Origin of the sequence: Methanosarcina acetivorans C2A, from assembly GCF_000007345.1 — an archaeon.
GTDB lineage: Archaea > Halobacteriota > Methanosarcinia > Methanosarcinales > Methanosarcinaceae > Methanosarcina > Methanosarcina acetivorans.
The window spans coordinates 4,037,002-4,267,687 of the sequence record NC_003552.1 but is presented as its reverse complement, the minus strand read 5'-3'; the positions used below and the strand labels follow the sequence as shown (position 1 = coordinate 4,267,687).

192 protein-coding genes, 8 tRNA genes and 10 pseudogenes (2 of these 210 running past the window's edge) are annotated in these 230,686 nt (G+C 42.4%); 102 read left to right on the top strand and 108 right to left on the bottom strand.

Going from position 1 to position 230,686, the window contains the following annotated elements; translation table 11 throughout:
* The 6 genes in view from nikB to MA_RS18040 are tightly spaced (at most 27 nt apart) and all read left to right on the top strand, a layout consistent with a single transcriptional unit that may run on beyond the window.
* On the top strand, positions 1 to 552 hold the 3' portion of the coding sequence (gene nikB, locus MA_RS18065; protein WP_011023382.1) for a nickel ABC transporter permease. It extends 378 nt beyond the left edge of the window; only the last 552 of its 930 coding nucleotides appear in the window; the start codon falls outside the window, past its left edge; it ends in the stop codon at positions 550 to 552.
* Positions 553 to 564: 12 nt separating this feature from the next.
* The gene (gene nikC / locus MA_RS18060) at positions 565 to 1,434 is read left to right on the top strand and encodes a nickel ABC transporter permease subunit NikC (protein ID WP_011023381.1); all 870 of its coding nucleotides are present in this window, start codon (positions 565 to 567) and stop codon (positions 1,432 to 1,434) included.
* Complete coding sequence (nikD, locus tag MA_RS18055; RefSeq protein ID WP_011023380.1) at positions 1,418 to 2,230, top strand: nickel import ATP-binding protein NikD; 813 nt, start codon at positions 1,418 to 1,420, stop codon at positions 2,228 to 2,230. Before nikC ends, nikD begins: the two co-directional genes overlap by 17 nt.
* Before the next feature lie 11 nt (positions 2,231 to 2,241).
* Complete coding sequence (locus MA_RS18050; RefSeq protein WP_048065719.1) at positions 2,242 to 3,207, top strand: ABC transporter ATP-binding protein; 966 nt, start codon at positions 2,242 to 2,244, stop codon at positions 3,205 to 3,207.
* A 27-nt stretch (positions 3,208 to 3,234) separates the two neighbouring features.
* The gene (locus tag MA_RS18045) at positions 3,235 to 4,851 is read left to right on the top strand and encodes a nickel ABC transporter substrate-binding protein (RefSeq protein WP_011023378.1); all 1,617 of its coding nucleotides are present in this window, start codon (positions 3,235 to 3,237) and stop codon (positions 4,849 to 4,851) included.
* Positions 4,852 to 4,862: 11 nt separating this feature from the next.
* Entirely contained in the window at positions 4,863 to 5,621 is a 759-nt protein-coding gene (locus tag MA_RS18040; RefSeq protein WP_048065718.1) for a class I SAM-dependent methyltransferase, read from the top strand.
* Between the two features lie 802 nt (positions 5,622 to 6,423).
* Here MA_RS18040 and MA_RS18035 read toward each other — a convergent pair.
* From MA_RS18035 to amrS, 8 genes are all read right to left on the bottom strand, one after another.
* Positions 6,424 to 6,609, bottom strand: a complete 186-nt coding sequence (locus MA_RS18035) for a hypothetical protein (RefSeq protein WP_048065717.1) — start codon at positions 6,607 to 6,609, stop codon at positions 6,424 to 6,426.
* A 314-nt stretch (positions 6,610 to 6,923) separates the two neighbouring features.
* Positions 6,924 to 7,703, bottom strand: coding sequence for an ABC transporter ATP-binding protein (locus MA_RS18030; protein ID WP_048065716.1), 780 nt, complete (start codon positions 7,701 to 7,703; stop codon positions 6,924 to 6,926).
* Positions 7,697 to 7,840, bottom strand: a complete 144-nt coding sequence (locus MA_RS27415; RefSeq protein ID WP_157860309.1) for a hypothetical protein — start codon at positions 7,838 to 7,840, stop codon at positions 7,697 to 7,699. Before MA_RS27415 ends, MA_RS18030 begins: the two co-directional genes overlap by 7 nt.
* 19 nt (positions 7,841 to 7,859) lie before the next feature.
* Positions 7,860 to 8,954, bottom strand: a complete 1,095-nt coding sequence (locus MA_RS18025) for a FecCD family ABC transporter permease (protein WP_048066493.1) — start codon at positions 8,952 to 8,954, stop codon at positions 7,860 to 7,862.
* A gap of 48 nt (positions 8,955 to 9,002) precedes the next feature.
* On the bottom strand, positions 9,003 to 10,277 hold the full coding sequence (locus tag MA_RS18020) for an iron ABC transporter substrate-binding protein (RefSeq protein WP_011023374.1): 1,275 nt from the start codon (positions 10,275 to 10,277) through the stop codon (positions 9,003 to 9,005).
* Complete coding sequence (locus MA_RS18015) at positions 10,277 to 10,906, bottom strand: hypothetical protein (protein WP_048066492.1); 630 nt, start codon at positions 10,904 to 10,906, stop codon at positions 10,277 to 10,279. Before MA_RS18015 ends, MA_RS18020 begins: the two co-directional genes overlap by 1 nt.
* Positions 10,907 to 11,053: 147 nt before the next feature.
* Positions 11,054 to 11,818 carry a P-loop NTPase gene (locus MA_RS18010; RefSeq protein ID WP_048065715.1) on the bottom strand — a complete coding sequence of 255 codons (765 nt, stop codon included), beginning with the start codon at positions 11,816 to 11,818 and terminating at the stop codon, positions 11,054 to 11,056.
* A gap of 374 nt (positions 11,819 to 12,192) precedes the next feature.
* Positions 12,193 to 13,221 (bottom strand): AmmeMemoRadiSam system radical SAM enzyme, encoded by a 1,029-nt coding sequence (gene amrS / locus MA_RS18005; protein WP_011023371.1) that lies wholly within the window; start codon positions 13,219 to 13,221, stop codon positions 12,193 to 12,195.
* Between the two features lie 191 nt (positions 13,222 to 13,412).
* Between amrS and MA_RS18000 the strand changes: the two genes are divergently transcribed.
* The gene (locus tag MA_RS18000) at positions 13,413 to 13,775 is read left to right on the top strand and encodes an Mth938-like domain-containing protein (RefSeq protein WP_011023370.1); all 363 of its coding nucleotides are present in this window, start codon (positions 13,413 to 13,415) and stop codon (positions 13,773 to 13,775) included.
* A gap of 707 nt (positions 13,776 to 14,482) precedes the next feature.
* On the opposite strand, the gene MA_RS17995 is transcribed toward MA_RS18000, so the two are convergent.
* Entirely contained in the window at positions 14,483 to 15,535 is a 1,053-nt protein-coding gene (locus MA_RS17995; RefSeq protein WP_248698114.1) for a DUF362 domain-containing protein, read from the bottom strand.
* A 323-nt stretch (positions 15,536 to 15,858) separates the two neighbouring features.
* Positions 15,859 to 16,968 (bottom strand): ribosome small subunit-dependent GTPase A, encoded by a 1,110-nt coding sequence (gene rsgA, locus MA_RS17990; RefSeq protein ID WP_011023368.1) that lies wholly within the window; start codon positions 16,966 to 16,968, stop codon positions 15,859 to 15,861.
* A gap of 183 nt (positions 16,969 to 17,151) precedes the next feature.
* Here rsgA and MA_RS17985 point away from each other — a divergent pair, with 183 nt between their 5' ends.
* Entirely contained in the window at positions 17,152 to 17,331 is a 180-nt protein-coding gene (locus MA_RS17985; RefSeq protein WP_048065714.1) for a hypothetical protein, read from the top strand.
* A gap of 88 nt (positions 17,332 to 17,419) precedes the next feature.
* Here MA_RS17985 and MA_RS17980 read toward each other — a convergent pair whose 3' ends face one another.
* The 3 genes and pseudogenes from MA_RS17980 to MA_RS25875 all read right to left on the bottom strand — a co-directional run.
* Positions 17,420 to 18,307, bottom strand: coding sequence for a hypothetical protein (locus MA_RS17980; protein ID WP_048065713.1), 888 nt, complete (start codon positions 18,305 to 18,307; stop codon positions 17,420 to 17,422).
* 30 nt (positions 18,308 to 18,337) lie between these two features.
* Positions 18,338 to 19,318 carry a restriction endonuclease gene (locus MA_RS17975; protein WP_048065712.1) on the bottom strand — a complete coding sequence of 327 codons (981 nt, stop codon included), beginning with the start codon at positions 19,316 to 19,318 and terminating at the stop codon, positions 18,338 to 18,340.
* Between the two features lie 865 nt (positions 19,319 to 20,183).
* A pseudogene (locus tag MA_RS25875) lies at positions 20,184 to 20,360 on the bottom strand (transposase); the annotation flags it as partial.
* A gap of 367 nt (positions 20,361 to 20,727) precedes the next feature.
* Here MA_RS25875 and MA_RS27410 point away from each other — a divergent pair.
* From MA_RS27410 to MA_RS17955, 3 genes are all read left to right on the top strand, one after another.
* A complete protein-coding gene (locus MA_RS27410; RefSeq protein ID WP_226990648.1) occupies positions 20,728 to 21,204 on the top strand; it encodes a serine O-acetyltransferase in 477 nt (158 codons plus the stop codon).
* A gap of 213 nt (positions 21,205 to 21,417) precedes the next feature.
* On the top strand, positions 21,418 to 21,927 hold the full coding sequence (locus tag MA_RS17960; RefSeq protein WP_226990647.1) for a nitroreductase family protein: 510 nt from the start codon (positions 21,418 to 21,420) through the stop codon (positions 21,925 to 21,927).
* Positions 21,928 to 22,199: 272 nt separating this feature from the next.
* On the top strand, positions 22,200 to 23,267 hold the full coding sequence (locus tag MA_RS17955; protein WP_011023363.1) for a hypothetical protein: 1,068 nt from the start codon (positions 22,200 to 22,202) through the stop codon (positions 23,265 to 23,267).
* 44 nt (positions 23,268 to 23,311) lie between these two features.
* Here the strand turns inward: MA_RS17955 and MA_RS17950 are convergent, their stop codons facing one another.
* The 3 genes from MA_RS17950 to MA_RS17940 all read right to left on the bottom strand — a co-directional run bounded on the left by MA_RS17950 (position 23,312) and on the right by MA_RS17940 (position 25,412).
* Positions 23,312 to 24,169 carry a 4Fe-4S binding protein gene (locus MA_RS17950; RefSeq protein WP_048065709.1) on the bottom strand — a complete coding sequence of 286 codons (858 nt, stop codon included), beginning with the start codon at positions 24,167 to 24,169 and terminating at the stop codon, positions 23,312 to 23,314.
* Positions 24,170 to 24,258: 89 nt separating this feature from the next.
* Entirely contained in the window at positions 24,259 to 24,597 is a 339-nt protein-coding gene (locus tag MA_RS17945; RefSeq protein WP_048065708.1) for a branched-chain amino acid transporter permease, read from the bottom strand.
* Positions 24,597 to 25,412, bottom strand: a complete 816-nt coding sequence (locus MA_RS17940) for an AzlC family ABC transporter permease (protein WP_048065707.1) — start codon at positions 25,410 to 25,412, stop codon at positions 24,597 to 24,599. Before MA_RS17940 ends, MA_RS17945 begins: the two co-directional genes overlap by 1 nt.
* 195 nt (positions 25,413 to 25,607) lie before the next feature.
* On the opposite strand from MA_RS17940, the gene MA_RS17935 reads away from it, so the two are divergent.
* Complete coding sequence (locus tag MA_RS17935) at positions 25,608 to 26,558, top strand: mechanosensitive ion channel family protein (protein ID WP_011023359.1); 951 nt, start codon at positions 25,608 to 25,610, stop codon at positions 26,556 to 26,558.
* 319 nt (positions 26,559 to 26,877) lie between these two features.
* Here MA_RS17935 and MA_RS17925 read toward each other — a convergent pair.
* Both MA_RS17925 and MA_RS29525 read right to left on the bottom strand, forming a co-directional pair.
* Positions 26,878 to 26,949: transfer RNA gene (locus MA_RS17925), tRNA-Gly, on the bottom strand.
* Between the two features lie 331 nt (positions 26,950 to 27,280).
* Positions 27,281 to 27,415, bottom strand: a complete 135-nt coding sequence (locus tag MA_RS29525) for a hypothetical protein (protein ID WP_281085331.1) — start codon at positions 27,413 to 27,415, stop codon at positions 27,281 to 27,283.
* Between the two features lie 604 nt (positions 27,416 to 28,019).
* Here MA_RS29525 and istA (MA_RS17920) point away from each other — a divergent pair.
* From istA (MA_RS17920) to MA_RS17905, 4 genes and pseudogenes are all read left to right on the top strand, one after another.
* Positions 28,020 to 29,263, top strand: a pseudogene (istA, locus tag MA_RS17920) (IS21-like element ISMac3 family transposase).
* A complete protein-coding gene (istB, locus tag MA_RS17915; RefSeq protein ID WP_011020063.1) occupies positions 29,260 to 30,033 on the top strand; it encodes an IS21-like element ISMac3 family helper ATPase IstB in 774 nt (257 codons plus the stop codon). Before istA (MA_RS17920) ends, istB (MA_RS17915) begins: the two are co-directional and overlap by 4 nt.
* A gap of 976 nt (positions 30,034 to 31,009) precedes the next feature.
* Entirely contained in the window at positions 31,010 to 32,347 is a 1,338-nt protein-coding gene (locus MA_RS17910; protein WP_011023357.1) for a DHHA1 domain-containing protein, read from the top strand.
* 148 nt (positions 32,348 to 32,495) lie between these two features.
* On the top strand, positions 32,496 to 32,735 hold the full coding sequence (locus MA_RS17905; protein ID WP_011023356.1) for a KEOPS complex subunit Pcc1: 240 nt from the start codon (positions 32,496 to 32,498) through the stop codon (positions 32,733 to 32,735).
* Positions 32,736 to 32,898: 163 nt separating this feature from the next.
* On the opposite strand, the gene MA_RS17900 is transcribed toward MA_RS17905, so the two are convergent.
* Positions 32,899 to 35,091 carry a lectin like domain-containing protein gene (locus tag MA_RS17900; RefSeq protein ID WP_048066491.1) on the bottom strand — a complete coding sequence of 731 codons (2,193 nt, stop codon included), beginning with the start codon at positions 35,089 to 35,091 and terminating at the stop codon, positions 32,899 to 32,901.
* A gap of 606 nt (positions 35,092 to 35,697) precedes the next feature.
* On the opposite strand from MA_RS17900, the gene MA_RS17895 reads away from it, so the two are divergent.
* The 4 genes from MA_RS17895 (at position 35,698) to MA_RS17880 (ending at position 37,942) form a co-directional block, all read left to right on the top strand.
* Complete coding sequence (locus tag MA_RS17895) at positions 35,698 to 36,012, top strand: ferritin family protein (RefSeq protein ID WP_011023354.1); 315 nt, start codon at positions 35,698 to 35,700, stop codon at positions 36,010 to 36,012.
* A 156-nt stretch (positions 36,013 to 36,168) separates the two neighbouring features.
* Positions 36,169 to 36,639 (top strand): DNA polymerase ligase N-terminal domain-containing protein, encoded by a 471-nt coding sequence (locus MA_RS17890; protein ID WP_011023353.1) that lies wholly within the window; start codon positions 36,169 to 36,171, stop codon positions 36,637 to 36,639.
* Positions 36,640 to 36,954: 315 nt separating this feature from the next.
* Positions 36,955 to 37,326 (top strand): STAS-like domain-containing protein, encoded by a 372-nt coding sequence (locus tag MA_RS17885; protein ID WP_011023352.1) that lies wholly within the window; start codon positions 36,955 to 36,957, stop codon positions 37,324 to 37,326.
* Complete coding sequence (locus MA_RS17880; protein ID WP_011023351.1) at positions 37,319 to 37,942, top strand: type II toxin-antitoxin system VapC family toxin; 624 nt, start codon at positions 37,319 to 37,321, stop codon at positions 37,940 to 37,942. The genes MA_RS17885 and MA_RS17880 overlap by 8 nt, the downstream gene beginning before the upstream one ends.
* Positions 37,943 to 38,011: 69 nt before the next feature.
* Here MA_RS17880 and MA_RS25870 read toward each other — a convergent pair whose 3' ends face one another.
* Both MA_RS25870 and MA_RS17875 read right to left on the bottom strand, forming a co-directional pair.
* Complete coding sequence (locus MA_RS25870) at positions 38,012 to 38,182, bottom strand: type II toxin-antitoxin system HicB family antitoxin (RefSeq protein WP_011023350.1); 171 nt, start codon at positions 38,180 to 38,182, stop codon at positions 38,012 to 38,014.
* A gap of 27 nt (positions 38,183 to 38,209) precedes the next feature.
* Positions 38,210 to 39,142 carry an SAM-dependent methyltransferase gene (locus MA_RS17875; protein ID WP_011023349.1) on the bottom strand — a complete coding sequence of 311 codons (933 nt, stop codon included), beginning with the start codon at positions 39,140 to 39,142 and terminating at the stop codon, positions 38,210 to 38,212.
* A gap of 260 nt (positions 39,143 to 39,402) precedes the next feature.
* Between MA_RS17875 and MA_RS17870 the strand changes: the two genes are divergently transcribed.
* From MA_RS17870 to MA_RS25860, 3 genes are all read left to right on the top strand, one after another.
* Positions 39,403 to 39,732, top strand: a complete 330-nt coding sequence (locus tag MA_RS17870; RefSeq protein ID WP_011023348.1) for a type II toxin-antitoxin system HicB family antitoxin — start codon at positions 39,403 to 39,405, stop codon at positions 39,730 to 39,732.
* Entirely contained in the window at positions 39,671 to 39,823 is a 153-nt protein-coding gene (locus MA_RS25865; RefSeq protein WP_226990646.1) for a type II toxin-antitoxin system HicA family toxin, read from the top strand. The genes MA_RS17870 and MA_RS25865 overlap by 62 nt, the downstream gene beginning before the upstream one ends.
* 182 nt (positions 39,824 to 40,005) lie before the next feature.
* Positions 40,006 to 40,161, top strand: a complete 156-nt coding sequence (locus MA_RS25860) for a type II toxin-antitoxin system HicB family antitoxin (RefSeq protein WP_083755951.1) — start codon at positions 40,006 to 40,008, stop codon at positions 40,159 to 40,161.
* 95 nt (positions 40,162 to 40,256) lie between these two features.
* Here the strand turns inward: MA_RS25860 and MA_RS25855 are convergent, their stop codons facing one another.
* Positions 40,257 to 40,415, bottom strand: a complete 159-nt coding sequence (locus MA_RS25855; protein WP_011023347.1) for a type II toxin-antitoxin system HicB family antitoxin — start codon at positions 40,413 to 40,415, stop codon at positions 40,257 to 40,259.
* Positions 40,416 to 40,889: 474 nt separating this feature from the next.
* On the opposite strand from MA_RS25855, the gene MA_RS17860 reads away from it, so the two are divergent.
* Both MA_RS17860 and MA_RS17855 read left to right on the top strand, forming a co-directional pair.
* Positions 40,890 to 41,189: a hypothetical protein gene (locus MA_RS17860; RefSeq protein ID WP_048065705.1), complete on the top strand. Its 300-nt coding sequence runs from the start codon at positions 40,890 to 40,892 to the stop codon at positions 41,187 to 41,189.
* A gap of 73 nt (positions 41,190 to 41,262) precedes the next feature.
* On the top strand, positions 41,263 to 42,105 hold the full coding sequence (locus MA_RS17855; RefSeq protein ID WP_011023344.1) for an MBL fold metallo-hydrolase: 843 nt from the start codon (positions 41,263 to 41,265) through the stop codon (positions 42,103 to 42,105).
* 90 nt (positions 42,106 to 42,195) lie between these two features.
* Here MA_RS17855 and MA_RS17850 read toward each other — a convergent pair whose 3' ends face one another.
* Positions 42,196 to 42,456: a type II toxin-antitoxin system MqsA family antitoxin gene (locus MA_RS17850; RefSeq protein WP_048065704.1), complete on the bottom strand. Its 261-nt coding sequence runs from the start codon at positions 42,454 to 42,456 to the stop codon at positions 42,196 to 42,198.
* 190 nt (positions 42,457 to 42,646) lie between these two features.
* On the opposite strand from MA_RS17850, the gene MA_RS17845 reads away from it, so the two are divergent.
* The 3 genes from MA_RS17845 (at position 42,647) to MA_RS17835 (ending at position 47,208) form a co-directional block, all read left to right on the top strand.
* The gene (locus MA_RS17845) at positions 42,647 to 44,956 is read left to right on the top strand and encodes a tetratricopeptide repeat protein (protein ID WP_011023343.1); all 2,310 of its coding nucleotides are present in this window, start codon (positions 42,647 to 42,649) and stop codon (positions 44,954 to 44,956) included.
* A 718-nt stretch (positions 44,957 to 45,674) separates the two neighbouring features.
* Positions 45,675 to 46,286 (top strand): 30S ribosomal protein S3ae, encoded by a 612-nt coding sequence (locus MA_RS17840; RefSeq protein WP_011023341.1) that lies wholly within the window; start codon positions 45,675 to 45,677, stop codon positions 46,284 to 46,286.
* Positions 46,287 to 46,545: 259 nt separating this feature from the next.
* Positions 46,546 to 47,208 (top strand): hypothetical protein, encoded by a 663-nt coding sequence (locus tag MA_RS17835; RefSeq protein ID WP_048065703.1) that lies wholly within the window; start codon positions 46,546 to 46,548, stop codon positions 47,206 to 47,208.
* Positions 47,209 to 47,276: 68 nt separating this feature from the next.
* On the opposite strand, the gene MA_RS17830 is transcribed toward MA_RS17835, so the two are convergent.
* Together MA_RS17830 and MA_RS17825 are read right to left on the bottom strand one after the other, a co-directional pair.
* Positions 47,277 to 47,546, bottom strand: a complete 270-nt coding sequence (locus MA_RS17830) for a hypothetical protein (RefSeq protein WP_157860308.1) — start codon at positions 47,544 to 47,546, stop codon at positions 47,277 to 47,279.
* Positions 47,547 to 47,647: 101 nt separating this feature from the next.
* A complete protein-coding gene (locus tag MA_RS17825) occupies positions 47,648 to 48,064 on the bottom strand; it encodes a DUF4870 domain-containing protein (protein ID WP_011023338.1) in 417 nt (138 codons plus the stop codon).
* Between the two features lie 538 nt (positions 48,065 to 48,602).
* Here MA_RS17825 and MA_RS27405 point away from each other — a divergent pair.
* Positions 48,603 to 48,761, top strand: coding sequence for a hypothetical protein (locus tag MA_RS27405; RefSeq protein WP_157860307.1), 159 nt, complete (start codon positions 48,603 to 48,605; stop codon positions 48,759 to 48,761).
* A 16-nt stretch (positions 48,762 to 48,777) separates the two neighbouring features.
* On the opposite strand, the gene MA_RS17815 is transcribed toward MA_RS27405, so the two are convergent.
* Positions 48,778 to 48,978: a hypothetical protein gene (locus MA_RS17815; RefSeq protein ID WP_048065699.1), complete on the bottom strand. Its 201-nt coding sequence runs from the start codon at positions 48,976 to 48,978 to the stop codon at positions 48,778 to 48,780.
* A gap of 336 nt (positions 48,979 to 49,314) precedes the next feature.
* Between MA_RS17815 and MA_RS17810 the strand changes: the two genes are divergently transcribed.
* Positions 49,315 to 49,953, top strand: coding sequence for a MarC family protein (locus MA_RS17810; RefSeq protein ID WP_011023336.1), 639 nt, complete (start codon positions 49,315 to 49,317; stop codon positions 49,951 to 49,953).
* Between the two features lie 58 nt (positions 49,954 to 50,011).
* Here MA_RS17810 and MA_RS17805 read toward each other — a convergent pair whose 3' ends face one another.
* The 4 genes from MA_RS17805 to MA_RS17790 all read right to left on the bottom strand — a co-directional run bounded on the left by MA_RS17805 (position 50,012) and on the right by MA_RS17790 (position 55,475).
* Entirely contained in the window at positions 50,012 to 51,283 is a 1,272-nt protein-coding gene (locus MA_RS17805) for an AlbA family DNA-binding domain-containing protein (RefSeq protein ID WP_048066488.1), read from the bottom strand.
* Positions 51,284 to 51,792: 509 nt separating this feature from the next.
* Positions 51,793 to 51,987: a hypothetical protein gene (locus tag MA_RS17800; RefSeq protein ID WP_048065698.1), complete on the bottom strand. Its 195-nt coding sequence runs from the start codon at positions 51,985 to 51,987 to the stop codon at positions 51,793 to 51,795.
* Positions 51,988 to 52,255: 268 nt separating this feature from the next.
* Entirely contained in the window at positions 52,256 to 54,664 is a 2,409-nt protein-coding gene (ppsA, locus tag MA_RS17795; RefSeq protein ID WP_011023333.1) for a phosphoenolpyruvate synthase, read from the bottom strand.
* A gap of 337 nt (positions 54,665 to 55,001) precedes the next feature.
* Entirely contained in the window at positions 55,002 to 55,475 is a 474-nt protein-coding gene (locus tag MA_RS17790; RefSeq protein WP_048065697.1) for a nucleoside deaminase, read from the bottom strand.
* Positions 55,476 to 55,680: 205 nt separating this feature from the next.
* Between MA_RS17790 and MA_RS17785 the strand changes: the two genes are divergently transcribed.
* From MA_RS17785 to MA_RS17770, 4 genes are all read left to right on the top strand, one after another.
* Positions 55,681 to 55,959, top strand: coding sequence for a DUF5661 family protein (locus MA_RS17785; RefSeq protein WP_048065696.1), 279 nt, complete (start codon positions 55,681 to 55,683; stop codon positions 55,957 to 55,959).
* Between the two features lie 867 nt (positions 55,960 to 56,826).
* The gene (locus MA_RS17780; RefSeq protein ID WP_011023330.1) at positions 56,827 to 59,112 is read left to right on the top strand and encodes a PAS domain S-box protein; all 2,286 of its coding nucleotides are present in this window, start codon (positions 56,827 to 56,829) and stop codon (positions 59,110 to 59,112) included.
* A gap of 276 nt (positions 59,113 to 59,388) precedes the next feature.
* The gene (locus MA_RS17775; protein WP_011023329.1) at positions 59,389 to 60,153 is read left to right on the top strand and encodes a GTPase; all 765 of its coding nucleotides are present in this window, start codon (positions 59,389 to 59,391) and stop codon (positions 60,151 to 60,153) included.
* Positions 60,154 to 60,289: 136 nt separating this feature from the next.
* Positions 60,290 to 60,469, top strand: coding sequence for a hypothetical protein (locus tag MA_RS17770; protein WP_048065695.1), 180 nt, complete (start codon positions 60,290 to 60,292; stop codon positions 60,467 to 60,469).
* Between the two features lie 184 nt (positions 60,470 to 60,653).
* Here MA_RS17770 and MA_RS17765 read toward each other — a convergent pair whose 3' ends face one another.
* Entirely contained in the window at positions 60,654 to 61,208 is a 555-nt protein-coding gene (locus MA_RS17765) for an NTPase (RefSeq protein WP_011023327.1), read from the bottom strand.
* A 205-nt stretch (positions 61,209 to 61,413) separates the two neighbouring features.
* On the opposite strand from MA_RS17765, the gene MA_RS27395 reads away from it, so the two are divergent.
* Complete coding sequence (locus tag MA_RS27395; RefSeq protein ID WP_157860304.1) at positions 61,414 to 61,569, top strand: hypothetical protein; 156 nt, start codon at positions 61,414 to 61,416, stop codon at positions 61,567 to 61,569.
* 344 nt (positions 61,570 to 61,913) lie between these two features.
* Here the strand turns inward: MA_RS27395 and MA_RS17760 are convergent, their stop codons facing one another.
* A complete protein-coding gene (locus MA_RS17760; protein WP_011023326.1) occupies positions 61,914 to 62,276 on the bottom strand; it encodes a hypothetical protein in 363 nt (120 codons plus the stop codon).
* A gap of 135 nt (positions 62,277 to 62,411) precedes the next feature.
* Positions 62,412 to 62,909 (bottom strand): Holliday junction resolvase-like protein, encoded by a 498-nt coding sequence (locus MA_RS17755; protein ID WP_226990645.1) that lies wholly within the window; start codon positions 62,907 to 62,909, stop codon positions 62,412 to 62,414.
* Positions 62,910 to 63,263: 354 nt separating this feature from the next.
* On the opposite strand from MA_RS17755, the gene MA_RS17750 reads away from it, so the two are divergent.
* Together MA_RS17750 and MA_RS17745 are read left to right on the top strand one after the other, a co-directional pair.
* Positions 63,264 to 64,310 carry a hypothetical protein gene (locus MA_RS17750; protein ID WP_011023324.1) on the top strand — a complete coding sequence of 349 codons (1,047 nt, stop codon included), beginning with the start codon at positions 63,264 to 63,266 and terminating at the stop codon, positions 64,308 to 64,310.
* Entirely contained in the window at positions 64,311 to 65,249 is a 939-nt protein-coding gene (locus MA_RS17745) for a mechanosensitive ion channel family protein (RefSeq protein ID WP_011023323.1), read from the top strand.
* 679 nt (positions 65,250 to 65,928) lie between these two features.
* Here MA_RS17745 and MA_RS17735 read toward each other — a convergent pair.
* The 4 genes from MA_RS17735 to MA_RS17720 all read right to left on the bottom strand — a co-directional run bounded on the left by MA_RS17735 (position 65,929) and on the right by MA_RS17720 (position 71,118).
* On the bottom strand, positions 65,929 to 67,044 hold the full coding sequence (locus MA_RS17735; RefSeq protein ID WP_011023322.1) for a PGF-pre-PGF domain-containing protein: 1,116 nt from the start codon (positions 67,042 to 67,044) through the stop codon (positions 65,929 to 65,931).
* The gene (locus MA_RS17730; protein ID WP_011023321.1) at positions 67,041 to 67,862 is read right to left on the bottom strand and encodes a hypothetical protein; all 822 of its coding nucleotides are present in this window, start codon (positions 67,860 to 67,862) and stop codon (positions 67,041 to 67,043) included. Before MA_RS17730 ends, MA_RS17735 begins: the two co-directional genes overlap by 4 nt.
* A 54-nt stretch (positions 67,863 to 67,916) precedes the next feature.
* Positions 67,917 to 68,609 carry a hypothetical protein gene (locus MA_RS17725; RefSeq protein WP_011023320.1) on the bottom strand — a complete coding sequence of 231 codons (693 nt, stop codon included), beginning with the start codon at positions 68,607 to 68,609 and terminating at the stop codon, positions 67,917 to 67,919.
* Between the two features lie 91 nt (positions 68,610 to 68,700).
* Positions 68,701 to 71,118, bottom strand: a complete 2,418-nt coding sequence (locus MA_RS17720) for a hypothetical protein (RefSeq protein WP_193589506.1) — start codon at positions 71,116 to 71,118, stop codon at positions 68,701 to 68,703.
* Between the two features lie 910 nt (positions 71,119 to 72,028).
* Between MA_RS17720 and MA_RS17710 the strand changes: the two genes are divergently transcribed.
* Both MA_RS17710 and MA_RS17705 read left to right on the top strand, forming a co-directional pair.
* Positions 72,029 to 72,811, top strand: coding sequence for a DUF1670 domain-containing protein (locus MA_RS17710; protein ID WP_011023319.1), 783 nt, complete (start codon positions 72,029 to 72,031; stop codon positions 72,809 to 72,811).
* Between the two features lie 35 nt (positions 72,812 to 72,846).
* The gene (locus MA_RS17705; RefSeq protein ID WP_157860303.1) at positions 72,847 to 73,581 is read left to right on the top strand and encodes a DUF1670 domain-containing protein; all 735 of its coding nucleotides are present in this window, start codon (positions 72,847 to 72,849) and stop codon (positions 73,579 to 73,581) included.
* A 366-nt stretch (positions 73,582 to 73,947) separates the two neighbouring features.
* Here MA_RS17705 and MA_RS17700 read toward each other — a convergent pair whose 3' ends face one another.
* The 3 genes from MA_RS17700 to MA_RS17690 all read right to left on the bottom strand — a co-directional run bounded on the left by MA_RS17700 (position 73,948) and on the right by MA_RS17690 (position 77,981).
* On the bottom strand, positions 73,948 to 74,133 hold the full coding sequence (locus tag MA_RS17700) for a hypothetical protein (protein ID WP_048065691.1): 186 nt from the start codon (positions 74,131 to 74,133) through the stop codon (positions 73,948 to 73,950).
* 392 nt (positions 74,134 to 74,525) lie between these two features.
* A complete protein-coding gene (locus tag MA_RS17695) occupies positions 74,526 to 74,843 on the bottom strand; it encodes a hypothetical protein (protein ID WP_048065690.1) in 318 nt (105 codons plus the stop codon).
* A gap of 75 nt (positions 74,844 to 74,918) precedes the next feature.
* Positions 74,919 to 77,981 carry a HEAT repeat domain-containing protein gene (locus MA_RS17690; protein WP_048065689.1) on the bottom strand — a complete coding sequence of 1,021 codons (3,063 nt, stop codon included), beginning with the start codon at positions 77,979 to 77,981 and terminating at the stop codon, positions 74,919 to 74,921.
* A gap of 302 nt (positions 77,982 to 78,283) precedes the next feature.
* Between MA_RS17690 and MA_RS17685 the strand changes: the two genes are divergently transcribed.
* Positions 78,284 to 79,072 carry a helix-turn-helix transcriptional regulator gene (locus tag MA_RS17685; protein ID WP_011023316.1) on the top strand — a complete coding sequence of 263 codons (789 nt, stop codon included), beginning with the start codon at positions 78,284 to 78,286 and terminating at the stop codon, positions 79,070 to 79,072.
* A 99-nt stretch (positions 79,073 to 79,171) separates the two neighbouring features.
* Here the strand turns inward: MA_RS17685 and MA_RS17680 are convergent, their stop codons facing one another.
* On the bottom strand, positions 79,172 to 80,446 hold the full coding sequence (locus tag MA_RS17680) for a serpin family protein (RefSeq protein WP_011023315.1): 1,275 nt from the start codon (positions 80,444 to 80,446) through the stop codon (positions 79,172 to 79,174).
* 264 nt (positions 80,447 to 80,710) lie between these two features.
* Between MA_RS17680 and MA_RS17675 the strand changes: the two genes are divergently transcribed.
* A complete protein-coding gene (locus MA_RS17675; protein WP_011023314.1) occupies positions 80,711 to 81,964 on the top strand; it encodes a hypothetical protein in 1,254 nt (417 codons plus the stop codon).
* A gap of 382 nt (positions 81,965 to 82,346) precedes the next feature.
* Here MA_RS17675 and MA_RS28930 read toward each other — a convergent pair whose 3' ends face one another.
* The gene (locus MA_RS28930) at positions 82,347 to 82,874 is read right to left on the bottom strand and encodes a hypothetical protein (protein ID WP_011023313.1); all 528 of its coding nucleotides are present in this window, start codon (positions 82,872 to 82,874) and stop codon (positions 82,347 to 82,349) included.
* A 393-nt stretch (positions 82,875 to 83,267) separates the two neighbouring features.
* Complete coding sequence (locus tag MA_RS17665) at positions 83,268 to 83,954, bottom strand: hypothetical protein (protein ID WP_011023312.1); 687 nt, start codon at positions 83,952 to 83,954, stop codon at positions 83,268 to 83,270.
* A gap of 423 nt (positions 83,955 to 84,377) precedes the next feature.
* On the opposite strand from MA_RS17665, the gene MA_RS27390 reads away from it, so the two are divergent.
* The gene (locus tag MA_RS27390; protein ID WP_011023311.1) at positions 84,378 to 84,599 is read left to right on the top strand and encodes a hypothetical protein; all 222 of its coding nucleotides are present in this window, start codon (positions 84,378 to 84,380) and stop codon (positions 84,597 to 84,599) included.
* 8 nt (positions 84,600 to 84,607) lie between these two features.
* Positions 84,608 to 84,928: a YbjQ family protein gene (locus MA_RS17655; RefSeq protein WP_011023310.1), complete on the top strand. Its 321-nt coding sequence runs from the start codon at positions 84,608 to 84,610 to the stop codon at positions 84,926 to 84,928.
* A gap of 419 nt (positions 84,929 to 85,347) precedes the next feature.
* Here the strand turns inward: MA_RS17655 and MA_RS17650 are convergent, their stop codons facing one another.
* Complete coding sequence (locus MA_RS17650) at positions 85,348 to 86,868, bottom strand: glutamine synthetase family protein (protein WP_011023309.1); 1,521 nt, start codon at positions 86,866 to 86,868, stop codon at positions 85,348 to 85,350.
* Between the two features lie 433 nt (positions 86,869 to 87,301).
* Between MA_RS17650 and MA_RS17645 the strand changes: the two genes are divergently transcribed.
* On the top strand, positions 87,302 to 88,483 hold the full coding sequence (locus tag MA_RS17645) for an FprA family A-type flavoprotein (RefSeq protein WP_048065687.1): 1,182 nt from the start codon (positions 87,302 to 87,304) through the stop codon (positions 88,481 to 88,483).
* A gap of 56 nt (positions 88,484 to 88,539) precedes the next feature.
* On the opposite strand, the gene MA_RS17640 is transcribed toward MA_RS17645, so the two are convergent.
* Complete coding sequence (locus MA_RS17640) at positions 88,540 to 89,409, bottom strand: hypothetical protein (RefSeq protein WP_011023307.1); 870 nt, start codon at positions 89,407 to 89,409, stop codon at positions 88,540 to 88,542.
* 309 nt (positions 89,410 to 89,718) lie between these two features.
* On the opposite strand from MA_RS17640, the gene MA_RS17635 reads away from it, so the two are divergent.
* The 3 genes from MA_RS17635 to MA_RS17630 all read left to right on the top strand — a co-directional run bounded on the left by MA_RS17635 (position 89,719) and on the right by MA_RS17630 (position 92,154).
* Positions 89,719 to 91,038: an APC family permease gene (locus tag MA_RS17635; RefSeq protein WP_011023306.1), complete on the top strand. Its 1,320-nt coding sequence runs from the start codon at positions 89,719 to 89,721 to the stop codon at positions 91,036 to 91,038.
* A 509-nt stretch (positions 91,039 to 91,547) separates the two neighbouring features.
* A complete protein-coding gene (locus MA_RS27385; RefSeq protein WP_226990644.1) occupies positions 91,548 to 91,712 on the top strand; it encodes a hypothetical protein in 165 nt (54 codons plus the stop codon).
* A gap of 160 nt (positions 91,713 to 91,872) precedes the next feature.
* Complete coding sequence (locus tag MA_RS17630) at positions 91,873 to 92,154, top strand: MarR family transcriptional regulator (protein ID WP_048065686.1); 282 nt, start codon at positions 91,873 to 91,875, stop codon at positions 92,152 to 92,154.
* A gap of 230 nt (positions 92,155 to 92,384) precedes the next feature.
* On the opposite strand, the gene MA_RS17625 is transcribed toward MA_RS17630, so the two are convergent.
* Together MA_RS17625 and MA_RS17620 are read right to left on the bottom strand one after the other, a co-directional pair.
* Positions 92,385 to 94,109, bottom strand: coding sequence for a dipeptidase (locus MA_RS17625; RefSeq protein ID WP_011023304.1), 1,725 nt, complete (start codon positions 94,107 to 94,109; stop codon positions 92,385 to 92,387).
* A 718-nt stretch (positions 94,110 to 94,827) separates the two neighbouring features.
* Complete coding sequence (locus MA_RS17620) at positions 94,828 to 95,103, bottom strand: DUF2795 domain-containing protein (protein ID WP_011023303.1); 276 nt, start codon at positions 95,101 to 95,103, stop codon at positions 94,828 to 94,830.
* A gap of 187 nt (positions 95,104 to 95,290) precedes the next feature.
* Between MA_RS17620 and MA_RS25840 the strand changes: the two genes are divergently transcribed.
* Positions 95,291 to 95,973 (top strand): IS1-like element ISMac16 family transposase gene (locus MA_RS25840; RefSeq protein ID WP_085984861.1). Its coding sequence is split into 2 segments (ribosomal slippage): positions 95,291 to 95,611 and positions 95,614 to 95,973, totalling 681 coding nucleotides; the frame shifts between segments, so codons are not numbered across the junction.
* A 162-nt stretch (positions 95,974 to 96,135) separates the two neighbouring features.
* Here the strand turns inward: MA_RS25840 and ilvD are convergent.
* Positions 96,136 to 97,797 (bottom strand): dihydroxy-acid dehydratase, encoded by a 1,662-nt coding sequence (gene ilvD / locus MA_RS17605; RefSeq protein ID WP_011023301.1) that lies wholly within the window; start codon positions 97,795 to 97,797, stop codon positions 96,136 to 96,138.
* Positions 97,798 to 98,289: 492 nt separating this feature from the next.
* On the opposite strand from ilvD, the gene anfO reads away from it, so the two are divergent.
* On the top strand, positions 98,290 to 98,919 hold the full coding sequence (anfO, locus tag MA_RS17595; protein WP_011023300.1) for a Fe-only nitrogenase accessory protein AnfO: 630 nt from the start codon (positions 98,290 to 98,292) through the stop codon (positions 98,917 to 98,919).
* Between the two features lie 279 nt (positions 98,920 to 99,198).
* Positions 99,199 to 99,690, top strand: coding sequence for a hypothetical protein (locus tag MA_RS17590; RefSeq protein ID WP_226990643.1), 492 nt, complete (start codon positions 99,199 to 99,201; stop codon positions 99,688 to 99,690).
* A gap of 113 nt (positions 99,691 to 99,803) precedes the next feature.
* Here the strand turns inward: MA_RS17590 and MA_RS24765 are convergent, their stop codons facing one another.
* The 3 genes from MA_RS24765 to MA_RS25835 all read right to left on the bottom strand — a co-directional run bounded on the left by MA_RS24765 (position 99,804) and on the right by MA_RS25835 (position 110,455).
* Complete coding sequence (locus tag MA_RS24765; RefSeq protein ID WP_011023298.1) at positions 99,804 to 103,184, bottom strand: PAS domain S-box protein; 3,381 nt, start codon at positions 103,182 to 103,184, stop codon at positions 99,804 to 99,806.
* Positions 103,185 to 103,748: 564 nt separating this feature from the next.
* Entirely contained in the window at positions 103,749 to 105,488 is a 1,740-nt protein-coding gene (locus tag MA_RS17580) for a pentapeptide repeat-containing protein (protein WP_157860302.1), read from the bottom strand.
* Positions 105,489 to 106,111: 623 nt separating this feature from the next.
* Positions 106,112 to 110,455, bottom strand: a complete 4,344-nt coding sequence (locus MA_RS25835) for a PAS domain S-box protein (protein WP_011023296.1) — start codon at positions 110,453 to 110,455, stop codon at positions 106,112 to 106,114.
* Between the two features lie 445 nt (positions 110,456 to 110,900).
* On the opposite strand from MA_RS25835, the gene MA_RS17570 reads away from it, so the two are divergent.
* A complete protein-coding gene (locus tag MA_RS17570; RefSeq protein ID WP_011023295.1) occupies positions 110,901 to 111,179 on the top strand; it encodes an acylphosphatase in 279 nt (92 codons plus the stop codon).
* Between the two features lie 42 nt (positions 111,180 to 111,221).
* Here MA_RS17570 and MA_RS17565 read toward each other — a convergent pair whose 3' ends face one another.
* The 3 genes and pseudogenes from MA_RS17565 to tnpA form a co-directional block, all read right to left on the bottom strand.
* Positions 111,222 to 112,247, bottom strand: coding sequence for a cation diffusion facilitator family transporter (locus tag MA_RS17565; RefSeq protein WP_011023294.1), 1,026 nt, complete (start codon positions 112,245 to 112,247; stop codon positions 111,222 to 111,224).
* 835 nt (positions 112,248 to 113,082) lie between these two features.
* Positions 113,083 to 114,600, bottom strand: a complete 1,518-nt coding sequence (locus MA_RS17560) for a 2,3-bisphosphoglycerate-independent phosphoglycerate mutase (RefSeq protein WP_048065684.1) — start codon at positions 114,598 to 114,600, stop codon at positions 113,083 to 113,085.
* Positions 114,601 to 114,856: 256 nt separating this feature from the next.
* A pseudogene (gene tnpA / locus MA_RS17555) lies at positions 114,857 to 115,253 on the bottom strand (IS200/IS605 family transposase).
* A gap of 46 nt (positions 115,254 to 115,299) precedes the next feature.
* Between tnpA and tnpB the strand changes: the two are divergent.
* The 5 genes from tnpB to MA_RS17530 all read left to right on the top strand — a co-directional run bounded on the left by tnpB (position 115,300) and on the right by MA_RS17530 (position 120,854).
* Positions 115,300 to 116,412, top strand: a complete 1,113-nt coding sequence (gene tnpB / locus MA_RS17550; protein ID WP_011020316.1) for an IS200/IS605 family element RNA-guided endonuclease TnpB — start codon at positions 115,300 to 115,302, stop codon at positions 116,410 to 116,412.
* Between the two features lie 190 nt (positions 116,413 to 116,602).
* Positions 116,603 to 117,484, top strand: coding sequence for a damage-control phosphatase ARMT1 family protein (locus MA_RS17545; RefSeq protein WP_011023289.1), 882 nt, complete (start codon positions 116,603 to 116,605; stop codon positions 117,482 to 117,484).
* A 348-nt stretch (positions 117,485 to 117,832) separates the two neighbouring features.
* On the top strand, positions 117,833 to 118,021 hold the full coding sequence (locus MA_RS17540) for a CooT family nickel-binding protein (protein ID WP_048065683.1): 189 nt from the start codon (positions 117,833 to 117,835) through the stop codon (positions 118,019 to 118,021).
* Between the two features lie 968 nt (positions 118,022 to 118,989).
* A complete protein-coding gene (locus MA_RS17535) occupies positions 118,990 to 120,072 on the top strand; it encodes a FecCD family ABC transporter permease (RefSeq protein WP_048065682.1) in 1,083 nt (360 codons plus the stop codon).
* Positions 120,069 to 120,854: an ABC transporter ATP-binding protein gene (locus tag MA_RS17530; protein WP_011023287.1), complete on the top strand. Its 786-nt coding sequence runs from the start codon at positions 120,069 to 120,071 to the stop codon at positions 120,852 to 120,854. The genes MA_RS17535 and MA_RS17530 overlap by 4 nt, the downstream gene beginning before the upstream one ends.
* Positions 120,855 to 120,963: 109 nt before the next feature.
* Here MA_RS17530 and MA_RS17525 read toward each other — a convergent pair whose 3' ends face one another.
* Entirely contained in the window at positions 120,964 to 121,809 is an 846-nt protein-coding gene (locus MA_RS17525) for an ABC transporter substrate-binding protein (protein ID WP_011023286.1), read from the bottom strand.
* Positions 121,810 to 122,853: 1,044 nt separating this feature from the next.
* On the opposite strand from MA_RS17525, the gene MA_RS17520 reads away from it, so the two are divergent.
* Positions 122,854 to 123,420, top strand: coding sequence for a hypothetical protein (locus MA_RS17520; protein ID WP_048065681.1), 567 nt, complete (start codon positions 122,854 to 122,856; stop codon positions 123,418 to 123,420).
* Between the two features lie 205 nt (positions 123,421 to 123,625).
* Here MA_RS17520 and MA_RS27975 read toward each other — a convergent pair whose 3' ends face one another.
* The 3 genes and pseudogenes from MA_RS27975 to MA_RS25830 all read right to left on the bottom strand — a co-directional run.
* On the bottom strand, positions 123,626 to 123,832 hold the full coding sequence (locus MA_RS27975; RefSeq protein ID WP_162013092.1) for a hypothetical protein: 207 nt from the start codon (positions 123,830 to 123,832) through the stop codon (positions 123,626 to 123,628).
* Positions 123,833 to 124,224: 392 nt separating this feature from the next.
* On the bottom strand, positions 124,225 to 124,386 hold the full coding sequence (locus tag MA_RS29675) for a transposase (protein ID WP_394295992.1): 162 nt from the start codon (positions 124,384 to 124,386) through the stop codon (positions 124,225 to 124,227).
* A gap of 160 nt (positions 124,387 to 124,546) precedes the next feature.
* Positions 124,547 to 125,539, bottom strand: a pseudogene (locus tag MA_RS25830) (transposase); the annotation flags it as partial.
* A gap of 91 nt (positions 125,540 to 125,630) precedes the next feature.
* Here MA_RS25830 and istA (MA_RS17510) point away from each other — a divergent pair.
* Both istA (MA_RS17510) and istB (MA_RS17505) read left to right on the top strand, forming a co-directional pair.
* Positions 125,631 to 126,875: an IS21-like element ISMac9 family transposase gene (istA, locus tag MA_RS17510; RefSeq protein ID WP_011023062.1), complete on the top strand. Its 1,245-nt coding sequence runs from the start codon at positions 125,631 to 125,633 to the stop codon at positions 126,873 to 126,875.
* Entirely contained in the window at positions 126,872 to 127,645 is a 774-nt protein-coding gene (gene istB / locus MA_RS17505; RefSeq protein WP_011023283.1) for an IS21-like element ISMac9 family helper ATPase IstB, read from the top strand. The genes istA (MA_RS17510) and istB (MA_RS17505) overlap by 4 nt, the downstream gene beginning before the upstream one ends.
* Before the next feature lie 94 nt (positions 127,646 to 127,739).
* On the opposite strand, the pseudogene MA_RS17500 reads toward istB (MA_RS17505), so the two are convergent.
* Positions 127,740 to 128,135, bottom strand: a pseudogene (locus MA_RS17500) (transposase); the annotation flags it as partial.
* 225 nt (positions 128,136 to 128,360) lie between these two features.
* Here MA_RS17500 and MA_RS25825 point away from each other — a divergent pair.
* The 15 genes and pseudogenes from MA_RS25825 to MA_RS17430 form a co-directional block, all read left to right on the top strand.
* Positions 128,361 to 128,552, top strand: a pseudogene (locus tag MA_RS25825) (transposase); the annotation flags it as partial.
* 757 nt (positions 128,553 to 129,309) lie between these two features.
* Positions 129,310 to 129,846, top strand: coding sequence for a hypothetical protein (locus MA_RS17490; protein ID WP_048065679.1), 537 nt, complete (start codon positions 129,310 to 129,312; stop codon positions 129,844 to 129,846).
* A 454-nt stretch (positions 129,847 to 130,300) separates the two neighbouring features.
* Positions 130,301 to 130,870 (top strand): hypothetical protein, encoded by a 570-nt coding sequence (locus MA_RS25820; protein ID WP_226990642.1) that lies wholly within the window; start codon positions 130,301 to 130,303, stop codon positions 130,868 to 130,870.
* Positions 130,871 to 131,390: 520 nt separating this feature from the next.
* Positions 131,391 to 132,338: a hypothetical protein gene (locus tag MA_RS17480; RefSeq protein WP_048065677.1), complete on the top strand. Its 948-nt coding sequence runs from the start codon at positions 131,391 to 131,393 to the stop codon at positions 132,336 to 132,338.
* A gap of 98 nt (positions 132,339 to 132,436) precedes the next feature.
* Entirely contained in the window at positions 132,437 to 133,024 is a 588-nt protein-coding gene (locus MA_RS17475) for a hypothetical protein (RefSeq protein ID WP_011023278.1), read from the top strand.
* 540 nt (positions 133,025 to 133,564) lie between these two features.
* A complete protein-coding gene (locus MA_RS17470; RefSeq protein ID WP_052279195.1) occupies positions 133,565 to 134,383 on the top strand; it encodes a class I SAM-dependent methyltransferase in 819 nt (272 codons plus the stop codon).
* Between the two features lie 420 nt (positions 134,384 to 134,803).
* On the top strand, positions 134,804 to 136,825 hold the full coding sequence (locus MA_RS17465) for a PAS domain S-box protein (protein WP_011023276.1): 2,022 nt from the start codon (positions 134,804 to 134,806) through the stop codon (positions 136,823 to 136,825).
* Positions 136,826 to 137,563: 738 nt separating this feature from the next.
* On the top strand, positions 137,564 to 138,571 hold the full coding sequence (locus tag MA_RS17460; RefSeq protein ID WP_011023275.1) for a type II glyceraldehyde-3-phosphate dehydrogenase: 1,008 nt from the start codon (positions 137,564 to 137,566) through the stop codon (positions 138,569 to 138,571).
* Between the two features lie 140 nt (positions 138,572 to 138,711).
* Positions 138,712 to 139,515 (top strand): bifunctional fructose-bisphosphatase/inositol-phosphate phosphatase, encoded by an 804-nt coding sequence (locus tag MA_RS17455; RefSeq protein ID WP_011023274.1) that lies wholly within the window; start codon positions 138,712 to 138,714, stop codon positions 139,513 to 139,515.
* 1 nt (position 139,516) lies between these two features.
* The gene (locus MA_RS17450) at positions 139,517 to 140,344 is read left to right on the top strand and encodes an NAD(+)/NADH kinase (RefSeq protein WP_011023273.1); all 828 of its coding nucleotides are present in this window, start codon (positions 139,517 to 139,519) and stop codon (positions 140,342 to 140,344) included.
* A 408-nt stretch (positions 140,345 to 140,752) separates the two neighbouring features.
* Positions 140,753 to 141,970 carry a homocitrate synthase family protein gene (locus MA_RS17445; RefSeq protein WP_011023272.1) on the top strand — a complete coding sequence of 406 codons (1,218 nt, stop codon included), beginning with the start codon at positions 140,753 to 140,755 and terminating at the stop codon, positions 141,968 to 141,970.
* A gap of 611 nt (positions 141,971 to 142,581) precedes the next feature.
* Positions 142,582 to 142,761 (top strand): hypothetical protein, encoded by a 180-nt coding sequence (locus MA_RS17440; protein WP_157860301.1) that lies wholly within the window; start codon positions 142,582 to 142,584, stop codon positions 142,759 to 142,761.
* 271 nt (positions 142,762 to 143,032) lie between these two features.
* Entirely contained in the window at positions 143,033 to 143,842 is an 810-nt protein-coding gene (locus MA_RS17435; protein WP_048065675.1) for a hypothetical protein, read from the top strand.
* A 2-nt stretch (positions 143,843 to 143,844) separates the two neighbouring features.
* A pseudogene (locus tag MA_RS27380) lies at positions 143,845 to 143,932 on the top strand (transposase); the annotation flags it as partial.
* Positions 143,933 to 143,983: 51 nt separating this feature from the next.
* A complete protein-coding gene (locus tag MA_RS17430; RefSeq protein WP_048065674.1) occupies positions 143,984 to 144,949 on the top strand; it encodes a hypothetical protein in 966 nt (321 codons plus the stop codon).
* Positions 144,950 to 145,386: 437 nt separating this feature from the next.
* Here MA_RS17430 and MA_RS27375 read toward each other — a convergent pair.
* Positions 145,387 to 145,605 (bottom strand): annotated as a pseudogene (locus MA_RS27375) (IS1634 family transposase); the annotation flags it as partial.
* A gap of 240 nt (positions 145,606 to 145,845) precedes the next feature.
* Between MA_RS27375 and MA_RS17425 the strand changes: the two are divergent.
* Positions 145,846 to 147,453 carry an IS1634 family transposase gene (locus tag MA_RS17425; protein ID WP_048065673.1) on the top strand — a complete coding sequence of 536 codons (1,608 nt, stop codon included), beginning with the start codon at positions 145,846 to 145,848 and terminating at the stop codon, positions 147,451 to 147,453.
* 140 nt (positions 147,454 to 147,593) lie between these two features.
* On the opposite strand, the pseudogene MA_RS17420 reads toward MA_RS17425, so the two are convergent.
* From MA_RS17420 to MA_RS27370, 7 genes and pseudogenes are all read right to left on the bottom strand, one after another.
* Positions 147,594 to 148,313: pseudogene (locus MA_RS17420) on the bottom strand (transposase); the annotation flags it as partial.
* A 193-nt stretch (positions 148,314 to 148,506) separates the two neighbouring features.
* A pseudogene (locus MA_RS17415) lies at positions 148,507 to 149,025 on the bottom strand (IS1634 family transposase); the annotation flags it as partial.
* A 262-nt stretch (positions 149,026 to 149,287) separates the two neighbouring features.
* The gene (locus MA_RS17410) at positions 149,288 to 149,773 is read right to left on the bottom strand and encodes a hypothetical protein (protein WP_011023265.1); all 486 of its coding nucleotides are present in this window, start codon (positions 149,771 to 149,773) and stop codon (positions 149,288 to 149,290) included.
* A gap of 42 nt (positions 149,774 to 149,815) precedes the next feature.
* Complete coding sequence (locus MA_RS27970; protein ID WP_162013091.1) at positions 149,816 to 149,968, bottom strand: zinc ribbon domain-containing protein; 153 nt, start codon at positions 149,966 to 149,968, stop codon at positions 149,816 to 149,818.
* A 248-nt stretch (positions 149,969 to 150,216) separates the two neighbouring features.
* Positions 150,217 to 152,514 carry a DUF3160 domain-containing protein gene (locus MA_RS17405; RefSeq protein WP_048065672.1) on the bottom strand — a complete coding sequence of 766 codons (2,298 nt, stop codon included), beginning with the start codon at positions 152,512 to 152,514 and terminating at the stop codon, positions 150,217 to 150,219.
* 322 nt (positions 152,515 to 152,836) lie between these two features.
* Complete coding sequence (locus tag MA_RS17400; RefSeq protein ID WP_011023262.1) at positions 152,837 to 155,173, bottom strand: DUF3160 domain-containing protein; 2,337 nt, start codon at positions 155,171 to 155,173, stop codon at positions 152,837 to 152,839.
* 220 nt (positions 155,174 to 155,393) lie between these two features.
* Positions 155,394 to 155,558, bottom strand: a complete 165-nt coding sequence (locus MA_RS27370; RefSeq protein WP_157860299.1) for a hypothetical protein — start codon at positions 155,556 to 155,558, stop codon at positions 155,394 to 155,396.
* 1,782 nt (positions 155,559 to 157,340) lie between these two features.
* Here MA_RS27370 and MA_RS17395 point away from each other — a divergent pair.
* The 3 genes from MA_RS17395 to MA_RS17385 all read left to right on the top strand — a co-directional run bounded on the left by MA_RS17395 (position 157,341) and on the right by MA_RS17385 (position 161,016).
* Positions 157,341 to 159,233, top strand: a complete 1,893-nt coding sequence (locus tag MA_RS17395) for a DNA/RNA non-specific endonuclease (RefSeq protein WP_048065671.1) — start codon at positions 157,341 to 157,343, stop codon at positions 159,231 to 159,233.
* Positions 159,234 to 159,555: 322 nt separating this feature from the next.
* On the top strand, positions 159,556 to 159,990 hold the full coding sequence (locus tag MA_RS17390; protein ID WP_011023259.1) for a transposase: 435 nt from the start codon (positions 159,556 to 159,558) through the stop codon (positions 159,988 to 159,990).
* 816 nt (positions 159,991 to 160,806) lie between these two features.
* Positions 160,807 to 161,016: a hypothetical protein gene (locus MA_RS17385; RefSeq protein ID WP_048065670.1), complete on the top strand. Its 210-nt coding sequence runs from the start codon at positions 160,807 to 160,809 to the stop codon at positions 161,014 to 161,016.
* A 487-nt stretch (positions 161,017 to 161,503) separates the two neighbouring features.
* On the opposite strand, the gene MA_RS17380 is transcribed toward MA_RS17385, so the two are convergent.
* The 3 genes from MA_RS17380 to istA (MA_RS17370) all read right to left on the bottom strand — a co-directional run bounded on the left by MA_RS17380 (position 161,504) and on the right by istA (MA_RS17370) (position 164,677).
* Positions 161,504 to 162,403 carry a pentapeptide repeat-containing protein gene (locus MA_RS17380; RefSeq protein WP_011023258.1) on the bottom strand — a complete coding sequence of 300 codons (900 nt, stop codon included), beginning with the start codon at positions 162,401 to 162,403 and terminating at the stop codon, positions 161,504 to 161,506.
* A 259-nt stretch (positions 162,404 to 162,662) separates the two neighbouring features.
* A complete protein-coding gene (gene istB / locus MA_RS17375; RefSeq protein WP_011022070.1) occupies positions 162,663 to 163,436 on the bottom strand; it encodes an IS21-like element ISMac9 family helper ATPase IstB in 774 nt (257 codons plus the stop codon).
* Positions 163,433 to 164,677, bottom strand: a complete 1,245-nt coding sequence (istA, locus tag MA_RS17370) for an IS21-like element ISMac9 family transposase (protein ID WP_011022071.1) — start codon at positions 164,675 to 164,677, stop codon at positions 163,433 to 163,435. Before istA (MA_RS17370) ends, istB (MA_RS17375) begins: the two co-directional genes overlap by 4 nt.
* A 1,007-nt stretch (positions 164,678 to 165,684) precedes the next feature.
* On the opposite strand from istA (MA_RS17370), the gene uvrA reads away from it, so the two are divergent.
* From uvrA to uvrB, 3 genes are all read left to right on the top strand, one after another.
* Positions 165,685 to 168,666, top strand: coding sequence for an excinuclease ABC subunit UvrA (gene uvrA / locus MA_RS17365; RefSeq protein ID WP_011023257.1), 2,982 nt, complete (start codon positions 165,685 to 165,687; stop codon positions 168,664 to 168,666).
* A 144-nt stretch (positions 168,667 to 168,810) separates the two neighbouring features.
* Positions 168,811 to 170,361, top strand: a complete 1,551-nt coding sequence (gene uvrC / locus MA_RS17360; RefSeq protein WP_011023256.1) for an excinuclease ABC subunit UvrC — start codon at positions 168,811 to 168,813, stop codon at positions 170,359 to 170,361.
* Between the two features lie 108 nt (positions 170,362 to 170,469).
* Complete coding sequence (gene uvrB / locus MA_RS17355) at positions 170,470 to 172,482, top strand: excinuclease ABC subunit UvrB (protein ID WP_011023255.1); 2,013 nt, start codon at positions 170,470 to 170,472, stop codon at positions 172,480 to 172,482.
* A 100-nt stretch (positions 172,483 to 172,582) separates the two neighbouring features.
* On the opposite strand, the gene MA_RS17350 is transcribed toward uvrB, so the two are convergent.
* The 3 genes from MA_RS17350 to MA_RS17335 all read right to left on the bottom strand — a co-directional run bounded on the left by MA_RS17350 (position 172,583) and on the right by MA_RS17335 (position 174,815).
* Entirely contained in the window at positions 172,583 to 173,185 is a 603-nt protein-coding gene (locus MA_RS17350) for a flavin reductase family protein (RefSeq protein WP_011023254.1), read from the bottom strand.
* An 843-nt stretch (positions 173,186 to 174,028) separates the two neighbouring features.
* Positions 174,029 to 174,274 (bottom strand): DUF5683 domain-containing protein, encoded by a 246-nt coding sequence (locus MA_RS17340; protein ID WP_011023253.1) that lies wholly within the window; start codon positions 174,272 to 174,274, stop codon positions 174,029 to 174,031.
* A 169-nt stretch (positions 174,275 to 174,443) separates the two neighbouring features.
* On the bottom strand, positions 174,444 to 174,815 hold the full coding sequence (locus MA_RS17335) for a hypothetical protein (RefSeq protein ID WP_011023252.1): 372 nt from the start codon (positions 174,813 to 174,815) through the stop codon (positions 174,444 to 174,446).
* A 484-nt stretch (positions 174,816 to 175,299) separates the two neighbouring features.
* Between MA_RS17335 and MA_RS28090 the strand changes: the two genes are divergently transcribed.
* Positions 175,300 to 175,440, top strand: a complete 141-nt coding sequence (locus MA_RS28090; protein WP_162829682.1) for a hypothetical protein — start codon at positions 175,300 to 175,302, stop codon at positions 175,438 to 175,440.
* Positions 175,441 to 175,705: 265 nt separating this feature from the next.
* On the opposite strand, the gene MA_RS17325 is transcribed toward MA_RS28090, so the two are convergent.
* Entirely contained in the window at positions 175,706 to 176,848 is a 1,143-nt protein-coding gene (locus MA_RS17325) for a TIGR04083 family peptide-modifying radical SAM enzyme (protein WP_011023249.1), read from the bottom strand.
* 435 nt (positions 176,849 to 177,283) lie between these two features.
* On the opposite strand from MA_RS17325, the gene MA_RS25815 reads away from it, so the two are divergent.
* Positions 177,284 to 177,460: a YegP family protein gene (locus MA_RS25815; protein ID WP_083755950.1), complete on the top strand. Its 177-nt coding sequence runs from the start codon at positions 177,284 to 177,286 to the stop codon at positions 177,458 to 177,460.
* Between the two features lie 48 nt (positions 177,461 to 177,508).
* Here the strand turns inward: MA_RS25815 and MA_RS17320 are convergent, their stop codons facing one another.
* From MA_RS17320 to MA_RS17270, 11 genes are all read right to left on the bottom strand, one after another.
* Positions 177,509 to 177,916, bottom strand: a complete 408-nt coding sequence (locus MA_RS17320; protein ID WP_048065668.1) for an inorganic diphosphatase — start codon at positions 177,914 to 177,916, stop codon at positions 177,509 to 177,511.
* A 502-nt stretch (positions 177,917 to 178,418) separates the two neighbouring features.
* Positions 178,419 to 179,507, bottom strand: a complete 1,089-nt coding sequence (locus MA_RS17315; RefSeq protein ID WP_226990892.1) for a Na+/H+ antiporter NhaC family protein — start codon at positions 179,505 to 179,507, stop codon at positions 178,419 to 178,421.
* Positions 179,504 to 179,704, bottom strand: a complete 201-nt coding sequence (locus MA_RS28920; RefSeq protein ID WP_226990641.1) for a hypothetical protein — start codon at positions 179,702 to 179,704, stop codon at positions 179,504 to 179,506. Before MA_RS28920 ends, MA_RS17315 begins: the two co-directional genes overlap by 4 nt.
* A 344-nt stretch (positions 179,705 to 180,048) precedes the next feature.
* Positions 180,049 to 181,701, bottom strand: coding sequence for an IS1182 family transposase (locus MA_RS17310; protein ID WP_157860297.1), 1,653 nt, complete (start codon positions 181,699 to 181,701; stop codon positions 180,049 to 180,051).
* Between the two features lie 115 nt (positions 181,702 to 181,816).
* A protein-coding gene (locus MA_RS25805; RefSeq protein WP_085984855.1) for an IS1 family transposase occupies positions 181,817 to 182,499 on the bottom strand; the annotation gives its coding sequence in 2 pieces (ribosomal slippage) (positions 181,817 to 182,176 and positions 182,179 to 182,499; 681 coding nt in all).
* Between the two features lie 95 nt (positions 182,500 to 182,594).
* Positions 182,595 to 182,679: transfer RNA gene (locus tag MA_RS17295), tRNA-Leu, on the bottom strand.
* 206 nt (positions 182,680 to 182,885) lie between these two features.
* On the bottom strand, positions 182,886 to 183,794 hold the full coding sequence (argF, locus tag MA_RS17290) for an ornithine carbamoyltransferase (protein ID WP_011023243.1): 909 nt from the start codon (positions 183,792 to 183,794) through the stop codon (positions 182,886 to 182,888).
* A gap of 106 nt (positions 183,795 to 183,900) precedes the next feature.
* Positions 183,901 to 185,220 (bottom strand): phosphoribosylamine--glycine ligase, encoded by a 1,320-nt coding sequence (gene purD, locus MA_RS17285; protein ID WP_048065667.1) that lies wholly within the window; start codon positions 185,218 to 185,220, stop codon positions 183,901 to 183,903.
* Between the two features lie 2 nt (positions 185,221 to 185,222).
* Entirely contained in the window at positions 185,223 to 185,549 is a 327-nt protein-coding gene (locus MA_RS17280; protein ID WP_011023241.1) for a hypothetical protein, read from the bottom strand.
* Between the two features lie 860 nt (positions 185,550 to 186,409).
* Entirely contained in the window at positions 186,410 to 186,973 is a 564-nt protein-coding gene (gene pyrE, locus MA_RS17275) for an orotate phosphoribosyltransferase (RefSeq protein WP_011023240.1), read from the bottom strand.
* A 113-nt stretch (positions 186,974 to 187,086) separates the two neighbouring features.
* Positions 187,087 to 187,614 carry a CDP-2,3-bis-(O-geranylgeranyl)-sn-glycerol synthase gene (locus MA_RS17270; RefSeq protein WP_011023239.1) on the bottom strand — a complete coding sequence of 176 codons (528 nt, stop codon included), beginning with the start codon at positions 187,612 to 187,614 and terminating at the stop codon, positions 187,087 to 187,089.
* Between the two features lie 314 nt (positions 187,615 to 187,928).
* On the opposite strand from MA_RS17270, the gene MA_RS17265 reads away from it, so the two are divergent.
* From MA_RS17265 to MA_RS17255, 3 genes are all read left to right on the top strand, one after another.
* Positions 187,929 to 188,948 (top strand): cytochrome c-type biogenesis CcmF C-terminal domain-containing protein, encoded by a 1,020-nt coding sequence (locus MA_RS17265; protein WP_048065666.1) that lies wholly within the window; start codon positions 187,929 to 187,931, stop codon positions 188,946 to 188,948.
* A gap of 24 nt (positions 188,949 to 188,972) precedes the next feature.
* Positions 188,973 to 190,034 (top strand): cytochrome c biogenesis protein CcsA, encoded by a 1,062-nt coding sequence (gene ccsA / locus MA_RS17260; protein WP_011023237.1) that lies wholly within the window; start codon positions 188,973 to 188,975, stop codon positions 190,032 to 190,034.
* 970 nt (positions 190,035 to 191,004) lie between these two features.
* Entirely contained in the window at positions 191,005 to 191,403 is a 399-nt protein-coding gene (locus MA_RS17255; RefSeq protein ID WP_048065665.1) for a transcriptional regulator protein, read from the top strand.
* 82 nt (positions 191,404 to 191,485) lie between these two features.
* Here MA_RS17255 and MA_RS17250 read toward each other — a convergent pair whose 3' ends face one another.
* The 9 genes from MA_RS17250 to MA_RS17215 all read right to left on the bottom strand — a co-directional run bounded on the left by MA_RS17250 (position 191,486) and on the right by MA_RS17215 (position 193,681).
* The gene (locus tag MA_RS17250; RefSeq protein WP_157860296.1) at positions 191,486 to 191,635 is read right to left on the bottom strand and encodes a hypothetical protein; all 150 of its coding nucleotides are present in this window, start codon (positions 191,633 to 191,635) and stop codon (positions 191,486 to 191,488) included.
* A gap of 381 nt (positions 191,636 to 192,016) precedes the next feature.
* Entirely contained in the window at positions 192,017 to 192,229 is a 213-nt protein-coding gene (locus tag MA_RS17245) for a MoaD/ThiS family protein (protein WP_011023233.1), read from the bottom strand.
* Positions 192,226 to 192,354 (bottom strand): hypothetical protein, encoded by a 129-nt coding sequence (locus MA_RS29520; protein ID WP_261789059.1) that lies wholly within the window; start codon positions 192,352 to 192,354, stop codon positions 192,226 to 192,228. The genes MA_RS17245 and MA_RS29520 overlap by 4 nt, the downstream gene beginning before the upstream one ends.
* Positions 192,355 to 192,850: 496 nt before the next feature.
* A tRNA-Gly gene (locus MA_RS17240) sits at positions 192,851 to 192,922 on the bottom strand.
* Positions 192,923 to 192,952: 30 nt separating this feature from the next.
* Positions 192,953 to 193,027: transfer RNA gene (locus MA_RS17235), tRNA-Phe, on the bottom strand.
* Between the two features lie 136 nt (positions 193,028 to 193,163).
* Positions 193,164 to 193,237, bottom strand: a tRNA-Val gene (locus tag MA_RS17230).
* Between the two features lie 64 nt (positions 193,238 to 193,301).
* Positions 193,302 to 193,373 (bottom strand) — tRNA-Gly (locus MA_RS17225).
* Positions 193,374 to 193,396: 23 nt separating this feature from the next.
* A tRNA-Phe gene (locus MA_RS17220) sits at positions 193,397 to 193,471 on the bottom strand.
* A 136-nt stretch (positions 193,472 to 193,607) separates the two neighbouring features.
* A tRNA-Val gene (locus tag MA_RS17215) sits at positions 193,608 to 193,681 on the bottom strand.
* A gap of 438 nt (positions 193,682 to 194,119) precedes the next feature.
* Here MA_RS17215 and MA_RS17210 point away from each other — a divergent pair.
* A complete protein-coding gene (locus MA_RS17210) occupies positions 194,120 to 195,436 on the top strand; it encodes a methanogenesis marker 16 metalloprotein (RefSeq protein ID WP_011023232.1) in 1,317 nt (438 codons plus the stop codon).
* A gap of 739 nt (positions 195,437 to 196,175) precedes the next feature.
* Here MA_RS17210 and comE read toward each other — a convergent pair.
* The 3 genes from comE to MA_RS17195 all read right to left on the bottom strand — a co-directional run bounded on the left by comE (position 196,176) and on the right by MA_RS17195 (position 199,521).
* A complete protein-coding gene (gene comE / locus MA_RS17205; protein WP_011023231.1) occupies positions 196,176 to 197,339 on the bottom strand; it encodes a sulfopyruvate decarboxylase subunit beta in 1,164 nt (387 codons plus the stop codon).
* Positions 197,340 to 197,479: 140 nt separating this feature from the next.
* A complete protein-coding gene (locus MA_RS17200) occupies positions 197,480 to 198,730 on the bottom strand; it encodes a cysteate synthase (protein ID WP_048066469.1) in 1,251 nt (416 codons plus the stop codon).
* Positions 198,731 to 199,056: 326 nt separating this feature from the next.
* On the bottom strand, positions 199,057 to 199,521 hold the full coding sequence (locus MA_RS17195) for a hypothetical protein (protein ID WP_011023229.1): 465 nt from the start codon (positions 199,519 to 199,521) through the stop codon (positions 199,057 to 199,059).
* A gap of 329 nt (positions 199,522 to 199,850) precedes the next feature.
* Here MA_RS17195 and MA_RS17190 point away from each other — a divergent pair, with 329 nt between their 5' ends.
* Positions 199,851 to 200,060 carry a zinc ribbon domain-containing protein gene (locus MA_RS17190; protein ID WP_048065663.1) on the top strand — a complete coding sequence of 70 codons (210 nt, stop codon included), beginning with the start codon at positions 199,851 to 199,853 and terminating at the stop codon, positions 200,058 to 200,060.
* A gap of 562 nt (positions 200,061 to 200,622) precedes the next feature.
* On the opposite strand, the gene MA_RS17185 is transcribed toward MA_RS17190, so the two are convergent.
* The 3 genes from MA_RS17185 to MA_RS17175 all read right to left on the bottom strand — a co-directional run bounded on the left by MA_RS17185 (position 200,623) and on the right by MA_RS17175 (position 205,787).
* Entirely contained in the window at positions 200,623 to 202,617 is a 1,995-nt protein-coding gene (locus MA_RS17185) for a nitrilase-related carbon-nitrogen hydrolase (RefSeq protein ID WP_011023227.1), read from the bottom strand.
* A gap of 1 nt (position 202,618) precedes the next feature.
* Positions 202,619 to 204,781 (bottom strand): tetratricopeptide repeat protein, encoded by a 2,163-nt coding sequence (locus MA_RS24755; protein WP_162013089.1) that lies wholly within the window; start codon positions 204,779 to 204,781, stop codon positions 202,619 to 202,621.
* Positions 204,782 to 205,016: 235 nt separating this feature from the next.
* Positions 205,017 to 205,787 carry a DUF2225 domain-containing protein gene (locus MA_RS17175; RefSeq protein ID WP_048065662.1) on the bottom strand — a complete coding sequence of 257 codons (771 nt, stop codon included), beginning with the start codon at positions 205,785 to 205,787 and terminating at the stop codon, positions 205,017 to 205,019.
* 523 nt (positions 205,788 to 206,310) lie between these two features.
* On the opposite strand from MA_RS17175, the gene MA_RS17170 reads away from it, so the two are divergent.
* Positions 206,311 to 206,751, top strand: coding sequence for a hypothetical protein (locus tag MA_RS17170; RefSeq protein ID WP_011023224.1), 441 nt, complete (start codon positions 206,311 to 206,313; stop codon positions 206,749 to 206,751).
* A gap of 20 nt (positions 206,752 to 206,771) precedes the next feature.
* Here the strand turns inward: MA_RS17170 and MA_RS17165 are convergent, their stop codons facing one another.
* A complete protein-coding gene (locus MA_RS17165; RefSeq protein ID WP_011023223.1) occupies positions 206,772 to 207,536 on the bottom strand; it encodes a tetratricopeptide repeat protein in 765 nt (254 codons plus the stop codon).
* A gap of 456 nt (positions 207,537 to 207,992) precedes the next feature.
* On the opposite strand from MA_RS17165, the gene lonB reads away from it, so the two are divergent.
* The 3 genes from lonB to MA_RS17150 are packed head-to-tail and all read left to right on the top strand — an operon-like array spanning position 207,993 to position 212,780.
* Positions 207,993 to 210,125, top strand: a complete 2,133-nt coding sequence (gene lonB, locus MA_RS17160) for an ATP-dependent protease LonB (RefSeq protein WP_011023222.1) — start codon at positions 207,993 to 207,995, stop codon at positions 210,123 to 210,125.
* A 2-nt stretch (positions 210,126 to 210,127) separates the two neighbouring features.
* Positions 210,128 to 211,468 carry a TldD/PmbA family protein gene (locus tag MA_RS17155; protein WP_226990640.1) on the top strand — a complete coding sequence of 447 codons (1,341 nt, stop codon included), beginning with the start codon at positions 210,128 to 210,130 and terminating at the stop codon, positions 211,466 to 211,468.
* 1 nt (position 211,469) lies between these two features.
* The gene (locus MA_RS17150; protein ID WP_048065661.1) at positions 211,470 to 212,780 is read left to right on the top strand and encodes a TldD/PmbA family protein; all 1,311 of its coding nucleotides are present in this window, start codon (positions 211,470 to 211,472) and stop codon (positions 212,778 to 212,780) included.
* A gap of 172 nt (positions 212,781 to 212,952) precedes the next feature.
* Here the strand turns inward: MA_RS17150 and MA_RS17145 are convergent, their stop codons facing one another.
* From MA_RS17145 to cooS, 5 genes are all read right to left on the bottom strand, one after another.
* The gene (locus tag MA_RS17145; protein WP_011023219.1) at positions 212,953 to 213,405 is read right to left on the bottom strand and encodes a universal stress protein; all 453 of its coding nucleotides are present in this window, start codon (positions 213,403 to 213,405) and stop codon (positions 212,953 to 212,955) included.
* Positions 213,406 to 214,575: 1,170 nt separating this feature from the next.
* On the bottom strand, positions 214,576 to 215,514 hold the full coding sequence (locus tag MA_RS17140; protein WP_011023218.1) for a nucleoside recognition domain-containing protein: 939 nt from the start codon (positions 215,512 to 215,514) through the stop codon (positions 214,576 to 214,578).
* 245 nt (positions 215,515 to 215,759) lie between these two features.
* Positions 215,760 to 216,218: a universal stress protein gene (locus MA_RS17135; protein ID WP_011023217.1), complete on the bottom strand. Its 459-nt coding sequence runs from the start codon at positions 216,216 to 216,218 to the stop codon at positions 215,760 to 215,762.
* A 621-nt stretch (positions 216,219 to 216,839) separates the two neighbouring features.
* Complete coding sequence (locus MA_RS17130; protein ID WP_011023216.1) at positions 216,840 to 217,355, bottom strand: 4Fe-4S dicluster domain-containing protein; 516 nt, start codon at positions 217,353 to 217,355, stop codon at positions 216,840 to 216,842.
* Between the two features lie 13 nt (positions 217,356 to 217,368).
* Positions 217,369 to 219,243, bottom strand: a complete 1,875-nt coding sequence (gene cooS / locus MA_RS17125; protein ID WP_048066467.1) for an anaerobic carbon-monoxide dehydrogenase catalytic subunit — start codon at positions 219,241 to 219,243, stop codon at positions 217,369 to 217,371.
* Between the two features lie 759 nt (positions 219,244 to 220,002).
* On the opposite strand from cooS, the gene MA_RS17120 reads away from it, so the two are divergent.
* The 5 genes from MA_RS17120 to MA_RS17105 all read left to right on the top strand — a co-directional run bounded on the left by MA_RS17120 (position 220,003) and on the right by MA_RS17105 (position 224,803).
* A complete protein-coding gene (locus MA_RS17120) occupies positions 220,003 to 220,185 on the top strand; it encodes a methytransferase partner Trm112 (RefSeq protein ID WP_011023214.1) in 183 nt (60 codons plus the stop codon).
* Positions 220,186 to 220,199: 14 nt separating this feature from the next.
* Positions 220,200 to 220,937: a DUF7524 family protein gene (locus MA_RS17115; protein ID WP_011023213.1), complete on the top strand. Its 738-nt coding sequence runs from the start codon at positions 220,200 to 220,202 to the stop codon at positions 220,935 to 220,937.
* Between the two features lie 601 nt (positions 220,938 to 221,538).
* A complete protein-coding gene (gene pyrG, locus MA_RS17110; protein ID WP_011023212.1) occupies positions 221,539 to 223,143 on the top strand; it encodes a glutamine hydrolyzing CTP synthase in 1,605 nt (534 codons plus the stop codon).
* A 312-nt stretch (positions 223,144 to 223,455) separates the two neighbouring features.
* Positions 223,456 to 223,632, top strand: coding sequence for a hypothetical protein (locus MA_RS27360; RefSeq protein ID WP_157860295.1), 177 nt, complete (start codon positions 223,456 to 223,458; stop codon positions 223,630 to 223,632).
* Positions 223,633 to 224,215: 583 nt separating this feature from the next.
* Entirely contained in the window at positions 224,216 to 224,803 is a 588-nt protein-coding gene (locus MA_RS17105; protein WP_011023211.1) for a DUF4013 domain-containing protein, read from the top strand.
* Between the two features lie 82 nt (positions 224,804 to 224,885).
* Here MA_RS17105 and MA_RS17100 read toward each other — a convergent pair whose 3' ends face one another.
* On the bottom strand, positions 224,886 to 225,350 hold the full coding sequence (locus tag MA_RS17100) for a hypothetical protein (RefSeq protein WP_011023210.1): 465 nt from the start codon (positions 225,348 to 225,350) through the stop codon (positions 224,886 to 224,888).
* 281 nt (positions 225,351 to 225,631) lie between these two features.
* On the opposite strand from MA_RS17100, the gene MA_RS17095 reads away from it, so the two are divergent.
* From MA_RS17095 to MA_RS28905, 5 genes are all read left to right on the top strand, one after another.
* A complete protein-coding gene (locus tag MA_RS17095) occupies positions 225,632 to 226,111 on the top strand; it encodes a hypothetical protein (protein WP_048065660.1) in 480 nt (159 codons plus the stop codon).
* A 90-nt stretch (positions 226,112 to 226,201) separates the two neighbouring features.
* Positions 226,202 to 227,467 carry a HEAT repeat domain-containing protein gene (locus MA_RS17090; RefSeq protein WP_048065659.1) on the top strand — a complete coding sequence of 422 codons (1,266 nt, stop codon included), beginning with the start codon at positions 226,202 to 226,204 and terminating at the stop codon, positions 227,465 to 227,467.
* Positions 227,468 to 227,508: 41 nt separating this feature from the next.
* Positions 227,509 to 227,988 carry a hypothetical protein gene (locus MA_RS28915; RefSeq protein ID WP_048065658.1) on the top strand — a complete coding sequence of 160 codons (480 nt, stop codon included), beginning with the start codon at positions 227,509 to 227,511 and terminating at the stop codon, positions 227,986 to 227,988.
* A gap of 223 nt (positions 227,989 to 228,211) precedes the next feature.
* Positions 228,212 to 228,925, top strand: coding sequence for a PQQ-binding-like beta-propeller repeat protein (locus MA_RS28910; protein ID WP_048065657.1), 714 nt, complete (start codon positions 228,212 to 228,214; stop codon positions 228,923 to 228,925).
* An 88-nt stretch (positions 228,926 to 229,013) separates the two neighbouring features.
* Complete coding sequence (locus MA_RS28905; protein WP_048065656.1) at positions 229,014 to 229,358, top strand: hypothetical protein; 345 nt, start codon at positions 229,014 to 229,016, stop codon at positions 229,356 to 229,358.
* A gap of 261 nt (positions 229,359 to 229,619) precedes the next feature.
* Here the strand turns inward: MA_RS28905 and truD are convergent, their stop codons facing one another.
* Positions 229,620 to 230,686, bottom strand: the 3' portion of a protein-coding gene (gene truD / locus MA_RS17070) for a tRNA pseudouridine(13) synthase TruD (protein ID WP_048065655.1). The gene runs 250 nt beyond the window's last position; 1,067 of the gene's 1,317 nt are visible here — the last part of the coding sequence; its start codon lies off the right edge, out of view; it ends in the stop codon at positions 229,620 to 229,622.

The following is a 230,686-nucleotide window of genomic DNA, read 5'->3' as shown; positions in this document are numbered from 1 at the left end:
TCCGACTCGTGGATCGACAAGGTTTCCAGAATATACTGTTTTTGGAGTGTATCAATGCCCGAATTCTGGTTGGGACTCATTTTACTGTATATTTTCGGCGCTCGGCTTGGACTAATATCGGTGCTTGGTGGAAGTTCAATGAAATTTCCAATAATACCTGCTCTCACAATGTCTATATGCAGTGGGGGGATTTATGTCCGACTTATTCGTACAAATATGGAGGAAGTACTGAACAAAGGATATATCCGTGCAGCCAGAGCAAAAGGCGTTAGCGAATATAAAATTATAACAAAACATGCTCTGAAAAACGCAACGCTCCCTGTAATCAACAAGCTTGGAATCGGATTCGGCTCTTTGTTAGCCGGATCTGCCATTATTGAATCGATATTTTCATGGAACGGACTTGGAAACCTGGCACTCGAATCGGTTAAACTCAAAGACTACCCGGTAGTCCAGGGATATGTGCTGTTTATGGCTGTTTTGATGGTGCTAATTAACCTGACAGTAGATATTGTATGCGGCATCATTGATCCGCGTCTTAGATATGAATGAGAGGAACAAAGGATGCAGGTCAAAACTCAAGCAATAAAGAGATCGAATGCATGGTTTCGTTCATCCGATGGCATTAAAAATCGTATACTTACGCAAAAAGCAGCAGTTTTCGGTCTTTTGATAGTGGCTCTGATCATCTTCGTTGCCATAGCTGCATCCGTAATCGCGCCAAATGACCCTCTTAAGGTAAATATGTCAATGCGTTTCAAAGGTCCAAGCTCGTTATATTGGCTTGGCACCGACAATCTGGGGCGATGCATTGCATCCCGTCTGATTTGGGGCGCCCGGATGTCACTGATATACAGCCTGTGCGTGCTGGGCCTTATGATGGCAATTAGTACTCCGATAGGGCTCCTGTCCGGGTATGCAGGCGGTCGCATGGACACGTTTATTATGCGGGTTACCGACATATTTCTATCACTTCCGACTTTTCTGATGGCATTAGCCATCGCCGGTATGCTGGGACCCAGTGTGAAAAATATGATTATCGCCATGGCCAGTGTGTGGTGGGCACCTTATGCAAGAATAATACGTGGTATGGCGATGCAGATAAAGCAGCAGGATTTTATGCTTGCAGCAAAAGCAGCCGCCTGCACTCACTGTCAGATTATTTTTCGGCATATACTTCGCAATATCGCCTCCCCGATTATTGTAATGGCCACACTTGAAATCGGTTCGATTATACTGGCTATCGCATCATTTTCTTTTATCGGCCTGGGTGCACAGCCGCCTACTCCCGAGTGGGGTATTATGCTCAGCGACAGCAAAGAATTTATGCAGACACAGCCGCAGTTGATGATTTATCCGGGAATTGCAATTCTCTTTACAGTCATGGCATTTAATCTTCTGGGGGAAGGACTGAAAAATGCAATACAAGACTGAACAGGGAGCTCAGAGTGAAAAAGCGGCATTAGATATCCGGGGCCTTTCTCTGGACTATGTCATGCCGGATCAAAACATCCACGCCGTGGTAGACTTGAACCTTGTTGCTAAAATGGGAAAAATCACCGCACTCGTTGGGGAAAGCGGCAGTGGAAAATCCACTGTCGCACTTGCGGTAATGGGTATTCAGGATAAAAACGCTATCATTTCAAGTGGTGAGATTTACCTTGCAGGGATGGATGTACTCTCTATACCTAAAAAAGATATGCGGTCTTACATATCAAACCATGCCGGAATTATTTTTCAGGATCCGATTGATTCGCTGAATCCGTTATTAACTATTGGAGAGCAGTTAATGGAGACGATCCTGATACATGAAAAAATAACAAAAAAACAAGCTCGTGCCATTGCACTTAATCAACTTCTGGCGGTCAGCCTACCGCAGCCGGAGGAATTGATGAAAAAATACCCTTTTATGCTGAGCGGAGGGATGTGTCAGCGGGTTATGATTGCCATCGCAAGTGTTTTCCACCCACCGCTTCTCATTGCAGATGAGCCAACGACCGCTCTTGATGTAACGGTTCAGGCCCAAATTCTGTATCAACTGGATTCGATGCGGAAGAGAGACGGAACTGCAATTCTGCTTATTACTCATGATCTGGGAGTCGTCGCAGAAATAGCAGACGAGGTGTGTATCATGAAAGACGGACAGATTGTGGAAAGAGGCACGGTAGACGACATATTCTATAATCCACAAAATATGTATACACGCAAATTACTGGCGGCGGCGCTCTAAGAGGTTTGGTCATGGAAGTATTGGTGGAAACCCAAAACATACGAAAATCCTACGAAAAACAAAATTTGTTCATAAAAAAGCGAGAGCAGGTGTCTGCCGTAAACGGGGTATCTCTCAAAATTCAGAAGGGATGTTCGATAGGCCTTGTAGGGGAGAGCGGAAGCGGAAAAAGCACACTTGGCAGGATGACGGCCGGACTGGAAACGCCGACTGAAGGAGATGTACTGTTCCGGGGCCGACCAATCTCAAATATTTCCCTTAGAAAAATGCGCCCACTACGACGTAATATCCAGATGATCTTTCAAAATAGCAGCAGCGTTTTTGATACGTCCTATACCGTAGGCGAAAGTATTGCCGAGGTCATTAAAAACAGCGAGCAAGTATCAAAAACCGAATGCTTAGAAAAAATTGAGACAATATTGGAACAGGTGGGACTGGATGCCTTATACGCGCAGCGAAATCCAAAGGAGTTGAGCGGAGGGCAGCGCCAGCGTGTCAATATTGCACGTGCACTTGTTCTTCACCCGGAGTTTGTTGTTTGCGACGAACCCGTTTCCAGCCTTGATTATTCACTGCGTAAACAAATTCTGACTTTACTTAATGATTTACGAAATAAATTTGGTTTAACCTACCTGTTTATCACCCACGACCTTAACTGCGTGCCTTATGTCTGCGATATGATGGCCATTATGTATGCGGGTAAGATAATGGAGCAAATCGATTTAAAGAAAAAATCGATGCAGGATGCACTTCACCCGTACACCAACCTGCTGCTTTCGTGTATACCGGCAAAGATGCCTTCGGAAAGAAAAAAATGCACGATGGAGAGCATAATCGATACAACAGTTATACCTGATTCAAGACACTGTTGTCGGTTCTTTCCACGCTGTCCTTACTGTACGGAACGTTGCATAAATGAAGAGCCATTGCTAAAAGAGGTCGCAAGCGGTCATTTTGTAGCATGTCATATCGTATAAAGCCATTATAGAAAAGGAGAAGGAGAAATGAAGAAAAAATATATCTGGGCAATTACCGTGTCAGCACTCTCACTGGTGCTATTGCTGAGCGGATGCATCTCAAATCAAGCATCAAACAATGCTCCTAACGACACTTCTGTTTCTTCAGCTGCCCCCGTCACGACCGTCAGTAATCAGTCCGATTCCATTACAATTATGGTTTCCGGCAAACTGAATCCGGAAGATGCCAGCCCGATAGAATCCAGCACGGAAATGTGCCTTTACGAAATGGTGTACGAACCGCTGGTCAAATACGGAAAAGACGGCGTGATTGAGCCTGGGCTTGCTGAGAGCTGGAATATCAGCGATGATGGAACGCAGTATACTTTCTACTTACGTAAAGATGTCAAATTTTCAGATGGTACCGGCTTTAACGCTGACAGCGTGGTAAGCAGTGCAAAGCGCTGGGATCCCACGAGATTTTCCACACCGCTTACAAATGTGGAAAAATTAGACGACTACACGGTCAGGCTGACATTTAAGGAAAACAGCTACCCCGTATTAATCGAACTGACCTATCCCCGGCCGTTCCGCAGCGCATCTGAGAATTCATTTGATGCAAACGGCAACTTTATAAAAATGATCGGAACAGGGGAGTGGATGGTGGAGAGTTATGTCCCCGAAGAAGAAGTGGTCATGGTGCCCAATCCGTATTACTACGGAACAAAACCGGATATTAAAAAGATAACCATCAGAAAAGTTACTGACGGCGAATCAAGAATTATGGCGCTTCAGGCCGGAGAAGCCGACCTTTCTCTTGCCGATTTGCCCGCAGAAAGCAAATCAATCATCGAGTCCTCAAAAAATCTTGCCGTTAAAACCGCTGAAGGTACAATGGGATTTTTCCTCATGCTAAATCAAGAAAATGAAGCTCTGCAGGATAAAAATGTTCGTCTTGCGTTAAATTATGCAATAGACAAAGACAGTATCGTGGAAAATATACTTGGAGGTGACGGAGTTGCCGCGAAAGGCATTTTACCTGAGACGGTACCGTACGTCACTGACGAAAACAGCGAGGGATACTCCTATAACCCGGAAAAAGCCAGAGAACTGCTGGCCGAATCGGGATATACGGACAGTAATGGGGACGGCATTGTTGAGAAAGACGGGGTACCGCTGTCTCTTAAGCTTGTTTTCCAGTCTGAGGAATATGCAAGCTGGAAATCTATGTGCGAATACATGCAGGCAGCTGCCAGAGAGGTAGGAATTGATATCCAGCTTGAACAACGGGACACTTCGGCCTACTATGACGCGATCTGGAAAAACCGGGATTTTGACATGATTATTTACCGCACATACGAGGATTCATGGAATCCGCACGGATTTTTGCGCTCCATGTTTTATCAGACCGAGGGCAGCACTTCCGTGTGCTGGTATGACCCGCAGCTAAATACATATCTTGACGAGGTCATTAAAACACAGGATGAGACAACACGTCAGGCAAAGTATGATCGGATATTTGAGCTGATCAACGACGAGGCGCTTGTTGTTCCTCTGTGCTATCCCAATAAACAGTATGCATATAATACCCGCTTGCAAAACGTGACAGTTGCACCGACGAACTATGAAGGCATAGAGTGGCAGATGCTCACCATGGCAAAGTAAGGGGGCAAAGCATGCAGGAAACCTTGTTTGAACGGATCGAAACAGCCTGGTCTGCCGATGCCGGGGGTTATGACCGGGGGATTCAAAAACAGCTAAGCAATAAAAAAGACGTAAAACATTGGCAGGATGAACTTCGGCAGGTGCTTGGTGAGGAACCGTTACATGTACTTGATGTCGGGTGTGGACCGGGATTTTTTACAGTTATGCTTGCCAGGTTAAAACATAATGTAACAGCTGTTGATGGCGCTGAGGGAATGGTAAAGCGCGCCGGCACCAATATCAAAAACGAGACTTTAAATGCAAAAGTGTATAAAGGTGACGCCGTGCTTTTGGATAAAGAGAAGGAAGACAGCCTTGACGCCATAGTATCGCGTGATGTTGTCTGGACACTCTATGACCCTGAGGGCGCTTTCCTCAGGTGGAAAAATCTGCTGAAACCGGGTGGTAAAATCGTCATTTATGATGGCGATTACAGGCGGGATCAATCGTCTTTTCGTTACTACGTATTGAAATCGACCTCAGACCTGATTAATCTCTTTACGGAAGGAAAACAACGGAAAAAACAACATCATAGTTCCGCAGGCAACGGATTCGAGCAACTGCCGATGATTAGGCACAGGCGACCGCAATATGATCGGGAACTGTTGCTGAAGGCAGGTTTTTCAAAAGTTGAGGTGACAAAAGATTCTTTCCGCAACAGTCCATTACGTCTTGAATTCTGGAGATACGGGTATCAGGGAAAAAAATTTCGTGTAATTGCCTACAAGTAAGTGAGCTAATTATTACGAAAATACAGATTCTACGGAAAATACAGACTCAGGCCGGCTGTTTTGAGTATTTTGGAGGATTTGTACAGGAGATTCTTAAGATACCACGAGGCAGGTCATTATTAAAAGCCCGGTCATTGGTCATCGGTTAAGGAATTTTCTTGCCTGAAAGCTATCTACTTTGCATTAGAAGCCGGCCTTAAATTCTGGCCTGTTTGTATGAAAACAATGCCCTGTTACATATTACAATATTCTAAAAATACAATATTCTAAAAATACAATATTCTAAAAAAATTCAACAACTGTTGTGGAAATAGAGGCAATTTGTCACGATTCATCAACTTATAGCCTATCCGAAAAGTGGTTCCCTGCTATAACTCTTACAAAATGCAATATAAAAAACCGGAACAGATACACCGATTGTATAAACCTATTGTGACTTTTCAACATGCATTACTGACTTTTCGGATAGGCTCTTAACCGAAGACACATGCAGTAATTTTAGCTTTCAGGCTTATATTTTTGCTTACTAATTCTTCTGGAAAAACCTCTTTCCTCTGCAAAGAACTGAGAATTGTTCATTGGTCCTCCTGAGCAAAACAAAGCAGAACAAAAAAGACCCTGTGTTTTTGCACTTGCAGTTCACCTTCCAGGAAATTTTCAATTTCTTTTGATCCCAGGGCAAAACCAGGGTGGGCCAACTCGGGCAGATCAACCAGGGATATCAGCCATCTAATAGTGGACGACCGAAATTATTACGAAGAAGAAAACAAAACAGGAAATGATAAATCAGAAAAAAAGGGTTTTAGAAGGCTGCATCAACATAATCAACGGACCTTTTGAAAACCGCTGTGATCATGCCGTTTTCGTCGATCTCGTTTGAAAACCTGATCAGCTCCCAACCTTCAACTCCCAGGTTGTTAAGATCTTCTTTTGCTTTTGACCACTCACTGAACCTAATCTCTTTAACATCGTATTCCCAGATGGTCATTTCGATTCATCTCCAGTAAAATTGGGTTAATATTATACTATATATTAACTGGTGGAATCTTCTATATGTATCTTTTTAAAAAATAGATTTGCGATTAAATCAACTTAAATTGAGTTCAAACAAAAACCAGTTTCCGGTTATTCAGCAGAAACCGTATACTCCCCGAATAGCTTAAAAACAGGCAAACCCAGATGTAAAGCTGAAGGGCTGAGCGTAAGACTGGATGTAAAATTGATCCCGAACCCCGGGAAACAAAATTTTCAACCTCAAAACTGAGTTTTTAACCTTAAGGTTCCCATTCCCAGACCTGCTCCTCAGGCAATTTCAAGCTGCCTCAGAGGCACGACATACGGAACTTCGGCGTGTGTGCTTATACGGGCCTCGACCCCGTAAACCTCTGCTATGTTCTCTGAGGTAAGAACCGAGCCAGGGGAGCCCGCAGCAATGATTTTTCCCTGCTGCATCATGATTATACTCTCCGAATACCTGGAAGCAAGGTTCAGGTCATGGACTGCCATGATTGCTGTTACCTGCTTTTCCCGTACAAGTTTCTTTACCGTTTCCATGACGTCCAGCTGGTGCCAGATATCAAGGTTGCTGGTCGGCTCATCCAGGAGAATTACTCCTGTCTCCTGGACAAGAGCCCTTGCAATCAACACTTTCTGCTGCTGTCCCCCCGACAGTTCATTGAAAATAGAGAGAGACAGGTCTTCTATCCCCAGCATTTCCAGAACTTCCCAGACCTTTTCTTCATCTTTTTTGCTGTCGAACCAGCTGAGGTGAGGGCGCCTTCCCATCATCACGGTCTCAAAAACGGTAGTCGGAAATACCCGGTTCGAACTCTGAGGGACATAAGCCACGTTTTTTGCAACTTCCAGCCGACCCATCTGCTTAATGTCCTTGCCGTCAACAGTGATTTTCCCGGTTTTTACATTCAGGATCCTGTCGATACATTTTAAAAGTGTAGACTTCCCGGCCCCGTTGGGACCTACAATGCTGACCAGGCTCGAAGCCCGGATCTCAAGGCAGATATCCTTCAGAATATTAGTGCCCGTATACCCGAAGACTACGTCTTTTACCTGCAACTTTACCATCTTAGCATCTCCTCTTTCCATTCCTTCTTTCCATTCCTTCTTTCCACTCCTTCTTTCCACTCCTTCTTTCCACTCCTTCTTTCCACTCCTTCTTTCCACTCCTTCTTTCCACTCCTTCTTTCCATTCCTTCTTTCACAATTCTCCTGTGTTCCGTATCACCAGAATTCTTTTCTTTTCCTTTTCAGGATGAGGTACATGAAAAATGGGACTCCTAGAAGCGAACTGGTAATGCCTGTGGGAATAATCGTAGGCCTTATGATGTTCATACCCAGAGCATCGGCAGAAATCAGGATAAGAGCTCCCAGAATGCCGGAAGCAGGGAACAAATACCTGTGGTTGGACCCAATGACCATCCGGGCCATATGGGGAGCAACGAGTCCGATAAAGGCAATTGTGCCCGTAAAGCAGACAATTGTTGCCACAAGCAGACTTGCAAGCAGCATACTGAATATCCTGATCCTATGTGCATCGACCCCAAGGCTTTTTGCGCTCTCGTCTCCCGCAGTCATGATGTTCAGGTCTCCTGCCTTCAGGTAAATAAAGGGTAAGCAAACTGCAAAGAGACCAAACATCAGAGGAAAGTTCCTCCAGGAAAAGGCCGAAAGATCTCCCATCCCCCAGCTTACCATAATCCGGAGCTGTTCATCCGTTGCAAAGTACTGAAAAAGGCTGCTGAGGGCACTGAAAAGGTAATTTACAGCTATGCCTGCAAGAATCAGGGTCTCGGAACTTGCCCCTCTAAGGCTTGAAAGAGATATGATAAAAAGAGAACAGAGCATGGCAAACAAAAATGCATTTCCCACCAGCAGGTAGGGCCCACTTATGATTCCAACTCCGAGAACGGCTGCAACCGCAACCCCGAAATGCGCCCCTGCGGAAATCCCGAGAGTAAAGGGGCTTGCCATTGGGTTTTTCAGGACAGCCTGCATCACACAGCCGCAGACTCCAAGCCCGAACCCTGCAAGAAGCCCTCCCACTATCCTGGGGAAACGGATGTTCCACACAATCTGGACAGGGAGGCTATCCGTGGCAAAGTAGCCGGGTATTAACTTGTCAAGCAGGATGCGGTAGACTTCAAGGACTGAAATATCAAGAGGGCCTATTGTTATGATGAAACCTGAGAGGAATACGACCAGAAAAAGGAGAAAGCCCATGAAAAGGAGCTTTTTCCCCACATAGCGGCGGTAGGCTGACCTGCTGGAGAAAGTCCCTTCCATACCGGGGTTCTGCTTTCCCGGAAAGCTTCCCATTATTTTTTCCTCCCTGAAACTTTCGACATCATTTCCCACTTTGAATAATCAGTAAACATCTTTGGGAAACTCCTGATAATCAGCAATGGCCGTAAATACCCCGTCAACTCCAAGGAGTTTTTTATAAATATCGTTGCCTTCCATTTCCAGGTCAAGGTCTTTGAACTCCTCGGGATGGAGGCACTTGGCCATATACATCATGTTCAGAAGACTACGGTCAAGAGGCCGGCCCCTGGCATGAGGGTAGAAGCAGTCGTACACATTCCCGTTTTTCACAGCAGGGATCTCGGACAGTTCCGGGGTTTCCATTACGAAGTCTTTGCCGGTCTGGTTATCCCAGCTGCTCCAGGCAACGAAAATATATTCAGGAGCCCAGGCAACGATCTGTTCGGGGGCTACGTTGATATTTTCTCCGGTACAGTCCTTTGCAAGGTTATTTCCCCCCGCAATGGTAAGGGGTTCATATACGGCTTCTGTCCTTGTAAAATCCCTGCCTTCAACGGAATCGTAGAACCCCTTTTTTGCTCCTCTGGGAGCAAAATAAACGGTTGGGATTTCACTGTCATCAAGCTGATCTGTCACGGATTTTACCATATCAACTTTAGACTGGATAAAGTTTTCAAGGTCTTCTGCCTCCGCTTCCCTGTCAAGCACCTCACCCAGGAGACGAATCTGGACGTAGTTTTCCTCAAAGGTAAAACCGGTTTCAGCATCCACACAAGGACATCCGACCTTTTCTTCCACCAGGTCTCCACGGTTGTACCCAAGGCTATCGAAGACCACATCAGGTTTCAGAAGAGCCATAGTCTCATAATCAATCTCACGCCGCGTATTAGTTTCGGGAAGTTCATCAAGCTGGCCGCCACCGTAAATTTGCAAAGCCTCCCAGGCTTCGGGGGCAAGCTTGTTTCCCTCCTCATCCTTCGGGAGTACGCTGCTTCCCCTTGTAGCCTCATCCGTAGACACCATTTTTTCCAGGTCCCCTAACGCGATAACTATTCTGGAATTGTCAGGATTTGTAGTTATGATCCTCTCAACAGGCCTGTAAAAAGTCACCTGGCGGTCGCTCATGTCAGTAAGCGTTTTTGGCCTGCCTTCCCAGAAAACATAAACGAAAGCAGCATCTCCGATATCGTCAAGAGAGTAGCTTTCGTCCCCGAGCATATAGGCACAGACAGCAGCCGAGAGTTCTTCTTCACTTATCTCGTTATCCTCCCCGGCACAGGGGAGTTGAGTCCCGGACGCAGCAGCAGGGTTTATCAGGAGCAGTAAAGGAGTTAAAAACAGCAACAGCAGGGCAAAGAGCAAAAAAGTCCTTTTCATTATTTTTCCTCCCCAATTTTTCCTTTAGAAACCTGAGTACGGGACGCAAACAAACAGGAAAGGAGGGAGAGCAAGGTAAGGCCTGTTCCGAATCCCGGAGCCGAAACGCTGGACTCTTCTTTATTTTCGGTATCGGTTCCACTGGCAGCTTTGACATTTCTGCTTTCTATGTCAGAGGCAAGCGTATTGGAATCGAATACGGATTCCCAGCGTTCTTTTCCTTCATCAAGCTCCTGGGTCTGTACCAGAAGATCAACCCACTGCCCTTCAAAGCCGTCTTTTCCCTTTGCAGAAGAAGTAATGACCCTGTATTTGATTTCTGTTACATTAAGCGCAGAAAAAGCTATTTTTCCGTTTTCCCGGTCCACCTGGAAGTAGGCAGCATCAGACACTTCCTCATCATTTTCCGGGAACTGGAAGCCTTCAGGAATTTTCTCTACTATTCCCACAGCCAGAGGAAGCTCACCTTCGATGCTCAGGGTCACTTCCATCGGTTCCCCTCCAGAAAATTCATCCGGTACGTCTCTAGTAATACTTTTTACATTCACATGTCCTGCTGCAGCTCCTGTAGGAAGAAAGGCAAGCCCCAACAGGAAAAGGAAAACGCAGGGAAGAAAAAACTTCTTCATCCCCTGCACATCCATTCTGTCCTGATTTTTCGTTTTCCAGTTATATAGTCTATTTTCAAGCCGTCCGCCCGGCAGCCTAGAGGGCGGTCCAGAAACCCGTTTATTCATTGTAATTCCCTTCCCCGAATCATTCTTCCTTGAATTATTTCAGGCCCAGTCCCCAGAGATCAGGAAATCAGCAACGGCTTCTATTTCCGGGAGTTCCACTTTCAGCTCCTCTCCTGCAAACCCTGCCCTGAAAACGTCCATATCCGATGGCACTGAAGCCAGGACATGAGTCTTGTCCACGGTTTCCAGCATAAAATGGGTCCCTATTTTGTCCGCACGGTTGAGAATGAAATACAGGGGTTTTCCGGCTTTTTCTGCAAGCTGCCTTATTTTCTCGGAAAGCCGTATGGACTCATAAGACGGGTCAAGGACCATCAACACGAGGTCGCAGCCTTCCTCAACCCCTCTTCCGAAGTGTTCGATACCCGCTTCAGTGTCCACAAGCACCAGGTCTTCGGATGTGGTTTCAATGTTTTTCAGCAGGTGCTTTGCCAGTGCACCCATAGGACAGGCACAGCCCTCCCCGAAATCATGGATTTTGCCCACAGCCATCATTTTTATGTTCCCGTTCGCCACCGTGTAAGCCTCAGGAATTTCAGGTATCCCCCATTTTTCTTCAAAAATGCTTGCAGCTTCCCCACTCTGAAAAGCTTTCATCATTTTTTGTCCCAGGGCTTTTTTTCCTCCCAGGTAATTCATGAAATCTTCCGGCATTTCAACCCCAAGCTGCCTGTGCAGCCCGAAGTTCGACTCGTCGCTGTCCACCACAAGCACATTGTACCCCTTTCTTGACATTTCCTTTGCGAGCAGGGCAGTAATCGTACTTTTGCCACTTCCACCTTTTCCGCATACAAGAACTTTCATTTTCAAACCTCTTTTTGAACCTTATTGTTTCAATAAACAAAGAAAGTTTTCAATTTTGGATATACATCCAATTAATTTTGTACACAATATCCAATTAATTAAGTACTAATTAAAATTCAGAGCGATTGAATTAGCATTTGTTGTTAATATTCTTAAGATTTTTATGCTCAGATAAGAAAAAAAGGTTCAAGATTTATAAAACTTTCGAAATATTCTCCTTCTAAAACGAAGTGTCCTCGGATTAATCAATTGATCATTTCCGGAATCCCGAGGAAATCTCTTAGCTTTCTTTCCTGCGCCGCAGAGATCTAAAGAGCGTCACCCATCGGAAAAACACAACCTTCAAGCCAGCCCGGCAATTGAGAAAATAGAATCTACTCTTCCCCGACATATTCCCCAACAATCGGAATAGCTTCTCCGCATTTAGGGCAGGTATTTTGAGGGATTATTTTGTACTCCTGGACCTCAAAAAACCCTCTTGCAATCAAAAGGGTCCCGCATTCGGGACAGTAAGTATTCTCATGGGGATGTCCGGGGACATTGCCCACATACACAAAACGCATTCCTTCCTCAATTGCAATCGAGCGTGCCAGGTCAAGGGTTTTTACAGGGGTCGGAGGAAGGCCCTTCATCTCGTATTGGGGGTGGAAGCGGTTGAAGTGAAGAGGAGTGTCAGGCCCGAGGTTTTTGTAGACCCAGCGGGAAAGTTCCCGGAGCTCGTCAGGGGAGTCGTTGCGGGTGGGAATTATCAGGTTTACAACCTCCACATGGATTCCAAGCTGCTTTGCAAGCAGAGTGGCTTCAAGTACAGGAGCCAATTTTGCACTGCACACATCCCGATAGAATTCTTCAGAAAATGCCTTTATGTCCACGCTGAAGGCGTCGAGGTAAGGAGCTATCTGCTCAAGGGCATCGGGAGTGATGTAACCGTTGGTCACATAGCTTGTCCCGAGACCTGCCTCCTTTGCAAGTTTTGCCCCGTCATAAGTGTACTCATACCAGACAGTAGGCTCATTGTAAGTCCAGGAAACCGACTGGCAGCCCGCCATTTTAGCCTGCAGGACAAGCTGCAAAGGGCCGAGGGTTTCCAGAGAAGCCTCTTCCGGAGCTTTCTGGGAAAGCAGCCAGTTCTGGCAGTGCCTGCACCTGAAGTTGCAGCCTACGGTTCCTACCGAATAGGCGCGGGAGCCAGGATAATAGTGGTAAAGAGGTTTTATTTCGATATTTGCCACTGCCTCACTTGCAACAGCCCCATAGACCAGGGAAAAGAGGGAACCCTCACAGTTTTCCCGGACCCGGCATATGCCCCTTTTTCCGGGATTGATTTTGCACCTATGGGCGCAGAGCTTGCAGCGAACCCTGTTGTCTTCAATCTTCTCATAAAACATGGCTTCCTGAATCACTATATTAAATCCCCTGTTTCAGATTATGCAGTTATTGAAAAAGGTGTGATAATGTTATCCTCTGTTCGTTTGTTTCCTGCAGGGTAATAAGCCTGTGGTTTCATAAACAATATTGTTTGCATTTTTTTCTTCCTGCGGAGGTTTTTTCCACGTCAGAAGAAGATCATTTGTTTTGAAAGGGGGAAGCTATAATGAAACCAGAGATAAATTCCACAAGTTTCGGTTCAATTACGGTCGAAAGAAAAACTTTTGAGAACGACATCCTCATCCGACTGGACGGGCAGGTCAAAAAGCGCAGAAAGAAGCTCTCGAAAAAGCTCTACGGAACGTCTCATAAGATCTCGCTTGCCGAAGCGAAATATATCTATGAAAAGGGGGCAGAAAAGCTCGTTGTTGGAACCGGACAGATCGGCTATGTAGAGCTTTCGAAAAAGGCAAAGAAATATTTCAGGAAAAAAGACTGTAAGGTCAAACTCCTTCCAACCCCTGAAGCAATAAAACTCTGGAATAAAGACAGGGGCAGGGTAATCGCAATGTTCCATGTGACCTGCTGAGTTATAAATCCCTGAATGTTTCCCTAAAGAAACACTTCCCTAAAATCACAAAAATTAGAAAAGACAAAAAATTAGGAAGAGAAATTAAAAAATCCCGAGTTTCGCTTCCCGAGTTTCGCTTCGGGAGCACGAGGTCTGTTTCGCTCCGCTCAAGCAGACTATTTTATAGATTAGAGACAGGCGCTTCACTCAGCCGAACTAAATTAAGATTTCTTCCCTATACAATGTTACTCTCTATATCGAGTCGTTCTTGTCCCGATAGACGCAGGAGAGCGGTCTTTCCCGCAAAAAAGAAGAAAAAGAGAACGTAAAAAGAATAAAAACAACATACCAGCAAGTAAAAGTTTCTGAGACGCTTGTGAGTGGAAAAGAAAACAGTAGGTCAAAAGGCAGAAATTTTGGTCTTATTTCCTTTAATTTCTACTTTTTTTGCTTTTTGTGCAGGGCCACCAGACAAGCTGGCGGAGGCGCTTATATTTATTTGTGAATTTTAAGAAGGTCCATTCGGTCAAGATATGAGTTTGTCTGCTCCTTTTTTGCGTTGCAGACAAGACAAGTTCAGCCCTGCAAGGGGTAGGATCAAAAATAAAAGATACCAGTTTTAGATAGCTGAATAATCTCAACTGATATAATACAGGACCGTCAAAAAATAGAGGAATTAAAAAATAATGAGAATGAGTTAATCAAAAAGTCAAAAACCGTTTAACTCATATCTCAATAAGCTCGTATTCCCTGCTTCCGAATCCGATTTTTTCAGCATATTCAAGCTGGTGGGTGCCGTCAACTTTAGGCCAGGCCCCTCTGAACTTGTCAGCCCCGGCTTCATGGTTGCAGTGCAGAGCAGAGCCAACAAGCCCTTTCTGCCTGTTCACAAGGTCGTAGCTTGCCTGGTCCAGGGCCACGGGATCAGTTGATGCAAGGATTCCGATGTCAGGCACAATAGGGGCGTCACTCCAAGGCACACAATCGCAGTCCGGAGTTATTTTGAGCAGGAAATTGATATAGCCTACCCTGCCCTCTTTTCCTTTTACTGCCCCGTACGCATATTCGGTCAGGCACTCCAGGAATTCGGGGATGTCCTCTTCCCAGTTAATGTCAATAGCGCCTTCGGGACAGACCTCCATGCACTGCCCGCAGCTGATGCAGATGCCGGGGTCAATCCTGGAAACATCCCCTTCAAGGGATGCCGCTCCCACAGGGCAGATTTCCACGCATCTCCCGCAGCCGATGCACTTTGCTTCGACAACATGCGGGCTTGTCGGGTAGTGCTGGTCCTTTTTGCCTGCCGCAGGTGCACAGCCCATTGCCAGGTTCTTAATCGCGCCTCCAAAGCCTGCCATGATATGCCCCTTGAAGTGGGACATCAAGATCATGGAGTCGGCCGAAACGATGTCGGACCCTATTTTCACGGCCTTGAAGTGCTTCTGCCGGATCTCGACCTCAGCTATGTTCTGGCTCCTGAGCCCGTCCGAGATTATGAGTGGAGCCCGGACCACGGAATAATCAAACCCGTGTTCAATGGCTGTTGTCAGGTGGTCAACCGCATTATGCCGGCTTCCGGAATAAAGGGTGTTCGTGTCCGTAACAAACGGTTTTGCCCCGGCTGCCCGGACCTTTTCCACCACCTGCCGGACAAAGACCGGATTGATATACCCGTCGTTTCCGTACTCTCCGAAATGGATCTTGATTGCCGTCAGGTCGTCTACTCCCAGCAGTTCGACAAAACCTGCTTCGTCAAAAAGTCTCTGGATCTTGCTTATCGTGTTTTCATTGGGGTTTTTTGCCCTCAGGTCTGCGAAATAGACTTTACTTGCCGTTCAAATACCTCCCATGAAAGAAATCGACTTAAATCAAATCAAATCAAATCAAATCAAATGAATCGAATTGTTACTCTACCCGTCCTGCGTAGTCAAGAAAGCCTTTTTCATTTTTAGGTGTTACGCTGTTAAGGAAGAAAGTAAAATGCAGATTCTACACACAACTTCCTCTTTCAATAATCTGAAACTCGAAAAATAAAATGGATGTAAGTAGAAAAAACGGATATCAGTTAGCCCTCAGATTCAAAAAAAGTACACTTTTCATCTTACGGTTTTCCCGTAAATTTCCGATATTTCTTAATGTTCACTGCCATTTCCCTGTATCTTTCCTTTTCCAGCCGCTTCAGTCCGATTTCAGCTTTTTTTGACTGGAATGAGAGTTCGTCAGTCAACCTGTGATAGCTCTCCAGCCTCTCCTCAGGAATAATCCCGTCCCTTACCGCCTGCAGGACAGCACAACCCGGTTCGTTTCGGTGAGTGCAGTCCTTAAACTTGCAATTACGTGCTGCATCAACGATCTCGGAAAAAGCTTTCTCAAGCCCTTCTGCAGAGTCTCCGAGCTGGATTTCCCTGATTCCGGGGTTGTCTATAAGAACTGCTCCGTTCGGAAGAAGGAACATCTGGCGGACTGTAGTTGTATGCCTGCCTTTTTCATCGTCTTTTCGGATATCTGCGGTTTTCTGGACGGTTTCGCCAAGAAAAGCGTTGATAAGCGTGGATTTCCCGACCCCTGAAGAACCTACGAGTGCCACGGTTTCCCCTGGATTGAGATAAGGGCCAAGCGCATCAAGCCCGGTTTTCGAAAGGGCACTTAATGGAATTACCGGCACGTCCCCTGTAACGTCCCGGATTTTTTCGACCAATCGGGCAGGGTCATCCGCAAGGTCAATCTTGTTAAGCAAAATCACCGGGCTTGCCCCGGAAGAATATACAATGGCAAGATACCGTTCAAGCCTTCGAAGGTTGAGGTCCTTTCCCACGGAAGTAACGATAAAGATGGTATCAAGATTTGCGGCAATTAACTGCTCTCCGCCCCCGTCTCCTGCTGCACCCCTTGAAAGGCAAGTTCTTCGGGGCAGGATATTCACAACCATGCGTGAACCAGTCTCAGGCTGGTCAAGCAAAACGACAAAATCCCCTACAACCGGCTGCTTACCGATTCGCTGGAGGGCTCCGGAAATTCCTGCTTGTACGACAGCTCCCGGTACAAGGACCTCGCAGACCGTTTTATGCCTTGATGAGATTCTTCCGGCAAGATAGAGGCCTTTGTAGGCAGAAAATGCCAGCTCAAGCTCTTCATTCCAGCCTGGAATATTATCGTTGTTACCGTGAACTGAATTATGACCTGAACTTTCTGTTTCGCTATGATTGTTCATTAAATGGAAGTATCCGATTAAACGGATAAATATTTTGATATTTTGCCCTTTACCGGTTCGAGAGTTCCTGAAGACATCTTTCCTACCGGCTGCAAAAGTTCTCCTACCCGAATAACCGCTTTATTCTAAATCCCTTTTTACTGTTTTAAATTTAGTATATAGTCAAGTGGCAAATTCAAAATAATGATCGATTCTGAATCTTTGCAAATAATTGCAATTTTAATTGTCATTGTTATAGCCGCTTTACTTATATTCTCACATTTAGGGAAAAAGCTCAATGAAGCTGAAAAGTACATAGAAAGTCGTGCTAAAGAGAAAGAAAATGAGAGCGAGAATGAAAAAGAGTATACAATAGCTCTTTGAAAGGAACGATCGAAATACTGATCAGGAAAATAGTTATGGGCACCTCCCAATATGGGAGTAAAAATGGCTTTTGGGATAAGCTCATCTACTATTTTCTCTCAGATGGTTTATTTGACGCACTACATTTTTCATCAATAGGACAATTAAACCATAACGCTTCACATCTGGGAGGATTCCTAAGGAAATAATCATTTAGTGTCATTGTACGGACTCCACTTAGACCTCCACCACCATATAAACATAGAGAGCAAACTGGCTTTTCTTTATTACACCTTAGTTCTATAATATGCTTGGAGAATTCATTTACAAAAGAATATAACTTACTATATGTTTCTCTAATATGTTTCTCTATGTTTTCTACTTCAATTCCTTCAGGATGCCCTTTTCTTTCGCTATACACTTTATTGTTTAAATAGCCTGGTTCCTCTATATCTGAAATAAATATGAATACTGATAAATAGTGAGTTGCTTCTGATCTCATAGAATGAACTTCATCATACCAATCCGCAGATTCTAACATCTTTGCGTAGTAATCATCAAAACCTCTTATAGTTTCCAAACGTTTTGATTTTTGTTCATTAAATTTACGTGGTAAATTTGCTTTAGGGTAAAGTTCTGTCACAAGGAAACCAATGTTTTCGCAAAAACTGTATATTGAATTAATGAATGTCTCATACCTGACTAAAAGAATTGTTTGCTGAATAGTAGTACCATACCCTTTTTCTTTTGTTTGTTGTAATTCACTTTTCCATCTCGGTATCTGATACAAAACTTCATTATAGAGGATTGATACGGCATCAAATTTATCTCTAAGTGAATCGGCCCATTTGTACGCATAAGAGATTTTTATATCTCGTTTTTTAGAATCATTGTACTCGAGAAATATCGGAGGCTCAATAGTATCAATAAACCTTAGAAACAATTCAAAATCAGAATAGTCATATCTTATTGGCACGATATGATAATTTTGTTCCATATTCAACAGCTCTTGATACTCTCAGTACAATCATACTTTCACATAGGGTTTTTTGTCCAGAACAGCAGCTTGTTCTTTCGCTTTTAGCCAGCTCTTCAAATCAGCATCAGCTTCAAGTACTCTAAATATTTCGTCAATTGTTGCCAATACCACTAACACATTTCGATTTAAAGCATTCTTGCACTCACTAATAGCTGCATCAGAGTAGTCAGAAAATGATATATAAAGTCCTCTTACCTGCCCGCCTCTGTTAGCTATACGAACTATATGGTCTATCACTTCAGGTCTACCTATAGTATTTTTCCACCACTTCATTTCAACTATGTAATAGGCATTATCAAGCTCAATCGCTCCGTCAATCTGTTCGATAATCCCTTCAGAACAATCCCCTTTTATCACGAAGGAGTCACGAACTAGAATTCCATAACAGGCAAAGAGTTCATTTAACACCTTTTCAAGATCTTTACCTCTCTTGTGAGGGTTTTCACTCTTAAGCAACGAAGATAAATCAGCTTGTACTCTTTTGATACGTTCCTGTTTTTTCTTCTTCTCTGCAACTAAAGCAGCTTCCTTCTCCCGAATATTCTTAAGTTTCTCGTTGTCTCTCTCAATACGCATTCTGGTGAAGGAATCTTTCCTATTTACGATTTCTCGCACCTTCCAAACCAAACCTCTAGCCTCGTTACGTCGATTTTCATAACAGCAGGTATCAAAGTCTTCAAAATCAACAACTGCCTTTAGAATCTTACGCCTTGTGGAAAGAGATTTATCTCCTTGCTCATTCAACTCTATCAATACACCACGAGCAATATCGTACATCTTGATAGCATTTCTATCCCTTGATACTATATCCTCATAAGGTTTTAACGTAGAGCTGCTCACGCCAGCATTTCTAAAAAACGAAAGTAAAGCTTGCTTCGACTTGACAAGCGTTGGAATTGTTTCTATCAAAACTTCTAGAAGCTCAGGTGGATAATGATACGAAAAATTGTCAAGTATTGGCTCATCCATGTTACAGTCACAAGATTTACAATGCGGCTGCACTATAAAAAGACAGATAAAGTAAGTATTTTCGAAATCAATTTATATTAAGAATTATCCGTATTTAGAGAAACAATATAGTTAACCTGCAAACTAACCGGTAAACGATAACGAAAAATGATAAACAAGGTATTTACAGTTAAAGCGGGACTAAAGAATATCTTCACCCTGCACCACTTAGATTTTTATACAGTAAAGAAGTATTCTATACTGGTCATCTCCAAAAAGGAGCAAACGGAGATGTTAGAGAGGGGTTTAAATGTCAAAAGCGGTTGGAATCGAATCTTTTATTCCTATTGATATTTTTATAAACGGCTTGGCTGCCGGTTTATTCATATTTGTCATTTTCCTTTTTCAATCTCTTGGCTAATGTTGTGAACTGGCAGATAATGCGAAAAAGAGATTAGAGAAGATTATTAATATATTTCGGCTCTTCACTGTTTCGGATGGGTAACTTAAATCATCTCCTAAATATCGAAAGAACATCTATAAAATTTGGATACATTTGCCGTTGTAAATCACATTCAAACTCAATATTTCTCTTTTTGGCTTGGCTACTTTATAACTATGCAAATATTTCCAAGCCACAGGAAATAGCGAAGAGCCAATATTTTATCCATTATAAAATCCGTCACAGAGGCTCTGTATGAGTTACATGAGGGTTCGAATTTAACCCCTCACACAGTTAGTAGCGGAATACAATGAGCTCATCCCAAAACCCAGTTTTAATTTCGATTATCAGAACGTTATTCAGGATTGCTTTCGTAATCAAAAGCCCGATTAGTCACTTAAACTAAGAGATCCAAATAAGCAAATTTTGAGTTTTGGGATCGGCTTACAGGTGAAGACGAAATCTATGGACCGTTGACTTAGATCCATAGCGGCGAGGAACATCTTTCCAGGTACAACCTGTCATAACAACGTACAAAATACCGCTAAATAACTTCCTAATATTTTCACGTGGTCTTCCTGCATGTGATTTCTGTGGGGGAAGATAAGGTTCTATGGATTCCCATAGAACATCTCTATTTCATGAAATGACATAAAAGTAAATATATAATTTTAATATAATACTACTTTTGGGACGAGCTCGATGAGTCAGGTAAAAGAGGGTTTCAATATTTTTGGATTTTTACTTTTGAACTTGTACAATTAAACTGAGAAACCAGCAGTATGAGACTTCAAGTTGTACAAATAATTATCTTGGGTGGGGGATTTCTATTACCATTAAATCAAAGAGAGATTATGATTTATACATTGAGGCAGATAGATTAGCTTTAGGAAAGAATTATAAAAGACCTAAACTAATAGGTGACGAGATATGGAAATTTCAGCGATTATTAAGAAAGACCGAGTATTACAATAACTGTCAAAAGTCCTTGATTCATAAACTCTATTCAAAATACATATTTTTTAGATTCCACAGGATGAGCATCCATCTCGGGTACAGTATTCCAATAAATGTTTTTGGTCCTGGATTATGCATAGCCCATAGAGGAACCATTGTTGTAAACAAAGATGCCAGAATTGGAGAAAACTGCAGAATACATGCCTGTACTAATATAGGATCTGGTAGAACAGGATCTGGCAGAGATAGCATTCTTCTGGCACCGAAAATAGGGAACTGCGTATACATCGGCCCTGGCGTCAAAATCTTTGGAAATGTCGAAATTGCTGATAATATTGCAATCGGAGCGAATTCTGTAGTAAACAAATCCTTCTATGAAAAGGGGATCTCGATTGCAGGCGTTCCTGCTAAAAAAATAAATAATAAAGGATCAGATGGAATGATAATTACAGCTACAAAAATGATTTCAGCTCCTGCTCTACATGAAGCTGTTGAGCGCCCACTGTAATTCAATAAGTTAATTGATTACTATTCAAACTGAGAAAAGCAGCTTCAAAAAATTCTCAGCAGCTTTTCTTTTGAATTTTTCAATTATTTTCTGAGCCTCATACTTTTTCTATTCTTGGACATGATTTTATCTTCTTAACTGCCATGCAAATTATTTATTTTAACAATAGTTTTATCCGTTATTATAATAAATTAATGAATGGGGGTAATATTTATGGAAACAATGGACGCGATTCTCACCAGAAGAAGCATCCGGAAATACCTGCCGAAACCGGTTAGCAGGGAGATGATTGAGGAAATTTTGAAAGCCGGGATGAGTGCACCTTCAGCAGGGGATGAACAGCCCTGGCACTTCATTATAATTGACAGACGGGATCTACTTGAAAAAATATCGGAAATGCACCCTTATGCAAAGATGTTAAAGAACGCTCCGGCTGCACTCCTGATCTGTGCAGACCAGAATATTCCGAAATTCAGGGATTTCTGGGTGCAGGACTGCTCGGCAGCAAGTGAAAACATGTTACTCGCTGCCCATGACCTGGGATTGGGGGCCGTCTGGATAGGGGTTTACCCGGCTGAAAAACTCGTCACCGGAATCCGGGAATTATTTGAGATCCCTGAATATGTGATCCCATTTTCAGCAATCGCAATCGGGCACCCTGCCGAAGAAAAACCCGGAAGGGCCAGGTATGAAGGCTCAAGAATTCACGACAATTCCTGGTAAAGCCTCGCTAAATACAGGACAGGGACTAATACAGGACATGGACTGAATGAGGCTTTCTCTCCCGATTTTTTCATATTTAACCGCCTTTTATTTTTCTAAAGGTTTTTCATCTCTATCCGTTTCATAAGCGCTCATCTGTATTGAAAAGGGGAATATACTGGCAAAAATAGCCTGGTATAATACCCTCATATTAGTCAGGAACAGTTAACCGGAAAGATTCAATTTAACCGGAAATAACCGAAAAAACTCAATATACCAGAGTAGGGGATTTTATGGAAAAGAAGCTAACATCACTACTTATTTTATTCATGATCCTTTTTGCCGCATTGCCTTTTTCGGCAGGTGCCGTTGACGAAGAAAGCACGCTCAGATATACGAGCTCGGGAAACGTTTTCGGTGGTGGAGACTACCTTCAGATCGACCCGGATACCCCGGGAGACCTGGTGCTTGGGGGGTCAAGACTTGAGATAAACGGAAACGTTATGGATGATTTCATCGGAGCCGGGGGAGAACTGATAATTAACGGAGATGTTTCGGGGAACATCATAGCAATGGGAGGCTCGATTCGAGTAAATGGGAATGTCGGAGGAGACCTTGTAGCAGCCGGAGGGCAGATTATACTCTCAAAAGACAGCACGGTTGAAGGCGATATCCTGCTTGCCGGAGGGCAGGTAACTCTTAACGGGATTGTTAATGGAAACGGGTCGGTCTCTGCCGGGACCCTCCAGACAGGAGAGAACTTTGAGCTTGAAGGGAACCTTGAACTTGAAGCCGAAAATTACCCCTCCGACCTCGAAAACAATGTGGGGGAAAACCTGAGTATCATACCCCAAACCCGAGATCAAAACCAGTATGCGGGTGAAATTGGAGGTTTATGGATCGTTTTCTTCTTTATAGGGCTGCTGGCATCTCTTGCCCTGGGCTTTATCCTTATCTACACCTTCCCGGATTTTGTGACCGAGCTTGCGGAAATTGTAAGGGACTCAGCATTGAAAGCCGGGCTACTTGGCTTCTTGCTCCTGATCTTCGTTCCGGTCCTCTCCTTTGTCCTGCTAATTACAATCTTCGGGTGGAGCCTTTCTCTCTTGCTGATGCTGCTCCTGACCCTGGCAGCCCTTATCGCTACAATACCGGTCAAACTGCTCGCTGGAGAGATGATTTACACTAAGGTCTTCAAAAAAGAAGCGGGGAATATGATATATTACCTCATCGGCGCAGTTATATTTGCAGTATTGTATGAAATACCCTACCTTGGCTGGCTCATACAGCTTGTTGCCCTGCTGGTAGGGCTGGGGACGCTCGGAATCTGGCTTGGAAAGGTTGCAAGGCAGGAAAGTTAAGCGGTTGACTCTCTCAAATTCATCTTCCGCGAGATTAAGGACATTCAGGGAAGGACTTCTTCCCTATATTTTTCAAATCCAAGCCTTTCAAGGAGGTCTCCGAACCTCTCCCCATCAAGCCCTTCTCTTCTGTAATACTCAAAGGTTTTTTCAAGGATTGAAAATAGCTGCTCCTCGGCTGCAAGCTCAAGAAGCTTTGTCCCCTGCCTGGGATGACGCCCTCCATTTCCTCCGACAAAGATCGTGCACCCGGTTTTTTCCGCCCTCAGGGCATCTTTCCTGCAGGCTGCAATGCATGCCCCGCAAAGGATGCATTTTTCGAGATCTATACGGATTTTATCATCCAGAACTGTTATTGCTCCCACTTTACATGCTTTTTCACAGAGCTTGCAGCCGACACAGTTCTCCTCAAGAATTTCAGGCTTCACCGTGCCCATGACTCCGAAATCATTTTCCTGGGGTCTTACACAGGCTGCAGGACATCCTGTTACTGCAACTTTGAATTTTTTCGGGACAGCTTCCCCAAAGTATTTTTCATCAATTCTGCACGCCAGGTTCTGGCAGTCAATCAACCCGTTTCTACAAACCCTGTCTCCCTGACAGGCAACGACAGCCCGTACCCTTTTTCCGGCAGAACCTCCCGAAATTCCCTGATTTTCAAGTTCATTATTTGCTGTTTCCGCATCTTCGAGTTTGACAAAAGGCACCTCAATCTGCTGCCTTGAAGTTATGTGGACATAGCCGGAACCGTATTTTTCGGCTGCGTCTGCAATTGCTCGCAGTTTTTCGGCATCCAGATTGCCACTCACAACTTTCAGCCGCATTGAAAACATATTCTCCTGCCTCTGAGGCAGAAAACCTTTACTTTTAATTGAAGATAAGTCAATTTTTTTTTCAGCCATATAAGTCACTTCACGTTAAGAGGCATAATAGAAACGGTATATAAATATTCCGAGATATATTAAAATTTAAAAAAAATTTAATGTAAAAATCAAAGAAAAGAAAAAACATTGAACTGCACAAGTGCCATATAAAGCCCTGTGCCTGCAAAAATGCTGAGCATTGCATTCCTTTTCCATAAATGGAGCCCTGCAACAATCCCTATTGTGAACAGTTCCGGAATCCCGTAAGGAGCCAAAAACCACTGTACATCCTTCAGGCAGTAAATGACCAGAAGCAGGAGGATCATCGGTGGCAGGTTTTTTTCTATGGTGGAGAGCATTGCAGGGGGTTCTCTTGAACCGAAACACAGGAAAGGAAGAACCCTTGTAGCAAAAGTGGCAAGGGCTATTACAGTGATGGTTGCAAGCATTTGCAAAGTATCGGGCATCAGTTTTCCTCCTGTGAACTGTCCTGAACAGGCTGTGCTGTAGCATGAGCCTGTCCGATCCCTTTGACCTGTCTGATGCCTTCATTTAATTGCGTATCTCTCTGCCCAAATTTTTCCCTGGCTATCAGAATCAGGGTCCCCAGAATAATCGAGATTAACAGCATGTTTTCAGGGCTGAAGAGTATAAGGGATGCGGCTCCTGCACCCACTGCGGCTACGAAAGGGAAGCGTATGCTGGAGTTGAAGTACTGCTCGATTGTCAGCACCACAAAGAGGGCAGTCAGTACAAAGGCCATGCCTTCAAGGTTAAGATTCAGCAGGGAGCCAAGTCCTGCCCCGAGCACCGACCCTGCCACCCAGTAGAAGTGGTCAAGAGCTGAAATGTAGAAGTAAAACCTTGCCTTTGACCCGCCTGCCGGAACTTCGGCTGTGGTCAGGAGGGCATAAGTCTCGTCAGTTAATGCAAAGATAAGGTAAGGCTTGACTTTCCCGATATCGGAAAATTTATCCAGCAGGGACAAACCGTAAAAGGCATGCCTGAGGTTCAGGAGCAGCGTGGCTATAACAAACTCCGGAAGCCCGGCTCCTGCAGCAAGTAAAGCGACTGCAAGGAACTGACCCGCACCCGCATAAATGAGGAGGCTCATAAGGAAAGCATAAATCCAGTGGTATCCGGCTCCGTCCATCAGAAATCCGAAAGCCATTCCGAGGGGTATGTATCCGAGAAACACGGGAACCGTAGTCTTGAGAGCACTCAGGAAAAGGTCCCTATCCCCTTCCCTTGTTTCGTACCTTTTTACCTCCTTTTCAGTCATACTATCTCTTCTTTCACTCTTTGCCTCATTTTGTCTGAAGAAGAAAAACAGAAATTGCACTTATTATATTTAAAGGCGCCGAATAAATATCGTGAGCCTTATCATATAACAGGAAAAATCTGCGATTTTTCTAAAAAATCGGAGTACTTATAAGCCTGCCCATATTGATATATAAATAGGCTCATATTTAATTGCATGAGGATTCTCCAGAGACTGAATGTTTTTATCCTGCTGGTTTTAATCCTTTTTCTTGCCTACATCCGGTACCTGACTGACTTTTTTATCCAGAACCGGTTTTTTCTGGATGCTCTTCTTGTCTCTTTAGTTGTCGTCCTGCTTGCTTACCTGGCAAACTCCCTTGCCGACAACCTGATCATGAGAAGAGTATCGACTTCAAAAGACCGATATGCCTTGAGGAAAACCGTATCCATCCTCATCACCATCTTTGCTGTTGCCTCTCTTTTTGCAATCTGGGTTGAGCGAACGAGCACCCTGCTTATTGCCTATGGGATCCTGAGCGCAGGAATTGCAATTGCCCTTCAGGACCTCCTGAGAAACATAGCCGGAGGAGTGCTCATAATCATATCCCGCCCTTTCAAAGCAGGTGACAGGATCCAGGTCGGGGACAATGTAGGCGACGTGCTCGATATAGGAAGTTTCAGCACAACAATTATGGAAATCCGGGAATGGGTGGATGCAGACCAGTATACAGGAAGGATTCTCCAGATCCCTAACAGCTTTGCCCTCAACCAGACGATAAAAAACTATACGCGGGATTATTCCTTTATCTGGGACGAAATCCGGGTTATGCTGATTTACGGCAGCAACTGGAAAAAAGCCGAAGAAATTGCCCTTAAAACCGCCGGACCGATTGTAGGGGAGTTTGAGGACATGGCGCAGAAGGAACTCAGTCTCATGGGGAAAAAATATTTCATTACAACCTATGATGTGCAGACAAAACTCTACACAAAGATGCAGGAAAACTGGATCGAAATGCGGTTGAGGTATGTGGTAGATCCCAGAAAAAGGAGAGCAATCAGCCACCTTCTTATCTCAAACATTCTGGAATTCCTGGAAAAAGAAGAGGATATCATGGTGGGAACCGCAACGAGTATCGACCTTATGAAAGCTCCGGAAAAAGGATGATATGCAGTTCTCGTTTTCTCTTAATACCAGCGGGAATTCGCGTGTTCTTTTTTTCTTTCGGGCCAGATGAGACAATTTCAGCTCTTCAAGGAGCAGAAGAGAAAAAACAAAAAATTCCAGCTTCGGGTGTTCAGAATAAACAACCTGATCAAGAACCATCAAAAATCAGTAAAAAGAGCAGAAAAACAAACATGAAGTTCTTCGAATAGCAGGCACAAAGTAATGAAAGCACTTTTCAAATCAGGTACTTTCATGCCAGAGAAAAAAGAAAAGAAAAAAGAAAGTCACAATTCATAAAGGCAAAGTCAGAATAAAAATATACACCAGCCGGGATTCGAACCCGGGTTCGAGCGTTGGCAACGCCCGGTGATGACCGCTACACTACTGATGTTCAAAGCTGGCAGGGCGCCCTGCCGCTTTTCTAACTATATACTTTCTTATTAATTAAGTTGACCCCCGGAGAGATTTTGCAGGTATTGGTCCCGTATAAAAACACAATTCGTTTCCGACCGTAGGGGTTTTTATGCGCCGGTTCGGGCTGCATTTCTCACCTTTAAAATTCATCTTTTTCTTATTCTTTATTTTTTACTCCTTATTTTTTTACTTCTTATTTTTACTCCTTATTTTTTTACTTCTTATTTTTACTCCTTATTTTTTTACTTCTTATTTTTACTCCTTATTTTTTTACTTCTTATTTTTACTCCTTATTTTTTTACCAGGTTCTATTCCCTGTCGCCTTCAACCGCATACCTGCAAGCCTCCCTCCCTCCCTCAAAATTCAGATGCTCAAAAGCGTGCAACCTTACATTATGATAAACATCAGTATCACAAACCGGGTAATGTACTTTTATAAACATTTTTTAACCCCCATTTTGTTAAGAGATAAAACATCCTAAATATATAAGAAGTAGTCAAACTGGCTGAAAGTAATCAAGAAATATCCAGCATAAGATCAGCTTCACCAAAAAAGAAGGCAGAGTATATTTTAAAAATGTAGAGGGTATTCAGTTCTGAAACTGATCCATAAAATAGAATAATTTACATATTAAAAACTGCTCGGAATAACTGAGGTTTTCTTTGCAAATACATATCAAAGATTAAGGAACGAAGTGAGAACCGTGTCAGGGAAAATTTTCAGACCAAACAGGAGAAACAAAACTTCGGGAGTGATTTTTTGCTTCCAGTTCTCTCTAATTACAGATTGACTTTTTATGCACATGTACATTTTTATATCGAATTGTTTTTCTAAAAAAATACGGTTAAACACATTCCAGTTTTGTTTGGTTTCTCTGCTACTATCTGATCTAAAATTCTTTCAATCATAGAAACCCCCTATGAGAAATTTATGGAATTCCCCATTAAAACAATGATATTGTCAAGGGCGGTTAAGAATCTTCCAATTTCGGCGGTTTAAAAACTTCCAATTCTCAATCCTTGTGAAAAGTTCGAGGATTGTAGATAATGCTGAAAACGGAGGAATGGCTATTGATACGAGATTTGTATTCACAAGGCTTCAGCATCAGTGAGATCTCTAGAAGAACAGGTTATGCTAGGGAAACTGTGAGGAAATATCTTAAAAAGAAAACTGCCCCAGAACCTCAGAAACGTCCGCCAAAACCGAGTAAACTTGATCCTTTCAAACCTTACATACAAGAAAAACTCAAAGAAGGTCCTTATACTGCTGTTCGCCTTTATAGGGAAATCAAAGAAATGGGTTTTGATGGAGGAAAAACCATAGTCAAGGACTTCGTAAGAGAAGTCCGACCTAAACAGGGAGTCCCTGCTGTACTCCGCTATGAAACAAAACCAGGTGTACAGGCTCAGGTTGACTGGGCAGAGATGGGAACAGTTGAGGTTGATGGAAAGGTAAAGAAACTCTTTTGCTTCAACATGATTCTTGGATATTCCAGAATGAGATATGTTGAATTTACACTGAGCATAGACACTCCCACTCTTATTCAGTGTCATCTGAACGCTTTTGAGTACTTTGGAGGATTTACACAGGAGATCCTCTATGATAACATGAAACAGGTTGTTATCAAAAGAGCCTTAAAATCATCAGATTCCGAATGGAACCCACAGTTTGAGGATTTCTTCAAATGCTTTGGTTTTATTCCAAGGTTATGCAGGCCTTACAGGCCTCAGACAAAAGGGAAAATTGAAAATACAGTCGGTTTCGTCAAGAGGGATTTCTTCCTTGGAAGAAGGTTTACCTCTCTCGAAGACCTGAACGCCCAAGTTCACAGTTGGTTGGAAAGGGTAAATTCAACTGTCCACGGAACAACCTATCAAATCCCTCTTGAACGCTTTAAGGAGGAGAAACTGAGCCCTCTGGATCAGGTTCCTCCTTACAAAGTTGTCCATAAGGAGACCAGAAAGGTCTCCAGAGACTGTTATATTTCGTTCCTTGGAATAAGTATTCTGTTCCTTACAGGTTTGCAGGGAGAACTGCAGAGCTTCAGATCCTTGAAGGAATATTCGAGGTCTATGTTGATTATGAGAAAGTCTGTGAACATGAAATCCTTCCTGGAAACTGCAGAGTTTCAAGGAAAAAGGAACATTTCCAGGGTCTCCTGAGTGAGATTCTTAAAGAGAACTCAAAATGCAAAAAAGATTCACAGATCCCGTTGAAGTTCTCAGATCCCGAAGTTGAAAAAAGGTCTCTTGATGTCTATGAAATATTTAGTGAAGGTGGTTTTGAATGAACAACTTCACCTATGAGAGACTTCACAATAACCTGCAATACCTGAAACTTAATTCTATCGAAGAGCTTCTGGATAACTACCTTGAAATTGCTGCAAGGGACAACAAGACAACAATGGAAGTCCTTGATTACTTGTTTGAACAGGAAAAGAAACACAGAGAAGCTGTTGCAATTGAGAGAAGGATGAAAAGTGCAGTTTTTCCCGTTAAAAAGACTCTTGAGGAATTCGATTTTGAATTTCAGAAATCCATTGATAAAAAAGCAATCGAAGACCTTGCAACCTTGAGATTTGTTCATAATTCAGAGAATGTCGTTTTCCTTGGTCCTCCCGGAGTTGGAAAGTCTCATCTTGCAATCGCTCTTGGGATTGAAGTAGCAAAAGCAGGGATTTCGGTTTACTTTACCAATACAGGAAACCTTATCGAGAAGTTGAAAATAGCAAATCGAGAAGGAATGCTTGAAAAGAAACTAAGGGACTTGATGAAATATAAAGTGCTGATAATTGACGAAATAGGGTATCTCCCATTTGACGAAGAAGGAGCTCACTGCCTATTTCAGCTGATCTCAAGACGGTATGAAAAGAGTTCAACGATCTTGACATCAAATAAATCATATGGAGAATGGGGAGAGATATTCAAGGACCATGTAATAGCGGCTGCTGTACTTGATAGGATTCTCCACCATTCAACTACGATTAACATCAAAGGGGAAAGTTACAGGCTGAAAGAAAGGAAGAAACAGGGAATAAAAACAGGAAATATATGCCAGTAATTTCTAAAAGTTTATGAAAAATTGAGTAAAATTTATATTAAAAGGTTGGCAAATTCTAAACCGCCCAAAATGGAAAAAAGTTAACCGCCCTTGACAGATATGGACATATACATAAGAGGCTATTTTTTTATCGAAAGAAAAAACTTATAAAAAACCAATAATCAATAGGAAGAAAAAAGTAAAGAAGCGTTAATAATTGATTTTAGGATGAGCTCTTAATTATATCCTTGAAGCCTGAAAAACAGATTTTTTTTCATCCTGAACTAAATAGCTTCATACTTAATAGGCAAGTGATACTTTTCTTTAACACACACCGACAACTCCCTCATAAAATATAAATAGTATGAGAGTGTTACAATAAATATCAAGTGTGCATAGCTTGACAACTATAAGAACACCAGGGTCGGATAAGGCACCTCCCATCCTTTCAACAACCGCCAAAATATGAGAGGAGAAACCCTTTCCTTTCAACTCCGACCCTTTTTCATAACTTTTTTAAACAAACCCTTTAAACCAGGAAAACAGATATTTTTCATCCCGAACCGATCAAAAAGAAGCTTTCAAATCTTTCACCCCTTATCCCCTGTCTCCCTTTTCTTCCTATTCCCCCTTCCCTTTCCCCTACCCTACCTGCTTTTTTTCATTCCCTCCTTTATGGGAACCCGGATACAGGTTTTTGAAGCTTTAGATATAACTAGGTCGAGTTCATTAATCAGGTTAACCGTTAGTCTAAAAGATAAGAGTCCAGAGAACTGAAAACAAAACCGTTTTGAGCATTAATCTTTATACAAATTTCTTTATTAGGCAGTTGATAGATCAGGAATGATTTATTAGACAGTAGAATATTTTATATTATCAAGCCAGTATAGATTGGCATCTTTCGTGAGCTGGCAACTAAGTATTATATATATCGAAAATATATCGGTCTATATACCGGGTTTCTGACTTTGATATTGAGTTTTATGAGTGATAGGTTTTGAGCGAGCTTGAAAAACTGATTAACCTTGCAAAAAATGCAGCCGATAAAATCCGGAAGCATAGATTTGTGCGCATAGTTTCACATAATGATGCCGACGGGCTGACTTCAGCCGGGATCATGGCCCTGACTCTGTTACGAGCAGGTATAGGTTTCCAGCTTTCAATAGCAGGGAAACTGGACGAGACTGTAATCGAAGAAGTGAACAGGACCGTATCGAAAGGAGACATGGTCATTTTCTGTGATATGGGCAGCGGACAACCGGAACTTACAGCTAAGGTTGCGGCCGACGTCGTGGTGCTTGACCACCACAAGCCGGTAGGGCAGTCCCCTGCAAAAGTCATGGTAAACGCCCATCTAGTAGGAATCGACGGGGCAACGGATATCTCGGCTTCAGGCACCTGCTATCTTGTAGCCAGAGAACTCGGGACAGGAAACATCGACCTTGCAGGGCTGGCAATTGCAGGCGCAGTCGGAGACAGGCAGCTTTTCCGGACTGCAAACGCTTTTATTCTGGACGAAGCCTTGAAAGCAGGAGTCGTGTCCATCAGGAAAGGGCTGAAGGTGGGGGATGGAGCCCTTGCGGATGTACTCGCATACAGCACGGAACCTTTCCTGGATGTAACCGGCTACCCGGAAAAAGCAGCCGAATTCTTAAATCAGTTAGGGCTTTCCGGAAACATTGAAAACCTGTCCGAAGAAGAGGTATCGAAACTTGCAAGTGCCATTGCCCTGAAACTTGTCAGGCAGGCAAGTACTGAGGCAATCGAAGCCGTCATAGGAGACATCTTTTTGCTGAACCGGGAGCTGGTGCATAACGTATATGACTTCATCTCCATTCTCAATACCTGCGGGAAGCAAAAGGTTTACGGGCTTGCCCTTGCGCTTTGTCTGAAAGACCCGACCATTGTTGGAGAAGCCCTCTCTCTTACAAAGGAGCATGAAAAGAACCTTGCTATGGATATCCGGGAAAGCGTGGAAAAAACCCGTAAAGGGGAAAACATCTGGTACATCAACACGGTTGATGCCCTCTCTACAGGAAGCCTTGCCACAACCGTGGTCAGATACCTTCACCCCGAACTCCCCTTCATCTGCGTAAACGAATCCGAGGGAATCCTGAAGGTTTCTGCCAGGGGGACCCGCGAACTTGTATCAAGAGGCCTTGACCTTGCCTTTGCCCTCAGGGAAGCTGCAGGTGCAGTCGGTGGAAACGGAGGCGGGCATAGTGTCGCATCCGGGGCCTCAATTCCCTTAGGAAGTACGGAAGAGTTTCTGAGCATCGTTGACCAGATCATAGGAGACCAGCTCAGGAAAAATATCAGTGGGAAGGCAAAGTAAAAAGAAATTAGCAGTAAACGTAAAAAAAGGGAATTAAGCAGGAAAATATGAAATGGCAGAAAACTAAGCAATAAGAAGAAAAACAGCAAAAACTAAACAATAAAAAGGAAAAAGCAGGGAATTAGGAAAAAACGCACGAGGCATATTTATGAAAATCACAGGTACAATTGAGTTTCCTGACCCAAAGTCAAGACAATCGGCAACCAGAATCCTCAAAGCCCTTTCCCCGGACAACCTGAGGAGTATGGAAAGTGAAATCAGTGATGAAAGGGTTGCTGTGCGCTTTCATTCCGAGAAAATCGGTTCTCTTCTTGCAACTGTTGACGATTTTCTTATGAATGTAAAAATAGGGGAAGGAGTCGAACAGACTCTGGAAAAAGAAAAATAATCGAAGGAAAGGAAAAATCAAGAAAGGAATCAAAGAAAAATAAGAAAGTAATTAAGAGAGGAACTGAAAAGAAGTTAAAAAAACTAAACAAGAACTAAAAAGCAAATTTAAAAAGAAACGGGAAACCCTGATTCAGTTTCCCGGTTGTTGCTAAACTTTTTTTTCAATTTGCAGACCCTTCACGCCAGAGCCATATAAGTTCCTCGAGCCTGGAACTTGTCAGTTCTACCCCTGTGTTCGGGACAGGGAGATTGTTTTTATAGACATGTATCGCTTCCTGGAGTTCTCCTGTGCTTATGTCAGTTCCTTCCTGAGAGGTCGAATCGTCCCAGGGGTTCCAGTCGCGGACTGTCCAGGTCCAGGTGCGTGCAACCGTTTCGCTTCCTGTTACAGCGCGAGCGGTAACAGTATAAGTTCCGGGGGAGAGGGCACTGTTGGAATAGGAGCTGCTTGTAACACCGGATTCGGAACTCTTTAACACCCCGTTAAGGTACCAGCGTACAGTGCTGTTATGGTTTGTGCTGATGCTGAACGCCTGCTCCCCTTCTTCTTCATAGGTTGTAACATTTTCGTTTGGGCTTGCAGAGAGGATTGAGAGTGGGGCAACTGTTATGTAATTGGTCTTTGTCTCGGAGTCAAGCCCGTTCCTGTTGCTGACATTCAGCGAAACGGTATAAGTTTTGTTGGAGCTATAGGTATAGACCGGGTTTTGGGCTGTTGAGTCCACAATTCCGTCCCCGTTCAGGTCCCATTCCCAGGAAAAGGCATCCTTAGAGAGGTCGGTAAACTGGACTGTAAGAGGAGAAACCCAGCTGGTGATATTTGACGAGAAGTCAGCCTCAGGGAGACCGCTAACAATGGTGAAAGCCTTTATGCAGAGGTTTGCTTCGGAATAGTCGTATACTTTATCTTCTACTAATGTCAGGTCTTGCCAGCTGATTCCATTTGAACTGATATAACCTTCTCCGGAATTGGCCCGTGCCTTGCTGCTATAACCGGAAAGCTTATACTCAAGGGCAAGCGGGTTTTCGGAGGAAGGATTGCTGAACTTGATAACCACTGAAAATTTTTCCCCTGCACTCAGGTCTACTGGCGAGCTCAGCAGCTGAGTATGGTAGCCAGGAAATGCACAGGTCCCGTTTTCATTTGCAACAAAACTCCCCGACTGACTGAGGGGACCATCTGTCGGGTTTTTGTAAACATATATCTCGTAAGCCGTATCGAGATCCGTAGTATAGAATCCTACAGCCTCAAGTATTTCGTCCCCTCCCGAAGTAAATACATTGCCACCCCAGGCAGTTAAAGATCCGGAGTACCCGATCTGATTTATCCATCCGAGTGGATCATACTGGTAATTGTAGTCAAAGTTGTCCTGCTCTGCAGCCGTAAACACGGCATTTTCTTCGTATCCGAGCCTGGTGTCATAATAGGAAATATAGAAATATCCTCCTTCCCCCCAGGACTCGCCCCAGCTATTCTTTACAATAAAAGCCCCGTCTCCTGCGGGGATTTGTTTGAACATGTTCCTGTCAAATGAATCGTTCCAGCCTACGATGGTTATTGCATGGTTGACTTTACCCGATCCTGTGTATAGATAGGCATGGTTATTTTCCTGGTAATAGATCGTTTTATCTATGTACATCGTGGAATACACAGCTCCGTAATCCATAAGTGCCTGTTTTATCACCCCATTGTCCAGAGGGCCCGTTCTGTCAGGCAGTATGAGCGCTTCTTGAACATGTTTTTGCACGGGAAGTCCTGTAGGGGAGGAGATAGAGGTCTCACTAAAAGGGTCTTCAGTTTCGTTTACAGGCCCTGCCCATCGGGCAAGGTATGCCATAGCCATGAAAGCGTTTCCTCCGTCATTGACATCAAAGTCAAAACCGTCGGAATAGTATTTTGTAACGAGGTTTTTCATGTTATTTTCGGAAAAGTCCCAACTTTCTCCTTCTGCCCCCAGAATGTAAGATTCAAAGGATGCAAGGCTTGAAAAAGCCCAGCAGCTTCCGGTATTTCCCTGGTTTTGCACAGAGCTAACCAGGCCTTCAGTGCGCAGATCGAAAGTTGCGGGGAGTTCCGAAGCTGATGCTCTAAGTAAAAGCCTTTCGGCAGGCCTTGAAAGCCCTGATAGGCTTACCGGAGATGGAGTATATCCGGTACCTGAAAAATCTTCCTCTTCAGAAGAAGAAATAGGGTCAGTTGACTCTGAGCCTTCAGGTTCCAGAAAGTCAGGGTTCAGGGGAGCCGTTTCAATCGAAGGTTCTGAAAGAGAAGTATTGTTCTGGGACAACTCGAAGTTTTCGGAACTTCCGGCGGCAAGGGAAGAACTGCCGTAAAAACACGGAAATAAGATCATAAATGCAAACAGTAGGGAATTTATTTTCTTCAAGAATTATCGGCCTCGGCTAGGGTAAATTTCTGGTTAACTGATTAGATGGTACTAAGAAAACTGCACCAGGTTGAGGGTTAATTTCAGAACTTTATACGAATCATAATCATATTGTCAGCAGAGTACAGTAGAAGTAATATTCTTAAGTAACTCCATTTTGAATTAAAATTCATATGTATAAATTATGAAATTTATGTATAAGTTTTTTTCTAACATAACATATTTTTTTATAAAAAGGAATTAAATTACTTGCGTATATAACAAGCTTTCAAATTGGACTTTTTTTGAAAATAAGAGTTTAAAGCCCTGTAATATTTAACTACTCAAGGTGAATAAGTCAGAGTCTATCTGAAATTTTACTGGATCACAAATAAAATATTTTTCAAAATAAAAAAAATTATTAACTAAAAATTATATACTCAGTTGTAGAATGAAAAATGGATTAATTTATAGATACTGTTGTAGTCTTAATCCTAATTAACCACAGTACTCAATGAGATCTGTTTCAACTAGGATCTATTTCTAAGAGGGTCTGTTTCTAACGGTTAGTTCCAATAGAAAGAAACATTAAGTTTGTCTTTCCATATCATTACAGGCATACTTACAGGGGGGAAAAGCCTGTTTTCGGAAACAATTGCAGACCTTGAGAATACCAACCAGGAAGACCTTGATAAAGAAATCCTGAGAGCTGCAATGATCGCAGAACTGGATGCAATTAACCTATACGAACAGATGGCAAACCTGACAAAAAACGAGGAAATCCGTATAATTCTTCTTGACATCGCCAGGGAGGAAAAAGTCCATCTAGCGATGTTTGAGACCGTGCTCCTGCAAACTGACAGTGAATTCTTACAGGTTTACTCCAATTACTCACTTGCCAGAATGTGAAAGAAGAACGGTTTTCGGATTCTTTTTTAAATTTTTCAGGATTTTCTTTCACAGACTTTCGGCAAACATAAGAATATCTTCTTCGTAAGCCGCTTTTTCAAACCTTACTGCATAATCATTTATATCCGGCGCATCTATATTTTCTATTGATCTTCCATGCTTGAGGAATATGCGAAGAAGAGAGATTTTAAAAAGACCTCCGAACCTCCTGCTAACGGGGTCGAAAAGAGTTCGGATAAAAGTTCGGATGAGCCTGTTTTTGTAGTCCAGCGCCATGATGCAACTAACCTTCATTATGATTTTCGCCTGGAACTGGGCGGGGTACTGAAAAGCTGGGCAGTCCCAAAGGAGCCACCTGAAAGTGCCGGCATTAAGAGGCTTGCCATCCAGACTGAAGACCATCCGCTCGAATATGCCGATTTTGAAGGAGAAATCCCCGAAGGAGAGTACGGAGCCGGAAAGGTTGAGATCTGGGACAAGGGAAGCTTCGAGCTTCAGAAACATAACGAGAAAGAAATTGCCGTAACGCTTCACGGAGAAAAACTCGAAGGCGATTATGTGCTGATAAGGACAAAGTACGGAAAAGAGGGCAAAGGATGGCTTTTTTTCAGGAAAAAAACCGATTGAACAGCTATCAGGAGAGAGGGTTATTTCAATCAGCTTAAAGGTAAACCGTTAAAGTTATTGAAGGTAACAGGAAAAAGAGTTAAAGAATAATAGGTAAAAGGCATTGAAGGAATGAATAATAAGCAAAGGCATTGAAGGAAAGAATAATAGGTAAAAGGCATTGAAGGAAAGAATAATAGGCAAAGGCATTGAAGGAAAGAATTGACAAAAAAACTGGGGGAATATGACAAAGGATGCAGGTTTTTTGGCTTAAGGCATCCGACTCAAAATTATGCTTCTAATTATGCTTCCTGATACACGGGGCGGGGTGACTGAATGAGGAAGGTTAAGGAAAAGAGGGTGAAAGTAAGAATTATCGAGGCTGCAGGCAGCAATTTCTGTGTTGCAGCCTGTGACGGGCAAAAAGTGCACGACATAATTGTAGACTTATTCCGCAAAAACCGAAAAGTTGAACTCTCTTTTGCAGAGAATGACGAACTTACACCTGCTTTTTTGAATTCTGCTGTGGGGCAGCTTTATGGGACTTTTCCGGCTGAACTGATTGAAAAAAACCTTTCTTTTGCGGATCTTGATCCTGAAGACGAGGCTGTCCTCAAGAGGGTTATGGAGAGGGCAAAAGGCTATTTTGAACATGCGTATTCCTGCAGAAAGGCTCTCAGGGATGTGATAGGAGGAGAAGATGCATAAGAGTGTCCACCGCGCGGTAGTTTATCCTTTAAAGCGCAGTGTCAGGCTCCGCCCCGGAAAGACCCTGCCTGTGAAGCCAAGCCCGGCACCTATCCATTCCACAGAAACCTACGATTTTCCTCCTGAACAGAGTTATTTTTTTGACACCAATATCTGGCTCTATATCTACGGCCCCATAGGCTGGCCTGACCAGAAATCTGCCATATATTCCAGAACCTTAAGAGAAATCCGGAACTCAAACGGTACGATCTACATAAACTGCATGATAATCTCGGAATTTATCAATGCCTTTTCCAGAATCGAGTTCAAACAGCAGACGGATTACTCAAGGTTCAAGGATTTCAGAAACTCACTTAGCTTCCGTCCAATTGCCAAAGACATTACCTCAAACGTAAAGAAAATCCTCCGAAACACCCTTGCCTGCGACCCCGACTTAAATGTCATAGACCTGCCGGAAATCATGAGTTTCTTTGAACAGGGAAAGTACGACTTCAACGACCTGCTCTTTGCAGAAATCTGCCGCGCCAAAGGGCTGGTCTTCGTGACCCATGATAAGGACTTCAGCGATATGGGAGTTGAGATTCTGACCGCAAACGAGAAGCTGCTGCACAGGTGAACAGGAATTTTAAACTTTTTTTGGCGGCTTCGGTCTGGTTTGAGGGGGGTGAAGAAGGGGGTAGATTCCTTAATTTTCTTTTTCGGCTTTGACTTCAAGATAAAGTTCAATTGCTTCTTTTATTCTCGTGTTTAGTTCATCAAGTGTTATTGCCCGGGTATGGCAGCCCGGAAATTCAGGCGCAGAAGCTACGTAAACTCCATCTTCGTCCTGTCCGATGATAATCACGAATTCGGTCACGGTCTCTTTTTAGCCGATTCAATAAATTTATTGAACAACGGCGTAGACGAAAGACTTCAGGCTATCAACTATTCTGTTTTTATTTATTCCTTGAAAATAGGCTTTTTTACAGTCTTCCATGGTTACATTGCATGCCTGTGTAAATCCACGCTGTGTAAGGAATGTCTCAACAGTTCCTTCCTTGATACCGAACTTAAATGGTTCTCCCAGCTGTGACACTTGATTCCGAATATTCCTTCCCGCCTCAAGCTTGGAACTTCCATCAACTGCAGATTGGGGAAAATAATCGAAGAGAATGCTACTGTTCTTTCCTGAGTTCTTTACAATAAAAGATAAGATCTCGTCTACCACCCCTGGCTGGAGGTACATTAAGAGCCCCTCCATCAGGAAGAGAGTCTTAACATGCCGGTTATATCCCATGTCTATCAACCTTTGACCGAAGTCTTCGGTTTCTAAATTGCAAGGGACATAGACAACATGATCCGGCAAACTTCCAAAGATTATTTTTAGTTTTTCCATTTTGAGATTTTGCGTAGCAGGATGGTCTACCTCGAAAGTTTTGATCTTCTCCAATCCTTCAATCCGATAGGCACGTGAATCATATCCTGCACCTAATATAACCAGTTGCTCTATACCTTCATCGATTGACTTTTTCACAAAATCGTCAAAAAATCTGACTCTAGCAACGATTGAGTTATTTCTTCCCGGAAAAAATCTGTCCAGTTGCTCATGCATTTTTCCTGCTTCATCCGGATGGTTAGCTCCCCACTCCAAAGTCTCCGGGTTGATGAAGTAGACTGCATATGGATCATAACAGATTCGTTCGTTTTCAGGCTTCTGAGATTCAAAGAATCTGACAAGTAAAACTCCCATGGCTGTCTTGCTGCCAGGTCCAACCATTTCCTTAAACATTTTGTTCATATTGTTGAAATCTTTCTCTGCATTCTCGGACATTTCCATAAGTAATATTCTCCTTTATTATCCGCTCATCTAATGTTAACATTAATCAAGTTTTTAGATTTAAAAGCTATCTTTTGTTTAGGATTAAAAGGTTAATTCAATAAATAAAAAATCTCGGTACTTTCCTGTGCATTCATGACCAGGTTGCTGCTCTTCACCGCTTTTCATAGGAGGTTTCATGACTAAAGGGTTAACACACCAGAATCCAGACGAGTAGCCTTAAAAGAAACGTTTTATAGCACTGAGGAAATCTCTTAATTATGGGAGAAACGTACAGATTTTCAGCTGTCGTTCAGAAGGAAGGAAAGTGGTATGTTTCCTGGTGTCCTGAGCTTGATATTGCAAGCCAGGGAGAAACAATTGAAGAAGCCATTGAGAATCTGAAGGAGGCAATTGAACTCTACCTCGAGGATGAAAATTCCCAGATCCCGGCTGCCGGACAGTTTTTTACTACAACGGTAGAGGTCTCTTTTCATGCCAAAACTTCCCACTCTGTCACTCGTGAAGTCATGAGGGCTCTCAGCAGCCATGGATTTCAGGTTGTATCTCAGAGGCAGTCACATCAATATGAAAAAGGTGGTTTTGACTGAAACGCATATTGTTATTATTCCAGATCATTCAGAAATACCTGCAGGAACTTTAAAGTCCATTATTCGGCAAGCAGGAATGACTGATGAATAATTTATCAAGCTTCTTTGATTTCTTCACATCCGAATCTTCTAGAGAGAAGCTTTTCTTCCAAGTTTTGTAATTTTATCCGACTCTATCTATCCTTTTGATAATTGTGGTTTATTCCTTGCAGGACAATCAGTCCGGTTCTGGTATAAGAAGTAGATTAATAACAAAATCACCAATTATTTTTTATGCGGTTTACAATTAAACTTGAAGAATCTGAGGAAGGAGGCTATACCGCCCAGTGCTTTGAAATTCCTGCGGCCATTAGCGAAGGAGATACAAAAGAAAAGGCGCTTGAAAACGTTAAGGAAGCCATCCAGCTTGTTCTTGAAGTGACAGGTTAAAAGAAGTACAGGTTAAAGAAAATAGTAATTTGAACGGCTGTTTTGTCTAATATTGTCAAATCTTAAGGTCTCTTTTAAAGGTCTCTTTTAAATTGTTAGGCTTCAACCTCAAGGTATAATTCGATTGCTTCTTTAATTCTCCTGTTTAATTCATCAAGCGTCTCTGCCTGGGTGTGGCATCCTGGAAGTTCAGGCACAGAAGCTACGTAAACCCCATCTTCGTCCTGTTCAATAACAACAGTAAATTCTCTCATTGATTGGTCTCGTCTTTCAGATATAAATCACATTCCAATGATTTTATTTATAGCTGTGTTAACTCCTCGTTTACTCTTTGCAGGTCTGTTTCAGAAAGAAGATTATAGAAAAGCTGATTTCAAAGGGATTCTCGTTGTATTTCTGTTAAAATATATTTCCGGCACCTACTGCTCCCCTCTCTCCCCCCACCTCTCATCAGTTTTTGATCCGTACCAAACCGGTCCTCAACAAAATCCTCAAAATCATAAAACTTCAACCAGGACTCCGGAATGGAAAATTCTTGACAGGACCGGCAATCTTTGACTTTGAGGTTCTTCTCCACAACAAATTTATCTTTTGAACAAATAAAAGTACTATTAATTATACCGGCACAGGTTGAAAAAGCCGGCCTGAAAGCTGACAGAAAAAAGTTACTGAAATAAATTAATAAGAGTGCCCTTATAAAAAGATTTAACGAACAGGGGGAGAATATAATGCCTACTAAAGAAGAGATAGACAGCCAGATCATGGACCTCTGGGATGAGATCTTTGATCTTGATGACAAAAGTAAGGAAGAATTAGAGGCTAAGTATACAGAATGGAGGGAAGTAGAACCGCGACTTGACGAAGGGGTAGATGAACTCGTAATGCATATAGAGGCAATGAAAGGAATCAGCGACGAAAGCATGCTTATCTACAAAGAGGTTAAAGAAATCAAAATCAGGTACAAACAGCAGAAGGATGAGATTCAGGCAAAAATAGATGCACTGAATAAGGAAAAGGCAAGGATGTAAAGATTTCACGGGTTGGCTTTTCAGGACATTTGGTAATAATGCTATTATAGACCGCAGGCAAAATAAACACTTTATGAAACTCACCGTCCTTGTTGATAATAACACCCTTATTGACAGGTATTTCTTTGCCGAGCCCGGTTTGTCTTTTCTGCTGGAGTATTCGGGCGCACGAGTTCTTTTTGATACCGGGTATTCGGATATATTCCTTACAAATGCCCGGAAAATGGGGCTTTCACTTCTGGACCTTGATTACCTGGTCCTCTCCCATGGGCACCTGGACCACAGCTGGGGACTCGGACCTCTGATCCGTTTATTCACGGAAGCAGGGATAGAAAGGCTGCCCGGCAGGTCGCCGGTTCTCGTTGCCCATCCCCTGGCCTTCGAAAGCAAAAAAATTGAAGGGATGGGGGAAATCGGGAGTCTGTTCACTCCCAAAAAGCTTTCAGAACACTTCAGGTTACAGCTCTCAGGTACTCCCTTCTGGCTTAGCGAGAGGCTCGTTTTCCTTGGGGAAATCCCCGGGAACTTCGCTTTTGAGGCAGAGGCAGCTGTCGGATATGTGCGAGACAGCGAGGGGAACAAAATTCCCGACCTCCTTCCGGACGACACGGCACTCGTATATATGGCAGAAGCAGGGCTCGTAATCATCACGGGCTGTTCCCACTCCGGGATCTGCAATATTACCGAATATGCAAAGGAAGTCTGTGGAGACAGCAGGATCCTTGACATAGTAGGCGGCTTTCATCTTCTGGAACCCTCAGAAGAACGGATGCGCGGGACCCTTGACTACCTTAAAAAACTTGACCCCGGATGCGTCCACGCCTGCCACTGTACGGACTTAAACTCAAAAATTGAGCTTTCAAAGGTTTGCAGGCTTAAAGAAGTCGGAGTTGGCCTGCAGATTGAATATTTTTAACTATTTTTTAATTCTCCTTTTCTTTTCTCTTTTTTACTTTGCTTTCAATCAACTTTTCGGATAGGGTCAGGAATAAGAATTAACTTGATATCACGCAACTATTTCGTCAAAACTCAATTCTCCGGCAGCTACGAGATGGAGAAGCAACTTGGACTCATGGAACTTTTTCATGATTATATCGATCTTTCTTGAAACCTCCGGAGTATAGTATGCTTCCCCGCAGTTTTCACAGACATAGGCGGAAACATCTTTAATGGCGATGATCTGCTCTCCGACTTTTGCCACAAACCCGGTTTTACCTTCGACGAGTTTGCCTTTACAAAAACTGCACCTGTCAGGTTCATTCTTGATCTCTTCTGAGTATGTGATCTATTCATTTATCGTTTTTCGGGATAAATTCCGTTGATTATCTCGGACAATATAGAAGGAAATCTCATACCGGCACAAGCTCCCTTAATACATTACTCTTTTTCCTTACCACGTGCTTATGAGCCGAAAATTCGGGGTTAAATTATAATATTCTCTTTCCTATCTATCTCTTATGTCCAGGCAGCTTGTAGATTCAATAGATCGCATTTTCGATAATACTATATTGCAGGTTGAAAAGGGGCAGTACAAAAAAGCGCTCGAAAACCTTGCAAAGGCTGAAAAGCTTTCGGAGAAAGTAAATAGGCCGGACCTCTTATGCCAGACCCTGCTGTTTAAGGGAAGGGCTCTGCTTGCCCTGAACAGGAAGGAGGAGGCTCTGGTTGAGTTTGAGAGGCTTCTGGAGCTTTCTGTTTCTCTCTTTTTAGAGGATTCAGAGGATAACAGATACCAGTACTTTGTCTACAATTCTATAGGTTTTACTGCAAGAACGCTTGGAGAAATTGGCGATATTTCAAAAACCAAAGAGTCTCTTTCCAGAAATGAAAAATATTTCGGGAAAACCTTTGATGCATTTGAAAAGCTGATTGCAAGGGAGCCTGAGGATTTAGAATCAATTGAAAATTATTTGAATACGCTGGAAAACGTCCGTGGCTACTACATGAGAGCCCAGCAGTATGAAAATCAGACTCCGATCATGCGAATGATCTTGAAGAACTATGAAAAAATATTTGAAATGCAGTCAAAAAAAGAAGAACTGTTTGATACCCTGAACAAATTGATTGACGAGTTTAAGACTTACTGCTTTGTTTTCAGGAAGCCCGAGGAGGCAAAAGAGGTCTTTGCGCAGGCTGAAGAAGTCTATAGAAGAGTCCTTAAAAAAGAACCCGGGAACAGCATGGCTTTCAGTGGACTCATATCCTTATATGAAGATCTCGGGGACCTGTACTCAGAAATAGGGGACATCGAGAAAACTGAAGAAACCTTCCTGAAAGCCCTCGAAGCCCTGGAAGAAAAAATTCGGAAACAGCCAGGGGACATTTCTAACATCAGGACGCAGAGTGAAATCCTCCAGTCCCTCAGCAGGTCCCTTTATCGGGAAGGGGAGAGTGAAAAGGCGGGTAAATACGCTGAAAAAGCCCTTGAAATCCTCAAAAAACTGCCAGGGAAAAAGCCTGAGGATCTGGACTATCAACATGATATTTCCGACGACTTCACCGAGCTTGGGGAACTGCTTGGAGATCTCGGGGATCTCGAACATGCAAAAGAGTGCCGTATGCAGGAAATCGAAATCTACAGAAATATACACGAAAAAGATCCTGAGGACCTGGTGAGTGTAACCAATATAGCTGCAACCCTTGACCAGATCGGGCACCTCCACGCAGGACGAAGGGAAACGGAGCCTGCAAAACAGTATTATGAACAGGGAATTGAAATCTATGAAAAGCTGCTCGAGTCCGATCCCGAAAACCCCGAATACGAAGTCGGCATTGCAGATTCCTTCAATTACATCGGAAAACTGTACGATTACCTTGAACCTGAAACCGCCCGCTATTATTTTGAAAAAGCTCTCACTATAAACGAAAAAGTAGTGAAAATGTTTCCTGAAGGTACCGATTACAGGGAAGAACTCATTTACACCCTGAAAAATCTTGCGTCCTTAAATATCGAGCAAAAGCAGTATGAAAGCGCAATTAAGGCGCATGAGCGTATTGCAGAACTCCACCTGGAAATGGTCAGGAAAAATCCGGGGGACTTGGAGCATAAAAAAGCTCTGGGTTCTGCTTTCAGTGAGTTAGGGCTCTTTTTTGAAAGGGCAGAAAAACCGGAACTTGCAAAGCAGCAGTATTCAAAAGCAGTAGAAACCTTCAGGCAGGTTCTGCAATATGAAGCGGAAGACCCCCTCACAAAAGACCTGCTGGCCATGAATCTCAGGATGCAGATAACGCTCTTCGCCCGTGAAAAAAAGCACAACTTAGCAAAAGAATACCTGGACCTTGTCCGTGACTACTACGAAAAACTGTACGAAAACGATCCTGAAAACCCGAAAAATTGGAAAAATCTTTACGAAATTCAGCTCCTTGAAGGGATTTTACAGGAGTCTATGAAAAATTATGGGATGGCTATTGAAAGGTATGAATCAATATTTCCGATTCTCAACAAACACCTTGGGTCCGATCCTGAAAATCTTGAATACCAGGAAAAAGTTAACATCGTATATACCCAGCTCGGCATTGTTTACCTTTCAACCGATGAACTCGAAAAGTCAAAAGAAGCCTTTGAAAAAGCCCTGTCCATAAACGCAAAACTGCTTGGAAAAGATCCGGAAAGTCCCATGTACATGGGAGATGCAATTGCGACATTTGAGGAATATGCGAAGTTGCTTAGAAAACTCGACCGGAATGAAGAAGTGGAGGAATACAGTGCAAAATCTGAAGAACTGAAAAAGAAACTGGGAGAAGATGTCCCTGAAAAAGAGACCTGATTTCCAGTGGATAAGGACAGGGATGTAATTTGCTGCCTGGAAAGGGTGTAATTTGCTGCCTGGAAATCTTATTGTCTGAGGGCAGGCCGGTAATGAACCGAAAATTCCAACGACTTCAGCTTTGAATTTTTCTTTAATTTCATCCTTTCTTTCCAGGATAAGAAGCCGGATCTGGTTAACATCAATGTGTGTTTCTTTATTTTCCACAGTACTCCTTTCCTGTGTTTACAGGTTTCTTTATCTTACTCTTTTTCCAGCCTAATTAACTACTTCTTTATCCTTTTAGTTCCTTTTTTCCTTTTCCCGGAATGCGAACAACAGGGCAGAACGTGTTTCTGACCGAATTCTTTATATATGGAAATAGTGTGTATACTGGAGCCATTAACTAGTTAGTATCCGCTAATTTCTGAGAATTTCTGGCCGATTTCCGGTCATATTTTTGACTATCAGGAGCCTGTGGCTGTCGGCAGATGGGATGGGGCCCGAGTCCGGAAACGCTAAGAGGCTCAGAGATTTTTGTATTGTATGGAGAGGGTTGCAAAAGAGCGAAACCTGCGGCAGTATAAGGCTGTCGGGAACGCCTGAATAAACCTTTCACACTCATTGATTATGGAAAGGCTCACCTGAGCATCCGGAAGACAAAAACCTGAACTGCCTGAGGGCATCAGGACAAAGCAGAATAAAACTACACAAGACGAGTATACTTCGGAGGAATTACTTGGCAAGAAAGAAAGTACAGAGAAAGCTTGACGGATGGAAATCCAAGGAATGGTACAATATTGAAGCCCCGGTTTACTTAAACAGGGCTATCGTCGGAAACACAATGGCAGGAGACCCTTCCCTGCTCGTAGGCCGCAATGTTGAAACAACTGTGGGGGAACTCACCAACGACATGACCAAGAACAACACAAAGGTCATTCTCAGGATCAACAACGTCGTAGGGGACATTGCAACAACCGACCTCATGGGCCACGAACTCACAACCGACTATATCCGCTCAATTGTTAAGAGGCAGACTTCCAGAATCGACGCCAATGTCGATGTTAAAACCAAAGACGGCTATGTTATCCGTGTAAAGCCGACCTGCTTCACCATCAAAAGGGCACGCTCAAGCCAGATGCAGGCCATCAGGGAAATGATGGTCGAGATCGTCAAAAAGCGCGCAGCAGAATCCGACTTCGAAACCTTTATGCAGGAAGCAATCCTTGGCAGGCTCTCCGCAGCCATCTACAGGCAGGCCAAGTTCATCTACCCGCTCCGCAGAGTCGAGATCAGAAAGACCGAAGTCGAAACAATTCCCGCAGCTGCACCTGCACCTGCAGCAGCATAATTTCTTTTTTATTTGAAAATTGGTCATCCGCAACGGATGGTCAGTATTATATATTTTAATTAATATATAATACTTTCAAACCTTTTCAAGTATTAATACTCTTAACCCTTTCAATATACAATACTTTTAAACCGTAGAAATTCTTTTTTATAACCTTCCTCCTAAAAAGAGAAAACTGGCTTCGTTTTTTCGTTAAGGCAAAGGCACAGTTGCACGGACAACAAACAATTTTTTATATTTCAAAATCCGATTTACCCTCATGGCTGCCTCCTGGTCCGAATCCCACACCCTTGGAACAAGAGAAAAAGTTTTTTCGTGGCGGATAGATAGCCGGGGGAATATTTTCATAAAAAGGAAGTTCAGGAATGGTCGATTCCCCAGGATCGACAAAGTTAGTTGCAACCATCTGGATAAACTCCAGAATTTCATGCAGGACAGGGAATGGAAAGCCCTGGCAAACAATGCAGCAAAGCTGTATCTGGGAACCGAAAAAGAAGGTGTAGGTAAATTCCTGTACAGGCTAAGGCGAGAGGTCCCGTATGCCCAGCTTGCAAGCCAGTTAGCGGCTATTTATTATCATTCCGGAGTCTGGGAATGGAACGAGCAGAAAAGAGGTATGAAGTTTCTGCTTCTTCCCGGAAACTGGCAGGAAAAGACGATACAGCATTACAGGGATTCGCTTGCTCAGGAAAAAGAAGGCACTTATATAGAGGATTATATAGAGGATTTTTCAGGAAGCTGCTTAAAAGTAAAATCCAAGCAAGCACAGGACGAACTACAAGAACCATTGAAAGAAGGACTTCAACAAAAATGTTCTCCACAAAAATTTTCTCAACAAGAAGCTGCTCAACAAGAAGAACTTCAACAGGATGAGGTCCGGAAAATTGAGCAGACAAAACTTTCGGCTTTTTTCGGATATTGAGGAAAAAATAGGGAACAAGAAAAAAATAATTGAAGAATAAAGCTTTTTATATCATTCTGGAAGCGGGTTCAGCTAGTTTCGAGTTCCATTTCGATGCCGCCTACTTTCTTTGCAACAAAATTATAAATTACGCCAACAAGGAACCCAAAGATTCCTCCCGCAAGTCCATAAAAGAGAACAAAAACTATCATTATAAGTATACTTTCGGTAAGGCCGATAGGTCCCTCTGCACTCGCCATAAGAAGAATGAACGGCGAAAAGATAATAGCAAGAATCAGATACATAAGCCCGAGGACTTTTGCCATCGATTTGTTATTTAAAGATACTATACGCACCATTCAGGATCACTCCATTAAATATTAAAAAGTAGTATTTAATTATATAAATATTTATTCTGTTAGACAGCCGAAACTGATTCCTTTTTCCGGAGATCAGCCCTTCAGGATTTGTATATGTTTTCGATTACTTTTTCTGCAAAAGGCCCGACTACAGGCAACCTGTATCTTTCTCCTCTGTATGCTTTATACATAAGGAAAAGCCACAGGAAAAATGGGATAAGGCTAAAAACCAGCATTCCGGCAAGTAAATACTCAGAAATTATGCTGGGAGTGTATATGATAAGGTAAGGAAGCAATTCAGGGTTGAGGTTGACCAGAAAATAATCGAAAAATCTATTGGGTTCAGGGTCGAAAAAAGCTTGCAAGGGACTTAGAACTATTGAAAGAACCAGAAAAGTCAAAAAAGATTGCATTGCATGAAACCTGACAAACCTGTTTTTAGTCTCAAGCACAAAGAAAATCAAGCCTGTTACCCAGGTCAGAAAATAACATAAAATTCCCTCAATATTTTCTTTCAAACCCAGAGATGTCCCGGAAGATGTAATCTCGATTTCCGATTTGTCGTTCAGTACAGACCCCCCATAAATTGAATTATAACTGAAATTTCCCCGATAAGTATGATTTACTTAAATTATAATTCACAAATCAACCTGTAATTTCAACTTAGCATCATAACTATAAGTAAACTATAATTATAATTCTAATTATACAAAAATCGTTCTTATCAAAATTAGGCTTATCAGTCAGGGGTATTAAAGAAGAAAACCGGAAAGACTGGAAAATATCTAAAGGCAGATAAACAGAGACAGAGTATATAAAGACAGACAAACAGAGCCAGAGATATAAAAACAGATAAACAGAAGAGGAGCATATAAAGGCAGATAAATTGAGAATAAAGAGCAGATTGATAAAGAGCAGATTGATAAAGAGCAGATCAAAGAAGAAATTGCCAGTAAAATCCCGGATTTTGATTCAACGGTACATACGGCTTATTGGCTCTATTTTAATTACTATGAGGGTTAATTTTTCATAATCCACTCTATAAAGCAGTCTTAAATGCCTGGAGCGAAACCGGAAAATTTTATCCTGGCTTTCGATTATTCTTTTTGCACCCTGGGGCACGGGATCAAAAGCAAGCTCTGCAAGGATTTCACTGACCCGGGAATGAGTGCCCTTGTCCGTGCCTCTCATGAAATCCTGTGCAGGAATATCTAAAAAAACTTCGAACATTTCAAAGCCTCATTTCTTCAAGCCTTTTCAAAGGCACAAGTATTCCTTTAGCCTCGTTTTCAAAGCTTCTGAAAACAAGCTCTTTTTCTTCTGCGGTGAGCAGGATATCTATATCCACCATATGCTCCTTAATTTCTGCAAGCTGTTTCTTTATGAAATTAAGCTCTTCAAAGATTTTTTTATCAATTTTTTCCCCGGTCATCCGAACCACTACCTTTGATTATATAGCTTGTAAACCGTTATTTATTATTCAGGGCTTACATGCGGCATCAACGAGCTATCCTATATGAGTTATCCCCTAATATAGAGCTGTCTCCTGAAGAATAATCTCCTTAATTCTTCATCAAAGTATCGTGCAAGCCGATCCTCCGGGAAACTTTATATCAAGAGTATACAGATTATATTGTTTTAACCTTTATAACTCAATTTTAAGAAAAACAAATACAAAAAATCTGATAAAATTCAAAAGATAATTATTATAAGTATGCCAAAAATATATAAACAAACTGGTGATTGAAAAAGGGGCAGGAGAAAAAAAATGGTAAGTGAAAACCTCGGTTTTTTCATTTATGTATTCTCATCCATTTTTGTGGTTGTAAGCCCTGTCGGCGGAGTTGTAACTTTTATCTCCCTGACAAGTAAGATGACCCGCAAGGAAAAAAACGAGATCGCAAAAAAAGCAGTGATTCTTGCATGTTCAATTGCCCTCTTTTTTGCAATTACCGGAAGTATGATCCTGAACTTATTCAGCATCAGTGTTGATTCGCTTCGGGTTGCCGGAGGAATTCTGCTTTTCACTATAGCATTTGACATGATGCAGGCAAAGGTCTCAAGGGAGAGCATTACCGAAGAAGAAATTACCCAGTCCCAGGAAAGGGAAGATATCTGGGTCTTTCCGATCGGGCTTCCGCTCCTGACAGGCCCGGGTACGATCAGCACGGTTATTGTCCTCATGGGGATGGCAGATGGCGTTCAACAAAAAGGAGTTGTGCTCGTATCGATAATAGCTACATTCCTCATCTGCCTTATCGTCTTCCACTTTTCAAGGAGACTCCACAAGTTCATAGGCTATAACGGAATGCTCGTCTTCACAAGGCTCATGGGACTTTTGCTTGCAGCTCTGGCAGTGGATCTGACTTCCACGGGAATAATAAATATATTCGGACTGGGAACTTGAAACCTCCAGGTTTGAGGGCCCAGAACTCTTAAACCTTCAGATCCCGAAAAAGGGCTGATCATTCTGTTTTTCCATTATAGTGCCGGTTCACGTATTCGATCAGTTTACTGCCTGTGAGCCTTTCACTTGAGGGACCTATGCGGATATAGAACTCTTCGTCATTTTTATCCGGTTTAAGGAAAACAACTTCATCACTTCTTCTGCATTCTATTTCCAGGATTTTTTTGCCACTTACGGGCACAAGGGCATACTCTATCATGGGAGCGTAGTTAAGGCCTATGTGCTGTTTTATGAGCTGCTTGAAATGCAGGAGGAACTTATCCTCATTAGGAAAACCATCGTTTTTGATTCCAAGGATCTCCCCATTATTGGAGACGCCAATAAGAAGAACACCGCCTTCAGTGTTCAGGTAAGCAACTATTGTCTTCAGCACCGCATGTTCGATATTCCAGTCAGGCTTTCCGGTAATAAGGTTCATCCGCAGCGTGGACTTGAACTCGAGTTTCTTGCTCTCCCCCCTCCTGATCAGTTCCAGAATGTAGTCCGAATCATTTGCAAGCTTCACCGCTTCCCGGATAAGTTCGAGATTCCTACGGATATGGGTTATACTCTTGGGATAGGTTGAAAGCCTGCACTCGAACAAATTTAGCTGGGAAATAAGCTCTCTTGTGATATCTTTGATTTTAAGGATCTCAAGCTGGACCTGCAGGTCGGGGAGATAGAGTTTGCTGTGCGTAAGAGAATAGAGATCCACATTAGGTAACGATGAAATTCCGGGCGGAAGAGAAACAGCCGCGTCTGAAAGGACAGAAGTGCTTTCTCCGGTTTCCGCACATATATTCTCATCCGGAGTTTCACCTGAAAATTCGCTTTCATTTGCTGCCAGGGAAGAAATAATCCCTGAAAATCCAGATTCTCCTGAAAAAGAAGCATCTCCGGAAGTGTCATGCAGGGCAGAACCCTTGGAGATAACCGCAGCCGGTTCTTCGGATTCCCGGATTTCAGGTCTCGAGATAAAGCCCCTCGCTTCCCAGGCCTTCCGGATCTTCAGGCCAAGGGGATTGTTGAAAAAGTCCGCAAGGTATTCCGAACTTGCTTTCTCGGGGTCAAGAGTAAGCTGGATGTAAGCCTGAAAATTGCCACCCACCCCGGAAAGAGAACTGGCGGCATTCAGCTCTTCATAAAGGGAGAGATAAAGAGAGTTTTCTTCTTCGGCAAAGCCGTACTCAAGGTCAGGGTCAGGAAAATTGACCTTCAGCATAAGGTCAGAGAGGCTTGTAGGCTTCAGACCATACTGATTGCATAAGGAATCTATTTCTTTTTCGACCATGCGGATCAAACAGAGAGGTTTTCTGGTGTTAAAGTTACTTCAGGATTGTACTATTAAAGTTGATGTTGCGTATTGAATTTTAAGACTCATATACCTTTTTCTTTTCAAATTACTTAAAATTTCATTTTTCTCCCAAAAACAGGGAAAAAAGGAAGTAAAAGGTTACAGAATGAAAAGCAGAACAAAAAGTAGAATGAAAAGCAGAACAAAAAGTAGAATGAAAAGCAGAACAAAAAGTAGAATGAAAAGAAAAACTCAAGATATCCCGTTAAAGGATATCAAGATCAGTTCAGCCCTTTAAAGGCTTTGAAAATCAATGATTTTCTTAACAGCGCCTTAAATGTTAGCTGTTTCCTGGACTGCAGTTTGAATTGATGCGCTTACAGATGTAACTGAGGACGTACACCCGCATTTTCTGCAGTAGTAAAAATTGTTCGAGCCAATTATCTGTTTTTTAAGAGGTGTGCCGCACCTGACACATTTTGAAGGAAAATCAAACATATCTGAACTCACTCCATAATCATTATCGGTTCAAGCCTTGCAGTTTCTTTTCTTGTCCAGTACCCACACACGTTACAGTACTGAAATCCTCTGAAAAGATCGTTTTCAAGTTCGGAATGACACTCCGGACATCTTTTTAAAAAAAGCATATGTTCCGGCTCTTTTTTCTCCCCAGCAATTGTTGTTTTGGTTATTTTCTGCATAATTAATTGCTTCCTTTTTATTTTCACACTCAATATAGGTATTTACTACATCACATATATAGATTTTTCCAGTAAATTCATAGTTTTGATGCCGGTATGGATATACCCTGCAAATGTATACGGCTTCTATCAATAGTCCCCGGTCGACAGCCCCTTATCAGCAGTTGTTGATAAAAGGCCGCTGACATTTACCGGCTGGAAATTTGACCTCTTATAAAAAGTAAGTCAACAGGTTCCAGGGTCTTTTTTCGGGTCTTTTTCAGCGCCTTCAGAGCTCCTTTTCAGTTTCGAGAACCTTAAGGGTGATTTTCATAACAGAGTCCGGATTAAGGGAAATCGAATTGATCCCCTCTTTTACCAGGAATTCTGCAATCTCCGGGAAATCACTCGGAGCCTGCCCGCATATCCCGCTGTGCCTTTTATTTCGCTTTGCCCCCTGCACTGCCATTGACATGATTTTCATGACCCCCGGATCCCGCTCATCGAATTCCGCGGCAAGGAGTTCAGAGTCGCGGTCAACCCCCAGGGTCAGCTGGGTCAGGTCATTTGAGCCAATGGAAAAACCGTCAAAGAATTCACTGAATTCGTCGACAAGCAGGACGTTATTGGGGATTTCGCACATAACATAGACCTGAAGCCCGTTTTCTCCGCGCCTGAGATCGTTTTTCTCCATCTCGGCGATGACTTTCTCCGCTTCCTCAACGGTCCGGCAGAAGGGAATCATAAGAATAAGATTTGTAAGCCCCATTTCGTCCCTGACTTTTTTCATAGCTCTGCACTCAAGGGCAAAACCTTCCCTGTACCGTTCATCAAAGTAACGGGAAGCTCCCCTGAATCCTATCATGGGGTTGTTTTCGTCCATTTCAAAGTAGCTGCCCCCTACAAGGCTTGCGTACTCATTGGTCTTGAAATCGCTCATCCTGACCACAACCGGCTTTGGGTAAAAAGCCGCAGTAATCATTCCGACGCCTCTGGCAAGCTGATCGACAAAATAATCTTCCTTTTTCTCATAGCCCCGCGTTAGCCCTTCGATCTCTTGGATTTCCCCCTGAGCCTTGACTTTTTCAGGGTGCACAAGAGCCATGGGATGGACTTTGATGTAGCTTGTGATAATAAACTCGAGCCTTGCAAGCCCGATCCCGTCGTTAGGAATCATGGAATACGCAAAAGCACTTTCAGGGTTTCCAAGGTTCATCATAATCTCGGTCCCTGGGCGTTTCAGGTCTTTCAGGCTCATGGTATCTTTATGGAAGGGGAGGAGCCCTGCATATACAAACCCGTCTTCGCCTTCGGCACAGCTCACGGTAATTTCCCTGCCTGTCTCAAGGACTTCGGTAGCATTTCCAGCCCCGACAACCGCAGGGATTCCGAGTTCCCTGCTGACAATCGCCGCATGACAGGTCCTGCCTCCCTTGTTGGTGACAATCGCAGCTGCGGTTTTCATAACCGGTTCCCAGTCAGGAGTGGTCGTATCCGCGATCAGGATTTCCCCGGGCCTGAAAGAAGGCAGGTCGGAAACATCGGGGATCACGTGGGCTTTTCCGGATGCGATCTTATCTCCCACGCTCCTGCCTTTTGCAAGGACTTCGGACTTCTTTTCAAGGACATAAGTTTCCAGCACATCCTTTGCTCTCTGGGACTGGACGGTTTCGGGCCTTGCCTGCACTATGAAGAGTTCGCCTGTTATACCGTCCTTTGCCCACTCGATATCCATGGGCCTGGATTCCCCGTACTTGTTAGAATAATGTTCCTCAATATCGATCGCATACCCGGCAAGTTTGAGCACTTCTTCGTCATTGATACAGAAGCGCAGCCTTTCAGCCTCAGGGACCTCCACATTCCTTGTGAGGACTTTTGAGTCTCCCCTGCCGTAGATCATCTTGATTTCTTTGCTCCCCAGCTTCTTCTGGATAATCGGCTTATGCCCTTCCCTGAAAGTGGGCTTGAAGACATAGAACTCATCAGGGTTTACCTGGCCCTGAACGACATTCTCGCCGAGCCCGTATGCTCCGGTAATGAAAACAACATCCCTGAAACCCGTTTCCGTGTCAAGAGTAAAAATCACACCGCTTGAAGCCAGATCCGATCTGACCATCTTCATGATTCCTATGGAAAGGGCTACCTTAAAGTGGTCGAAATTGTTGGTTACGCGGTAGGAAATGGCCCTATCCGTAAAAAGAGAAGCAAAACAGCGTATACAGGCGTCCCGAAGTCCTGGATATCCCCGAATATTGAGGTAAGTCTCCTGCTGCCCCGCAAAAGAAGCGGTAGGCAGATCCTCGGCCGTTGCCGAACTCCTGACAGCCACATCCGTGTCCTCTCCGTACTGCTCGCAGAGTCGATCGTAAGAAGCTTTGATCTCCTCCCAGAGATCATCCGGAAGTCCCGCACCAAGAATCAGGTCTCTTGCGGCCTTTCCCCTCTTTGCAAGGTCTGACACATTTGAGGTATCAAGCCCTTCCATTGTCTTTTTAAGTTTTTCGAGAATTCCTCCTGCCTTCAGCATGTGCCAGTAAGCCTCGGAAGTAACTGAAAAGCCATTCGGGATCCTCACACCTTTTGAAGTAAGTTCCCTGTACATCTCCCCAAGGGAAGCATTCTTTCCGCCAACCAGCGGGACGTCCTCGATCGTGGTCTCTTCAAACCAGCGGATGTATTTGTTTTTATCTCCAGGCATATTTCCCAAAATCCCCTCATAAGCCCTGTTTGAACTGAACAGGTACTTAAAGACATTTAAATTTTAATGACTTTGTAGGAAGGTTGTCCAAAAACGTATGGAGCAAACCCCTGAACAGAAACTTTCCCAGATAAAATTAAAAGCCCCATAATACTTATGCTCTAATGAAAGAAATCAGTTTGCATACATGAGAAAAATTAGGAAATAGTATTCACGCAAAATTAAAAACAGAAAAGCCAGGGTTTAATGAAGTTGCATCCATCAGAATTTCTGAATGGAGTTGAAAAAAAGCAAGCTCGCCCTGTATCAGACGGATCTGGGATTTTACCTGGCAGACTCAATACTCCACCTTATCCTCAGTTGCTTCCCACTCCCTGAAAGCTTCAAGGGCTTCTTCCCTGAGCAGCTGTCTGAACTCGATGCTTCTTTCCCTGAGGGAGCGTGGAATTTCTTCGTATATGAAGGAGTCGTCAAACCCGATATTATCGGCATCCTCCCTTGTGTTTGCAAAAAAAACTCTGTCTATCCTTGCCCAGTAAATGGCTCCGAGGCACATGGGGCAGGGCTCACAGGAAGCGTAGATCTCACACCCTTTAAGGTCAGGGGCGTTCAGTTTCCGGGCTGCCTCTCTGATGGCGCTGATCTCGGCATGGGCTGTCGGGTCGTTAAGTACGGTGACCTGGTTGCAGCTTTCCGAGATGATCTTTCCATTTTTCGTAATGACAGCCCCAAAAGGCCCTCCTCCTTTTTTCACACTTTCGAGGGAGAGTTCAATGGCACGCCTCATAAACAAAGTATCTTTTTCTGACATGTTTTTCTCCCTCATTCATAATTTCATATCTAGATAAATATGATGACAGGAAATGCTCTTTAGTATCTGGAAACATAATTTAATGACAGGAAGTACCTTTTTACTAAGGATAAAAATCTCCTGCGCAAGGAAAAACGAAAAGAAGGACATTCCACAGGGCAAACCTTAAGTACAAAAACAGATCAAACCATTAAACGGAGTGATAATGTTGACAACCAAAAGTTTTACCGCTGAAGAAGCAAAGGCAGTTGGGGAACAGCTAGGATTAACCTGGGACAAATTCGATGTTGACCAGTTCCGCAGAGGCATGGACGTAGAGCTGGAACACGGAACCATAGACCCCGCAACAAACGTCACGAACGACGATCCCATAATGACAGGAAAGATTGCCCTGGCTCACCTTAACGAATTTCCGGACTATTACGACAGGCTGGAAGAAATGGAAGAAGAAGCTGAAGAATACTGGGAAAAAACTGAAAACTGAGTTTTAAAAACCAGGATTTCATTTTTTGATTCTCTAGTTGCGATTCCCGAATTGCTATTTGGGATCACATGAAATCTCCGATTTCCTGGTAGTTGCGATGTAATCGCAACAATCCGCCATCCTTTTCGTTCTCTATGATCGCTCAATAGGACTAACCTATGGATAAGTAACATTACTTTTTCTTTTTGCTTAAGCGGATCAAATTATAGATATATCTGATCCGTTCAACCATATTCGCTGTATCTTGTCGTTTTCCCAGACAGGCTGGCGAAGGCATTTATATTTACCTGTGAATTTAAATGGGTCCCAGCGTTAAGAAAAGAATTTATCGGGGTGGTCGACCTGTTTAAGCCCGGGATGGCGCAGGGATGATAACCGAGAGATTCTTTCCCGGACTCCTGCATAAATAAAACAATCAATCCGATTGCCCATCTTTTGAATTCAACTTGAATCTTTTTTAATCTTAACTTTTAACCCTTTTTCAATTAATCAAGCCTTTAATTTCAACCAGGCTTATTTCGAACAAACAGAAAAAAATAAATTTTACTGATATGGGAGAATTTAGTGCAAAGATGCTGCAAATGGTGCAAATATTTTTTGTCTGTCTTTATTGACTTATTTAATTATTTGACTAGAATATGGTCCAAGAAATGTTAGAATTTTCAGCAAATGAAAAAGGAATATTAGGGCTGAAAATAACGATTATTTATACATAAATAATACAAGAAAGAGAAATAATCCCGAAGAAAAATAAGTTACCACTCAACACTTTCTAAATTTTTTTTGGAAAAGAATATAAATAAGTTGAAATCCATAGAGATAGTGAATCTATATAATATTTTCCATTCAGTTGCAAAACCATGAAAAATGGTATTCAAGATGATCGAATTGTACACTTCCGATAAACCAAAAGTTCTCATAATTGATGACGAAAAAGACCAAGTAGAGTTACTATGTTTACAGCTCGAAGATGAATATCTTCCTATCCCTGCATACAGCGGAAAAGAAGCTATCGAACTTGTGAAAGCTAAACTTCCGGATTTGATATTATTGGACCTGATGCTGCCTGAGAATGACGGGTATGAGATCTGCAGCACACTCAAAAGTGATCCCGAATACAGGTTCATACCTATAATCATAATTTCCAGATTTTTTGAGAAAACAAATAAAATGAAAGCAACTCGGTGCGGAGCTGACGATTTCATTCACAAGCCGATAAACAGGTTTGAGCTTAAAACAAGGATAAAGTCTTTAATCCGGATAAAAAAGAATTATGAAGCCCTGCAGGAAAGCGAGAACAGGTATAAACAGCTTTTTAACAACAGCCCGGCTGTCACCCTTCTCATAGACCCGGTCGATTACCTTATTGCCGATGCAAACGAGCCTGCATGTGCTTACTACGGGTATACGTATGCGGAGATGACTGCAAAAAAAATCACTGATATTAGCATATACTCCCGGGAAAGAAATAGAAAAATCAGCCAGCAGGTTTTTTCCGAAAAGAAAGGCCATTTCTATTCCTGCCATAAGCTTGCCAGTGGAGAAATAAGGCATGTGGAGATGTATATCAATACAATCAATATCAGAGGCAGGGAACTTTTTTTTACAAATGTCTATGATGTTACTGCAAGCAAAAAGATAGAAAGGGAACTTACGGAATCGGAAGAAAAATTCAAACAGGTTGTAGAACTCTCAATTGACGGCATAATTATAGGGGCAAATAGTGGAAAAATTGTTGACTGTAACGAAGCAGCCTGCCGAATCTTCGGGTACGGTAAAGAAGAAATGCTGGAGCTGAATGTGGATAATATTCTTCGGGAAGACTTCATGCAAAGTATTCCGGAGATAATAACCACCGGTAAAGCAGTCTCGGAGAATAAAACCATCGAGAGCATAAACAAAAGAAAGGACGGTACGTTCTTTACAGCTGAAATTGCAACCCGAACATTCAAACTGGGCGACGAAGATAGGCTGATAGTGTATGTCCGGGACATTACGGAACGTAAAAAAGCGGAGAGGGATCTGAAATCAAGCGAAGAGAACTTCCGTGCTCTTGTCAACAATACTCTTGACGGTATAATCATACTTAACTTTGAAGGGGAAGTCATTGCTGCAAACGCTGCTGTTGGAAAAATGTTTAATGTGGAGCTCGAAAAGATAACAGGCACGAACATTGCAAAATACCTCGCTCCCGAATCAGTGCCTGTTGCGATTAGAGACCAGATAAACGTCCTCAATAATCAGGGGGGTTACCTCAGTGTTTACAAAGCAATCTCTTCAATGGGGGAACATTTCTGGATTGAAGGGCTTGGTACAAAAATAATCTACCAGAACCAGCCGGCAAATATCGTGGTTATAAGGGATATAACCGTTAGAAAAAAAGCAGAAGAGGCGCTGATAAATGCAAAAACAGCTGCCGAGGTGGCAAACCGCACAAAAAGCGAATTTTTAACCAACATGAGCCACGAACTGAAGACTCCTCTGAACTCCATAATCGGGTTTTCTGACCTGCTAAAAGAAGAAATTGCAGGGCCCCTGAACGAAAAACAATCCCGGTACGTCCAGTTCATCTCTTCAAGCGGAAAAAACCTTCTCGAAATTATCAACGACATACTCGATTTATCAAAAGCAGAATCTGGAGAAGAAGATCTCAATGTGGAAAAGTTTTCCGTAGATGAATCTATCAATAAAGTAATCTCAGTGGTTCTTCCTCAAGCTCAGGAGAAGAATATAATATTAAATTACCAGTCCGAAAACAGAACGTTGTGGATCACTGCTGATGAAGGCAAGTTCCGACAGATTATGGAGAACTTATTAAGTAATGCCATTAAGTTCACACCCGCCGGCGGTTCGATTGATGTAACCTTGAAACAGGAAGGCCTCCTTGTAACTATCGAGGTCAAAGACACGGGAATAGGAATTCCTGAGGACAGCTTTGAAAAGATATTTAAGCCATTTATCCAGATCGATTCTTCTCTAAGCCGCAATTTTGAAGGTACGGGATTGGGGCTGACCCTGGTAAAAAAATATGTTGAAATGCATGGCGGAAATATTTATGTGGAAAGCAAAATAGGCGAAGGTTCGTCTTTCAGATTCGAACTGCCAGTAACCCGAAAGAGAACAGTTGAACCTGTCCTAAAGGTATTGGAATAACTGAAACTCTGCAGCCGAAAAAATTAGCTGAAAAAAAATTAGCTGAAAAAAAATTAGCTGAAAAAAAATTAGCTGAAAAAAAATTAGCTGAAAAAGCGTTGCCTGATTTTGGTAGATTCATCGGTTACTAACTGCTCCTTTTATTGTTTTGTATTTACTTCATTCCTCAAGTTACGGGTTATGGAAACAAAAGTTTACCATTTGAAGAGAGCCAGGTTTGAAGACACCCTGATTTAGAGATATCCTTATATCCTTACCCCATCATAGCACAGCCCGATGACAAGCTACAAAGTTCTGGTAAGGGACGTTATAAAAAAAGCCGATGTCCTTCTTGAAGTCATAGATGCCCGGTTTCCTGATGAGACCCGAAACAACGAGGTTGAAAAGGAAATCATTCGTTTAAAGAAGCCTTTCATAATAGTCATCAATAAGTGCGACCTTGTCTCAAAAGATAAACTTGAGAAAACCAAAGCCCGCCTCTCAAGAATTGCCCCCACGGTTTTTGTGTCCGGCAAGGCCAGGTTCGGGACAACCATGTTAAGGCATCAGATCCTTGCATCTGCCTGTATAAAAGGGCAGGATATCCTTGTCGGCACCCTCGGTTATCCCAATGTGGGCAAATCCTCCGTTATCAACGGGGTTACCGGCAGGCACAGGGCTAGCACTTCCCCCGTATCCGGCCACACAAAAGGCGTGCAGCACGTGGGTGCAGGGTCACGCATTATGTTTGTGGATACCCCCGGAGTCATTCCCTTCGATGAAAATGATGACTATGTACAGGGCCTGCTGGGGATAAAGGATGCGACCCACCTGAAGGACCCTATCGGGGTTGCCCTTAAGATAATAGAAAAAATGCTTGTCGAAAACAAAACTGCCCTTGAGGTCTTTTATAATGTCACCCTCGAAACCCAGGACTCTTACTCAGGACTTGAACTGATAGGCAAACAGTGCAATTTCCTCCAGAAGAAAGGAGAGGTAGACGAAATGAGGACGGCTATCAGAATAATCAACGACTGGCAAACCGGGCTACTGCTTATCTGAGAAATATCTGAGAAATTAATGAAGCTCCTGCTCCGGAACAAAATCTGGCCATATTCGTTACGGTTTACCCGGAAAAAAAGAAAAATTATTCAAGCTTTAAAAAGAAATCAACATACAAAGATCAGGAACGAGAAGGATGACCGAAAGTCTGGAGCAAAACCCCGAAAAAGATAAAAAACCGGAACAAACAGGAAAAACGGAAAAAGAAGTGAAATCCGAAAGAGAGGAGATATTGAGAAAAAAACTAATTCTGGTTGCCTCAAAACTTTTGATCATAGTTTTAGTAATCCTGCTAGCCCTGCTCTCCCAGAAGTAAAGCAGAATACTCACGTCCCCTGCGTATCAAAGGCAACTTACCTCTCTTTGACGAGGCCGGAAGCTTTACAGTGTGCCCTCACCGTGGACGAGACAGCCCCGTAATTATCCCCGGTACTAAAAATATCGCAAAAGTTTGGTTCAGGCAGGAAAAAACAGCAGTAGTGGAACGCGAAGAATCAGTTTCAGCCCAATTTCCTGAGGAAACGATTTGTGATTTTTTCAGGTAATTCATCCCGGTTCCCCTTATCAACCGTCAAAACCTCAAACCCTTTTCTAAACCTCTGCGCAAGCGGATGCCTGCTTGAATGGTGAAGCACAGCCAGAACAGGTTTATCTGATTCCAGAACTTCCTCAACCGCAGAAACGAAAGATTGAGATATAAGCTCCATCGGCCCTATCTCATCTATGACTACCAGATCGCAGGCAAGGGCGTTCCTGACCGCGTTTGCTCCGATCCTCTCAAGGTCGTCCAGGTTGACGTGATATTTTCCAAGCCTGGGTCCGCTGCCTTTAACGTGGCTAAGAATTCCTGTCTTTCCTGTCGCAAGGTCCCTGATTGAGAAGCCTTCCCTATGCCCTTCTTTACGGATTTCGGCGGTCCTGATGCCGCCTATTTTAAAGCCTGGCTTTTCGGCAAGTTTTTCGGCAGTTTTTGCTACGACTGTTGATTTCCCTACCCCCGGACTGCCTGTTACTGCAATTCTCAACATGGTTTTTTCTTTCCCTTCTATTCTCATTTCCCGGAAAATATACCTGGCTTATATAAACAAGCCGTTAACCCATTTTACGTTGACTATAAAAACATTGCAGAATATACTGAATATACAATAGAATTATACTGAATATACAATAGAGTAATACGCTGAATACACACCGAATACACATTGGAAATTTCTGTTATACTGAATGCTAACTTTAGCAGATCTAAAAGGGGTTGAAATTGTGACTACGGATCAGGAAATTCTTGCCAGATTGCAGGAGATAGAGAAGAGAATGGAAAAGATGGAAGCGGCACTGGAAAACATTAGCGGTGTCCTTAAAAAAGTGGAGCAAAATACATATTTCGGGTGCTATGTCGAGGGGGAAAAGCTGGAGTAAAAAGCGATACTGCGTAGTCCTCATGCTTTAAAAGTATTCTTACGTTTGCTGAAAAACTCAGCCCCTGTCGGCTTCTGGCTAGAAAAGCTAGCAAGTGAAACTGTCGAGAGAATTAAGATGAGTTCTGCAAAAAACCGGCAAGTAAAAAGACAGAAAAAAACGGAATGAGCAAAAAGAAAACGGGACAGTTATAAACAAATCGGGAAAGAGCTGCAAATAAGGGCTATGGATAGCGGAGTTAGCTCTTCGATAAACCGGATTTTGCTTTTCCCGGACTCAAACATTTTTTTCAGGTGTTTTTCCGACCTATCAATGATTGCTGTTTTCCATACCGAACTCAAATTTTACACACATTTCTCCGGGTTTGCTGCCTTCCTCTTAAGAACCTCCATCCAGTCAGGAGGCTGCACACCAGAATACTCGTATCCTAAAAGAAGAACATTGCTGAATTCTTCACCTTCAACCGGTACGGACCCGGTTACCTCATACGTTGGGAAAGGAACCTGAAGAACTCCTTTTACAGTCTCGCCTCCTTCCAATTTGGTAAGTCTGCTGAGGTTATCTGTGAAAAGAGCCTCTTCGGCATTACTTGCAGTCACGATAGGTACTGTGCGTATCGAATGATATATGCATGATTCGATTACAGCGAATCCCAGTACGAGCTCTTTCCAGATCATAGGTTTGTTATTATCTGTTGTTTCTGCCATTGTTTACCCCCCAGAAAGTTAAGTATTTGAATTTCAATAGATTTTGAGTTTATAGAAGGAATATGATCGTAATTGATAAGTCATTTTCTTCCTATGAACTCTTACTTACCAAAAAGGATAAGAAATTATTGGAATTCATTCCCTGTTGTGGATGATCTCGTAGCTGACTCTTCCTCTGTCAATACACTCCCTGACAAGCTTTTCTCTCTGGGAAAGAACTCCCGTTTTTCCGGACTTCACCTCAACAAAGACCACCTTATTCATTTTTCCTTCGGAAAGCCCGTCAAAGACGATGAAGTCCACAGGAGTTCCGAGGAACCTTGCATCTTTGGGGTTGTATTCAAAGTCAGGGAAATAAGGGATCAGGTGTTCTGTGACCTTGCCGCGGATTACGGCTTCGCTTTTCTTTACAGCGTCCTGACGGATTTTTTTCTCCTCGTCAAGTTTCCAGGTCCGAAAGAGAGTGTCGGCTTTTTCGGAAACCTGTCGTTCCATCTCCCGCGTTTGCCAAGCTTCATACAGGTCTCTTGCGCGGGATTCTACCCTGCCTTTCAATTTGATGTATTTGACGAGCAGGTACACTATAAGCAGGGCAAGGAAAAGGATAAGGGTTAAAATCATCCAGTCATCCACAGCTATTTCTCCGGGAAGGGTTGGGTTTTTCAATAAAGTAAATTAAGTGAGAAATAAATCTCGAAGAATAAATTTCAAACTCTATAAATAGCTATAAATATTTAAAAGTTCCAGCCGAATTTATTTTCTGCAAAATCAATGCCTTGGAAATATCTGTGACTGTCTTAAAGAGTCTTTTAAAGAGTCCTTGAAAAACTCCTCAAATAATCATTGAAAATAATCCCGTAAAGAGTCCTTTAAAGAGCCTTTAAAGAGCCTTTAAAGAATCCCGCCCCTGAAAAATAACTCAATTATGGAAAAATATTTGGCAGTATCTATTAAGTACAATACAGGGAATATAAAATCGGGGATACAGTGGGTACTCAGCATAGCGACTCTGGAGATTACAGCTTCGGTGAAATTCTCGGACTGAGGGAAGAAATCAGAGAAATACAGGCTTCAATTGCTGATTATGAGACAGGGAAAAAACTGAATATAGCCATAATAGCCGGAACTCTTGCCGGAAAGACGACTCTGCTTGGCGAAATAGAGAGGATAAATCAGAACAGGGCAACAGGAATCACTTTTTCCGAAATTGTCCGGGACAGAAAGGAGATTTCCATTCCTGATGACACTAAAAGGGTAGTGCTCTTTGATAACTGCCACTATCTGTACATGCGAAAGCCCGGCGGTTTTGACATCTTTTATGAGTTTCTTTACATGATAAGCTCTCAGGAAAAGCTATTCATCGCCACCTGGAACCTTTATTCCTGGAGATACCTGAGTGAAGCCTTCGGAATCGAGAGGTATTTTCCGGTACAGATCTTCATCCCTGCCTTCGAAAAGGAAAATCTCAGGCTCTTTATCCTTAAAAGGTATGGGAAAGCAGAAATCAGATTTGAAAACGATGAAGAGCCAAAAAAAGAGCCTTTCATATATATAGAAAAATACCCGCTTGAACTGTCCTCCCTGGGTAGGAAAATCTTCGTCCCTGTCCTGAAAATAAATTTATCTTATCTGAGGCACCGCTTCCTGCATGAGGAAGAGACACAGACTGCCGAAGAAATGGTGTTTGAAAAGATCTACTTGGAGTCAAAAGGTAACCCAGGAATTGCATGGAGAATCTGGGAACTCGGGCTTGATTATCCGGGGATAAAGCATGAAGATATAGGGCAGTTTTCATTTGATATCGATCTTGAGTACGAAGAGGCTTTCGTTTTAAGCCTGATCCTTTCATACCAGGCCCTGAAAAAAACCGAAATCGCCGAACTGATAGGATCTGAATTCAGGGCGGATGAAATTCTCTTCCGGCTCCTAACCGGGGAACTGATTTTTAAAGATGAAGGCGCTTCCTACCGGATCAGGCCAGAAGCCCTGCAAAGCGTAATTGCTTATATGGAAAAACTGAGGCTGGTGTGGTAAATGGTAAACGGAGATTCAGGCAGTCAGCAGCTTCTGGAAACCCTCAGGTCAATAGATACGCAAACCGTCGTAACCATGTTCCTGATTCTTGCCGCTGCCTACGTGCTCGGTAGGGTTATTACCGCCCTTATATCAAAGCTCTCAGAAAAAATGAGCCGCAAGGATAGGATAAAAGTAAAAATGATTATCCCTGCGGTAAAGTTTGGAATATATGTTCTGGCTTTTTATTACATCCTCAGGGAAATATTCAACATCTTTGGGCCCGAACTGCTCCTTCTTACAGGGCTTCTTGGTGCTGCCATCGGTTTTGGAGTCAAGGACCTTTTTGCAGACATTATAGGCGGACTTGTAATTACTTTTGAAAAGCCCTACCAGATAGGGGATAAAATCTCCATTGGAGCTTATTATGGGGAGGTTACCGATATCGGACTAAGGGCAACGAAACTGGTAACCCCTGACGACAACACCGTTACAGCCCCAAACAGCCTTATCTTCAACGAAACCGTTGCCAGCGGGAATTACGGGGCTTCGGAAATGATGGTTGTGATAGACCTCTATATCGCTTCAGAGTCAAATGTGGAAACTGCAATGAGGATCCTCCGGGAAGCGGTCGTGAGCTCAAAATACGTCTACATCTCCGGAAGCACTCCTGTTACCCTGCTCCACAAAGCTCTCCCTTTTTATACCAGGTTAAGAGCGAAAGCTTACGTCAATGATCTGCGGGATGAATTCAAGTTCGAATCCGATGTGCACACAAGAGCCTGGATAGAATTTCTGAAAAATGGTATCAGGGCTCCCCAACTCCATATCCTCAACCTTCCTCCAGTAAGGGAAAATCATGAATCGGATGCTCCTACTCGGAGAAATCTCAGGTCAAGTAAAGGAACCCGAAAAGATTCCGATTTTAACATAGATTTCAGTAAGGATTCCGGGTTATGAGCTCATTTATGCAGTTCTCAATTTCATGCATTCAGTCATTGTATGCAGTTCTTTAAACCGAACGTCAGAAATAATATTTTCTGTATCTTCTCCTCGCACCCAGGTCTATAACCGGCCTTCTTCCCGGAAAAAGAACTGAAGAATACTCCTACCGGCCTTAGGAATACTAACTTTTACCCCCGGAGACCGCCTTAAAATCAGATCTTATCGATGCTTACGCCAGCTTGTCTGACGCGACCCTGCAAAAAATTTCCTTCGACACCCGGTATAAATAATGACATTGCATTGGTCAGAAATATTGTAATGCAGCCCTCTTGAGCGAAGCTCACTTTTCCCATAATAGTCTGCTTGAGCGGAGCTCCCGATTTTTATCTGCAAATTAGTCTGCTTGAGCGGAGCGAAACAGACAGCGAACTGCAGAGTCGCAACTCTGCCGAAACAGACAGCGAACTGCAGAGTCGCAACTCTGCCGAAACAGACAGCGAACTGCAGAGTCGCAACTCTGCCGAAACAGACCTCGTTCTGTTGCGATTACATCGCAACTCCCAGAAAATCTATGATTTTCTTATGATCCCGAGGCGCAATTCGGGAAGCGAAACTCGGGTGGTGCAACCAGGGTGAAATATAAAAAAGTAAGCAGCTTTGGATGCTGCTTCAAACAGGAAATTTATTTTGGCATTTAGAACTTTCTTCTCATGACGCAGTATGCGGCTCCAACAGCTCCCAGAAAAGCTGCGGATTCAAAACCAGGCGTGGAACGCCAGCCTCCGCTTGAAGCCCTTGCGGGTTCGGATGCCACATCATCTCCTGCATCATCAGTCGGAACAGGCTCGACTTCTATCGAACCAGAATCGTCTCCAGCAACAATTACAAAGGATCCGAAACCTGGAGTCTTGGCTTCGAAGTAGACATAAGTGTCGCTTTCCTCGTCTAATTTCTCTGTATCAAGTTTATTCCATGAATTGTCATAGTACCAGAGGTTTAACGAATCTGCATCAATCTCGTTTTCCTCAAGCCAGGCCTTTTCGACTCTGAAACCGACAACTGCATTCTCGATATTATCAGAGTTTGCAATTCCTCCTGAACCCACCCAGATGTTTACGTTCTTATAGACCGTGCCTTCGGGCAGATTCGGAACCAGCTTGGATTGACCTTTCAGCATTTCGGCAATAGTAGTGATCTTTCCGAGAGTTTTCTTGGCATCAAACTCCACATACCTTATGCAGGTTACACCATTTGGAAAATCAAACCTTACATGTGTTCCGTTGGTGACAAACGCCTGAGAAAGCTCTTTAGCCTCTACATTGCTCTGGAGTTCGGGGGAACCTCCAGCTCCGCCGCTTGAACTGCTACCTGAGCTCTTATGTGAACTGCCGCCTGAACTCCCGGAGGTTGATACTACCTTTATAGAAGAACTTGCCGGGAGAACAGAGAATTCGGTTTTGTTGATATCTCTTAAAAGCCCCACAAACTGGTATGTTCCGGTTGATTCAGGAGCTTTAAGAGTATAGCTGAAACTCTCATCGTTTATCAGCAGGAAAGAAATCTTGTTCCCGTTTACAGTTACAGCTTCTTCCGGGAGAGTCGAGCTGACGTATGTGAATTCTGCAGGAATCTTTTCCAGAACCTGCCCGGCTACTCCATAATCAGCTACACTAATTGTTACCTCAAACACCTCACTGGTGCTAACGGAAGAAGGAAGAGTCCTTTCTGCACTGCCTGCAGAAGCCGGTACCGTGCATAAGACCAGGCTCAGGAGCAGCACAAAAGCAATTTTAAATTCAGGCCGTTTCATATTCTATCCCACCCGTCAGCAAAGTAAATTGCCAGAATTGCGTATTTGAGCCTGCTGGAGATTTCATTATTATTTACAATGTTTTTGATTTCTTCAGCAGAGAAAATCTTATCAGCGCCCCCAAACATTGTCGTAATCTCATTTTCTGAAACTACGGTAATCGAGATACTATCTCCATCTGTAACTTTATTCCCAAAGTAGTCCGTAGCTGTAAGAGCGAGTTTAAACTCTCCTGCCAGAGTGCTGCTCACATCGCAGGTGTAAATGCCTCCGCTTTCGGGCGTCAGGGAAACAACTTCTCCTCCTATGGGGGTGAGATCGATAGTTACCGACATAACTCCGGAAGTTTCATCCGAGATTTTTGCCCTGATAGTTGAGTAATCCTTTCCGTCATTCAGGATGTACACAGGAGATGCAGAGCAGCTTTCTATGATTGGAGATACAAACTCCCCTTCAAAAGTAAGATCGAGTTCCACTGGATAGGCACCTTGCTGGTAGGTCACGGAAACAGGCTCGGATTCAACGAAGCCCAGTTTGAAGACAATTTCCTTTCCGTTATCCTCCTCGGTACCCGAGACTAATAGCCGGTATTTTCCTGCTTCATCTATAGTATTACTGCCAGCAAGCTCGGAATCTATATAAGCCGAAATTATAGTTCCTGCGGGTACATCTGCACCATTCGTAATCAGCTTTCCTTCAAATGAGTTGGGAATCGAAGGAATAGTACTGCTGGCAGATGCAACCGGAACAAGGGATATGCCCAGTACCAGAATAACCAGGCATGATAAAACTCTTAAGTATTTGTCCTTGATGGTCACCTTATCACCTTGAGATTTTCACGTTACCCGTGCAGATCCTTTTAGAAAAATCCGTCAGGGTTTCCTTCTTGCTTCCCTCCCAAGCTTTGAGCCGAAAGTGAGCAGAATGAGGCCTACAACCGCATAAATAATCTGAAAACCTGGAGTACTGCTTGTTTCAGAGGATTCTTCGGAAGATTCCGCACTCTGTTCGGTTTCGGCACCTTCACCTGAATCGGCAACTGCATTTTCCGGGACAGTTTCCTGAATCTCTACCTCCGGTTGAGTGACTGAACTATTAATGACTTCAGCGCCAGAAGTTTCCGATTCGCTGGTTTCTACCGATCCGGAACTTGAACTTGATGTTGAGCTCTTTTTAGAACTCCCTGAGTCGGCTACGTCACCGACCGACAGTTCGATGGATAAAACCTGTTTTCCGGATTCCCAGTCATAACTCGCACCCGAATCCTCTTCATCCACCTTAAAGGTAACTGGCTTTCCCTCGTCCTCGGCTTCTCCGGGAATCAAGAGATAGAAACTTCCTGAGGAACTATTTATGATAGCCTCTTTTACCAGCTCTCCATCAAGGTAAGCTGCAACGACAGTGCCTGTGGGAGCCGGGTCCCCATCAATCAGGGCGACCCCCTCCACTGTCATTGGAAGCAAAGGAACTGCTTCTTCCTCTGCCATACATGTATGAGCAGCTGTTGAAAAAAACAACATAAGTACAGCTGTTCCCAATAAACTATTTTTTAATATCCTGTTCATGATTTACCTCCGATTGCTAGGCAAACAAGAAAAAAGAAAAAAACTTCAGCCTTAATGGCTGAAAAGTTGCCTGCTTTCGAAATTTCACCTCTTACACGGTGCCATTGAAGATATCATTGATAGTATCATTGATGGTACCATCGTCGGCTCCATCGTCGGTTCCATCGTCGGGAATTATTCCACCGACGTAGAACTCCACGTTTTCGACGGAAGCGTAGGTACCGGGTTCCTTCATGAAGACCCAGTATCCCTGTCCTGGAGCCATAAGACCATCAAATTCAAGTACTTCAACCGGGCATGGATCCATTTCTGAAACACCGTCTTCACCGACCAGGTCTAAGAATCCAAGAGAGATTGTACCGCCCCAACCTTCATTGCAAGAATACGTGATGAGGTTGGAGAACTTATACTCTAAGCCCAGAAGACCCTGCAATGAACCCAGAGTCTCGGACCAGTGTACAGGTACTGTAGAGGTGTGTCCTATCATCTGCCATCCACAATCCAGGTCAAGAGACGGAGGCACATCAGGAGTTGAACTGTCAAGTGACATTGGCTTGAACTTTATATTGCTCACGCAGGCTTCCGGAGTGTAGACCCAGTAACCCCTACATGGTTCGATGCAGTCCGGGAATACCCATTCACAACCGTCCCAGTAAATGACTGTGGTGCATTCTCCAAAGACCGAGTCCGGGTCGTCATTGAATGCAGCCGGAGTCTTGGGCACGGATTTCAGGTTCCAGCCTGCATCAAGCATGAGGTTCATGTCTTCGTATGTCCGGACAGGCCCGCAAACGGCAAAGCATTCGTCGTAGTTACCAGCCCAATCCAGGGCAATAACAGCTACCCAGTAGTCCTGACCATAAACGAGGGGTTCTCCAGCACACCCTCCGATATAGACGTCTGTATCAAGAGTACATACACCGTTGTCGTCATATTGGGATTCGAGTGGGCTTACAGCATCTGCCAGTTGCATATCCTCAATGCATGAGGGCTCGCATTCGCTGATTAAAACCACATATGGAGTAGAGAAAGGATCGGCCGGGTCAAAGCAAAGATCGTCTTCTAAGTTATTATCCCAGCTAACGTACAGTCCGGGCTCATCATATGTATAGTACCATGTAGTCGCGCTCAGAGCGTCAACAACACACAGGTTTGCCACGGCAGCCGGAGCAGTACAGTCAACAGAGAAAGAACATGGATCAGGTAGATATTCCCTGCCTGCACAATCAGTGATACACACGGTCCAGAGAATATCTATGCCTTCATCCACTTCTACATTCACGGAATAGCAGTTAACCTCGTCTTCACCGATAACGCACGTGCCCTCCTTTACTACCTCGCCGTCAATAAGCAGTTCGTAATCGAAAGGCAGCCCTGCTCCTCCTGAAACACTGAAGTTAAATTCCGGACATGCAGAAACGAACTCACCATCCGCCGGGAAATTGAGACTGACTATAAGCTCTTCGCAGTTGACATAGAATTCCCGGACTTCACTCGTAAAGCAATTTCCTGCCAGATCCTCAATTTCAACGTACCAAGCATAAGCCCCGTCCTCGAAGAAGCCAGATGGAACGTCTATGGTTACGAGCTCTTCAGAGGGCATAATCCCGGACATTTCCTCAACAGGTTCTCCGTTGATGTACACCTGGTAATACAGCTCCAGATCACAGTCACCAGAGAAATCATCCTCAGCGGTGAAACTGAATGTCATGAAGGGATCGAGATATGCGCTGATGACGCAGCTGGCTTCCGGGGAAACAAGTACTGCACTCGGACAGTCGGTGTCCACGTACAGGTCGAAGTCTTCAGAGATACAAATATTTCCTGCTTCGTCTTCGAGTTCGATTCTCCATTGATAATAGCCATCATCCAGCTCAGGCTCATATATTACATATCCGTCACAATCCACAACCCCTGCTTTCTTCTCAATACCATTGATAAAGATGGCATAGGCAATTGTATCGCTCAGTTTATCGACGGCTTGGATATTGAAGCATACACAATTTGTATTGACACCAATATCCGGTTCAATTATAATAAACTTCGGAGCTTCGTTGTCAATCACAAAGGCGTAATAATCAGTTTCCTCAACCTCTTCAATCACAGGATAACCTTCTAAGATGGTTCCATAGTCGTCGAGGATGACTCCAAAGTCGTCGAAGAGAGCTCCATAAGCAAAGTCCCCATCTAAGATGGCTCCATATACTATCACGTCAACCGCATCGTTTACATCGCCTTGAACGGGATATGTACCACACCAGACAGTACCACTGTCATCCTTTGGAGTCATTACGATGACGGTGGGATTCGGATCGTAGTCACAAACAGTAAAAGCCGCATAATTGACGGGTTTGTTGAAGGTTACAGTGGTTTCTACAACGTCTCCCGCCGCGAAAGGACCTTCGTCGCTGTAGACGATACTATCAACGCACAGATCAACTGGAAGCGATACAGTATCTGTATTCTCCGTATCTTCTATTGCACTTGCTGTTCCTGCTAAAAGGAACATAATTAGCAGTGCACCAAATAACATTATTTTCTGTTTCATATTCTGCACCTAGATTCCGCAAATGTTCAATTTTATTTTGAGTCCAACATTGAGTATTATATAAGATTAAATAAATTATTGAAGTCGCGAGTTGTAGCAGATTCCAGTTAGCTTGAACACAATCCTATAAACAGTCTAGAAATTCTGAAATTAATTATTGGTTAAAAATTAAATAAAACAAGACTGTAGGAAATTTACAGTTTTTAATTATAAAACTGTTTTGCGCCTCACCTCCTGAAATTAATTAATCTAACCAATTTTACCTCGATTAGTAGATCAAAAAGCCAACACCTTTCCAAGACCGTTTTCAGGCAGGAATGTGTTAGCTTCTCCCTCCGGAGCGGCAAGTTGTAACCCCAATTCTTGCGCAGCAGGGGAATTATGAACCAACCCCGTTTTTATTGTCTGAGCTGACCCATCAGCCCGGCCATCAGACATATACCTATTAATTGCAAACCACAAATTCGCCGTCAGGCAAATCCCCATGAATTATTAACATTTCACATTTAATATAGTATATGTCTTTTTATATTATCCTGTGACGATAATATGGATTAACTTATGCAAATATTTGATATAAATCTTTCTAAAAATTATTAGATATAAAATATAGTCCGATATATAAAATATACAGATAATAATAAAATTTTTCTGAAAGTTGATTTTTAAAAATTAGAATATTTATAAGTAACCGCAAAGAAAATATATACAAGTAAACATTCTTCACGAAAAGAGTTCATCAGAAAGAAGGGGAAAAATACTGGAAACTAAGGGAGTAAACTTCTCCTTCTAATAAGTATATACTCACAAATTTAAATGTGAAATGCGGACATACGTCAGATTGGCCCTTATATAATTAGGAGTCGAGGCCATGAAGGATGTCCATCGTTTAGATGTCAAAAGTGCTGAACAGAATTTTCTCTCCGAAATTGAGTATGACTTTGAACTTGCGCCTGGAGTTACCAGGTCTATTCTTGAGTCGGTCAAATATCACTTTGACCCGGAATATTTTCACGATAATGGACTCAGTAAAAATAGAGTTCCCATAGACCTTGTTTCTTCTGATGAACCCGCAGGAAAACCGCTTATTAAATGCAAACTTGTAACTGTTTGGATAACCCTCGTCTCAAAGACTGATCTTGACGTTCTATCGGAATATGGAGTTGCTGCACTCAGAAAAGCAAAGATGCTTCGCTATGCAGAGGAAGCATATGATCAGGATGCTCTGTTTACTCACGAAGATTTAGCTTCCCTGCTTACCGTAAGTGAGCGAACAATACAGAGAGATGTAAAGGAGTATGAGGCACAGGGAATTGTCGTTCCCACAAGAGGTTACATCAAAGATATCGGTTCTGCAGTCTCTCACAAAACAAAAGCTGTAAAACTGCTATTGCAAGGATCACAACCTTCTGAAGTTGCCAGAAGAATGCATCACAGCATAAGGAGTATAGAACGGTATCTTCAATCTTTTGAACGTGTCGTATATCTCAATGAAAAAGGGTTATCAAATGCGGAAATACGTTATTCTGTAGGGATATCTGAAAGACTTGTAGAGGAATACATGCAGCTCTACAACAGATTCAAAGACAAAGGAAGTCCCATCTTAAATGAGATAAAATCAGAGGTCAAAACAAGCTTCGAAAAAAAGAGGTGAAAAAGATGATGAACCAGGTTTCTCCTTTTTCATCTATGCTCAGGAAGACCTTTGATAGTGCTCTGGAATATCTGCTTTATACCGAATATAGGTTTCTTGGAGGAAAAAGAGTAGTAAAAATGATTGTTAATGACGTAAAAGGCTTAATAGACCAGTTTTTTCCGGATAACCTTGAAGTTGGTCAGGTGATATGGCCTGCGGTAAGCGTAGATGAGTCACAGGAACAGCATAAAAAGATAGAAGATCATAAAATAATTCCAGTCAGGTTAAACCTGGTAACCAGAGAGGATATGGAAAAGTTAGAAAAAAAGGTAAAGAAAACTGAGATAGAAAAAGCAAGAGCAGTAAGGCTATTTAACGAAGCTTATGAACAGGGAGCTTTGTTAACCCAAGCTGACGTAGTAGTTTTACTTGGAAAATCAATCCCTACAGTGAGTAAATACGTACAGCAGTATCAAAATGAGCATGATGAGGTACTTCCAACGAGAGGAAATATTCACGATATAGGTCCTGGAATTACACATAAAGGAATTATTGTGAGGAAGAAGCTCGAAAAGAAATCAACAAGCCAGATCGCAAAGGAAACAAATCATAGTCCGGAAGCAGTGGATAGGTATATCCGCGATTATGGAAGGGTGAAAATGCTCATCGGAAAAAGAATGACGGTGGAAGAGATATCATATGCAACAGGGATAAGCAGAGGAGTTGTAGAGCAATACAGGGAATTACATAAACTGGAAAACGATATCAATAGCGACAAAAAAGAATAAATAAATTGATGGTGAAAAGGAAACTATAAATACGGGCTAAATACGACATATGTCAGGATAGTAAATTAAAAACAGAAATTCATTGGTCATCGGTTAAGGAATTTTCTTGCCTGAAGGATATCGATTTTGCACCAAAAGTCGCCTTAAATTTTGTCCTTTTTACATGAAATCGATACCCAGTTCCAACTCTCAATGGGATACAGTTTTTGAGAACTGTTACGAAAATGGAGGCAATTTATCATGATTCCTCACTTAACCGAAGACGCATGAACAGAAATTAAAAACAGAAATTAAAAACAGAAATTAAAAATGAAAAGGTAGAAAAAACTTAAAAATTGTTACGAAACAGTTAAAAAATGAATTTAGTTACAGAGATATGACCTCTGCCTTCTGCCGTTTGAAAATAGCAGTTACTGTTCCTTCATCATCAATGTCATCTTTAACCATAATCAGTTCCCAGCCCTCGTTCCCGATTTTTTCAAGGTCGCTCATCATTTGTGGCATATGCACACCATGAATCCTGCGAGAATCATATTCCCATAGATGTATCATTCAATACCCCTCCTAACAATAAAGAGAAACTTTGTGATGTAAATTATTGCAATAAAACTATAAATAACCAGAACAAAAAGAAAAAAGCAACCTGGTTTCTGTATTAAATAAAACTATACCTGAGTCTTAAACAGAGCTATATCTGAACCTTAAACAGGGACATCTAAGAGCCTATCCGAAAAGTGTTGTGACCTACTGTAACTTACCATTAGCAATATGCAAAACCGAAGAGGAAGCCCTGCTATTATAGACCTGCTGTAATTTTTCGATCGCATTACCGACTTTTCGGATAGGCACTAAATCTCTTTTTAACATCAATGTTTTTCAAAGTTACTTTGAGCTGTCATTCCCCGCCACATTTACTTCGAGCTATCATTCCCCGTCACATATTTTCAGCTATTATTCCCCGAATCCCGCAGTTCCGGGACTGCAGACCGAAAAAGGATTCCACCTTCGTATTTTATCCTGCGGATCCGCTCACGCGCCATGAAATCCAGAACCAGTTCGATATCTTCAGGATATCTGGCATTGGGATATAATGGAGTAAGAGGCTGGGAGTTTTGCCCTGAGACATAGAACATATTCTCCCCGAAATAGGCTATGTAGTCAAGCTGATATTTTTCGAATATGAGGCGAATAAATTTTTTTGAAAGAGGAAGCTTTGCAAATTCAAAGTCCTCGTTGGTCATTTCAATGCCTGCTTCGTACATGATACAGGGATTGGAAGGATAGGATATAAATTCCGGGGAGAAAAAACTTTCATTTGAATTCCAGGGAGAAGACCTTCATTTGCCTGAACCTTTTGGCATCCTGATTCCGGGGATCAGGCCGATCAGCCTGCCCACACGCCTGTAGCGTTCAAGCAGGTCCTTTTCCTGTCTGATATCTTCAAGTTTTTCAAAAAAATACTGATTTTCAGGCAGATTGGGAACCTGTGCCCTGAGGATATTGAGCAGAGAATCAAGCTGCCTGTCCAGCTCCTTTCGGTCTTTATCAAGGTCCTGAAAACCCCATTCTCTGACTTTCTGGCTTACTGCGCACGTAATTTTTTCCGTGGGAGTGCCTTTTGCTTGCAGGCAGGCGGTCCTTGCCCGGTACCGGATTCCGGAAAGAGTTTCTTTCAGCTTCTGCTCCAGAACTACTTTTCCAATCCTGGGATACTCTTTTTTCACGGACTTCTGCGCAAGAATAAATTCTTCTTCCATAGCTTCCAGCAACCCTGAAGCCCTGTCAAAAGCCGCAATGCATTTCTCAAGCAGTTTCTTCTGGGCGGGCAGGTCTCCGGGAGTCAGATTTCCTGCAGCTTGAAGAAGCCTTGCAAGCTCTTCCAGAATTTCCAGAAGCTTCTGATTTTCTTCCAGATCCCTGATCTCATGGGCCGCCTTTGAAAAATACCTCTCACTTTCGAGCCTTGCAGCCCTCTCCGGGCTGTCGATAAAAAGTATTCTCAGGAGGCTCTCGTAAAATGGGGAATAAAACTCGGGAATGGAGGTATCAACAAGAGTTTCAGCAGCTTCCTTAAAGTATTTGACAGCTTCCTTGAACCCGAAAAGATAAGCAGCTTCGTTTTCCGCCCTGAGGGCTCTCCAGAGGGAAGCCCTTCCAAGGGAACGGAGAGCATTCCTGCGGACATAGACATAGGGGCTATCGATAAGAACCTGCAGGTCTCTCCAGGCCCGGGTTTTATCAGGCACATGGAAGAAGGCAGGTCCGAGCGCGCGGGTTGCAGCCCTCTGCACAAAGCTGTCGCTATGAGTTGAAAGCCTTATAAGGTCGCTCCAGGCTCTCCCTTTGTCCGGAACATCTGCAAATCCGGAAGCAAGGGCAAGTACCGCCCCTTTCCGGACCTCCCGGTCTTCAACGGATGTAAGCCTCAACAGATCGTTCCACGCCCTCTGCTTGTTATCGACGTGCGTAAATGCAACGGTGAGAAGCTCAGCTGCTCTTTTCCGAAGCTGAGCGTCTTGACCTTCACTGAGTTTGACAAGGTCAAAAAAAACTCCGGATTTTTCCTCAACTGCCGGAAAGACATGGGAAAGCAGCCCTGCAGCACTTTTTCTAACACCCATATCTCCATCCCCTGACATATTAAGAAGTGCCCCCCAGATGTCCTGCGCTCTGCCCGCCCTCCGGGAATAAAGAGCAAGAAGAGATTCGATAGCCCCTCTGCGCATCTGCGGGTCCGGGTTCTGCATCAGGCTTAAAAGCTCTCCAATTACCTCTTTTTTGTCCGGCAGGTGAGGATATGCTCTGGCAAAAGACTCAGCTGCATCTTTTCGTACATAGCTGTCCCTGTCCCTCGTCAGCTTCAGGAGGTCAAAAGCAGGCTTTCTATTTTCTATTTCCCTGACCTGCTCACGTTCGATCTCCCCCTTTCCTCTCACCCCTCTTTCGCCCTTTGTCCCCCTTTCTTCTCCTTTTCCAGGAAAGACATCCCCTAAAGAATGGGCAACATCCCTTCGTACAAAGGTAGCTTTTTCCGAAGCCAGTTTGTAGAAACCGGCAGGTTTACTTTTCTCCCCTTCTGCCTCAAGCTCTGTCCTTTTTATCTCATTTTTCCACTTCTCTGCCCCTTCCTCTATCTCTTCAATTTCTCCTTCTTTATTTTCCTCTTCTTCTACCTCATATATCTCATATTCATTACGGAATTGGGGGCAGATAGAAGCAAGAGTCTTGACAACTCTCCTGAGCACGTAACTATCCTTCTTTTCAGCCAGCTGTACAAGGTCCGAATATGCCTGATTTTTGTCGGACACATGGGGAAAAACTTTACTGAGGGTATCAGCTGCAGCCCGCCTGACATATTCATCTTCATGCCCTGTGAGTTTGAGAAGTTCTTCCCAGACTGAGTCTTTGTCTGCCAACTCAGGAAACACAGCTGAAAGCGCATCTGCAGCCGTATCCCTGACGTATCCGTCCCTTGCCCCGGTAAGCCTCAGGAAATCAGCCCAGACTCTTATGCTATTTTGCATCTCAGGAAATACGGAAACAAGGGTATTTACTGCCTGTTTTCGCATAACTCCGCTTTCATCGCCGGTTAGCCTGAAAAGATCTCCCCATGCCACTTTTTTATCAGGCACCGAAGAAAAGACCGAAGGTAGAGCGAGCAGAATTTCCTTTTGAACGGCCTGATCCGCGGTTTTTTCTGCCAGTTTCAGCATCTCTTCCCAAGCTTCATCTTTCTTTTCCTCAGATAGAACCGGAAAAACCTCTCCGATAGACTTTGCAGCCAGTTCCCTGACCTTTGAGTCTGCGGACTCACCTGCCAATTTCAGTAATTCGTCCCAGGAGTCATTTTTCCTTCCCTCAGGAATCTCAGGAAAAACCATGCTTAAAAAAGAAGCCGCCTTTTCCCGCACATAAGGGTCATCCGAAACAGTCATCTCAAGCAGGTCTTTCCAGGCCTGCTCCTTATTCGGAAACTCCGGGAGCACATCAGGGAGCCGGCGGACAATCCCCCTGCTCACGTCTTCCATACTTGATTTTGAGGTTACCAGCTCGGTCAGATCGTTCCATGCCCGGATTTTGTCAGGCATAAGTGGAAACACAGCAATTAGAGCATTTACCCCCCTTCTCATTACCCTTTCTGATGGATAAGCCGTAAGGTTTACAAACCTCTCCCAGGCAAGTTCCCTATCCGGCACATTGGGGAAAACCATCTCAAGCGAATTAACAGCCTCTTCCCTGACCTCGCTGTCCCTGTCAGAACAAAGCCTCAACAGGTCTTCAAATGCCTGCTTCCGCTCGGGAAAAACCTCAAAAAGGACCCCCAGCTGTCTTGCGGCTTTTTTCCTCTCCTCCGAAATCTGACTGAAAGTCTTATCATGCATACCGGGCTGGTCACTCAAGAATTTTCACCAACTGCTGCTCTAATCCCTTTCTATTTGCTGTATTTGAGTTTAGCAGGTTTGTTTCATATAAGTATTGATTTTGGATTTTATCCGGAAGAAAAAAGTATTGAAGGTGAAGTTCGGTAACCTGAAAGAAAGAAGTATTTTTAGAGCTTCATAATACTCGGATATCCGGATCAAAACATATAACTTCTTATTCAATTCCAAATATCCTTTATATTATAACTTAAATTATGTAGACAGGACCATAAAAAACTGTTAAAATTCAGAATTAAATCTTAAAAAAGGGGAGTCTGGAAATGGAAAACTCCTACCTCAACCTGGTATTATTTTCGGAAAAAAGAAAAAACATTCTTCTGTTATTGAAAGAGGGCCCAAAAAGTCTTGAAGAACTAAGAAATTCTCTCAATGCCAGCCCAACCTCAGTTCAGCCTCAGATCAAACTGCTTAAAGGCAGAGACCTCCTGTGCGGGACAAGGAAAAAGTACGAGTTAACCCTTTTGGGAGACATAATAGCTGAAAATATGCAGAATCTTGTCAATACCATGGAGACCCTTGAGGATAAATACGATTTCTGGGCCAACCACAAGCTCGACGGAATTCCCTTATATTTATTGAAGAGGATAGGTGAACTCAAGCACAGTACCTTTACCAAGCCTCTTGATGAAAGCAGCATGTTTTCTCCCCACACCGAATTTGTGGAAAATATCTCAAAATCAAAATTTGTAAAAGGTATCTCTCCCTTTATCCACCCTCTGTACCCGGAAATGTTCCTGAACTTTGCAGAAAGAGGCATTGATATATCTTTGATTGTGACAGAACCTGTATTAGAAAGAATGAAAACCGAATTCAGGCCTGAAATGGAAAAGTTCCTTGCTCTTGAAAACACCCGTCTCTTTGTCTACGATAAAGAACTGCTCCTCTCATCCGCAGTAACGGATGGCTTTCTCTCGCTAGGCCTTTTCTACAACAGCGGCGCCTACGACCACGCAAACGACATCATATGCTTCGGCCCCGAAGCCCGCCAATGGGGAGAAGACCTCTATGCTTACTATGAAGGACTGTCCAGAGAAGTAAAAGAAATTTGAATGAATAAAAGTTTGAGGCTCAGAAACCTAAAAAATAGAAAATCAAAAAGAATAAAAATCTAAAAAGTAAGAAATCAAAAAAATATAAGTATAGTTATCTCACTCCTCATATTCAGGGTATTCAACTTTTCCCATGAAAAGGATGCAGTTTGTCCTTCCATCCTCTATGAAAAACATGAACGGATGGTCAGCTGTGAATTCCTTTGGTTTGGCATCCCATGAGATGCTCACGCCCATCGCCATCTCCTCCATTGTTGCTGCGGCAGCTTCTGTACCTTCTTCCTTTACGTCTATAAAGGCTTGATGAATCACTCTGGATATTTCTAACGGACTGTCACTAATTCCTGAAAAGTCCGCCTGCCCGAAGGCATCCACAACACCCATTTCAATGAGGGAATTAGAGAGCTCTGTTTTAGTCTCAAACTTAAATTTAGGAATTGTGGTCTTTACTTCCTCCACTACTTCCATGTCGTTTTTAAGTTCGGTGTAATCGTTTAATGTGAATTCTGTCTCAAACTTTTCAATATTGTTGCTTTTCGGGAGCACGACATACATGGATAAATCATTGCCTCTATAAGGCAATTCTATAATTTTCGCCTTTGAGGTTTCGCCATAATTGAATCTGTTACACGTGTACATCATGTCAACAGAGATGTCTTCCTCTTTTGTCGGATAAAAAGATTTTTTGCCTGTCATTTCCTTATCAAATTCATACATCCATTTTCCGTTAAAGTAAACCGCATTCGTAATAATTAACCTTGCATCAGCAGTTATTGCATCTTCCGGAACAAGATCCTTAATTTTATCATTGGTTCTGGCTTCGACCCATTCATTGATTGTATCTCTGGAAGCATCCGGTTTTCCCGCAAAGTCCAGATTAGTTACTTCTCCATCATAGTATTTTTGTACGTTGTGGATATATGTTTCTTTTACAGGATACCCTTCCTGCACCCAGAGTGCATTTGCAGTTTGAAGCTCATAATCACTATTTACGGAATTTATCTTGTCATTTATTCTCTCCATACGAACTTTCAAAACTGTTTTATTGGAGGGGAAATAGAAGACGTTTGAGATCTGCTCTTTTGTGGTATCCTCAGCCCCCTCATAACAGATAGCCATGGAAGCAGATATGCTGTGCGGTGAAAAAAAGACGTTTTCATGATCTCCTGTTTCCCGCCGTGCCAGCTGTGAATACATGTCAAAAGCAAAAGCGTTGTTTGCAGCTGCAATATCATAATCACTAACTGAGTCCGCATTTATCGTACTTTCTTCAAATACAGCTGTGTTTTTTTCAACTACAGCCTTGTCTTCTATGCAGCCTGTACATAGCAAAATTAGAGAAAATACAAGAAAAGCGATTTTTATTTTGTTCATGCTTTATAATATCCAGACACTCCATACAAAAATTTATTTATATATTATCAGCAAAATGACTGTTTTGCGATTTGTTATTTCGTATCTGGATTTATAAACGGATTAATAGACGGATCATACTGAGTTTTCCCTGAAGCTTCCGACAAAATATTTATCTGCTATTATATTAATTCCAGTACGGATGTTAAACTTGCCTTTATTATGTTCCGGCACTAAACCCATAAAGAGAGAACATAATATTTTGCTAAATAGAAGGACGAAACAATGCGGCAACAGGATGTAATAAAAAGTCAACTGGCACAGGAAGTAGTAGATCTTATCGAACCTGTAATTCCCTATCTGGTTATCGGATCCAAAAAAGCAGCTGGAGAAGCTCGCAAAAAAGCAGGACCCGAGGTCTGGGCGGTAAAGAAAAAACTATGGGAAATACTGTGTTCTGTAGACAGGCCAGAGTTGAAAGAAGCCGCAGGAGATATGGTAATTGCACCCTCTGATCCGGAAGTGAAACAGGCTCTGGTTCAGGAGTTCCTGAAATCGTTTGAAAAGAATCCGGATCTTGAAATGGAAATTTCATCTTTTATTGAAACCGAGGCAGTGAAGAAGCTGGCAACTGAAGAGCGTCTGGGCAGAGCTTCTTTTCAAAACTCAAATGATAAAGCCAGAGTGCTTAAAGAATTTAACGAACTTCTTGAAAAATTGACAGCAAAAAACAGTTGTGTCAATAAGATCAGTGATGGCAGTGGAGTCAATACTAACAGTACCATCAGTGCTGATAGTACCTGGAATTCAGAACCGTCAGAATGCGGAACGGAAAAAGAAGAAATTCTGGAAAAAACCCTTGACTTCGCCTGTCAAATCCAGTATGGGGATCTGAGGTCCCGGGCCCTTTCCCTGGTTGTGCCTTATCTGGAAGGTCCAAAAAAGAGAGAGTATATAAAAAAAGTCCTTTATTCTACCTCAAATATTCATGATGACGCCGAAAGAGCCAGAGTCTTTGCTCCGCTTGCTTCTCTCCTGGAGGGTCCGGGAAAAGAGAAACTCGTTGAAGAGATCTTTGAATTCTCTCCCCATATCCAATACGATGATGCAAAATTCGAGATCCTTTCCCTGATTGTTCCGCATCTGGACAATACCACAAATGAAGCCCTGCTGGAAAAAGCTTTGGAAATGATAGCCGGAATTCAATCCGAGTTTCTGAGGATCCAGGCGTTTTCGTTTCTCGTCCCCTGTCTGCATGGGCAGAGAAAAGAGGAAATCATAGAAGAAACCATCCATTTAGCTTCCAATCTTAAAGATAAAGACATGAGGCCACAGGCCCTTTTATTTCTGATACCACATCTGGACGAAGCAAGAAAAAAAGAAATTCTGGAAAAAGCCCGTGAGATCGCATACGGGATTAAATCAGAATCTCGGAGGATACGGGCTCTTTCTTCGCTTGTGCCTTATCTAGAAGAGCCTGAAAAAGAAGAAGCCAGGGAGAAAATCCCTGATGGAAGAGGACTTAAAACAAAATTATGACTGCTCATAAATAAGTCAATAATGCACGGAAGATGGATCTTTAGTGGATTATCGCAGAGATAAATTATTCCGATTTTTATTTTTACCCCGAAGTTGCTTACATTTTTGACATTCGGGTGCCGTGATTCTCACAGACCACACCCAAACGAAAAAAGTGATTTTCCAAAACATTAAAACGAAAAGATACTACTTATCTGAGCCTTTGCCAATTTCACTATTAATGCTTTAAAATCAAATTAAAAGCACTAAACTTCCTTTTTTTTAAAAAAATTGCTTTTACTTGCTCAGATATTCAACCTTCTAAAAGCTCCTGGTGCTCTTATCAGATCATGTCTTCCAACTTTAAAAGCTGTAAGTGCCGTAAGTAATGCGGCAATATTGCTTATCGATACATAGATTTTAGCCCATTCACTTCCTCTGGTTGGTGTTTTTGATCTATTGTATCCAACAACATCGTTTGAATTTTTCCTTTCAACAGTGGGGTTCTTATATTGTACAATTTTCCAAGCAATTTATGATAAATTCTTGGGACGTATTGAGCTCTGAAGTGGTTCCCCTTTTCTGTTTTCAAGATATTTCCAACACTATTCGCTCTTGCAGCTATGACTGGAATAACCCCTTTCTCAATTACGGTTTCATTGGAAAGATGACTATCAGGTCCTGCATCAGCGATCACAAAAAACGGTTTTTCTGTTGCTGATTTCATACATTGATTTATTGTATCCTGAAATATGGTGTTGTCATTTTTGCTAGCATTTACTGCATCCCAATAAACAGGTAAACCCCACCAACTATCAACAATACATGTATCAGTGTATCCTGTTCCTGATAATACACTAAATTTACCTGTTTTCTTGACATAATGTCCAGCATCTGGATCGGAAAGCTGTCCAGTCTCTTTATTTTTCAAACCACTGCAATTACACTCAAAAAATCTTCGATCCCAAATCCAGATTTTGTCACCAATAAGGTTAAGATTTCTACATTCTTGGATCAGTAATTCTGCATATCTGTCCAGATAAGGATAAATTATTTTTAGGTTTCGTCGATAAGAAGAAAGAGTAATCTTTTCTCCGCTTTTGATTTTTAATTCATTCCTTAGAGCTTGGTTCTGGTTGTAATCTCTGATAAATGATTCAAGATTAGAATATCCAAGTTTGCATCTTGATAACTCTAGTACATCGATTCCAAATTATGGGAAGAATTGGACTTTGAAATCAGCACTGGTCAATGTTTTTTCTATGAGAAAGCCACAAGCGGACAAGAATAAACACGAATTGAAAATATTTGTGTTCACTTGTTTTTATTCATGGTTTATTGAGGATATATGGAATCGATGTACTAGCTTGAAAATATTATTGAAAGATAATTCTTCAAGTTGAGGTTTATACCCCATTGATACCTGAATGTCATTAAAATAAGAACCAAGCAAAGGGTTTAATTCAAAAATGTTCCTCAAATATCCTCTAAATTTTTTAAGATTTTGAAAAGCGAGTATTTGACTCCGAGGAAGAACATTCTCCATATAGTCCTTACTCTTCACAATTAAAGGTTTAACCTTGTAAGGAACATTAATTTTCCGTTTGAGGACATTTATTATGTCCTCAAAGAAATCAGACAGTACTCTTTGATACGTAGATATGACACAATGTCTACTGTTTTCTGCTTTTTTCTTATTCTTTTTATCACTCTTCAGGAACATAATTTTAAATTTTGAATTTTTAAAAAGAAAATGGTCCTTGAAAGTGGTGATTGATATCGTTTTTTCAAAAAAATTACCTATAAAGCTTGCAAGCGTTGACTGGTTAATGTGAACGGTAAGGATTCTTGAATTATCCTTTTTGTCTTCGAATTTTCTTCCAAATATCTTTTCATATTTTTTCCTGCCTTCAACACTCTTCAAGCTTACAACTATTGTTTTTGTAATCTCTAAAAAGTCACTCAACTGAAGCAAAAAATACCTATATCCCTTACCAACAATTTTTACCATGGATTATACCTTATTAAGGTTTATTTTTAGATTGGTACCTTAAAATAGGTTTAATTAGGTATAATCCTTATTATTTGATTTGAAATGGTATTTTAAAGGTCAATAAATAATATTTCGATGAAATCATCTTTTTTTATTGTTATTTTAAAAAAAGAAGTAATTTAAAGAAAAATGGTAAAACCTCAGTTAATTAATTTAGCCCTTAACCTGTCTCATTATTAAAGAAATTCGAAATTTCCTTTTCTCTTCTTTTTTCGGGTTCATGAAAGTTTCTCTATTAGGTCATAGCCCTTAAAGCGTAATTTATCCGGATGAAACATGTCTATAAATATAAAGAAAGTGATATGTATCCTGTACTTATATAAAATCTCAAGCAACCCGGTTTCTGTGAAGAATTCCAATTTTGTTTGAAGAGATGTTCTTATGAACAGTAGCACAGCAATTAAAAATCTTGGTACCGGACTGGCAGTCATAGGCTTTGTCTTACTGCTGGGATATGGTCTATATAACATTTTTACCATGGAATCCAACCTGGTACTTAAAGTGTCAATCGGAGCAATTGTAGCAGGTATATTACTGGTTTTATTGACCCTGATAAAGGAAAAAATGAGCGTTGAGGATCAGGAAACTGAAAGAAGATACTAGGTGAGAACATGATAATCGCAACCACGGATACAATAGCAGGAAAAGAGATCACAAAAACCCTTGGAATGGCCCGCGGTAGTACCATTCAGGCCAAGCATCTTGGCAAGGATATCATGTCAGGGCTGCGCAGCGTCGTAGGAGGTGAACTGACAGAATACTCCAAGATGCTTGAAGAGGCACGGGAGAAGGCAATCAACCGTATGGTGGAAGATGCCGAAAAGATGGGGGCCGATGCCGTGGTAAATGTCAGGTTCATGACTTCAATGGTAATGGCAGGGGCGGCTGAAATACTTGCATACGGGACAGCCGTTAAAATAATGAATAGGTAATAAAAGAAAGGGGATGAAGAATGGTCATTTTTCCTCGGATTTAATGCCTTATAATCTATTTTAACAGTACCATCGAAGTTTGTCTTTCTCTTTTAATTTATCTCTCTTTTAATTTATCTCTCTTTTAATTTATCTCTCTTTTAATTTATCTCTCTTTTAATTTTCAACCCGGTGATCGTTTTCTGAAAGTAAAAAAAGCCTCTGATCTCTTAAGGTGTTCCGGGAAAAAGCTCAAATGGAAGAAACTCAAATACAATCGGCTCAAATGAAAGAAGCTCAAATACAATCAACGTACCGGAAAAAATCACAAAAAACAGGGAGAAATGTGGATTTATACAGGGCTCTGCCGTGGCAAGCATGAGCCCTGCATTTTTATGGAGATAAAGTTACCGGTTTGTTTTAAATTAATTCTATCGGACTCAGGCAATATGGATGTAAGAATCCACAAGTTTCTTGATTTCTTCATTCTTGCCGTAGAGTCTCTCACTGAGCTGGTAGTCGTCAAGACTTTCAAGGTATTTTACGGTGTCATCGATCATACCTTCAGTGAAGACATCGTACTGGGTGAAGATGTCCTTGTATTTCTTCAGGGCCTGGGCGGACTCGTAGCATGAAGCTGGGAGGTGTTCAAGCTGAGCAAGTCTGTCTTTGTGTTCGTCCTTGAAGATGTTCACATCGATGTAAAGGTTCTTTGCAATCTCAAGAGCGTTGTCCATTTCAAACCCGTGGCGGATACCTACAGCAAAGGCTGCAAAGAGGAGGTAAAGGTCAGCGGAGGGGTCTGCAGCACGGAATTCAAAGGTAGACTTGTAGCTGTGGCTCTTGAAATCCTCGCAATAGTTGGGGTTGACATGAGCAATCATCTTGCTGCAGTCGTCAGAGAACCAGCCAAGAGGCACACGGATCAGAGCAGAGCGGTTCCTGTCTCCCCAGCAGATGTTAGTTGGGGCTTCCTGGTGAGGAACGAGACGCAGGTAGGATGTTGGGACCCTGTTTCCAAAGGCAGTGATTCCTGCTGCAACGTCAAGAAGTCCGGCCATTGCACGCTTTGCAGCGTCACTGATATCGCCGTTCTCGACCATTATACTCTTTCCGTCCTTGAGGAGTTTCATGTGCACGTGCAGTCCGCTTCCTGCTTTTCCGACAGTGATCTTCGGGGCAAAGCTGATAACCACACCGTACTGGTCAGCAAGCATCCTGAGCATCCACTTTGCAATCAGCAGGCGGTCAGCACTGTTTTCAAGGGTGTCGGTTTCGAATTCGATTTCGTTCTGCTCATAGTAGTAGTTGTTATCAGTGAAGTTCCCTACTTCAGAGTGGCCGTACTTGATTTTTCCGCCAGCTTCGGCGATGTACATCATTGCTTCTTTCCTGAGCTGGTCGTATTTGGTAAAGGGATTGGACTCGTGGTACCCCCTCTGGTCAACGGCCGGGAAACCCATATTGACTTCCCCACTGTTGGCAATGATATAGTATTCCAACTCGCCCATTGCCTGAAGTTCATAGCCTGTCTTCTCGGTCAGGACCTGGGAAGCCTTCTTCATGATGGTTTCTGAAGCGCTTATGAGGGGGGTTCCGTCCTTGTCGAAGTAAGAACAGAGGATGTCCACAGTGGGTATTTCCTCAAAAGGATTCACGAAAGCAGTTCTGTATTTAGGGAGCACATAGAGGTCGCTTGTGTCTGCCTCGATGTATGAAAAAAGACTTGACCCGTCCACCCTCTCACCGGCAGAAAGTAAGTTATCAAGGTGCTCTTCATCTCTGATCACGAAGGTAAGGGCTTTAAGTCTCCCATCGCCACCAACATAGCGGAAATTCAGCATCTTAATTCCGTTTTCCTTGATGAACCTTATAATGTCATCCTTAGTGAACTCGCTTGCTGGCTTATTGAGGTACTGTACCAGTTTGTTCGGATTCAGTTCTACGTTTGATGTTTTCATAAATATCCCTTCTTTGTTGATTGATGAAATATTCGAGTATTCAAAGCCTCATTTCAATACCGAATAATTTCAGGCTTAATGGTTACCGTATCAAGCATGATGATGTAAAATTTTGCCTGAATAGGAAAGTGATAACTTACTGCTGTCTATATAAAGTTTTTCATTTTATTATTTTTTAAAAAAAATACTGCGTGTTGAAAATCATTATAGGCTTATGCCTTCTAACCTTTTTTTCTGACAGAACGAACAGGTAAAAATAGAAAGAGGTTCTTATCAAAAATATTTAATCAATATAATAAATATATCGAATTAACATAGCTACACCATAATACTGTTTTGAGCTTGTGGGGAACAGTTAAAGATTTCTGTGTACCGTATTTTGGTACATTTTATTTTGAGAGTAAATGATTCAGAAGAGAGTTGGAGGAAAAGTATGGAAATATATAATATCCCGGAGATTGCCAGGAATGTTTTCGGAGTTGGGTCAAAAGATTGGAACCGCAGGATCTTCGATTCTTTAATCCCGTTGCCAGAGGGTACCAGCTACAATTCTTATCTCGTGAAAGGCGAGAAAAAAACAGCCCTCATAGATACCGTGAATCCGGGTTTTGAAGAGGAATTGGAAGCAAAAATCAACATGGTTTCGGACCTGAAAAAACTCGATTACCTGATAATGAACCATGCAGAACCGGACCACGCCAATGCAATTCGATTTATCCTTGAAAAAGCTCCAGAGGCCCTGTTTGTCACGACCAAGAAAGGAGTAAAGATGGCAAAGCTCTACCATGAGCTGCCTGAAGCCCGAATCAAAATCGTTGCCGAAGGAGATAGCCTTGACCTTGGAGGAAAGACTCTTCGTTTCATAGAAGCTCCCTGGCTCCACTGGCCAGAAACCATGTTTACATACCTGCCTGAAGATAAAGTCCTTTTCTCATGCGACTTTTTCGGGGCACATACAGCCCAGGGAGTCTATGACGAAGAGATCGAAGAGCTAGTTTCTCTTGCAAAGCGCTACTACGGGGAAATCATGATGCCCTTTGGGAAAATGGGAGCCAGAGCCCTTGAGAAGATAAAGGACCTTGGGATAGAAATAATTGCCCCCAGCCACGGGCCGATTTACAAAAACCCGAAGCGAATCCTGGACCCTTATGAGAAATGGACTCAAGGAAAAACCGAGAACAAAGCCCTTATTGTTTATGTGAGTATGTGGGGGTCTACCCGGGAGATGATCAGGACAATTGCAGAAACCCTGCTAAAAGAAGGAGTGGATGTCAGGATGTATGACCTTGTAGCCTCGGACATAGGAGATGTTGCAAGGGAACTGGTTGATTCCAGGTCTATAGTCCTTGGAGCACCGACAGTCCTCGGAGGTATGCACCCGCTTGCCCTGTACGGCACTTACCTGGTAAAAGCCCTCAACCCCCCGGCAAAGTATGGGGTTGTACTCGGGTCCTTTGGCTGGGGAGGAGGTGCACTGAAGCAGGCAGGCGAACTCCTGGCTCCTTCTAAAATAGAGATTGTGGGCACCCTACAGGTACAGGGCAGAGCCAGCAGAGAAAAATTAAAGAAAGTTGAGGAGATAGGGCGAGAACTGGCTCGAAAAATGAAGACATAAGTATTGAAATTGATGATTTAAATTTCCTGGCCGAAGAATCCTATTTTGCCGATTTCTCAGGTTTCTCCCGGGCAATCCGGCCGAGGAGCCTTCCTTAATTTTTTGAATAGCATTTTTGAATATCCGTAAAGGGAAACGCCCAGAATTGCTCCCCATAAAGGCATGAGACTTTCGACTCCTGCCCATCCCCTTAAAGCTGTAAACAAAGATGAACTCAGCAGAGCTATCAGCTGAGCTGCCCGCACCCGACGAGGATCCAGAGGAATTCCTGTTCTGTCCCCTGTTGATTTTATTTCCCGGGAGCTGAGGACTGTGGGAATAAAAAGGAGAGCAGTTATCAGTATGAATAATCCGGATTGCATTCCCGGGAAAGTTCCTTCCTCGCCTGCACCCTGTAAGAAGGCAAATGTTGAAACCATTAAGACTGCCAGTCCGAAAATACGGTTTTGGCGAGAAGGTACAGGGAGGACAGCGTCCAAAAAAAAGACCAGTGCGGTGAACAAGCCAAAAATCCAGCTTTCCCCCAGGGAGAGCCAGCTTGAAAGCAGGAATACTGCAAAAGAATCGGAAGTTTTTGATGACACACCGCTACTTCTGTTAACTATACGAAGAAGCAGGAGCTCCAGGAAGAGGGCAAGCAGGAGTGGGAAAGGAAAAAGCAGAAAGCCAGTACAGCCCAGAAAAGCTGCAAAAAAAGCAGAAAGCTCGTTGTCCGGGTCCAGTTCCCTTGCAAAAGCCCAGGCAAAAAATACCGAGGTGCCTGCTCTTAAGCCGGAGTAAAAAGCCGTAGAAAGATCTCTTTCCAGAAAAAGTTGAAAGCCTGAGACTCCGGAGAGAAATATCAGGGTAATTATCACAATTGCCCTGTTTGTGGGATAATTAAGGTCTATCGAACGAGTAAGCGAACCTGGCTTTTCAACCGTCATTCCTACCTCTGCAAGCTGAAAATGCTAGTACATCGATTCCATATATCCTCAATAAACCATGAATAAAAACAAGTGAACACAAATATTTTCAATTCGTGTTTATTCTTGTCCGCTTGTGGTTTTCTCATAGAAAAAACATTAACCAGTGCTGATTTCAAAGTCCAATTCTTCCCATAATTTGGAATCGATGTACTAGTTTTTGCGCATTTTATCCAAATTCAGAGTACAATTTTTATTAACTTTTGTGTCTTTTACTCAAATTTTGTGTCTTTTATCAGAATTTAGAAATATAATTTCATCTGGTATATAATGTTTGAAGTTAAATATAACTCAGGCAATTATATGGGAAGGGAATCGGAACTAAAAAGGGACCTGAGTTTACTCGAAATTACTCTGGTCGGAATTGGAGATATTCTTGGAGCAGGGATCTATGTGCTTATGGGAAAAGCTGCGGGGCTTGCTGGCAACATGGTCTGGGCTTCCTTTCTGTTTGCAGGATTTACTGCCTCTCTTTCCGCTCTCAGCTATATGGAACTTTCTTCTATGTACCCTCGAGCAGGAGCAGAGTATGTGTTTGCGAGGAAGGCTTTTGGAGAACGTATAGGTCTATTTGTAGGGCTGCTGGTCATCTATTATGTAGCAATTACCGCTTCTGCGGTTGCTCTCGGCTTTGGGAGGTACTTCAGTAATATTTTCGGAGGTGGGATTCTAATAGGAGCAATAAGCTTGTATATTCTCCTGAGCCTTGTCATGGTTTACGGGATCAAGGAGTCAGCCCGGCTGGCTATTCTCATGACCTTTATAGAACTCTCAGGTCTCATGATAATTATTTACGTGGGGATTCCCTATCTTGGCACGGTAAATTATTTTGAGACCCCGAGCCTCTCAGGAGTCTTTGAGGCTTCTGCCCTGATTATTTTTGCATTTCTGGGGTTTGAAGATATTGTACGGTTATCCCAGGAAACAAAAGATGCGGAGAAAACAACTCCAAAAGCTTTGCTTATTTCCATTTTCTTCACTATTTTCCTCTATATTTGTGTGGCAGTAGCTTCCGTGAGTGTGCTTGATTTTCAGGTTCTCGGAATTTCGGAGATCCCGCTTGCTGAAGTTGCAGCTGTCGCTTTTGGGGAAAAGGCTTTTGTCCTTCTTTCCTGGATCGCTCTTTTTTCCACAATGAATACAGTACTTGTGGTTATGCTTGGAGGGTCAAGAATTGTTTACGGCATGGCAAATTCGGGTTCGCTTCCGAAAATCCTCGCGCGGGTACATCAAAAACTCAAGACTCCCTGGACTGCAATTTGCGGAATTGCATTCTTTTCAAGTCTGTTCGTCTTCCTTGGAGACATAGCAACAGTAGCAAATATTGCGAATTTTATGATTTTTATTGTCTTTTTTATAGTCAACATCTCCCTCATAAAACTCCGATACACCGACCCGGAAAGAAAGCGCCCTTTCAGAGTCCCTGTCAGTATAGGCCGTTTTCCCATATTTCCGGCTCTTGGGGCTCTGTCCGCGGTTTTCCTTTTTTCCCAGATCGGTAAAGAAGTCATGCTTTACGGGTTTTTCCTTGCAGGAATAAGTGCACTATTGGTGTTGCTTAAAACCAGAAAAAGAGAGAATGAGCTTTAGACTGTCTGATTTATCAATTGCCGTTCTCATTTCATTATTCTCATGTAGTTTTCTAATTGCAGTTTTTTAATTGTAGTATTCTCATGTAATTTTCTCATCTCATTTTTCCAGTTGTAGTTTTTTACGTGAATTTTACATGAGAATACATATTATTACATAGTTGAGTACGACAAAGCCATTCTGGAATAGATTACCAGTTGAGGCAAAGTTCAGAATAGGAGTGAGATTGTTTGGGTGGTGAAAACATGGACAAGAGGAAAAAAGTTTCAAAGCGAAATTATTTCAGGACAAAACAAACAATCTTGGGACAGGTATTATTTAATTTTAAGACAGCCTCTAAGAAAAAAGCATCATGTATAATTTCGGAATCTTGCCCCGTAAATCTTGGGTTTTTTAGAATTATTCTTAGTTAACTTCAAGCTTAAGTTTGTTTGTCTTCCTTAGGCTTTATTTAATCCGGTAAGGATGGTTATATATGCTGTATATTTATGATCTGTAGTGTACATATCATGACAATAATATATCCTAGTATCAAACCCTGGGGCAGGTCTTTTGAGGAATATGTGAGGATGTTCAGCCTGACCCCTGCCGATCTCAAGCGAAAAATTCTGGGCTGCGGGGAAGGCCCCGCAAGCTTTAATGCAGAACTTGCGGAACGCGGCGGAAAATTATAACTCAAATTTCATGAATTATCGATAGAACATTGCATCCAAATATTGAGAGTGGTTTGTACCGATATCAAATCTGTTCAATAAATAGATAAGTTTATAACCGTGGTTAGTTATTGGAAATGAGAATCACTTATAGAGAATAGCCACCTCTGAGATGATATCGATGGATTCAATGGAAAAAATATTTGGAAAAACCGCACAGATGACCGTACTTAAAAACCTGATTGAAAACCAGAACGAACCCACCTATCTTTCAGGAATAGCTGAAGAAACCGGGTTGTCTCACTCCAGTGTATCAAGGGTTATCACACCTTTGATCGAGTCCGGCGTTATCCTGGAAAAACCCCTGGGAAAACAAATCCGAACTTTCCAGCTGAACATGGAAAGCGAGGCAGCAAAGTTAATAGTTGACTTTTACTATAAAATTAACCAGCTGGTAGAATAAGCCTAAACAATAAGCTTGTCTGAATAAAATTGAGTCTGAATAATAAGATCGGGAAGTTGACATCTGAGATCGGATGAACTTACTGATCTTTCATTCAAGACTTTAGATAAGATCGGTACGGTTAAGCCGTTTCCGATTTTCCTATGTTTTTCTCCTATTCAATTTTTTGTTCCAAGTTATGAGTTACAGGTCCGTTTCGGGCGGCTAACTATAATTAAAAGTTCAGGGTTTCAGGGCTTCATCTCATAGGAAGTGGGCCCGTCTTTATAATTGGTTAAGGCCAGCCATTTCGAACTATACCCGATATTCTGAGGTTCTTGGTTTTCAGGAAGGTTACAGTAGCCGTCGGAATATTTGGCAATCAGAGCATGTCCCAGCTTATGCCACTGTTTTACAACTTCGTTTGCGTTTTCCTTTCCAAGCCTGGTAAGTAAATCCCTGGCTTCCAGGTCACTTTTTCCCCTGCAGCATTCGTCCCACTGGAGAATCGTTTTCTGGACTTCCTCGGTTTCAATTTTTTGCTGCAGCGGCAGAATATCCACTCTGGTCATGCGCTGGTAATTCAATCTGGCCCAGTTGGATACAAAATCAAAGGCCCACCAGGCTGTTTTCGGGTCAAATACTTGAGGGTCCCCACTCTGGTATCGTTCAGGCAATTCCAGAGCCTGTGCGGCGAAGGGAACAAAACAGGTGGTATAGGACACATCCGGGCCGAACCAGCAAAGCCCCTTGCTTGCTTCAGGGATTTCCGGGGTTTTGGGCCTGAGCTGGTTGACATATGTATAACCCTGATAGAAGATGGAGATCGGTCTTTCCCAGGCGCCGTACATGTGCTCATTCTCCGTAACATTATTCTGGTTCCCATCGTACGGGCCGACGAAACGATTGGGATCACCGTAAGGTCCGGCAGCTACACCCCGGGTCAGGTCAAATTGCGTCCCTTCGTAATGATCTCTGTACAGGGCAAAGACATCCTGAAGGGTAAGCGGGCACTTTGGTTTTATTGAAAAGGGATAATCGATAGCATAACTCCCATCTTTGACGTCTTTAAAACCCCTGGTTACCCAGGGGCTTAGAGCCAGATCGGGGTTGACCCGGTCAAGAACTCTCCAGACACGGCGCAGTGAATAATAAGGATGGTTATATTCTCCATTACTTACCGAGGAAAGCCAGTCCAGTGGACCGTCCTCCGGGTTCCACCAGCCCAGATTTTTCAGTCCGGGTTTTAGCAATTCGGAACAGATAATGTCTCTCCTATTATCCTCGATCTGGCGAATTCGAAACTCGTTGGCTGCTACAAAAACCTCTCCGTCAGGGACCTGCTGGGCCACCCAGGCGGAATGGTATTGTTCATCCGGCAGGGCGCACATTTCAAAAACCCAGGCTTCATCTTCATCGGCTACCAGCAGTGTTTCTCCGGTTGAGTAATAGCCATATTTATCGAGGAGTTTCCCCATAAGTTCGACGGCTTCCCTGGCTTTATTACAGCGTTCCAGTGCAACTCTTGATAGTTCCTGGCTGTAAAAGAGCCGGATATGTTTGCTATTTTTTTCAGCTTCTTCGGCGCTTACGTGAGCAGGCTGGTATTTGGCGCCATTGGTACACTCCCCCATCATCAGGTTATGTTCGTTCATGATCCCGTAGTTGCCGTCAAAATAAGCATATGTATGCCTCACCTGAGGAATGTAGCCGATCGGCCCGGTCAGATCCGGAACCGGATTAGGAGACTGTGAAACGTGGTGAGTGGCAGGTTCATAGTTCGGCCCTCTTTCATATGTTACTAACCGGGGATAGCGATAGTGTTCCTCAAACACCTGTCGCATTGCTCCCTGTTCATGGTCCTGAGCCGGGACATAAATAATCCTCTGATCTCCCAGTTCATCATCGTCGGAATGAGCTACTATCATCGACCCATCCTTGCTCGCTCCTCTGGTAATAATTAAAGTTGTACACACGGTATCCGCCCCATTTTATTTTGCAGTGTTTCCGAGCCTCTCCCGAAATCTATCACGTTTTCAGCCACAGGGTTTCTGGAATTGTTTTTCAGGATCAGTTCTTCAGTGCATTGCTCAACTTTATAACAATAGTAATTAATTTCAACTTTTCAGAAGTAGGTTGGCTTTTTCTCCCTATAACACTTTCTATAAATTTTTACACAAATTGACTGAAAAAACTAATTTTTAGTCCGGACAGGGAATATACAATGAGCTTAAGTTTCATCTGAAATCGTTGGCGGAATTGTGCAGGGTTTCAAAAGAAGTCAGAATATTTCCACTGCCGGATGTAGACGACAACCGATCGCCATATGTTAGTTATGTCATCGATTTCTTAAAGACAAAAAACGAAATGTAACAAAAGTAACGGTAGAATACGAGTTCCAAAAGGATGGAAATACAATGTTAAAAATTTGCTGAAATATCACGACGATAATTCTAATAAAGACGAATATAATTCCAATAGCACACTTATTCGTGATCGGCAACTCAAATTACCATAAACTGCTGTAACTCAAATTTTTCATAATTACTGATAGAACAGAGCACCCAAATATCGAATGGGTTTTGTACAGATCCTTTAACCTGTCCAAAACCTATATAACTCAGCTGATTTGAATAAGCTGAATAGTACTATTCAAAATACTGTTCATACTGTTAAAAAACCTGCTCAGTAAATTCAGTATTCCGGTCTGGTATACTCTCTGGTACGCTGGCTTTCCAGACGTTCGATTTCTCTGGTAACTTCATCAGGAGTGTTATACTCTATTTCAGGTATCCCTTTCAGGAGATCCAGAACATCACTCTCTACCGACTTTCCTGTAGCAAACCTGATAATGTCTCTCTTGGTTGCAGGATATCCGATACCCCTGCCGGTTATAAATTCCGTAACATCACTCTGACTTCTTTTGATAAGTTCACCTCCAAAGAGTCGGGTAGCTATTACCTCTCCCACGTGGCTGTCTACCCTCGAGTTTGTATTATATTGTTAATTATATAAAAATGATTCAACCCAAACATTTCCTGGAGGATAATTAGCAGGTTCTGGACATTATCTGAATGAAAGTCCCCAACGTTTGAAACGAGAAAAATGGCATTGGTATTTAATTATAGTTATATATTATGAAAACCTATATTTCTGCATGAACTGCCCAAGATGCAAAAGTTCCAATCACACAAAAAACGGTATAGTTTGTGGACGTCAACGCTACAAATGCCACGATTGTGGATATAACTATTCAGTCGAGCTAAAATCAACTGCTAGTTCTCCTTTAGTTAAGAGACAGGCTTTGCAACTTTATCTTGAGGGATTAGGATTTCGTTCAATAGGACGATTTTTAGGGGTAAGTCATGTTTCTGTCCAAAAATGGATAAAGAAATTTGGTCAGGAGATAGAGGAGCTAAAAAGCGAAAATGAGATATCTATTGTTGAACTGGATGAGATGCACACTTACATCGGTAACAAAAAAAATATTGCTGGATCTGGATTGCTGTTGATAGAGTTGGGAAAAAATTCATCAACTGCTCTTTTGGTAGCAGAGGAACGAAAACTGGACAACTACTCTGGGAAAAATTAAAGAAGAAAGAGATTGGAGAAGTGATGACTGATCACTGGAGGGCATATGCAGAGTTTATTCCTGAAACCATTCATACTCAATCCAAAGCAGAAACGTATACAGTTGAAGGATATAACGGCATACTAAGGCACTTTCTGGCAAGGTTGAGACGAAAGACAAAGTGTTATACGAAGAGTCTTGAAATGCTAAAGTACTCTGTTCTTCTATTGATGAAACACAGAAATAAAGAGTTATCTATATTTAATTAACAATCCCGAAACGAGAAAAATTAAAGAAAAAAACATAGGAAAACTCCAATATTAAAGAAAAGAACATAGGAAAACTCCAATAGAGAAAAAATCCAGCAGAAAAAATTCCAGTAGAGGAAAAATCCTCCATAAACAGCCTTTCAAACCAAATCATCTGAAAACTTAGTCCACTATCCCTCCCGTATTTGCGGAGTGGACAGCACGCTGATACCTGGCGAGGTAACCTGTAATTTCTGTTTTCGGAGGCACAAAGGAAGCTTTTCGCTGCTTAAGTTCTTCTTCGGAAATCTTCAGGTTCAGGGCTCTTTCGGGAATATTGATTTCGATAAGGTCTCCGTCTTTCACAAGAGCAATAGGCCCTCCGTCACTGGCTTCTGGCGAGACGTGCCCGATGCAGGGTCCGCGAGTCCCGCCGGAGAAACGTCCGTCAGTTACCAGGGCTACAGATTCTAAAAGTCCCCTTCCTCCAAGTGCAGCTGTAGCCGCAAGCATTTCCCTCATCCCTGGTCCTCCCTTGGGGCCTTCGTACCGGATAACGACAATGTCTCCGGGCTTGACATCCCCTGCAAGGATGCTCTTCATGGCATCTTCCTCACAGTCGTACACTTTTGCAGGGCCTGTGTAGACGTGCATTTTCGGATCAACTGCCGCTTGTTTAACAACCGAGCCGTCGGGAGCAAGGCTGCCTTTGAGGACTGCAATTCCTCCTTCGGCATGGATTGGGTTTTCGAGGGTTGTAATGATCTCCGCATTCAGCTTCGGGTTAACTATTTCAAGCTCGTCCAGGTTTTCCCCGATAGTTTTGCCGTTGACTGTAAGCTGGTCAAGGTGGAGTTTTGAAGCAAGTCTCTGCATAACAGCCTCGACTCCGCCTGCTCTGTCAAAGTGCAGTATGAAATTGGGGCCTCCGGGTCTGAGGGAGATCAGATGCGGTGTTTTTCTGCTCAGTTCGTCAAAGGCTTCAAGAGGCAGCCCAAGACCGAATTCATGGGCAAGGGCAGGAAGGTGCAGGGTTGTGTTTGTGCTTCCTCCGACTGCCATATCAACCATTATGGCATTTTCAAAGGACTTCTGAGTAACAATCTTCCTCGGGGTCAGGTTCTCTTTTACAAGCTCAACAATACGCTCTCCGGATTCCTTGGCAATAAGAATCTTTTTTGCGTCCACTGCATGGGCGGTTGCACAGCCGGGAAGACTCAACCCGAGGGCTTCGGTCATGCAGGCCATTGTGTTTGCGGTAAACATCCCGGCACAGGAACCTGCTCCTGCACAGGAAAGGTTCTCAAGCCTTTTAAACTCGGTTTCGGAAATTTTGCCGGCACTGTAGGCTCCGACCCCCTCCGAGACTGAAATTAAATCCCTGTAATTATCATCAACATATCCGGGGAGCATCGGCCCTCCGGTTACAACAATTGCAGGGATATCAAGCCTGCCTGCTGCCATCAGGTGCCCGGGCACAATTTTGTCGCAGGATGGGATAAGGACCATTCCGTCAAACTGGTGGGCTTTAACCATGAGTTCAATTGTGTCTTCAATAATTTCCCTGCTTGGAAGAGAGTATTTCATACCTTCGTGTCCCATTGCGATTCCATCGCAAACCCCTACGGTATGAAACTCAAAAGGAACTCCTCCGGCATTCCTGATCCCGGCCTTTACAGCCTCAGCAAGTTTATTCAAATGCATATGGCCGGGAATTATATCATTCCAGGAATTGACGACTGCAATAAACGGTTTCTTCATTTCCGAATCTGTAACTCCAGTCGCTTTCAGAAGGGAACGGTTGGGAGCTCGTTCAGGTCCCTCTTTGATGATATCGCTTCTCATGTTTAATCTCCATAGAATTTCACTTAAAAGTTAAAAATCATAATATATATACGACTTACGGATTTGAGACAAAGTCAGAGAGTAGATGTATTCTCGATAAAAAAGAGTGTCCGAACGTTGAGAAACTGGCCGGCCGAAAGTAGAAGTGAGACTGCAAATGCGATATCAGAACTCTCAAAGTTATCTATTGCAGGTTCATATCTATTGCAAGTTCAGAAGATCTTTTTTGGAGTGGGGACGCGGACATATCCCGTTGCTTGCAGTGAGGTGCGCCAGCGAAATTTTGAATTCTCGAAAACAGGAGCTGGTGCGTTCCGGAAAATCTGTTTTGAAGTGCAAATCAAAGCTGAATGTCCGTAAATACTATATTCCTTCGGTTGCAGAACTTATTCCACAGATTATTCAAATCGAGCAAATATTTCCTGTAGCAATCAATTGCTTTGATCGCAGCCTGAAATCATCAGAAATTTCAACACGAAAGGAGGATAAGCCTTGAAAATTGCAGTTGTGGAAAACGAGAACCAGCAAACGAGTTCAATCTTTGAACCGGGATTCATTGCAGTATACGAAGAAGACGGTGTGGAATGGAAGGTCCTGAACCGTTTCGAAAATCAAGTTTGCAACGCGAGAGGCATGGCCGCAGTTCGTATGGCTGTGGGGGATGCCATAAAGCAGCTTGGTGATGTAAAAGTGGTGGTTGCAAGTGAAATCCCGGGAATTGCTTCCGGAACTTTTCAGGCAGCAGGCTTTGACATCTTCCTCGTGGACAGTAAGGTGCTGGATGTCCTTGATTTGATCAAAAAAGACATGCTTGAGACAATTGAGAAGAGGCAGGAAGAGCCCCGCAAGTTCGACATCACGGAATTTCTGGAACCCGGTGAGAACAGAGGGGATTTTTCGATTAATATAGAAGATATCATGTTTAAATTTCCGGACCTGACTTCAAAGAAAATTCTTATCCCCTATCTAAAAAACGGGGAATTCAACAGGCTTGATGTCATTTGCGGCCATATGCCGAAATGGTTTGTCACAGATTTGGGTGCCATGGGGTTCGAATACGAAACTGTGAACGAATCGACGAATAGAAAGACCGTTAGAGTGGTGCGTGCGCAAACTCCGTGAAAGAAAAGTTTGTCCAGAAACTGAAAGTACAAATTCGGTTTTATATGTGTAGGTTTTCAGTATAAATTTATCTATAAATACAAATTTATCTATAGATATAATTTATTTATATGTGTGAATTTATCTGGATCCTCTGCATGCTTTTAACAGGAATTTTCCATACCTTTTTTTCGGCTTAGTGATCGAAGAAAGGGAGAAGTAATTCGTATTTAACAGAGTTTTTTGGTGAAACCGGAAGATAGGTAAATTATATTATTGATCAGGGAAAGTAATAACATAATGGCTATAATGGGTGGAAGGGAAACAGGAAGGGGACCCCTGCAGCTTGACATAGGTATAGTTGTATCAGGTCTTGGGGGAAATTCCAATCAGGAAAGGAACCAGTTCAATGGCCTTTTTTCCTTTTCTGGTATCGATTTTGGACTTTACATCGGACCATCATATAATCCGTTTCAGACTATAGGGCCCAGTATCGGTATTGGTCTGGTCATAGGTTCCAACGGTTTTCTGGCTGCAAAATTGGGAATACATTTCAGGAGAGCATTTGGTCTGGGTATGTTGTTTCCTATAGTTCCGGTTTATGGTGTAAGCGGAGCGAGTTTTTTAGCCGCTTTGCCTGTTTCGGAAGGAGCCAAAGCCGCAGCAACTATCCCGTTACTGATGGTGCCAGCAGCTGTTGTATACCAGGAAAATATCAAGGAATTACGCAGACAGGGAACGGAAATTTTAATGAAGCTGAGATCGTACATTTCAGGAAAACGTACTTTTTGACGCTGATTTTTATGTTGAGATAACCTTTGAAGCTTCTGAGATAGCTTTGAAGCTTCTGAGATAGCCTGGAAGTTCTCCTCCAGCGCTTTATCTTCAAAATCCTTAAATTCTTACTAATTATTTTTTTCTTCAACACTGAAGTTTATAATAAATTCGGTTCCGTGCTCTCTTTCCAGCTTTATTTTACCGTCTAATTGGTCCACCAGAATATTTACAAGCTGCAAACCAAGGGTTTCTGGGTTCTTAATATCGATTTCTTCGGGAATGCCAATTCCATCATCTGAAACTATGAGCGTGTATCCGGTACTTTTTCCTGGAATTCTCTCTTTAGCAAGTTCTTCCTTAGCAAGTTCCTCTTCAGCAAGTTCCTCTTCAGCAAGTTTTTCTTTGATTAGCTTCTCCATGCTAAGCTTCCTTTTACTATTCGGCTCATTTCCAGCCTCTTCGCTAAAGAGCTTAATTTGAATTATACCTTTGTTCCTGCCTGAAAATGCATGTTTTAAGGAATTTGAAACGAGTTCATTAACAATTATCCCTAACGGAACCGCAGTATCCATATCAAAGAAGATGTTTTCTTTCAGGTCAAGGTTTAAACTTATATCGATGTTTCCAAGAGTGTAGGTTCGGAAAAGATTTTTGACAAGTCTCTGCAGGTATATTGGGAAATTCAATGTATCGGTGGTTTTTCCTTCCTCTTCGTGCAGTTCCTCGTGGATAAGGGCAATAGATGTCACCCTGTCCTGGCTCTCTTTGAAGGCTTCAAGAACTTCCGAATCCCGAATATGCTCTTTATTGTTGAATTTTCCAGCCTGAAGATCCAGGAGTGAAGAAATTACCTGCAGGTTATTCTTGATCCTGTGATGAATTTCCTTCTGGCGTGCTATCTGGATCTTATCGAGGGTTCTTTCAGCCTCTTTTCGCTCGGTGATGTCGGTGAACATGCTCAGAGAGCCCATGAACCTTCCATCCTTATCGAAAAGAGATTTAACATTTATAAGCACCCACAAGGGTAAGCCATCTTTACGTATTAATTTCAATTCGTAACTCTCATTGATGCCCTGCTGCCTACTTTCCAGGCTAAGCTTGGCAAGAGCCTTGCTTTCGTCACTGATAAATTCCCATACAGGTCTGCCAATACCTTCTTCCAGACTGTACCCGATCATATCCGTTACTTTTTTATTTGCATAAGTGATTACGGCTTCATTATTAATTATGAATATGCCTTCGTTTGCGGTCTCCACAATGTTGCGATATTTTTCCTCACTTTCTCGAAGTCTTTCTTCTGCTCTTTTTCTTTCGGTAATATCTCTATAAATAACCGAAACAGCAGCGAGTTTTCCATACATATCAAAAACTGGAGAAAGCGTTATTGAAACATTTATTATCGTACTATCCTTTCTTAACCGTAAAGTCTCATATTGCTGGATTACTTCTCCCTGTTTAACCAGTTTGACTAATTCTTTTTTCTCCCCGGCTAATATGGATGGCTCCAGTACGGACATCGGCTTTCCAAGAATTTCCTTAGCCGAATAACCATAAATTCGCTCTGCCCCTTTGTTCCAGCTAGTGATAATACCGTCAAGGGATTCGGTTATAATAGCATCATTTGAAGATTCCACTATGTTTGCAAGGCTCTGAATCTTTTCTTCGGCTTTTTTATATTCTGTAATGTCCTGAACTGTTCCCTTCGCTCGAACTGGCTTATTCCGCTCATCAAAAGTAACTTCGCCCTGTGAATGAACTATACGCTCTACCCCGTCAGCCGCAATTATCCTGAAATCAATACTGTAGGGTTTTCCATACAGAACTTTTTTAATAGTATTATTCACATAATCCCGATCATCGGGGTGTACGTAACTTAAAAACATGTTATACGTTATCTTGAATTCTTGAGGACTAAGACCATAAATGCGATAAGCTTCATCAGACCAGTATATTTCATCAGTTGCAATATCCCGATCCCAACTTCCGAGATGAGCCATTTTCTGAGCTTCAGAGAGCCTTCTTTCACTTTCCTTCAACGAATTATACGACTTTTCAAGCTCTGCTGTACGTTCTTTGATTTTTTCTTCAAGGTCTTTATGAATTTTCATTAGAGCTTCTTCGGCCCGTTTGCGTTCGGTAGTCTCCACCGTTATGTTCAGGACACCAACCCTGCCGGAGGTATCCGGCGGGAGCGCTGAGTAGAAAATATTGAAGAACCTGTCCTCCAGCGGATCGTTGGAATTCCGTCTGATGGGTACTGGCACGTCCGTGGCGTAGTAAGGCTCACCTGTCTCCATGACCCTCCTGATTATCGACATGTGCGGTTCGATAGCCTCCGGCCATACCTCAGCATAGGTCTTTCCGAGGAACTGCTTTCCCGGCGCGAACACGTGATAGGCAGGGTTAGCCAACTCGTAAACGAGGTCGGGGCCTCGCCAGACACAGATTCCTACAGGAGAGTTCTCGACCACGGTCTCGAAGCGCTTGCAAGCTTCGTCCACCTCCCTCAGCAGTTTTTTTCGTTCTTCCTCAGCCTGTTTGAGTTCGGTAATGTCGGTTTGCACCCCGTCCCAGATAGTTCGACCGTCGGGAAGCCGGCGAGGATGAGAGTGCAGTCTCATCCAGCGCACCTGACCGTCGGGCCGCAGCATGGGTATTTCCATATCGAAGTCCGACAGTTCGCGGGCGCTGCGTGCCTCGGCTTCGACGAGCTGTTCGAAATACGTCTGAGGGATTTGCCGGTGTAGCGTGCCCGGATCGCTAAGCACATCTGATACTTTAATGCCGTTGAGCCGCTCTATGCCTGCGCTGATGTACAGGAAGCGAACACTGCCATCGAGCTCATGGGTATATTGATAGACTGCACTGTCCAGCAGATTATCGCTCAGGAGGCGAAGCCTTTCCTCGCTGACGCGCAGAGCCTCTTCAGCTCGTTCCCGCTCTTTTTCTTCTCTTTTTCTATGCAAAGCTTGCATTATGGCAGGTGCGATTGCTTCCAGATCCTCCTGCTGCTCGTAGCTATAACCGCCTTCACGGTTTGCGACAGAAATCATACCCACAGTTTTTCCTTCCAGAATAAGAGGCACGCTTAGAAATGATGTGAGTGGGGGATAGCCTTGGGGGAGGACGATGCTATCGGGATGGGACAGTGGTTCGTTGGTAAAAAACCCTGTTCCACTATCAACAACGCGTCCATAAAGGCCATGAAAAATGAAATTTCCTGGAAGGCGGTGGTGTCCGGTCTTGTCGTACATTTTGCACTGAGCCAGTCCCATGTCGCTGATTGCAATGTCATGTAATAACCCATCAGTTCCCACTATACCAACAAAACCTATCTGGCTGTCGGTCATGTCTATAGCTACGGATAAACAGGCAATACCCAGCTCTTCTTCTGTCTTTGCCTGGATTACAATGCTGAAGATCCTGTTAATCCCTTCAAGAACACTATTGTATCTGCGTATTCTGTGATCATCTTGCTTGTGCTCGGTATTGCAGATATCAATCACCATTATTTCTGGATAAATGTGGATATCATAGACAAATTGTCATTTATCTAAAGATATAGCTCATTGATCTTAAGTGCGAATAATTATCCCGTATCCTACTTTCGGCAGGTAACTTGATTTTTTCCAAGTATTTTTATTGATAGCGTTTTTGTGGGAAAACACGTTTTCTTCCACATTAAACATTACTGCAAAAATGGTTCGTTACTTATATAGGGAGTAAGATTTGAGTCATATGTTAACCAGCGTCAAGTATATTACAAATTTGCAGAATGTTTAAAAAACAATATCAGCAAAAATATTTAATTCATAATGTCGACCTGCCGAATATAAGCCGTATTCTCTCGTACTTGAAAACTATATCAAATGGAGCACAAAATGGCAGTAAAATGCGGTGATGATAAAAGAAGGTTGGGTATTCGGAAAGGACGTAGACACCGCATTTACATTGAATGTAAGAAAAATAAGTGGTGATGAAGACCAGGTATCCCTGAGTCGGCTCAGTACCTAGCTTAGGAGGTAGCCGAGTACTTTTCAGACTTTATTCTGGAGTATCAACTGAAAGGGACTTCATATTTGAGATATAAAAGCACGTATAATAGATTTTATATTTTTTTCTTCAGATTCAATAGATTTTATGTTTTTTTCTTCAGACTCGATAGATTCTGTGGTTTTTTCTTCCGATTCTTCTAAAGAAATTGGTAAAGTATATCCGGCACCGATGCAGGGAGAGTTCGGTTTCAAGCAGTAATCATGTTCATTCTGGTTTACGAAGAGCGGATCTGCATAGATATCAGTGGTTGATGTGCAGTTCGGGTAGTTACCTGCAGAGTTATTGTACAGACAGTTATTTTCCAGTACAAAGCTGTGTGTTTCCGGGAAGTTATCAATAACTCCATAACCTGTTCCTTCTGGACTGTACTTGCGTTTTAAAGTATTTGTTATAATGTTGTTGCGCACTATGGTCGTATAATTCCCATCTATACCTTTTGGAGTAAAGTCAGTGTCATAACGCGAGCCAGTTGGGTACGTATACACAACAGCAGCGTTATAATTCGCATCAAACACATTGTTTTCTATGAGGGTATCATAAAATCCGCTTGTTACTATACCGCCCAGCCAATCATAGGTCCGATGCGTTCCACAGCCATAGAATATGTTGTGGTGTATGTGAACATTCTGTGCCTCAGTTTTTGAGTATGGCTCACCGAATGCTATAAGCCAGATCCCTGGACCATATGTATCATAAATAGTGTTGTTATATACCTCTATATCGTTCATCGGCTGAGCTTCGGATGTTCTAATATACTGTATCTGAATCCCCGGACCTCCTGCATCATCCTCGAATTCGGTGTAAATAATGTTATCATGGAATTTTACATGGTTTGAGTTCCAGATTCTCAGTGCAGAATTTGTCTTACATCTCATGTTATTATTCCATGCTTCTATATTCTGACATTCGATTGCATAAAGGCCGTCATGACCAAGCTTGTAAATTCGGTTGTCGTGATATTTTATGTTTTTGCTGTCTTTTATTTTCAGCCCGTCCCCGTGGCTGTCATGCATGTACATATTACAAACATGTATGTTGTCACAGTTAATGAAATAGATTAGATTATAGTATCCATCTCCTCTCATTTTTTCGGTATTTCCTTCATAGTTTCCATCGATCTCAAATCCAGTTATAGTGATATTCTGGTTTCCAAAGCTACTCATCTGAGTTATCAGCGGTCTTTGATGCAGCCAATCTGCGTTGTCTTTAAGCTTTATCACGGCTGTAGGGTCCCCTTCCAGGGTCGTGTCGCTCCCGATGAGAATTTTGTCTGAGATCACGTAAGTGTTGGGGCCTTTCAAATAAACGGTAGTGAATTCAGGATTTTTTGCCACATAAGCGAGGGCTTTATTGATTTCTATCTGGTCATCAATCCCATCACAATTGAAGTCCCCTTTTCCGTCTCCGGCCACATAAACCGTTTCATTTGGTATGGAATTTGACTGTATAAGGTTTGCTTGTGTGAGGTTTGCTTGTGTAAAATTTGGCTGTGTGAGGTTTGAAGGTGTAAGGTTTGATTGTGTGAAGCTTGATTGTGTGAAGTTTGATTGTGTGAAGTTTGATTGTGTGAAGTTTGACGAGCTAAGGTTTGATTGTGTGAAATTTGACTGTGTATAGTTTGATGGTATTGATGAAGAGTATGACTGCATGGTGAAAAGAACGAACATTCCCAGTAAAATCAAAAAAAGAAAAATTAAAATGGAAACTCCTATTTTTTCCATTATTTTCAGTATGGATCCAGGACTTTTTTCATTCATTTTACCACCTACTTCTAAATATACGCCTACTCTCAAAAAGATCCTTAAACAAAATTATTAACCAACCAAGATTAAATAAAAACACTATTAATATTATAAACAGATCAAACAATTATTATGCTTAAGCTTTTCATTAAATTACCTGAAGCCATATAATGTTTACTTAATTGTACTTTCAAACAGTATACTTAATTCCGTATATTAAGAAGTTCCAAAGTATAGTTCAAAAGTATGTGAAAAAAAGAAACCCGGGTTGAACTTGAACGGATTTGAAAAAGTCTTAAAAGAGCTCATAGTTGTAACAAAACAAGACAAAAAATGCTGAATAAAAGAACAAGCTGTTGTAAAAAAAGGGGACATAAAAAATGCTGAACAACTTGTTATTGAAACAAGATCGAGAAAGAAGACCTGTTTTATGTTTCCAGGGATTTTAAATATCAAGCAGCATTTTTAGCCAATTTTTGGACCGGATTTATCCCTGATGGAATTACAATGCCCGTGTCAAAGAAAATGTCCTTTTCAATATCCTTGTTATATGCTTTTTACGGTTTCTTCTTCTTTCTTACGTTTAGTAATATAACGTTGGACATCTAATTAATCTTTTAAGATATCCAATTACTCTTTTAATGATAGCAGGCCAATACTTTCATCTTTGATGCTATCGGGATCGCAAAAGCAAAGGTGCTCCCTTCTCCTTGTTCGCTCCTGAACCATACGTAACCTCCATGCAGGTTAACAATCTGTTTGACCAGGGAGAGACCAAGCCCGGTACCCTGGAATTTTTTTGAAGGGAAGGAGTTTACCTGGCTGAAAGGCTTGAATAGTTTGTGCTGATCTTCGGCCTTTATTCCGATTCCGGCGTCCGTAACCGTTATTTCAACCAGATTGCCATTTTTTCTTGCTCCTATTTTTACAAGGCTGTTTTCATAAGAAAATTTTATAGCATTGTCTACAAGGTTATACATTATCCGGGTAAACTTCTCCTCATCGGCACAGATCTTCGTAAGCTCAGTATCCATATCGATTTCAATATCAATATTTTTTTTATCTGCTACGGGATACAGAACGTTTCGTATCAGCTCAAGCTTGGTAGCAAGGTCAAATTCTCTATAATTAAGCTCCATTTTATTTGCTTCTATTTTTGAAAGATCCAGGATACCGTTGATCAGATTCAGAAGATGCTTCCCACTGCTAGAGATATTTCCTATGGCTCTTAGTTGTTTTCGATTCAACTCTCCGTATGCCTGCTCATAAAGCATGTCAGAGAAACCTATTATTGAGTTAAGGGGGGTTCTAAGTTCGTGACTCATATTTGCCAGAAAATCATTCTTTGTACGGTTTGCAATTTCAGCCATTTGCTTTTCATGAAGCAGGTTTTCCGAGATTTTCTTTTCCGTAATATCTCCGGCAATATTACTGATAGCAACGAGCTTTCCAGATACATCAAAAACCGGAGAGAGAGTTACTGAAATATTTAATATTGTTCCGTCCTTTTTCAACCGTAAAGTTTCGTGGTTCTGAACTTTTTTTCCCTGCTTAACCCTGTCAACTAATTGCTTTATTTCCCCTTTAAGATTGTCTGATTCGAGTATGGACATGTTCTTGCCCATAACTTCTTCAGCCAGATAACCATAAACCTGCTCTGCTCCTTTATTCCAGCTGGTAATAATACCATCAAGAGATTCGGTTATAATAGCATCGTTCGATGATTCGACAACATTTGCAAGTGTCTGAATTTTTTCTTCGGCTTTTTTAAGTTCGGTAATATCACGGGCTGCAGCAAAAACCCCGATAACTTTCCCGGTTTCATCCCTATAAACCGACGCATTATACAAAACCGGCGTTAAATGTCCACATTTGTGTAGAATTTCTAATGGATAGTTTCGGACAAGTCCATTCTGGAACACGTGTTGATATCCTTCTCTGGCTTTCTCAGGCTCGGTAAAATAATCTAAAAAATCAGTCCCGATTAACTCGTTACGAGAATAACCGGTAATGGATTCCGTAGAGTTATTTACATCGGTTATTTTACCATCCGGACCAATAGTTACAAGCGGGTCTATGCTTGCCTCAATCAGACTACGGTTATACGCATTAGCCAGTTTCAGTGCTTTCTCAGCTCTTTTATACTCGGTGACATCACGAGCTGCAGCAAAAATCCCGATAACTTCCCAGTCTTTGTCCCGATATACGGATGCATTATACAATACGGGTGTAATATGCCCGTCTCTGTGCTGAATTTCCAGAGCGTAATCCCGCACCAGTCCTTCCCTGAATACCTGTTTATATCCTTCCTTAGCTTTTTCAGGCTCGGTGAAATAATCAGAGAAATCGGTTCCAATCAACTCACTTCTTAAATGACCCGTAACCAGCTCAGTGGCTTTGTTTACATCTGTTATTTTCCCGTCAGGACCAATAGTGACCAGAGGATCGAGGCTGGCTTCAATCAGACTGCGGTTATATGCATTAGCCAGTTCCAGCGCTTTTTCAACTTTTTTTCTCTCAGTGATATCTTGGACTACTCCATTCATCCTGAAAGGCACATTTCCTTCCCCAAAAATAACTTCACCCTGTTCATGGACTATCCGTTCTTCTCCACCGGCCAGGATAATCCTATGATCAATGCTGTAAGGTTTTCCGTCCAGAGCTCCTTTTACGGCATTTTCCACACTCTCACTATCGTCTGGGTGCACGTAACTCAAAAATGTATCGTAAGTTGCCACAAATTCCTGAGGAGTGCACCCGAAAATCCGATAAATTTCATCCGACCAGTATAATTCATCGGTCACAATGTTCCAGTTCCAGTTTCCAAGATGAGCTATTTTTTGAGCTTCTGCAAGACCTTTTTCACTTTCTTTTAATGATCTGTAAGCCTTTTCGAGCTGAGTTGTCCGATCTTCAACCAGTTCTTCTAAATTGTCGAGTGTTTCTTTCAGCCTAATTTCTGCTTCTTTTATGTCTGCGATGTCACGGGAAATGGCAAGAACGGAAGTAACTTCCCCGTCAACAAACTCAGGCACTATTCGCGTATTAAAATAGTATTTTTTTCCTTGAGGTGACGTATATTCAAATTCCATTGTTTCGGGCTTTCCTATGGCAAAAACCTTTTCATGGTGTTCTTCCCAGAACTTTATCTGCTCAGGATCTCTTCCCAGTTCACTGTGAGTTTTGCCAATCACTTTTTCCTGAGGGTGGTCATAAATTTCCACAGACACTGGATTAATATACAGGTGGCGGTTCTGTCTGTCAAAACGAGCAATCAGGTCAGGAGAGTTTTCAGCCAACGTGCGGAATTCATTCTCACTTCTTATCAGTGCTTCTTCAGCCTGCTTGCGTTCACTGATGTCATGGGCAACATGAACGCTCCCAATGAGTTTTCCTTCGGAATCATGAAGAGGTGAGGTGCTTACCAGGAAATAGCCTCCGAGACAGTCCTCGCAGACCTCTGTTGTGTGTTCTATTCCGTCTTTAAGCAACTGCCTGTGCGGACAAAAAGAAGGGGGTTCGTTCGTCCCATGAATGGCACGATAACAGGTTAGCCCCACACACTCTTCCGGTGTCACTCCCAATTTTGCCGCCATGGCCCTGTTTGCACGGACGACTTTGTATTCGGTGTCGATTATGGCTATCAGGTCCGGCACGGCATCAAAGGTATATTTCCAATCTTTTGCGGCTTGAAGAGCGGTTTCTTCTGCTCTTTTGCGTTTTGAGCTCTCGATCTGCTCCCATTTTTCTTCCCTTTTAATCAGGGCAAACTGGTGGTTGATTACCACGTCTACTATTTCAGTTGAATTACACTTCTCAAGGCAATAAGTACACAGTGCTATCATACGGTAATTACCGATAACTCTGTCCACTTCTTCTTCATAATCAACAAAATCATTCCAATCCTTTTTTTCCAGCCAGAAGGTGTTCCCTGTCAATCTCAAACCGTCATAGCCATTGGCCAGGGCTTTATTGAGTTTTTCGATCCACCCGTTCAATACTCTTTCCGAATCGAAAGAACCTTCCTGTACATACCAGTGAGTGTAGGGAATAATCTCTATCTGCCCTTTCCCAAGGTAAGTATCAAGGTCGGGAACAGCTCTTCTAAGGGCTTCTTTTGCATCTTTCATATCCAGAGGTTGCGATGTAACCCACATGCAGAACTCATTGTTTTCCAGCCCTGCTTTTAAGTAAGGGACGAGTACATCCATCAAATCTTCTTTTGTCTGGTAAAACTGGCAGAAGTGCGTCCCCCAGGGAATATCCCCAATTATATCAATCCCGGACGTCCTCAGTTTTCCTTTCCCAAAAATAACTTCACCCTGTTCATGGACTATCCATTCTTCTCCACCGGCCAGGGCAATTCTGTGGTCAGTGCTGTAAGGTTTTCCGTTCAGAGCTCCATTTACGGCGTTGTTCACATAATTCACATAATCTTGATCTTCCGGGTGCATGTAACTCAAAAATGTATCGTAGGTTGCCCCAAATTCCTGAGGGGTGCACCCGAAAATCCGATAGATTTCATCAGACCAGTATAATTCATCTGTCACAATATTCCAGTTCCGGTTTCCAGGATGAGCTATTTTTTGAGCTTCTGCAAGATCTTTTTCACTTTCTTTCAATGACCTGTAAGCCTTTTCAAGCTGAGTTGTCCGATCTTCAACCAGTTCTTCTAAATTGTCGCGTGTTTCTTTCAGCCTGGTCTTTGCTTCTTTTATGTCAGTGATATCGTGGGAAATAGCAAGAACGGAAGCGACCTCGCCGTCAACGAACTCAGGTACTATTCGTGTATTAAAACGGTATTCTTTTCCCTGGGGTGATATGTATCCGAGTTTTTCTTCCGATTTGCTCATGGCTTCTTCGGAGTGTTTGTATTCGAGAAGCCTGGCCCTCAACTCTCCGTTTGATTTTTCCAGCTCAGCAATCCGTCCTTTCAGCCGGCTCTCCAGTTCGTCGGCAGCTACGCTTTTAGAAGTAATCATAAGACCCCAACCCTGCCCTTAAATTGGGCATATTAATACTTCAATTAAACCCCTTTTACCTGATCTTTTAAATTCTGCCTTCCTTACATTCGTAAAGTCACTTTAGCCACATTTATGAGACTTATCATATATTAATTTTTAATATGGTCATTAAAAATAGTATTTATAATAAATAATATATATTCGATCTATTATATATACAGAAAATTTAAAACGTCAGATAAGGATTACATAATTAAGCAAAAGAGACGTAAAAGATTCCTTATGAAAAGGATGCGTTAAAGATCGCTTAAAGTAATTTATCTCCGCAATAGATGAGAATTTTAAAATTTTGTCCTCTCTTTATATTTGACGGCCTTTTCTCCTTCCTGAAAAAAGTTTCTATCTAACATTGTCTTCAGAACCAACCATAGCTATATATCATTGTTCTCCAAAATAGCCATTTGTGACCACGGAAGAAACTGTTCGGGCGAAGATCTTTGTATCCGGGAGGGTACAGGGCGTTGGTTTTCGAAGGTTTGCAAAAAACGCTGCCGAACGTTTTGGAGTGGACTGCAACCCTATAAACCTCAGGGACGGAAGGGTTTTTGTTCTCGCGGAAGGCAGACAGGAATCTCTTGAGCTTCTCATCAATGAACTTCGGAAAGGGCCTACTTTTGCTCACGTAGAATACGTTGATGTTACTTTTGAAAAAGCCCTGGGGAACGTGTACGAACTTTCCTGAAATCAAAATGATCTTTTTGAATCAAATGATTTTTTAATAAAGTTACCTTCTTGAATCTTTATAACCTGTTGTTTTTGCTTTTTTTATCGGTTGCTTTCGAAGGCAGGTGTCGTGCTTTTCAGATCGCATCGGATGTTCGGGAAATTTCCCGTCCTCGGGATTTCCTGCGGGTTCGCGTTCATAGGGTTCGGCTTTAACAAGGACATAGGTATAGGGCCCAAAGGCTTTTTTCAGGTTATGTTCCACGTGGATGGAAATCCGGTTTGCCTCTCCTATGTCCAGGGCATTATCAACTTTAATGCGGACATCCACAGCAATGTTATTTCCTATCCTCCGGGTCTTGAGGTTCGAGACGGCTTTCACTCCTTCGGTATTCCGGATGATCTCCCTGATCTGACCTTCGGTTTCTTCGTCAAGGGAGGCTTCTATGAGTTCGTTTATGCTGCTGCGGAATATCTTCAGGGCGACATTCAGGATGATGAAGCTCAGGAAGACCGCCATAAGAGGGTCGAGAACAACCCATTTTCCTCCCAGGAAGATTGCAGCCCCGATCCCTGCCAGAGTGCAGAGCGAGGACAAAGCATCCGAACGGTGGTGCCAGGCGTTCGCAGTTAGAGCCATACTGTTGATTTTCCTGGCCTGCAGGATTGTATAATGGTACATGAACTCTTTTGAGATTACGGACAGCAGGGCTGCATAAAGAGCAATAAGAGCTGGCTGCTCAAGGTTTCCTCCCTGGGCAAACAACAGAGTCCGCCGGAGTCCGTAAAGTAAAATCTGCCCGGCAACCACAAGAAGCATGAGCCCTACAAGGCTTGCACTGAGGGTTTCAATTTTTCCGTGGCCGTAGTTGTGGCTTTCATCCACCGGCTTTTTTGCGACCTTGAAGCCAAAGATCACCACAATGTCAGTCAGAAAATCCGAAAGAGAATGGACAGCGTCTGCGACCATTGCTGTACTGTTCCCAAGAATTCCTGCAAACAACTTGAAAAGAGTTAGCCCGAGGTTCACAAAGAGCCCGACGCCTGTAACCTGAACAGCCTTCTCAAACCTTTCTTCATGTTCCATTTTTGGCCACTTCCGCTAAGGAAATCAATTTTTCGGGCTTTCTGTCTTCTCTGTGGTTCTGCAGGTTCTTTCTACCAGAACCATGAATGTCAGGCACAGCCGGGTTGAACTGTACAGCCCGTGTTTACTATACAGCCCGGGTCAGGGTTTTCATCTTCTATGGCTACTCAGGAAGCCAGGGAGTTTCATCTTTTTCAAGCAAATCCGTTTCAGACAGTCTCAGATTGGCTCTATGATATTCGCCCAATAATTTTTGCTCAATAGAGATATAATAAATATTTATCTATAAACTATATTAAATATATCTTATTAGTAAAACTGTAAAATTTATATTATACCCTACTTTCGGCAGGTAACTTGATTTTTTCCAAGTATTTTTATTGATAGCGTTTTTGTGGGAAAACACGTTTTCTTCCACATTAAACATTACTGCAAAAATGGTTCGTTACTTATATAGGGAGTAAGATTTGAGTCATATGTTAACCAGCTTCAAGTATATTACAAATTTGCAGAATGTTTAAAAAACAATATCAGCAAAAATATTTAATTCATAATGTCGACCTGCCGAATATAAGTTATACCTTTTTTTATCCATTCTGATCATCTTTACACTTTTCTTCAACTTTATAGTTTGTAAAAACGATGACATCAGCTGAGCTGGAACTTTTATTCTGAAATTTTAACCGGGGATCCATAAATCTTAGCCCGGGAACTGATATTTCAATTTTTCAGAATAGCTTTGTAGGGCTTGAGGTTTCTTAAGAGCCCTGAAACTTCTTAAAAGCTTGAGACTTTTTAAAAACCCGGAGGCATTTTAAAAGCCTTCAGCGGCTCTTCAGCCTTTTTTCAGAATTTTCATGATGATAAAAAACCCTGCAAGGTTTATTATTCCTATAAGAAGATATCCTATAAGGTAACTTGATTTCCTGCCAAAAAGCGAATTTTCTTCTCCTAAAACCCCTGCAGAGCTGATTCCTTCTTTTGATTCCACCGATGGGTATTCGCTTTTCTCTTTCCCGGTCCCTTCTTCACCGAAACTAATTACTGAGTCTGTTTCAAGAAAAACTTCCTTTTCCTTTGCTTCCAGGCTCTTTCCGGAATCAAGCTCAGCCCTGATCGTATAGGATTTATCAGACTCAAGTCCGAGGAAAACAAACCTGTCATCATTTCCTGCGGTTTCGAGAATCTTTCCGTCTTTCCTGAGTTCTACGGTTCCTTTTTCCGGAAGTGTGACTTTAATGTTTACGTGACCTGTAAGCAGGATCTGTTCTCCTTTGGCAAACCTTGGCCTTTCAGGGATATCAAGAATTCCGAGCAGGGTTGGTGCAAAGTCCTCCTGTCTGAATTCTCCTCTGATGATCCTGCTCTCAACGTCCTGCGCATATATTATGAGCGGGACCAGCTGCGCTTCATCCGAACCCGAGTATTTTTCTGACTGGTGCCCCCCTTTGGAATCGTCTGCCGAAAAAGCCATCCCGTGATCTGCGGTCAGGACAAAAGCAAGGTTGTTTTTCTCACAGAGGGTGTAGAGGGGTAAAAGTTCGGAATCAAGGCTTTCGATGCAGTCGATATATCCGTAGTTGCCCCTGTAGTGCCCGCTCATATCAACTGCTCCCACATTGACGGTTAGCAGATATTTTTGTCCGGGCCTGTTTTTTTCCATGTATTCCACAACAGTGCAGGCGGTTTCAATGCCCCACCTGTTATACCCGTTATACCGCTCCCTTGTCTCTTTTGAGGTGACATATCCCGGAGCCTTTCCAGCTTCCTCTTCCATCAACTGCAAAAGCCCGGAAGGAACCGTATAATCTCCGGAATGTTCGTTCTGCTCAAGCACGATTTTCATGTTTTTTACAGAGTTATTTTCATCCCTGAGAACCGCATCCTGTTCGGCGCAGATCGACCAAGAATCTCCTTTTTCCATTACCGCAATGCATAGGTAGCCCTCGTCGTGTAAAACATCAAAAATATTTGCGTCTTTAAAGCTGATGAACTCGCTATCTGCATCCGGATTTCCGGTAACAAGGACTGAATGACCTCCTTCGGTAAAAGTCTGCGGAGCGCGTAGCTCGAGGACCCGTGCACTTTTCTTGCTAATCTCCGGAATATTCTCAAGCCTGGCTTTTTCAAGGTTTGTCCCGTCAAGTGCATGCGGCGTAAGCTCGGGATAGATGAAGGGGGCGCTCAAACCGTCCACGATCAGCACGACTGCCCCGTCGGGGGTGTTAACAGGGGTTACCTCGACTTCGGTAAGTGCGGATGCAGGAACTGGAAAAGTCGCAGAAAAGATTAGCAGCACCGCAAGTAAAGCCAGAATTGAAAATGGTTTGAAGTTTCGTGTTCCGGGCATCATTGTAAATTATTTTATACACATCCGCTATAAAGAATTTGCCTTAAAGAGTTTTTCCCAAAGAATGTGTTTTTTAGAAAAATTCTGTTACAGGTTCGCTTTCTTCTCAATCCTGTGAGGTCTGGTTTGAGATTCCTGGCTTGAGATTTCTGACTGGATTGCATATTGGAAGGCGAGATTATACGGAACTTCAGTGAAATTTTATATAAAGAAGCGTAAAACCCCTGAGTCTTTAGCTCAGGGGATATAAGCGTCAACTTCAACCCTGATTCCATATATAATATTCTGTGGCTTCTTTACTAACGTTTCCGATGGTAGAAGCAAAATATCCATCGTTCCACAATGTGTTTTCGCCCCTATAATACTTTTCCAGATTATTCTTTTTGTGTTTTCCAAATTCTGTTCGTAGATTCTTGTTTCAGTTTTCGGACAATAGATAGAACACTGACTTTCGTTTCGCTCTTAATTAAGAAATGGATGTGATCTTTGTCAGTTTCCATTTCAAGAATTTCAAAGTTTGACCCTTTTGAAATATCAATCACAATTTGTTTGAGTTCTTCGCTGATTGGTTCAAGTATAGCTTTTCGATATTTGCAAACAAAGATAATATGATACATTAACAGAAATTTGCTATGATTCCTTGTCTCATATTTCATATTTACAAAAAAATATATGAATTGTTAAAGCATATGATCTCTTTGTATGATGAAAGCGTTCAAATTTAGGCTCTATCCTACAACTACACAAGCTGATCAACTCAATCAACATATAGGTAGCTGTAGGTTTGTCTATAATTGGGCACTTGATCAGAAAATTAAAACATACGAACAAACAGGGAAATCAATTTCCAGATTTGACTTAAACAAATTAATTCCAGCTTTGAAGACCTCTAACGAATGGTTAGGAGAAGTCAATTCTCAATCATTACAGGGGATGACTAAGCAGGTTGAGTCTGCTTTCACTCGATTTTTCCGAGAGAAGAATGGATTTCCGAAGTTTAAGTCAAAGAAAAATCCTATCCAGTCTTTTCCCGTACCCCAACACTATTCTGTGAATTTTGAAAACCATACCGTTAAACTTCCTAAAATTGGTGAGATTAAAGCAGTTCTTCACCGAAAATTTGATGGAGAGCTTAAAACAGCTAGGGTATCAAGGACTTGTAAAGGGCATTACTACATCAGCGTCCTTGTTGAAGACGGTAAAGAACTTCCTGAAAAACAGGGATTCTCAGAATCAACAACAGTAGGAATAGATGTGGGTATCAAAGATTTTGCCGTCCTTTCCACAGGAGAAAAGATTGAGAATCCTAAATACCTGAAAAACTCTTTGCAAAGGTTAAAGGTCCTTCAGAAAAGAGTATCAAGGAAACAAAAAGGCTCTAAAAATAGGGCAAAAGCCAGACAGAGGCTTGCTGTACTCCACGACAAAATAACAAATCAGAGGAATGACTTCCAGAACAAACTCTCTTTTAGACTTGTTAGCGAAAACCAAGCTGTAGCTCTGGAAACTCTGAATGTTAAAGGTATGGTTAAAAATCATCATTTGGCACAGGCTATAAGTGATTCTGCATGGAGCAGCTTTGTAACAAAGTTAGAATATAAAGCAGAATGGTTTGGAAAAGGCGTATTAAGGATAGGACAATTTGAACCTTCTTCTAAGCTCTGTAACGTGTGTGGATACCATAATAAAGAGCTTCAGTTAAAAGACAGAGAATGGACTTGTCCTGATTGTAAAACAAAACATGATAGAGACATAAATGCCGCTATCAATATCAAGAAATTCGCTCTCATAGATCAAAATCTAATTGGATTGTAACACCTACGGAACGTGGGGAAGAGCTTGGGGACTTGCCCTCAATAGAGGGAAGAATGAACCAAGAAGCCACTCAGTCTTTAGCTAAGTGGTAGTTCACTATATCTAAAGGGGTAAATGTATAACACTTGCAGTACATATCAGTAACATTCTGAAAACTCCTATCCCGTAATCAAAGTCAGGAAGAGTTCCCATGAAGATGAGTCCACGATGCACCTACTGTTTACTTTCAAGAGTACATTTCCAATCAAAGCTTTCAACGGATGATGAAGATCTTATCAGCAAGACACTTCAGGAGTGCCTTTGCGTCATGAACAAATACTATAACCCTGAGGCGGTATCAGCGTCCGTTGCTACTAAAATTCACAGGAAGTGCTATGAAGTCCTCGAGGACGGTGATCCTTATGAAGTCACAAAAAAGCTCATCAACCAGGCTGCATTAAAGGTTTTGCCCGTAGCAAGAGAAAAAATTTATGAAAACTCTCCTGATGATAGGGAACTCTTCAGGCGAGCGGTGCTTGCGTCTGTTGTTGCCAATTACTTTGATTTCGGAATTATGGGCTTTGATGCCAGCGAAGACAAATTTGAAACGGCTTTTCTAAAACTTTTCGACCACGGACTTGATGTTGACGATACTCCTAAAATGCTGGGGCTCCTTAAGGACGTTGTCTACCTCGCCGACAACTGCGGAGAGATCTTTTTTGATATGATTGTTTTTGACGTGATTAAAAAACTCGGCGGAAATATCACCCTGGTGGTCCGCGGTGGCCCCATTCTTACGGATGTTACCATGAAAGAAGTTAAAGAATTTGAAATCGATAAAAAGGTCGACAGGGTGATGACCACAGGTTCAAACGCCGTGGGGATCCTTATCGAAGAGGCGCCGGTCGAACTGCTTGAAGTAATGAAAGACGCAACCCTTATCATCAGTAAGGGTATGGCCAACTATGAGACCCTCTCCGAGCACAACTTCGGGCCGATCGCCTATCTTCTCCTTACAAAATGCGAATGTGTGGCTGAGGATATGGGGGTTGAACAGGGCTTTTCGGTTGCAAAATTGATGAACTACCCCTGAGTTCGTGCCTGCGGAGACTTGTTTCTGGAATCCGTTTTTTCCCTGGTTTTCGTATTATACTTTTCAGGATTTCCGGCTTCCGGATATTTTCCGGTAACTTTTTATTGAGCGGGGTTCCAAGTTAAATATAGTTAAGGAAAAATACTTTAAGGGCATATAGGATTTTTTGGAAAAATTAAACTGTTTCGAAATACGAACCATCCGGGAATTTATTGATTTTGTCAACCGGATATTTATTAGTTTAAATCCAATTGGATATTTGTTGATTTAAATCCAATTGGATACTTGTTGATTTATAAACAAATTGAAAATTCACAGATATTATAAAAAGTATAGGAGAGATAAAAGATGTGTGAACTCAACATAATTATGCTTCGTGGAGAAGACCGAGAAAAGGTAATGGAGTCTGTGGCAAAGATTCAGGTTGAGGGAAATTCGATTCAGCTCACCGGAATCCTTGGAGATAAAATGACGGTTGAAGGTTCGATCAAGGAGATCAATTTCTCACGTGGGGAAGCCCTTATTCTGTCAAATTGATTTTTTTTCTTTATTTTTCCCGAATTTTACTGTTTTTTGACCTTTTTTGGAGAATTACTTTTATCATTTTCATTATAAGATGTTACGATAAATCTGTTATATGTCCCATATGCACAGTTTCGGGAAAAATGGAAAAACCTCAATTAAAACAATGAGCTCATCCCCAAACCTATTTTATCCCTACATCGGTCAAAATTTCAGAATTATTTTCCTTCCGCGGCTCGATTGACTATTTCAGATTCAAGATTCGGAGAGCCGGTTTTGAGTTTTGGGATAAGCTCCATATGTAACTATAATATTAGAAATTATTTTTTTCTTCGTTCCTAAATGTCGCACCTGCTGAAAGTAAGATCACATTATGGGAATTCAAGATAAATATATAATTAACCCTATAAAATGATGACTATATTAGAGTATAGTATGAATCTTATATACATTAATTATACATTATAGCAGTAAGCTATATTAGTGTAGCAAAGAGTAGAAATTGATACTCTAAAGGTGCTACTTTTAGAGGCCGTCTTATATATTAAATTTGATCCTGGATCGGGATAGACTCAATAATTAAACGAAGATAAAATGAAAAATCTATTTGATTTAATGGGTAAAATTGGAAGCTGGACAACAATTTAACATGAAAGTCCATTAATGAATTGTCAGGTTGGAAGAGTTAAGGAAATCTATTCATAAACTGAAAAATAAGCCTTTTCAAAGGAGCTGCATTTCTTTTTCGTTCTATCCTCAGCCAGTTTATCCTTTTGATTTTAAACCCTGTCATTATAAATTGTGTTATCATGGATGTTCATGGGAGATCTATGTTGAGTTATTTCCTATGATCGTTAACTGTAGCGGGTATTATGAATCCACATTAGTGGGAAAAGCCTGCTCTGAGAGCATAATAAACATAAAAAAATTTGAATGTCTGCCTGGTTGCTGTGTAGATTATTCAAGGGGCTGGTAGATCCGCCATGGTGAGCAACGAATATAAATATAAAAATGAAATCGCAATATATCATCAGCACACCTATAACAAGTGGCTGATTCTCATCTTACTGCTAGTTTCTGTATTCGTAATGATGTTAGTGTCCTTGAACCTGGGGTCTTCGGATATGAGCCTTTCGGATGTCTTCTTTGCTTTCATCGGTCAGGGAGACCCGAAGGAAACTGTGATAATATGGCAGCTCCGAATGGCCAGGGTAGTCGCTGCTTTGCTGACCGGAGCCGGGCTCTCACTGGCAGGGTGCGTGATGCAGAACAACCTGCGCAATCCGCTGGCGGATCCCTATATCCTTGGCATATCCAGCGCTGCGATATTCGGGGCCAATATTGCCATTATAGTATTGGGGGCGGGGTCGGTCATCGGAATCTCGACCGGCGGCAGTGTAGCAATAAACAACCCATATACAGTGACGATTTGTGCCTTCGTCTCTTCCATGTCCGCCATGCTGATCATCCTGACTCTAGCAAAATTGCGAGGGTTCACTCCGGAGGCTATCGTTCTGGCGGGAGTGGCTCTGAGTGCTATATTCTATGCAGGGACGATTATAGTACAATACTTCGCTACAGATATCACACTCTCTGCGGCTATATTCTGGACCTTCGGTGACCTGGGAAGGGTGTCCTGGAAAGAGATCCTGATCTTGAATGTAGTGGTGATGCTCACTACCGCGTACTTTTTCTTCATGCGATGGGACTATAACGCCCTGGCCAACGGGGAGGAGACGGCGAAAAGCCTGGGAGTGAAGACAGAGCGCGTAAGGTTCCTCGGGTTGCTGACAGCCACCCTGGTAACGTCCGTGGCCGTATCCTTCATGGGTATGATAGGTTTCATCGGCCTGATCGGCCCCCAGATCATGAGAAGGATCGTCGGTGAAGATCATCGCTTCCTCATCCCTGCGTCAGCCCTGGCCGGCTCAGCTATATTGCTTGCATCAGACACTCTGGCCAGAATAGTGATCTCCCCCGTGGTCCTGCCTGTAGGCGCTATAACGTCCCTGCTCGGGGGCCCAATGTTTCTATTCATCTTAATGAAAGGAGTGAGAAGAGCATGATGAGTATCAGCGTCAATAACGTCTCATTTCGGTATCCGACCGTCAAGGTCCTTGACGACATATCGTTCGCAGTGGAGCCCGGGGATTGCATGGTTATTCTCGGAAAAAACGGCGTGGGAAAGTCAACATTGCTGAAATGCATTAACAGGATCCTGAAGGTTAATCCCGGAGACATTGAGATAGGCGGTAGCAACATACGCGAGATGGACAACAATGAGCTGGCACAGAAGATCGGATATGTCCTGCAGTCCAGTCAGTTCTCGGATACTACGGTCTTCGATGCCATTTTGTTGGGCAGGAAGCCCTATATCAAATGGGACGTGACAAGTAAAGACCTTGAGATCGCCACGGATGTCCTGATATCCTTGTCCTTGCAGGAATATTCCATGAGAAGGGTCAACGAACTTAGCGGGGGGGAGATGCAGAAGGTAGCTATAGCTCGCGCCCTGACCCAGCAGCCGGATGTCCTGATGTTCGACGAGCCTACCAGCAATCTGGACCTGAAGAACCAGCTGGAAGTTATCAGGCTGATCAAGGACGTGGTGAAGGAGAAACACATTTCGGCCACTGTGACCATGCACGACCTTAACCTGGCATTGCGGTTCGGTAACAAGTTCATCATGATGAAGAGTGGAAAGATTCATGCCATAGGGGGAATGGACGTGTTCACAACTGATAATATATCGAAGGTCTATGATGTGGACGTGACGATAGAGACCTACAACGGCCACCCCGTAGTGATACCTTTAGAGGGTTCCTCTCTAGAGGGATCCTCTCTATAATGATGGGTCAGTAGTGGCCGTTGAGGGGGGCATAGATAGCCCCCACTCGATCGCTGGCATGGAAACTTTGAACAGCCCTGAAAAAGCGATGGAAAATTTTGCCTGCTGTTTAATTAAACGACAGCTGCCGATATCCTCCGTAGTACGCTTCTGACATATCATCGTAAAGGGGCGCGCCCAGAAATTCCGTGCTTATCTCATCGTACTTCTCACCTACATCGATGTCGCTGAACTCTTCAGGATACAGTACCTTGCCTATGTAGTATGCATCGGCCACTGCCGTCTCGATGTTAGTGTAATAGTTATTGTACGGCAACTGCATGTACACGTTTCCGTTATTAAAGGCGCTCAGACCTTTGTAATATTCCGGGAACTCCTCATAATCCGCCTGGACAAGCCCAAGTCCTGCCGAATCAAGTATGATTATTTCAGGGTCCAGCTCAAGCAGGTATTCCTTATCAATGAACGAGAAACCTGTTATTCCCGAGTTAGCACTGTCCTCATCGATTATGTTGCGGGCGTTCACAGCTTTGAACAGGGTGTAGTTGGCGGCAGTGCTCTGAATGCCCTTGGTGGCATAATAGCACACTGCGCCGATGTATACCGTAGGTTTATCTTCGTTCGGGATATTTTCGGTTCGGGCTGCCAGGTCCGCTTTCAGGCTCTCGGAATAATCGATGAGCTCCTCGGCCCGTTCCTCCCTGCCTGTGACCTGTCCTATCAGCCGAAGTGATTGATAGCTTTCCTCGTCGAATACCTCAGCTGGCCCATAACTGAGCGCTACCACGGGTATGCCTGTCTTCTCCTGAAGATCGTTAACATCGGCAATTTCCCAGTTGTACAAGGTGAAGATGACATCCGGCCCGAGGGCTACGAGCTTTTCAGTATCAGGTGCTGCGGTAGGTCCCCCTTCTCCTACGACGGGGAGATCCAGAAGGTCCTGGTTCGCCAGCATGTATGGCCTATTTGTTTTTTATCAGTTCCTTTCCCAAGCCTACATTTACTTTTTTATTATTATTAAATATTACTATTTGTATATAAAGAATTAATAAGTATTTAATAAAGGAATAAGAAAATAGTTGATTGTATGAATTAGCTGGTATATCAACATGCTGAGAAAAACATCGTCCACAATCGTTCAAAGTATGTTGAGAAATGAAATTAAGATCCAGGATGGATATTAACTAAGTTTGTCCTGTTCAAGGGTCTAAATATTACGAAAAAACGGTTTAAGACGGCGAAAAAAGAATTTTTAATTAAGTGTATACTGCTTTCGGCAAGTAACTTGTTTTTTTCAGAATATTTTTATTGATAGTGTTTTTGCTGAAATCAAATTCTCCCAGATACTAAACATTATTGCAAAAATAGTTTATTGTTTATATATGCCGTGAGATCTAAGTTCTATGTTAACCAGTTTCAAACCAATTATCTATTTGTGGAATATCTGAAAAACACAATCAGTAAAAATTCTCCAAATCTAATGTCGACCTGCCGAATATAGGATATATGTAATATTAAATTTATTTTTTGCTGTTACTGTTACTAAATGTCGACCTGCTGAAAGTAAAACAAAGTTATGGAAAGTCAGGATAAATATATAATTAACCCTATTAATTGGTTACTATAGTTGAGTATAGTATACAAAAGTAAAGTATCATAATTATATACAATAATCACATATTATGTTACTAAGCTACATTAATATAGCAAAAGATGTGCGAATGATTAATCTTGTTATTAATCATTTGAAAGTGAAAATAAAAAGGGGATCAGAGGAATAATTCTGGGGAAATCTTTCATAAAGAAACCAAAACAGAAGCTGGAACGAATCGACTTTTTCCAGTCTAAATATAGGCTATCTGATATTTTTTATAAGTCACGGTAAAAAAGGCTTAACTTTTACCAGTCATAGTGGTGGGTTTCTGTAACTTCTCGATAAGAATAAGTTATGCATAAAGAACCGGAATTTTTTCTTTGACCATAATATATGAGGGATACGATGAACAATAAATTAACTCGAATATTGTTGACTTTAATTCTGAGTGGTGCAATCTGCCTTACCCTGTTTGCGGGCAGCGCAGCTGCAGAAGATGAAGTGCATTTTGCTCTTGTGGACCCAAAAGTAGCTGCAAATGAATATTGGACTAATATTTTACTCACAACTGCACCACATAATAATACCACTGACGTTGTATGGATAACTGGCAGTGGCGATACATTGCTCGAAGCCTGGGCTGATGCAGCAAACAATAGTGGGTACACATACGGGATAGGCGGAAACTCTAGCTATCCTTATCAACTCTCCAGCATAAACGGTCCTTTCACAAATTATGAAGGATGGGGAAACAATGATTCAGAAGGTGGTTATGTATGGTGGAAAACGTATGTCAGCGATGGGGGCAATCTAAGCACGTGGAACATTAGTTATTCCCAGACTGGAATTGACCTGAAGGATCATTCCGCCTCCGAGTTCCCCTATTTCGCATTTGTGTGGGGAACCTGGTGTACGTGGCCAAATCCGTGGGGTATGGGTACTAATTTCACGGTATTACCAAGGGACTATTAACCATAATGAGCGCCAGTTGGAAGAGTTTTTTAAACCCCTTCCTTCTTTATTACAATGGGAGCGCGGAGGGTCATGGTGTGCCACGAGGCTGCAGAAAAGATGAGGGTAGACCCCTCGGACTCGCTTTACAGGAAGTGATTCCAAACCACCCATAAGCTGCTTTGGTCAAAAGCCACGGTAGTGAGCATTATGGGAAAAGGCGAGGCTATGACTTCGTCAGGTGTGGGTTAAGGAGCCGAATGAAAATGAACCACTGAAGACGTATCGAAAACGCGATGATGTCGTCAACAGGTGGCGTGACTAACCTGGGATAAGTCTGGAAGATACTCTGTTTACTGACCAGATGGTGACCGGTATATAGGTGGCGGGAACTTAACTCGTGCTTTTCTGTGGAACGTGGGAACCTGCTCATCGATGTAAAGAGAAACCTCCAAGCGGTGGACCCGCAAGGACAAAAGTATCGATGCGATGAACAGGGGCGGAACAATTCGTAGTAGTGATGAAGTGCCTGTAATGGGCATGAAGCGAAGGGATTGTATTATCCAGTTTTGAACCGCGGTCAACCTTGTCTTCAAGGGAGGAACCAATGGACAAAACAAGGCTTTATGGCTGGATAATGGGAGCCGTATGAATCGAGAGATTCACGTACGGATCTGAGAGGGCCTGGGGGTGAAATTCCCCTGGGCTACTTACCAATACCCCGTCCTTCAAAGGCTGTCCGACAATTACTGTTAGTAATAAAATAATATCGTCTGCTGATAAATTGGAACTTTTTTATGAGATTTGTTTTCTATTCCTTATTACTCAAGTCTTAAAGTGAAAAGTTCCATTTATTCCATTTATCTTTCTATTGATCTCGTTTTTATTTGAGTAAATCCATATTTTCTTTAAGTTAACTGCTGTACACACCAAATTAAATTCATTTCTGACTGATTTCAATCCTCTGGTTAAAAATTCTCTAAACAGGCCGTCTCAAAACTAAAGTTAATTCTACAATTGTGTCAAATTTTTTCTACTACAAGGTTAATTCATGTGTAAATTTCTCTAATTTAGGTGGTCTTGTTTTTAAATTCAACGTTGCTCATTATCCAATTGTAGAAATGGTTTGAGTTTTGAGACAGCCTGTAAACCCTAAATTCTCTTTACAGTTTCCAATTGCAGGTTCTACTACCTGCTTTCTTTGTCCATATATTTTCTTAGCTTCTTCTGTTTCCATTTTATCAGCTAATTGTTTTCTTTCTTTTGAAAATTCAGCTATTTTTAAATGCCTAATTCCATCCTTTCTTTTTGTACAATTTTTGCTAAATTTACACTTTTTACATTCAGTTCCCTTATAAAGTCTGTATTTTCTCTTCCTTTCTTTCTCATAACCCTCATACAAAAACTTTAATCTTTGATTTTCGGGGCATATAAACTCATCAATTTCTTCATTATATTCAAAATTACTGATATTGAACCTTAGCTCTTCGACGTTTTCTGTTATTGTTTTAGTTACTTCTTTTTGCTCTGGAATATATGGGTCCAATTTTTTATCATTCAAATAATGAATGTTATTTCCGCTATAGTATCCACTATCTGCACATATCTTAGTACCCTCTTTTAAGAAAACACAATTTTCTTCCACAAGTTCAATCTGTGGTTTCAATTGATAGGTATCAGTTCTATCTTGGCAGATATCATTTGCAACAATAATCCCCTGTTTATGGTCCACTGTTATTTGGGAATTGTATGCCAGTTCAAATACTCCCTTTTTGTTTTTCATAAAACGAGATTCTTTATCAGTCAAGCTTACTTTCTCAATACTGTCTTTTTTAAATTCATCAAGTGCTTCTTCAACTGTGTCTTCGATCTCTTTTTTCCTGTCATTAGAATTATCCTTATTTACTTGTTTTATATACTTCGCAACTACAGCTTTTACTTTGTATTTTCCACTTTTATTCAATTGACCGTAACCACGGCAGTTACCAAAATGTTCATCCTCAAGTTTGTCTACTTCAATACCTTTTTTTAATTCATTGTTTACATATTCTCCAATAACTCTCAAGACCTCTTCCAAAACCACATTATTTTTTGACGCAGAAGCTTTTACCATGGATCCGTCAGTGCTTAACTGCTCAAGACTTGTCAACGGCGGTTAAGAATTCCCCATTTTCGGCGGATTAAAATTCCCCAATTCTCAATCCTTGAGAAAAGTTCGAGGATTGTGAATCATGCTGAAAAAGGAGGATTTATTCTTGATTCGAGATTTAAGTTCACAAAACTTGAGCATTAGTGAAATCGCCAGACAAACCGGTTTTGACAGGAAAACTGTGAGGAAATATCTCCTGCTGAAAACCTTACCTGAACCCCAGAAACGTCCCGGAAGAAAGAGCAAGCTTGATCCATATAAACCTTATATACTTAAAAAGCTTGAAGAAGGCTCCTACACTGCTGCTCGGCTCTATCGGGAAATCAAAGAAATGGGTTTTGATGGAGGAATGACCATCGTCAAGGACTTTGTAAGAAAAGTCCGACCTCAGCAGGGAGTCCCTGCTGTACTCCGCTATGAAACAAAACCAGGTGTACAGGCTCAGGTTGACTGGGCAGAGATGGGAACAGTTGAGGTTGATGGAAAGATAAAGAAACTCTTTTGCTTCAACATGATTCTTGGATATTCCAGGATGAAATATGTTGAATTTACACTGGGCATAGACACTTCCACTCTTATCCAGTGTCATCTGAACGCCTTTGAGTACTTTGGAGGATTTACACAGGAGATTCTCTATGATAACATGAAACAGGTTGTTATCAAAAGAGCCTTAAAATCATCAGATTCTGAATGGAACTCACAGTTTGAGGATTTCTTCAAATGCTTTGGTTTTATTCCACGGTTATGCAGGCCTTACAGGCCTCAGACAAAAGGTAAAATTGAAAAAACGGTAGGCTATGTCAAGAGGGATTTCTTCCTTGGAAGACGATTTACCTCTCTCGAAGACCTGAACGGCCAAGTTCACAGGTGGTTGGAAAGGGTAAATTCAACTGTCCACGGAACAACCTATCAAATCCCCCTTGAACGTTTTAAGGAGGAGAAACTGATCCCTCTGGATCAGGTTCCTCCTTACAAAGTTGTCCATAAGGAGACCAGAAAGGTCTCCAGAGACTGTTATATTTCGTTCCTTGGAAATAAGTATTCTGTTCCTTACAGGTTTGCAGGAAGAACTGCAGAGCTTCAGATTTTTGAAGGAATATTCGAGGTCTATGTTGATTATGAGAAGGTTTGTGAACATGAAATTCTTTCAGGTAATTGTAGGGTTTCCAGAAAAAAGGAACATTTTCAGGGTCTCCTGAGTGAGATTCTTAAAGAGAATTCAAAATGCAAGAAAGAATTACAGATTCCGTTGAAGTTCTCAGGTCCTGAAGTTGAAAAGAGGTCTCTTGACATCTATGAAACATTCAGTGACGGTGATTTTGAATGAACAATTTCAGCTATGAGAGACTTCACAGTAACCTGCAATACCTCAAACTGAATACTATTGAAGAGGTTCTGGACAACTATCTTGAAATTGCTGCAAGAGATAGCAAGACAACAATGGAAGTACTTGATTATCTGTTTGAACAGGAAAAGAAGTACAGAGAAGCTGCTGCAATTGAGAGAAAAATGAAAAGTGCAGCATTTCCTGTGAAAAAGACTCTTGAGGAATTCGATTTTGAATTTCAGAAATCCATTGATAAAAAAGCAATCGAAGACCTTGCAACCTTGAGATTTGTTCATAATTCAGAGAATGTCGTTTTCCTTGGTCCTCCCGGAGTTGGAAAGTCTCATCTTGCAATCGCTCTTGGGATTGAAGTAGCAAAAGCAGGGATTTCGGTTTACTTTACCAATACAGGAAACCTTATCGAGAAGTTGAAAATAGCAAATCGAGAAGGAATGCTTGAAAAGAAACTCAAAGGCTTTATGAAATTTAAAGTTCTGATCATTGATGAAATGGGTTATCTCCCATTTGATGAGGAAGGAGCTCACTGTTTATTTCAGTTGATTTCCAGACGTTATGAAAAGAGTTCGACCATCTTTACGTCAAATAAATCATATGGAGAATGGGGAGAGATATTCAAAGACCAGGTAATAGCGGCTGCTGTACTTGATAGAATTCTCCATCACTGTACTACAATTAACATCAGAGGAGAAAGTTACAGGCTGAAAGAAAGGAAGAAACATGGTATAAAATCAGGAAATATCTACCAGTAATTTCTAACAAGTTTATGAAAAATTGAGTAAAATTTATATCAAAAGATGGGGAAATTTAAACCGACCAATGTGGGGAAAATTAAACCGCTGTTGACAGACTTATTACCCCTAAATCTTTAGCTGCCTTAACTGTGTTTTTGAACAATTCTGTAATCAGTTTTTCATTTTCTTTTCTAAAGTCACTGATTGTTCTAAAATCAGGTTGCAAGTTTTCAGCCAAATACATGTAAACTATATTCTCTCGAACATTGCGAGCTATCGCTCGCGATGATCGAACTTTATCAAGCATCGATTGAATCAAAATCTTACACATTATGCAAGGATGATAAGCAGGGTGTCCAGAACCATCATACCTGGTTTCAAATTCACTAAAATCCATTTCATCCACAAAAGACTCAACTAAATAGCAGATATGATCTGAAGGAATAAGATCTCGGATATCCAGAGGTAAAGTCCAAACTTGATTCTTCAAAGATTTAATGAAAACCATAAACCAAAAAATTAGTGGAATATTATATAATAGTTAATATATTCTAAGCAGAAACCTCAATTACCTAAGGTAATTATCGGACAGCCTCTTCAGGTTGGGGATGAAGTGAACCCTCGCCTCTTTGTTTTTTCTCATTAAATATCTAAATCGTTGCTTTTTTTGTAAAATGAGCTTTTTTTGGCACCGTGGCCATAGGTGGTGCCAGCCGCCTATAGCCTGGATGTGATACGCGTTGAATTGAACAGTTTTAGCCATGACTATGGTCAGATAACTTACCATTTCGTTTTGGTGCCAAAGTATCGATACAATATATTCTACAATAAGCGAATTAAAAAGGATTGCGAGTTGATCTTCAACAACATTTGCAATGAGCAAGGCTACAAGATTCATGCTCTTGAGATTGTGGATGATCACGTTCTAAGATAAAGTTAGGGAAATTCAGGCTAAATATATTATTAATCTTATAAATTGGTTACTATATTGGAGTATAGTATGAATATTATATACATTAATCACACATTATAACAGTAAGCTACATTATTGTAGCAAAAAATAGAAGGTACTACTTTAAGAGCCTGTCTTATATATTAAATTTGATCCTGCAATTGGGATAAACCTGTGCATTTGAACTGAAAAACAGCAGCCTTATGCCCCTAAACGTCTAAATTGAAAATTTAAACAGGATGTTTATTATGCTTGATTTTCTACTTCGAGTGCGTAAGTTCTATCGAATAAGTATTATTTTTTAGGGCTATATATGCTCTAATTTCGGAAAATTTGCGGTCTGACTTTAAAGTTTACTTTGCCCATTCTCTTTGTAGGAACGGTTTGAATTTTAAGACAACCTCATAGATGGAAATTTGTTACTAAAACGATTGATTTTATGACCAACAGTATACAAATTAAGACTAACTGGAAAAGGTTTGAGGAAAGGAAAAATTCTGGAGAGAATCTTTCATAGAGAATCCAAAACAAAGCTGGAACGAATCGATTTATCCCCCCTAAAAACGGACTAATCTGGCATTTTTAATAAATCGCATAAGACTTGACTTTCAGTCCTAGTTGCGGGTTCCCTGAACTTCTCGACAAGAAAAAATTGTGCATAAAGAACCGGAATTTTTTCTTTGACTTCAATATCAGGAGGGATATTACGAACAAAAGATTAACTCAAACATTGTGGGCTTTAATCCTGAGTTGTGCAATCTGCCTTACCCTGCTTGCAGGCAGTGCAGCTGCAGCTGAAGTGCATTTTGCTCTTGTGGATCCAAAAGCAGCTTCGAGTGAGTTTTATTATGAAGAACTAATGAAATCACCACATAACGATACCACTAACGTTGTATGGATAACGGGCAGTGGCGAGACCTTGCTCGACGCCTGGAATGATGCAGCAACCAAAAATGGGTACACATACGAGATGAGCGGAAACTCTATGTATCCTAATCAGCTCTCCACCATAAATGGTCCCTTCACAAATTATGAAGGATGGGGAAATAATGGTACAGGTTTTGTATGGTGGAAGACCTATGTCTGCGATGGGAGCGATCTAGACACGTGGGACAATAGTCTTTCCCAGACTGGAGTAGTCTTGGCAGATCATTCCGCCTCAGAGTACCCCTATTTCGCATTCGTGTGGGGATGTTGGGCTACGTGGCCGTATCCTGATGGTATTTCAGGTTCTCCTTATACAGTATTCCCATCGGACTATTCATGAACGCGGGTTGGAAGAGTTTTCCAAGCTCTTCCTTCTTTATTTCCCGATATTAATATCGTCGAATCATTTTTAGTAACAGGCGGGATCACTCTCAAGGGTTCCCTGGTAATCTATTGACCTGACCCCACATCGCCGGTTCAATGGAAGTGACCACTTAGTTATAAGTTCTTCATTTGATTCAAAAATTCGGAGATACTGTATACTGTAGTTACATAATTATTAAAATTATTAATTAACTATAAAAAGGAGGATAATGATGGCAGACCGAAAAATCATTGCAGCGATAATAATCGTGGCGGTGATCGCCGTAGGTGGGGCGGCCGCATACCTCAGCGGCAGCGTTGCCGGTGACAACGATGAAAAGGAAACTAATGATATAGCCACTGTCACGGAAATCAATAATGGTGGAGAGGATACGGCCACCGTCACGGAGACCAATAATGGTGGAGAGGATATGACCACTGTCACGGAGACCAATAATGGTGGAGAGGATACGGCCACCGTCACGGAAACCAATAATGATGGAGATAATGGTGGAGATACCGAAAATGAAGTGCACTTTGCTCTTGTGGACCCAAAAAAAGCTGCGACTGAAGAATGGACTCAAACTCTCTTAAATGAATCACATAATGATACCACTGATGTTGTATGGATAACGGGCAGTGGCAAGACCTTGCTCGACGCCTGGAAGGATGCAGCAACCAGGAATGGGTACGCATACGCGATAGGTGAAAACCCTTCATATCCTGGTCAGCTCTCCACCATAAATGGTCCTTTCACAAATTATGAGGACTGGGGAAATACTGGTGAAGGTTTTGTATGGTGGAAAACATACGTCTGCGATGGGAGCGATCTAAACACGTGGGACCATAGTCTTTCCCAGACTGGAGTTGTCCTGGCAGATCATTCAGCCTCCGAGTACCCCTATTTCGCATTCGTGTGGGGTGTTTGGGAGACGTGGCCGAATCCGTGGGGCATGGGTTCTGATGCCACGGTATTACCATCAGACTATCAATCGAAATGAACGCTAGTTGGAAGAGTCTTCAAACTTCTTCCAACTTTTTTATTTCCCATATTAATATGGTCGAATCGTTTTTAGTAACAGGTGGTAACAGGCGAGATCATAATCAATGCCAAGTAGCTATTGACCTACACTTCAAGTCACTGATTCAATGAAATCGATAACCTGGATTTTTCCACAATAAATAATCTATGCTAAATTACCAACTAAGTTGGGTTATTTAGTTGACATTATAAAAGTTCACAAAGTTATTCGATGAGACTGTAGTCCAAGTTTGACAGTTTAAGCTTTCATTAGAGGAAAAACCTTGAAATTTGAAAAATATCCCAAAATAAATTTGACAGATTCTAAAAATTGAGGTTAAATTTGACTCATTTCTACTTGGGAATTGGCCTGATATGCTTAAAATGTAAGCTTGGTAATAATTATCGTTGAATACTACAACTCAAAATGTTATAAAATATTAATAAATATTCCTTATGTAACAAATGTCTTATTCATTAATTAGAAAAGGAGGATAATGATGACAGACCGAAAAATCATCGCAGGGATCATAATCTTGGCGATGATCCTCATAGGTGGTATGGCCACATATCTCAGCGGTAGTACTGCCGATGACAAGCATGAAAAGGAGACAATCGGTACGGAGACGATCGGTACGGAGACGATCGATGCGGAGGCGAACGATGCGGAGGCGAACGATGCGGAGACGAACGATGCGGAGACGAACGATAAGGTCACTTTCCTCGTAGAAGACGAAGACGGATTTTATTTCTGGGTGGATGGACGTGGAACCACCCTTCTTGACGCATGGGAAAATGCTGCCGATAACTACAACATACCCTGGAAGCAGGCCTTAGGCGACAATGCATCATGGGGAGATATTGATTTCATGTATGACCTCGGCCCCATCCTTATTGAGGAAGTGGATTTTCAATGGTGGCCTTACTGGGCCTGGTGGATGCCGTATACATGGCGCGATGCCGGCAATGAATGGGCGAGCGATAGCATGATGTACACCAATTCTTCCGAACGTAAATTCTGCTCGATATTTTTTGGAAATAACTCCGAATACAATCATGGTCCTACGGTAAACCCTGACCGTGTAGTCGTCTGGGACCAGAGTTCCGATGGGGTACGTATATTGCTCCAGTCCCCAAGAGGTGTGTACTTCTGGACCAACGGGAAAGGGACTACGGTATACGATGCATGGTCTGACGCTGCAAAATCTTATGATATCTCGTGGAGCAAAAAGAGTGACTATGATGGTATAGATTCCATTTTCGGCATCAAAGGCTCTGACCAGTCTTACTGGAAATTGTACCTGGGTAATGCAGGAGGCAATTGGACAGATTTCTCCGGACAGGCACAGGACAATCTGAGCGCCTACAATGTAGACGACTATGATTGTATGGCTCTGGTCTATGGTAATGGAGACAATGGGCCCGCGGTTGACCCGCCTGCTATATGAGGAGGTTGGCTGTGCCTTCCGTACAGCCCTCTCAACAGGCAGGTTATTTACTTTTGCAGCATCTCCGAATTTGCTGTTATAACCGATAAGGTGGAATCATGGAACTGAAAAAAACATTAGCTATAGCGTTGGTTACGTTGTTATTAATCACGGTGATGGCACCGTGCTGTTCATGTTCGTCCATGGCTCTGGGAGCAAAACCCAAATCACTCACGGAAACAATGGCGCGGTCATCTACCACGACGCTGAACGTTTATGTGATTAACTATGGGACAGATAGCATTGATTGCACCTTATATGTGGATGAAGCCTATAAACCGTGGGTGAAATTAGACCCTTCCTCATTCACTCTGGACAAAAGTGAGAACAGGAAAGTGAACGTAACCATAACCGCTCCCCCTGAAGGTGAAGATATCAATGATTTCGATTTGTCCATCATGGGTTCCTCCGCCGAATCAAATGGCATTCCTTTGAACGCCGGACTGAAGATACCCGTTTCGATCTCACTGACAAATCCTCCTGATTCTCCCACTGAGATAAATGATTCTCCCACTGGGATAAATCTTCCTGATGGAGAAGATGGAAATACATCCTTCACTGAGATTTTAGTAAACATCGCTCTACTATTGTTGATTATTTGTTTATTGTTAATCATCGTTCTATTATGGAAACACATTCAACGCTGAAGTAAAATAAAGATAGTTGTTTCGTTGAAACAAAAAAGAGAAGAAACAATATACAGTAGAGAATTTCGAAAAACCTGCCAAAAATCAAACTTCATTAAATATAATTTCAAATAGTCCGCCAAAATTGAGGACTGTATTAGAAGAAGCTAAATGTAAAAAGCAACCAGCTAAATAATTTCTTAAAAAAATTAAAAAGTATCACTCTAAAAATTTAGAAACACACAGAGTTCACATTTTATTGGTAGAAAGAAAAGGAGCCCTTACAAAATTAATAAAGAAGATGATATGAAAATCAAAAGCTTGGTAAGTTTGATGCTAACTGCGTTATTCGTAGTAAGCTTTTACAGTATGGCAGCCTTGGCCACGGAAGATATAAAAAGCATCGCCATGACCAACTTTTATTTATTTCCCGTTATTACAATTAATCCAGATACACCGATGCGAAACAATGAGCCTTTCTGAAGATATGAGAGTTAATCGATTAAACTAAGTCTAATGATGGTAACACAATTGATAATTTTTTGACAATGAGGTATGAAAATGAAGTACGATCCAGGAGAAACTTGGCGTTCCATTTACCGGGAGAACAAGCGATGCGATGGTTTTAATAATTACTACGACGATGAATCTGCTTCCTACCAGTTCAGTGAAAACCCCTATGTGTGGAAGGATGGAAAGGAACGCTGTCGAACGATCGGGATGCAAAATGATTGGACTGCCCTGGACATAGGAGCCGGAGCAGGGTCAATGACAGTCCCCCTTGCAAAGATATGCAAAAGAGTCACCGCCGTCGAACCTTCGAAGACGATGGCCAGGATCCTGAGCAGCAACCTGAAAAAGGCCGGGCTGGACAACGTGCAAATCATCAATTCACGCTGGGAGGATGCGCCGGAAGAAATCGAAAGGCATGATATTATCATAGCCGCATACTCTCTGATGATCGATGATATTGAGAAAGCTGTACTCAGAATGAACTCTCTTGCACGAAAAAAGGTTTACCTGTACTGGTTTGCTGGCGTGCCGTACTGGGAAAGGCATTGCTTGGACCTGTGGTCCACCATTTATGGATACGAGTACACTCCGTCTCCGAAGGTCGACCTTATCTTCGCCGTTCTATATAAACACGGCATCTATCCGGATGTGGTCAACCTGGATAGCGAGAGACCACCATACGAGCGGGTGATGACCACCGAACAGGCAATGGATGAGCTTAAGGACTCTTTGCATCTGAAGGGCAACGATGAATGGGACGAACTGCTGATGCGATATATCGAGGATAACTATGAAAAGAAAGAAGACGGTTGCTGGTCAAGAGGTGGGTCGTCAAGGATGAGGATCTCGTGGTCACCTCAACCTTGATCACTCTTCCTTTCTTTTATTTTTCTTCCTTAACATTACTTATTAACATTACTTATATAGATTTGTCCTCCGTAACCTAATTCCGTTGCTTCGATGGTTGCACATCTTCTCCTATCTTTTTCATTCAAAATATCATAAAATGTTTTCATTTGCTTTTCAATTTCTTCAGAATATTTTGTACACAGCGTCAAATTAGATTCTTTTTATCATTTGTAACAGCTTTTATCAAGCATCACAGATGATAAGGGGAATACTTGAAATTATATATTTGTTATTCCTTAGTATTGAAAATCTATTTTGCTACAAATTCAATTTTAAGCAGTTTCTACAAAAATAAGTAATATAGTATCATCTTAACAGCCACTTCCCAATAGATAGTTTCAGAAAAACTAGATTTCAGAAACTTAGGAGCAGATTAGATTGAGCGAGTCCAACAAGGTTCTGAAAAAATCAAAATGTGATAACGTCAAAGGAACTTCAGGTGCATTTCAGGCCCCAGGTCCTGAAGTTTTCGAAAATCCGGGAGCGACATCTGTGTTACATGAAAGTGATTTCTTCGTAAAAACAATGCTTAATGCAATGGTCAACCCTGTTTGTTACAAGGACAGGAACGGGGTTTATCTCGGAGTGAATGAAATTTTTACCAGGCAGATCGTAGGGCTTCCGGAAGAAGAGATTGTCGGATCTACGCTTCTTGAAGCAGCCCTAAAGGTTATTGAAAAGTTTCCTGAAAGGGCTTTTTTGGACGGGCAATCTCTGCTTGAGCGCATAAAGGAATGGGATCGGGACGATATTGAACTCCTCAAAAAAGGCGGAAAACATACTTATGAGTACGAAGGAATCTGCGCAGACGGCATAAGAAGGGTTTTTCTGGTAAACAAATCAACTTTCAGCAACGAAATCGGGGAGGTCCGGGGGCTTATAACAGTACTGCAGGACATTACTGATCGCGATGAAGTCCAGAGAACCCTTCGGGAGAAAGGGAAAAAATACCGCTTTATCACAGAACAGACTGAAATGATCATATACGAGTTTGATTTCGAAAGTAATACTGGAAACCTGGATGGGGCTGTTGAAGAAGTCACTGGGTATTCTGTTAAGGATTTTCAGAGTATTCCCCCTCATGTCTGGATGGGATATCTTCATCCCGAGGAGCTGGACCAGGTAAACGAAAATATCACAAAAATCCAGAAAGAGGGGGGAAAGTACAGGCAGGAGTTCAGGTTCAGGAAAAAAGATGGAACTTACTTCTATGCCGAAGATAGAGGAGTTTGCCTGCTGGATGAAAGCGGTAGACCTTACAAGCTTCTTGGAGTTATTAAGGATATAACCGAGAGAAAGCTTGCTCATGAAAGAATACAGAAAAGTGAAGAAAGGTACCGGTCATTTATCGAAAATTTTAAAGGTATTGCTTTTCAGGCCGATGAAAACTTTATTCCTAATTTTCTGCACGGAGCCCTGGAAGCAATTACAGGTTATACTGAAGAAGAGTTCATGTCTCAAGTCCAGTGGAAGGATATCATAGACCCCAAATACCTGCCTCTGGTCATTGAGGAAGAGAATAAACTCAGGAAGATTCCCGGGGTCTTTACAGTAGAAGTGGAGTACAGGATAAGGGACAAGAGAGGGGAAACAAAATGGGTTCATGAAACCTGCCAGAAGATCCCTGGCAGGGTTGGAAAGCCCGAAATCTACCAGGGCGTAATTTACGATATTACTGAAAAGAAAAGGACAGAGGAAACTCTTGCAAAGGTGGATGCTGCCCGCAAAAAGGAAATTCACCACAGAATAAAGAATAACCTGCAGGTAATCTCTTCTCTCCTGGACCTTCAGGCTGAAAATTTCTCCAAACATGAGGTATGTAAGACTCCGAAAGTTGTTGAAGCTTTCAAGGAAAGTCAGGACAGAGTGATATCCATTGCTCTCATTCATGAAGAGCTGCACGAAAATGGGGAAACCGATACCCTGGACTTTTCCCCTTACCTTGAAAAGCTCGTTGATGCCCTTTTCCAGACTTACAGGCTTGGAAACGCCAGGATAACCCTGAAAAAGGAGCTTGAAAAGAATATCTTTTTTGATATGGATGTTGCAGTCCCCTTAGGATTGATCGTCAACGAACTTGTTTCAAATTCTTTGAAACACGCATTTTCAGACAGGGACAGCGGAGAAATAGACATCAAGCTTTGCAGGGAAATCAGTCCCGAGCAGGAAACGGACCTCTGCTCGGAAAATGAAACAAAGTCCCGCAGGGAAACCGGATTTATTCTGACCGTTTCCGACGATGGGACCGGAATTTCGGACGCAGTTGATCTGGAAAATTCCGATTCTCTTGGCCTTCAACTTGTAAAAATCCTTGTGGACCAGCTGGAGGGCGAGATGGAGGTGAAGAGGGAGAAAGGAACAGAATTTACTATAAGGATAAGTGTGGCGGAGAAAGCTTAATGTTTCTATTGAAAGCTTTATGTTATGGCTATACAGGTGGTCAGTACCCCGATATTTTGAAAAAGCCTTTAAAAGCTCCTAATGTACTGGATTCCTCTTCTTGTTTCTTTGTTTTTAATGGCTTTTCGAGAAAAACATTTATTTTATCCTGATCTATTATATCAATGTTATTTCGGATCTAATGATCAGATATAATGATCAGATATAATGATCAGATATAATGATCAGATATAATGATCAGATATAATGATCAGATATAATGATTAGATATAATGATTAGATATAATGATCAGATATAATGATTAGATATAATGATCAGATATAATGATCAGATATAATGATTAGATATAATGATCAGATATAATGATTAGATATAATGATCAGATATAATGATTAGATATAATGATCAGATGAAATCTTCAGGGGGCAATTTGAAGTACTCAAGATATTTATCGCTTTAATCCGTATTTCAGCTCGGATATCTGGCGATTTTCAGCATCTCTTAATTTCAGACGTACATTATAAATCCATGAAACACTTTAATTTTATGTCTATACTTTAGATTTGTATAATTCACTGCCTGAAATTCGCAAATTTAGGAAAACAAGTTTTAGCTGCTCAGGCTATTGATTCACTTATGATTTACATTAATTTAGTCCGGTTTCTACAAACCGGATTAATTTATTTAATTTAGACCATACTCTTTGGGTAGAAGAGGATAACAGGACAGGATAATAAATGGCTAAAGCAAAGATTGCAGTAAACGGTTACGGAACAATTGGAAAAAGAGTTGCAGATGCCGCACAGGCTCAGGACGACATGGAAATCATAGGTATTTCCAAGACAAAGCCGAACTATGAGGCTGCAGTAGCCCACCAGCTCGGGTATGACATCTATGCCCCAGCTGCCAACCTGGAAGCTTTCGAAAAGGCAGGAATGCCTGCTGCCGGGAGCATTGAGGAGATGGTGGAAAAAGCTGATGTTATAGTGGACTGCACTCCTGGGGGGATTGGGAAATCCAACAAAGCTCTGTATGAAAAAGCCGGAGTAAAAGCTATCTGGCAGGGCGGAGAAGATCATGAACTTGCCGGTTACTCTTTTAACGCCGTCGCAAATTACGAAGGGGCTCTAGGTCTTGACTTCGTACGGGTGGTTTCCTGCAATACTACAGGGCTCTGCAGGGTTATCTATCCCATAGACAAAGCTTTCGGGACAAAGAAGGTCAGGGTAACCCTAGCCAGGAGGGCAACAGATCCCAATGACATAAAGAAAGGCCCGATCAATGCAATCGTGCCGGACCCGATCAAATTGCCTTCCCATCACGGGCCTGATGTGAAGACCGTTATTCCTCACATCGATATCACCTCCGCAGCCATGAAAATCCCGACGACTCTCATGCACGTGCACACCGTAAACATGGAACTCAAGAATGAGTGCACTGCCGAGGATGTCAGGCAAGTGCTCGGATCCCAGTCCAGAGTCCGCTTTGTCGGGCAGGGAATTACCTCCACGGCCGAAATCATGGAAGTTGCCAGGGACATAAAACGCCCCAGAAACGATATGTGGGAGAACTGCGTCTGGCCGGACTCCATCACCATGCACGAAGGAGAACTTTACTTCTTCCAAGCTATCCACCAGGAGTCCATTGTGGTTCCTGAAAACGTGGACGCCATCCGCGCAATGATGGAACTTGAGAGCGACGGCGCAAAATCAATCCTGAAAACAAACAAGGCTATTGGGCTCTGAGCCTTTCAGGACTCTTGATTTCCAGGACTCGGGGTTTGACATTGCTGAATGGCTTGCCTGAGTCCTGCTTTTTAGAATCCTCAGCCCCAGGCGCCTAATAGGTGCCTGTGTAACCTGAGAAAAGAAGGATCCGATCCTTAATGACTTCAGATTCATATTTTTTAAAATTGTGCCGGGAGGCTTACAGGGCTGCATACGATGCAACCTGTGACCTCGTGGGCACCGATTCGGCGAGTAGCTTCGTATGTATGGGAGCTGACGGAACGCCGACTACATGTATAGACCTTGCAGCAGAAGACGCCATCATTGAGGTGCTTAAAACTGACGGCAGGCCCATGAGGATACTCAGCGAAGAACTTGGTGAACTTGTTACCGGAAAGTCTCCTGAGTTCTCTGTTGTGCTTGATCCCCTTGACGGGACTTATAATGCTTCTGTTGGAATTCCTTTCTACAGCGTATCAATAGCTTTTGCCTCTCACGACCTCTCAGACCTCAGGTTCGGGTATGTGAGCAATCTTGCCCTCAGGGAAGAATATTATGCAGAAGCCGGAAAAGGAGCATATCTGAATGGGAATAGAATCAAGACCTCTGTGAATTCGGACCTGAAGAGCCTCTGTGTCAGTGTGTACGGCTACAGACAGAACGTGGAAAGGACCCGAAGGATATACAGCAATGTCCGCCGTGTTAGACTATTCGGGAGTGTGGCGCTTGAACTGTGTTATGCAGCTTCAGGCAGGCTTGATGCCTTTGTGGATGTCCGAAAAGCTCTGCGGGTAACCGATGTGGCAGCAGGCCAGCTTATCCTTGAAGAAGCTGGCGGGCTTGTTACGGACGGATACGGAAAAACTTTAAGACTTCCTGATAATGTTACTGCCAGAGTGGAGATGGTCGCGTCCAACGGGCGCGTGCATAAAAAACTTTTAAGCTTACTTTCAGGGGGATAATTTGGCAATTAGGAAAATAGGGATCGCATCACGCTGCGATAGGCCTGAAGTACTTCAGATGGTAAGGGATATTATCGCACACTTCTATTCGAAGGTGCAAATCTATGTCTCCACTGCCACAGCTGATGTGCTGGACATTGAGGGCACTCCTGTCGAAAGGATGAGGGACAAGGGAGTCGAACTCATCATAAGTGTGGGTGGTGACGGGACAGTCCTCCGAAATATTGCCAAAATGAAAGACCCTCTCCCTGTACTGGGAATTAACATGGGCACCCTCGGTTTCCTTGTAGATGTGGAACCTGAGGATGCAATTGAGACCATAGAGGAAGTTCTCTACGGGTTTTCGTATCTTGAAAGGATGCGGGTAGACGTCTTCCTTAACGGGGAAATGCTTGAGACAGCCACCAACGAGGTCGCTGTAATGTCTGCAAAACCTGCAAAGATTATCCAGTTTGAAGTTTACGTCAATGACTGCCTTCTGGATGAAATGCGTGCCGATGGTGTGGTTTTTGCAACCCCTACAGGTTCGACTGCCTATGCAATGAGCGCGGGCGGGCCCATCATAAACCCACGGGTAAATGCAATCGTGGTGGTTCCTGTCGCTCCTTTCAAGCTTTCGGCAAGGCCATGGGTCATCCCTTCGGACAGTGAAATCACAGTGAAATTGTCGGATCATAAAAAAGAAGCTGTAATTGCAATTGACGGGCAGAAGTCTTACAGGATCAGACCTGACGATGTTGTCAAACTGAAGAAATCAAAATATCCTGCGCGTTTTGTAAGGATTTCCGATACCTGCTTTTATGAAAGAGTTCAGCGGAAACTTTCCTGAAAGAATTTTCTTTAAGATTTAATTTTTATTGTTAACTTTAATTTTTCTTCTCGAATAGGGTTTTTTGAGTCTTTTTTCCTCAAGAATCACATTTTTATCCTGATATTTAGAAAAATTTATTTTTTGACACTTTTTTTCTCAGGTTAAAGCATTGAAAGCCACTATTTTCCCCGGGAAATCCTAATATTGCTCCCGGAAACTCGCTTCCTCCAAGGAAAACATTTATACATATGTAGGTAAAGCTAATGCTTAATCTTGCTAAATATAAGTTTTTTTGGCTTTTAATGTCGTTTTAGCATCGTACCTTCTTATCCAGCCTTTGAATTCTTTTCGGGGCAGTTAATACAAATATCATTAAAAATAATCAAAAATTCCTCAGAATGAGGAAAATCACGGGAAACAGTAACCATGTCAGAGAGCGAGCAGTACTCCAGAAATACACTTATGGACTTCATCGAATATCGCCCCCTCGATATCGAAATCTGTGACGTGACCCTGCGCGATGGGGAACAGACCCCTGGTGTTGTGTTCACGAAAGAACAGAAGCTGGCAGTAGCCAGCGAGCTTGATTCCATGGGTATTGAGGTTATAGAAGCCGGCTTTCCGGTAGTTTCCGCATACGAAAAAGAAATCGTAAAGGAAATCGCAAACCAGGGTTATGATTCCAGGATCTGCTGCCTCTCAAGAGCAGTAAAGGGAGATGTTGATGCTGCCCTTGATTGTGACGTCGATATCGTCAGCATTTTCATTGCAATGTCCGACATGCACCTCAAATACAAGTACCACAGGACTCTTGAGGATATGCTGGGCTGCGCTAAGGAAGCTATTGAATATGCAACTGACCACGGTTTAAACGTACGTTTTGCAGCCGAGGATGCAAGCCGCACTCCGATTGACCGCCTCAAGCAGGCTTTCAAGGAAGTTGAGAACGAGTATAAAGTGCAGTACGTAAGCCTGGCAGATACAATCGGTATCCTGAACCCGACCACCACCCATTACCTTGTAAGTGAAATCTTCAAGTGCGTAAACACTTCAATCTGCATCCACTGCCACGATGACCTCGGGATGGCTACGGCTAACACCCTTGCAGCCGCCGAAGCCGGAGCAAAGCAGCTCCATACGACAGTCAACGGGATTGGAGAAAGGGCCGGAAACGCTTCTCTTGAAGAAATGCTGGTTGCCCTTAGGGTACAGTACGGAATTGAACGTTATGATACAACAAAGCTGACCGCGCTCTCCAGAATGATTTCGGAATACTCAAACATCACCCCCTCAGTAAACAAAGCCGTTGTAGGCCAGAACGCCTTTACCCATGAGTCCGGAATTCACGTCGCTGCAATCCTGGAAGAGCCGCGCACTTACGAACTCTTCCTTCCCGAGATGGTAGGTGGAAAGCGCAACCTTGTTGTCGGGAAGCATACCGGGACAAAAGCCCTGAAAGGGATCATCAACAGTATCGGTTTCTGCCTTGAACGGGAAGAACTCTGCGCCCTGATCGAAAAAGTCAAGGTCTGTACCGACGAAAAGCGAAGAAGCATTTCAAGGGAGCAGCTTGAAAAACTGATAGCTCAGGTCAGGCAGGAGCAGAAACCTTCCGCCAGCGAAAAAGAAAAGTTTTCTATCTGAAACGAATAAGAAATGAGAATGTTTCCAATAATTCATTCTAACTTTTTTCTAACTTTAACTCCCATTTTTGTAGGGAATATGTTGGATTTGAGATTTTTATCCAATTCTCTACTTTTTTAGGAACTTTAGTAATAATACTTTTTTCAACCAAAATTTTTGTAAACTCTGATAACTCCGTTAAATTTCCCATTTAAAAAACTCTTTTTATAGGAAGTATTTTTTATACTACCCCTTCATGTGGAAAATCTTATATCATTTTTTAATTTAAGAAAAATAAAAAATTGTTTAAATAGTTATTTTATTCTTGAAATATTCAGATACATAAGCCTAAAAAACAGAAAAATATTAATTTTTAACTCAAATTTGATTCAGACTTATTTTCCTTTATTTAAGACTTTTAGGCTTTAACTTTTATTTAAAAAGTATCTTATACTAGAACACAAATTCAATATAAGGGTAATTTACAGAGTTGAATACAGCAATAATTCACTAATGTTACAAGTGATAAGCAAATCCTAAATTCAAAATTGCCTCATCAATAGAGTCTGGTAAAGGGTGTACGCATGGAAAATAAACATAATAGTAATCGACGGTCCTCTTCGAGGTCGAAAATGAAACTATCAAAAGATCAAAAGCTATTAGCTTTATTTTTGGGCTTGGTCCTGTTGGAACTGACTAGTGATGTCACTCTAGGATTAGTACCTGCCGTGGGAGATGTAGGCAATGCAGGAGCAGACGCCATTTTTAATCTTGGTGAGTTGGGCGTAGCAGCCCTATTAGCGAAGAAATGAAAGGGCACATGAATTTAATAGGGCTGAGTAACGGTATTACCAACACTACATCCCTAATTTGACAGATTCTGCTAATTAATACAGTATTTTCTTACACAAAACACGTTTCATTGACACACTACATCTTAGTAAATTAAAAAATGTCCAAAAATCATAAGATGCAAGACAAAACTTTGAATTGTATTAAGAAAACAGAAGCATGAAGCCCATTTCAACATTATAAAATGTGTGCTTCTGTCAAATTTGGGCTACATTAAAGAGGGCCAACGTCATGACTTCAAGAAACAATATCACGGCTTCAAATAGATTGTTTCGGCTTTTGACCTTATTTCTATTTCTTATTCTGATTGCAAATCCTAATGTGTGGAGTTTTGCAGGTTTTAAAGCACCCGAATTAAGTATTAACTTGGATTTTATACTTAGATTATTCTGTTTTAAGGAGAATATAGGAATACATAATGTAATCAAAGGAGTATTCATAGCTTCAATTGTGTTTTTTATTTATAATAACATAATTTACAAAAACAGCCCTGTTGAAAAAATATATCGAAATTTGAAGGACTGGGAAAGTATTCTGCCAACAATACTTCATCAGTATCTGTTTATCTTGGTCCAATGTGTTTTATGGGGTGTTGTTTTCGTATTTGGTCTTTTATTTGATCTTCTTCCTGATGGACTTTACATGAAGGGAATAACACTTGGTTTTGGTATAGCTATAGCAAACATACTGCCCATTTGTTTGAAACTGTGGATTAAAGCAACTCATCTTAACAAACTGATTGCAATCGACCTTGCCAAAAGAATGATTTGTGGCTTTATTATAGGGTTTACGCTTGTATCTTTTATTTGGTATTTACCATATGGAGAAGAACTGACTTCTTATACGATAATAGATTTATTGAAATTTATATTTAGTAGTATTGAGCCAGAAGACCTTCTGAAACTTTTGCCCGATATTGTAAATTCTATACTCGAAGAAATTGAAGTAGATGATTTCTTGAAATCTGTAGCAGACGAAGTGGGGTTAGATGAGTTATGGAAATTTGTAAAAGATTTATTTAACATACCTAGTTGGCCTTGATCATAAGTGAAATTTTAGGTGAGTTTCCAGATGCAAAAATTATGTTTAATAAATTTCATGTAATGAAAATGATGAATGAAGCAGTCGTGAGTAAGAAAGCCGTACCATCTACAACTACAGTTAACTTGCAGGGAGTATCGTATGCTAGAAGAGGAGTACATAGAGAGGAAAAGCTACGGAAAAAAACTATTGTTGTTGGAGCTGCCTGGATCCGGTGATCATGTGTGGAGGGGTAAAAGTCTAAATTCCTCTATGAAGCCAATAGGAATATGTAAACAAGAAGTTTATTTAGAAAATGCAGCTGTAATGGAAAACGGAGAAATTGTTTGGTCAGAAAATGGACAAACACCAGTATTGACGATAGCTGGACCTCAAGGGGGGATAGACGGACCCATAGAAATTATGAAAGGCATAAAAGACACAGGTCCCAACAGTATTGAACATAATATTGAAACGGGAATGTGCAAAATCCTTGACTTCTATGCATCTAAAAAACGTAATAATCCGTTAGCAGACACAGATATATTAGTAATGATAAAATCACATAGCAGAAATGCTGTGGCTGGTACACAGATAGCAAATCGTGCAAAGGCTTTGCGTGTGAAGGTAGAGGCAGTGTTCTTTGAACCGGTGCCAGGCCCAGGACATACAGGTGAGGATCTAAAAACTGATATATCTGGATTAGACGAAAGCACATTAGTGTATTCATTAAATCCAGGCATATTACGCCCAGATAATATCTTCTTACCACAAGAGGTAATTGGTGCTAAAAGACTGATATTATCATATAAAGATCATGGAGTTGCATATGAGAAAGGGGTGATGTTTGAAAATAAACTATATAAGGGCTTTAGTTTAAATTCCCTTCAACCGGGTTTATACATAGGTGACTTCTACATAGGTGGTAGCAATAGTTCGGAAACAGAGAATATAATACGTTTACCTAGAATAATTGATGTGTTAAAATTAATGCAAAATTTAGATAAATATTATGAAGATCGACTGCTTCAGAGAAATAGAGGGGACATTATAAAAAATGTTATTAATACAGGACTTACTAATAGGTCATATAATATATTCGATCCACATGTGAATCTCACTGTATGAAAAGAGATATAAGTGGGAGGATTGAGGAGGAGGAAACTTATTAGATAGACGATTAATTGGGCAAGGTAGTCTCGTATTTGCTATATGGTAAAGAACTGACCTTTATACGATAATTGATTTATTGAGGTTATATTTGACAAATTGAGCTAGAAGAAGTTTCGGAAATGATAACCTCTATTTTAGAATAGTTATATTCACTGAAATTCGAAAAGAAGTTTTTTGAAAAACTCCTTGGTAAACAAACATGTTTTTTGAATATATCACAATTTTAGACCTTCTGCCTTCATTGAAAAACGTTCAACTTCCATTCCCCCAACAACGTGACAGTGTAACCTTAATTTGACAGTATCCACTAATTGATATTGAAAATCTATCCTATTCTTAGCTCAAACTAATTTGACACAAGGTTATGAATCCATCTAATTTTATAATAAATTCTATGGAATAGTGCCCATTTTTGTTACAATTAAGCTATTGATCTTATCAAAATTAGCAAAAATATAATTTCTGAGTCCATTTTTCACGAACTTTATTGTAAGTGTCAAATTTTTCAAGCTTTTTTTGATGAATTTTGTGGATTTGTGCTTGATTTCCTCAAATTCATATCGCATCAGCGATATGAATAATTGAGCAATAAATCCCAGTATAATCTTACCTTCGGCAGGTCTACATTTAATTTTTGATAATTTTTGCTGATGGCGATTTTGAAATGATGCTCCATAATTGTGTATAGTTGTTAGGTTTACATATGACCAATTATTAATCTCTCATACTGAACTTTAATGAAAAAATAGTTCAGTGCTTATATAGATCGCACTTTCCGCAGTAAAATTTCAGGATTTTATATTTTTTAATCTTCCAATTATTTTTTATAAAATCTTTTCTCATTTACCTTGATGACTCTTTCCCCTAGCTCTGAATCTACAACTCATCTTGGTCATTATGGTCTTATTGCTGGCGTATTTGACGAGCTTGATATTTCAGATTTGATTGACACTCTCCTTCCCAAGAAAAGTGGCCATAACATTCCTCATTCTACTGTTATCAAGGCAATGTGCATTAACGGTTTAGGATTCACTGAGCGCCGTCTTTACCTGTTTCCAAACTTTTTTGAAAATTTACCCACTGAGAGGTTACTGGGAGAAGGTGTTCTCCCAGAACACCTTAATGACGATGTTTTTGGCAGAACTTTGGATAAAATCTATGAACACGGAGCAACCGAACTCTTCAACTATATAATTCTGCAAGCTATGAAACATGTTCCCATTAATCCCCGTTTCTGTCATACAGATACTACTAATTTCAGTGTTTATGGTGACTATGAAAACGATGATGGCAAAACTATCAACATTACTTATGGTCATCCAAAAGACAAGAGAGTCGACTTACTTCGTTTTTCCATTTCCATGGTTACTGACCAGAAAGGAATTCCTCTTTTCGTAAGAGCATTAGATGGCAACAGTTCCGACAAGAAAGCTCTCATCAAAACCATAAAGGAACTAACACAGAACCTGAATCTTGATGAAAGAGTCTACCATGTTGCAGACAGTGCATTTTATACTGAAGATAATGTGAAAGAAATAGGAACTAACGCTTTTTTTATATCGAGAGCTCCTGCAACCATCAATGAAGCAAAGGAACTCTTAATAGCCGACTTAATTCTGAAAACATGCTCTGATGAACGTTATTCTTGCTATTCTACAAAGTCCTGTTATGGCGGAGTTGAACAGTTATGGGTTGTATTCTGTTCAGAGGAAATGAAAAAGAAGGAAGAGAAGACTTTTGAAGAAAAGATTATTAAGGAGCTTGAAGTAGCAGAAAAATCCCTTAAAAAGCTTTCTAATCGTGAATTTGCCTGTGAAGCTGACGCAAGAATGGCTGCTGAACAATGGTTGAAAGAGAATGAATCGTATGAATTCACAAAACTTGATATAAAAACTAAGTCTCACAGGCTTGAAAACAAGAAAGGAAGACCAAGAAAAGATGAAGAGGTACAGACTTTCTACATGATAGAAGCAGAGATTAAACATGATCGGGAGAAAGTACAGGAAAGACGAGCAAAGTTAGGAAGGTTCATTCTTGCAACCAATGATCTGGAGTTGACTCCAGATCAACTCCTGGAATACTACAAGGAACAGGGAACAGTTGAAAGAGGGTTCAGGTTCCTTAAAGATAAGAGTTTCAGAGTGTCTGAGGTATACCTGAAAAAAGAGTCCAGAATAGAAGCACTTGCAATGGTGATGGTTCTGTGCTTATTGTTGTATTCAATAGCTGAGTGGAAACTGAGAACAAGATTGGAAGAAGCAAAAGAAGCTATTAGAAACCAGGTTAAGAAGAAAACACAGACTCCAACGATGAAATGGGTATTCTTCCTGTTCAGAAGAATAACAGAATTAGTGATCGAAATTGATGGAAAAAGGATAAAGAAGGTATTGAATCTAGATGAGGAAAACATTAAAGTGCTGAAACTGATGGGAGAAAAGTACGAAAAATATTATATGTGAAAAAATAGTGCGGAAAGTAGGATAGATCGTGAGAGTTGGGTCATATGTTAACCAACTTTAAACATAACATATATTTAGCTAATGTTTTAAAAACAGTATCGTGAAAAATATTCTACATTTTAATGTCGACCTGCCGAAAGTAAGATAATAGCTCCATGAATGCTATTTTCTGACCAAACCCTTAACGGCTTAATCTGTATTTCGTTTTTAAGCGAGTTGAATATTTTCTCTGTAGAGTCCTTTTCCCGATATATTTCCAGTGCCTTTTCAAGTGTCAAATTCTTGTCTGATTTCAGGCAGAAAAATCCTTCTCTTCCATTAATTATGGAACTCTTTAGGAGTTCTATCGCTTCATCATCACTAAGCTCTTCGAGCTTAGTCTTAAAAGAATAGTCAATCTCAATCAACTCATTGTTTATTCTGAATTTTTTAGGAAGCTTTTTATTTTTGACAATTATCTCCTGTATCTCTTTTGCTTCCTGTAACTTCTTCAGAACAGTTCTTGCCTTTGCTTCCAATTGTTTTTCTTGTAATGATTCTGAGAAATAGAAATACTTAATGCTATTTGGCTTGACTATTTTTATCCCATAAATTCCTTTCTCAGAATCTATCTGTTCTGCTTTAGTTACATCAAATTTCTCAATGATTTTATCGTCACTTGAATTCAGTTTCATGGAAGTAAGATATGTCATCTTATCTTCCTGTATCAGCTTAATGTTTTCAACTGTATTAGCGCCTTTATCAAAAACAATAAGAAATCCTTTTTTGAGTTTACTTTTTACCTTGTTATACGTCTCAGGAAAATGTTGCAGATCAAGAACATTTCCTTTGTTTACTGTAACTCCAATGGGTATGTTAATTGGTTTTCATTGGTCATCGGTTAAGGAATTTTCTTGCCTGAAGGATATCGATTTTGCACCAAAAGTCGCCTTAAATTTTGTCCATTTTACATGAAATCGATACCCAGTTCCAACTCTCAATGGGATACAGTTTTTGAGAACTGTTACGAAAATGGAGGCAATTTATCATGATTCCTCACTTAACCGAAGACGCATGAATTGGTTTTTTGAGTTCGCTTACTCCAACTGTTATCTGAAGCTTATCAGGTCTATGATCTCTGCTATATCCAAACTTTCCAAGCTTGGATTTTGTGCCGTAAAGAGTTATACTTGTCCAGTCAAGGTTTATATCTGTCTCTTCAAAATCATAAGCGGAAAATAGATTGCCTAAAATATCAGAAAGAATCTCCTCTTTGTTGCGCCCCAGGATCTCAAGTGTTCTGTAAAGAACCTTTTCATGAAAACTATCGAGATTCAAAATCTCGAGAATTTCTTTCTGATTTAACCATTTGCCAGCTTCTTTAATGCTAAAATTCTCGGTGAGCTTGTAGCTCACCAAGCCTATTAATAAACTATTGAGATCTAAACCTCGGCTTTTATGCTTACCAAAAACATCAGAGAAATTAAGTTTTTCATAAAAGTATTGAACAGCAAGCATCGAGCCGATAGGAACATATATATTCTTGTTAGGAATAGTAGGGAATGCTCTTATTTTTGTTTTTAGATTCATCAAACCAATAACGAAAATAAGAGTATTTATTTTTATAGAAATGTCAAACTAAGGCAATAACTGCAGATTTTTGAATCGTTCTCCAGGAAAGATAACAGGAAAAATGTTATTTTTTTGAAGATATCGGCGGAAGGTCGGAAGCATAAGACCGTAAGGTGATATCGATGGCAGGTGCAGAATCCTGTAATCAATCGGACTTCTTAAAAGATCTAAAAAAATACCCTAACAGGCTCTGGCGTTTCTCTGTTCTTTAAAAATGTGCCGGTCAGATATCAAAGCTAATTTTTAATACCTCACATGATGGCATATTTTTGATCTGTACGCCCTCCGGCGTTCCTGTTAGCTCCAGACTATCAAATTCATTTGAACCGCAGAGCACGTCCTGATTCGGGTGCGTGCCAGGTGTGATATTGCAGTTCAGCACAGTCTTTTTCCCAGCCGATACCACTATTGGAAGTCTTGCCGATGCAGGATGGTTCTTTGGAAGGACTATTAATGGGGATCTGATTTCCCGGATCATGAAGAGCACGCATTTAAGCCCTTTTTCAGTTTTTTCGTCCACCGAAAACGCAGAAGCCACAATCAGGTCATGAGGTTCAAGTCCGAGTACGATCTCTTCGTCTTCGGTTTCCAGAAAGTACTGTCCATGCGGCCCTGCTTTCACAATAGCCACTATTCCTGCCGTGCCTCGCAGGAGAAGCATTTCACTTTCTTTCAGTGAAACTTCGTTAAAAGAGGCCGATTTATTCATGCTAAAAATAAATGTCTAAAAACCAGTAATTCCAGCTGCTGATCAGGTTTCTGCTACATTTGAAGACTGACAGGCAGGGCATTTTACATTTTTCCCAATACCTTTGAATTTATTCCCACAGTCCTTGCATACATACTCTTTAACCGGCAATTTTCCTTCCATGTTGAAATCAAACGGGTCGCCAACGCTGCACATTCTTATTACCTCATGGTTTTATCAGGGCTTCCGTAATCATCTAGCCCACATATTATTACTCATACTTATGCAATTAATATTTTTCCATATATGACTCAGGGAAATTTCGGACTGCAAAACGAATCCGGGTATGTTCGTTTCTGCTTAAAATTCGTCCCTGCTTCTGCTCTCCAGCAACTTTTCAGTTTTTTGATCCTGGTCGATCTTCTATACTTCAAAAACAAAGAAATCAAAAAAATTTTAGGGCTTTAAGCCCCATATGTCGAAGTCCACTCCGGCTTTTCCGGCGGTTCTTCCTCCAGCATTTCTCTCCATTTTTCGTCGGTCAGGCGGTCAGACATGGGCTGCTTGAACTCGTAATGACTCATAACCGGCCCAGCAGCCAGGAAGATCCTGTCGTCAGGAAGCTTGTAAGCCACGATTATCATATCCACATATCCTGTCCCTTCCTCAAGCACGAGTTCGGAATTGGGCTCAGTGTGGACATCTGCAACAAGGGTAGTTTTCCTGGTTTCTTCGTCGACACCCCCGAGCATTTCGAGACGGTCACCAAATTCAAAGATGTAAAATTTGTCTTCTTCTGTTAGCTCCTCATTTTCAAGCTCCTTTTCGGAAATATCGATAAGCCTTTCCAGAATGCTTTCAAGGCTCTCAAATCTTCGTTTACTATCTTCATCAAGCGCATCCAGTTCTCCAAGTCCGTCTCCAGTCATCCGGGTAAGGGCCAGCAGCCTGTTATAAAATGCGGGCACTGGCTCAACATATCCCACAGTTTTGTCCCCAAATATGGGAAGTGATTCCGCTATTGCATAGTTCTGTTTTGAATAGAGAATCGTATCATGCCTGAGCTCGGTCCAGGAGGCCAGGGAGGTGGTCAATTCCTTGTCCTTCCAGGCAGGGGTTTGCATGAAGGTCGGGTAGCCTTCTCCATAGTCTTTGAGGAGAGGCTGGAGGGAATAAAGCCAGGACCAGTAGAGGTTCCTGTTCCAGTCGGCTGTGCTGAAGTTCGAAAACTCCGAGTCCAGTTCCCCGTATCTTAGACTGTAATTTTTGTAACTGGAATCGTTCAGCTCGTCAAGCCAGTAAACAGCCCTGTCTGAACCTAGGAGAGCCATCGTATCAAGCCCACGCGGAAAGCCCCGGTTGTTTCCGTATGAGGAACTTATATAGGTAAAAGGCACATCTTCCTGATTTCCTGTATACTCGTTAGTGTAAGGGCCGGTTAGCCTTGAGAACATATAAGAGTCAGGGATAAAACGCTGCCCCATAAACCTGAAACCTTTCGTATCCTCAAGGAGTTCATCGGCCTGTTCAGCCGTTAGAATGAGTTCATGGCTCCCGCTTCCTGTGCCTCCGTAGATCTCCGGGCTCCGATACCCTGCAAGCTCCACTTTCAGCTCTCCGATCGTTGCTGCGTTGAAATTCCTTGATTCGTTTCCGAACGCCGTCTCCATTGCTTCCATATATTCATAAGGTCCGAGATCGTCAGAAACGCCGACATAAAAAGCAGTAATCGCATAGAGCCTGTCCCATTTCTGAAGAAGATCCGGATCGTTTTCCAGACTGGAGCTGATCAGGCTTGCCTGGATGGTCTGGATGCGGGCTTCCTTTTCCGGGTCTTCGGCCTGGATCAATTTTCCTTTAAGGAGCATGCTCATCCTGCCGTGCCACATAAAAGCCCTGAAGTAGTTTTGCAGCTTTTCGGAATGGGTATAATGCCCTCTTGGCACGTACTGGGAATAGTCTTCCTTATACAGAAATATCGGAGAAAGAGCAAAGCCTTCATGGACTTCTATCAGGGCAAGTTCGGCATCAACATCTTCTCTTACAAAAGCAGGAACCTCAAACTGATATTTTATCTGATTTTCATCTGGCTGGAGCAGGCTTAATGCCACAGCAAAGTAGGCTGTATTTCTTCTTATGGCTTCCTTTTCCTCTCCTGATGCGCTGTTATATTCTTCAATCGAGCTGTTCAGCAGGGCTTCATCAAGTTCCCATAAAAGATCAAATAATTCACTTTCTTCGACCTGGCTCATGCTGTCGTCAAACTGGACGTGATAAAGGTGCAGAAGGGAATCTGAACTTATGAAAATAGGCCGTCCTTCGCTGCCAAGCCTATCATACATAGCAGTGATCTCTTCTTCTTTTGGGTTGTAGGGGTTGGAAATCACCACAAACCCGTTTTCTTTCAGCTTCTCCAGGGCTGCCTCATCTGTCAAAAATTTCTGCGAAAATTCTTCGTAATTCGTAATCTCCGATTCCTGCAGGGGCAAATCGTACTGGGGAGCTTTTAGTTCGGTATCAAGAGCGTCAAGCCTGTAGTTTACTGCAAGAGAAGAGTTTCCAGCCTCAAGCCCGGAAAGATTTACTGCTTCGGTTTTCAAATAACCTGTTGAAGAGCTTCCATTATTGTTTACTTCTTTTTCTTCTGTCCCATTCTCCTCGCTTGACCCGGAACTTTGCTCCAAGCACCCCGCTGTGAAAATTGAGCCAAAAAAAATTAAAAATGTTAAATAAGCAATAGCAGTCCTAGTTAGACACTTCATCATTTCATCTCGCCTACTTTGGTTTGATATTCAGGGATGGCTTTTCATGCCAGAGCAGTTGCCCGCAAAATCTGGCAAATAACTAAAAATGACTAAAAATGGCTAAAAATTCTCTTGGTTATTTTCCGGAAAAAAACACTAAATTATGCAACAGAAGATACAGCACTATTTTATTTATATTTGACTTTGACTGCGAATTATTTCGAAGTTATTTTGAAATCTTTGAAAAGAAATCGAATATCAGGGTTACCCGGTTTCCGGATTCTTTCATTGTCGGGACCAAAAATCAGAGAATTTCGATTCTATATTGAAGATAAAAAAATTAAGAAATGTAGGTGGAAGTCCACTCCGGCTTTTCCGGTGGGTTCGCCTCAAGCATTTCTCTCCATTTTTCATCGGTCAGGCGATCAGACATTGGCTGCTTGAACTCGTAATAGCTGAAGACCGGACCTACACCGATAAGGATCCTGTCGTCCGGAAGCTTGTATGCTACCACGACCATATCCACGTATCCTACTCCTTCTTCGAGTACATCTCCAGTATTCCCGTCGGTATGGACATCAGCCACGATAGTGGTTTTCCTGGCTTTCTCATCAACATCGGCTATGACACCTTCAAGCTGATCCCCGAAATTCTTGATGAATTCATAATCTTCTTCCGTCAGCTCTTCGTTTTCAAGTTCCTTTTCCGAGATTGCCTGCAACCTGGAAAGTATATTTTCAAGCTCAGTGAACCTGGCTTTTGAAACAGGGTCAAGCACATCCATTTCATCCAGGCCCTGATTTGTCATCTTCGTTAAGGCAAGCAGCCTGGCGTAAAAGTCGGGGACTGGTTCTACATAGCCCACAACCGATTTTTCTTCTGGAGGCACCATTGCGGACCCCTCAAGTACTGTATAACTCTGCTTGGCATACAGGATAGTGTCGTGTCTGAGCTCAGTCCACGAGGCAAGAGAAGTGCTAAGTTCTTTGTCCTGCCAGGCATCGGTCTGCATGAAGGTCGGGTAGCCTTCTCCATAGTTTTTGAGGAGGGGTTGGAGGGAATAAAGCCAGGACCAGTAGAGGTTCCTGTTCCAGTCGGCTGTGCTGAAGTTCGAAAACTCCGAATCCAGTTCCCCATACCTGGCACTGTAATTTTCGTAGCTTGAATCGTTCAGCTCGTCGAGCCAGTAAACAGCCCTCTCCGAGCCCAGAAGAGCCATTGTATCGAGCCCGCGCGGGAAGCCGCGGATAGGCCTTCCGGCTCCTGAGATCACCAGCGTAAACGGAGCTTCATCTTTCGTGTAGTCACCGGTATATTCACCTGTATAGGCTCCGACCAGGTTTGAGAACATGTAAGAGTCAGGGATGAAGCGCTGCCCCATAAAACGGAAACCTGTGGTATTTTCGAGGCATTCGTCAGCCTGTTCCGGGGTGAAGGGAGGTTCAAGGATACAGTTTCCTGTGCCTCCGTAGATTTGCGGGCCCTGGTTTTCAGCAAGTGCGGCCTTTAATTCCTCTACTGCTGTTTCATTAAACTCCCTCTCTCCATTGCCAAAGACCTGATCCATGGCTTCCATGTATTCGTAAGGTCCAAGGTCATCGGAAAAGCCCACGTAGAAAGCCGTGACCCCGTAGATTCTGTCCCAGTTTTCAAGAAGTTCGGGCGAGTTTTCTAGCTGAGAAGAAATCAGGCTTGCCTGGATGGTCTGGATGCGGGAATCTTTTGCAGGGTCTTCTGACTGTATCAGGCTGTCCTTCAGGAGCATGCTTATCCTGCCGTGCCACACGAAGGCCTTAAAATAGTTTTGCAGCTTCTCGGAGCGGGTATAGTGGCCTCTTGGCACGTACTGGGAATAGTCTTCTTCATAGAGGAAAATAGGAGAGAGAGCAAAGCCTTCATGGGCTTCTATCAGGGCAAGTTCGGCATCAACATCTTCTTTTACAAATGAAGGGACCTCAAATTGGTATTTTCCTGCCGAACCTGCAGGGAAAAGAGTCTCATCAACAAAGCCGTAGGTTTCATCTGATGCCTGTATCTGTTCGGGCTTCGGCTGGAGCAGGCTTAAAGCAACCGTGAAGTAGGCTGTGTTTCTTCTTGCAGCTTCCTTTTCTTCTCCTGATGCACTGTTATATTCTTCAATCGAGCTGTTCAGCAGGGCAAGGTCGGTCTCCCAGAGAGTATCGTAAAACTCCTTTTCCTCGATCTGGCGCAGGGTCTCATCAAACTGGATATGATAGAGGTGCAGGAGGGAGTCCGTGGTGATAAAAACAGGAATTTCTTCTTCTTTGAGGGTCACGTACATTGAAGTTATGTCCTCTTCCGAAGAGTCATAAGGGTTTTTTATTACCACAAAACCGTTTCTTTCCAGCATTTCAAGCGCCGATTCATTCAGAGGGATTTTTCCTGAAAAGGCTGCGTAGTTGGTGATTTTATCCTTTTCCAGGGGCAAGTCATAAGAAGGCGCTTTTAACTCGACATCGAGGGCTTCCAGGCTGTAATTTACCGGCAAGTAAACCCCCTGCCCCAGCATCCCTGAAAAAGTTACGGCTTCGGTTTTGAGCACATCTGCGGTGTAGCCGGGTGTGTTCTGTCCTGTCTCCTTTCCAGAGCAACCAGCAAAAAAAACAAAAACAAGAAGCATCAGATAGACTGATGCAAATTTAATTTTCGGATCCATTCTCGATACCTCGCAAAACCAGTAAAAAATAAGTTGAACGTAAATTAAGTATGTTGTACGTAAGAACGTAAATTAAGTATGTTGTAAGAACGTAAATTAAGTATGTTGTACGTAAGAACGTAAATTAAGTATGTTGTAAGAACGTAAATTAAGTATGTTGTACGTAAGAACGTAAAACAGGTATTTTGTATGTAAAAAAGATTAACCCTTTCTTTCCCCGTCATTCGTGGGGACTCAGAGGGTCAATTCTGAAAAGCAGGATCATAAATAGTGCAGCCACAGCTCCCGAACTTAAGATAAGTGGATCTCTGGTAATGTTCAGAATTGTTCCCGCGATTATTAATAAAGCCCCTATTAGCAGTAGAATTCGGAGTTTTCTGTTCAAAAATTTTCTCCCCTTTAACCTCCCATATTGGGATCTTGAATTTTCAAATTATTCGTTTAAGCCACTTAAATATGCCCTAATTCCCTATCATTAATTGTTTCTCTTTAGTTATTTATTTTTCCACAAAGCATTTAATTCTTTATTAAACTTCGAACCAATTTGAAGTTATATCCAGAGAAAAACAGTCTAATGATGATGAAAATGATAATATTCTCTGTTTCTTGAAGTCTCTCTGAAAGACCAGCCCAAAAAAACAAGGGTGAATATTTTTTGGTTCAGTGATAAAAAAATTGAGATATTTCAAGAGAATGAAGCCGACTCTTTTCCGTCAGATCTTGAAAATAATCGACTAATATTTAGTAAAAATTTAATTAAGTATTGTTCGGTTAAAGCTTATTATCTGAAGTATAATTACAGGAGTGCACTTCGTCCATGATGACTAAAGGAAGGCTTATTTGGAGATCTCAACCCTTACAACTTTATTCTCCCGAATTGCACCTCGGCAGAGTTGCGGTTCTGCAGTGCGCCGTCTGTTTTGCTCGTATATAAGGTAATTGCAGCATTTTTTTATTGCTGCAATTTCATAAAAACGATACATAGGCTGGGAGGGTAGCTTGCTTCGCTTACGGCGATGTATCCGGCTTGATAAGACTACCGCCCTCGCTCCTACGGCTCTCTGGCAATTTAACATGTTACAGATCTGTTCAGGAAGGACAGATTCTGGCGATTTTTACGAGCTTACTGGCCGTTGAGAGCAGAGGAATATTTGGTACCCGGCCTATAATAATACATTGGGGATCGGAGATGACGTATCTGAACATTGGCATAGATGTGGCCAAGAATTCACATCAAGCTTGCCTCGTAGATGAGGAGGGAAAGCAGATCAACTTAAAAGCAATGGCAAAGTAAAGAGACGCAGGAGAGCGGCATTTCCAAAAATGAGAAAAAAGAAGAGAAATAGAAACCCACAAGTGAAATCGACCTGTAACACCTGTAAGAAACTTACTTATAAAGTGAATCGAAAAATCACGAACTTCTGTTTCTTTTGCTTTTTCTGCTTTTTGGGCAAGCCAGACAAGCTGGCGGAGGTTTCCTATTTATCCCGAGATTAAAAAGAGTTTTCCGGGGTGAAAGAGCATTTTTATCTCGTCCTTGCACTTTTTTCATAATTATATCTTCACTTCCATAATAGCATAAGCGGATTTTTTGTTATTTTTTACCTATCTGGCAGGCTGGTTACATCACTGCTCTGTAAGACCCAAGCTATTGCTTTTAGCCAGATGGACCTTTTCCCCGACATAATTTAGATTCCCAAGCGTTCCTGTGCTTAGACTATAGCCTTTACTTCTTTCATAGCCGTTGACCAGTTTTTCCTCGAAGTTCCAGATCTGGGACATCAAGAAGTTTCTGGGATAATTGTGGAAGGGTGATGCAGTACATCTATCCCGAAAGCGCATACCTCGAAGCAATGTCAAAGGCCAAGGCTAGACTTTCGTTCCGGCTTGATGATTCCTAAACTTTACGATAAACTGACCAAGAGAGTCTAGGGGAGAATCATGCCTGAATAATCCTATAAATACATATTGTGCCCATCGATAGTGGAAAAACCAAACCTTTAGTACTGATCTAAAATTCCAAATAATTATATCATTTTGTTTAATATTATTTTATAAGATATATAAAAATAGTAGGATCTGAGCATTATGTTATTTGAGGAGTAATATAATCTTGGTTATATATTTCAATTATTTTAAACTGTTGTGTTATGATGGGGGGAAAGATATGCTTGAAAATGCCCGAAAAGAAGAGCAACAGAGGAAAGCCTCTGAAAGGTATTATAGCCGGCAGAAAGCTGCTGAAGCGGAGCAGCCAGGCGAGAGATTCAGACGTGAAATCATCAGGCCCTTGACGGAAGTACGGCCAATAGAGAGGCGCCTGATCTTTCTTGAACCAGGTGATGACCTGGCCCTGGAAAGGATCATAGGAAAGAGTGATCTAGTCGGCATCTCCTATCTGGAACTTGGACTGCTCGCGGCCAGACCCGTCTGCAGGATCCAGGTCGTGAACCCATTCGGCAGGCCAGAGGGTTACGGCACGGGCTTTCTTGTCGGCCCAAATCTGCTGCTGACGAATAACCATGTCCTCGATACAGCAGAGCTGGCAAGGAAGAGTTTTGCAGAGTTCGAATTTGAGCAAGATATAAACGGTCGACGAAAGACATCCAAATCCTTCGACCTGCGACCGGACGAGGTCTTTGTCACCGATCCGGACCTGGACTTCACACTGGTATCCGTGGCCCCCGTTGCCACAGAAGGAACAGAGCTTACCGATTACGGATTACTGCGTCTGGTGGAAGACACCGGCAAGGTCCGGAACGGCGAATACGTCTCCATCATTCAGCATCCTGAGGGCGGTCTCAAGCAGTGCTGCCTGCGGGAGAACGAAGTTGTAGATCTCTTCGACAACTGGATACACTATCTGACCGACACTCAGCCCGGAACCTCAGGTTCGCCCGTATTCAACGATCAGTGGTTGGTTGTGTGCCTGCACCACTCAGGAGTGCCGATGAAAGATGCCCAGGGTAACATCCTCAAGACAGACGGTCAGCCCTATCGAGAAGGCATCGATAATCCCGGCACCATAGCGTGGGTGGCCAATGAGGGAGTGCGCATCAGCCGCATCTTCCAGGCACTGGAGTCGCGCAGCGAGAACGAGCCGATGGCAGCCGAATCTCTTCGCAGGCTTCGCAGCCAGGGCACTGATCCGGTCGGACCTGCGATCATAACCGCCCCAGAAACCGTCCCCGGCACAGCAATGGAGCTGGGAGAACTGCCAGCTGAACATTACCACCTGGCGGATGGCTATAACCCCGATTTCCTGGGCTATCTGCACCAGCTGCCGCTTCCCAAGCTGGCCGATAATCTCCAGTCCAAAGTCGCAAAGCTCAAGGACGGGGGCGAGATTCTCAACTACCTGCACTTCTCGATTGTGATGAATGCCGATCGAAGGCTGGCCTTCTATACCGCGGCCAATATTGACGGCAAGAAGCTGAAGAAGATCAAACGCGACCGCGACAAATGGTACTTTGATCCACGTCTCGACCAGAGATATCAGGCCGGGCCCAAATTGTATAAAGGCAATCCACTTGACCGCGGACATCTGGTTCGCCGGCTGGATCCCTGCTGGGGGCCAAATGCCAGGGACGCGGGAGAGGATACGTTCCATTTTACGAACTGCTCGCCTCAGCACGAGCGCCTCAACCAGCATGATTGGCTCGAAGTGGAAGACTACATACTTAAGACTGCAGATAATGCCAATGTGCAGATATCGGTATTCACCGGTCCCGTCTTCCGCGAAGACGATATGATTTACCGCAATGAGTACCTCCTGCCTGCCGATTTCTGGAAGGTGGTGGCATTCGTCAATAAAAACGGGAAGCTCAGCGCTACTGCCTACCTGCGCACGCAGAAAAATTATCTGGAGAGCTTGGAGTTCTTCGACGACGAGTTCAAGACATGGCAAGTGCCGGTAGCGCAGGTTGAGGCACTGACCGGCCTATCATTCGACTTGCCTACAGATGCCGATCCTATGGCTCGGGCAGCAGCCGGAAAGGGTCTGGAAAGCCAGAGAGTTAATATCCGGAGGATTCGCTCTGCTGCGGACATAATTCTCTGATACGATCACTTGACGGTTGTTGCCTTGGATTAGCAATGAAGCACAGTCTTGCCGATGAACTTAAAGGGCTCAAGCCGACAATCCATTTTACATGTCGGCTTCACTTCATTTTGCTGGCAAGCCCAACGACTGTAGATTCATATCTTATCTATGGAGTGGCAAACATAACATCATCAGATTGTAAATGGCATCGATCTTGAAACCGTTGTCCGGACATCTAACGATGCTGTAATCCCTGTTGACTTTAGAATTTACGATATAGATATGACGGAAAAACAAAAAATAATCACTTCCTTGAAATGTTGAACAGGGCAGCAAAACGTTGTTTTCCCCCGAATTTGTTCAGTTTGATACGTGGTATTTCAGTATAAAGAATCTCAAAGCAATCAGGAAAAAAGGATGGCACTGGTTAACAAGGTTGAAGAAAAATCGGTTAGTTAATCCTGATAAGACTGGTAACATTGCAATTGAATTGTTAACTATTCCACCAGAAGGAATGACGGTTCATCTGAAAGAATACGGCTTTATTAAGGGATTTCGGATAGTTTCCAAAGACGGAGACACGCAATACTGGGCTACAGATGTACTTGATATGCAGGAAGAAAAAAGGAAAGAGCTGGCAAAGAAAGCATGGAAAATTGAAGAGTATCATAGAGGAATAAAACAGTTTTGTGAAGTAAAACGCTGTCAGGTAAGGAGAAATAGTGTGCAGAGAGCATATATCATGACAGAAATAAGAGCATTTCTAAGATTTTAAGTCCAAAGAATAAAAGCAGACATTACATGGTTTGAAACGAAATGGAACATTACAGGAAATGCTGTTAATCAATTTCTAAGAAATCCGATCTATACCTTAGCCTAAAAATTGAAAAAATTAAAAAGTTGCCTGCAAAGCAGGCAAATGTGTAAGTCCTATTAATTTTAAATTGTTGTTCGACTTTGAAATATTTTATATGAAACTATCTTTTGTTCAGAAACAATTTTTCGCATAATTATTTTAAAATAATACAGGAACATTGTATATAACGTGGGTAAATCGATCAAAAGAGTGAGGAACAACTGATAGAGTATGTGAATAAGAACTGCCTGGAAGAATTGATCCAATTCCAAAGAAATAAACTTAAGAAAGTATATCTTTGAGTAACTGTATTGGGGCTACAGTAAAAGGATCAAAGCTCTTCAGGGTTTTCTTCTTAATCACCTAATGCATTCGGGACTTACGCACCAGGGGTATAAAAACAATCACAACAAGCACTGTAGCTTAAATTTTCATATTAGAGAGTTAAAGGTTTGATGCTGTTGATATTCAGTCCAACTACATAAGTCCTGAATTGTGATACATTATCGTATACGGAACATATCCGTTCGTATGGCTCTTAAGGACTCTCTAGTTTATTTTGATCCTATCTCTTTTGAGGATGTGTTGTGATATGGAGTGCTTACAGTTAAAAAATTGATGTTATCTAAATAGCGCTTACGCAATTGAACTGAAAAATCAATCAAGTCAAAGAAATCAATCACATCAAAAGTTTAACTGTATAATCATAGAGCACTTTTTAAATAGGTGATTATTATGTCAGTAAAAATCGAATGGCAAATCTTTACAGCTGAGACGCGGAGCGACTACACATGGAGATCGAGCAGTCCAGCCCTTGAAGAGCTGCTCAACGTTATAGCATGCCCGGAGAGGATCAAGGAACCCACTCCGGACGTCGAGGAATCTATGGCTCGTCTGGCCATCAAGGAGCTGCCATATTTCAGAATAACCGAAACCAACTCATAGAGACCACCTCATAAATACCAGGACAAAAACCTTCCCTGAGTCTGTATACTAAAACCATTAATTCTGAAGCAATAGTCGTTTAAAAAAGATCAGCCTCGAAAATGTCGGGTTCGAAGTCTTTTTTATTTTTTTCTGCTTCTTGGTCTTCCTCTATTATTTGGCAAACAGTTTTCTGGGATTTTTCCTATCCTACTCTAGCAAACTGTTTGATCCGGGTTTTCAGAGGTCTCCACATTATCCAGAAGCTTTGCACATCAGCATTACCGGACGCACATTCCGGTGGGATTACCCCAAATGAAAAGGGCAGCATTGAAGCAATTCATGACATAATCTCTTACCGCACTGTATAAACCAGTGCAGCAACGAAAAGCCAGATCATTGCTATCTTCACCACTAGTAGCTACCTTAACCACTAGAAGAACAGGAAATCCGTAAAAACAAATATAAAATCTGAAAAATCTCAATGTTTTATCAGAAAACGTTGCTGTCATTCCTGATCCTTCAGGTCCTGCGGTTCCGGTACTTCAAAAAGGGCAGGGTACTTCTCTTTTAGAGACATGAGGAGTTCTTCGTCTAATTTCGCATCATAAAGTGTTTTCACTTTAGAAAGCTGATCAATTGTTAAATGGTGAGCTCCCTTAAGGTTAGCTCCCTGAAAGTCAACCTTCCCAAGGTCAGTTATCTTAAGGTGTGCCTTTTCAAGATCAACCCCCCGAAGATTAGCCCCTTGAAGATTGGCTCCGTAAAGATCAGCCCTTTGAAGGTCAGCTCCTTGAAGGTTGGCTCCTTGAAGATTAGCGTTTTCAAGATTCGCCTCTATAAGGTCAGCCCTTTCAAGTTTAGCCCCCTGAAGGTTAGCTTCCTGAAGATTAGCTTCCTGAAGGTTAGCTTCATGAAAGTCAACTCCTTGAAGGTTAGCCCCTTGAAAGCGAATCCCTATAAGATAGGCCCCTTCAAGTTTAGCTCCTCCAAGTTTAGCTCCTTGAAAGTTAGTCTTTTCAAGGTTAGCCTCTTGAAGGTTAGCCTCTTGAAGGTTAGCTCCTTGAAGATCAGCCCCTTGAAGGTTGACTCCATAAAGGTCAGCTCCCTGGAGGTTAGCCAGATGAAGGTTAGCCAGATGAAGGTTAGCCAGATGAAGGTTCGCTCCCTGAAGGTTAGCCAGATGAAGGTTAACACCCTGGAGGTTAGTTCCTCCAAGTTTAGTTCCTTGAAGGTTAGCCAGATGAAGGTTAGCTCCATATAGGTTAGCCGAATGAAGATTCGCTCCCTGAAGGTTAGCCAAACGAAGATTGGCTTCATAAAAGTCAGCTCCCTGGAGATCAGCCTTTTCAAAGTTAGTTCCCTGGAGGTTAGCTCCTCGAAAGTCTTTTTTCTCTGGAATATCCATCTACAATTAATCGGTTTTTAACTAAAATAAGCATTACTATGCCAGGAAAATATTTTCTGCTCTTCAGGGTTCAGTTTTTAGAATTGAACAGGTGATAATAATTCCTAAATTCTTGAACTTACTGCAGGTCCGGGAGATGGAATTTATCATTATGATCCGTAAATGTCAACAGCGGTTTAATTTTCCCCACATTGGTCGGTTTAAATTTCCCCATCTTTTGATATAAATTTTACTCAATTTTTCATAAACTTGTTAGAAATTACTGGTAGATATTTCCTGATTTTATACCATGTTTCTTCCTTTCTTTCAGCCTGTAACTTTCTCCTCTGATGTTAATTGTAGTACAGTGATGGAGAATTCTATCAAGTACAGCAGCCGCTATTACCTGGTCTTTGAATATCTCTCCCCATTCTCCATATGATTTATTTGACGTAAAGATGGTCGAACTCTTTTCATAACGTCTGGAAATCAACTGAAATAAACAGTGAGCTCCTTCCTCATCAAATGGGAGATAACCCATTTCATCAATGATCAGAACTTTAAATTTCATAAAGCCTTTGAGTTTCTTTTCAAGCATTCCTTCTCGATTTGCTATTTTCAACTTCTCGATAAGGTTTCCTGTATTGGTAAAGTAAACCGAAATCCCTGCTTTTGCTACTTCAATCCCAAGAGCGATTGCAAGATGAGACTTTCCAACTCCGGGAGGACCAAGGAAAACAACGTTTTCTACGTTATGAACAAATCTCAACGTTGCAAGGTCTTCTATGACTTTTTTATCAATAGATGACTGAAACTCAAAATCGAATTCATCAAGCGTCTTTTTCACAGGAAATGCTGCACTTTTCATCCTTCTCTCAATTGCAGCAGCTTCTCTGTGCTTCTTTTCCTGTTCAAACAGATAATCAAGTACTTCCATTGTTGTCTTGCTATCTCTTGCAGCAATTTCAAGATAGTTGTCCAGAACCTCTTCAATAGTATTCAGTTTGAGGTATTGCAGGTTACTGTGAAGTCTCTCATAGCTGAAATTGTTCATTCAAAATCACCGTCACTGAATGTTTCATAGATGTCAAGAGACCTCTTTTCAACTTCAGGACCTGAGAACTTCAACGGAATCTGTAATTCTTTCTTGCATTTTGAATTCTCTTTAAGAATCTCACTCAGGAGGCCCTGAAAATGTTCCTTTTTTCTGGAAACCCTACAATTACCTGAAAGAATTTCATGTTCACAAACCTTCTCATAATCAACATAGACCTCGAATATTCCTTCAAAAATCTGAAGCTCTGCAGTTCTTCCTGCAAACCTGTAAGGAACAGAATACTTATTTCCAAGGAACGAAATATAACAGTCTCTGGAGACCTTTCTGGTCTCCTTATGGACAACTTTGTAAGGAGGAACCTGATCCAGAGGGATCAGTTTCTCCTCCTTAAAACGTTCAAGGGGGATTTGATAGGTTGTTCCGTGGACAGTTGAATTTACCCTTTCCAACCACCTGTGAACTTGGGCGTTCAGGTCTTCGAGAGAGGTAAATCGTCTTCCAAGGAAGAAATCCCTCTTGACATAGCCTACCGTATTTTCAATTTTACCTTTTGTCTGAGGCCTGTAAGGCCTGCATAACCGTGGAATAAAACCAAAGCATTTGAAGAAATCCTCAAACTGTGAGTTCCATTCAGAATCTGATGATTTTAAGGCTCTTTTGATAACAACCTGTTTCATGTTATCATAGAGAATCTCCTGTGTAAATCCTCCAAAGTACTCAAAGGCGTTCAGATGACACTGGATAAGAGTGGAAGTGTCTATGCCCAGTGTAAATTCAACATATTTCATCCTGGAATATCCAAGAATCATGTTGAAGCAAAAGAGTTTCTTTATCTTTCCATCAACCTCAACTGTTCCCATCTCTGCCCAGTCAACCTGAGCCTGTACACCTGGTTTTGTTTCATAGCGGAATACAGCAGGGACTCCCTGCTGAGGTCGGACTTCTCTTACAAAGTCCTTGACGATGGTCATTCCTCCATCAAAACCCATTTCTTTGATTTCCCGATAGAGCCGAGCAGTAGTGTAGGAGCCTTCTTCAAGCTTTTTGAGTATATAAGGTTTATATGGATCAAGCTTGCTCTTTCTTCCGGGACGTTTCTGGGGTTCAGGTAAGGTTTTCAGCTGGAGATATTTCCTCACAGTTTTCCTGTCAAAACCGGTTTGTCTGGCGATTTCACTAATGCTCAAGTTTTGTGAACTTAAATCTCGAATCAAGAATAAATCCTCCTTTTTCAGCATGATTCACAATCCTCGAACTTTTCTCAAGGATTGAGAATTGGGGAATTTTAATCCGCCGAAAATGGGGAATTCTTAACCGCCGTTGACATAAATGCCTCGAACCTGTATTTCATATGAAAAAAATGAAAAATAATCCTTAGACTCTTATGGATTTGAAAATGCGAGATTCAAAGAAACAATTTTAAGTTTTGGGACCTGCTCTCAAAGAACATAAGTTATTGAACATACTTTTAGTGGAAATAAGGAAATTCTGGCCCTTCGCTACTTTTTATACTAACTTAGTATGTAATCTAATATAATATGTAATCTAACTTAATATGCAATATACTAACTTAATATGCAATGTACTAACTTAATATGCAATGTACTAACTTAATATGCAATATACTAACTTAATATGCAATGTACTAACTTAATATGCAATGTACTAACTTAATATGCAATGTACTAACTTAATATGCAATATACTAACTTAAGATGCAATATACTAACTTAATATGTAATCATTAAAATATTCCAAAGTAGATAAATATTTATATAATAAACATAATTTACCCACTCATTATATGGTTGAAACCACAAACTTTACTCTTCTTGCATTTTCCCGATTGATTTCCTCTTCATTTTTTTGGAGCACTGCTCCGGTTTCACAGGTTTATTGGCCTACTTTGCAGGAGGAACGGTTTTTCCAAGCTGAAAGTATTGAATGAGAACAGGATAAAAAATAAAAATGAGAGCAATGAAAGATTCGTTTACGGCAGATCCGGTTCAACATATTTTAATTAGAAAATCATCTGTTTTGCCGACTAATACTTTCAATCCGCTATATCACTTTATTAATAAAAGGGCTCACTTTTTGTTATATATGCTGAATTTTCACACACTCAGACTCGAAGATCAGACTCCAATACATTAAATTCTCACTTTAAACATCCGTATACTAAATTCTTACCTTAAAATTCTCACTAACCGATTCACCGAGACAAGAAAAACCTGAGAGAAGGAAAATGAAAAATATTATTATCAAAGGGGCGCGGGAACACAACCTGAAAAATATCACAGTTGAACTCCCGCGAGATAGGTTCATTGTAATTACAGGCGTCTCAGGCTCTGGGAAATCTACCCTGGCTTTTGATACTGTTTATGCCGAAGGACAGAGGCGTTATGTGGAATCCCTCTCAGCTTATGCAAGGCAGTTCCTGGGGCTTATGAACAAGCCGGATGTGGACAGTATAGAGGGGCTGTCTCCGGCAATATCAATAGAGCAGAAAACAACTTCCAAAAACCCCCGAAGTACGGTGGGAACTGTCACTGAAATCTATGACTACCTCAGGCTGCTTTTTGCAAGGGTTGGGACCCCTTACTGTCCAATTCATGACATAAAAATAGAGTCCCAGTCTCCGGAAAGGATCGCGGACAGCCTCAGCAGGGAATGTGAGGGGATGGTTACAATCCTTGCCCCTATAATCCGCCAGAAAAAAGGGACTTACCAGCAGCTTTTCAGGGACCTGAACAGCGAAGGTTTCACCCGGGCCAGGGTAAACGGGGAAATTCACAGGACGGATGACGAGATCTCCCTTGACCGCTACAAAAAGCACGACATTGAAGTGTTAATCGACCGCCTGGACCCTTCCGAAGACCGGTCAAGGCTTGTCGAAGCCTGCGAAAATGCCCTCAAAAAAGGTGAAGGGCTCCTGATTGCCGTGGACGCGGAAGGGAAAGACCACCTGTATTCTTCGAACATGGCCTGCCCTGTCTGCGGGATGGCTTTCGAGGAACTCCAGCCCAGGATGTTTTCCTTCAACAGTCCCTTCGGGGCCTGCGAAGCCTGCAACGGGCTCGGGATTAAAATGGAGCTTGATCCGGACCTCATAATTCCCGACAAAAACCTGTGCATTGCCGACGGAGCCGTTGCTCTTTACAGGAACTATCTTGACGGCTACCGGAGCCAGCACCTGGCAGCTGTTGCAAAACATTTCGGTTTTGATATTTTCACTCCTATTGAAGCCCTTTCAGAAAGGCAGTACAACGCTCTCATGTACGGCTCGGAAGAACGCATTCAGTTCAGTATGAGCATGAAAAACGGAGATGCCCATTGGTCTCACAAGGGCACCTGGGAAGGGCTCCTTCCGCAGTCCGAGCGTCTGTACGGCCAGACAAAGTCCGAGTACAGGCGAAAGGAACTTGAGAAATTCATGCAGGTCCGCCCCTGTCCCAGGTGTGAAGGCAAGCGCCTGAAAGAAAAAGTCCTTGCAGTCAAACTCGCTGGCAAGTCAATTGTTGATGCAACTGACCTTTCCATTATCCAGTGTATCCAGTTTTTTGAAGAACTGAAACTCTCCGAAAAAGAGCAGGAAATCGCAAAACAGGTCTTAAAGGAAATTCACTCCAGACTTGGCTTCCTTGAACATGTGGGACTTGGATACCTGACCCTTTCCCGCAGTGCAGGCACCCTCTCAGGTGGAGAAGCCCAGAGGATCAGACTTGCAACCCAGATCGGCTCAAACCTTATGGGGGTACTCTACGTGCTGGACGAACCGTCGATAGGGCTGCACCAGAGGGATAACGAGCGGCTTATCCAGACCCTGCAGACCCTAAGGGATCTCGGGAACACCCTCATAGTAGTAGAACATGACGAAGACACCATCCGGGCAGCAGACTACGTGCTCGATATAGGGCCTGGCGCCGGGATACACGGAGGGTATGTGGTTGCCGAAGGGACGCCTGCAGAAATAGAGAGAAACCCGGAGTCTCTGACAGGCAAATATCTCTCAGGAGAAAAGCAGATAAAGCCTCCTGCTCTCCGTCGACAGAGCGAGACCTTCATCCGGTTGAAAGGCTGCCGAGCAAATAACCTGAAGGATATAGACGTAAACATCCCCATAGGGCTCCTCACTGTAGTTACCGGAGTTTCGGGTTCCGGGAAGTCTACCCTTATCTATGATACCCTTTACAAAGCCCTGATGAAAAAGATCAACAAATCGAATGTAACGCCCGGGGAATACGAAGAGCTGGTTTTTGACTCCGAGATCGATAAGGTAATAGTTATCGACCAGAGCCCCATAGGCAGAACCCCCCGCTCGAACCCTGCGACTTATACCAAGGTTTTTGATGCGATCAGGCAGGCTTTTGCCGAGACCAAGGAAGCAAAAATCCGCGGGTACAAAAACGGGCGTTTTTCTTTCAACGTAAAGGGAGGGCGCTGTGAAGCCTGTCAGGGAGACGGAATGATCAAGATAGAGATGAACTTCCTGCCTGATGTTTACATTGAGTGTGAGGAGTGCAAGGGTACACGCTATAACCGGGAAACCCTTGAGGTAAAGTATAAGGGCAAATCGATTGCTGAAGTCCTGAACATGACTGTGGAAGAGGCAGCAGAGCATTTTGAAAACGTCCCTGCAATCAAAGGCAAGCTCGATACTCTCACGCGCGTAGGCCTCGGGTACATCAAGCTCGGGCAGAGTTCCACGACCCTTTCAGGAGGGGAAGCCCAGAGAATAAAGCTGACCCGCGAACTCTCAAAAAAAGGCACTGGAAAAACCATTTATCTGCTTGACGAGCCCACAACCGGACTGCATTTCCACGACGTTAAAAAATTGATTTCAGTCCTTAACGGGCTTGTTGCGAAAGGAAATACAGTGGTCGTAATCGAACACAACTTGGACGTCATCAAATCTGCAGACCATATAATCGATCTCGGTCCCGAAGGCGGACACGCAGGCGGGGAGATTGTAGCCACAGGCACGCCTGAAGAAATTGCCCGGATTCCTGAAAGCCATACCGGACGTTTCCTCGCTTCCAGGCTTCCAGCGCAGGGAAACTCCTACCTGGATTCGGGTACACAGCTGGTGGAGGCCGTTTTTGAGGACAGGGAAGATTTTGAAACCGATTACGGAGAATTTGAAGAGGATTCCGGGGAGGAATTTGAAGAAGAACCTGAAGACTTCGACGAAGGACCGGATGAGGTGTTTGAAGGTCAAGCACTTTAAGTGATTCTTGAAAATCAAGCACTTTGAGTGATTCCGGATACAAAGGATTCCTGATAAATTAAAATCTGAAAAAGAACTCCTGATAAACGAAAACCTGAAAACCGGATTTGAGAAAAATAAATTTGAACGCAATGAGGCTCAAAAATGATTGATCTGGAAGCCCTTCCACACCTTCCCGGCTGCTATCTTTTCAAGGATGAGGAAGGGGTTGTACTCTACGTGGGAAAGGCAAAAGACCTTAAAAAAAGGGTGAGCAGTTATTTCCAGAAAAGGGACCACGACCCTAAAACAACCAGCCTTGTTCAGGCTGCCAGGGGCCTTGACTTCATTGTTACAAATACCGAGGTAGAAGCCCTTCTCCTTGAAAATACCCTTATAAAGAAGCACTGGCCGAGATACAATATCCTACTCAAGGACTCAAAGCGCTATGCTTGCATCCATCTCACCGGAGAAAAGTTTCCCAGGATAAGGATTGCCCGGAAAAATACCGGAGACGGAGAGTTCTTCGGACCTTTCGTTTCTGCAAAAGAAAGAGATTACATCTTCGAGGTCGTAAGAAAAACATTTCAGCTCCGAACCTGCAAAAAAATGCCCTCACGCGCCTGTCTCCGCTATCATATCGGAGCTTGCAGCGGCCCCTGTATAGGCAGCATTTCCGAGGAGGAGTACGGAGAGAAGGTAAAAAGAGCTACTTCTGTCCTGAAAGGCAACATCGGGGAGCTCATCGAGTCCATGGAAAAAGAGATGAAAAAGATGGCTGCGAAGCAGATGTTTGAGCAGGCCATGGCTCTCAGGGATGAGATTTCAGCCCTTGAATACCTGCAGGAAAAGCAAAACATGGAGAGGCAGAAGAAACATGATGAGGATATCCTGAATTACATTGTCAGGGACAATACTGTCTATCTCATGCTCTTCAAGGTCTACAAAGGGACCCTGGAAGACAAGCAGGACTATGTTTTTGCTTTCGGGGAAGATTTCCTGCAAGAATTTCTGGTACAGTACTATTCCGAGAACGACCCTCCTGAGGAACTGATCGTCCCCCAAGTTCTTGAAGAGTCTCTTGTAGAGTTTCTGGCGCATGTGAAAGGAAAGAAAGTGAAGGTCACGGTTCCGAAGCAGGGGGAGAAAAAAGAACTTCTCGACCTGGCCCTGAAAAATGTTGAGATAGGATTTTTCGGGGACAGAAAAAAACTCGAATCCCTGCAGAGCAAACTCTCTCTCCCCAAACTCCCGAACGTTATCGAGTGTTTCGATATCTCCCATCTCTCGGGCACCTCTACCGTGGGTTCTATGGTCCAGTTCAGGGGCGGTCGACCTGACAAACACAACTATCGCCGCTTCAAAATCGAAAGTGTGGAAGGGATTGACGACTTTGCTTCCATTGCCGAAGTTGTGAGGAGGCGTTATTCCCGCCTGCTTGAAGATAAACATGAAATGCCGGACTTAATCATTATCGACGGGGGAAAAGGGCAGCTTTCTTCGGCTTTCCAGGAGCTCCGTAAATTGAAGATCAGGGTTCCTATCATCTCCATAGCAAAAAGGGAAGAGGAACTCTATGTACCAGGGCTTAAATCTCCCCTTCCTATCAAAAGAAATGAAAAGGCATCCCTCTTTGTACAGGAAATCCGGGACGAAGCCCATAGATTTGCAATCACCTACAACCGGCTGCTAAGACAGAAGTCATTGATAAAGTAAATCGTAATGTACAGAAGTGGTGCACAGTAAATCGTAGCTTTCTGTCTTATCGATTTCCTTAATTATCGATTTTAATTAATTCCATTTACTTAAGAAGGTCTTGATTCTATGAAAGTTTCCAGCCAGACACCCGGGGAGTTATCCAAAAAAAAGTTCGAACTACTGCACGATGCTCGGTACTGGGATAGCCCTCAGTTTAAACTGATCTCCGGTTTTGAACCTAAAGGGTCCCAGCCACAGGCAATCGAAAAACTTGTGGAAGGGCTGAAGAAGAGGGAGCAGTTCCAGACCCTGCTCGGGGTGACCGGATCCGGAAAGACCTACACGGTTGCAAATGTTATAAACCAGATCCGAAAGCCGACCCTTGTTATTGCCCATAACAAGACCCTGGCTGCCCAGCTCTATAATGAGTTCAGGGAGTTCTTCCCTGAAAACAGGGTTGAGTACTTTGTTTCATATTACGACTATTACCAGCCCGAGTCCTATCTCCCTGCCAAAGACCAGTACATTGAAAAGGATGCCCAGATAAACCCGAAGATCGAACAGATGCGCCTTGCAGCCACAGCCTCCCTGATGTCACGTCAGGACGTGATTGTGGTAGCTTCGGTGTCCTGTATCTACGGGCTTGGTAACCCTGAAAACTTCCAGAAGATGGGGTTTGAACTGAAGGTAGGAGATAAGGTCCAGAGAAAGGAAATCCTCGAAAAACTTATCGATATCCAGTTTGAAAGAAACGACATGGAACTCATGCCCGGGCGCTTTCGCGTAAAAGGAGATACCATTGATATCATTCCCGGTTACTTCGATGACATTATCCGGGTCGAACTCTTCGGGGATGAGGTGGACCGGATTTCCGAAGTGGACAAGCAGACAGGCCAGCGAAAAGAAGACATGGACTACTTCTTTGTCTACCCTGCGCGACACTATGTTATTCCGGAAGAGGAGCAGAAAAGTGCAATCCGGTCCATTCTTGAAGAGCTTGAAGAACACCTCCCCACCCTCGGGCTGCTCGAATCTCACCGGCTAAAACAGCGCACTCTCTACGACATGGAGATGATTGAGGAGACAGGCAGCTGTAAGGGCATTGAGAATTACTCAAGACACTTTGACCACAGGCAGCCCGGAGAACAGCCTTTCTGTTTGCTTGACTATTTCCCTGAAGATTTCCTCCTGATCATTGACGAAAGCCACCAGACAATCCCCCAGCTGCACGGGATGTACAATGGGGACCGCTCTCGGAAAAAGAGTCTTGTAGATTACGGTTTCAGGCTCCCCAGCGCCTATGACAACAGGCCCCTGAAGTTTGAAGAATTTGAAAAGTACATGGAAAACGTGATTTTTGTTTCGGCAACCCCTTCGGACTACGAACGGGAGCATTCTGCCAGGATTGTGGAACAGATTATCCGCCCGACGGGCCTCGTTGACCCTGAGGTTGAAGTACGTCCCCTTGAGGGCCAGGTCAGAGATGTTATGCAGGAGATCCGGAAAATAGTGGATAGGGGAGACCGCGCCCTTGTGACCACTCTTACCAAAAAGCTTGCAGAAGAACTGACCGAGTTCCTTGCAAGAAACGAAATCAAAGCCCGCTACCTTCACTCCGATATCAAGACTATAGAAAGGACGGAAATCATCCGTGAACTGCGTCTCGGCAAGTTCGATGTCCTTGTAGGGATCAACCTGCTAAGGGAAGGGCTTGACATCCCGGAAGTGGGTTTTATCGGAATCCTTGATGCGGATAAGGAAGGCTTCCTCAGAGATTCAAAGAGCCTCATCCAGATCATAGGTCGCGCAGCCCGGAACTCCAGCTCGAAGGTCGTCCTCTACGCTGACAACATGACCGAGTCTATCAAAAAAGCAGTAGACGAGACCGAACGCCGCCGTTCCATGCAGATCGCCTACAATGAAGAACACGGCATAGTCCCGAAAACTATCCGGAAGCCCATCAGGGAAAAAGTCGTGGATATTACCGACACCAAACACATCCCGAAGACCGACATCCCCAATGTAATTATCGAACTGGACGCCGAGATGAGAGAAGCTGCCGACAGGCTGGACTTCGAGCGTGCAATCCAGCTCAGGGAGCTCATAAAGAAACTGGAAAAAGAGGTTAAAGCCGTGTGAAGTGGCTTGAGGAGACTGAGTCTTGAATGAAATCGTCTATCTTATCACTTCACAGGTTAATGAATTTTCTTTCATCCCATAAATCCAGTAGGGACAAAATTCAGGGTTTTGGACTTAAAGCCTCTTTTCCTCCCAAAAACATTTCGGAATAGTCTGCTGATTTTCCACTGTCTTTGGGGCAGGTAAAGGTAAGGCCTTTTGATCCCAGGACGCAGGACATAGGTTTTGCTTTTTCAAAATCCATTTGGCCTTCCTCATCAAAGAATTTCTCATCTACTTCTAAATTAACGACTTTTCCTATGATGAGGGAGAATTTTTCTCTCAGGATTTCCTCCACAAGGGTACATTCGGCCCAGGCCAGGCATCCTTCAATCCCAGGAGCCCTTATTTCCTCCGAGATATGGGACTTTAGCCCTGCCATTTCAAACTCGTCCACTTCCGGAGGATAGTTCCGGGAACAAACCATTACAGCTTCTACCATCTCAACGGGAGGGATATTTATGACAAATTCCCCGGTTTCCCGGATGTTTGTGAGGGTGTCGCGCTTGAGCCAGGAAGCAAGCACTACTTCCTCCAGGGGGCGAAGGATTGGAGTTATATTGGACCAGGGAGCGGCATTTCGGATTCCTTCGTTTGAGACTGTGGAAACAAGGGCAACAGGCAAGGGGAAGATTTGCTCTCTTTTGCTTGGTTTTAATTTCATTCGTTCACCTCGAAACCTTTGAACTTAAGATGCTATTATTTTTCATCTATTTAATATTTTATGTTATTAATTATTGACATTTTGCGAATGAATAAATGTGAATTGAAAAAGAATGCTTCATATCTTCGCATGTTGGATTATGGAATCGAAATACCTGTGGTAGGAGCCTGTGTACTCTCAAATCAATAACAAAAATGTGTATGCCGCAGACAGCACAAAGTCTTTCTTCTCTGAAAAACTGTCGCAGATATGTTCTCGAAATGGATGCAGTGGATTAGGGAAGTTGCCGGCAGGCTGGAACTTCCTGCGCCAATCCCGGCTTAAGTGGCTCCATAAAAAAGTGGAAATTGGATAAAGGTGAGAAGGTTAATACGGAATTAGAAAAGATAAGGAATTAGAAAAGATAAGGAATTAGAAATGAACGAATAAATCATAACTGAATTAATGAATAACTTTTAATTGTTTGCACCGAATACATTTCAGAGAAGAAAGAGCTTTACTCTTTGTCTCAATTTTTCAGAAAGTCGGCAAATTTTAGTCTTCTTCTTCCATCAGCTCTTTAAGTCTTTTCTTCTCAGCAATCTGCCGGGCAATTCTTTCGGCTTCGGCTTTCTCTCTCTCTTCACGCATTTTTTTTGTGACCTTCTTTGTATAAATAAACATTATTAGTAAGAAAACAAATGCAAAAAATAAAAAAATGATTATCATGTTCATAGTGAGTTCGATATTCATTACCTGTCACCGTTAATAGGTTGCTGGGAGTTTTATTTGTCTGTTTCGAAATAGTGAGAGAAAAATCCCTGTCAGAAAGTTTATTTCCGGAAGTTTATCCTGAAATTTTATTCAATAATATCCACCGTACCTCTCATTAATTTCCCTGGCAGTATTGTAGGCATCGTAGAGGTTGTATACCCAGAACAGCGGATAAAGGATATAACCGATAAAAACTACTGTCAGGAAGCCGAAAATCGAGGCAAGAATAATAAAAATAATTCCCTTCATGATCTGCCCATTATAGATCTGCCCGAGACCCGGGATAAAGAATGAAAGTACTGCAGCAAAGCCCGGGTTTTTACGTGGTTGAGGCATTTTTTTACGCTCCTTTACAGGTTTTTGGTTTTTTTGGCTAATTCTTTGACAGAAGATATCTTTGCCTAGTTCAATATTAAATATAATAAGCCAAACATATAAGTTAAACGCAATAAGTCAAACGAATAAGTTAAACGAATAAGTTAAACGAATAAGTTAAACATGAAAGTTAAACGTAATATGCTACATAGAAGCGGTAAGCAACCTTAACTTCGTCCATTTCCCCTGGCTTCAGTTCAAAATCAGGCTGGGAGGTTTTATAAACTTTTTCTCCGAAATCTTTGAAGGTGACTTCACATTTTATATTTTCGGGAAGCTGAGCTTCAAAGCTTCTGCATTTTCCGCAGACCTCTCGGATAAGAGCCTCAGTTTCTTCGGGACTGAAGGTTTCTTTATTTTCAGGCCTATAGTTTACTTCAACCGTCAGTTCTTCTTTGCTGAGCAGGTCTGCCCAGAAGCCAGAAAGTTCTGTTCCTTTTATCCTGTAGTCCTGAAGTTCAAAACTCCTTGTTATCGTGTTCTTAATCTTACCCTCTTCCATATGTTTAGTTTAGAAAGTGGATCTATATAAATCATCTCAATTTTCAAAATGAAGGTTTCAAAATGTTTCAAAATAAATGTCAGATTTTAATTTAATGAACATTCCTTCTGTTGCTTATTTTATATAATCACCAAGTCCTGCTTAAGAAAAAGAGATAATGGGCTTGAAATTTTTTACATCAAACTATTTTTTGTTTGAAAACAATTTTTCATATAATTTATTTAATATAACTTATGTTATTACTATATACTGGAGTTGGGGAACAGATAAGGAGGAAACTGAGAACTTCAAAGAATTTCAAATAAGAGCCGTGAAAGAATCTCCTGAGGTCGCTGATCCTTTCTTCGAATCAATTTGCTTGGGGGAGCACAATATTCGAAGGAACTGTTTGGGGAATGCAGCAGATACAGCGCCTCTGGGCTTCTTCTTACACTGTCTTAGAATTATTTATTCAGTTGAAAAATAGAAAATCCAGGGGTTTATTATGAAACATCTAAAAATATGTCCAAAATGTAACTCTAACCTGAAATTGCGCTCCGATGGCGAGACCCAGTACTGTGATGTTTGCAGATACTGGACAAAAGTAGGCACCGTAAGACTCGATTCAATAATGATTTATGCGTGACGAGTCTCCATGAGGAATGCCGATATTTTTCTTTAATCTCTTTTTTCCTTAATCTCCTTTTTTTAATCTCTTTTTTTAATCTCCTCTTCTTTAATCTCCTGCTTTTAAACTCAAAAGGAGAAAATTCAATATTAAAGAGCTTTGATTCAATATTAAAGAACTATAATTCAATATTAAAGCTCTTAAAAAGCTATAAAAAAGATTATGGTTAATTTGCTGGGACTTTTACTCTACCTATGACCTTCCCGTTTTCTCTGGTTTATTTTCAAATTTTCTTGAGCATTAGGGACATTATACCCGGTCTGGAAGGTTTCATTGTCTGGGGCAAAAACATATCCATGCTGCCAGCAGACCCGAACATTTCTTGGTTTACGCGATCGGTAATTTCATCGAATATCATCTTGTAGGCAACGCAGTGTGGGTCAACAGCTTTTATTTCCCCGTCGGTGGGAACTATGGCATTGTAAGGACATCCACCCCTGCAGTACTTGATATGAGAGCATTTACCGCATTCACTGTCCACAAATTCCTTATATTTGTGCATAAGCTTCCAGGCATCGGACTGGGCAAGGTCTGCCATGGTCGGACGGTCATAGACATTCCCCATTACGTATTCCGGCATGCCCACGAAGCGATAACAGGGGTATATGCCTCCGTCAGGGCCAACTGCAAAAGTATCTCCCATGCAGTCTACATAGGTGCAGACAGTGCCTCTACCTGTGAACACGCATTTGCACAGCTGGTCAATATTCATAACCTCGATTTTGCCCATGTTTTCAAGGTACTTGTCCAGAAGGTAAATTAAGAGTTCTCCGTATTTTTCAGGATCAAGCGCCCATTTTTCGGGATTGTCCCCTTTCAAAGAAGGCAGGCAGGGATGCAGCTTAAGGGTTAAACCTTTTTCCAGGTAGAAATTGAAAATATCCTCCCTGAACTTTACGGAGTGAGAGGTAAAAGTAGTGATAAATCTCACAGTAAGTCCATGAGCCTTCGCAATCTCATAGCCTTTCATGGTTTTTTCGTAATAGCCCTTTCCCCTCTGCAGGTCGTTAAGCTCCTGGGGACCGTCCAGACTGGAACCAATGGGGACATCGTATCTGGCAAAAATTTCGGCTATTTCCGGAGTAAGTTTCCAGAGGTTCGTCTGTATGGCAAAAGCGATATTCCTGGGACTCAGACCCTCAGCCAGCAAAGGTAAGGCTTCCCGGTAAAAATCAACCCCGGCAAGGAGAGGTTCCCCCCCGTGGAAGGTAAAAGTAACCGAATCCTGCCTGAAAACTTTAAGCCATTCAACCACTTCTTTAATGGTTTCGATGCTCATTATCGGGGATTTTTCCTCAGAACTCCAGCAATAATTACAGTTGGCGGGACAGCCCAGGGTAGGGATCAGCATCACATGGAAAGGCATATTTAAAGCTCCTTATTTTCTAAGCTTCTTTAAATTATTAGTAGCTTTCTAAAAGTATCATCTCCCTGTAGAAGGATTTTATTCCCAGCCTTATTTCCTGATTTTTGATGCTTTTTCTCTTTTTGATATTTTCTCTCTACTAACAGATGGACACATTTGATGCAACAGGTAAATTTGCTAAAACCTCAATTTTAGTTCTAATTTTAGTTTCCTACCCTTTTTAGATGGATTATTCTTTAGTTAATGGAATCAAATCTTTTAAAGGGGTTTTCAAACCCACCCCGAATATTTCCTTAATCACTGAAGTTTAGGTTCCAGTGATTATTTAACAGATATCCTGAAAAATGTTCTAAAAGCGCATAGCTCATTTGAAACTGATTGCAGATTCTTAAAAGACTGAATCTCGGGATAGAGAGAAACAGTTGGGGGAATAGAATGTCTAAGTTTGAAGTTTATCTTGATGAAGGCGGAAAATACCGTTTCAGGTTAAGAGCAAGAAATGGACAGATTATAGCCGTAAGCCAGGGTTACAAAAGCGAGGAAGGTTGCATTAAAGGGATCCAGTCAGTAAAAGAAAACGCACCGAATGCACGAATAATTGTACTTGAATAAGTACCCAACACAAAAAGTATGACTCAAGCATCAGTTTGATTCCGGGAATCAGTTTAGATTCTCGAATGTAATTCCTTCAAAACGGCATTTTGTGATTTTTCCGTCCCGAAAAGCATAGAGAAAGACTTTGAAAAGGGCATAAAGCCTGAAATAAAAAGCTAGCAGGGCTGGCGAGCAAAAGCCACTGATATACACCAGTTTTTTATCATCCCTGATAGAATCATCAAGGAACCTTACCACTCCGTCAAAGTTCTCTCTTTCGAGTATACTGCCTCTTGGAAGGCGGGGGCCGAGCACTACAACATCTTCCTCCATACCGTCCGGACTTGTCGTACCCTCTATGAAGCCGTAATTAAAGATAGTAGGCAGAGGAGAAATGAAAGCTCTTTCATAGCCTTTTTCTGTTTTTCGGTATTTAGAAAAACTGTATTTGGGAGTTTCTATAACAATTTTCATAGGAAAGGAACCTGCCTGTACTTTTAAGAAGTAGCCCTGTTGGGCTTTCTCCTCAGTTTTACTTGAGTTTATTCCTTATCTTTTTCGTATCCTTTCAGCTTTACTTCCTGTCAGATTTGTTTCTTTTTAGATTTTTTCTGGCCAGGTTTGTTTCCTGTCAGGTTTGGTTTTTTTAGATTTTTTCTGGTTAGGTTTGCTTCCTGTCAAGTTTGTTTCTTATTATGCATGCTTCTTATTTGCTTAAATCCTCCTGCTAATATTTCTATCGATCCCTGCTGTAGTCCCTGTTATCAGACTTCAACTTAAAATAATTCTAAGTTACGGTTAGAAAAGTAAAGAAACAAATCTGACATGGGGGTAAAGGGAAGAATAGCAGAAAATATCATAAAAAAGAGCATGAGAGATTATTTGTCTCTCCAGGAAAGTATTCTATTTGCTAAATATCAATTTACAGAGTCTCTATTTGCCGGGATAATCTGTCTACCGGCAGTATATAAGCTGATCAGGAAATGATATTTCCGTTGTCATCAATGCGTTTCCCTGCAAACCTCACCAGTACTGTGATGGTCACGAGACCTGCGAACAAGGAGATCCAGGGAGAAATCCCGAGCCCTGCGGGGATGAAGCCGAAGACAACCGCAAGTGTTCCGGCTACTGCCACATAGGGGAGCTGGGTACTCACATGGTCAATGTGGTCAGAGCCGGATGCCATTGAGGATAGGATGGTGGTGTCCGAAATCGGAGAGCAGTGGTCCCCCAGCACCGCACCTGTCAGGACGGCCCCTATGGTTGTGATCATGAGGGGGGTTACAGCATCCGTTGCCCCGGAAATCGAAGCTGCGATCGGGATTACGATAGGCATGACTATGGAGTTCGTCCCCCAGGAAGTTCCTGTCGCAAAGGCGATGAATAAAGCGATGACGAAGGTCAGGGTGGGAAGAACGGCGCCTGAGAGAGCCCCTTCTATAACCGCGACCAGCCATTCTGCCAGCTGCATCTCGGAAATAACTGATTTGAGGGCAAAGGCCAGGGCAAGGATGATCACTGCAATTATCATGGACCTGAGCCCGTCAATCCAGTCCCGGACTCCCTCGTCCAGGTAAAAACACTTCTTTGCCAGACCTATCGAGAGTGCGACTATGGAACTGAGAAAAGCAGCCCAGGTAAGGGCAACTGAAGCATCTGCATTCCCGAAAGCGTCCCTGATGCTCATCCCGGGTTCGTATCCGTTGTACCAGAGCCCTGCGGTTGCAACGATTACGAAGCTAAGAATCGGAATTGCTGCGTCCCAGACCGAAGCCTCCAGACCGTCGGGAGGAAGCAGATTCTGGTCTTCCACAAAGAGCGGGATAGAACCTTCGGCATAGACCTTTCCGGTCTCATGTGAACGGATTTCAGCCTTCAGCATTTTGCTAAAGTCTCTTCTCTGGGTAATAAGGGTGAACATAAGAAGAATGGCGAAAATCGAGTAGAAGCGGAAAGGCAGGGATTGGAAAAAGACGATTATCGGGTTTGCCTCTATATTGATGGAACTGAGGGCACCTCCAATCAGGCCTATTTCTATTGCAATCCAGGTTGAAACCGGAGCTATAGAAATGCGGCTGCAAGCTGCGTGGACCTGTCATCTTTTGCTTTTTTCACCAGGGAGGTGGCAATAGCTTTTGTGCCTCCCATCTTGGATATAATCCCTATCATCCCACCTATGGCAAGACAGAAAACAAGAAGCTCGGCGTTCCAGACGTCTGCAATGGCATTTCCCACAATGTAAGTGGAAAAAGTCTCTAGCAACACTATGAAGGGATTATATCCGTTGACGATGGTTGCACCAATCTAGATCCCTAACACAAGGGCAACAATGACCTGACGCTTCCAGATAGAAAGTACGATAGCAACAAGTGGAGGCAGCAGGGCAAGAGCACCATAAGTTGTTTGTGCATCCATTGATAATTCTTTTTTATGTTTTTTATAATAAACTCTTAAACTTTTCAAGTAAATTAAATGACGTTATCAAAATCAAATAATAAAAAATATTTATTACACAGGTTGTCTCATAACCATTTTAAATTGTACAATTGGGTAATACCCATTTCAATTTTTATTTCATTTCAACAATGAGAGATAATTTTCATGGGTCAACATAGAGTATTTGTTATTCTCGCTCGAATTCCCCCTTTATTCCATCCTTTACTTCCTCCTCCAACTATCATTTTCAGCATACTTTTCAGGTTTTTCCCTTCTCTTTTTATAAAGTCTGCTATTTTCTTTATATTATGTACAGTACACATCATAACAAATTCAATTCCTGTCTTCCTTTTTCCTCTCAATAAGAATTCTCTGAACCCTCTATCCTGTTTCATCTGACCAAACACAGGTTCTACGGTAGACATTCTTTTCTGATACTTTTCCGTCCCCTTCTCTGTGTTCAGTTTATCCCTCATATCCTCCATCAAATGTTCCCTAGTACATCGATTCCATATATCCTCAATAAACCATGAATGAAAACAAGTGAACACAAATATTTTCAATTCGTGTTTATTCTTGTCCGTTTGTGGTTTTCTCATAGAAAAAACATTGACCAGTGCTGATTTCAAAGTCCAATTCTTCCCATAATTTGGAATCGATGTACTAGGATCTCTTGTTATTGTCCTTTTTCCGCTCTTAGTACATGCATTTTTCAGCACACACTGAGAACAATAGCTACATACATAATACCTTAAATCAGGTTCACCTTTCCTCTTTTGTATTCTTGTAAAGGGGATTTCAAATGCAGCAGGACAATAATAGCAGTCTTTTTCTTCATCGTATGTAAAAAGAGACTTCCTGAACTTCCTGGTTTTTCCTTCTTTTTCAGCTTTATAGAAATTGTCAGGAATATAAGCATCAATGCCTTCTTCCTGTAAAAATTCCAGATTCTCATATGAGAAATAACCTGCATCTGCAAGTACTATTGTTGGTTTATATCCCAGTGTGTTTTTTACATTCTGTATCATTGGTTCTATTTGATGAAGGTCGTTTTCTTCGTTGACAACGTCTGCTGCAACGATTATTTGCTCTTTTTCATCAACAGCAACCTGACAATTGTAGGAAGGTTTCTTGCTTCCATCTTTATGCTTCATAATTCGAGCATCGTTATCTGTGATGTTTATTTTTTTCAGCTTTTCTTCATCAAGCTTCTTCTTAGCAGCTTTTATTTTTTCCAGTCTTTTCTTCTTGTCAACAAGCTCTTCTGGAATCTGATATGGTGTTGAGTCACCATAAATTTCATCTTCATGTTTATCTGTCTCAATACTCTCTTTGAGTATCTTATCTATTTCTTTTTCGAGAGCATCCGAACTCTTGCTCTGTCTTGATGAAGCATTTGCCTTAACCTTTGTTCCGTCAATTGAGATACTGGAACCAATCATATCCATTTCTTTACAAAATGTGACAACCTGGGAAAAGATTTCTTTTATAGGGCCAAGATGAGTTGAACGGAATCGACAAATCGTATGAAAATCAGGTTTTTGCATGGCTGCCAGATACATAAATGCAGTATCAGTTTGAGTCATTTGTTGCAGTTTACGTGAACTTCTAATGCCTATAAGGTAATCATAGAGTAATATTTTTAAAAGAGGTCTTGGATGATAGGCTGGGCAGCCTTCCTTAGAGTAAGTGGATTCAATAGCAGTGATATCAACGACATCTACGATGTCGTTTAGTACTCTGGCGATATGGTTTTCAGGAACAAAATCTTCCAAGGCTAACGGAAGTAAAAACTGCTGCTTTTGATCGTACTTTCGAAACATGGGAAACACTGGAATTTGTTTTGTAAAAAAGATAAAGATTACGGGTTTCTGACCCAAATGTATGATAGAGTATAGTTTTGAGACAACCTGTACAATGTATTTTTATTTGGTATTGTTAATTAAATATAGATAACTTTTTATTTCTGTGTTTCATCAATAGAAGAACAGAGTACTTTAGCATTTCAAGACTCTTCGTATAACACTTTGTCTTTCGTCTCAACCTTGCCAGAAAGTGCCTCAATATGCTGTTATATCCTTCAACTGTATACTTTTCTGCTTTGGATTGAGTATGAATGGTTTCAGGAATAAACTCTGCATATGCCCTCCAGTGATCAGTCATCACTTCTCCAATCTCTTTCTTCTTTAATTTTTCCCAGAGTAGTTGTCCAGTTTTCGTTCCTCTGCTACCAAAAGAGCAGTTGATGAACTTTTTCCCAACTCTATCAACAGCAATCCAGATCCAGCAATATTTTTTTTGTTACCGATGTAAGTGTGCATCTCATCCAGTTCAACAATAGAGATCTCATTTTCGCTTTTTAGCTCCTCTATCTCCTGACCAAATTTCTTTATCCATTTTTGGACAGAAACATGACTTACCCCTAAAAATCGTCCTATTGAGCGAAATCCTAATCCCTCAAGATAAAGTTGCAAAGCCTGTCTCTTAACTAAAGGAGAACTAGCAGTTGATTTTAGCTCGACTGAATAGTTATATCCACAATCGTGGCATTTGTAGTGTTGACGTCCACAAACTATACCGTTTTTTGTGTGATTGGAACTTTTGCATCTTGGGCAGTTCATGCAGAAATATAGGTTTTCATAATATACAACTATAATTAACTACCAATGCCAAATGCTGTAATGGCTGATAATATGTCTTTTAAAAAAAGAAAGAGTGCGAGAGGTGCGATTCGAACGCACGAACTCCTACAAGACCAGGCTCTGAACCTGGCGCCTTTGACCTGGCTGGGCAACTCTCGCACTATGTAGCTTATGTTTCAGCAGCACATAGTAGTGCTCTTTGTTTTTATACTTTTTCCTTGAAATCCTTTTCGGGATATGAAAAGCCGGATCACTTTTTTAAGGCTTTTGCTTCGTAAGGAAAGAAGGTAATAATGTTTTCCTTTCAGGCTCGAGACCCATTCGGATATGGGCTTTTGAAGAAAAGGGGGGAAATTGATGAAAATTTATCTCATCAATTTCAGGATAAGGGCTTTCTGGGCATGCAGGCGGTTTTCTGCCTCTTCGAAGATTACGGAGTTCGGGCCGTCCATTACCTCGTCCGTAATTTCAAGGCCTCTCCGGGCGGGCAGGCAGTGCATCACTATTACGTCCGGCTTTGCAACGCCGAGGAGTTCGGTGTTGACCTGGAAGGAAGCAAATTCTCTCAGGCGCTTCTCCTGTTCGGCTTCGTCACCCATGGAGACCCAGACATCCGTATAGATAATGTCGGCGTCTTTGGCTGCAACTTTCGGGTCATCTGTAATTGTAAACTTGCCTCCGAGAGCTTTTGCCTGTTCGAGGAACTCGGCTTTGGGCTCGTAGCCTTTCGGGCAGGCAACGGCAAACTCCATTCCCATGATGGCCGAGCCCAGCAGGGCTGAATTACAGACATTGTTTCCGTCTCCTACCCAGGCGAACTTCAGGCCTTCGAATTTTTTCTTAAACTCCATGATGGTCATGAAGTCCCCGAGGATCTGGCAGGGGTGTTCCCTGTCTGAGAGGGCATTGATCACGGGCATGGTTGAATATTTGGCAAGCTTTTCCACGGTATCGTGGCTCATGACCCTTGCCATCAGCCCGTGCAGGTAACCGGAAAGGGTCCTGGCTGTATCTTCAATTGTCTCGCCTCTGCCGACCTGGATGTCCCTGGAGTTCAGGTAAAGGGCATGCCCTCCGAAATCAGTCATTGCAACCTCAAAGGATACTCTGGTCCTTGTAGAGGATTTTTCGAAAATCATCCCGAGACTTTTGTTTTTCAGGTACTCGGTAGATTCTCCTGCCTTGCGCTTTGCTTTCAGGTCCGCTGCCGATTCAAGGAGTTCGTAAATCTCCTCCTTCGACAGGTCAGTTATTGAAAGTACATCTCTCTTCATCGTCTCAAACCCCGACTTCGTTCTGGCCGAATTTGAATTTTTATACTACTGCATAGTACTTATTAACGCAGTATTTATTAACGCATTATTTACGCGCTGTACTCCTTCATTGCTTTTGAGACAGTCCGCCTCTAAGTTCTTTCATATGGTCGATTCTTTTCTGGATAAGACTGGCAGTGCCGATGTCTTTCCGGAAGAAGAGTTTACCCTGAATATTTTCAAGAGCATTCTGGGCGATTTTTTCTGCAGCATCTATTGTTTCCGCACGCCCTACAACAGCAACGGCTCGGGAGCCGGTGGTGTAAATTTTTCCTTCCTTTTCATACACACTTGCATAGTAGACTGAAGCTTCTCCCACGTCTCCTACAAGCACTTCACTGTCTTTTTCTGGATTATCCGGGTAGCCTGCCGGGACTGCGTATTTGCAGACCGTCGCTTTCCTGCTGAACTTTACAGGCAGGGAATCAAGGGTGCTTTTTACCACAGCCGACATAATTTCTGTAAAATCAGTCTCGATAAGGGGGATAACATTCATGGCTTCAGGGTCCCCGAACCGCGCATTGAACTCCACGACTTTGGGGCCGCTGGCTGTAAGGATAAATTGCCCGTAAAGAACGCCCTGGTATCCCGTCCCTGTTTCCTCATGAAGCGCTGTTACGGTATGCTGCATGATCTTTTTTGCCTGCTCGATATCTCCGGCAAGCATGAAAGGAAGAATTTCTCCCGCATCGGTATATGAGCCCATCCCGCCCGTATTCGGGCCGAGGTCCCCTTCATAAGCTCTCTTATGATCCTGCACCGCAGGGAAAAAAGCAAGGTTTTTTCCGTCCACAAAAGCCTGGAGGGTAAATTCTTCTCCTATGAAACGCTCCTCAATAACTACGGGCCCTTTTTCCAGAAGCTCGCTTGTATAATCTTTGGCAGCTTTGAGGTCAGGAAGCTGGTCGCCCATAACCTTTACGCCTTTCCCGCCCGTGAGCCCCGAGGGCTTGACTGCAACATCGCCCAGCTTTTCAATGAAGGCATGTGCAGGAGCTTCTTCCGTGAAAACCTCATAAGCAGGGCAGCCTTCGATTCCGTATTTCTTCATGAAATTTCTTGCCCATGCCTTATCAAACTCAATAACCGCACAGGCTTTTTTAGGGCCTACGACAGGAATCCCGGCTTCCCAGAGGGCATCTGCAACTCCGGCAGCAAGCGGCGCTTCAGGCCCCACAAAAGCCATTTCAATGTTCCTGGCTTTTGCATATTCAACGATTTTTTCAACCTCGGTTTCCTTTTCAAGCAGGAAATCCTCACAGAGGGCGGCAATTCCGGGGTTTTTCTTTGCCATTAACGCATAAAGGATGGGGTTATGCTTGCTTTCCTTAATTCCTTCGGCAATTGCGTGTTCCCTTCCGCCGCCGCCGATGAGCAAAATCTTCATTTTCATTCTCCTTGTTCAAAAAAATTTATTTTAACCTGAATTTGTTCTTGATATCTAAGGGGGAAATTCAGTGAAGAAAAGGTAATGGATTCTGGGGTTCGCAAGACCTTTCTTTCTACTTCAAAAGTATTTTTATCTTTATGGGTGATATTTTTAACCAATAACACAATAAAAGGATTTCCTAATTCTCTATTTCTTCTGATAAATATCTTCTCATTGTCAAGCTCAAATTTATATAAAAAATCAGTTAGTTTTAACGTTTTTGATGGGTTTTTACAGGTCGTTTCGCTCAAGATGGCTAATTTATGGCTTGGAATTGTGAAACTCACTCAGGCGAACTAAAATAATAGATCTATCTGACCCGTTCAATGTCATTCACTATCCTGAACCGTTTATGTCCCGCTCGACGCAGGAGAGCGGTCTTTTCCAAAATGACTGAAAAGAAGAAGAAAAACCAGTAATGTAAAAAACTATCAAAGAAGCTGTAATACAAACGAGAAAGAACAAATCAAATTATATCGAAAAAATACTCTTCTTCAGGCTGTCTCAAAACTCAAACCATTTCTACAATTGGATAATGAGCAACGTTGAATTTAAAAACAAGACCACCTAAATTAGAGAAATTTACACATGAATTAACCTTGTAGTAGAAAAATTTGACACAATTGTAGAATTAACTTTAGTTTTGAGACAGCCTGTCTTCCTGCTTTCGGCAGGTAACTTGATTTTTTCCAAGTATTTTTACTGATAGTGTTTTTGTGGGAAAACACATTTTCTTCCACATTAAACATTACTGCAAAAATGTTTCGTTACTTATATAGGTCGTAAGATTTGAGTTATATGTTAACCAGTTTCAAACCACTTATCTATTAATATAATGTATGAAAAACATAATCAGTAAAAATTCTCAAAATCTAATGTCGACCTGCCGAATATAGGCTTCTTCTTTGTCTCTTTTTTAATCAAACTTCTTTTTTCTGCTTTTTGTGAAGAGCCGCCAGACAAGCTGGCGGGGGTGCTTAGGTTTCTCTGTGAATTTAAATGCGGTTCTCTGGGTCAAGAGAATATTCTTTGAACAGTGAGGACAATTATGGATTCAGTTTCTTTTGGCGTCATTCTCTTGACGTCAGTATGGTTCGTCTGTTATATCGTTAAAATAGAGGACCGGGAAAGTGTTCAGGCACTTCCCTTACTTTAGGAGGTCACTTGCAGTTACCAGGGGCACGAGTTCGGCATCTGCTTCTTTGAGTTTTTCCTTTGCTCCTTCTTCCCGGTCCACTACGGTGATTACGTATTTGACGCAGGCTCCGGTTTCCCTTACAACCTTGATTGCGTCCCGGACCGAGCCTCCGCTGGTTGTTACGTCTTCGAGCATTACCAGCCTGTCTTCGGGTCTGAGGTCTCCTACAAACCTGCTTTTTGTGCCGTATTCCTTTACGGATTTTCGGACTATCAACAGGGGGAGCCCTGTTTCGAGGGAAACTGCAGTTGCCAGGGGTACTCCTCCGAGTTCCACACCCGCAACGGTACCCACACCCATTTCCTTTACCCGGAGGGCTGCCTGCCTGGCAATGATTTTCAGGGTTTTGGGGTCGGTGCTGGCTTTCTTGATATCGATGTAGTATTTGCTTTTCTTTCCCGAGGAGAGCGTGAAGTCCCCGTAGCGGACAGCTCCGCAGGCTTTGAGGGCTGCGATCAGTTCCTGTTTCTGTGTCTCTATTTCGTTTCCGGTATCTGGTTTTGATTGGCTCATTCTTTCACCAGTAGTTTTTCCCATTTTTCTCAAGTTTTTCTCTCATACAGGGTCTTCCTTATACAGGGTCTTCTTCTCATGCGGAGTTTCATTAATTTTTTCTGGAGAATTTTTTACCAGGGTTCTTTCTTGACCCCTATAAAGTATCCGATTATGTTTGTTGTAAGATGGAGCAGGGGAGTCATTATGAGGACTGTAAGCGCGATCCCGGTTGTGAAATTGCTCACGAACCATTCCGGGGCTGCAAGGTATGTGAAAAACCAGGCACCTACAACGAAGTCCAGCTGGTCTACAAGAGGCAGGGACGCTCCTCTTTTCAGGCCCATCCTGCGCTTGAAAAAGCTCTTGAACATATCCCCGAACAGGGCGCCGGAGGGAAGGGCAAGAACAACAATCAGAGCGCTTGCGTAGTTCGGGCCAAAGGTAGGCATTTTGATTCCCATGATCTCAAAACCTCTCATACTCAGCCAGATCTCAATGCATCCTGCAAGAAATCCGCAAAATATGCCTGAAAAGAGTCCTCTGTAGGTCTTCCCGTCTCCGAGAATCCTTCTCCCGTCCTTATAAGTCCTACCCCCGTCAATAGGCTTTCCTCCCCCGAAGACGGCTGCGAAGGGGTTGGAGAGGTAGGCAGGAAGCATCAGCCAGAATGCCTTGATTATCAGCTCGATCGTAGTATCAACTCTTAACTTTCTAATCTTTAATAACGCTCTAATTTCCGGTTTATCCTTTCCTGAGGCAGAAGTTAAGTTCCTTCCATATCCTTATTCTTTTTATTTTTTTGCATGACTTGCTTGCAGGTGGACAATATAATTATTTTCCGCTCTCTTCTTCCCGTATCCTGCGACTTTTTCAGGTACTTTTAAATAATGGGCGTTTAAGTAAACTATTATTCCCCATTTAATTGTATTTATTTATGAAGTTTTATTTTTTATTCACTTTCTCAAGGTTTTTTATGAAAAAGCTAAGCGATGTTCTCACAGTTCGCAGCACCATATTTGCTACAGTCTCTGTGCTGGTGCTGCTTGCCGCTCTGATAACGATGGGGCTTTTAACCCCATTTATCTTGAGGGTCAGTACAGGAGAAGAAATCCTGCTCGATTCTGCCTATTTTAATCTGCGGGCAGCCCTGCCTACCCTTGCCCTCGTAATGCTTTTGACCCTGTGTCTCCTGCTCGGGAGTGCAGGGAAAAAGGAAGCTCTTCTCGCACTCGGGCTCGGAGTTGCAGGCTCCGTACTTTCGGTTGTTTTTTCCCCTTTTTCAAGTCTGCCTGTCAATATCTCGTTTTCACTCCTCGCAGTAGCTCTCTTTGCGGTTATGTACAGGCTACTTTCTTCTAAGGAAAAGACCCTGAAAGGAACTCTTCGGAGGGCAGGCTCTCATATCATCCACCTTGGGGTAGTCCTGCTCCTTGTTGGCATTCTCTTCAGCACCAACATGAAGCTTGAAGACTCTGCTGCTGTCCCTGTGGGAGAGGTGGGCACTTTCCAGTCCATGGGATACAGCATTCATGTTACCAACATCACCTCGGGAATCGAAGGGGCTCCTTATGGGAACTACCAGGGTTCGGCTTATGTAAGCACCGTATATTTTGATGTGTACAGGTGGGGCCAGCCTTTTGACAGCGGACAGGTCAGGTACATAAGCGACTTCAAATGGGAACAGTCTTACACTGAGACCTATATTCACAGAGGACTTCTGGAAGAACTCTTTATCGCCCCCAAATCCGTGGATACAAAAACCCAGACCGTGGAACTTTATGTACGAAAGGTTCCCTTCATGACTTCTCTCTGGGGCGGGTTTTATCTGATGGTGCTGGGTATCCTGATGCTCTTCATCTCGGATTCCCTTGCAGGGGAAAAAGGTTCTCCCGGAAACGGCCTTTCCGGAACCCTTGATTCTGAAAGAGAAGCTCAGGTAAACGGAATCAAAAATGACAGTAAAAAGAAGCGCGTTAGCAAAAAAAATGTATGAGACAGGTGTGCAGATGGTGATCGTATGAATACTGGAATGGGACTCATCTGGATAGCGGGGGCTTCCGGACTGCTTGCTTTTTTAACCTCCCTGCTTTACTTCTTCAGGCAGGACAGGAAATTTCTGGCCCTTTCCGAAAAACTGGAACTTATCGCAGGGGTCGGACTGGTATTCGCTATATTCCTGCTTGCTTTCTACTTGCTTGGTGTGGATACGCAATACAGTTACGTCTTTCAGCACTCAAGCACCGACCTTGCCTGGCACTACAGGTTTTCTGCGCTCTGGGCAGGGCAGGAAGGCTCGTTTCTGATCTGGACAGGTTTTATCTTCGTAATGCTTGCAATAACGCGTTTTACAGGCACCGGTAAAGTCCTCCGGGAGACCGAGATCTTTTCAATTATGAGGTCGGTTTCGCTCTTTGTAGCCTCGGTATTCCTGCTGCTCCTGGCGTTGAAAAACCCGTTCTCCATGTACTATTATACAGGTACGGGAGTGCCTGATGTTACAAACTGGAATCTCTTTGCGGAACCTTTCGTTGTTTCTTACGGACAGGGCATGAATCCCCTGCTCAGGAACCCCTGGATGGCTATCCACCCCCCTCTCCTGTTCCTCGGCTATGCAGCCTTCACCCTCCCGTTCTCTGCTGCAATCGGAGGCCTTGTCCTCAAAGACAGCCGGTGGTCCGAACTTGCAACAGGCTGGATGCGTGTCTCCTGGCTCTTTCTTACCCTCGGGATAGGCTTTGGAGCTTTCTGGGCGTATGAGGTGCTTGGTTGGGGGGCCTGGTACTGGACCTGGGATCCTGTAGAGACTTCGTCCCTGATTCCCTGGCTTACGGCAACAGCTTATCTGCACGCAAAGCTCAGGGCCCGGCAGGGAGAATATGGTTTCCTGCTCCCTATGCTGGCACTTGTATCCTTTATTCTGGTCATCTTCTCGACCTTTGTCACAAGAAGCGGGCTTTGGGTATCTGTGCATTCCTGGCAGGATTTCACAATGGAAGGGATGATAATTGCTCTCTTTCTGGTGGTTCTTATCGGTTCGAGTGCAGTTCTCCTTGTCAGGAAGTATTTTAGCGAGGAATGAGTTTAGCAAATATTATTGAGGAAGAGTTTAGCTAAAAGAGAGTTGGAGAAACACGCAGCAATGGCTGGCGGATTTAGCCAGCAAGATAAACCCCCTAAAAGTCCAGGAACGAAGCCCGGGAAAAAAGCGCTGCATGGAATTTCAGTGGCCGCATGAAATTTTAGCCTTTTTCGGGTCTTACCTTTTCCAGGAATTTTTACTTCTTTTTTGTTTTTTTCCAGATTTTCTGTTTTTTTCTATTTTTGCCCTGCTTGAATACTTTCAGGAAATGTCTCAAATAAGTTGGGAAGATTGCCACAGTTTTCTCCGGTTTTTCAGGACGATTTTTTTGATCTGCGTCAGAGTCAGGATATAAACATTTCTAAATTATCCTTGACGTTTTATTGGCAGGATGTCTTCCTGGAATTTCTTTGATCTGTACAATTATAATATTTTTGTTGTGATTCCTTCAGGTTTTTATCCGAATAATTGGATTATTATGCCTCTTACGTTTGATTATTTTTTTACAATTGCTAATGTCAGGTGTGGTTGAAAGTTTTTCAATTCCCTTTTAATATATACAACTTTAAATAGTATGAGTACGTTATTAATTGATAGAGATGAATAACCTTCTAATTATATACGTATACAGGTTTAATTGCTGAACCTATACGTCTCTTCCCATCAATTTAACAAAACGGTTCTCTGGTAATCGGTTATGAAAATATGTTACGTTTGTTTTTGATAACCGGTTGTTGGGCTTAAAACGTAAACAATCCGCTAGATTGTGAAAAAACGCTTTTTATTGAATTCAATGTTTTAAAACGGGATAGGGCACCATATAAATATATATGCGGTGTTAAATTTTGGAAGTTGTTGTTGGCTTTACGCGGTGCTTATGAAAGCTACCCTTCAAGGTCTGGGCATAATTACCGTGATATTCTTTAGCTGGCAGATTAAATTATAAAAATTGGAAAATGAAGGGGTTATCATGAAAGACTATGAAGTAAAAGTGCTGGACGAAAACGACCACATTTTTATTGAAACGTTAAGGAACCTCGGGATGTCAAGAAATGTAGCTACAACTATGGCATATCTTATGAATGTCGACGAAGCTTCATCCCGCGAAATTGAAATTAGTACTGGACTGAGGCAACCCGAAGTAAGTCTTGCAATGAGGCTGATGCGGAACCAGTCCTGGGTTAATGTACGTTCGGAAAAGAAACCCGGTAAAGGGCGCCCGATAAAAATCTATTCCCTTGCAGCTCCTGTTGATGAGATCATAAGCTATTATGAAGATAAAATCTATAAGGAATCTCAGGCAACGATCTCAGCAATCAAAAAACTGAAGGTTATGAGCAAAAAGGTGCCTTTAACACCCACAAAGTAAAGGCTCTCCAAAAGGGTTAGCTCCATAATGGCTGACAGTCCTTCCCGGAATTCACCATTATGGAATTCAAATCCTTCTTAATTCATCTCTCTAATTTTGTCTCTTTCAAGGTCTTTTCTTCTTTTTGTTCTTTTTCTGTTTTTCCCTTCATTTCCCGGTTTTCACTTTCCGATATCCCTGTACCCGCAACTTCCCTGTATCCTTCTCTGTACCTGCAACTTTTTCTAGACATTCCGTACACTCTGGTATTTATGAATATTCTGGGATTTGACCACATCCTGCATTCTTGTTTATGGCATTTTTTCAGCCTCTTTGCTAATTTTACGCTTTTTACTTCTTGCTCTGTCTCTTTACAAACCTTTCAGTCATTTGAATTCATGATGAATATGAAATTCTGAATGAACAAAGCCCCGCAAGAATGAGGTGATATGATGAGAAATGTACTGATTAGTGAAGAATATCCGGTACTGAAGAATATCCGGTACTGAAGAATATCTAGTTGAGAATAAGCGTTATTGAAGAATGCCAGAATAGAAAAGTAACCTTATGAATCTTTCAAAAATGGGGGAAAATCAGTTGCAATAAAGAAGGGACCCCGCCCTTTGGGGGCAGGTCAGCCACCTGTAACAACTTTAAGGATTGTAAGCCTATCGGAATTTATAGCCCCGTCAAGTGGAACCGCATTCCCTCCGTTTAATACAAGTACTGTTTCCTGATTTATGTTCAGCGTATCAAGCAGGTCTTCGTAGGTAGCGCTCTCGGCTACTTCTACGGTCTGCTCAGAAATCTCTCCAGCTTGAATTGTTATGTATAACCTTTTACTCAATCTAGTGTTCCACCGCCGCTTACCTGAATTTCGTCTACAATTTCCTTTATTAACTTCTGCTCCAGTTCATATTCTTTTCTGATACCTTTACGTTCTGCATTTCTTTTCTGGAACTTTCCCGTCATGTTCAAATCTCCTTACGATTTTTCAGGTTTGCAACATAGTGGGTATAATCTCGCCAAGCAGACTCTGTTGTTTTTCATGAATCTGTTCTCTTTTAGAGATTTATATCCAATATTGTAATGATTTTCTGTTTTAATTAATCTTTTGGTTAACGATCCTTTGGTTAACATTCCATCATTTTCAGTTGTTAGAAGTACAACGTATCTTTATTTCTGACAAAATGTAGATGTTAACATTGTAGCTGATCTCGTTTGAATAATTGACATAATAAGTTCAGAATCTCTATTTTAAAATAAAATTTAAGAATATTTGGTCATCAATTAATTATCTTACGAATTATCTGTTTATCAATACCGATACTTTAATATAATGATGCTGGTTTGGTGATCATTTGATATTTGGAAAGGTGGGCCTGGTAAAGAATATGTAGATGAGCAAAAAGTTAAATGATAAGGAAATGGGTTGAAAAATCAATCAAAAAATCAATCAAAAAAGTTATACACCAGCCGGGATTCGAACCCGGGTTCGAGCGTTGGCAACGCCCGGTGATGACCGCTACACTACTGATGTTCTGTGCTTTTCTTTTCTTTTTCGTTTTTATGGTGCCCAGACCCGGATTCGAACCGGGGACAACTGCCTCTTCAGGGCAGCGCTCTCCCACTGAGCTACCTGGGCATGCAGATAATTTATTACTAAGATGTTCTTTCTGAATTGGTTTTTAAAAGAGATAGGAGTTATTTTCAGTTTTTTCCTTCCTGAAAGATCTCAGGAAAGATTTTGACCGTTTTTGGGTGTAATCCGATGTTTTTAATGGGCCCGCTGAGATTCGAACTCAGGACCTCCGCCATGTCAAGGCGACGTCATAACCGTCTAGACCACGAGCCCTCTAAGATGCATGTTTCTACTCCTTATTACAAAAGGTGTTTGGAATAAGGTATCAAAAAAGTTATACACCAGCCGGGATTCGAACCCGGGTTCGAGCGTTGGCAACGCCCGGTGATGACCGCTACACTACTGATGTTCTATACTTTTCTTTTCTTTTTGTGGTGCCCAGACCCGGATTCGAACCGGGGACAACTGCCTCTTCAGGGCAGCGCTCTCCCACTGAGCTACCTGGGCATGCAGATAATTTGCTGTTGAATTGCTCCTTCAGAACTGATATTTAAAAGAGGTAGCAGTTATTTTTAGTTTTTTCCTTCCTGAAAGAACTCAGGAAAAATTTTGACCGTTTTTGGGTATAATTCGGTGTTTTTAGTGGGCCCGCTGAGATTCGAACTCAGGACCTCCGCCATGTCAAGGCGACGTCATAACCGTCTAGACCACGAGCCCTTTACCATGTGTATTGCTTCTGTTTCTTGCACCGAAGTGCAACACCATAGTACGCATCATCATTTATATAAGTTTTGGGTGGTTCGTGTTTTTTCTGTTCGAATTAACCCCCGGAAAGCAAAAATATTACAGGTTTTGTAAAGAATCTTTGGTTCTACTTTCATTTTCCGGGTTATCAACTTATAGCTCCTGCTTTACCTCATGAATATACCAAAATATTCTCTGTCAAAATATTCTCTGGCCTGCCTCAATTTATTACCTCCAGAGTATTTCCTCAGAATATTTCTTCTGGATTATTTCTTCTGGATTATTTCCTCTGGATTATTTCCTCAGGGTCGTTTCTGTAAGTATGATATTGGTTCCGGAAGACCTGCCCTATAAAATAGAATGAACACGCCTCTAAAATAGAATGAATACAATAATTCCGCTGAGGGTAATATGAACGGAGCATTGGATAACACAGAAAAACCCCGGACAATCCAGGAAATACAGGTAAAAATCGACGCTGGAGAAGCTGTTGTCCTTACGGCTGAGGAAATCGGCGCAAAGGTCAGGGCAGGGGGAGAGATCAGGCTTGAAGATATTGATGTCGTAACTACCGCAACACGCGGGATCATGAGCGGAACGTATGCGGTTTTCTCCTTCAAAGTTTCTGAACCCGATTCTTTTGTAAAAGCTTCTAAAGTCCTGCTGAACGGCGTGCCGGCAATAGTCGGGCCCTGCCCGAACGAAAGGCTTGGGGTTCTGGACCTTATCGTACTCGGGACGGCTCACAGTGAAACTGATTCCCGCTACGGAGGTGGGCACCTTTTCAGGGATATGGTTGAAGGAAAGAGCATTACCGTGGACGTAACCACAAGCGTAGGAGATTTTTTTTCAGTCGAGACCCGTCTTTCCGAGATGCCCTTTGCGCGGCTTTATGCAACAAGACATGCCTTCAAAAACTATCGGGCATTCGTAAACCCGGGAAAAGAGTCTATTAAAACTATTTTTCATGCTTTACCCTTTGAAGGCGAATTCAGGGAACTGACCTTCTGCGGCTGTGGCGAGTTAAACCCGATTCAAAATGACCCCAAGCTCGAGACAATAGGAATAGGGACAAGAGTCCTGATCAACGGGGCCGAAGGGTTCGTTACAGGTCAGGGTACTCGCAGTGCTCCGGATAATCCCAATCTTACGGGTTTTGCAGACCTCCATGACATGACTCCAGAGTATATGGGAGGCTTTGTAACTTCAGCAGGTCCCGAAATTGTCAACACCTGGGCAGTTCCCATCCCTGTCCTTTCCCGGGAAATGCTGGAAAATATCCTTCAGCTGGACAGCCAGATCCCGCTCAAACTGGTAGACCTTGCAGGCAGGCTCCCTCTTTGCGAGATCACCTACGGGGATGTCTGGGATAACACCGACCTGAGTGTAAAATACGAGCCCGAAAAATGCATTGATTGCAAGATCTGCTGCGTGGCCGAGGCATGCCCCATGGGGGCAGTCAGCAAAGGAGAAAACGGAGCAGTGCACAATCCGGAACTCTGTTTTAACTGCGGACTCTGTATCTCAAGGTGCAAAGGAGAAGCCTTCAGCGCAAAGCTCGGGACTGTCAGCTGTGCAGTCGGAGGCTGTTTCAGAGATATAAAAGTAACCCTGCGCCAGTCAGACCGGGCAAGAGCGGTAAAAGCCGCAGAAGAACTTAAAGCTCAGGTCCTTTCAGGAAAATTCAGACTCAAGGAACCGGTGGAGAAAATAAGCTGGAGAGAATAAAGGGCTTTAAAATAAGCTTTGGAGAATAAACATATATTCATCTTGAAAGCGACTATGAGGGCGACTAAAATAGAATTTATCGGGATTTCCGCCTCTCGAATTGCGTCTCGCCCGAATTGCGCCTCGGGAGTACGCGGTCTGTTTCGCTTCGCTCAAGCAGACTATTTATGGGTAAGAAGTGAGCTGCGCTCACGCGAACTAAAAAGGACTGAATTACGAATTTTCTAACCCGTGCAACCATATTCGCTTTATTGAGTCGTTCCTGTCCCACTCGACGCAGGAGAGCGGTCTTTCTCAAAAAGACTGAAAAGAATGAGAAAAAAACAGTAAAATAAGAAACTATCAAAGAAGCTGCAATAACAAACGGAAAAGAAGAAATCAAGTTCTATCAAAAAAATACCCTTCTTCTGTGTATCTTTTTCATTCTGATCTCTTTTTTTCGCTTTTTGTGAAGAGCTTCCAGACAGGCTGGTGGAGGCGCTGATATTTACTTGTGAATTGAAAAACAGTTTCTTGTGGTTTAAGGAAAATATTCTCTCTGCCCCGGGAGCATTTCCTTCAATATTTATCTTTCTTTATCGCAAGGTCTGTTTTTAGGTCACTTCTTACTGGCTGACAGCAGGATTCAATCATCATGCGGCGCAAGGAGAGATAAAAGAAAGATTCTTTCTCCCTGATTCCGAAATCGATTTTTCAGTAAATGAGAGATCCTTTGCGCTTTTCTACGAAAAATTTCGTTTTAAAACTTTTTTACATCCAGTGTTTCTTTGAAGCGTTTTGTTGCTTCTTCAGGGCTCATAGGAATATTGGGAGCATTTGTGTTCCCGGGTTTCAGGATCACATGGATAAAGGAGAGCTCTCTCATGGCTTTGAATTTCCTGAAAGCTTCTATCACCCCTTCTTTGCTGTTCACTTTGGCGGTGTTCTGAATCCCGCAGGCGTTTGCAAAGATTTCAAGGTCAATGTAGCGGAGGGCGCAGGTCTCCTGAGAACCTGTAGAACCATAGGCGCCGTTGTCAAGGGCAATGATTATGAGGTTTTTCGGGGCTTCTTTTGCAATTTCAAGGAGGGCATTTGGGTTCATTAAAAGGCTCCCGTCCCCGTCAAAAGTGATAACTGTCTTTTCCGAGCGCAGGGCAAGACCAAGCCCTATTGAAGAAACAAGCCCCATGGAGCCGAACATATAGAAGTTGAGTTCCCTGTCCCTGCAGGCGTAAAGCTCCTTGCAGGGGACTCCGAGGTTTGTCACGGTAATTTCGTCATCAAGCTCGGAGGCTAAGGTGCAGATTGCATCGTTTCTGAGCATAAAAGGCTTGAGAGTCCCGCTTGTGAGGGAAAACCTGCAGGTCCTTTCCATAATTTCCGGCTTTATCGGCATCCCTGCAGCCTGCCAAGCACAGCATTCCGAAGCTTCCCAAACTTTAGGGGAGACCAGGGCAATATGGGGTCTCGAGTTTTCAAAGGCGTCAAGAATTACATTTTCAAGAAGAGGAAGCTTTTCAGTTTCGCCAATTATTGTGTATGTAAGTCCGGCCCCTTCAAGGATGGAAGGGAGGTGGGCTCCCAGGGGAACCTGAGCTTCGATGCCTTCTTTATATACACCGCGCCAGCTAGCCAGGATCGGAAGGGGGATTTTACAGGTTACGTTCAGGGATTCAAGGGCATTGATCATATTCCCGAGCCCCGTACTCTGGATAAGCATCATTGGCTTTCCGCCTGCAAGGTAGATGCCTGCACAGATCCCCACTCCGTTTTCTTCCCTTGTCAATTTGATTTCTGGAAAATTTTCCGAGACCAGGGGAAGCAGGTTCTTGATCCTGTCGCAGGGAAGCGTTGCAGCAAGATCAATACCTGTTTGTTTCATGATTTCTATTACTTTTTCTTCCGGGTTTACCACGTACATACCTCTTACCGTGCATATGTCTTGAGTTTAGTTTTTCTCTTCGTTGAGTTTATTTTTCTCTTTTTTGAGTTTATTCTTCCGTTTTTTGAGCTTATTTTTCTTTTTACTGTTTCAGGCCTTCGATTATAGCCTGCAGGGCCTCAGAGCTTCAGTTCCTCAAGCGGCACATCCGGGTTCGAGACAGTAATTTCAGGTTCAATCTGGAATAGTGTGAAGTCTTCCTTCAGCCGTTTGAAACCTCCGCCTGCAATGTTCAGGAGGATAGTGTCGTCCTTTCCGACATTTCCGGCTTCCACGGCTTTTAAGAGGGAAGCAGCAGCAACGGCAGATGGGGGAAGGATATCTATTCCTTCAAGGGACTCAAAAAGCGCTTTTGCGTCAAGGGCTTCTTCTTTGCTTACTGCATACATTATCCCGTCCGTATCGACAAGTGCGTCATAGAGCCCGCCTGTCACGGAGTAAGGTGGTGCTCGGTTGGTAAGTACAGTGGCGTAGGTCTCTTCGATCCGCTTCTTTGCATCTTTCATGTCAATTTCGGGAATTATATCCCTCCTGCCTTCTTGCCATGCATTATACATGGGAACGAAGGGGAGATTCTGGGTAAGCTGGAGCTTTGGAAGTTTGGAACCAAAACGCCCGTCCTCTCTGAGGCGCAGAGAAGCTTCCCAGGCTGAGATTCCTCCCGTCCCGCTTCCGACAGCCTGGAAGTAGTGATCAGGCATCTTTCCTATGGTTACGGCTGCATCAAGCATTACAGTACCCATTCCTTCTCTTCTGGCAACGTTTCTGGCTCCTCCTTCAGGGACCATTCCAGGAAGCTTTGCAATTCTTCCTGCAAGGTTGATAGCATCGGTGTAATCGTTCCCCGGAGTCATGCTGATAAGGTGAATGGAATCGGTCGGTTCTTCAGGCAGCCAGAGTTTAGGGATGCCTGAGTCGGGAACCACGATATAAACATCGGTTCCGGTAAGTGCCGAAACATGTGCAAAAGCCCTCCCCGTATTCCCTGCAGAGGCAAGGACTATGGCTTTTCCCCCGGATTCCTTGAGAAGCTGCATCGTAGGATGGGCTTCGAGTTCTTTGAAACTGCAGGTCTTGATAAAAGCTCCTTTCTCGGGCCAGTACCCGCTGAACCCTATGTACAGATTCGAAAGCCCAAGTTCCCTCGCAAGAGCTTCGCTTTTGTACGTGATGGGCCCGGCTTCGGTAGTAAGCTCTTCCTGAACCGGAAGCCATGAGTGAAATCTTCCTATCCCTGGCTGCTTTCTCAGCTCAAGTTTTTTTTCAAGGTATTCCGCCCGCAAAAAGGAGTCGTCATTCTCGCAGGTCAGCCTGTATTCCTGGCTGTATTCTCTGCCGCATTTCAGACATTTTAATATGAATCTTCCCATTGCTATCAAAGAAAATTGGGTTTCTTTTGCTACATATATGTTCCTGAAATTCAGACTTACTATCCTTTATGTATTATTTATTGAGATGTATTGTCTTATTAGGTTAATTGTTTTTAATGAATGGAAGACCGTTGAAATGAAATTAAGTTAAAAATAGAACGCTGAGAATGCATAACAGGAGCAGGAGCGGGCTATGAATTATGCGGAGACGCCGATGAAAGTATTCAGAAAAACAATCAAGAAAATTTTTAAAAACTTTGGATTAAATTTTTTAGCTCTCATTAAAAACTATAGTACTGGAGTATTATTTAGCTTGTTCCATATTTTTACGTCTCCTCATAAAAAATGTCTGAAGTGTTTTTAGCGTGCTCAATATTCTTCCTTTTACCGTTGGGGTAAACAAGGGTAAGCACATCTGGCTGCATTCCTAACTCTCTCGAGTCATGGAGGTAATCTTCGTCTTTTTGTCTGGAAATATCATTTACATGAATCAAAGCACTGTTTATCCCTATTCTCTGGATCTCTATGTTCTCAAAATCAAAGAAAATCTCCTCTATTTTGGGCTCAAGGTGCTTGCTCCCGAACATGAACATGTAAACCTGAGCGAAGGGACTGAGGTGGTAACTTATCCGGACGTTCGCATCCGTCTTATCAAATTCAATTACCATAGTGTCAAGATGAATATATTTTCCTTCTCTGAACTGATTTGGATTAATTCCGGGCGTGACTCTTGCAGCCAATAAAGCAGCCGAGATGATCAGGGCGATCGTAATTATAGCTTTTACTTTCATGTGTCTAACGCTGTATTTGTATTCTTTTCTAATATATTTATTTCCTGCCGAACCTGTCCCCTGAAGGAAAAAGTCCGGTTAACCTTTTTACTTCCAGACGAACTTTTTATCTGAATTCATAATGACGGTATGAAATTTATAATGATGCATAACATCATCCAATAAAGATGTAATATTCATCCATAATCATCTCTCTTATTTTTGCATCCATTTAATCTGTTCCGGATTCGTCCTTTCTATCCCAATTTATACAATAAGATTAAATAGTGCAAGAATAAAGCTATTTTATTCTTTTAACTATCTAAAAAACAATAGTGAGGCTAAAAAATATGAGCAAAAATATTAATTTCGTCTGTCCAAAATGCGGAAACAACTCCTACGTTCTAGGTGAGATCCGCGCAACAGGCGGTTTCCTCAGTAAAGTCCTCGATGTCCAGAACAAAAAATTCACTCATGTCACCTGCAAACGCTGCAAATACACCGAATTCTACCAGGCAGACAGCAGCACGCTTGGAAATATCTTCGACCTGTTCACCTGAAATCCGTGAATAAGGAACTCTTCTATGGAACTTTTTCCACAGCCCTTTTTTTAATTTTTAGATGATTAACTTTTCCGCCCGAGTCCCGTCTCGGGAGGACGGTGTCCTACCCGAGTTTCGCTTCGGGAGCACGGTGTCCTACCCGAGTTTCGCTTCGGGAGCACGATGTCCTTTTCGCTGCGCTCAAGAGGACTGAAAGAGGACTTAATTACCTATTCTGACCCATAAAACCATATTTGCTGTATCGGGTCGTTCTTGTCACGCTCGACGCAGGAGAGCGGTTTGCGCGTGAAAATGAAGTAAACAGGCTGTCTCAAAACTCAAACCATTTCTACAATTGGATAATGAGCAACGTTGAATTTAAAAACAAGACCACCTAAATTAGAAAAATTTACACATGAATTAACCTTGTAGTAGAAAAATTTGACACAATTGTAGAATTAACTTTAGTTTTGAGACAGCCTGTAAAAGAAGAATCAGTTTTAAAAGTCTTTAGCTTTCTTTAGCGTTTTCAGTCAGTTATGCGGTTTTTCGTCCCAACTTGCATATTATGAAGTCCATTTTATTCTGCAGGGATCAGGATACAACAGCATTTTTTCTTCATCTTTTCTAATTTGAGGTTTTCAATGTTCTGGATATGTTTATTCATGAGGGGGGAGTATTGTTCTATTAGGGATTTTTCCTTACCTTTATCTGCATCTTCACTATTTTTCAGATCTCTACGGTTTTTCTCAAGAAGCTCTCTTAATTTTTCCCGATTCTCACAGGAATTAATTTTCCTTATTAATTCGATGAACTCCTTTCCGTTTCCCTCAGGATTCCTAAGTATTTCAGATTCTTCAAAGATATGGATGAGTCTTGTCGTGATTGGTACTTGTCCTACTTGGCCTTCCCAGGCAGGGAAATAGTCAGTGTTTATAGAAGCTAAAAATACAAGCTGCTCCATGGATCCCCCAACAGGAAAGATAATACCTTCTTCTTCTAGCGTTTTTGAGTGCTTGTCCAGCGTTAAGGCAATCCCTGTATATCCTCCCTGAATCCCTTTTTCTCCATCGACAGTAAAGATCCCGTTTGCCATAACAAAAGCCGTATTTCCTCCTCCCAGAGGACGATTAATATCATTCAAAGCCATTTCGTAGAAGCTTTGAGGCTTCGGGTTTGTCTGTGGTACAAGAATTACATTACAAATCGGAACTAAGCGATGTCTCAACTCTGTATTCAGAAACTCATAGCAAATCAAAATTCCAATGTTGAGGTTTTCTTGAAGTTTGAAAATGTGGTTTATTTCTCCCGGTTCCATTCCATCTTCAAAAAATACAGGTTCTTCTATTCTTGCTCCTAAATACTTTTCATTATGTACTATTTTCGATGAAGGAATCACAATAGGTGAAACATTTTTTAATAAGTCTGCCTCTTCGAATTCGTGAATGAATAGTTTCCCATATTTTTCGATATTTTCATCGATGACATAGTGGCTTCCAGCCACAACAATAATTCTGTTTTCATCTGAGAATTGCTGTATCTCTTCAAGAAAATCAAATGGGATAGAAAATTCAGGAAAAACTATAATGTCTGTTTCTCCCCTTAAAGCTTTAAGAACCGCCAATATTTTTCGGTGATAGGCTTCATCAGCCATGATTTTCACAACCGAATTTTCCTTATATGCATTGTACTTGAGCTGAACTGCTGCAATCCGCAAGTTCTTTCCAGTAAATAGATTTCCACAACAATCATGTTGCAAGATTCTTGTTTTGTGTTTTCCATCTATTGTTTCAAAATAGTCAAATTCCTTTATTATTGGCATATGGTTTGGAATTTCAAAGGTGATAAACTCTTTTCCTTTGGGAAAATATTTCCTCTCCCGTAAATCGATTTCAATTTCGTTATATTTTGCCTCTTCTTCAGTTAGTTGACGATCAAAAAATGTGGTGGCTCCAATTTTTATTGTCAGTTTTCCTTTAACTTTTTTGGAGTCAAATTTGATTGTTAGTTTCCAGTTGTTGTAGAAAATTTCTGGATTAAAACTTTTCATTTCATCGATTAACTGAGAGTATAAATTTTCAAATGATTCGTAATCTTCATCTTCTTTTTCCGTTTGCTTGATTAATTCGATGTTTTCAACTAAACTATTGTAATAATTATTCTCGTAGCTAGAGATACTTGTTGTTTTTTGATGGGTTTTTTGTACGCTTTCACTATCTTTACTCAAAGTACGTTTAAATAAAAAATTCTCTACTTTCCTTAGAATGTATATAGCTTTTGCCCTATCTAATTTGTAAGCCAAGTTATGTGGATCTGCCTCTATTTTTTTATTACAAAGTTCAATTGATCGCTTTAAGTGTTTCTTAGCTATTTCTATCAAACCAACATGCTGAAATAAGGATGAGAGGCTATTCGAAGTTGTGACAACTAATGATTGGTATGCATCATTTTCAATATCAATTTTAAGTTGATTTTCGGATACAGTTAAAACATATTCAAGACTTGTCTTTATTTCTTCAAAACAATCAATATTTTTTTCTTCAGTATCAGTTAAAGACTCTTTATTATCTGACATTTCAACATCTCCCGGAACCTTTAACTTTTTTTACTTTACATTGGATCGTGTTCACTTCTGAGTGATATGCTAAGTTTCCGGGGTCTTTTTCGAGTAGTTTTTCGTAAATTCCGAGTGCTTTTTTGTATCTGTTTTTCGCGTCTTCAATTCTCCCCATATCCGAAAGCAAGTTTCCTAAATTGTTGAGTGTCCCTCCTACGTAAGATTGGTATGCTACATTTTCGGGGTCTTTTTCGAGTAGTTTTTCGTAAATTTCGAGTGCTTTTTTGTATCTGTTTTTCGCGTCTTCAATTCTCCCCATATCCGAAAGCAATGTCCCTAAATTGTTTAGCATAGTTCCTACGTATGATTGGTATGCTACATTTTCGGGGTCTTTTTCGAGTAGTTTTTCGTAAATTTCGAGTGCTTTTTTGTATCTGTTTTTCGCGTCTTCAATTCTCCCCATATCCGAAAGCAAGTTTCCTAAATTGTTGAGTGTCCCTCCTACGTAAGATTGGTATGCTATATTTTCGGGGTCTTTTTCGAGTAGTTTTTCGTAAATTTCGAGTGCTTTTTTGTATCTGTTTTTCGCGTCTTCAATTCTCCCCATATCCGAAAGCAAGTTTCCTAAATTGTTTAGCATCGTTCCTACTTCTGATTGGTATGCTATATTTTCGGGGTCTTTTTCGAGTAGTTTTTCGTAAATTTCGAGTGCTTTTTCGTACCTGTTTTTCGCGTCTTCAATTCTCCCCATATCCGAAAGCAATGTCCCTAAATTGTTTAGTGTCCCTCCTACTTCTGATTGGTATGCTATATTTTCGGGGTCTTTTTCGAGTAGTTTTTCGTAAATTTCGAGTGCTTTTTCGTACCTGTTTTTCGCATCTTCAATTCTCCCCATATCCGAAAGCAATGTCCCTAAATTGTTTAGTGTCCCTCCTATGTCTGATTGGTATGCTATATTTTCGGGGTCTTTTTCGAGTAGTTTTTCGTAAATTTCGAGTGCTTTTTCGTACCTGTTTTTCGCATCTTCAATTCTCCCCATATCCGAAAGCAATGTCCCTAAATTGTTTAGCGTCATTGCTACGTCTGATTGGTATGCTACATTTTCGGGGTCGTTTTCGAGTAGTTTTTCTCTCATTTCGAGTGCTTTTTCGTACCTGTTTTTTGCGTCTTCAATTCTCCCCATATTTTTAAGCAAGTTTCCTAAATTGTTTAACGCCATTGCTACGTAAGATTGGTATGCTACATTTTCGGGATCATTTTCGAGTAGTTTTTCGTAAATTTCGAGTGCTTTTTCGTACCTGTTTTTCGCATCTTCAATTTTCCCCAAATCCGAAAGCAATGTCCCTAAATTGTTTAGCGTCATTGCTACGTCTGATTGGTATGCTACATTTTCGGGGTCTTTTTCGAGTAGTTTTTCTCTCATTTCGAGTGCTTTTTCGTACTTGTTTTTCGCGTCTTCGATGCGCCCCATATTTTTAAGCAAGTTTCCTAAATTGTTTAGCGTCATTGCTACGTATGATTGGTATGCTACATTTTCGGGGTCTTTTTCGAGTAGTTTTTCTCTCATTTCGAGTGCTTTTTCGTACCTGTTTTTCGCGTCTTCGATGCGCCCCATATTTTTAAGCAAGTTTCCTAAATTGTTTAGTGTCCCTCCTACGTATGATTGGTATGCTACATTTTCGGGGTCTTTTTCGAGTAGTTTTTCTCTCATTTCGAGTGCTTTTTCGTACCTGTTTTTCGCGTCTTCAATTCTCCCCATATCCGAAAGCAAGTTTCCTAGATTGTTTAGCGTCGTTCCGGTATAGTTTTGTAAAAAATCGTCTTGAGGAGAAGATTGCAGAAGTTTTAGAGTGATGCCAAGTCCGGTTTCATAGGCTTTTTTTGCTTGAGGGAATCTTCCTGTGTTATGGTAAAAGTTGCCGGTAGTTCCGAGGTTGTTGAGGTTCATCTGAAAACTTTGCTGGAAGAATTCATTTTCGGGGTCTTTCAAAAGTATGTCCGCAAAAAAGTTTGAAGCGAATCCGCAGATCCTTAGGACTTCATCGAGAGCGCCCAGAGTAAGCATAAGCTGCCCTCTCAGGTTCACGGTATGGATGAGAATGTCGTTTGCTTTCGCTTGCTTTGCAGCTTCTTCAGCTTTTTCAAGTTCTTCTAAAGCTTCTTTGTTTTGTCTTTTTTGCATCAAGGATATAGTCTTATTGAAGTGATCTATAGCTGAATCTCTCAAACTCCCGGACATGTTAAAAGAATGAATTCAGGGAAGCTTAAATTTTGCGTTTTTTACACATCTATTGTCACAAAAAATTAGAGAATAAGAAATTATTCGCCCTTTTTTCTTTGAATACAGGGAAAGTCTTCTGAAGGCGCGTGGAGATATTCGCGAAAATTAGCCTGCTCAGGCTGTGAGGAGGAAAATTTCAAATCGCTTCGAGTTTTTCCTGCGTGATTCTGATTTCTTCCCTCAGCTTTTCATTCCCCGGTTCTTTTTCACTCCGTTTTTTCAGGATCTCAAGCGCCTTTTCGAAGTTTTCTTTTGCCTCTGCCTCTTGCCCTTTTTCGGAATAGAGGTTTCCGAGGTTGTTGAGGGTCATTGCTGTGTCTGAGAGGTATTCCGGTTTTTCCGGGGAATTTTTGAGGAGGAGGGAATAGGTTTTGAGGGCTTCTTCGTATTTTTCTTTTGCTTCTTCGGGCTCACCCATTGTGAAAAGCAGTTCTCCGAGGTTGTTGAGGGTGTTTCCGGCGTACATCCGGTAGAATTCGTTTTCGGGATAGGAATTGAGGAGGTTCTGGCAGATTTCGATGCCTATTTCGTAGGCCTGTTTTGAGGAAGGGAAGTTGCCCATTCTCTGGAAGGCGTTGCCGAGGTTTCCGAGGTTGTTGAGGTTCAGGTGGAGGGTGTCGGTGTAGAGTTTGTTTTCCGGGTCTTCGGAGAGGAGTTTTTCGCTCATAATTAAGGAAAAGGCGTAGGTTTCGAGGGCTTCTTCAAGCATGTCCAGGGACTGGAGCAGCTGTCCTCTTACTTTTAAGATGTGGAACAGAATGGGGCCGTCTTCTGCTTTCTGGGCGGAGCTTTCGGCCTTCCGGAGGGATTCGAGGGCTTCAGCGTTTTCTCCTTTTTGCATCAGATCCAGGGTTTCATTAAAATATTTTACTGCTTCTTCTCTCAATTTCTGGGGTGTCTCGGACATATCTAAAAAAAACGCCTGTAATGTTTTATAGGTTCTGCTGCAGCATAGACCGGTAGTGTAGATTTTGTTACATGGTGGGTCATATTGGGCAGTATCTCGAACACAGGTTTTCCTGTAACACAGGTTTTGTTGTAATGAAAGCCGTATTATGGCATAGTTTAATATCATAGATCCTGTTGAGCGTATTATTGGGGCAAGGTTGGTTGCATAATGTTGGTAGCATAGCTGGTAGCATGGTATTGTAGTATAGTTGGTTGCAAGTGTTGGTTGCATAGTTGATAACATGGTATTGGTGGCATAGTCATATTATGAGAGCGTCGTATTGGCAACATAGTTAGTATTATCTGTTGTGCAATAGCCCTGTTTTTCCTCCATGTGCCTGCTTTTTCCCAACTCCTTTATATATTATTAAAAGCTTAATTATAGGTGTTCGAAGTTCTATACCTTTCTTTAATTCACGTTTTCTGGACATCTTGCTGCTTATCGACATTAGGAAAGGAAATGTACAGATAGGGGGGTCAGCATGGACAGGGAAGCAGAGAAAGAAAAAAGGGATAAAGGTTCAGACAGGGATGACGGTAAAGCTGCTGGAAAAAGCAAGTATGAAAAATTGTATGTGATACTTGTAGCTATCTTCGTTGTAGCTGTCTTTTTCTACACTCTTTATATAGGGCAGCTTCTCTGGGGCGTAGTTATAGATCTCCTCATCCTGAGGCTTTACTACTACATGCAGCAGGAGAGGCGTTATTTCAGAGAATGCGATCTGAACGAAGACGAAGCCGGGATTCCGCACGACCCCGGGATGAAGCGGAGGGTCAGGCTGGCAAATGTCTTCCTCGCTTTATTTGTGCTTGTTCTTGGCGTTTATTCATATCTTACTTTTCAGTTTGTCTGGGGGCTTGTGGTAGGACTGATGGTTCTGCTCTATGTCCATATGCTGCTGTTTTCCGGGAAAAACCTGTAAGAAAACCTGTAATTCCACTCTCAAAGTCCTTCCAGCCTCTCTTTTGTCAGGGTGATAGCCTCTTTGATTTTCTCGTTATCAGACTGCTGGGAGAGTAGATTTTCCTGCATTTCCAGGGCTCTTTCCAGGGCCTTTTTTGCGGTTTCGGTTTCTTCTGGGTCTTGTTGCTTGAGGCAGCTTCCTAACTGACTGAGCACGACTGAGAGTTCGGCTTGATAACCCAGATTTTCAGGCTTTTCCTCAAAGAGTTTTTCGTAGATTTTTACGGCTTCTTTCAGGATTTCACAGGCTGAATCCGGGGAGTCGGCTTCCAGGAGGAGGGATCCGTAGTTATTCAGGTTTTCTCCGGCGTATGAGCGGTAAACGGCATTTTCGGGGTCCTTTGTGATGAGGTCCGAATATATTTTACGGGCAGAGGAATAGGATTCGACAGCCCTGTCAATTTCACCTTTTTTCCGGAGGAGATTTCCCGTATTGCTCAGGGTTGTGCCCATGTAATGCTGGTAATCGGTATTTTCCGAGTCTGTTTCCAGGAGTTCGGAACCTACTTTGAGGGCTCTTTCATAGGTCTCAAGGGCTCGGTCATACTCTTTTGCCGAGTAAAGGATCCCTCCGCGGGTAAAGAGAATATAGTAAAGGGCATCCGTGGATTTCGCCTGTCTTGCAGATTTCTCGGCTTTATCCAGGGTGTCGAGGGCTTTATCCAGTTTGCCTTTCTTGATCTGGGTCACAGCACTGTGGATCTGCTTCAGGAGGAGAAGATTTTTTACCTTGCTTCTGGCCATATGAGAAAAATCCCCTTTGTTTTTTTAAATAGCTGTCGATATCGATTTACAGGTACGGGCCGATTTCCTCTACACAAATTTCTGCAAAGATGATATTTAATTATATATAGTAGATGCGGCATAGGTATGTAAAAAATATCCAAAAACCTCTTACAGGTTAATTTTGTAATTGATTTTCTGATCAAGTTTTCTACTCTAATGTCCAGCCAGCAAATAATTATAACAAAAGGTTTCTATATACTGTATATATAGCGGTAGGTTAATTTTATATACCGTTAGTTTATATAATTAGCCAAAGTATGGATGGGGTTACAGTAACTTCAGGAGTCTGTTATTGTAGCAGCCGTTTTTGTCCATTATTCTACCATTAAGTTTATTGTTTTTTTCAAAAGCGTCAAGTATATAATCTCGATCAGATAACGTCTATCAAATAACGTTCGAATATGTGAGCTAACCATGGTGTATAATAGTAATCAGAACATAGACGGGTCTTCAGAGAATATGGACAGGCAAGCCAATGAAGTAGTGGAGGAGTCTGTCCCGAAGTTAGACACGTCTGCGGCCGACCAGACACAGGATGAGCCTACTCATCAGACACAGGATGAGCCTACTCATCAGACACAGGATGAGCCTACTCATGAGTCTACTCAGGTCATGGCCGAGTCTGAGTTAAGTGAAGAAATAGATGAAGATATAGACATCGGCTTCCGGTTTGAGGACACTTCGAACATCGAGGTCCCAAAACTCCTTATTGACCAGGTGCTGGGGCAGGAACATGCCGTGGAAGTCGTAAGGAAAGCCGCCGGCCAGAGACGGCACATCATGATGATAGGGACACCAGGCACAGGAAAGTCCCTGCTTGCAAAGGCAATGGCAGAACTTCTTCCTAAAGAAGAGCTCAAGGATATCCTTGTATATCCTAACCTGGAGGACCTTAACAATCCCAAGATAAGGGAGGTTCCCGCCGGGAAGGGCCGAGAAATTGTCATGGCTCACAAGATGGAGGCAAGAAAGAAAGCCCAGGCCCGGAACATGCTTATGATGCTCTTTGTTGTGGGTATCATCATCTATTCTTACTTCGTCGCCCAGCTGCTCTGGGGTATCATTGCAGGCATTATGATTCTTATGTTAACCCGCCAGTTCCTACCAAAAGAGGAAATGATGATTCCGAAGTTGGCGGTTTCAAATTATGACAAGGAGCACGCCCCGTACATCGATGCAACCGGAGCCCATGCAGGCGCTCTGCTTGGAGATGTCAGGCACGACCCCTTCCAGTCCGGAGGGCTTGAGACTCCTGCCCACGACAGGGTAGAAGCAGGGGATATCCACAAAGCCCACAAGGGTGTGCTTTTCATTGATGAAATCAATACCCTGAGACTTGAGTCACAGCAGAGTCTCCTAACTGCGCTTCAGGAAAAAGAATACCCGATTACCGGGCAATCCGAGAGAAGCTCGGGAGCTCTTGTCAAGACCGAGCCTGTGCCATGTGACTTTATCATGGTCTCTGCAGGGAACCTGGATGCCGTACAGAAAATGCACCCTGCGCTCCGGTCGAGGATAAAAGGTTACGGGTACGAAGTCTACATGCGAGATTCCATGGCAGACTCTCCCGAAAACCGGAAGAAACTGGCCCGCTTCGTTGCCCAGGAAGTCGTCAGGGACGGGCATATCCCTCACTTTGACGAGGGAGCTGTAGGAGAAGTGATCCGGGAAGCCAGAAGGCGTGCAGGCAGGAAAGGCCACCTTACCCTGAAGCTCCGTGACCTTGGCGGGCTTGTGCGTGTGGCAGGAGACATTGCTCACTCCGAAGGAGCTCCGATCACAACTGCCGAGCATGTGCTTGCAGCAAAGAGGATCGCAAGATCCATCGAACAGCAGCTTGCAGACAGCTACCTCGAACAGCGCAAGGAATACGAGTCCTTCCTGAGGAAAGGTTCGGCTGTGGGCAGAGTCAACGGACTTGCAGTCATGGGTGGAGATTCGGGAATCGTACTCCCCATTGTCTCCGAAGTTACACCTGCACTCTCAGGAGCCGAAGGCCGGATCATTGCAACCGGGAAACTCAAGGCCATTGCAAAGGAAGCCGTGCAGAACGTATCCGCGGTGATAAAGAACATGACCGGGACCGATATTTCCCGTCACGATGTCCACATACAGTTCGTGGGGACGTATGAAGGTGTGGAAGGGGACAGTGCCTCGGTTTCCATAGCAACTGCCGTAATCTCTGCTATTGAAAGGATCCCTGTGGACCAGACTGTTGCAATGACGGGTTCGCTTTCCGTCAGGGGAGATGTCCTGCCTGTTGGCGGAGTCACCTACAAGATCGAAGCTGCAGCTCAGGCCGGCTTGAAGAAAGTCATTATACCAAAAGCCAACGAGGCAGACGTTCTTGTTGAAAAGGCATACAGGGAGAAGATCCAGATCATTCCTGTTTCCTCAATTGCGGAAGTAATGGAACACAGCCTTATGGGCCCGAAAAAGAATACAATTATCGAAAAACTCAAAAATATTACAAAACTAAGTTTCGATATTCCGGAAGTTACACCCGCTTCCGTACAGGCTATGAACCTTTTCGGGTGCAGGAACTGAGCATGAATAGTATTATGCAGGACATTAAATTTTATGACTGCAGGGTGATAGAGGGCAGTTCCACTTCTATCATTCTGGATAACGGAAAGATTGAAGAAATATCCAGAAACTTCACAAAGGGGGCCGGAGTAAGGGCCCTCTGCGGGGGTTCTTGGGGTTATACGGCTGTTGAAGGGGATATAGACCTCAAACGCGGGGTCGATGCTGCCTCAAAACTTGCTTTTTCTATGAATGCGAGCACCCCTAAAGAAGAAGTTGAACTTGCAGCCATAAATCCCCCCGGAGTAAAAGACCTTCCTGAAATCAGGATCGATCCGAGAGACGTTGCAATTGAAGAAAAAGTAAACCTTTTGAAGAGTATTGAGGGACATGCAAAGATCGCAGGCGTTCACAGTACCAAGGTAATGTATCTCGAGTCCGAATTCAAAGTTCAGTACCGGAGTTCGGAAGGGCTGGAATGTGAATATGAACTTTTGAATGTCGGTTTTGCAGTCTCTGCGGTTGCCTCGGAAAACGGCGTCTACCAGGCAGGCAGGGAAAGTCGTTTCGGATACGGTTATGAGCTTTTTGAGAAAGAAAATGTCCTCGAGCTTGCCGGAAAAGCAGGAAAGACCGCAATCGAACTCCTGAAGGCGAAGACCCCCAAAGGCGGAGAAATGCCTGTGGTGCTTGACCAGGAACTGGCAGGAGTTTTTGCCCATGAAGCCGTAGGACATGCTTCGGAAGCAGACCTGGTGCTTGAAGGGGACTCTATTCTTGAAAACCGGATAGGAGAACAGATTGCATCTACACTTGTTACGATTATTGATGACCCTACTCTGCATGAGTTCGGGTATTATCCTTTTGATGCCGAAGGTTCCGAATCGAAAAGAACCGAGATCATCAGGGACGGAATTTTTAACTCCTACCTTCATTCCCGCGAAACTGCAGCCAAACTCGGAGGCACTCCCGGAAACTGCAGGGCTCAGGGCTATTCCATGCCTGTTGTCAGGATGAGCAATACTTTCATCGATAACGGGGATTCCAGATTTGAAGAGATGCTGGAAGAAGTCAGGGACGGCATGTACCTTGTAGGTTCAAGGGGCGGGCAGGTAAACACCGGAGAAGGTATCTTCCAGTTCAATGCCGAAAAAGGGTACCTTATCAGGAACGGAGAGCTTACCGAGCTCGTAAGGGACGTCTCTCTCTCAGGCAAGACCCTTGAAATCCTCAACCATGTAACCCTTGTGGGCAATGACCTGAAAATGACTGCCGGAAGATGCGGAAAAGCCGGGCAGCTTGTCCCCGTATCGGATGGTTCTCCTCATATTGCAATCTCAAAAGCCCTTGTAGGAGGTGCATGAATTGTACGAGCTTGCAAAAAAAGCCCTGAAACTGGCAGAAGAAGCAGGGGCTGAAGAAGCTGAAATCTATTATTTTGCAAACCACTCCACAGGTGTCAATTTCAAAAAAGATTCCCTTGAGAACGCTAAAGACCGTTTCTCGGAAGGGTTGGGAATCCGTGCAATTGTAAACGGCGCGGTGGGTTTTTCCAGCACTAACTCTGCACAAGATCTCGAAAATGCCGTAAAGGTTGCGGTTGCAGAAGCCCGGGTCCGGGAAAACGACCCTGATTGGGTATCCCTTCCTTCAAACGGCAAATACCCTGAGGTTTCGGGTATCTTTGACAAAAAGGTCGAAGCTCTTGAACTTGAAGAATGTATTGGCTATGCCGTAGAACTCGTTGACGGGACAAAAGAGATGCCCGGTACTCTCCCGACTTCCGGAGGCTTTACACGTTCAAGGAGCAGGCGTTTAATCCTGAACACAAACGGAATAGAAATTGAAGAGAAATCAACGACAGTATCCGGTTTTGTCGATGTGATTACCGTAAACGGGGACACCTCAACAGCCTATGACTTCGCCGTTTCTCGCTCCCTTGATATTGACTTTTTTGCTCTCGGGAAAAATGCTTCCGACCTTGCCCTGAAGTCCAGGGGAGGAATAAAAATAGAGCCGCAGAAAACCGATGTTATCTTTCACCCATTTGCTTTCTCGGACATTCTCGATGATGCCCTTGCCCCCTCGCTTGATTCGGACAATGTGCAGAAAGGGAGGTCAGGCCTGATCGATAAGCTCGGGGAAGAGGTGTCTGTCCCGGAACTGTGTATTTACGATGACGGGCTGGTTGAAGCGGGTATAGAGACCGCGGCTTCGGATGATGAAGGCGTTCCTTCGCAGCACACCACGGTCCTTAAAAACGGTGTGCTTGAAACCTACCTCTATGACAGCTATACCGCAGGAAAAGCCGGTGTAAAGAGCACAGGCAACGGCTCAAGGTCCTCCTATACAAGCCCTCCCTCAGTAGGGCTCAGGAACTTCGTTATCGACTACCCTCAGGAAGACATTATTGCAAATACTGCTTCCGGAGTTTTCGTAACCACGATCATCGGGGCTCATACTGCAAACTCAATCTCCGGGGACTTTTCAGTGGAAGCCCGAAACGCCTTCACAATCAAAGACGGAGCCCTGGACAAACCCATAAAATCTCTCATGATTTCGGGCAACGCTTTCGAACTCCTGAAAAACATTACAGGTGCAGGCTTTGACGTCAGAAAAGTCGGAGGCATAATAACGCCTTCAATCCGGGTTTCCGGTATGAGTGTAATAGGATAAAATAAGACTGTACCCTGAATCAACTGCAATCTGGCTTTTTGGCTTCAAAGGCAAGGCTCAGATGCCAGGAACTCGACCTCGAGGTACACTCCTGAGGTCAAATCTCTTTTTTGAAAAATATAAATAGTAAACCTCTGGTTTGGATATCTGTTTTTTGTCTATTGACTTTGCTTTATTCCTCCGGGACTTCACCTCTGACCACGAGTACAGGTATTTTTGAATGCCTCACAACATTTTCAGCTACACTCCCGAGCAGGAACCTGTCAATTCCGGTTTTCCCCAGAGTCCCAACCACGATCATTTCCATGTCGTTCTGTTCCGCAAATTCTATTATTTTGTCTGCGGGATGGCCTTCAAGCAGTACGGGTTCCACTTCCACTCCGGCGGCTTTAGCAGCTTCTTTCACAGAAAGTGTAGCTGTCTCTCCTTCCTTTCTGAAATGGTCTATTGCAGCCTGTTCCCAGCCAAAACCCCTGACGGGAGGGGTCATCTGAACCATAACATATACAGCGTAAAGTTTAGCTTTGCTAAGCCTGGAAATTTCAATCGCTGTATCAACAGCTTTTTTGACGAGGACCGAACCATCGGTTGCAACCATTATTTTTTTATAAGTTCCTTCTCTCATACCTTACCCCCTCTCTTTTTTTATTCCCTGTAAGTTATTTTCCTCTCATTCCGGGATCAGCTCTGTTTTCTGAAGCCTATCCTGCATAATCTCCATATAAGTGCAAATCTGCCTGTAAGTGACACCTGCTGTAAGTGAACACTTTCATGTAAGTAACACCTGCTTTACACTATGTTCTGCCAATTATTATATGCTGTTTTCCATATATTTCTAAGCAATTTATACTATCTTCCGGCACCGGAACTGAGATAAAAACCGATTTAAATATCTTTGGCAGATATTTTTACCCTTTTTGTTCCTATTTCTGGCTTTTTATTCTTTAAGCGAAATACCCTACCTGCATTTTATGTGCTAACTATCCTATTAACCTGCCATTTCAGGACAAAAACTCTCCAAACTCAGTGTTTTTCTTCTTTTTCTTGCACAAAAGGGTGTTGTCCTTTTTATGTGCCAAAAAGTTTATATATGGTTTACTCCTCAGAAGAGTTTGGTGAACGGGTAAAGCTCAAAATCAAATATTTTTGATTATAATCAAATCCAACATATTTTAACCTCCTCTAAAAATCCCCGTTCACTAATTTGCTCATTATATTTTTTGGAAGTTTATTCAAGTAAAATTTAGTTCCATTTTGTCTATTTGACTTTCCTTTGAAATTTTCTTCCTCTATTTTTTTGAACACTAACCTCTGAAAAAGGTTTTTTCAGGAAATACTTCCCCGTTGTAGGGAATATTTACTGGGTGGAAAAATTTTTGTTGTTTTTGTTGTTCTTTTGGATAACTTGTATTGGATAACTTGTATTATTTGATACTTATATTCTGTACACTCGGTATATTCTCGATCTGTTCTTTTCGGACTGAAGGTAAAAAAGGTCAAAAATTGCAAACAAAAAGCCTGTCAGTAAAAATCAAAAAGCCTGTCAGCAGGAATCTAAAAGGCATGCCGGTAGAAGTTTGAAAGCATTCGGGTTTCAAATTTATAAAAGAGCCCATCCCAAAACCCAGTTTTAATCTCGATTATCAGAACGTTATTCAGGATTGCTTTCGTAATCAGAAGCCCGATTAGTCGCTTAAACTAAGAGATCCAAATAAGCAAATTTTGAGTTTTGGGATTGACTTAAAAATGATTACCCTTTAAAATGCCACTTTTCTTGAGAACCTGTAATAAGACTTCAGGAAGCCATGCCAAGCAATACTAACAAAGCTATGAGCCTTACAAATATGCTTATTGCCGTAGAATACGCAACAATCTGTACCCCAAGGCGTGTCCCGAAAATAGCTACTTTTCTCGGGAGCTGGCTGCGGACGGCAAAGATGGGGAGCATGAACATGCTACCGAGCATAAGCACGATCATTGCCTGCACATTTGTAATCTCTCCCGAATGGATCATGGGCCCGAGAAGTGAAATCCCTAGTATGGGGCTTGCAACGTAACTTGTCAGGGGGACAATTGTTTCCGGGGGAATTTTAAAAAGTTCGGCAAGGGGAAGTACACTGAATATTTCGAATGCCCCCTGCTCCTGAAGGAAAAAGATGATAGTGGTTGCTATAAGATAAACTCCTGCAATCTTCAGAAAGACCCTGAACTCTTTTTTAAGCGCCCGTTTTAAAGCGGTCTTCAGAGACACCTTTTCCGTGCTCCTAGTCTCGGGGGCTTTGCAGGAGTCTCCTTTAAGAAAAATCTTGCTTGCAACCGCAATTACCAGGATCTTGAACACTGCAGTGACCACAAATACAAGAGAGTAAAATCCCCCGACAACGAGCCCGAGCGCAGGCAGCACTATAGGGATCTGGTAGGTGAAGAGTTCACGAAAATAGGCAGGGGTTGCGTTCATCATTGAACAGAGCACGACCTCCCTGTCGTCAAGGCAGTTTTCCTTTTTTGCCTGAAAAAGCATGCTGTTTGCAGCAACAGCAGACCCGATTGCCACAACGAAGGCTGAAGCACAGGTTTCTGGCAGGTTCGTATAGGCAAAAATAGGGCTCACAAGTTTTGAGATTTTCTGCATAAGGCCGAGTTCCACAAGCACGCTGGTACCTACAAGCCCCACAAAAATCATTACAAGTATCGGGAGAGCAAAATCCAGTACACTGAGGAAAAGTTCTATCATTGGAGCTTATTTGGGGCGGGCAGGTAAATCAATCTATCCCGAAAAAGTTCGGGACTCCTGCCCTGAAAACTCCATGTTTTTAAGGTTAATGGTTTAACATTTAGAGTTTATAAGTAGCGTTTTACCGTAGTTTGTACCTGTTGTTTTACCTTTGCTTGTATCTGGCCTTTTACCTTTGTCTGTATTGGGTCTTTTCCCTTTATTTCTACAACCCTGGCCATGAATTTACATCCGGTACTGCGGTATTATTCGGCTTCAGTCTCTCTTACGACGAGTACGGCTTTTCTGGAATGTCTCACCACGTTCTGAGCCACACTCCCCAGTAAAAACCTCTGGACTCCTGTCCTGCCGTGTGTTCCCATCACGATCAGGTCTATATCATTTTTTTCTGCAAACTCGACAATTTCATGCGCCGGGTTTCCTTCAAGGATTACGGGTTCGACCTCAACACTTGCTGCTTTTCCTCCGGTCTCGACATAAGCTGTTGCTTCCTTTCCTTCGGTAGTGAGGTGCTCTTTCATTGCCTTATCCCATCCCACATCTCTCGGGTGAGTCAGGGAAAGCCCTCCGGATGCGATCACGTATACAGCATAGAGCTTTGCCCCGCCCAGTCTTGCGATCTCAATCGCCGTATCAACCGCTTTTTTGACGGGTTCCGAACCATCGGTTGCAATCATTATCTTCCTGTAGATATTGCTGTTCATGCCTTACTCCCCTTTTTTCTTTCAAGTTCTTTATGTTAATAGGGCAATAATCCTTTATATAGTATCAGTCCGGAAGAGTCCAAAAGGACTAATTAATGTTTCGCTGCGCTCAAGAGGACTAATTTATGGGTTAGAGTGGTGATCTTATTCTCTCAAGTGGAGTTATTCATGGGTATGGCAGTGAGCTACGCTCAGGAGGACCGAATGCCAAGAAAGCTACCGCTGAAGGAAGTGTTTCTGTTTACCTGTAAATTGAAAAACGGGTTTCAGGGTTCAGGATAAATATTTTCCTGAACCGAGAGGCAGATCTTCAGTATTTTGTCTCCAGTAATTGCCTGTTTGCGGGCTATTTTTTCTAACATGGCAGGGTTGGTTCCAGCCCTGTGCGATACCGGGAAGAAACCAAAAAAAAGATCTCGACAGCTCTGGGTAATATCAACAATTAGCTGTGGAATGAGCGCCCAAGCTATTTAACCTCAAAATTACAACATGACAGGTCCAGTTCTCTTTTTGCAGAATTAAAATGTGATGTAAACAAATCCCCTTTACCTGCAGCAGGGTCTGCAAGTGCATTTTTGATTCGGTTTGCAGGTTTCAGAAGATTCTCATCGCATTTGTTCTTTAACGCCCTTCTACTTCCGCAAACACAAGGGCATGGGTGGGACAGGCTTCCACACAGGCGGGGAGTTCTCTACCCTCACAGAGATCGCATTTAATCGCGGTTCCTTTTTCAGTCCGCCTGTCGATTATTTTGTGAGTGCAGAGCATGGAAGAGTTCCAGCATCCTGTAGCAAGAATTAACTGGTACAGAGACGAAAAACGGGTGCAGACGGTCGAACATGTCCAGCAGTCCACGCAGCGTTCAAGGTTGCGGATTACCATGCCCGTATCTGTGTCCTGAGTAAGGGCTTTTGTGGGGCAAACCGAAACACAGGGTGCGTCTTTGCAGTGGCGGCAGGTGACCGGCATGGAGGCTCCAAGAGCTGGAAGGAACTCAACAGAGATGCGTTTTCTTGGGGTGGGGTCTTCTCCTACTGCCGAAAAGAGGTTTTTGTTCCTTGAATGTGCAACAGCACAGGCAACTTCGCAGGAATGGCAGCTCATGCAGCGTTCGGGCCGGATTATCACGTCTTTCATATGAACCGCCTCTTTATTTCAAGCCCAGAGCTTTTCTTTTTCCTTCAATATGCTCAAGCATAAGGTCTGCAGCTTTGAAGGGGTCAGGCTCAACGGCAAAGCTTGCTCCGATAACGCCGTCTAGGCCTTTCGTCAACAGAGCCGTAACTGCCTGGCTTCCAAGGACTGGCGGGATCGTGCCGAGCACGGTAAACACTCCGGAGGAAACAACGTAAGCACCTATACTCACGGCTTTTTCGCTCATCCATTCAGGGGCGGCACCGGCAGCAGGAAGGTCGCTTATGTCCACCCCCAGGCTGTTTGCAACTGCCGAAGCGAGCACCAGGATGCGGCTTATGTCAACACAGGAACCCATATGCAGGACCGGGGGGATGCCAAGGGCTTCGCAGACACCTTTAAGTCCGTCTCCTGCCAGAGCAGCAGCTTCAGGCACAAGGAGCCCGGCTTCGGCGCAGGCAATTGCATTACATCCTGTGGTCACTACCAGGACATTATTTTTAATCAGCTCCTTTACAAGGTTCACATGCCCGTAATTGTGCTGGATCTTTACGTTATTGCACCCCACTACTGCCCCGATTCCTTTAATTGCGCCTCCTGCAATTGCTTCAATTAGAGGAGCAGGACTTCCGCCAAGAGCTTTGAGGATCGCTTCCGCACTGAATCCAACCATACATTCCTGCTTTTCTTCCGGAATGCTTACCTTTTTGAGGTTCCGGTTCGGGAAATTTTCTACGGCTGCCTTCACGATCTCTTTTGCGGTCGCATAAGCTTCCTCTTCATGGAACTCCATTCTCGCGGTTCCGGGAAAATCGGCTTTTGGTGATGTGGATATGAATTTTGTATGGTAGCAGCCGGTAAGGTTTCCAAGAGACGGCATGATACACTGGACGTCAACGACCATAGCTTCCACAGCTCCTGTAATTACTGCAAGTTCCTGCTGGAGGAAGGTACCTGCTATAGGGGTTCCGTGACGCATCAGGGTTTCATTTCCGGTACAGCAAATCCCAGCAACATTGATACCCGTTGCCCCCTTCTCCTCTGCAAGTTCAAGAAGTTCAGGGTCTTCTGCAGCTTCCACAATCATTTCCGAGAGGATTGGTTCGTGTCCGTGGACTATTACGTTTACCTTATCATGGGAGAGCACTCCAAGGTTTACAGTGCTCTTTTTTGGTTCTGGGGTTCCAAAAAGAACATCCTGTATCTCAGTTGCGATCATGGAACCTCCCCAGCCGTCCGATAGACTGGTCCTTAACCCGTGCAGGAGAATATGGGTTGCGTCATTGTCCACACCAATATGCGTCCTGTGCATACATTCTACAATTTCCCGGTCGATTCCTCTGGGCTCAATCCCGAGTTCAGACCAGAGCTTGAGCCTTGATTCCGGAGCCCGTTTTGTACATAAAATTGGCCCCTCCTGTTTTCCGAATTCCGAAAGTAGAGCGCTGGCAAGTTCGACTGCAACTTCTTCCCGGCTCTTTTCCTCAGCGGAAATTCCGTATTCCGAAGCAAGGGAGTATAGTTTTGCTTCATCTTTTATCCTGTAGCTTCCGGCTTTTCCCTCGCTCATTTTCTTAAAAGTTAATACTGCGTCTCTTGCATGGTCGGAATGGGCTGCTGCCCCTGCGGCAATCATTCTCAGGAGGTTTCTTGCAACTATGATGTCTGCAGTAGCACCGCATATTCCCTTCTCGGTTCCTTCTCCGAAAGGGTCTATCCTGCAGGGGCCCATGTTACAGTTCCGGCAGCAGATTCCGAGTTGCCCGAAGCTGCACTGGGGCAGTTGTTGTTCATACCGGTCCCAGGCAGTTTCTATACCTTCATCTTCTGCTTTCTGGAGCATTATCTGGCTGGCAGAGTCAATGCTTTTCTCAAATGCTGTCTGCTTCATTTCTTTTCCCACACTTTTACAATGTTTTATATTTCCTTCCCGGAATTCAGTTTCCGCTTCCTGAATCAGGGGGTTTTCTGAAACTTGTGATCATGAAATATATTGAGCTAATTTTATCCGGTTGCCGAAGTTCAACTTGTTCAGTTAGGAAAAAAATTATTCAGGATTATCAAATGTTATATATTTTATAAACCTTTTTAAAAAAAAGCAATTTGTTAATACCTATTTTAATTTGTTATCTCACTTGAAGCGTTAAAAACTCAAATCATAAGTAGTTCGTAAAATAATAGTTATCTGTAAGTACGCCATAGATCACATTAAAATAGGAAGATGAATTGAAGAAGATTAACTGAGTAGAAGAAAGATTAACTGAATATATTAAATACCCGGAATAACGTAGATAAAAAGATACAGATGAGAAAAGTCCGGTGAAATGAATAAATAAGCCAGTACCTGGAATCTTCAGGACTAATTAATGCCAGGAGGCAGGGGCCTCAGAACGCCGAATCTCAAGGATAGGAAAGAAGAGGCTTTCAAAAGGATACGAGATCTGCAAAAAGTATAAGTAAACCAACCCTGGCGAATATAGAAGAATTACTAGTAAATATCAGTATCAGATTTTTATCTCAGGATGAAGGACTAAGAAGCAGGAAATGGAATAATAAGAAACGAGACTTATATTAAGGAGCCCTGAAATTCCCTGCAAAAAGTATCATTCTGTCTCCCCTATCGCAAAAGTGGCTTTGATGGTGAATTTTTGTGAAAAAAGATCTTATGGATATTCTGGCCTGCCCTGTATGTAAGGGCAACCTGATCTTGAACGTTGTTGAAGAAAATGAAGAAGAGGTCATATCCGGAACCCTCTACTGCCCAGTCTGTAAAGAGCATTATCCTATAGATGAGGGGATTCCGAATTTGCTTCCTCCGGACCTCAGAAACTGATGTGAGGGTTTAACTTGGAGCAGATATTCCAGAACGTTGTCATTAACCGGCAGGAAATAAACTCTATAGAGTTTGAAAAAGAAAGCATTGAGATCCCTCTCTATCCCGGTGAAGAGAAAACTTTCGAAATCCTGATTACAAATCACGGATCTCCAACCCATATTCACCTTTCCGTTAGTGAAGAACTGAAAGGCCAGATCACTTTTTTGCGGGACAACCCCTATGTGCTCCAGAAGGAATACGTATCCGCAGTTGCAAGAATCCCGCAGGAAGGCAGGATACTTACAAATGGTCAGATCTTCATCACTGCAGGGTACGGTTCAAAAAAGAAAGGTTTTCCTGTCCAGCTCGGGAAGGTCGAGGCAAAGCCGCAGGAGTCCTCAAAGGATGAGCCTGAGAAATGGGAAGAAGATACTGAAGAATTTATATCCTCAAGGCCTTCAGTGTCAGAGCCTGTAAAGAAAACCTCACGTTCAAGGACAGGAGGCGGTTCTGGCGGGATCCTGGGGGGCTTTAAAGGAGGATTTTCCTCTCCGGGAAAAAGGACCCGAAGAGGTATGGGACAGAACGAAAGGTTTCCCCTTGTCCTGGCTTTCGGAGGTTTTTTGCTGCTCGTGTGCTTATTCTTCCTGTACTTCATTCTGCCAGCCGGGCTCCAGTTCAGTGTCAGTTTTCCTCAGGCCCTTTTATTCTCAATCCTGTTTGTGACCTGTACTACTTACATCCTGCTAAAAATCATGGAAGAAGGTTGAGTGACGTCGAAAGACCGGATTTGTATTTTATTTTGCAGTCCGGATGAAATATATTCGGTCGGAATCAGATTTTCTGAAAAGTATAATTTCCAGTTGGCAGGATTTTTCGGATAAGCTCGTTTATCTGAATTTCCTTCCTACTTAATTTTTTTCCTGCTTAATTTTTTTCCTGCTTACTTTTTTTCCTGCTTACTTTTTTTCCTGCTTAATTTTTTTCCTGCTTACTTTTTTTCCTGCTTAATTTTTTTCCTGCTTAATTTTTTTCCTGCTTAATTTTTTTCCTGCTTAATTTTTTTCCTGCTTAATTTTTTCCTGCTTAATTTCTTAATTAAATTTTCCATGTTTGAGTTTTCCGGTTCTTTTTTTAGCTTTTTCCAAGGTGTCGTTGTAAGCAGGCTCCGGTTTCCGTTTACTATTTGAGGTTGTTCTTTTAGGGAATTAGAGAGTATTTTTTATATCATGAAGATATTGGTATTGTGTTCGTACACAAGCATTGAAGTAAATCATTTGATATATTATCTGATTGTTTTTTAGTCTGAAATTCACAGGAATCTTTTGGTCTAAAACCCTTTATTAGAAAAATTATCGAGGAAGCTTACCCATGAAATATATCGTAGTTACCGGTGGGGTGATGAGCGGGCTTGGGAAAGGCATCACCATCGCGTCCATCGGCAGAAACCTGAAAAATAAAGGTTACAAAGTTACGGCTATCAAGATCGACCCTTACATCAATATTGATGCCGGCACCATGAGCCCCTACCAGCACGGGGAAGTTTTTGTGCTCAGGGACGGGGGTGAAGTTGACCTGGACCTCGGAAACTACGAGAGGTTCCTTGACACGGAACTTACCCGAGACCACAACCTTACCACAGGCAAGATCTACCAGGAAGTGATCGCCAAGGAGAGAAGAGGAGACTACCTCGGAAAGACCGTCCAGATCATCCCCCATATCACAAACGAGATTAAGAGCAGAATAAGAAAGGTTGCAGCCAGGAGTGGGGCTGATGTCTGTCTTGTTGAAATCGGAGGGACTGTCGGAGACATAGAAAGCATGCCTTTCCTCGAAGCTGTCCGTCAGATGCACAGGGAAGAACCTTCCGAAAATATTGTCTTTATTCATGTTACCCTTGTTATGGAAGACCTCCAGGGCGAACAGAAAACCAAGCCTTCTCAGCACTCAGTAAAAGAACTCCGAGCACTTGGTCTGAGCCCTGAAGTGATAGTTACGAGGTCAAAGACCCCTCTTCAGGAAAGCGCCAAGGAAAAAATCGCCTTATTCTGTGATGTGCCTCAGGAACTGGTTATCAGCGCTCATGATGCCGCTGATATTTATGAAGTGCCTCTTGAGATTGAAGAGCAGGGCCTGACCACAAGGCTCATGAAGCACCTGAAGCTGGAGTCCAGTGTAGAGGACAATGGATGGAGGGAAATGGTTTCAAGGATGAAGTCCACAACCGAAGAGGTCAAGCTGGCAATCGTAGGCAAATACACAAACCTTGAAGACTCTTACCTCAGTATCCTTGAAGCTGTCAAGCACGGCGGAATTGATAATGGTTGTAAGGTTGAAGTCAACATGGTTGAGGCTGAAACCCTGGAAGAAGACCCTGCAGAGATTGAGAAGCTCAGACAGTTTGACGGCATCCTGATTCCCGGAGGTTTTGGGGGACGCGGGACTGAAGGCAAGATGCTTGCAATCAAATTTGCCAGGGAAAATGATGTCCCATTCCTCGGGATCTGCCTTGGCATGCAGCTTGCTGTGATAGAATTTGCCCGAAATGTTGTAAATCTTGAAAACGCAAACAGTACGGAGTTTGATGAAGACACTCCCTACCCGGTCATTGACATCCTCCCGGAGCAGACCGGAGTTGCGGATATGGGCGGCACCATGCGTCTTGGGGACTATGACGCTATCCTAAAAGACGGTTCCCTTGCAACAAAACTCTACGGCACCAATTACATTGTCGAGCGCCATCGCCACAGGTATGAGGTCAACCCTGAGTTCGTGGATAGACTTGAGTCCTTTGGCATAGTCTTTTCCGGCAAAAACAAAAACAGGATGGAAATTGCCGAAATTCCTGACAAACGTTTCTTCTTTGCCTCTCAGTTCCACCCCGAGTTCAGGTCAAGACCGGGCAGACCATCTCCCCCGTTCAAGGGCCTCGTCAGGGCAATGTGCAAATATAATAAGGAAAAGGAAGGCCAGTAATCCTGAAGGAAGGACAATAAACCCTACCAGAGTGATTGGAGAGAATTTGCTCTCTCTATAATCTTTTTTTTGCTTTTTTCAATTATTAACCTGGATTTCTTAACTTAGATTCTCTAACCTAGCTTCTCTTACTGAAATTCCTAACTGAGATCTCTTAACTGAAATTCCTGAAAAACCGGTTTTTAGGCTCTTTATATCCTTCATACGGGGAGCGGAGGATTTCTCTTGCGGGAAAATACTAAATAGTTTTAAAAATGAAAGTAAGGGATTAATGTGATATCTGTTGAGGTACTGTATTGAATTGGTATCTGTATGGATATTCTTGACTTCATTAATTCTATGAAGGTATGCAACATGGCAATGTCTAAAAAAGATTTGGAGAAGAAAAAAAGCGCTAAGAGAGAAAAGATGCAGGAACTGGAAAAACTGGCTTCTGCGGGCAGCAAGGACGCAAAGAAGAAGCTTGCAAAGGAAAGAAAGAAAAAATAACCTTTGATATCTTTCTCTTTTTGTTTTACATTCGTGAGAGGGTCCGGGGCTTATAAAACCCGGTCCCGGACATTTCTTATCAGTCCCTGCGCAATTTTGAGGACTTTTAATTCCGGCTTTTTAGCTTACTGAAGTTTTAAAAATTGTCACATCTTGACTTATGTTTTCTCTTTTCAGACTTTCAAAGCTCAATTATTAAGTATTTTGTACACTTATGAAAGCAACTTAAATAAAAATATAATAATATCAGAGATGCAGAAATCATACGAATAGGTTGCATTTTCAATCTTTCTGATGGCTTGATATACGGTAACCAGAATTCAAATGTTTATAATAAGTCATTAAAGTGCTACATTCACATATAAAACTATTTTTTTCAATTTTACTTTCTTTTTGCTTATTTAGGGCTTTTTTAGACCTTATTCTCCGATTTTATCTTCTATATTTTTTCATTTAAAACAGAATTTTTTCCGGCTCTACTTTTAAAATCTCCTGCCTCTTTGTAAATTAATATGTTTATTTTTGTTCATATCTATTATTTTATTTTTAATAAGTTTTATATACTTAGAAAGCCGGATTATATATGGTGATTATTATAGAAACCATAATTTTTTCAGAGGCTTTGAAATATCCATTCAAAAAACCGCAAAGGCTTCTATATGTACTGCTATTAATTGTTCCGATAATAGGCTGGCTTGCACTTTTAGGCTATTCTGTAAGGATTGTTAATGAATTTATTGAAGGCAGATATGAGGGGCTTATCAAGCTCGATTTTATGGAAGACCTGAAGCTCGGATTCCTGTTTTTCCTGAAAGCTCTTCCTTTCTACATAGTATATTCAGTTGTACTGTTTGCTGCAATGTATGTTAACGAAGTCCTGGGGAGCCTTGTCAGTCTGTTGTTAGGGGTCTTTGTGATTCCGATGCTTGCCATTAACTTCTACAGGAAACAAACCGTTGAGTCTTTCTTTGAGTTTGACATTCTGAAAGTTGTCAGAGATAATATTGGAGAGTACATCACTACAGCGCTGAAACAGTATGCCCTTAACTTTATCTTTTTGATCCTCTCAATAGTACTTGTGGGAATACCTGCAATGTTGTTTGCAAACATGATATTCTTTGCAGACATGTACGGAAGATTGGTGGAAAAGAGAGAAGGTTCAAGTCTATAAATCATTATAAGGATTTTATATCCATTTCCGGCCAGATTTTTCTGGCCTGAATGTTTTTTCTGTAATCTGGATACATGGATTTTTACGTTGATTCGTTTCTACTTGTTGTTAATTCGTTTTCTTCATTTGTTGTTGATTCTGTGATATTGTCAGAAGTTTTTGCTGTTTCTTCCGAGAAGTTCTGTCTCGCAAGGTAATCTTCAATTATCTGTTTTTTTAATTCTTCAGGATAGTTTTCCGGAAGGTGTTCCAGATCCTCAAGACTTTCGATCCTGACGGGCTCAGGCTTCTGGTCTTCTTCGAGCATTATCCTTACCGTCTCGTTCTGTTCGGCAAGGGCACGGAGTTCTTCACCGCTCATCCGGTTTAATTCGTCACCTTCAACAAACCAGGGATCGCCTTCATTAAACCAGGGTGCACTGGCAGTTCTTTCACCAGCCTCTTCTTCTCTTCCGCTACCTGCAGCTTCTTGTGTATCCTCAGTCGGTATAAAGAAGACAATTACCAGGAAGAACACTAAGACCAGCGCAGCTGTTCCATGTTTCATATTCTTACCTGTTTTCTTCTGCTATTCGCTTCCCATTTTTCTTTTCCCTTTTGCATACTTTAACCCTCCACTTCATCAATTTTTGGATATAGGGTCTATTTGTCTTTTTCTCTCCATACTATCTAACTAAATAGAAAATTTAAATTTTATTTCACTAAATTATTTTATAATTTTGAAAAATTTGATTTTTTTACAGAAACATTATATTATTTAAAATTTCTTTTTTATTTTGTAATGTACTTGATTTTTTGTATTCGACATTGACCATCGGAGAGGCTTTCATGAATAAAACATGGGTAGCAGTAATCGTATTTTTTGGGTGTGTCGTTGGGATTCTCGGAGCATTTCACAATAGCCAGGTTGAGGCAGCTGCTGATATGGTTCTTACCGGCCATCTGAGTTATACGGAAGAGGAACTGCAGGATATGTATGACAAATACGAGATTACGGAAAATGACCTGAAATTTGCCAGGGGAGAACTTCCAAATTACCTTGAAGGTACTGTTCTTCAAAGTAACTCAAGAGTTCTGGTCACCGAGACAGGTGAACCTCCGGAGGGTTCGAAAGAAGGTGTGGATTATGATGTTGTGATGAACGAGCAGGAAATGTTAGCAATAATAGAGGAAGCAAGGGCAGCTTATATTGAAAAATACGGGGTAGACCCCTCAAATCCCAAAATTGACGAGTTCGACGGCTACCTTCTCCCTGTACAGGAAGCAAAAAAACTCGTGTTTCTTGGCATGGTAAGGGGAATGGAATAAACATTATTTGTTTCTTAATTTGAGGTTATCGAACTTAGTGTTCAGGTTTTGAGGTTTTGGAATTCTAAGATAATCCATTCAGGTGATGAAATGAGGGTTAGGAAATTAAAAGTTAGTTCAAAAACTATTTTCATGCTTTTTGCATTGTTGATTATTCAGTTCTCTCTTTTTTCCGGAGTTCATACCGCCGGCGCTGCTTCTGAAGAGTCGGAAATAGACGCTTTAATTAAAGGTCTTAATGCTTCGGATGTAAATGTTAAAGCGGATTCCGTAAAATCCCTGGTTGAAATTGGGGAGCCTGCAGTTGAACCCTTAATTCAGGTACTTGGAACTGAAGATCCGGATATCAGGGAAAATGCTGCTATCACTCTCGGCAAAATAAAGGACGAAAGAGCTGTACAGCCGCTGGCTGAACTATTGACGGATGAAGTGTGGGAGGTTGAAAAAGCAGCCACTGATGCCCTTATTTCAATCGGAGAACCTGCCACGGAACCTCTGATTGAGATCCTGCAGAATGAAAACGAAAATGTTTTCCTTCGGACGAAGGCAATTGAGGTTCTCGCCGGAATCAAAGACGAAAGGGCAATCCGGCCCATGATTCAGGCACTGAAGGAAGAACCGGAACTTCAAGCAGATCTTGGTTATCACCTGGGTCTGATGGGCGAACCAGCCGTAGAACCTTTAATCCAGCTTCTTGATGATGAAGATTCTGAGGTCAGGGCGCGTGCAGCTGAGGCTCTTAGTAGAACAGGAGATGAGCGTGCAATTGAACCGCTCACAGATGCCCTGAATGATGAAGATGAAAGAGTTCGCTTATCTGCAAAAAAAGGGCTTGATAAAATTGAAGCTCAAAAGAAAAGCATGCTAATCGCCAGGTATGGAATGAAACGCGAGTTCTACATTGAAGGCCAGAGGCAAGAATGGTTCGAGCAACTTCATACTATCTGCGATCTTTCAAGGGACAATATGAGACTTTACTTTTACCCTCAGGGACCGGTTATTAGTTATGGCTGTAGCATTGAAAACTGTGTAACTGTAGGAGTTCTGGTAGGTTCGGAAGTCAACAATTCAACTCTGGATAATATTTATAACATATTTGATCAGGCGGGAAAAGAAATCGGAGTTAATGATGTACCTGTTGTGTTCAGTTATGAAGGATTTGTTCAAGAAGATATGGAAACTTTACAGGAGATGGAAAATCTCGAAATAACCGAAGAAACAGCAGGAACCGAAGAATATAACGTAACCGAAGAATCGGCGAAAGATTCACGGGTGTCGGTGAGTACTCCAGGTCTCGGGGCAATATTTACTTTGTTAGGAATTTTGATTTCAGTCTGTATTATAAATAGGCGCTGATTTGCATGTGGTTTGAATCTTTTGTTTTGGGGTTGAAACATATGTATCCTGTAATAAAAAAATCATGTATTCTTGCGTTATTTTTATTTGTTTCTTTATTTGCTTTCATCTCAGGAGCTTCAGCGACTGAAATAGTTCTCGACACTGAACACCACCACCTTGGGGATAATTTTAAAGAAGAATTGAATCCGGGTGATCCGGAAGGTCCGGTTTATACGGCAACTTTTACTCTGGGTTCAGCGGATATAAGAAGTGTGGAACTCAGAGTTGCAGTCAAAAACATAGTTCTGGGGCCGACTGACAAATTTCTTGATAAAGTTTACCTCAACGAAATAGAAATCGGAGCCATTAATGACTATGTCCCGGCAGGAACCCCGGATGACGCTGAAGTGGATATTGAAATTCCGGTCCATCCAACTCTTTTCAATCCAGGGACAATACCATCAAAATCAGTTCCGGGAGTAATGCAGATGGCAGTAATTACGACGACTTTGAGTTTTACAACCTCACACTCCATTTGAGTGAAGCGGAGCCCATAACCCTGGAGCCACCTTTGGAAGTTGCCTGGACTTATGAGTTGCCCTGGAATCTCGGGTACGAGATACCTCCCGGGGTAACGCTTGCCGCGGACGGGATCCTCTACATTGGTAGAGAGGATTTTGGAGATGCTATTATTATAGCCCTCGTGCGGAAACAGGTACCTTACTCTGGAGTAAAGAATGGAGTGATGAATCGAGTGTTGACATGGGGTATAAGGAAGGGGTCTTGTTTGCCGTTCACTCCTCAAACATTGATGCATTGGACGCAAAAACCGGAAAAATATTGTGGAGTAAAGAAAACTCGGATATCTGGTGGGGTAATCCCGTTGCATTTGGAAATACCCTATTTATCAACACGTCCGGAGACGGATATGTGTCTGCTATTGACACTGAAAACGGGGCTTTGAAGTGGGAATATAAACTAAATGTAAGCGACGCTGGAACCGGAGGCTATGGCTATGAGCTTTCAAAGGCTCTGGTGAATGGAAATTGTGTGGTATTCGGATATAAGGAATGGCCTGACAATGAGGGCATAATTGCGCTCAATGCACATACAGGAGACATGGAATGGGAATTCGTATATCCGGGCAAGATTTTAAATCTCGAACCTTTCCTTTACAAAGACCTGGTTTATGCTTCGAGACCGAGGAGCATTATTGCATTGTCTGTCGAATCCGGAGAAGAAGTTTGGAAAACAAACAATAGGGGGTTTGAAAATGTCATTGAAATAACAGATGGCAAATTATTTGTTGGTTTTTCAAATCCCAGTGTCCTAAAGCCTGAAACCGGTGAAATTCTTAATGAGTACTCCTATTCAAATGTGAGTTTTTTCAAAGCTGTGATTGGTGATAAATTCATCTATTGTACGAATTCGAGCAGTATACAATTTTTTGATTCCGGCACTGGAGAACTCGTATAGAGCAGTAGCAGAATAAAAGGATATGACGTCTCGAAGCCCTTACTTTACAAAAACAAATTATACCTGGTTTCAACTGAGGGTACACTGTATGCTTTTGAACATGGAGATTAAGGTCTGTTCTTTACAAAGGGTCTCCTTTACAAAGGGTCTCGAGAGTTCTGCATCCTATTATTTTCCTCAGGTCGCCATAGCTGCAATGCTAATCCTGCTGGTAATACTTCTGATAAAAATGAATAACAGAGTCCTTGTCTTTGGCTCCTGGTTAATAGCTCTTACGGGGGTTATTCTTCTTTCTATTAAAGCTATAGAACCTTATAACGCCGGGCTTGGATTCGGATTCTTTGTTGCTCTTGCCTTCTTGTTTATGTTTGTAATCTTTTTGTTTGGCATTGCATTTCTTATGTATGGGATCCGAAAGAGGAGGCAGTTTTGAGAATATCGAATATTGCCGCTTTTTCTCCAATTTACCAAATTAATTCAATGTACTTGGCTGCGATATCCTCTTTTTCCTTCTCTTTTAAGACTGGCTTTTATTGTTTCTTCTTGAACTTCTCAAATCTCCGATACATCCTGAAAAGCACCCCGATTGAGGTAGAGGGGATCAGTTTTCCAGGCAATAACAGCAGATTTCGGCTCGAAAAGTCTATTTTTCAAGTTTTTTCTTCAGTCCGGTTTGTTTTGAGTTCTCAGTATATCAGCTCATCTGCAAGGGATCAACTTTCATGTATTCCCGCAGCACGGTTGTAGCGTAACTTCCCTTGGGCAGCATGAACTCAAGCACAGTTTTTGATTTTCCAGGGTTTAACTCGTCTTCTCCAACCTCAAATTTCGGTTCAACCTGCAGGAGGACTTCTCTGCGGGTACCTTTCGAACTCATTTCCGGGAACTCTTCCACATTAAAGCCTTCAAGCGAAACTCTAAGTTCTTTAAGGATCTTACTTTCGATTTCTCCGGGGACCCCGGATGCAAATTCGGTGTTAAAGCCCGGAAGAGGGGCGGTTATGAAGGCTCTGCCGTGCTTTATCAGGCGGTTCATGGCGTTTACGGTTTCGGAAGTGACTTTTTCCGTCTTTGATGAGTCCGGAAGCCCGGCTTCGTTCCTGAAGCAGACGATGTCTCCTTCCACTGCCCTGTTTAAGGAGATGCCACTTTCGATCCTGCGGCAGAGGATCATGTTATAAATATAAGACTGGTAGGCGTGTACGAACATCCTGTACAGGTTTTTAGGGAGCACGCTGAAGGCTCCGGAATAGTCCTCAGGGTTTGAGATGAGGTGGTTCATCATTGCCCTTTCGTGGCCCAGGCGGAGGGGATAGGTTTTGAGGCCTTCTTTGAAGTCGCGGGTCTCTTTTACGAACTGGCGGGCTGCTTTTGTCTCCTCGGGTTCTTCCGGGAAGGGCTCGGCAATGTAGAGCATGGCAGCTTTTTCAAAGTTTCCTTCAACAATGGCTTTTCCGACCAGGTGAGTCACAGAGCGGACAGAGCCGAAACGCTGGACCCCGAAAAAATTCGGGACTCCTCCCTGGGTCAGGACTTTGCTGTTTGTTTTCTCCAGTATGGTTCTGGTTTCTTCGGGAGAACTTGATATGTCCCTGATTGTAATTATAAACTCGTTTCCCCACAGGTCTCCGAGTTCCACGGACTTTCGGGATCGACCCAGGACTTTCAGCTCTACATCTTTTAAATGGATTTTTTCAATTTCCAGGGCATCGATATCGAAAATGCTGATCTTCTGGGTGGTGAGGGCTCGCTTGTCTTTTG

What these genes read in the sequence shown, in the direction of transcription:
- nikC (WP_011023381.1), top strand. Translation starts at nt 565, where the DNA reads ATGCAGGTCAAAACTCAAGCAATAAAGAGATCGAATGCATGGTTTCGT.
- nikD (WP_011023380.1), top strand. Translation starts at nt 1,418, where the DNA reads ATGCAATACAAGACTGAACAGGGAGCTCAGAGTGAAAAAGCGGCATTA.
- MA_RS18050 (WP_048065719.1), top strand. Translation starts at nt 2,242, where the DNA reads ATGGAAGTATTGGTGGAAACCCAAAACATACGAAAATCCTACGAAAAA.
- MA_RS18045 (WP_011023378.1), top strand. Translation starts at nt 3,235, where the DNA reads ATGAAGAAAAAATATATCTGGGCAATTACCGTGTCAGCACTCTCACTG.
- MA_RS18040 (WP_048065718.1), top strand. Translation starts at nt 4,863, where the DNA reads ATGCAGGAAACCTTGTTTGAACGGATCGAAACAGCCTGGTCTGCCGAT.
- MA_RS18035 (WP_048065717.1), bottom strand. Translation starts at nt 6,609, where the DNA reads ATGACCATCTGGGAATACGATGTTAAAGAGATTAGGTTCAGTGAGTGG.
- MA_RS18030 (WP_048065716.1), bottom strand. Translation starts at nt 7,703, where the DNA reads ATGGTAAAGTTGCAGGTAAAAGACGTAGTCTTCGGGTATACGGGCACT.
- MA_RS18025 (WP_048066493.1), bottom strand. Translation starts at nt 8,954, where the DNA reads ATGGGAAGCTTTCCGGGAAAGCAGAACCCCGGTATGGAAGGGACTTTC.
- MA_RS18020 (WP_011023374.1), bottom strand. Translation starts at nt 10,277, where the DNA reads ATGAAAAGGACTTTTTTGCTCTTTGCCCTGCTGTTGCTGTTTTTAACT.
- MA_RS18015 (WP_048066492.1), bottom strand. Translation starts at nt 10,906, where the DNA reads ATGAAGAAGTTTTTTCTTCCCTGCGTTTTCCTTTTCCTGTTGGGGCTT.
- MA_RS18010 (WP_048065715.1), bottom strand. Translation starts at nt 11,818, where the DNA reads ATGAAAGTTCTTGTATGCGGAAAAGGTGGAAGTGGCAAAAGTACGATT.
- MA_RS18000 (WP_011023370.1), top strand. Translation starts at nt 13,413, where the DNA reads ATGAAACCAGAGATAAATTCCACAAGTTTCGGTTCAATTACGGTCGAA.
- rsgA (WP_011023368.1), bottom strand. Translation starts at nt 16,968, where the DNA reads ATGAACAATCATAGCGAAACAGAAAGTTCAGGTCATAATTCAGTTCAC.
- MA_RS17985 (WP_048065714.1), top strand. Translation starts at nt 17,152, where the DNA reads ATGATCGATTCTGAATCTTTGCAAATAATTGCAATTTTAATTGTCATT.
- MA_RS17980 (WP_048065713.1), bottom strand. Translation starts at nt 18,307, where the DNA reads ATGGAACAAAATTATCATATCGTGCCAATAAGATATGACTATTCTGAT.
- MA_RS17975 (WP_048065712.1), bottom strand. Translation starts at nt 19,318, where the DNA reads ATGGATGAGCCAATACTTGACAATTTTTCGTATCATTATCCACCTGAG.
- MA_RS17960 (WP_226990647.1), top strand. Translation starts at nt 21,418, where the DNA reads ATGGAAACAATGGACGCGATTCTCACCAGAAGAAGCATCCGGAAATAC.
- MA_RS17955 (WP_011023363.1), top strand. Translation starts at nt 22,200, where the DNA reads ATGGAAAAGAAGCTAACATCACTACTTATTTTATTCATGATCCTTTTT.
- MA_RS17950 (WP_048065709.1), bottom strand. Translation starts at nt 24,169, where the DNA reads ATGGCTGAAAAAAAAATTGACTTATCTTCAATTAAAAGTAAAGGTTTT.
- MA_RS17945 (WP_048065708.1), bottom strand. Translation starts at nt 24,597, where the DNA reads ATGCCCGATACTTTGCAAATGCTTGCAACCATCACTGTAATAGCCCTT.
- MA_RS17940 (WP_048065707.1), bottom strand. Translation starts at nt 25,412, where the DNA reads ATGACTGAAAAGGAGGTAAAAAGGTACGAAACAAGGGAAGGGGATAGG.
- MA_RS17935 (WP_011023359.1), top strand. Translation starts at nt 25,608, where the DNA reads ATGAGGATTCTCCAGAGACTGAATGTTTTTATCCTGCTGGTTTTAATC.
- MA_RS29525 (WP_281085331.1), bottom strand. Translation starts at nt 27,415, where the DNA reads ATGTTTATAAAAGTACATTACCCGGTTTGTGATACTGATGTTTATCAT.
- istB (WP_011020063.1), top strand. Translation starts at nt 29,260, where the DNA reads ATGAACAACTTCACCTATGAGAGACTTCACAATAACCTGCAATACCTG.
- MA_RS17905 (WP_011023356.1), top strand. Translation starts at nt 32,496, where the DNA reads ATGAAAATCACAGGTACAATTGAGTTTCCTGACCCAAAGTCAAGACAA.
- MA_RS17900 (WP_048066491.1), bottom strand. Translation starts at nt 35,091, where the DNA reads ATGATCTTATTTCCGTGTTTTTACGGCAGTTCTTCCCTTGCCGCCGGA.
- MA_RS17890 (WP_011023353.1), top strand. Translation starts at nt 36,169, where the DNA reads ATGCTTGAGGAATATGCGAAGAAGAGAGATTTTAAAAAGACCTCCGAA.
- MA_RS17885 (WP_011023352.1), top strand. Translation starts at nt 36,955, where the DNA reads ATGAGGAAGGTTAAGGAAAAGAGGGTGAAAGTAAGAATTATCGAGGCT.
- MA_RS17880 (WP_011023351.1), top strand. Translation starts at nt 37,319, where the DNA reads ATGCATAAGAGTGTCCACCGCGCGGTAGTTTATCCTTTAAAGCGCAGT.
- MA_RS17875 (WP_011023349.1), bottom strand. Translation starts at nt 39,142, where the DNA reads ATGGAAATGTCCGAGAATGCAGAGAAAGATTTCAACAATATGAACAAA.
- MA_RS17870 (WP_011023348.1), top strand. Translation starts at nt 39,403, where the DNA reads ATGGGAGAAACGTACAGATTTTCAGCTGTCGTTCAGAAGGAAGGAAAG.
- MA_RS25865 (WP_226990646.1), top strand. Translation starts at nt 39,671, where the DNA reads ATGGATTTCAGGTTGTATCTCAGAGGCAGTCACATCAATATGAAAAAG.
- MA_RS25860 (WP_083755951.1), top strand. Translation starts at nt 40,006, where the DNA reads ATGCGGTTTACAATTAAACTTGAAGAATCTGAGGAAGGAGGCTATACC.
- MA_RS25855 (WP_011023347.1), bottom strand. Translation starts at nt 40,415, where the DNA reads ATGAGAGAATTTACTGTTGTTATTGAACAGGACGAAGATGGGGTTTAC.
- MA_RS17860 (WP_048065705.1), top strand. Translation starts at nt 40,890, where the DNA reads ATGCCTACTAAAGAAGAGATAGACAGCCAGATCATGGACCTCTGGGAT.
- MA_RS17855 (WP_011023344.1), top strand. Translation starts at nt 41,263, where the DNA reads ATGAAACTCACCGTCCTTGTTGATAATAACACCCTTATTGACAGGTAT.
- MA_RS17845 (WP_011023343.1), top strand. Translation starts at nt 42,647, where the DNA reads ATGTCCAGGCAGCTTGTAGATTCAATAGATCGCATTTTCGATAATACT.
- MA_RS17835 (WP_048065703.1), top strand. Translation starts at nt 46,546, where the DNA reads ATGGCTGCCTCCTGGTCCGAATCCCACACCCTTGGAACAAGAGAAAAA.
- MA_RS17830 (WP_157860308.1), bottom strand. Translation starts at nt 47,546, where the DNA reads ATGGTGCGTATAGTATCTTTAAATAACAAATCGATGGCAAAAGTCCTC.
- MA_RS27405 (WP_157860307.1), top strand. Translation starts at nt 48,603, where the DNA reads ATGCCTGGAGCGAAACCGGAAAATTTTATCCTGGCTTTCGATTATTCT.
- MA_RS17815 (WP_048065699.1), bottom strand. Translation starts at nt 48,978, where the DNA reads ATGACCGGGGAAAAAATTGATAAAAAAATCTTTGAAGAGCTTAATTTC.
- MA_RS17810 (WP_011023336.1), top strand. Translation starts at nt 49,315, where the DNA reads ATGGTAAGTGAAAACCTCGGTTTTTTCATTTATGTATTCTCATCCATT.
- MA_RS17805 (WP_048066488.1), bottom strand. Translation starts at nt 51,283, where the DNA reads ATGGTCGAAAAAGAAATAGATTCCTTATGCAATCAGTATGGTCTGAAG.
- MA_RS17800 (WP_048065698.1), bottom strand. Translation starts at nt 51,987, where the DNA reads ATGCAGAAAATAACCAAAACAACAATTGCTGGGGAGAAAAAAGAGCCG.
- ppsA (WP_011023333.1), bottom strand. Translation starts at nt 54,664, where the DNA reads ATGCCTGGAGATAAAAACAAATACATCCGCTGGTTTGAAGAGACCACG.
- MA_RS17790 (WP_048065697.1), bottom strand. Translation starts at nt 55,475, where the DNA reads ATGTCAGAAAAAGATACTTTGTTTATGAGGCGTGCCATTGAACTCTCC.
- MA_RS17785 (WP_048065696.1), top strand. Translation starts at nt 55,681, where the DNA reads ATGTTGACAACCAAAAGTTTTACCGCTGAAGAAGCAAAGGCAGTTGGG.
- MA_RS17780 (WP_011023330.1), top strand. Translation starts at nt 56,827, where the DNA reads ATGGTATTCAAGATGATCGAATTGTACACTTCCGATAAACCAAAAGTT.
- MA_RS17775 (WP_011023329.1), top strand. Translation starts at nt 59,389, where the DNA reads ATGACAAGCTACAAAGTTCTGGTAAGGGACGTTATAAAAAAAGCCGAT.
- MA_RS17770 (WP_048065695.1), top strand. Translation starts at nt 60,290, where the DNA reads ATGACCGAAAGTCTGGAGCAAAACCCCGAAAAAGATAAAAAACCGGAA.
- MA_RS17765 (WP_011023327.1), bottom strand. Translation starts at nt 61,208, where the DNA reads ATGAGAATAGAAGGGAAAGAAAAAACCATGTTGAGAATTGCAGTAACA.
- MA_RS17760 (WP_011023326.1), bottom strand. Translation starts at nt 62,276, where the DNA reads ATGGCAGAAACAACAGATAATAACAAACCTATGATCTGGAAAGAGCTC.
- MA_RS17745 (WP_011023323.1), top strand. Translation starts at nt 64,311, where the DNA reads ATGGTAAACGGAGATTCAGGCAGTCAGCAGCTTCTGGAAACCCTCAGG.
- MA_RS17735 (WP_011023322.1), bottom strand. Translation starts at nt 67,044, where the DNA reads ATGAAACGGCCTGAATTTAAAATTGCTTTTGTGCTGCTCCTGAGCCTG.
- MA_RS17725 (WP_011023320.1), bottom strand. Translation starts at nt 68,609, where the DNA reads ATGAACAGGATATTAAAAAATAGTTTATTGGGAACAGCTGTACTTATG.
- MA_RS17720 (WP_193589506.1), bottom strand. Translation starts at nt 71,118, where the DNA reads ATGTTCCTTTTAGCAGGAACAGCAAGTGCAATAGAAGATACGGAGAAT.
- MA_RS17710 (WP_011023319.1), top strand. Translation starts at nt 72,029, where the DNA reads ATGAAGGATGTCCATCGTTTAGATGTCAAAAGTGCTGAACAGAATTTT.
- MA_RS17705 (WP_157860303.1), top strand. Translation starts at nt 72,847, where the DNA reads ATGCTCAGGAAGACCTTTGATAGTGCTCTGGAATATCTGCTTTATACC.
- MA_RS17700 (WP_048065691.1), bottom strand. Translation starts at nt 74,133, where the DNA reads ATGATACATCTATGGGAATATGATTCTCGCAGGATTCATGGTGTGCAT.
- MA_RS17695 (WP_048065690.1), bottom strand. Translation starts at nt 74,843, where the DNA reads ATGTACGAAGCAGGCATTGAAATGACCAACGAGGACTTTGAATTTGCA.
- MA_RS17685 (WP_011023316.1), top strand. Translation starts at nt 78,284, where the DNA reads ATGGAAAACTCCTACCTCAACCTGGTATTATTTTCGGAAAAAAGAAAA.
- MA_RS17680 (WP_011023315.1), bottom strand. Translation starts at nt 80,446, where the DNA reads ATGAACAAAATAAAAATCGCTTTTCTTGTATTTTCTCTAATTTTGCTA.
- MA_RS17675 (WP_011023314.1), top strand. Translation starts at nt 80,711, where the DNA reads ATGCGGCAACAGGATGTAATAAAAAGTCAACTGGCACAGGAAGTAGTA.
- MA_RS17665 (WP_011023312.1), bottom strand. Translation starts at nt 83,954, where the DNA reads ATGGTAAAAATTGTTGGTAAGGGATATAGGTATTTTTTGCTTCAGTTG.
- MA_RS27390 (WP_011023311.1), top strand. Translation starts at nt 84,378, where the DNA reads ATGAACAGTAGCACAGCAATTAAAAATCTTGGTACCGGACTGGCAGTC.
- MA_RS17655 (WP_011023310.1), top strand. Translation starts at nt 84,608, where the DNA reads ATGATAATCGCAACCACGGATACAATAGCAGGAAAAGAGATCACAAAA.
- MA_RS17650 (WP_011023309.1), bottom strand. Translation starts at nt 86,868, where the DNA reads ATGAAAACATCAAACGTAGAACTGAATCCGAACAAACTGGTACAGTAC.
- MA_RS17645 (WP_048065687.1), top strand. Translation starts at nt 87,302, where the DNA reads ATGGAAATATATAATATCCCGGAGATTGCCAGGAATGTTTTCGGAGTT.
- MA_RS17640 (WP_011023307.1), bottom strand. Translation starts at nt 89,409, where the DNA reads ATGACGGTTGAAAAGCCAGGTTCGCTTACTCGTTCGATAGACCTTAAT.
- MA_RS17635 (WP_011023306.1), top strand. Translation starts at nt 89,719, where the DNA reads ATGTTTGAAGTTAAATATAACTCAGGCAATTATATGGGAAGGGAATCG.
- MA_RS27385 (WP_226990644.1), top strand. Translation starts at nt 91,548, where the DNA reads ATGACAATAATATATCCTAGTATCAAACCCTGGGGCAGGTCTTTTGAG.
- MA_RS17630 (WP_048065686.1), top strand. Translation starts at nt 91,873, where the DNA reads ATGGATTCAATGGAAAAAATATTTGGAAAAACCGCACAGATGACCGTA.
- ilvD (WP_011023301.1), bottom strand. Translation starts at nt 97,797, where the DNA reads ATGAGAAGCGATATCATCAAAGAGGGACCTGAACGAGCTCCCAACCGT.
- MA_RS17590 (WP_226990643.1), top strand. Translation starts at nt 99,199, where the DNA reads ATGGCTATAATGGGTGGAAGGGAAACAGGAAGGGGACCCCTGCAGCTT.
- MA_RS24765 (WP_011023298.1), bottom strand. Translation starts at nt 103,184, where the DNA reads ATGGTGATTGATATCTGCAATACCGAGCACAAGCAAGATGATCACAGA.
- MA_RS17580 (WP_157860302.1), bottom strand. Translation starts at nt 105,488, where the DNA reads ATGAATGAAAAAAGTCCTGGATCCATACTGAAAATAATGGAAAAAATA.
- MA_RS25835 (WP_011023296.1), bottom strand. Translation starts at nt 110,455, where the DNA reads ATGATTACTTCTAAAAGCGTAGCTGCCGACGAACTGGAGAGCCGGCTG.
- MA_RS17565 (WP_011023294.1), bottom strand. Translation starts at nt 112,247, where the DNA reads ATGGAACATGAAGAAAGGTTTGAGAAGGCTGTTCAGGTTACAGGCGTC.
- MA_RS17560 (WP_048065684.1), bottom strand. Translation starts at nt 114,600, where the DNA reads ATGATGCCCGGAACACGAAACTTCAAACCATTTTCAATTCTGGCTTTA.
- tnpB (WP_011020316.1), top strand. Translation starts at nt 115,300, where the DNA reads ATGATGAAAGCGTTCAAATTTAGGCTCTATCCTACAACTACACAAGCT.
- MA_RS17545 (WP_011023289.1), top strand. Translation starts at nt 116,603, where the DNA reads ATGAAGATGAGTCCACGATGCACCTACTGTTTACTTTCAAGAGTACAT.
- MA_RS17540 (WP_048065683.1), top strand. Translation starts at nt 117,833, where the DNA reads ATGTGTGAACTCAACATAATTATGCTTCGTGGAGAAGACCGAGAAAAG.
- MA_RS17535 (WP_048065682.1), top strand. Translation starts at nt 118,990, where the DNA reads ATGGTGAGCAACGAATATAAATATAAAAATGAAATCGCAATATATCAT.
- MA_RS17530 (WP_011023287.1), top strand. Translation starts at nt 120,069, where the DNA reads ATGATGAGTATCAGCGTCAATAACGTCTCATTTCGGTATCCGACCGTC.
- MA_RS17525 (WP_011023286.1), bottom strand. Translation starts at nt 121,809, where the DNA reads ATGCTGGCGAACCAGGACCTTCTGGATCTCCCCGTCGTAGGAGAAGGG.
- MA_RS17520 (WP_048065681.1), top strand. Translation starts at nt 122,854, where the DNA reads ATGAACAATAAATTAACTCGAATATTGTTGACTTTAATTCTGAGTGGT.
- MA_RS27975 (WP_162013092.1), bottom strand. Translation starts at nt 123,832, where the DNA reads ATGAGCAGGTTCCCACGTTCCACAGAAAAGCACGAGTTAAGTTCCCGC.
- istA (WP_011023062.1), top strand. Translation starts at nt 125,631, where the DNA reads ATGCTGAAAAAGGAGGATTTATTCTTGATTCGAGATTTAAGTTCACAA.
- istB (WP_011023283.1), top strand. Translation starts at nt 126,872, where the DNA reads ATGAACAATTTCAGCTATGAGAGACTTCACAGTAACCTGCAATACCTC.
- MA_RS25820 (WP_226990642.1), top strand. Translation starts at nt 130,301, where the DNA reads ATGACCACTGTCACGGAGACCAATAATGGTGGAGAGGATACGGCCACC.
- MA_RS17480 (WP_048065677.1), top strand. Translation starts at nt 131,391, where the DNA reads ATGACAGACCGAAAAATCATCGCAGGGATCATAATCTTGGCGATGATC.
- MA_RS17475 (WP_011023278.1), top strand. Translation starts at nt 132,437, where the DNA reads ATGGAACTGAAAAAAACATTAGCTATAGCGTTGGTTACGTTGTTATTA.
- MA_RS17470 (WP_052279195.1), top strand. Translation starts at nt 133,565, where the DNA reads ATGAAGTACGATCCAGGAGAAACTTGGCGTTCCATTTACCGGGAGAAC.
- MA_RS17460 (WP_011023275.1), top strand. Translation starts at nt 137,564, where the DNA reads ATGGCTAAAGCAAAGATTGCAGTAAACGGTTACGGAACAATTGGAAAA.
- MA_RS17455 (WP_011023274.1), top strand. Translation starts at nt 138,712, where the DNA reads ATGACTTCAGATTCATATTTTTTAAAATTGTGCCGGGAGGCTTACAGG.
- MA_RS17445 (WP_011023272.1), top strand. Translation starts at nt 140,753, where the DNA reads ATGTCAGAGAGCGAGCAGTACTCCAGAAATACACTTATGGACTTCATC.
- MA_RS17440 (WP_157860301.1), top strand. Translation starts at nt 142,582, where the DNA reads ATGAAACTATCAAAAGATCAAAAGCTATTAGCTTTATTTTTGGGCTTG.
- MA_RS17435 (WP_048065675.1), top strand. Translation starts at nt 143,033, where the DNA reads ATGACTTCAAGAAACAATATCACGGCTTCAAATAGATTGTTTCGGCTT.
- MA_RS17430 (WP_048065674.1), top strand. Translation starts at nt 143,984, where the DNA reads ATGCTAGAAGAGGAGTACATAGAGAGGAAAAGCTACGGAAAAAAACTA.
- MA_RS17425 (WP_048065673.1), top strand. Translation starts at nt 145,846, where the DNA reads ATGACTCTTTCCCCTAGCTCTGAATCTACAACTCATCTTGGTCATTAT.
- MA_RS17410 (WP_011023265.1), bottom strand. Translation starts at nt 149,773, where the DNA reads ATGAATAAATCGGCCTCTTTTAACGAAGTTTCACTGAAAGAAAGTGAA.
- MA_RS27970 (WP_162013091.1), bottom strand. Translation starts at nt 149,968, where the DNA reads ATGTGCAGCGTTGGCGACCCGTTTGATTTCAACATGGAAGGAAAATTG.
- MA_RS17405 (WP_048065672.1), bottom strand. Translation starts at nt 152,514, where the DNA reads ATGAAGTGTCTAACTAGGACTGCTATTGCTTATTTAACATTTTTAATT.
- MA_RS17400 (WP_011023262.1), bottom strand. Translation starts at nt 155,173, where the DNA reads ATGGATCCGAAAATTAAATTTGCATCAGTCTATCTGATGCTTCTTGTT.
- MA_RS17395 (WP_048065671.1), top strand. Translation starts at nt 157,341, where the DNA reads ATGCTTGAAAATGCCCGAAAAGAAGAGCAACAGAGGAAAGCCTCTGAA.
- MA_RS17385 (WP_048065670.1), top strand. Translation starts at nt 160,807, where the DNA reads ATGTCAGTAAAAATCGAATGGCAAATCTTTACAGCTGAGACGCGGAGC.
- MA_RS17380 (WP_011023258.1), bottom strand. Translation starts at nt 162,403, where the DNA reads ATGGATATTCCAGAGAAAAAAGACTTTCGAGGAGCTAACCTCCAGGGA.
- istB (WP_011022070.1), bottom strand. Translation starts at nt 163,436, where the DNA reads ATGAACAATTTCAGCTATGAGAGACTTCACAGTAACCTGCAATACCTC.
- istA (WP_011022071.1), bottom strand. Translation starts at nt 164,677, where the DNA reads ATGCTGAAAAAGGAGGATTTATTCTTGATTCGAGATTTAAGTTCACAA.
- uvrA (WP_011023257.1), top strand. Translation starts at nt 165,685, where the DNA reads ATGAAAAATATTATTATCAAAGGGGCGCGGGAACACAACCTGAAAAAT.
- uvrC (WP_011023256.1), top strand. Translation starts at nt 168,811, where the DNA reads ATGATTGATCTGGAAGCCCTTCCACACCTTCCCGGCTGCTATCTTTTC.
- uvrB (WP_011023255.1), top strand. Translation starts at nt 170,470, where the DNA reads ATGAAAGTTTCCAGCCAGACACCCGGGGAGTTATCCAAAAAAAAGTTC.
- MA_RS17350 (WP_011023254.1), bottom strand. Translation starts at nt 173,185, where the DNA reads ATGAAATTAAAACCAAGCAAAAGAGAGCAAATCTTCCCCTTGCCTGTT.
- MA_RS17340 (WP_011023253.1), bottom strand. Translation starts at nt 174,274, where the DNA reads ATGCCTCAACCACGTAAAAACCCGGGCTTTGCTGCAGTACTTTCATTC.
- MA_RS17335 (WP_011023252.1), bottom strand. Translation starts at nt 174,815, where the DNA reads ATGGAAGAGGGTAAGATTAAGAACACGATAACAAGGAGTTTTGAACTT.
- MA_RS28090 (WP_162829682.1), top strand. Translation starts at nt 175,300, where the DNA reads ATGAAACATCTAAAAATATGTCCAAAATGTAACTCTAACCTGAAATTG.
- MA_RS17325 (WP_011023249.1), bottom strand. Translation starts at nt 176,848, where the DNA reads ATGCCTTTCCATGTGATGCTGATCCCTACCCTGGGCTGTCCCGCCAAC.
- MA_RS25815 (WP_083755950.1), top strand. Translation starts at nt 177,284, where the DNA reads ATGTCTAAGTTTGAAGTTTATCTTGATGAAGGCGGAAAATACCGTTTC.
- MA_RS17320 (WP_048065668.1), bottom strand. Translation starts at nt 177,916, where the DNA reads ATGAAAATTGTTATAGAAACTCCCAAATACAGTTTTTCTAAATACCGA.
- MA_RS17310 (WP_157860297.1), bottom strand. Translation starts at nt 181,701, where the DNA reads ATGTTTCGAAAGTACGATCAAAAGCAGCAGTTTTTACTTCCGTTAGCC.
- argF (WP_011023243.1), bottom strand. Translation starts at nt 183,794, where the DNA reads ATGAAGAGAGATGTACTTTCAATAACTGACCTGTCGAAGGAGGAGATT.
- purD (WP_048065667.1), bottom strand. Translation starts at nt 185,220, where the DNA reads ATGAAGATTTTGCTCATCGGCGGCGGCGGAAGGGAACACGCAATTGCC.
- pyrE (WP_011023240.1), bottom strand. Translation starts at nt 186,973, where the DNA reads ATGAGCCAATCAAAACCAGATACCGGAAACGAAATAGAGACACAGAAA.
- MA_RS17270 (WP_011023239.1), bottom strand. Translation starts at nt 187,614, where the DNA reads ATGCTTCCTGCCTACCTCTCCAACCCCTTCGCAGCCGTCTTCGGGGGA.
- MA_RS17265 (WP_048065666.1), top strand. Translation starts at nt 187,929, where the DNA reads ATGAAAAAGCTAAGCGATGTTCTCACAGTTCGCAGCACCATATTTGCT.
- ccsA (WP_011023237.1), top strand. Translation starts at nt 188,973, where the DNA reads ATGAATACTGGAATGGGACTCATCTGGATAGCGGGGGCTTCCGGACTG.
- MA_RS17255 (WP_048065665.1), top strand. Translation starts at nt 191,005, where the DNA reads ATGAAAGACTATGAAGTAAAAGTGCTGGACGAAAACGACCACATTTTT.
- MA_RS17250 (WP_157860296.1), bottom strand. Translation starts at nt 191,635, where the DNA reads ATGTCTAGAAAAAGTTGCAGGTACAGAGAAGGATACAGGGAAGTTGCG.
- MA_RS29520 (WP_261789059.1), bottom strand. Translation starts at nt 192,354, where the DNA reads ATGACGGGAAAGTTCCAGAAAAGAAATGCAGAACGTAAAGGTATCAGA.
- MA_RS17210 (WP_011023232.1), top strand. Translation starts at nt 194,120, where the DNA reads ATGAACGGAGCATTGGATAACACAGAAAAACCCCGGACAATCCAGGAA.
- comE (WP_011023231.1), bottom strand. Translation starts at nt 197,339, where the DNA reads ATGTACGTGGTAAACCCGGAAGAAAAAGTAATAGAAATCATGAAACAA.
- MA_RS17200 (WP_048066469.1), bottom strand. Translation starts at nt 198,730, where the DNA reads ATGGGAAGATTCATATTAAAATGTCTGAAATGCGGCAGAGAATACAGC.
- MA_RS17195 (WP_011023229.1), bottom strand. Translation starts at nt 199,521, where the DNA reads ATGAAAGTAAAAGCTATAATTACGATCGCCCTGATCATCTCGGCTGCT.
- MA_RS17190 (WP_048065663.1), top strand. Translation starts at nt 199,851, where the DNA reads ATGAGCAAAAATATTAATTTCGTCTGTCCAAAATGCGGAAACAACTCC.
- MA_RS17185 (WP_011023227.1), bottom strand. Translation starts at nt 202,617, where the DNA reads ATGTCAGATAATAAAGAGTCTTTAACTGATACTGAAGAAAAAAATATT.
- MA_RS24755 (WP_162013089.1), bottom strand. Translation starts at nt 204,781, where the DNA reads ATGCAAAAAAGACAAAACAAAGAAGCTTTAGAAGAACTTGAAAAAGCT.
- MA_RS17175 (WP_048065662.1), bottom strand. Translation starts at nt 205,787, where the DNA reads ATGTCCGAGACACCCCAGAAATTGAGAGAAGAAGCAGTAAAATATTTT.
- MA_RS17170 (WP_011023224.1), top strand. Translation starts at nt 206,311, where the DNA reads ATGGACAGGGAAGCAGAGAAAGAAAAAAGGGATAAAGGTTCAGACAGG.
- MA_RS17165 (WP_011023223.1), bottom strand. Translation starts at nt 207,536, where the DNA reads ATGGCCAGAAGCAAGGTAAAAAATCTTCTCCTCCTGAAGCAGATCCAC.
- lonB (WP_011023222.1), top strand. Translation starts at nt 207,993, where the DNA reads ATGGTGTATAATAGTAATCAGAACATAGACGGGTCTTCAGAGAATATG.
- MA_RS17155 (WP_226990640.1), top strand. Translation starts at nt 210,128, where the DNA reads ATGAATAGTATTATGCAGGACATTAAATTTTATGACTGCAGGGTGATA.
- MA_RS17145 (WP_011023219.1), bottom strand. Translation starts at nt 213,405, where the DNA reads ATGAGAGAAGGAACTTATAAAAAAATAATGGTTGCAACCGATGGTTCG.
- MA_RS17140 (WP_011023218.1), bottom strand. Translation starts at nt 215,514, where the DNA reads ATGATAGAACTTTTCCTCAGTGTACTGGATTTTGCTCTCCCGATACTT.
- MA_RS17135 (WP_011023217.1), bottom strand. Translation starts at nt 216,218, where the DNA reads ATGAACAGCAATATCTACAGGAAGATAATGATTGCAACCGATGGTTCG.
- MA_RS17130 (WP_011023216.1), bottom strand. Translation starts at nt 217,355, where the DNA reads ATGAAAGACGTGATAATCCGGCCCGAACGCTGCATGAGCTGCCATTCC.
- cooS (WP_048066467.1), bottom strand. Translation starts at nt 219,243, where the DNA reads ATGAAGCAGACAGCATTTGAGAAAAGCATTGACTCTGCCAGCCAGATA.
- pyrG (WP_011023212.1), top strand. Translation starts at nt 221,539, where the DNA reads ATGAAATATATCGTAGTTACCGGTGGGGTGATGAGCGGGCTTGGGAAA.
- MA_RS27360 (WP_157860295.1), top strand. Translation starts at nt 223,456, where the DNA reads ATGGATATTCTTGACTTCATTAATTCTATGAAGGTATGCAACATGGCA.
- MA_RS17105 (WP_011023211.1), top strand. Translation starts at nt 224,216, where the DNA reads ATGGTGATTATTATAGAAACCATAATTTTTTCAGAGGCTTTGAAATAT.
- MA_RS17100 (WP_011023210.1), bottom strand. Translation starts at nt 225,350, where the DNA reads ATGAAACATGGAACAGCTGCGCTGGTCTTAGTGTTCTTCCTGGTAATT.
- MA_RS17095 (WP_048065660.1), top strand. Translation starts at nt 225,632, where the DNA reads ATGAATAAAACATGGGTAGCAGTAATCGTATTTTTTGGGTGTGTCGTT.
- MA_RS17090 (WP_048065659.1), top strand. Translation starts at nt 226,202, where the DNA reads ATGAGGGTTAGGAAATTAAAAGTTAGTTCAAAAACTATTTTCATGCTT.
- MA_RS28915 (WP_048065658.1), top strand. Translation starts at nt 227,509, where the DNA reads ATGTATCCTGTAATAAAAAAATCATGTATTCTTGCGTTATTTTTATTT.
- MA_RS28910 (WP_048065657.1), top strand. Translation starts at nt 228,212, where the DNA reads ATGGGGTATAAGGAAGGGGTCTTGTTTGCCGTTCACTCCTCAAACATT.
- MA_RS28905 (WP_048065656.1), top strand. Translation starts at nt 229,014, where the DNA reads ATGCTTTTGAACATGGAGATTAAGGTCTGTTCTTTACAAAGGGTCTCC.